Consider the following 167815-nt stretch of genomic DNA (forward strand, 5'->3'; position numbering starts at 1 on the left):
GCCGCCAGCAGCAGGGCAGCGCCGAACGCACCGGCGGCGGGCTTGCCGATGCCGCGCCGCCACACGCCGGGGTGCTCCCGCACAACTGTGGAAATCATCCCAGGGCCGTCCCCATCCCCGTTCACGTCGGCAGGAACGCCAACGCGATCCCCGAGGCCGTGCTCGCCACCGCCGCCCCGAGCAGACTCATCAATACGCCGTGCGAGGCGTCGTTCATCGCCAGATCGCTCCGGAACGCGATCCACAGGCGGCCCGCGGACACGATCATCCACGCCAGGCACACCAGCAGTACGAACCAGAGCAGCCAGTTCAGCAGCTGCATCAGCGGTTGCAGCACTTCGGCGGGCATCTGCTTGTAGGCAAGAAGTTCCGCCGCCGACATTCGCACGGTAGCCATCGCCGACATCAGGTTCCGATGACGGCGTTCATGATGGTGCCCGCGCTAGTCGCGACGACGCCGCCGATCATGGCTCCCGCCACCATCTTCGGCGATTCGAGCCCACCACCGGTCCACTTCTCCCACGCGAATTTGCCGCCCGCATAGGTGATTCCACAGATACCGGAGAGCAGCACGAACCAGGTGAGGTAGCGGACCAGCTGCAGGATCTTCTCCGAGCCGGGAGGCGCCTCCGGTGTCGGGTTACCGACCTGAGCCAGGACAGTGCCGTACGTGTCCTGCACGGCAAGGAGAATCATGCTCATCGGCTGCCTTTCTTGGTTGTCGTGGTCAACGGTGGCCGTCCTCGAAAGATGCACTGCTGTCCAGATTTTCGCGCACGACCGCAACGATATCGGCCCCGAGCTCCCGGATCTCGAGCGGAACCTCCTCGAGCGGGTCGATCCTTTTCTTCTTCTGCGGTATCTCGTCGCCCGGAGTCCAGATCGGCAGGGACTCCGGTTCGACGAGGGTCCATTCCTCGTACCACGGAACCTGCCAGACCTGACCGGCCAGGGAGCCGACCACATCGCGGTAGCGCCGAATTTCGGCGGGCATGCGGCCGGGACGGGCCGCGACGGTGATAAGTCCGAGGACCTCGCTGGACCCGGCGAAACCCGAATGATGTTGGCGCAGAAGATCATGTGCGCGGGTGAGTCCGGCGATGGTCTCCCTGGCCACCAGGACGACGAAGGGCGATTCGTGGTCGAAGACGCCGGGCCAGCGGCGGCCCGAATCCGCCGCGGGCGCGAGCACACGCGCGAGGCTACTGGCTCCGGCACCGCCGTGCACACCTAGCAGCCACCACAGCGGCGCGCGGCCGACGCCGGGTACAGGACGGTCCCAAATGGGCGCGCGACGGGACTCCGGTGGGGCGACCACACCGGCCTGGGCGGCTTCGGACTGGCGACGAAGTTTCATGGCGGCCGTCATGATGCCACTCCGGCGAGCAGCCGCCCATAAGCCCGGCGCGTCTCCGAAGCCAGCGATGCGTGGCGAACGAGTTCACCGCGCGCCAGATGCGGATCGTAGGGAATCTCTCTGATGTCACGAACCCAGCCCGAAAGATGTTCGCGCAAATGGTCGGCAACATGGGAGTCGGCGCCGGGAAGTTGGTGCGAGACAACGATCGTGGTGTCGCCGACGATACCGCCGCCCTGGCCCTCGGCCGAATCACCGAACTGGTCGTCGAGCCATTCCAGGGTCACCCGCAGCCGATTCGCGGCATCGGCGCGCGCCGGAATGGCAAGTACCAGAGCGACATCCGCGTCATCCAGCAAGGGTCGTAGCTGCCGCCCGGCAATCGGGTTGCCGCCGTCGTAGACCGCGGTGTACCCGGCGTCATAGATCGCGCGCGCGACTGTGAGATATGTGGCACGCCGACGCAGCGGCGCGGCGTCGCGCCACAGCAGTCCGACGCCCGAACTCGCCTGCGACAGACACTCCTTCAGCGGCGCCGGTTCATCGTTGCCGCGGCCGTACAACCACGATTGCAGGCTGATCGGATGCAGGTGTTCATCGGCCCCGCGCAGCGCCAGATCGCTGCCCGCCGCGGTGGCGTCCACCGCCACCGTCGAGGTGCCCGCCGTTGCGAGTTCACCGGCCAAGCCCAATGCCGTGGTCGTGGTTCCCGCCCCGCCACAGCCACCGACCACCAGAATCGAACGCTGCGCCGGTTCCGCGGATTCGCTGTCTCCGCCCTTACGCCGCAGACGCACCACCGGAGCCTTCGAAGGCGCGTGCCGGTCCGACGGATCACCCGCATCGGGTGCCTCGTCGAGCCAGCGGCTCCAGTCGTCTCCCATCGCTATCAGCTCTCTCTGTTCATCCGGCCGCGACGCCCGCGATGAGCGTGCGACCGTCGACCACCACCGTGGTGACGGTCTGCTTGTTGTACGTGGCGGGCGCGCCGCCGGGCCGGTATTCGGTGACCTCCACCGAATACCGGTCGTCGGTGATCGTCTGGATCCGCACGCAGTGCGTGGTGCCCAGCGGAATGGTGTCGATGCCGTGCTGGATCACCGTGGCCGAGGAGATATTCGAATCCGGCGCGACCACCGCACGGACCCGCTCGCCGGAGCGTTCCACGTAGTAGGCGTATTGGAACGCCAGGATCGCGTCCGGTCCCGAGCCGGTGCCGCCGGGTTCGGCGCTGCGCACGATGCGGTCACCGCGTTCGGTCGGACAATCGGCGATGCCACGGGATTGGACACTGCCCGCGGTGAATTGCATCGAGGGCACGACCGGCGCGGCGGCGCGATCACCGGACGAGCGCAGGAGGAACAACGCGCCAGCGGCGGCCGCGGCCAACAGCAGCACGGCCACGACGAGCACCGCCACCATCCGGGCCCGGCGCGCGGCCGGATGATCGCGCGCCTCCTGGCGCAGTGCCCGCGTCACGCGGGTCGACGGTTCGCGCGGAGCGTCCTCGTCGTGGTCGTCGTGGTCGTCCTCCGGCCACGGGAACTGTACGAGTTCGCCGTCGCGCGGACCGATGTAGTCGTCGTCGGGTCCTGGGGCCCGTCCGGCCACCCAATCCGACCACCCACCGGTGAATTCGCTGCGAGTGGAGGCCAGATCGGCGGGCACCTCGTTGCGCGCGCGCACCTCGTCGGGATCCTCTTCGCGAATGTAGTGCGGAAACCGGGGCGCACCGTCCTCGTCACCGGGTTCGCGCAATCCCGGCTCGTCGGGGTGCGCGGCAGCTACCCCCGTCTCCGGCTCCAGCGCGCCGTACCAGCGCGACAGCTGTTTGTACGACTTCAACATTCCCCCATTCCCGCAGAGCAAGGCACATGCATATCGGACCCTCTCTGCGATCAGTTCGTGGAGAACGGGTAGGCGTTGTTCACGGTGCCGGGTACAACGGTGGGCGGAGTCGACGTCGCGCCGCCGGATGAGGCGCCATCGGCTCCTGTCCCGAACGGAAATTGTCCCGTACCGGACGAATTCGGCGTAGTCGACGCGCCGGAACTTTCTCCGAAGAATCCGGTGGTCGATTTTGTACTGCCACCGATAGGCACAGCTGCGCTGCCGAATTTGTCGGCCAGATCATGTGCCGCCGCGGCGAACCAGTCCGCGACGAATCGGGTGGGCGCAGCACCGGTCGCGGTGACCGCCGCGGTGCTATAGGCGCCGTGGCGCTGCACGGTATCCCAATACCGCACCCAGGTAGTCACATTGAGCAGTTCACTATTATCGGTGATGTTCTGCACAACCGCGTCGAAGGCCTGGGTAACCAGTCGGGCACCGGTCGTCGGCGGCACCAGCTGCGGAATCGCGCCCAGCAATTTCGTGCCGAACAGCAGGATTCCGGAGACCGGATCGGTCAGCCCCGCGGTGGCCAGTTGACCGATATTGGCCGAGTTGATGACCGACTTGACCACCGACACGACCGAATTAAGTCCGATCATGCCGACCTTCAGCAGCGCCTGAAGTGCCGCTGGAATATTCAACGGCGTGCGCGGATCCGCGGCATCGGCCAGGCGCTGCGAAATCGACTTCTGCGGTGAAATCGACAAATTCGCGAGTGAGTTGCCCTGGAGATCCTCGTTGACGACTTTGCCTGCGGTCTTGATCGACGTGTACGCCAACGCCTGGGAAATGGACACCAATGACGCGATCGGATCGCCACCACTCAACTTCGACTGTCCGGCAATGGACGCCACTGCCTTCAGGATCGGCGCACCCTCCGGTGCATCGCACGCGAGATCGCCTGCGGCACAGAAACTCGCGACACGCCCGGTGAGCGCGGCGAAATTGGGGGCCTTATCGCGTTCCGGTCCGATACCGCCGCCACTGGCGGGCTCCTGCGGCAGTGCCGCGATGGCGGCGATCCGATCCCCCGACGTGCCCGGCACGGGATCGGGGGTCGCCTTGCCCGGCGAGCCGGGAAATAGCGGCGCACCGGGGTTGCGGGTCGGATCGGCGAACAAGGCGACCGCGGCGACCTTCTCGGGCGGGATCACACCGTGGCCCTGACCGACCTCCTGGGCGAACATCGAGGCCACATGCGCGCCTTGCGAATAGCCCACAATCGCGAAGCGGGTCTCGGTGCAGCGGGCCGCGACATCCTGGGCCATCGAGCGCAGCCGGAGCAGTCCGCCGATCACCGACTCCGCGTACGACGCCGTGCCACCGGCGGTCGCACCGCCGAAGCCGGATTCGTATGGGACATAGGCGCGGTCGAGCAGACCGGTATCGGCCTCGGCCAGCATCGGCATGAAAACCGTTGAGAGCATGCCGGTATCGGTGGTCGGCGCGGCATCCGGTGACGATTCGCCGGTGCCCTGAATCCCCAAGGCGTACAGTGCCGGACATGTTCCGATGGCGATGTTCGTCGTCGGTTCCGTGGAATCGGACGGTTCCGCTACGGCGGTGCCCGCGGTCGCCAGAGCAACGGCGAATGCGATCAGCATTCCCGAGGTCCGTGCCGTGTAGCTCATCATAGCGATCCACAATCAATTCGTGTTGCTGCAGCTAACCTAAACGCCATGAAACGCAATAGACCGTAACAGATTCCGGCTCTTACTGCGGCTTCGACGAAAAGTTTGGCCGAACCGCCGAGTGCCGCATGATAGTTCACGGCGTGCCAACCTCGATTATCCGACAAGTTTCCGACGACGGAAATCGGCCCGCAACCGGTGGGCGACCCTTCGGTGACTCGAATCATCAACCTGGACTTCACATTCCGGCCGACACCGAGGCACACGGCTCCGCGACCGCAACGGGCAGGCTGCCAACCAGCATGAGTCTCGCCTCGGACGCATCAGGCGCCCGCGATATGTCCAGCGAGGTTGACGGACGGTCTAGGTTGCCGAGGTCACCCGGTAGACGTCGTAAACGCCCTCCACATTGCGCACCACATTCAGCAAGTGGCCGAGGTGTTTCGGATCGCCCATCTCGAAGGTGAACTTGCTGATCGCCACCCGGTCACCGTGCGTGGCGACCGAGGCGGACAGGATATTCACCTTCTCATCGGCGAGCACCTTGGTCACATCCGAGAGCAGTCGGGTGCGGTCGAGTGCCTCGATCTGGATGGCGACCAGGAAGACCGAGGACGGCGAGGGCGCCCACTCCACATCGATGATGCGCTCGGCCTGTTCACGCAGCGAACCGGCATTGGTGCAGTCGGTGCGGTGCACGCTCACCGCGCCGCCACGGGTCACGAAGCCCATGATCTCGTCACCGGGAACCGGGGTGCAGCACTTGGCGAGCTTGGCCACCGTGCCCGAGGCGCCGGGGATCAGCACCCCGGCATCACCGGTCACGCGCTGACGGCTCGGCGTCGTCGACGGGGTGGAGCGCTCGGCGAGTTCGTTCTCGACATCACCGATGCCACCGAGTTGCGCCATCAACCGCTGCACGACGTGATGCGCGGACACTTGATGCTCGCCGACGGCCGTGTAGAGGGTGGAGATGTCGGTGTAGTGCAGTTCGTGCGCGACGGCCGTCATCGCGTCCACGCTCATCAGCCGCTGCAGCGGCAGCCCGACGCGGCGGACCTCCTTGGAGATCTGCTCCTTACCGCTTTCCAGGGCCTCTTCGCGGCGTTCCTTGGCGAACCACTGCCGAATCTTGGCCTTGGCGCGCGGGGAGACCACGAAGTTCTGCCAGTCGCGGCTGGGTCCGGCGTTCTGTGCCTTCGAGGTGAATACCTCGACGACCTCACCGTTTTCGAGCTGACGCTCCAGTGCGACCAGGCGGCCGTTGACCCGCGCGCCGATGCAGCGGTGCCCGACCTCGGTGTGCACGGCGTACGCGAAATCGACCGGGGTCGACTTCTGCGGCAACGTGATCACATCACCCTTCGGGGTGAACACGAAGATCTCCGGCGACTTGAGGTCGAAGCGCAGCGACTCCAGGAATTCGGCCGGGTCGGCGGCCTCGCGCTGCCAGTCGAGCAACTGCCGCATCCACGCCATATCGTCGACTTCGGTGGAGTCGTTGGAATGCTTGCCGCGGGTTTCCTTGTAGCGCCAGTGCGCGGCGATGCCGAATTCGGCGGTGCGGTGCATGTCCTGGGTGCGGATCTGCACCTCCAGCGGCTTACCGTCGGGGCCGACGACCGTGGTGTGCAGCGACTGGTAGACGCCGTAGCGCGGCTGGGCGATGTAGTCCTTGAACCGGCCCGCCATCGGCTGCCACAGCGAATGCACCACACCGACCGCCGCATAGCAGTCGCGCACCTCGTCGCACAGGATACGGATGCCGACCAGGTCGTGGATGTCGTCGAAGTCCTTACCCTTGACGATCATCTTCTGGTAGATCGACCAGTAATGCTTGGGGCGACCCTCGACGATGGCGTTGATCCGTGACGCCGCAAGGGTATTCACGATCTCCGCGCGCACCCGCGCCAAGTAGGTGTCGCGCGAGGGCGCGCGGTCGGCGACCAGGCGCACGATCTCGTCGTACTTCTTCGGGTGCAGAATCGCGAAGGCGAGGTCCTCGAGCTCCCATTTGACCGTGGCCATACCGAGGCGGTGCGCCAGCGGCGCGATCACCTCGAGGGTTTCCTTGGCCTTCTTGGCCTGCTTCTCCGGCGGCAGGAAGCGCATGGTGCGCATGTTGTGCAGGCGGTCGGCGACCTTGATCACCAGCACGCGCGGATCGCGCGCCATGGCGATGATCATCTTGCGGATGGTCTCGGCCTCGGCGGCCGCGCCCAGGTTGACCTTGTCGAGTTTGGTGACGCCGTCGACCAGATGCGCGACCTCGGCGCCGAAGTCCTCGGTCAACTGCTCGAGCGAGTAGCCGGTGTCCTCCACGGTGTCGTGCAGCAGCGCCGCGACCAGCGTGGTGGTGTCCATGCCGAGTTCGGCGAGGATATTGGCCACCGCGAGCGGGTGGGTGATGTAGGGGTCACCGGATTTGCGGAACTGGTGGGCGTGGCGCTCGTCGGCGACGTCGAAGGCGCGCTGCAGCAGCGTGAGATTGGCCTTCGGATACAGCTCGCGGTGCACACTGGCCAGCGGTTCGAGCACCGGTTTGACGGCCGCGATACCGCGCTGGCCGGTCATGCGCCTGGCCAGGCGGGCGCGCACCCGCCGCGAGGCGGAGGTCGGGACCGCGGCCGTGGTTCCGGGCTGACGTGCCGGTGCGGCATTGCCGCTCACCTGCGGTTTCGGCGTCGTCGCAGCGGGGGTGGCCGCACCATTCGATTGCGGGGCGCCTGCCGATTGCTCGACATTCGCCTCGCCCAGATGCTGAGTCATGCCACCACCTCTCCACGCCGCGATCGGACCACAGTATCCGACCGCTGCAACCGCCCAGACCACAACTTTAGTCCGAGCGCAGACCACCTGCCCGTTCCGCGGTTGCCGAGTCGGAAATGCCCGGTTATGCGGGTGTATCGCGGCGCTGGAGATCGTATGCGGCGTCAAGGATCGAAGCGTGCGGTGCCCTATCGACTGGTGACGGGTTCGACGGGCTGACGGATGCGCGATTGTCCGTCGAAGTCCGGGTCGAGCGGCGCGTGGAAGATATCCAGGACGGTCGGGGTGATATCGACCAGGGAGAAGGTGGAACTGGTCGCGCCCGCGACGAAGTTCGGGCCGCGGGCGATGACGAAACTGGCTGTCTCGTCGGGGGTTTGACCGCCGTGGCCGCCTTTTGGCCGGTGGCCGTGGTCGGTGGTGACCAAGATGGTCCAGCGTTCGGCGGGGTTGGCGCGAGCGCGGCCGTCGACGGCGGCGACTATGTGGCCGACGAGGGCGTCGATGCGGGTGACGGCCTCGCGGTATTCGCTGGACGCGCCGCCGTGCTGGTGCCCGGCGCGGTCGACTTGGTCGAGGTGGGTGAACAGGAAATCCGGGGCGTATTTGGTGATGGCGGTGACCACGCTGTCGGTGGTGGCGGCGTCGGTGGCGCTTTCGTTGTCGTCATCGGGGACGAGCGGGGTGGATATGACGACGTCGGCACGTGGATCGCCGCTTGCCGTCATGGTCGCGATCTGATCCCAGGTGGCAATGGACTGGGTCTTGAGGGTCGGATCGTGGCGTTCGAGTCGGGTGAAGACCGTGGGGTATTTCGCGAACGGGGTGGCGTCGAAGTTGTTGTCGGTGATGCCGTGTTTGCCGCCCCAGACGCCGGTGAGCACGGTGGCCCAGGAGGGTCCGGAGATCGAGATATGCGGGGCGATGGAGCTGCGGCCGAGAGTGCCTTCGGCACTGAGCCGCAACAGGTTCGGCGCACGCACCTCCTCGATCTTGCGGTACATCGTGCCGTCCAGTCCGATCAGGACGACCTTGTCTGCTTGGGTGACCGCCTGTGCGCGGCCGGTGGCGAGGACGGTCGAAACGGCCGCGGCGGCAACGGCACCGGACAACAGTTGCCTGCGTGCGAGGGACGTGGTGGCTACGATTCGCGCGCTCATATCCCGAACGATCCGGTACGACAGTGCCTTTCGGTAGCGCACCGAGTCAGTGTTCATGGATGTTTCATCGGTCACGCCATCGCCGGTCGCCTTGCTGAACAACCACTGAACTTGCGATAGCGCATAGCTATCCACAGTGCTCACCGGTGCGTCTCGGTGAGGTGAACAGCAGAAGCCGCGTCGGTGGCGGCGATGGGTTTCCCGAGCACCCGCTCGATCAAGACAGCGCCGGGGCCGTTGGACGCACCGTGCGGTGCTATGCGTCGGGGGTGAAGGCCCAGACGGCGGCGGGGCGGCCGGTGGCTTTGACGCGGCGGCGTTCGGTGGTGCGTGCCAGGCCGGGAATGGCGGCCAGGGTGCGGTTCAGATTCGCCGGGTCGGGGCGAGCGCCGAGGACCGAGGAACTGAGTTCCACCGCGCGGGTCGCCGGGAATTCGTCGCCGATGAGCGCTCTGGTGAAAGCCAGATCCTTCCAGAGCAGACGGGCCAGCAGGCCGCGGGCGACATCGACGATGCGATTGTGGTCGAAGGCCAATGCGGGCACCGTATCGAACGAAACCCATTGCGCGGGGCCATCATGCGGTCCGACAACTGCCCACATGGCGATCGACAGGGTCGGCCCGCGCGGGTCGCGATTCGGTTCGTCGAAGGTCACCAATTGCCCGACCGCCCCGATCGCCGCCTCCGGCACGCCCAACTTGGTATGCACCGCCCGCCGCGCCGCCGCGATCAACCGCTCCCCGCGCCCGAGCAGCACCCCTGGCAGCGCCAGATGCCCGGTGAACGGCTCCATCTGCCGCGCGGCGATACCCACGGTCACCTCGGCATCGTCGGCCCAGAAGCGCAATGCAACCACATCAACCGAGACCACGGATTGCTCCACGCGACCCCATCTTGCCGCACCCCGCTCGGCTCGCACCGAGTGGCACACCAACGAAGTGCTAGGCGACGACAACCCGGGTCGGGGTGCGGTCGCGACGGTCCGGGCCGTCGGCGGTCAGGACTATCGGGGCACCGAGTCGGTGTTCCAGCCACGGCACCGGATCGGCTGGCACTGCGGTCAGGATCGGGTCGGCGGTGGACAGTAGCGCGGTGAGATCCCGTTGGTGATCCAGATCTTGCCAGCGGCCTGGTTCGAGACGGTCGACTATCCCGCGGGGTGTCGCGTATCCCGTTGCGGCGTAGTCGGTTCCGGTTGCGTCGAGGTGGGTCAGGGCGAGTCCGTCGATGCCGCCGGAGACTTCGATGGCGTAGCGGAGCAGAATGGGATCGAGGTGACCGCGACGGAAGTGGCCCTGGTAGGGGCCCGTGGTGTTGTGGGGTTCGGGGATGGTCATCGTGGGGTCCTCGGTCGGGAACGGGCCAGCGCCGTGGCGGGTCATGTAGGTGCGGGTGACGCCGAGTGTGTAAGCGGGGGCGTCGATTTCGGTGAGCAGTGCCCTGGCATTGCGTGGTTCGACGGTGGACCAGGTGGTGTGCGGGTGGAAGCCGCGCCATTCGTCGAGGAGAACACCCTGTGCACCTTCGAAAATCAGGCGGCCTCGTCGGGCTAGGCGCGCGAGTTCGGCGCCGTCGACTATGCGCACGGCGGCGGCGAATTCCCGATACATATCGACCAGATCGCGAATCGCTTCGTAGCGGTGCGCGCTCGGCGCGACCAGCGGTCCGTAGTGTGCCGCCATCGCCTGCAGCTTGGCGTACAGGGCGTCGGGGCGCAGGCAATCCGAGACGGTCGGTGCGTCGTATTCGAGTGCGTAGCGGGCGGTTTCGCCGATGCCACGGCCGCAGGAACCGTGCCGCGCCGAACCTCTCGCATCCTCACGGGCCCGGTTGGCGGCGATATGGATCGGAGTGGTCAGCAAAGCGCGACCGTCGATCCGCAGCAGCGACAGCGGATCCGGCACACCGAGTGCCGCCAGCTGTCGCGATTCACTTGCCAGCGCGACCGGCTCGACCAGCATGTGCCGCGAGAGCAGCGTCGGCACACCGCAAAAGGTTCCGGACCCGAACTGCGCGAAGGTGTGATGCCGACCGTCGGCGCTCACATTGTGCGCGGCCTGCGCACCGCCGTTGAATCGCACGACCGCCGAAACGTCCAGTCCGGCCTCCGGCGAGCACAGCCAATCGACGGTCGCCCCCTTCCCCGCATCGCCGAATCCGAGGTCGAGCACGATGATGTGCGAGTGAATCACCTTTCACCCCTTCGGTTGATTCATCCGAAAACAGGGACAGTCCACCCCGAGCCGTCAGCTCCGACCGCGTGACAGGGCACGAATACTCGGTCCCGCCTTGACACCCAATGCCTTTCCGACCGAATCGGCCTCCGCCATCGACCCCACATCACGCAGATCCGCGAGTCCGGCATGCACGTCGATGCGGTCTTCCTCCAGTCCGATGGTGAGCGCGATGAGCTCGCAGACCGCGGCGGGATCGTCGAGCTTCATGAAGTTCTGGCCGAGCAATCCCCGCCAGTGTTCGGCGATCTCGGGATCGTCGAAGTAGCTCGACTGGTTCGGCAGGATGTAGTACACGTGCCAGCGCTCGGCCAGTACCCGGTAGATCGATGCGACCTCGATATCGGTGCGCACGTGATCGCCGATGACGCCGCGGATGTGCCGCCCCGCCAGTTTCGCCTTGTTCAGCTCGTCGCCGATGATGAACAGGTAGCCGCGCTTGCCGCGCCGCTCCCACGCGTCGGTCGCGACATGGGTGGCCATGAAATACGCGGCCAGTTCATAACTTTCGGACTTCTGTCCGCCACCGCCGCCCTCCAGCAGGATATTGCGCAACTGCTCGTCCATCCGGTTGTCGGACTCGAACTGCCCCACCTGCAGCGGCACGCGGTCGGTATCGGCGTCGCCGATGGCACCGAACATAATCTGCGGATCCTCCGCATAGCCCTTGCGCTGCAGCAGCCCGTGCAATTTGCCGAGCTTGTCCTGCATGATCCGCGGTACCCGGCCCATTGATCCGGTGACGTCGAACAGCACCGCGATCGGCAGCGAGTTGCCGTGCTCGGCCGAGTCCCGGCATTCGCGCACGGTGACGCCGAGCGGTTCGAGCGCGGGATGCGCCCGCCAATCCGCATACGGCTGCCCCCGCATCTCGGCGGTGTATCCGAAGTCGTCCAAACCTCGACTGGCGCGGAAGGTCTTGGCCGCGCGGTAGGCGGTGTCGTCCCAGTGTCCGTATCCCATATCAGCACTTCCTCTCGTGAACCTAGTTTTAGTGTATGAGACTAAAACTCTGATCGTCAAGAGTCCGCTGGTCGAGACCAAGATCATCGAACGAGCGGGATCCGCTCAGGCGTCCTGTCGCTCGCGCTTGCCTGCCTCGCGCGCCAATGCCCGGTCGCGCTGCTCCTCGAACCTGAGCACATCCTTGCCGAGCTGCTCCAAGAACAGGCCGAGTTCCTCGCGTGCCTGTTCACCGCGGACACCGAAGTCGTTACGCTCGAAGACATTCCACTTGCGCAGCACCGGTGTGATGACCTCCTCGAGGTGTTGGCGCAGATCGTAGATGCCGTGTTTGGCCATCAGCACACTGTTGCGCCGCCAGTTCGGCATGCCCGCACCCGGCATCTGGAAGTTGCGGATGATCGCCGATATCGCTGCCATCGCTTGGTCCGGCGCCAGATCGATGGCCGAACCACAGAGGTTGCGGTAGAAGACCATGTGCAGGTTCTCGTCGGCGGAAATGCGCTGCAGCATCCGGTCGGCGACCGCGTCGTTGCAGACCCGGCCGGTATTGCGGTGACTGACCCTGGTCGCCAGTTCCTGGAAGGTCACATAGGCGATGCCGGGCAGAAACCCGTGGTCGTCCACCCCGGTCGGGTGCTGCACCCCGGCTGTCATGCACACCATTCGCGCGTGTTCCAGCGCTACCGGGTCTACCCCGCGCGTGACGACGAGATAGTCGCGCATGACCGTCCCGTGCCGGTTCTCCTCGGCGGTCCACCGCCCCACCCAGGTGCCCCAGGCGCCGTCCTGGGAGAAGGATTCGGCGATCAGTCGGTGATAGGACGGCAGATTGTCCTCGGTCAGCAGGTTGGTCACCATGGCGGCCTTGGCCAGTTCGCTCAATTGGGATTGTGCTGGCTCCCAATCGATTCCGCCCATCTCGGCGAAATTGCGGCCCTGGTCCCACGGCACGTAGTCGTGCGGGTGCCAGTCCTTGGCCATCGATAGGTGACGGTTGAGATTCTGTTCGGCAATGGGTTCGAGTTCGGTCAACAACTCCAGTTGGGTCAAAGTACGTGTCACGATCGGTTTCCTGTCATCGGATCAGGGGTTCTCCTCCAGAGTGCCCCGATTGCCGGGCCGCCGAAATCCCCTGCGGCGAATTCGTTTCGCCAGAGGCACGGCTCCCTACTAGCTGATCGCGAAGAGAGGCCGACACGGTATCGCTGGTGGACGGCGCGGCGAGTAGAGTCCGCTGTGGTCGAGTTACACGCTGGCCCAGACAGCCGATGCCGATGAAACGTCACCGACGCGGACGATGCGGTGACGACGTCAGCTCAGGAGGCCGACACCAGAGCCGCCGCACCGACCGTTTCGACAATGCAGTAGAACCAGTTGGGGTAGAAGGCAACCCGGTCATCCAGCACCGCGGATACGATGCGGCCCACTGCCATTCCGCCCAGCGCGACACCGATGGTGATCATGATTCCGGTGCGCAGGAATCCATCCTCGGTTGCCGCGACCGCCAGCATCGCCGCCATCGCCAGACCGAATCCGCCATAGACGGCACGCATCTCGTAGCGCGCCTCCGGTTGCTCGAGGCGAATGCCGAACGGACGGGTCAGCGCCGCGGGGGCGGCGAGGGCATAGACCCCCATCGCGAGAAAGAACACGGCGACGATTGTGTTGACGGCGAATGCCAAGGGAACCTCCTGTACGAGTCGGAAGGCAAGCATCCCCGACCGGGGCGCGCACCCGCTTCCACAAACGTGCGGTCAGTCGCCGTGGTACCGCAGCGAGCGCCAGGCCTCGATCGCCCAATCCAGTTCCGTCCCCGGAACACTGATCGTGACCAGCAGCAACTCACCATTGCGGCGGCTGGCGATCCCCTGCACGCCGACTTCGGCACCGTCCTCGGAGGGAAGCCACCATCCGTCACCGGGGCCGCCGGTCACCGGTTCGCCGCGATGACCCGCGGTCGCATTGGCGCCGTATTGCAGCATCGCGGCCGGTGGCGGCCCGGTTTTCGGGTCACCGACGCACAGGATGGTGATCTCGATCTGGCGAGTACCGTCCCAGGCCCACCACCGATCGCCGTCCCAGCCGTAAGTGAAATCACCGGGAATCCGCAGGCTCCACCCCGACACCGGAGTGGTGTGCACCGGGCGGCGACGGTAGCCGAGCGGCACCTGGTCCGCCGCGGCGGCTCGCGCGGGCAGGTCGGCTGGCGCACCGGCCGCGGTCGCGGTCGAATCCGCGAGCAGCAGCCGTAATTCGTGCCAGGCCGCCCACGGCAGCTCCAGCGCCGCGTCGAGCCGGTGCGCCTCGGCGAGCAGTGCATCGGCCTGGTGCAGTGCTGGTGTGTCATCGGCGTCCGATGGTGCGCGCCACCGCACGTCGTTCCACATGATGCCCAGCGCGGTATTGCGAATCGTCTGCGCGGTCCAGCCGTCCTCCCACCACGGGAAAAATGCGCGCGCGGCCGCCTCGTCGCCATCGCGGACCGCCTGGAACCAGTCCCGATCGCGCGGCCCCAACCAGCTCGCGGCCAGTCCGTCGTAGTCGAAACGGTCACTGCCGAGCGACAATCCGATCGAAACCCAGGCGTCCTCCGCGGGAACCTCGGTCAGCACCGTCTCCGCGAGACCGCGAATCCACATCAGATAGTCGCGTTCGACCTCGGCGCGGTCATCGCCTAATCCGAGCGGATCCTCGGTCCCCTCGTCCCAGACGATGTCGAATCGTCGACCCATTTCGTGCAGTACCGCGGCCACATGCCGGTGATAGCCCGGCCCCGCCGACGCACAACCCGCGCTCACCACCACCTGACCGTGCGCCGCGCGCAGATCGACCGGTTCGGCCGCCGGATGCAGCACGGCAAGCAGGCGATCCCCGGAGATCTCCACCGATTTCCGCAGTGGCGCGGACGTGGCGGTCCAGCCGACCCGCGCACCGGCGGGGCCGGTCCGCAGCCACTCCCCGACCTGATCGAGGAAGTCCGCGGTGGGCGCGCGGCAGGCCCCCGCCGCGTGCAACTCGATTCCCATGGATACACATCCTTGTGTCCGCGTTCCAGCGGCGAAAGTCAGGACCCTACACCTACACTGCGGACGTGGACCCCTTGACGCGGATCCGGGCGATCTGCCTGGCACTGCCCGAGAGCAGCGAGCGGCTCAGTCACGGCTGCCCGAATTTCTTCGTGCGGTCGAAGACGGCGTTCACCATGTATATGGAGGATCATCACCGCGAACCGGGTGCGACGATCTGGTGTCCGGCGCCGGACGGTGTGCAGGCCGAGCTGGTCGATGCCGAGCCCGAACGGTTCTTCGTACCACCGTATGTCGGCCATCGCGGGTGGATCGGCGTGCGGCTCGAGGTGGATCCCGATTGGGCGGAGATCACCGAGATCATTCACGACGGCTACCGCAAGGTCGCGCCGAAACGGCTTCTGGCCCAGCTGGACTGAATGCTTACTGCTCGACGAGCCGACGGCAGCCGTCCCGCCCGCCGGGCAGGCCGGCCGTATCGAACCAGCGTTCGAGTTGGCCGAGCTGCCACAGATCATCGATCTCCACCAGCACCGCGAGGAACGACAGCTGGGCGGGGGACAGCGCCGATCCGACACCGATCGGATCCGGAAAGGCTCTGTGCAGGAAGGGAATACAGTCGTAGTGCACGGTGCTGGGGTTCGCGGCCCACGCCGCTTCGATCGCGGCGGGCAGCAGCGTCTCGAAATCCGCTACGCGACCGACAAGTTCGCGGATGACATCGTGGCGCAGCCAGCCCTGCTGTCCGGGCAGGTGGCGATCGAACCACCGGTCGATGATCTCTGGATGCTCCAGCGCGGCAAGCAGTTCGTCGGTGGCGCGCTGCTCGGCGGCGAATGCGGGGGCGAGCGCGGCGCAGGTGCGCACGCCGGGATGGGGATCGGCGAGCAGTTGCTCCGGACGGCCGCCGTTGAGCCCGGAAATCCGTGCGGCACTGGCTCGTTCGACCGGATCCGACATGGTCGGCGCGATCTCGTCCAGCCGCCGCAGCAGCGCGACCCGCTTCTCGGCATAGGCCGGATGTGTGGTGAGTTCGATCAGCGCCCGCAGTGCGGCCATGCGCACCGTCACATCCGGATCCTCGACCAGGGGCTCGACCGCGTCGATCACGCCGGGAACGACCGCACGACAGGCGATCTCGTCCCTGGCCCGCATCGCCGCGCGGAATACATGGTCATCGATGGCCGCCAATAGGCCCGGTGGCGTCGGAACATGCTCCACCAGAAGGGCATTCGCCGGATCGGGCCCCAATTCCAGCAGCCCGGCACGCCGATTCGCTTTGACGCGCTGCAGATCCTCCTCGGTGCGCTCGGGCGGATAGGCCTCGGCGTACAGCTGCTCATCGGAGATTCCCGAACAACATCCCTGTGCGAAGACCTCGAGGTACTCCAGCAGGGCGACGCGCAAGGGGCGCGGCCCCGGATCCCACGGCAGTACGTCCTCGAGCTCCATCTCGGTATGCGGACGCGCCAATAGTTCGGCCACGATCGCGACGAACGGCGCGGTCGCGGAGTACACGCTGCCCTGATGTAGTAGTGCGGCGTCGAGATAGCCGACCGCGTCGACACAGCCCTCGGCATCACCGTCGATCAGCGCCCGCAGGTGCGCCGGAGCATCCGCCGCCGGGCCATAAGCATGTTCCAGCTCGGCCCAATCGACATCGGCTATCGCCCGCAACACCGGATCCATCGGATTGATCATGCTGCAGCCGAGCACGTCGATCAACTCGAGCGAAACACTTGCGTTCCCCGACGAACCTACGGTGCCGGTTCCAGATGATCGCCGATCAACATGGTTCCCGCTCCGCGTCGCGCGCCGGGACCGTGCCGCCAGTACACGTTGTCGGCGGTGAGCGGCACGCCGCATTCGCGGCAGACCACCACCCCCGACGTCGGATGTCCGCATTCGCGATGCACGACAAGCGCGGGTGGCCCCGCGGGCCCGGCGAGCCATTTATCGCCCCACGCGATGAGCATCGTGAGCACCGGATACAAGTCGCGCCCCGGTTCGGTGAGCACATATTCGTGGCGCACCGGATTCGTCTGATAGGCCTTGGCCTCGACGATCCCGTACTGCCGCAACACATCCAGACGCGCGGTCAGGACATTGGTGGCGATGCCCAGATCGCGGCGAATGTCCTCGAACCGGTTCACTCCGACGAACAGGTCGCGCAGGATCAGCGGCGTCCACCGCTCCCCGACCACGTCGAGGGTTCGCGCGATCGAGCACACAATGTCGGACATGGCAGCTTTGGGCACCCACCCATGGTAGTCCATTGCTTTTTGCAAGCGACTCCGATACGTTGCGAACCGTCGAAAAGACCGAACGTGAAGGGGTGATCGAGACGATGCCGGATACTGTGGCGCGGTTTCGCGAGGCGACCGAGGCCAACGATTTCGATGCGCTGATGACAACCCTTGCCCCCGATGCCGAGCTGACATCCCCGGTCTCGGGCAAGCTGGTCTTCCGAGGTCACGACGATCTGCGCATTCTGCTGACCGCGGCGTACGGCAGCCTCGACCGACTGCGCTGGACCGAGCATATCGGCGACGGCACGCGCCGAGTTCTGCTCGCCGAGGCCGCCGTCGGACCATTCCGGATGACCGAGGCCATGATCCTCGAATTGGCCGCCAACGGCCGCATCCGCCGCCTCGAACCGCACCTGCGGCCCTGGCTCCCACTGACGCTGTTGGCCGTGAAGCTCGGGCCGCGCCTGCTTCGTCATCCGGGGGTCATGCGGCGCGCACTATCGCGTTTCGACCAGCCCGTCGCCGGTTAGTTCGAGACGCCTGGTCACCCCGATATCGTCGAGGAAACGGGGGTCGTGGCTGACGACGATCAGTGCGCCCTCGAAGTTGGCCAGCGCCTGGGTCAGGTGATCGAGGCTGGGCAGGTCGAGATTATTGGTCGGCTCGTCCAGCAGCAGGAGCTTCGGGGCCGGATCGGCGAGCAGGAGCATGGCCAGGGCCGCGCGCAGCCGTTCACCGCCGGACAGGGCCGCCGCCGCGACATCGGCATCGCTGCCCCGGAACAGGAAGCGGGCCAGTTGGGCTCGGATCTGTTCGGCGGCCGCGTGCGGTGCGGTCGCGGCGACATTCTCGAACACGGTGCGCTGCTCGTCGAAGATGTCCAGGCGCTGCGGCAGTACTCGCCACGGCACCTGCGGCGGTTCGGCGGCGATGCGGTGCAGCAGAGTGGTCTTGCCCGCGCCGTTGCGGCCGGTCACCGCTATCCGCTCCGGGCCGGAGATCCGCAATGTCACGGTCGGACCGCAGGCCAGTTCGATCTCGTCGAGATCGATGACATCCTGGCCCGGGTAGAGCCCGGTGTCCGGTAGTTCGATCCGGATCCGGCGGTCGTCGCGCAAGAGATCCTCGGCCTGCTGCAGCTGTTCCTTCGCGGTGTCCAGCTTTTCGATGTGGTTATTGCGCAACTTGCCCGCCGACACCTGCGCTGCCCGCTTGCGTGCCCCCATGACGATCTTCGGTTCGCGCTTGTTCTCGAACATCTTCTGCCCGTAGCGCGCTCGGCGATCGAGTTTGATCCTGGTCTCGACCAGTTCGCGCGCCTGTTTGCGAACGTCGCTGCGCGCGTCCCGGATCGCGGCGCGTGCCACCTCCTGTTCGGCTTCGATGATTCGCTCGTATTCGCTGAAATTGCCACCGAACAAACGCAATTCACCCTGGCGCAGTTCGGCGATGGTGGACATTCGTTCCAGCAGCTCGCGGTCGTGGCTGACGGTGAGGACGGTGCCGGAGAACTGGGCGATGACCTCGTAGAGACGTTGGCGGGCAACGTGATCCAGATTGTTGGTCGGCTCGTCGAGCAACAGCACGTCCGGATCGCGCAGCAGCTCGGCGACCAGGCCGAGCAGCACGGTCTCGCCGCCGGAAAGGGTTTCGAGGCGGCGGTCCAGCTGTTCGGTCGAGTCGGCGAGGTAGTGCAGCCCCAGTCGACCCAGCAGCGCGATGGCACTCTCCTCGACATCCCACTGCGCACCGACGATATCGAAATCGGACTCCTCGCCGATACCGGATTCGATGCGGTGCAGTGCCTTTCGCGTTTCGGCAATGCCGAGTACCGCGTCGACGCGCTGACCGTCGCCGAGACCGAGATCCTGGCGCAGATAGCCCAGCCGCCCGGTGACCGTGATCGAACCGCGCGCCGGTGTCAGCTCACCCACGATCAGCCGCAGCAGGGTGGACTTGCCCGCGCCGTTGCCGCCGACCAGGCCGAGGTGGCCCGGGCCGAGCACCGCGTCCAGACCGTCGAAGACGGGGGTGCCGTCGGGCCAGGAGAAAGTGAGATCGGAAAGAGACAGATTGGTCATGTGGACCCCAGAGGTTGCGCGGGAATGCGGCGCACAGGATGTGGGCCGCCCGTGTGGCTACCTCATGAGAGCAACGACATGACTCCGATCAACGGGGATAAGACCCGTCTAGATTAACCACATCCGCGGCTGTCGTGCCACTGATATTCCGATCACATGTTCTGTCCGTCGCAGAGGCGACCGAGCAATCCACCTCGACTACCCGGCTCGCCCCCGCTGACGAGCGACCTAGACTCGCACCACCGAGCTCAACGGGTAATCGCCTTGGCGCTCACGGCCATTGAGGAAACCCAACTCCAGAACGACCGCGGCCGCGACGATCTCGGCACCGGCGGTCTGGAACAGATCCGCGGCGGCGGCCAACGTGCCGCCCGTGGCCAGCACATCGTCGAGCAGCAGAATGCGCCGACCCTTAAGGTCGACCCCGTCGGCGGGAATCTCCAGCGATGCGGTGCCATATTCGAGGCTGTACTCACGCGAGATGACCGGGGGCGGCAACTTCCCGGCCTTGCGCACCGCCATGACACCTGTGCCCAGCGTCGCGGCAACGCCCGCTGCGATGATGAAACCGCGAGCGTCGACGCCCGCAACCAGGTCGGCATCGGGCGCACACGCCGCGAGGCAGTCGATGACGGCCCGGAAACCCTCCGGATCGGCGAAAACCGGCGTGAGATCGGCGAAGCGAATGCCGGGAGAGGGGAAATCGTCGCGCCAGCGGGTCAGACGTTCGACCAGTTCGGCCGCCTTACCTGTCCGCTCGGCTAGGACGTCGTCCGATTCCACCGCCGCATGCTTGCTCATCGACACCTCTCCATGGTTACTCACCCACCAACACCTGTCACCGCTTCAACACCCAGCGGTCCATGTTCCAGCCGGTACCCGCCTGGGTCGGCCCGGCTATGCCGTTGCGCAAACCGTCGCCGAACGCGATGGTGCGGGGCGTGACGAACAACGGAATGCTCGGCATCTCCGCCCACAGCAGGTTCTCGGCTTCGGTGCGCAGATTCAGCGTTGCGGTCGAGTTGTCGTCGCCCGCAAGCTGATCGGTGATCGAATCGTAGCGGCCGTTACCGAAGCGACCGAAATTGAGCCCGCTACCGGTGCGCAACGCACTGGTAGCGACAACACCGGTCTCGGATCCGGCCGGACCAGGGGCCGATCCGGTGCTGCCCAGGACGGCATCGACTTTGCCCTCGGTGAGCTGGGACGGCGTGAAATCGGCGGATCCGGCATCCACCACATTGATACCTGCCGGTTTGCACGCGTCCGCGATCATCTGCACGGTCTGCGTGCGCCGATCGTCCGGCTGTACATATCCGATCCGAATGGTCGGCTTGGCCGCACCGGCGGCAGCCGCCGCGGTCGCATCACCGCCGCGGTACTTGTCGGCAGCGCCGATGACGTTCGGATAGTAGAGCGAATCCTGCTGTGTGATACGAGAATTCAGCACCGCGGTGCCGAGTCCGGTCTTCGGTGCGTCCTTGGCCTTGCCGAGTTTGTCGAACAGGTCCTGACGCGGCACACAAAATGCGAAACCGCGCCGCGCGTCGGCCGAGGCGAAGACACCCGAAGTACCCAGCACCAACTGTTCGGCACCGCGCCCCGGCACGGTCCGCACCGAAAACCCGCCGAGATTGATGTCTTTCACCGATCCGGCGCCGATATCGACGACCCCGACCGCATTCTCGCCCACCTTCTCCTTCAGATCGGCGGTCTTCGGATACACCACGATTCGCCCGGTCTCGGGCTTATTGCCCCACCAGCGCTCATTGGCCACCAGCACCAGACCGTCCTTGGCGGAGTAGGAATCGATCCGATACGGGCCCGATGACGGGAACCGCGAAAGATCCACCTTGTCCGTGCCGATCGTCCACCCGTTGTTCCAGAAGTCGGCGATCCGCTGCAGCGACGCCTGATCACCGGACTGCACGGCCGTCACCACATTCGGCACATTCGCCACCCGAGCCGCCACATGCGCGGGCATCAGCTCCCCCGTGGTGAAAAGATTGCGCCACGGCAGGTAGTGGTGGTCCGCGCGGAACACGACGGTGGCGTCCTTGGAGCCGGGCTGACAGTCCACCCGCTCGATATCGGCGTATCCGGCGGTGCTCGCGGCATCGAAGAGCGGAACCTGGCCGCGATCACCGGGTTTGGTGTAGCGGCCACTGCGCGCGGCCCAGGCCAGCACCAGATCGTCACATGAGGTCGGCACCCCGTCGGAGTACACCCCGTCCGCATTGAGCCGGTACTGCACCGTCTGCGCCTCGCCCGGCACCTCTTTTGCGGTGCCGACATCGGTGTCCGCGACCTGCTGACCGTCGGGTCCGGTGTAGAAGAACCCGGTCAGCACCCGCGCGAACACCGCGGCCGAGCCGCTGCTCGCACCGAGCGTGGTGCCGCCGTTGTAGCTGGCGATCACCGCGTCGACGGCATAGCCGATGGAGGGCACCTGGTTCTGACTGGAGCATCCGACCACCACCGTGGCGGCCACGGTGCCCGCAGCCACCGCTCCGATCAGACGTGACGCTAGCGACTGCTTCATCTATGCAAACCCCTGCCGTCGGCTGTCAGTGCCTGCGCTTGTTCCGCTTTCCGCTCGGCCGGGCACCCGGACGCGGAGTCTGCCCGGGTTCGCGCACGGGGCGCGCGCCCAGCTCCCGGCCGGTCGCCGCGTATGCGCGCCGCTCCGCTTCGGCGCCCGCCCGCGCCGATGCCAGTCCGGCCCGCTTATTGAGCACCTTCTTGGTGTGTGCCGCGACCGGACCCCACCGCTCCTTGATCGACACCAGCAGCGGCACCGCGAAGAAGATCGACGAATACGCGCCGACGATCATGCCGACCAGCTGCACCAGCGCGAGATCCTTGAGCGTGCCGACACCGAGCAGCCACACCGCGATCACCAACATGCCGACAATCGGCAGGATGCCGATGACCGTGGTGTTGATCGAACGCATCAGGGTTTGGTTGGCCGCGAGATTCGCCTGTTCGGCATAGGTGCGCCGGGACGTATTGACCACACCGCGGGTGTTCTCCTCGACCTTGTCGAAGACGACGACATTGTCGTAGAGCACGTAACCGAGGATGGTCAACAGGCCGATCACCGCCGCGGGCGTCACCTCGAAACCGACCAGTGAGTAGATGCCCGCCGTGACGATCATGTTGAAGAACAACGAGGCGATCGCCGCGATCGACATATCCCGTTCGAAGCGGATCGCGATATAGACCATGGTGAGCGCGATGAACACGACCAGCGCGATCAACGCCTTCTTGGTGATCTGGCTACCCCAGGTCTCGCTGATCTCGGCGATGCTGATCGCATTGCGAGAAACGTTGCCGTCCTTGTCCTTCGGCTGGAAGGCGTTGAACAGCGCGGTCTGCAGCGCGTCGGTCTGGGTGGCGCTCAGCGTGTCCGAGCGGACCTGGATGGTCTCCGCGGAGCCGGATCCCACCTTCTGCACCGTCACCGGCGCGTGGCCGATGGTCTGGGAATAGATGTCCTCGACCTTCTGCGTGGTGGCCGTTCCCGCCGCGGGCAACTGGATGCGCGATCCGCCCGCGAAGTCGATGCCGAGGGTGAATCCGCGGATTCCGATGCTCAGCAACGAGATCAGCACGAAGGCCGCGGTCAGCGCGTAGTAGAAACGCCGCCGACTGACGATCTTGAATCCGCCGGTACCGGTGTACAGGCGCTCGAAAACGCTGTGCTTGGGCGTCTGGAGATCGTTCACCTCGTCGGCGAACGGCTCCAGGGTCGAGTTCGTCATCGTGCCGTCTCCTTAACCAGCGCCTCGCCTGCCCTGCGCTCCCTGGCCACTTCCTGAATCGCACCGAGCCCGTTGACCGAGGGTTTCGCCCAGAACGAGGAGCGCGAGGCCAACATCATCAGCGGCGCGGTCACCAGGTACAGCACGATCACGTCGAGGACGGTGGTGATACCGAGGGTGAACGCGAAGCCCTTCACCTGACCGGCGGCCAGGATGTAGAGCACCACCGAGGCGATGAGGCTGACGGTCTTACCGGAGAGGTTGGTGCGCTGGGCCCGCTGCCAGCCGCGCGGCACCGCCGAACGGAAGCTGCGACCCTCGCGCATTTCATCCTTGATGCGTTCGAAGAACACCACGAAGGAGTCGGCGGTCAGACCGATACCGATGATCAGACCGGCGATACCGGCCAGGTCCAGGGTGAATCCGATCCACCGGCCGAGCAGCACGATGATGCCGTATACCGCGACACCCGAGGCGATCAGCGAGAATCCGGCGAGGAAGCCGAGCATCCGGTAGTAGAGCAGGCAGTACAGCAGCACCACCGCGAGACCGATCGCACCCGCGAGCAGACCCGCGCGCAGCGAGGACAGACCGAGGGTCGCCGAAACCGTCTCGGCCTCGGAGGTCTGGAACGACAGCGGCAGCGAACCGTACTTCAGGGTGTTCGCGAGTTCCTTGGCGGTGGCCGCGGTGAAGCTACCGGAGATGGTGGTGCGACCGCCCTGCTGCGGACCCGACTGCACGACCGGCGCGCTGACCACCTTCGAGTCGAGTACGAATGCGACCCGCTTGTTGATGTATTCACCGGTCAGCGCGGCCCAGGCATCGCTACCACCGGATTTGAATTCGAGGTTCACCTCGTGGCGCGCCTGCTGCTGATTGAGCCCGGACGTGGCGTCCTTGATCTCCTGGCCGTCGATGCGGCTCTTGTCCAGCAGCAAGATTTCCTTGCCGTCGGTGGAGCAGGTGACCAGCGGCAGATTCGGATCGTCGTTACCGGCGAGCGGATCGGCCTTATTGCAGTCCATCGCGGCCATCGCGGCCTGCTGCACCGTGGCATCGGTGCTCTGCCTGGTCGCCTTGGCGTCCGCGATCTCCTTCTTCGCCTGTTCCTGCGGCGTCAGACCGCCGGGCGGGGCGGGCGGCGAGGTCGGGGCCTGCGCGGGGAACACACGCGGCTGCGGGGTCGATTCCGCCGCGGGTGCGGACTCCGTGGTCGGCGCCGACTCGGTGGTTGGCGCGGGCTGGGTCGGCACGGTGCCGTCGGGGTTGAGCTGGGTGGTGTCCGGGACCGTGCCCGGCGTCGCCGTCCCCGCGGTACCCGGGGTCTGTGCCGATGCCTTGCCGCCGACCGCGGGCACCGCGGAAAGCACCGGACGGATGTAGAGCTTGGCGGTCGTCGCCAGCGCCTTGGCCTGGCCGCCGTCGTCACCGGGAACCGTGATCACCAGATTGTCGCCGTCGATGACGACTTCGGAGCCGGAGACACCGAGCCCGTTGACGCGGTTCTCGATGATCGTCTGCGCCCGGCGCAGGCTGTCCTGGCTCGGCTTGCTGCCATCGGGGGTGCGGGCAGTCAAGGTGACGCGGGTACCACCCTGCAGGTCGATGCCCAGTTTGGGGGTCGGGGAATGATCACCGGCGAAGAACACCAGCGCATAGATCACGGCCAGCAGCACGGCGTAGACGCCGAGCAACCGGAGCGGATGCGCCGATCCCTGGGAAGGTGGCACAGTTCGTCATCTCCTAGGCGGAAGTCGAGGGTGGAACAGGCGGGCGCGCACGGCCGGGCACCCGAACGGATGGCCCGCGGCGATCTGTGGCACGCGGGCGGGCCCTTCCGAGCGACCGGCAAGCAATCGCTTCGGGAGCCGGTAAACCGATCAGTCCTTGGTCAGCCGGGTCTCGGTCTGCTCCGCGGACTCCTCGACGGGACCGGCCTCGGCCTCGTCGGTCACGGTCTCATCCGTGGTCTCGTCCTCGGCGCGCACATCGCGGATGGCCTGACGCAACCACGTGGTGATGACGTCCTCGGCGATCTCGAGATCGACCGTGGTGTCGTCGAGATCGACCACGGTTCCGTACAGACCCGACGTGGTGGTGACCTGATCGCCGACCTTCAGGCTTTCCTGCATGGACGTGACCTTTTCGGCCTCGCGCTTCTGACGGCGCACACCGAGGAACATGGGCACGAGCAGGGCTACCAGTAGGAGCGGAAACAGAAGTTCCATCGTCGAAGTCAGTCCCTAGTCTGTGGGTGGGAATGGGCTATTACCCCAACAGTCTGCCAGCTCATGTCGTCACCACCACACCGGCACACCCTTGACGTCCCGGAATCCGGATTTCGAGCCCATCCTGAACCGCACGCAACCCCGCGACCGGGCGCCGGTCGCGGGGCTGCGCAACGCGCGGCCTAGGCGGTCTTGCCGTAGGTGTAGTCGTCGAGCGGGAAGCTGACCGCCTCGCGGTGGGCATTGACGGTGCTGGTCGGGCGCAGTAGCGCGGCCTCGCCGTGCTGGTTGAAGTAGTAGCTGCGCGCGGTCGCGCAGTCGCCGCCGTAGAACACCGAGGAGCCCAACTTCTCTGTGACGCGGTCCAGGAACCGGGTATTGGCCTGCTCGGTCACCTCGAAGGTCGTCTCACCACGCCGGAACATTTCACCGAGCAACCGGCCCATATGCTTCATCTGGGCTTCGATGGTGGTGAAGTAGGACAGGCCGCTGTAGGAGTACGGACTGTTGAGGCTGAGGAAGTTCGGGAACTTCGGCACGGTGATGCCCTCGTAGGCCTGGAAACGGTTGTCGCGCCAGAACTTTCCGAGGTTGACGCCGTCGCGGCCGATGATCTCGATGGCCGGGAAGTTCACATCCCAGAGGTTGAAGCCGGTGGCCAGGACCAGCGTATCGATCTCGGTCTTGTGCCCGTCGGCGGTGACGATGCCGTCGGGCTCGATGTGATCGATCGAGTTGGTCTCCAGCCGGACATTGGGCTGGTTGAACGTCTTGAAGTACTGATTGGAGAAGGTGGGTCGCTTGCAGCCGAAGTCGTAATGCGGGGTGAGTTGCTTGCGAATCTCCTTATCGCGCACCTGCGCCCGCAGATGCGCCTTGGCGAGTACGCCCGCGGCCATATTCAGCGGCTTGGCCTGCTTGAAGTGCAGCACGCCGATCACCATGAGTGCCTCGAGCAGACTGGTGTTGACCAGCCGCGCGGCCTTCTGGGTGACGGGCACCCTGGCGAACAGCTGCTGCACCGGCGCGGGAATCGCGGTGTCGATTTTCGGCACCACCCAGATCGGGGTGCGCTGGAATACGGTGAGTTCCTTGGTCTTCTTCGCGGCTTCGGGTATCAGCTGCACGGCGGTGGCGCCGGTGCCGATGATGGCGGCCTTGCGACCGGTCAGGTCGAAATCGTCCTCCCACGCGGTGGTGTGGATGATCTTGCCCGCGAACGAATCGATGCCGGGAAACGGCGGTGTGTAAGGCTGGGACAGGAAGCCGGTGGCAGTGAGAAGGTAACGGCCGGTGAGGGTTTCACCACCGGCGATGGACACGACCCAGTGCTGGTTCTCCTCGTCCCAGCGGGCGCCGTCCACCACGGTGCCGAAACGCATCCGGCGGCGCAGGCCGTACTTGTCGGCGACGTGGGCGGCGTACTTCTTGAGCTCCTTGCCCGGTGCGAACAGGCGCGTCCAATACGGGTTGGGCTCGAAGGAATACGAGTAGGTCACCGAGGCGATATCGACCGCGAGCCCCGGGTAGTGATTGACATGCCAGGTGCCGCCGAGGTCGTCCTCGCGCTCCAGAATGACGAAATTGCTCAGACCCAGCCGGTCGAGCTCGATACCCGCTCCCATGCCGCCGAATCCCGCACCGACCACGACCGCGTCGTATTGAGGCGCCACGTCGAACCTCCTGCTTCAACATTCCATCGGGAATGTAGGAACCATTCCTCACGGAATGACACATCATTCCGTTTGTGAACACCGTATCATCGGACAGGTGACGAAGCCATCCACGCGTGCGCCCCGCCCAGCGGCCGGAAATGCGATCCAGCGACGCAAGGCCGAACTGCGGCGCGAGATCATCGATACCGCCTTCGTCTGCTTCGCCGAGAAGGGCTATCACGCAACCGGCATCGCCGATATCGCCAACGAATTGGGCATCGGGCACGGCACCTTCTACCGGTACTTCAGCAATAAGCGCGAGATCATCGACGTGGTTATCGACGATCTGACCACCCGGATCATCGAGGCGCTCGGCACCGACAACGCACCCGACGCCGCCACCTCCCTTGACGAATATCGCGCCCAGATCGATCGCATCGGCGCCGCGCTGACCCGGATCCTCGTGGACGACCGACGGGTCGCCCAACTGCTGCTGTTCCACGCCACCGGCATCGATGACGAACTCACCACCCGGCTCTACGGTCTGCTCGATATGGCTGACGCGCTCACCGCGGGCTATCTGTCGCACGGCGTCGAACTCGGTTATCTGCGTGCGGATCTCGATACCAAGTACACCGCCAAGGCGGTGACCGGCATGCTGCTCGCGGGCATCGTGCACGGGCTGCGCAATCCGGACGAGACCGCGGTGCGGGAATTGAACGAGGCGATCCGGCGGCTGCTGATCGACGGCGTGCGCAAGGACTGAAATCCGGCAGATCTCCAGCGGCTGCCTGCGCCGATTGCGGCTAGGGTGGGACCCGGATCGACCGGCCAACAGGGGCAACACGTGTTCGGCAGAGACCGCCTGGTTCGAAAAAACCGCATTCGACGCGAGCAGGGCAGCGACCCTGGAACAATGTCGCGGGTGACCCCCGACGACGTGAGCCGAATCCACTTCGCCATGCCACCCGTGGGGCACCGCGGCTACCACGCCGATGAGGTCGACGCATTCCTGGAACTGATCTCGGCGACATTGGCCGGTCATGGGGCGCTGACCGCCGACGATATCCGGCATGTCGCCTTCGACGCCCCGCGCTTCGGCGGCCGCGGCTATCAGGCCGATCAGGTCGACGAATTCCTGGACCGGGTCCGCGTGGAACTGGAATTCCGGCAGCGCGGCTCTCGGCCGGTCCCCGCCGGTGGCAATGGTTCCGGTCCGTCCGCGCTGCTCACCCCCGACGATGTGCACCGCATGCAGTTCACCCAGTCCGCGGTCGGCCGTCGCGGCTACGACACCGAAGAAGTAGACGCTTTCCTGGACCTCGTCGCCGCCACCCTCGCACACGGCGGCCCCGGCAGCCTGACCATTCCCGACGTCCGCGCCGTCCGCTTCACCGAGGCCCGCCTCGGCACCCGCGGCTACGCCCGCGACGAGGTCGACGCCTTCCTCGACCTCGTCGTCACCGCCCTCGAAAACAACCACCGCTGAACCGCGCTCGCCCCACAGAGCGCTCGAGATCAGGTGGAACCCACCCGAGAAGCCACCGCCACCAGTGGCACCTGATCTTGATCCGGCGGCGGGGGTCAGTCGAAGAGGTCGAGGGTTGGGTGGGGTTCGCGGCCGCGGACTTCGATGGAGCCGAAGACGAGATCGGGCGGGGGGATGAGGCCGAGGTGTTCCCAGGCGGCGGCGGTGGCGACGCGGCCGCGCGGGGTGCGGGCCACCATGCCCGCCCGGACGAGGAACGGCTCGCATACCTCTTCGACGGTCGCGGCCTCCTCCCCCACGGCGACCGCGAGAGTCGAAACACCAACGGGCCCACCGCCGAAGCTGCGGACCAGCGCGCCGAGGACCGCACGGTCGAGGCGGTCCAGGCCGAGGGCATCCACGTCGTAGACCTCGAGTGCGACCTGGGCGATGGGACGGGTGATCACGCCGTCGGCGCGAACCTCGGCATAGTCGCGGACGCGGCGCAGCAGGCGGTTGGCGATGCGGGGAGTACCGCGGGAGCGACCCGCGATCTCGGCGGCGGCATCGCGGTCGATGGTGACACCGAGGATATGGGCCGAGCGCTGCAGGATACGCAGGAGTTCGTCGGGATCGTAGAAATCCATATGGCCGGTGAAGCCGAAGCGGTCGCGCAGCGGACCGGTGAGCGCTCCGGAGCGGGTGGTCGCGCCGACCAGCGTGAACGGCGCGATATCCAGCGGAATCGAGGTCGCCCCAGGGCCTTTCCCGACGACCACGTCGACGCGGAAATCCTCCATGGCGAGGTAGAGCATTTCCTCGGCGGGCCGCGCGATCCGGTGGATTTCATCGATGAACAGCACATCGCCGTCGACCAGATTGCTCAGCATCGCGGCGAGATCGCCCGCGCGTTCCAGCGCCGGACCGGACGTAATGCGCAGTGCCGTACCGAGTTCGGCGGCGATGATCATCGCCATACTGGTCTTGCCGAGACCCGGCGGACCGGACAGCAGCACATGGTCCGGAGTGCCGCCGCGCTGTTTGGCACCGCGCAGCACCAGCGCGAGCTGTTCGCGCACGCGCGGCTGGCCGATGAAATCGTCCAGGGACTTCGGGCGCAGACTAGCCTCGATATCACCGTCGGACTTGAGATAGCTTGCGCTGACCTGGGATTCGGCGTCCGGGTCGGAGTCCTGATCCATGACCTCTTACCGATTCTTTCCCAGCGAGCCGAGCGCGGCCCGCAGCGCCTTCGACGTATCGGCGGCGGGATTCTCGGCGAGGACCGCGTCGACCGCGGGTTCGGCCTGTTTGACCGGGAATCCGAGTCCGACCAGCGCCTCGACGACCTGCTCGCGCACCGGCGTGAGCACCGGCGTCGGTGTGCTGCCGGGCGGGCCCGCCTGCACCGGAACGAGATTCACCTTGTCACGCAACTCGACGACCATGCGCTCGGCTCCGCGCTTACCGATGCCGGGCACCCGGGTCAGCGCCGCGACATTGCTCTCCGCCAGCGCCTTGCGCAGCGCCTCGGGCTCGAGCACCGCGAGCACCGCCATGGCCAGCCTGGGACCGACTCCGGATACGGTCTGCAAAAGGCCGAACAGGTCACGGGATTCGGTATCGGCGAATCCGAACAGCGTCATCGAATCCTCGCGCACGATCATCGCCGTGAACAGCCGGGATTCCTCGCCGCGGGTCAGCGTGGACAGCGTCGCCGGGGTGACATTGAGTCGGTAGCCGACGCCCGCCGCCTCGATCACCACATGATCGAGCGCGATCTCGAGCACCTCACCGCGTACCGACGCGATCACCCGCGCACCACCTTCCGTTGTTCGGCAAGCCGCTGTGTATACCGCCGCTGCGCCTCGGCGGCGCGCGCCTCGGCCTCGGCCATCCGCGCCATCAGCGGCGCCCGCCAACAATGACAGATCGCCAGTGCCAGCGCATCGGCCGCATCCGCCGGTTTCGGCGCGACCTGGAGGCCGAGGATACGCGTCACCATCGCGGTCACCTGAGCCTTGTCCGCGGTGCCGTTGCCGGTGACGGCGGCCTTCACTTCACTCGGGGTGTGAAAGGCCACGGGTATTCCCCGACGCGCGGCCGCCAGCGCGATTACTCCGCCCGCCTGGGCGGTGCCCATCGCGGTGCGCACATTGTGCTGGGCGAATACTCGCTCGATCGCGACCGCGTCGGGTTCATGCGTATCCATCCAGTGTTCGGCGACGTCGGCGACGCCCATCAGCCGGTGTGCCAAGTCCATATCCGCGGGCGTGCGCACCACGTCGACGTCGAGCGCCGTCACCTTCCGCCCCAGCCCGCCCTCGACGATGCTGAGGCCGCACCGGGTGAGTCCCGGGTCGACGCCCATCACCCGCACACGATCCCCTCTCGAAGGCACGAACAACTGTTCGAGAGTCTAGTGGACGGGGCAGCTACCGTTCACCAACGACACGGTGGCCGTCCAGGATTCGGCTAGTCGAACAAGTGGTAGCAGCTCACATACGCGTAGGTGCCGGAGTCCGAATCCTCGACGATCACCTTGCCGTCCTGCAGGATTCGGCAGGTCACCGCGCCCCCGCTGGATCCGCTGACCGTCGCCGACACCCGGCCGGTGCGGACGTATCCGGTGACGGTCACCGCCTTCGTCCATGGCAGCGGTGCATCGTTGGCATCGGCGGTATCCAAATCGCCACTGTTATAGGAGATATCGGCGGTGCCGGAGCCGGTGACCTCGTAGGTGATCGAGGTTTCCTTCTTCGACTCCTTATCGATCCGGTAGGCGATGGATCCGAAGACCGCGACGCAGCCGCCGACCGTGAGCACGATCGCCAGGAAGACACCGCCGAGCACCCACGGCCATACCGGCTTGCCCTTGGGCGGCTGCGGCGGATAACCCGGGTAGCCCGGATACCCCTGCCCCGGATAACCCGGGTACTGCGGCGGTGGTTGATAAGTCATGTGCACCCTCCCGAATCCTTGCACGACCGGCTATTGGACCTTACCGGACAAGTCTGTTCGGAGCCCGGTTCACCTGTGCGGTTATCGACCTGCGATCGACCAGCGTTTCAGCGGCGCCCAGGTTCATCGGAGCTAATTCACAGGTTCTCTCGAGGAAGGGTCTCGACAATGCCGTAGGTGCCCGTAGTCCGTGCCCCGCTCGCCGCACCCGCGACTCCTGTGACGCCGCCACCGCCACCGCGGCTGCCTTCGGCGAATCTGAATCCGAACTATCAGAACGGCTTTCACCACGGCATATCGCTGCTGCACGGCTGGCTCCCGGTGACCGTCGAATTGGTCGCGGTGGCCGCGGTGATCGTCGCGATCGGCTGGCGGACCCGGCGTTGGCGGCTAGTGCTGCTGCCGGTCTGCGTGCTGCTCGGCGCGGCGGGTGCGGTGGCCGCATGGGCGTATGTGAACGATCAGGGGCTGGCCTCGGATCCGGCGCCGGTCGAATTGTGGGGCTGTGTCGGCGTCGCGGTCGCGGCGATCGCGGTCGCCGCACTCGGTTGGCGCAGTGCCAGGTGGTGGCGGCGCGGTGTCTCTGTGCTCGCCATCCCGCTGGCACTGTTGAGCACCGGCATCGTGCTCAATCAATGGGTGGGCTACTACCCCACCGTGCAGTCGGCGTGGAATGCGCTGACCGCGGGTCCGCTGCCGAATCAGACCGATATCGATGCGCTGCCCGGACTGCGCAATACCGATGTCGGCACCGGCAAGATCGTGCCGGTGCAAATTCCGGACGCGGCCAGCGGCTTTCCGCATCGAACCGAATACGTGTACCTGCCACCGGCCTGGTTCGCCGGTACGGCGCCGCCGACGCTGCCGGTCGTCATGATGATCGGCGGCGAATTCAATACGCCCGCCGACTGGATCCGCAGCGGCCAGATCATGCCCGAGGTGGATAAGTTCACCGCTGCCAACGGCGGCCGTGCGCCGATCCTCGTCTTCGTCGATTCCAGCGGAAGTTTCAACAATGACACCGAATGCGTGAACGGTCCGCGCGGCGATGCAGCCGATCATCTGACCCGAGATGTGCCCAGTTATCTCGAATCTCGGTTCGGCGCATCGGCGGATCCGGCGAACTGGGCGGTGGTCGGCTGGTCCATGGGCGGCACCTGCGCGGTCGATCTGGCGGTCATGCACCCCGAATTGGTGCGCACCTTCGTCGATATCGCGGGCGATCTGGGCCCCGCCTCGGGCAATAAGGAACAAACGATCCGAAGGCTTTTCGGCGGCGATGCCAACCGCTGGGCCGCCTTCGACCCGCTCACCGTCATGGCCGCGCACGGCCCTTACACCGGCACGGCGGGGCTGTTCGACGATCTCACCCCGCCCAAATCCGGTCCGGGATCCCATGGCGCACATCAGCGAACCACATCCGCCGACGATGACAACGTCGGAATGGGCGGTCACGATGGAGTTTTCGACACCGGTGAGGTCGGCGCGGCCGAAAAGCTGTGCGACGCAGGACATCAAGTCGGCATCGACTGCACCATTCACACCACCCAGGGCGGCCACACCTGGCAATTCGCCTCGGCCGCGTTCACCTCGTCGTTCCCGTGGATCGTCGCGCGCGTCGGTCTCCAGGTGCCCGACGCGACCTGAAACCGATTGCGCGGTCGATGAATCGACCTTCGGCTCAGCCCAGCACTTCGGCCGGTGCTGCGGACTCGGCGCGGAAGGTCCGGCGATAGGCCAGCGGGGATATGCCGATGGAATCGTGCAGGTGCTGGCGCAGTGAGCTGCCGGTGGCGAAGCCGACCTCGCCCGCGATCCGATCCACGGTCATATCGGTCGATTCGAGGAGCTGGCGGGCGCGGAAAACGCGCTGTTGGATGAGCCAGCGGCCCGGGCTCATGCCGACCTCCTCGCGGAAGCGGCGGGTGAAGGTCCGCTTGCTCATTCGGGCCTGGGCGGCGAGATCGTCCATGGTCAAAGGTAATCGGAGATTCTCCAAGGCCCAGTGCCTGGCGGCCGCGGTGCCCGCCGAGGTCGACGGCGGCACCGGCTGTTCGATGTATTGGGCCTGGCCGCCGTCCCGCCACGGTGGCACGACACAGCGCCGCGCCACCGTATTCGCGACCGCACTGCCGTGGTCGCGGCGCACCAGGTGCAGGCAGAGGTCGATTCCGGCCGCCGCGCCCGCCGAGGTGAGCACGTCATCGTCGTCGACGTAGAGGACATCGGTATTCAGTCGCACCCGTGGAAAGGTGCGCCGGAACAGGTCGGCCACATTCCAGTGCGTCGTCGCGGGACGACCGTCGAGCAATCCGGCGGCGGCGGTCACGAATGCCCCGGTGCAGATCGACACGATCCGGGTACCGGGCCGAATACGCGCGAACGCCGCGGCCACCGGGGGCGGCAGTGCGCCACTGAGCGTCATATCGATATCGCAGGCCGGAATGACGACGGTGTCGGCGCTGGCCAGCGCTCGGCTGTCGTGCTGGACGGCAATGGCGAAATCGGATCGGCTCGGCACCGGTGCGCCATCGATCGAGCAGGTGCTCACCTCGTACAGCTCCGCGGCGGTGCCGAAGACCCGGCTCGGGATGCCGAGCTCGAACGGATACACCCCGGCCAAGGCGAGCACGACCACCCGATGTCGCGCCGAATGCCCATTCGAGGTAGCGACCATGGCGCGATCATATCGAATATTGGCAATCGTGCCATTTTCTGGCGCTGCCGCCGACGGCAGGCTGAACGACATGAACGACACCACCATGCGCGCGATCAGCCAAGACGTCATCGGCGGCCCCGAGGTCCTGACCGAAGTCGAATTGCCCATCCCCACGCCCGGCCCCGGCGAAATCCTCATCCGGATGCGAGCAGCCGGTCTCAACCCCACTGATTGGCGGCATCGCGGCGCCTCCGGGCTCTTCCTCGGCGAACCGCCGTTCGTGCTGGGCTGGGATGTATCGGGCGACGTGGTGGCCACAGGTATCGGCGTCACGCTTTTCGAGCCGGGCGACGAGGTCTTCGGCATGCTCCCCTACCCGTATGGACACGGCGCCTTCGCCGAATACGTAGTCGGCCCCGCTCGCGCCTTCGCCCCGAAACCGGTGAACCTGGACCACATTCAGGCCGCGGCGATCCCGCTGGCCGCCCTCACCGCCTGGCAGGCCCTCGTCGATACCGCGAAACTACAAGCCGGACAACGTATCCTGGTCCATGCGGCAGCGGGCGGTGTCGGACACTTCGCCGTTCAGATCGCCAAGACGCGCGGCGCGTACGTCATCGGCACCGCGAGCGCGCCCAACCACGAATTCCTGCGCGAAATCGGCGCGGACGAGACGATCGATTACCGCACAACCGATTTCGCCGCGACGGTCCGCGATATCGATGTCGTGCTGGATTCGATCGATGACGAGAACAGTCTGCGCTCCCTGCGCGCGCTCCGCCCCGGCGGCCTACTGGTCTCGCTTCGCGCCTTCGGGGCGACCGAATTGGGCACCGAGGCGAAGCAATTGGGAGTTCGGGCCGTGCGCATGCTGGTAGAGGACGATCACGCCGGAATGATCGCGCTCGCGGAACTCGCCGAATCCGGGGCGCTGCGCCCGACCGTCGCCGGGGTCTTCCCGCTCGAAGAGGCGGCGAAGGCGCACGCACTCGGCGAAACCGGTCGCACTGTAGGCAAATTGGTGCTCACGGTGCCATGAACGACAGTCAGCTTTTCTTGCCCGTGGCTGATCAGTATGTCGGCGCCCCACCAAGTCAGGCGACCCGCGATCGCCACGTATAGGAAAATCGCGAAGTACACGAGGCTCGCGCCGTAGTCGGCAGCCCAGCCGGGCATCCGATTCACCGTCGCGAATGCGGCGATGAGCAGGATCGGTCCGGTCGCGACCGCGAGCGGGGCGAAGGTGCTGTTCAGGTCGGTTGACTCGCCGGGGTGCTCGTCGGCAAGGGATCGACTCATGTGGCTGGTCTCTTTCCGGGCGGGACAAGTTCTCGGTGCGCAAGGAGCCTGATCGGGCGGCCGCGGCGGTCTGTCGCGGCACTCGATTCGCATATCAGCAATCGAACCGCAATCGTTACACCGCAGATATCGACAGCTGCGATCAGTTGCTCCAAACCCAGAAAACGAGATCAGCTAACTGACGGCAATCGTCAATCGGTCGTATCGGGCTCGGCTGCCGCCACCTCGGGGTTTGCGCCATCGGAATTCCTCCAGGACAACCCCGCCGTTCGGCCGCGTTTGTGGCGTGCATCACATCTGAGACCTACCATCCGAAGGATGAGCAATGTTTCGAAGGCTGTCCTAGAAGGTGGGCCGAAAGACTTGCCCGCTCGCATCGTTCCGATCACGCCGCCGGGCGTCGAACTCAAAGTCGAATTCCGCGGCGGATACGAGCACTTCAAGGTCACCAATCGGGAGGCCGATACGCCCGAGGGGCGGCTGCGCGTCTACGAGTGGTCCGATCGGACCCGAATCGCGGAATAATCGGTTCGCGCCCGGTGCGAAACGCACTCGGGGCGGTTCGCATCTCTGCGACCGCCCCGAGGCACCAGTCGGTGATGTTCGGTGTCAGTCCTGTTCCAGCTGGGCGCCGATCTCATCGGAGATGTCCACCATCGGATGCAGTGACGTTCTGTACGACGCCACAGTGGCCGATGCGACGATCCGCGAGTCAGTCCTGTTCCAGCTGGGCGCCGACCTCGTCGGAGATGTCCACGTTGGTGTAGACGTTCTGTACGTCGTCGCTGTCCTCGAGCGCGTCGACCAACTTGAATACCTTGCGCGCGCCGTCGACATCGACGGCCACCGACACCGAGGGCTGGAAGCCGGATTCAGCGGAGTCGTAATCGATTCCGGCATCCTGCAGCGCCTTGCGCACCGGGATCAGATCCGACGGATCGCTGATGACCTCGAAGGACTCGCCGAGATCGTTGACCTCCTCGGCGCCCGCGTCGAGCACGGCCATCAGCACGTCGTCCTCGGACAGCCCGTTCTTCTCCAGGGTCACGATGCCCTTACGGTGGAACAGGTAGGAAACCGAACCCGGGTCGGCCATATTGCCGCCGTTGCGCGTCATCGCAACCCGCACCTCGCCCGCGGCGCGGTTACGGTTATCGGTGAGGCATTCGATCAGTACCGCGACGCCATTGGGGCCGTAACCCTCGTACATGATGGTCTGCCAGTCGGCACCGCCTGCCTCTTCACCGCCGCCGCGCTTGCGGGCACGCTCGATGTTGTCGTTAGGAACCGACGACTTCTTCGCCTTCTGGATGGCGTCGTACAGCGTCGGATTTCCCGCCGGGTCACTGCCACCAGTGCGGGCCGCCACCTCGATGTTCTTGATCAACTTGGCGAAGAGCTTGCCGCGCTTCGCGTCGATCCCCGCCTTCTTGTGCTTGGTGGTGGCCCATTTGGAGTGGCCGCTCATTCCCTACTTCCTCCAGTCGACAGCACGTCTGATCGTGCGCACGGTACCCGCACCGGCCGGGTAGACAACTCTGCCAGCCTACTCGTCCGGTTACGGCGAATTCCTGAGGGCGACTAGTCGGCCCCGCGAACCAGATCGACGAACATCCGGTGCACCCGCAAATCGCCGGTGACCTCCGGATGGAACGATGTCGCGAGCACCTTGCCCTGCCGCACCGCGACGATGCGACCGGCGGCCGGTCCACTCGGAACAGTCGCAAGCACCTCGACGCCCGCACCGACCCGCTCCACCCACGGCGCCCGGATGAACACCGCGCGCACCGGGCCATCGGTCAGCCCGGCGAACTCCAGATCGGTCTCGAACGAGTCGACCTGACGGCCGAAAGCATTGCGCCGCACCGTCATATCGATACCGGACAGATGCTCGGCATCCGGTCGGGTGTCGAGCACTTCGGAGGCGAGCAAAATCATCCCGGCGCAAGATCCGAAGGCGGGCATACCTTTCCGCAGCCGCGCGCGCACCGGTTCGAGGAGTTCGAAGACCTCGAGCAGCTTGCTGATGGCGGTCGATTCGCCGCCAGGCAGCACAAGCGCATCCACCGCGGCGAGCTCGGACGCGCGACGCACCAGCACCGGTTGCGCACCGCATTCCACGAGCGCCGCGACATGTTCGCGCACGTCACCCTGCAGGGCCAACACGCCGATGGTCGGCCGGTCGGGACTGTGCTGCGCGCCCGTTGCGGGCGAGGCGACCGATGCGTTCACGCCATGAGCTTACGAGGCGCGCCGCTGTGGCCACGCTCACGGTATCCGGCCGGGGTCAGCTGGTGAATTTGCAGCTCTGGTAGCCAGTGCTCACGTAGGTGCTGGTGCCCGGATCGAGGTAGATCGAATCCCCTTGACCGTCGCTGCGCGCGTACAGCCAGACCGTCGCATTCGTCTGGTTGTCCGCCGCTCCCCGGCCGATCGCTATGTTGTAGGTGCGGTACTCGTCCGGATTATCGATCCGGTCCGAATAGCCCGATCCGTTTTGGTAGGAAAAGCTCCCGACAGCCACATTCCTGCCTCCATTCTTGACGCATTGAAACCGTCGTTCCTGGTCGGCGACTTCTTTGCGCGGCAGTCTACGAGCCGTCCGAACAAATACAGACCGTTCGGAATTTCCCAGTCCTGGGAAAAGTGGCATTTGGGCGCTCAGTCCCCGCGCAATGTCCGAATCAAGCCCTCTTGAACAACCGCCGCGACCAACTCACCCGCGCGGTTGAAGATCTTGCCGCCGGTCAGTGCACGACCGAAGCCAGCGGACGGGGAGGACTGGTCGTAAAGCAGCCACTCGTCGGCGCGGAACGGACGCAGGAACCACATAGCGTGATCGAGCGAGGCGTTCTGGGTCGGTTCGTCCGGGTGAGTGACCTTGGAGGAACCGAGCAGGGTCATATCGCTCATGTAGGCGAGGGTGCAGACGTGCACGACCGGGTCGTCGGGCAACGTATGCCGGTAGCGGAACCACACCTGCTGCGGGGAGACGACGCCGTCGCGACGGGTCACCACATCCTGCGGCACGGTGCGAATATCCCAGTGCTCCCATTCGCGCATCGCCCACAGCCGCTCGGGACTCATCGTGGTGCTGGCGTCGGGCAGCTCATCCGGACCCTGTACCGGCGGCATCTCGTCCTGATGTTGCGGACCCGAGTCACCGATATGGAACGACGCCGACATGGTGAAGATCGCGGCGCCGTCCTGTACGCCGGTGACCCGGCGGGTACAGAAGGACCGGCCGTCGCGGATGCGCTCGACGAGGTACACGGTCCGCTCTTCCGGATTGCCGGGCCGCAGGAAGTAGCCGTGCAGCGAATGCACCTGGAACCGCGGCTCCACCGTCCGTACCGCCGCAACCAGCGCCTGGCCGGCAACCTGTCCGCCGAATGTGCGCACGAGCTGGGTCTTGGTGGACGCGCCACGGAAGATGTCCCGCTCGAGCCGCTCGATCTCCAGCGCCTCTTCGATTGTCGCCATGGGGCCGAGATTATCCCGAGCGCCGACGCGGCCTGTCGGTGACCTCTCGGCAATGGCCGCGTCCGCCGCCCAGAACCGGGTTCGCGAGCAACGTTTGATGGAATGGATCGGTGCCGCATTTCGATCCGATCAGCCCGGACGGCCTCGTCGAATTCGTCGTCAACCGCGTCCGCGAGCTCCCCGGGCGGGTGCTGGTCGCCGTCGACGGCGCCGACGCGGCCGAACCCGTCAGGATCGCGGACCGCATCGCCACCGCGCTGCGCGACACCGGACGCACCGCCGAGGTCGTCGCGCTGCACGACTACATCCGCCCCGCCTCGCTCCGCATGGAATTCGGCCGCACCGACGAAATGTCTTATCGCACCGCCTGGTTCGACTACGCCGCACTTGACCGCGAAGTCATCGGTGCGCTACGCCACGACGCCCGCTGGCTCCCCGCGCTGTGGGACGAGGCCCGCGACCGCTCGGCCCGCTCCTCCATCCGCACCGCCGCCCCCGACACCGTTCTGTTCGTCGCCGGTCCCATGCTGGCGGGCCGCGGCCTCGAATTCGATCTGACCGTCCACCTCGACATGTCCGAACCGGCCCTGCACCGCCGCACCCCACCCGATGAGCGCTGGACCATCCCCGCCCTCCTCCACCACGACCGCGACAATCCCAGCGCCCCAACCTTTTTCATCCGCTGGGACCATCCCGATCGTCCGGCACTCCGAATAGACGACACCGCCCGTCGATAGTCGTAACCCATCCGAGAATTTGCCGCCCTCCCCTCCTTTGCAATTTTGTTGGGAGACAGCCATTTCCGTGCTCAACTCGATGATGGCAACACATAGTCTAATGCGCATATCCGAGTATCAATATGCCTTTTTACGACCTGAACCACTTGCCGCAATTTGTCGAGTCCGCAGGGGTGCGAATCCTCAGGAAGAAAACCGATATCGGACGCAACGAGGCGGCGAGCGCAATGCTCGCCGCCTCGAATCACCCACTCCCCCGGCCGAACCCACTGCGGTCGGGATAAGGGTTAGCCGCAGGCCGTCGACTGCTGACCGAGATTGGTCAACATGGTGCAGGCCCAATTCTTTTCGACCTTCCACTTGCCGCCCTCGGCGACAAAGGGCACATCGACGATGTTCTCCTGGCCGTTGATGGTGAACTTCGCCTTGGCATTGAGCGCGTCGCCGAAGACGCTCACATCGGTCACCTCGGCCTTGGCGCCCGCCTGCTGGTATGCCTGCGCCAAGCGGTTCGGCAGTTCCGGATCCGCGGTCGCGCCCTGCACCAGGTCCAACTTCTCCGAATTCGGCACCGACGGGTCCAGCGCGCGGAGCAACTGCGCGTTGAGGTCGGCGACGCTCGGGGTCGGCGGGACGCTCGCATTCAACTTCGTGACGCTGGTCGAGGTCTTGGTCGGTGTGGTCGCGGTCTTCGAGTCATCGCTGCCACACGCGGACAGGCTGAGCGCGGCCACGGCGGCCAGACCCGCGATCGCGATACGTCCGGTCTTACGAAGCTTCAACTGGTTATCCCTTTGCCGTTCGGACAGGTCCATGCCCCCGACGGTGCCGCGCGAACTGCCCGCACGGCCGCCGACGTGCACCGAATTCCGAAGCTAGCCACCAACTCTGTGGCGGGCATAAGACACCTGTGAGGACCGCGACAGCTTCTCCCCGACGCCATCGCCCAAAAGAGCGACGCCCGCGGCAGTGGGTCGAACCCTTTGCCGCGGGCGTCGATTCGGTTCAGCGATAGCGCGGGCTCACCAACCGCGCTCGGCGAGCCGGTGATCGACCGGCAGCTCCTCGACATTGATGCCGACCATGGCTTCGCCCAGACCGCGCGAAACCTTCGCCAGCACATCCGGATCGTCGTAGAAGGTGGTCGCCTTGACGATCGCGGCGGCACGCTCGGCCGGGTTGCCGGACTTGAAGATGCCCGAGCCGACGAAGACGCCCTCGGCGCCGAGCTGCATCATCATCGCGGCGTCGGCAGGGGTGGCGATACCGCCCGCGGTGAACAGCACTACCGGCAGCTTGCCGGACTGGGCCACCTCGCGCACCAGCTCGTAGGGCGCCTGCAGTTCCTTGGCCGCGACGAACAGCTCGTCCTCGGGCAGCGAGGACAGCTTGCGGATCTCGGCGCGAATCTTGCGCATGTGGGTGGTGGCATTGGAGACGTCGCCGGTGCCCGCCTCACCCTTGGAGCGAATCATGGCCGCGCCCTCGGTGATCCGGCGCAGCGCCTCGCCCAGGTTGGTGGCGCCGCACACGAACGGCACGGTGAAGTTCCACTTGTCGATGTGGTTGGCGTAATCGGCGGGGGTCAGCACCTCGGATTCGTCGATGTAGTCGACGCCGAGGCTCTGCAGAATCTGCGCCTCCACGAAGTGGCCGATGCGCGCCTTGGCCATGACCGGAATGGAGACGGCGGAGATGATGCCGTCGATCATGTCCGGATCGCTCATCCGGGAGACGCCGCCCTGTGCGCGGATATCGGCCGGAACACGCTCCAGGGCCATCACCGCGACCGCGCCCGCGTCCTCGGCGATCTTGGCCTGCTCGGGGGTGACGACATCCATGATCACCCCGCCCTTGAGCATCTCGGCCATCCCGCGCTTCACGCGGGCGGTGCCGATGGTGTTGGTGGTCTCGGGCGTGGTCACGGCAAACTCCTGAGTCATGTGCGCCAATCGGGTCGCTTGGAACTAACGTCACCGATTCTAGGCGGGCCGATCAGGCCACTTGATAGCCAGTTGGACAGCACTGGCCTTGCCCCGACCAGCGCGTCTGCGCGGCGTGCGCGGCGACTGGACCTATCGGAAGGTGTTGGGGAGCCGACGACCGCGGCGCGAATGCGGAATCCTGTGCGGAAATGGATCCGCCGGGACGGCGCTTGTCTCGCCGCCCCGGCGAATACCGGGTTTCGTTCTAGAGTGGGCCGACCACCAGGAGCTGCGCCCAGTACTCGGCAGCGCCCGGACCCAACAACGGCAATAGGAAATCGAACAACAGGTAGGACATGTACTGCTTACCTTCCACACGCCAACGGACCATCTCACTGCAGTGGAAGTACCACCAGAACTCCTGGTAGCGCTCCTCCACCAGCACTACCCAGGCGGCAGCAATCCAGTCGCGACGCTATCACGATCGTGAAACACATCACAGCCGAAAGATCCAGGCCCCCATGCCCATCGCGCAGGCGCTCAACGAATGGAGCGGACCTCAGGATCGGAATCGCCCGACGCGGCCGCCGCGGCTTCGGGCAGCAACTGATCCAAGTGATACGGGTAGACGGTTTCGCCGGTGTGGTCCAGGGCCACGATATCCGACCCGGTGCACCACTTATTGCCGGTGATGCTGCGCCGCTCGACCGCGGTCAGATTGCCCGCCTTGGGGTCGAAGGCCGGGACGCGCAGGGCGAAGAAGAGTTCCTCGGCGCGGATGAGTTCACCGTCGAACGGGAATACCGCGACCCGTCGCCAAATCGGGCCGCGCAGGGCAGCCGGATCCGCGGTGTAACCGGTCTCCTCCCACAATTCACGCACCGCGGCACTGCGCAGGGTCTCCCCCGGTTCCACGCCGCCGCCGATCGTGAACCAAAAGGAGACATCGGGGGTTTTCGGATCGTTGCCGCGCATGAGCAGCACGCGGTCCTGTTCGTCGAGCAATACGATGCGCGCCGAGGTGCGGACCGTATCGACGGCAAGGCCGGTCGTGGCGGCCGGGGTGGCGCGTTCGCTGATCTCGAAGTATGTCGGCAGCGGCGCGGTACCGCCCAGGTGCAGGATGCGGACGGGACGGCGGGTGCGCAGGGCGAGGGTGTCGCGCACCGCGTCGTTGTGGAAGCGGCGCGCGATCAGCACCCGGGCCTCGGCATCGGCGAGTTCGGCGACCTGCTGTGGGCGCAATCGGCCGATATCGATCGTGGAAAGTGCTGCGGAAAGCTGATTTTCGATGGTTTCACGATCGGCGCGACCCGCGCGCTCGGCCCGATCGGCGAGTGTGGTCAGTCGCTTGGCCTGCTCGACCAGCGCGGAATCGGCATTCGGGCCCGCGATGGCCACGGCGACCGACCTGGCCACCACCGCCCGCCGCGCCAGCGCACCGTCGAGGGCCTGCCAGGACTGGTCCGACCGCACGTGCAGCCGGTCGAGGCGGTTCGCCGTCGAGGCCGCCCACAGACCGACTGCCACGACCACAGCCGCGATGAGCGCGAGTACGAGAACCGTTGTCGCGGAAAAGGTAATCATCGAACAACCCTCACCTTGCCAGCGCCGACAACCACCGGCGCACCCGCCCGAACCTCATCCATGGTCGCGAACGACGCGGTCACGAGACGATCATCCGGCAGCTCGCACACGCGTATCGCCCACGGTGACGGTCTCGTACACCCGCAGGATCTGTTCGGCGACCACCGGCCAGTCGTATTCGCCGACGACCTGGTTGGCGGTGTGGATCAGGGATTCGCGGCGAACATCATCGGTGAGTAGGGCATCCAGCGCCGCGGCGAGTCGAGCCGAATCCCCGACCGGGACGAGCATTCCCGCTGTGCCGTCGCGCAATACCCGACGGAAGGCATCCAATTCGCTCGCCACCACGGCGGTTCCGGCCGCCATCGCCTCGATCAGGATGATGCCGAAGCTCTCGCCACCGAGATTCGGCGCGACATACACATCCGCGCTGCGCATCGCCGAAGCCTTCTCCTCGTCCGAAACCTGACCGAGGAAGCGCAGATGCCGCGCGAGCGGCCCGGCCTCGCGGCGCAGTCGATCCTCGTCGCCGCGCCCGACAATCAGGATCTCGACATCCCGATGTCTGCGCACCAATTCGGGTAGCGCGCCGAGCAGGACTTCCATCCCCTTGCGCGGTTCGTCATAGCGACCGAGGAACAGCACCGTCCCGCCCGCGCGCGGATATCCCGGCAGCATCGGCGCCCGTGCGAAGGCGGGCACGTCGACACCGTTGGGGATCTCCACCGCATCCGAACCGAGCGCCTCCACCTGCCAGCGCCGCGCCAGCTCCGAGACCGCGATCCGGCCGCTGATCTTCTCGTGATACGGCCGCAGCACTCCTTGAAAGGTGCTCAACACCAACGATTTCGTGGTCGAAGTGTGGAAGGTGGCCACGATCGGCCCCTCGGCGATCTTCAGCGCGAGCATGGACAGACTCGGCGCGTTCGGTTCATGGATGTGCAGCACATCGAAGTCATTGCCATCGATCCAGCGCCGAATCCTGGTGTAGGCCATCGGACCGAAGGACAACCGGGCTACCGAACCGTTGTACGGAATCGCCACCGCGCGACCGGCCGACACCACGAACTCCGGCAGCGGCGTGTCCTCGGACGCGGGCGCGAGCACGCTCACCTTGTGGCCGCGTTCGATGAATACCCGCGCCAATTCCACGACATGGGCCTGCACCCCACCGGGGACATCGAACGAATAGGGGCAGACCATGCCGATTTTCATGGTGTCTTCTCCCCTTTGGCGCTTTCCATCCCGGCCTGCGCCGCGGCGATCCGTGCTCGCCGCTGCACCGAAAGGTCCTGTTCCCATTGTGGCTGCAACATGTGCCAATCCGCGGGATGCTCGGCGATATTGGCCGCGAAACGGTCGGCCAGTGCCTGGGTGGTCGCCGCGACACCGCCCGAAACATCCAGCGGCGCTTCGGTCTTCATCCCCCAACCCTCGCGACCATCGGCATCGACGGTGAACCAGACGTGCACCGGAATCAGCGCGGCACCGGTCTCGATGGCCAGCTTCGCCGCGCCGGCGGGCAGCCAGGTGCGCTCGCCGTACATGGTCACCGGGACACCCTTACCGGTCAGGTCCCGTTCGCCCATCAGGCAGACGACATTGTTCGCGCGCAGGCGAGCGGCCAGCGCGGTGAACGGCGGCTGCTCACCTCCGGTCAGCGGGAATACCTCGAAACCCAGGCTCTCCCGGTAGGCGACGAACCGCTCGAACAGCGACTCCGGCTTCAGCCGTTCCGCGACGGTCGCCAAGGTGCCGCTGTGATTGACCAACCACACCCCGGCCGCATCCCAGTTCCCGGAGTGCGGCAGCGCCAGCACCACACCGCGCCCCCGCGCCAATGCGGCATCCAGATTCTCCACGCCCTCCACGAGCGAACCGGTCAGTGCCGAGTGATCCATCGTCGGCAGTCGGAAGGCTTCGCGCCAGTACCGGGCATAGGACCGCATGCTCGCGCGGATCAGCTCGTCGGGTACCTCGGCCGGACTCACACCGAGCACGCGAGAGAGATTGCGCCGCAACTGATTCGGCTCGCCACCGGCACGGAAGGCACGATTCGCCTTGTCGGCGAGGCGATTGCCGCCCCAATCGAACACCCGCCGCGCCGTCGATTCGGGCAGCGCGCGCACAACCCGCCAACCCGCCGCATAGGCCCAATCCGTCAGTCCGGACTTGATCCGCGAGCCGACGCCTTCGCTCACGAGGGCAACTCCGTCGCGTCCGCTGGATTCTGCGGCGGCGCGGGCGGAATCACGTCCCGTGCACCCGGCGAATTCCGGACCGCCAATATCCGCTGGAACACCGTGATAATGCTCAACACCGCCAGAATCCACATGGCCACGTGCACGGCCCAGGTCAGCCATTCGATCCCCCAATACCCGCCGATACCGGTGAATCCGGCGCCGACCAACACAATGATCAGCCGATCCGGCCGCTCGATGAGTCCACCGTCCGCGGATAGGCCACTGGCCTCGGCACGCGCCTTCGCGTACGAAATCACCTGGGAGGTAACCAGAACCACCAGCGTCGCGAAGAACAGCGGCTTACTGTTCTCGTGATACACCGCCCACCAGGCCAACCCGGCGAAAATGGCGCCGTCGGCAACCCGGTCGCAGGTGGCATCGAGTACCGCACCGTATTTCGTGCCGCCGCCGCGTGCTCTCGCCATGGCGCCGTCGAGCATGTCGAACATGACGAACAGCCAGATCACCATGGTCCCCCAGAACAGATGTCCGGTGGGGAACAACGTGACCGCGGCCGTGATCGAGGCGACGGTGCCGATCACCGTCATCACGTCGGGAGTGAGTCCGGTACTGACAAGCGCTCTACCCAGCGGCGCAGTCGCTTTGGAGAACGTCTCGCGGCCGAAGAAGCTGAGCACCCTACTCGACTTCCTTCCACGCCGCCGAAAGCAGCGCCCGAGTTTCCCGCAGCAGCTGCGGCATGACCTTCACACCGCCGACGACGGTGATGAAGTTGGCGTCCCCGCCCCAGCGCGGCACGATGTGTTGATGCAGGTGGTCGGCGAGTGAACCACCGGCCACCCCACCGAGATTCAGGCCGACATTGAAACCGTGCGGCCGCGAGACCCGCTTCATCACCCGAATCGCCTGCTGGGTGAACGACATCAGTTCGGCGCTCTCGTCGAGCGTCAGATCCTCGAGGTTGGCTACCTTGCGGTAGGGCACCACCATCATGTGCCCCGGGTTGTACGGGTACAGATTCAATACCGCGTAGACGTGCTCGCCACGGGCGATGACCAGACCGTCCTCATCCGACATCTTCGGAATATCAGTAAACGGATGGCCCGTGGTGTCTTTCGGACTGGAGGTGGCGGCCTCGGCGATATAGGACATCCGGTACGGAGTCCACAGCCGCTGCAACCGATCCGGCTCACCCGCCCCGGTATCCACGATGCTCCCGTGCTCGTCCGAGTCCGCGTTCAATTCCGCGAGCCCCTCCGGCACCGTGCGCTCAGTCATGCTCTGTCCGATCTGGTATGCGCGGGGGCCCTCCGTGGTTACGCCCGCTGCCTCCTCCGGGCCCTGACCGCTCATACCGGGCCCTTCACCACAAAACCCTCGGCGGTCGGCGAGGCGTTCACCCGGTTCGCGATCCATTCCACGATCGTGGCCACCGCGGCGGCGACCGGCACGCCGTTGACCTGGGTGCCGTCACGGAAGCGGAAGCTCACCGCGCCCGCGTTCACATCGCGCTCACCGGCGAGCAGCATGAACGGGATCTTCTGCGCGGTGTTGTTGAAGATCTTCTTCTGCATCCGGTCGTCGCTGCGATCGACCTGTGCGCGAATGCCCGCGTCCTGCAGCTGTTCGATCACCGAATCCAGATGCGGCGCAAAGGTTTCCGCGACCGGGATGCCCACCACCTGTACCGGCGAGAGCCAAGCCGGGAAGGCGCCCGCGTAATGCTCGGTGAGCACGCCGAAGAAGCGTTCGATGGAACCGAACAGCGCGCGGTGGATCATGACCGGCCGCTGCTTGCTGCCATCGGAGGCGGTGTATTCCAGATCGAAACGCTCGGGCAGGTTGAAGTCGAGCTGGATCGTCGACATCTGCCAGGTGCGACCGAGCGCATCCTTGGCCTGCACGGAGATCTTCGGACCGTAGAAGGCGGCGCCGCCCGGATCCGGGACCAGCTCGAGTCCGGAGTCGGTGGCCACCTTGCGCAGGGTCTCGGTGGCCTCCTCCCACATCTCCTCGGAGCCGACGAACTTCTTCGGATCCTTGGTGGACAGCTCGAGGTAGAAGTCGTCGAGGCCGTAATCGGCGAGCAGACCGAGCACGAATTGCAGCGTGCTGGTCAGCTCGGCGTGCATCTGCTCCTTGGTGCAGTAGATGTGCGCATCGTCCTGGGTCATGCCGCGCACCCGGGTCAGGCCGTGCACGACACCGGACTTCTCGTAGCGATAGACCGAGCCGAATTCGAACATCCGCAGCGGCAGTTCCCGATAGGACCGACCACGCGAGCGGAAGATCAGATTGTGCATCGGGCAGTTCATCGGCTTGACGTAGTAGTCCTGGCCGGGCTTGCGGACGGTGCCGTCCTCATTGAGCTCCGCGTCCAGGTGCATGGCCGGGAACATGCCGTCCCGGTACCAGTCCAGGTGACCGGAGACCTCGAACAGATGCCCCTTGGTGATGTGCGGCGTATTGACGAACTCATAGCCCGCGGCGACATGGCGACGGCGCGAGTATTCCTCGAGCTCCTTGCGGATGATGCCGCCCTTGGGGTGGAACACTGGCAGACCCGAGCCGAGTTCGTCGGGGAAGCTGAACAGGTCCAGCTCCAAACCGAGTTTGCGGTGGTCGCGGCGCTCGGCCTCCTCGAGCAGGTGCAGATGCTCGTCGAGGGCCTCCTGCGATTCCCAGGCGGTGCCGTAGATGCGCTGCAGATCCTCGCGGTTCTGGTCGCCGCGCCAGTAGGCGGCGGAGCTGCGGGTCAGTTTGAAGGCGGGGATGAATTTGGTGGTCGGGATGTGCGGGCCGCGACACAGATCACCCCAGACCCTTTCGCCGGTGCGCGGGTCCAGGTTGTCGTAGATGGTCAGCTCTTTACCGCCGACCTCCATGACCTCCGGATCGTCGATACCGGACTTGTCGCTGATCAGCTCGAGTTTGAACGGCTCCTTGGCCAGTTCGACGCGCGCGTCATCGACCTCGACCACTCGGCGCGAAAACCGCTGCGCGCCTTTGACGATCTTCTTCATCCGGGATTCCAGTTTGGCCAGATCCTCGGGGGTGAACGGCCGGTCCACCTGGAAGTCGTAGTAGAAGCCGTCCTTGATGGGCGGGCCGATGCCGAGCTTGGCCTCCGGGAACTCCTGCTGCACGGCCTGGGCCAGCACATGCGCGGCCGAATGCCGGATCACACTGCGGCCGTCCTCGGTGTTGGCCGCGACCGCCTCGACCTCGACATCGGTTTCCGGAGTCCAGGACAGATCCTTGAGGCCCTCCGCATCGCGCACGACGACGATGGTGTCCGGCCCCTTCGTCGGCAGCCCCGCCTCACGCACCGCGGCACCCGCCGTCGTCCCGCCCGGCACCCGAACGAGGGCGACAGGGCTGATAGGTGCTGAGGTGGTCACGGCGAGAGACTCCTTGGCGTTCGCTAGCGGGCGTGTTCCCGCGCTGGTGCGGGCGGTTGCCCACGGGTCATCGTCGGAGGCGAATTTGCTCCGGCGCGACCATGCTATCGGCACCCTGACGGGCCCGCGTCGATGGACTCGGATCGCCGCGTCCTGGATCGGCCGGTGCAGTTGCGCGAGACCAGAACGTGACATCGGGCGGTCTGGTTCGGCCATGCGGACCTTGCGGGCGATCAGCTTTCGGCAGCGAGCCGAGCCAGGAGCGTCTTGCGTTCGGCGGCGGGCCGCTTCGGGCAGCTGGTGCACATTTCGCAGCCGGGCACTTCGAAGACCAGGCAGCACGAGATCCGGCGGACAAAGGTCCGCCCCTCGACGTCCACGAACCGCGGAACCGGCAACTTCCCCCCGACCTCGCTGGCGAGCCGGGTCCCAGCTTCGGGATTGCCCGCATCGAGGGCCCGGTTCCCGATGGCATCGGCGGCGATCGCCCAGAGTGACGGCACTCCGGCACCGGAGACCGACGCCACCGGGCCGATCACCGCAGCCAGGGTCTCCCGCAAGGCCTTCGCGCAGGCATGACCCAGTGCGGCATCGGACTCATGTAGTTCATCACTGAGCCCTATGCCTGCGGCGGAGTGGATGTGGACGCGTTCTATGCCACCGTCCGGGCGGATCTCGCAGTCGAGGCGGTCCAAGCACGGCTCCGGCGCGGGTTTATCGTTCGAATAGGCGCGGACGAGCTGTTCGACCAGTGCCGATGCGACCATGCACCACCACAGCGTGCCGGAAACACGCGGTTCGGTGGTGCCCCAGGAGCGGCCCATTTCCGCGATGCGCGCGGACAGCCAGTCCGGTTCGGTCAGGGTGCGGCCGGGGACCGTGTTCACCACTTCAGGGGACTGCGCAACCACTGCCATTCGACTCCGATCCAGCCGCCGACCAACCCGAATGTTCCCAATACCCAGAGTGTCGCGAGCACCAGCGCGAAGGTCACCACCGCCGCGAACACCCGCATGGCCGGACCTCGTGCGGAGTACCACGCCATACCCTGCCGATACTTGTCACGCAGCCAGCCGAGCGCCCGGCGCGCCCAGGCGAATTCGGTGGCGAGTATGCCAAGTCCGGCGAAGACGATCGCCCAACCGGGTCCGGGATAGGGAATCGCCAGGATTCCGACGACCAGCACCGCGATGCCGACCACCGCGACCCCGATCCGGTAGGCGAGGTTCAGCGTAGGCCGCGCAGCCAGCCGGTCGCGGAAGGCGCGCCATCCGGTGCGCATGGGTTCGGATTCCAACTCGACACTCATCTCCACCAGCCTACGAGCGACATGCGTGGACCCGCCCGAGCGACGTCGGGCGGGTCCAGCTGTCTTCAACTCAGACGAGTTCCAGCGTGTCCCGCACGCCGTTGTCGTCGATATGGGCGAGGCCGTTGACGGTCACCTCGATAACGCGCGCGCTGGCGATATCGAAGAACAGCCCCGATACCGTCACTTCACGCTCGGCCATCGCCGCGAGCACCGCCGGATGCCGGTGCAGGGTCTCCAACTGCACGGCCACATTGACCATGCTCAGCTGGTCGACCTCACCGAATCCGGCAGCCGCGGCCGCCTGGGCCACCGGATGCCCGAGCTGGAACCGCTGCAGGCTCGGATGGGCATGCGCGAGCCACGGCCCGATCCCCGGTCCATCGTCGGTGCCGGAGTGCAGTGCATTCATCGCACCGCAGGACGAATGCCCGCACACCACGATGGACCGCACATTCAACTCGTTGAGCGCGAAGACCAGCGCGGCCTCCACCGAGGCGTCACCGCTGTCCGGCACCAGATTGCCCACATTGCGCACGGTGAACATGTCGCCGGGACCGCTGTTGGTGATGACGTTCGGAACCACTCGGGAGTCCGCGCAGGTCAGAAAGAAGGTATCGGGATCCTGACGGTCACGCAGTTCGTCCAGATGCGGCCGCACGACATGGGCGTGGCTGCGGTGGTAGGCGGCGACACCCGAGGTGATCCGGTCGGCGTTCTTGTCATCGCCGCGCCACGGGCCGAGGATTTCGTCGATCACCGCGCGTCCGAACCCGCGGGCGGGCGGACCGGCGGTCGCGTGCGCCATTCGCGCACTGCCGATTTCCACGAAATCGACTGTGCCGCCGCTGCTTTCCTGCTGACGCACCCAGTCCTCGATGGCCTCGAACGCGGCATGGTCGAGGAAGTCGACCGTCATCTCGACGGTAACGTCCACGCCTGCGGGCACTTTCGCGAATTCCACGGACAGCTTCGGCAGCGCGAGGAACGTGCAGGAACCGTCGATGCTGAGCAGCCAGCGCTGCGAACCGGGAATCTGCTTGGCCGCCACGGCGACTCGAACCACGCGCCACAGCAGCAGCCCGAAAGCCAATGCCAGACCGATGATTACGCCTTCCAGCAGATTCAGGAAGACCACGCTGACGATGGTGACGGCGTAGATGAGCAGATCTCCGGTGCGCCTGGCCATCTTGATGTGGGCCAGCTTGACCAGTTGGATACCGATGACGATCAGCAGACCAGCGAGCGCGGATTTCGGAATCTGCTGCACCACCCCGGCGAGGACCACCGAGAACAGCAGAATCCAGAAGCCGTGCAGCACGGCCGATGCGCGGCTGCGCGCACCCGCCTGCACATTGGTGGCACTGCGTACGATCACGCCGGTGACCGGCAGACCACCCAGTAGACCCGAGAGCACATTGGCCGAACCCTGACCGATCAGTTCGCGGTCGAAATTGGTGCGTTTACCGGTGTGCATCTTGTCCACGGCCACCGCCGATAGCAGGCTCTCGACGCTGGCGATCAGGGCGATGGTCAGAATCATCAGTGCCACCGCGGACCAGTCACCACTGGGTATCTCCGGCAGGCCGATGGCGTCGAACAGCGAGCCGTTCAACACGATTCGCTCGGCCTCGAACGGCAGCACCAGCGACAACACCGTGCCGACCACGACCGCGACCAGCGGTCCAGGCACCACCCGCACCTTGGCGGGCACCCGGCGCCAGCCGAGCATGATCGCGATGACCACCGCGCCGATGATGGCGTCATCGCCGTGCAGCGACAACAGCTGTGATGGCAACTGGACGATGTTGTTCCAGGCGGAACTGCGCGAGGACCCGCCGAGCAGCACGTGAACCTGTTGCAGCGCAATGGTTATGCCGATGCCGGCGAGCATCGCATGCACCACCACTGGCGCGACGGCCAAAGCGGCCCGCGCAATCCGACTGAGCCCGAATAGGATTTGTAGTACACCGGCGACGACGACGATGAAGGTGGTTGTCCGCCAGCCGAATTGGTTGATGGATTCGGCGACGACCACGGTCAGACCCGCGGCGGGTCCGCTGACCTGCAGTATCGAACCGCCGAGTGTGCCCGCGACGATGCCACCGATGACGGCGGCGATGAGTCCGGCGGCGACGGGCGCGCCGGAGGCGACGGCGATGCCGAGGGACAGCGGCAGCGCTACCAGGAAGACCACGATGGAGGACGGTAGATCGTGGCGCAAGATCGACGTCAGACGATCGGACAGGGGTTCGGAACTGCGATGGCCCTTGCCCTGTTCAGTGGGCGGTAACGGGGGTGCGGCTACAGCGCTATCAATAGCCATTGACTTCTCCTTCGCCGACTCGGCGCGAACGCCGAGGTCGGTTGACGATCAAAATGTCCAGCAGGGCACAGACCGCGAACCGGCATCTCGCGGTGAAGCAGTTCCCGACACGGCGATGGGTCGAGATGTAAATCGCATCAAGGCTATTGGTAAAGACTTAGCAAAGCCTGAGAAGTTGCCGAAAAGTGCTCGAATCCATACCTCCGAATCAGTGTGAAACGCGCCACATCCGGGTCGAGTTCGACTGTCGGGCCGCATCATTCGGCCCGACGGCCGCGCTCAGACAGGCTCGGCGGCCACGCCCCGCACATCGCCCAACTCATCGATCGCCTCGACCGTCAACTCGTCGTCGAACTCGGCGATACCGTCCATGGTCACCTCGATGACCCGCGCGGTCGCGAGGTCGAAGAACAGACCGGACACCGCAACTCCCCGCTCCTCCATCCCGCGCCGGACCACGGGGTGGGCATGCAGCCGCTCGAGTTGCAGTGCCACATTCACCATGCCGAGCTGGTCGACCGGGCCGAATCCGGCGAAGGCCGCGGCATCGGCGACCGGATGTCCGAGCCGGAATCGGTCCAGGCTGGGCCGCGCGTAGGCGAGCCAGTCGCCGAGTCCCGATCCGGTGCGAACTTCCCGATGCAGTGCTTCCATTGCCCCGCAACCGGAGTGCCCGCAGACCACCACGGCCCGCACGTCCAGCTTCTCCAGCGCGTAGATCAGCGCGGCCTCCACCGAGACGTCACTGCCACCGGCCGGGACCAGATTGCCCACGTTGCGGACGGTGAACAAGTCCCCCGGCCCGCTGTTGGTGATGACATTCGGCACGATGCGGGCATCGGCGCAGGTCAGGAAGAACGTGTCGGCATCCGGCCGGTTGCGCAATCCGTGCAGATGCGGGCGCATCAGATGGGCGTGGCCGCGGTGATAGGCGGCGATACCAGCCGCAATCGGATCCGTCCGATTACCCGTCCGCCGCCACGGACCGATGACCTCATCGATGACCTGGCGCGAGCGCCCACGTTCGGGCGGGCCCGCCGCCGCGGTCGCCATTCGCGCGCTGCCGATTTCGACGAAATCGACTGTGCCACCGGCGGCCTCACGCAGACCGGCCCAGTCGGTGATCAGCTCACAGGAGGCGTGGTCAAGGAAGTCGACCGTCATCTCGATGGTCACGTCGACGTCGGCGGGGACCTTCGCCAGTTCCGCGGTCAGCTTCGGCAGCGCGAGGAAGGTGCAGGTGCCATCGATAGTGACCAGCCAGCGCCGGGCGTCGGCCACCGGTTCGGCGTGGATGGTCACCCGCACCACCCGCCACAGCAGCAGACCGAAGGCGAGCACGAGCCCGATTACCATGCCCTGCAACAGATTCAGGAACACCACACCAAGCACTGTGACGACGTAGACGAACAGGTCGCCGGTGCGCCGGGCCAACCGGATATGGGCCAGCTTCACCAGTTGCACGCCGATCAGGATGAGCAGCCCCGCGAGCGCCGCCTTGGGAATCTGCTGCACCAGCCCGGCCAGCGCGACCGCGAACAGCAGGATCCACACGCCGTGCAGTACCGTCGCGGCCCTGGTCCGCGCACCGGCATGGGCATTGGTCATGCTGCGAACGATCACCGCCGCGATCGGCAGCCCACCGAGCAGACCCGACACCACATTCGCCGAGCCCTGCCCGATCAGTTCGCGATCGAAATTGGTTCGATGGCCGGGCCGCGACTTGTCCACCGCGACCGCCGAGAGCAGGCTCTCCACGCTGGCGATCAGCGCGACCGTCACCATGGCCGTCGCGACGGCGAACCAGCTGCCGGACGGGATCGCGGGCAATCCGATGGAATCGAGCAGCGACCCGTTCAGCACGACCCGTTCGGCATGGGTCGGCAGTACCAGCGACAGGATCGTGGCGACCACTACGGCAACGAGTGGTCCTGGCACCACGCGGATCGTGCGCGGGAGGGACTTCCAGCCGATCAGGATGACGATCACCACCAGTCCGACGAACAGATCGCCGCGATGCACCGACATCAACTGATGCGGCAGCTGGGTGAGGCTGGCGAACGACGAACTCAACGAGTTGCCGCCGAGCAGAATATGGACCTGCTGCAGCGCGATGATGACGCCGATACCGGCGAGCATCGCATGGACCACCACCGGCGCGATGGCGAGCGCGCCGCGCGCAACGCCACTGAGCCCGAACAGGATCTGCAGTAGGCCCGCGCCGATGGTGATGAAACAGGTAGCGGCCCAGCCGAATTGGTGCACGCTCTCGGCAACGACGACGGTAAGGCTCGCCGTCGGCCCGCTGACCTGGACGGCTGAGCCACCTAGTAGCCCGGCGACGACCCCGCCGACGACGGCGGCGATGAGGCCCGCGGCGACCGGCGCGCCGGAGGCGACCGCTATGCCGAGTGAAAGTGGTAGTGCGACAAGGAAAACCACGACCGAGGCGGGTAGGTCATGGCGGCCGACGGCGGCGAGACTCACTGGAAGACTTGCGCGAAGCGGCAACGTCCGTGGTGCGGGATCGGTGTCGGTGGACATTATTCTCCTTCGCCGAACCGGCGTGCAGCCGATCGGTTCATCGGTCGAACATGTACTGGCATCGAAAGCGAGCGGCGGGCGAAGCTTTCTGGAGAACGCTTGGTGCTGCATGTGCTCCGCATGGAGCAACTTCGTGGAGCAGTGACCCCATAGCGCGAAGGTCAGCCGCAATAGTAAAGACTTAGCAAAGCGCATGGAAAGGTTTATGGTGCAGATGTGGTCAACTGCTATCGAAATGTGACCTAAGTCACAGTACGACAGAGGAGGGGGCCCGATTCGGATTTGCGCTGGACACTGCGCCGACAGGAAAGGGCCGGGCACTCGTGGTGCACCGACCCTGTGTTCCAATGGGTGGTCCCAGCTGGTTTCGAACCAGCGACCTTCCGCGTGTGAGGCGGACGCTCTCCCACTGAGCTATGGGACCGAACTCGACGTTCGAGCGGCGGCGGAGCAGCCGTTCGAACGAGATGGAACCTTAGCACGCACTACCGGCGTGCCACCAAATCGCCACCCTTACATGGGCGATCGGCCGCCGACCCCTTGCGACCGGGGTTGCCGTGGGGTCGGCCGATCCGGGCATCACTGTCCCGCGACGGGCCGGATCGCACCGCATGAACAACACCCATGTAATTCAACTTCAGGCCGTTCTACCAGCGGATTTGTAGGTTGCGCCGAACGTCGGCTAATGTTCTGTCTCGCACCACGGAGGGCCGCAAGCCCCCAGAGATGCAAATGCGGATGTAGCGCAGCTGGTAGCGCATCACCTTGCCAAGGTGAGGGTCGCGGGTTCGAATCCCGTCATCCGCTCGAGGAGTAGGGCCAGGCAATAGTTGAAGCCTTCCCCCTTCGCACGGTGGAGTGGCCGAGTGGTGAGGCAACGGCCTGCAAAGCCGTGCACACGGGTTCGATTCCCGTCTCCACCTCGCGCGATTAGCTCAGCGGGAGAGCGCTTCCCTGACACGGAAGAGGTCACTGGTTCAATCCCAGTATCGCGCACCACCGTTTACCAGATCAGGCCCGGTTCCTACCGGGCCTGATCTGTTTTGCCCAACCCCCTCGTGCCGAAGCTGGAGGCGCGGGTCACGGTGCCTCGCCACGCCCTTGGCGGCTACCCGCGTATGCGACCTCGCGCAGTTGTCGGATCACTTTCGGGACCATTTCGACCTCGGCCGGATGATTGATCATCGGATCGAAGTAGTCGGTCCGGTGCTCGCCCTCGGCCAGGCGCAGGTTGATCTCGGCGAGTTTGCTGGTCGGGCCGCCGATTGGGCTGCCGACCAGATCGAAATGCACCTCGTGCTCGCCGAGGTATTCTTCCAGCGCTTCGATGGATGCGGAGTTCGGTTGTGCCGCATCGGGTTCGGCGAATACCCAGGTAGGCGTCGATTTACCGAAACGGTACGGCACCAGGCCGCCGTACCTGGCGCGGGCCCAACCAGTAGCGACGGTGATCACGAACCGACCGACCGTGCTGCGACCGGTGGTCGCAAGGGCGAAGTCCCAAGGCTTGTCGTCGCGATCCAGGACACGAAAGGCGAACCCGAGTACATCCGGCACGGCCCCCGGCAGCCCGGTACCCTTCGACATCCGAGCGATGACGGCCCGTTCACCGCTGCCGAACAGGTTCTCGAACTCGTATTCGGCGTGCAGCCTGCCCGACAGGTTCAGTCCGTCGGGATGGAGGACCCGCGCATGCCGGAGCCTGGCTCCGGCTGCGAACGCGCTTCGCACGACTGCGGCAGATAAATCGACCATGGCGAGCCCTCCGAGGTAGACGACGTGTTGTCTCCCGGTTGCCCCGCGCGTAGCCGGATAAACGGTAGGCGATCTGGAGGTGGCGACGGCCCCATCGAAGACCGGCTCCGATCTCGCGCCGTCGAACGGCGCATGACCGATGACGACACCGGCGGCTCCGCGAACCCATGACCGATGTCAACGGACCAAGTGGTCGATCCAAGGGGATGGTAGGGCGGCGCTTGATACCTCGGCGATTTCTTGGAGGCGGGCGGCGGGGATTCCCAAGCGGCTCAGTTGGATCAGGCCCTGGGAGATGACGATGATGTGGGCGCTGAGGGCCGAGAGGGTGGCGGGATCGATTTCAGGGCGGGCGGTTCGCAGACGATCGGATACGCCGTCCTCCATCGCGGCAGTTGTGCGGGCTCCGATGGTGGCGACCTCGGGGATGCGGGTGCCGAGTTGGGCGATGCTGTTGATCATGAGGCAGCCGCGGCGGTCCGGGTGGGCGGCACAGTCGTCGATAACCGCTTGGAACAGGGCACGGACGGCGGCGCGCGGTGAACCGGAGGCGGATGTGATGACCTCGCGGACGAAACGAGCCCGGCGCTCGCAGTAGCGCTCGAAAGCGGCGAGGAACAGGCCGCGTTTATTGCCGTAAGCGGCGTAGATGCTGCCGTTCCCGACGCCGGTCGCGCGAGATACATCTTCCACCGACGTTTCGTCGAATCCGTTCGACCAGAACAGCTCCGTGGCGGCGTCGAGCAAGTTCGATTCATCGAACTGTCGTGGCCGTCCCATGCGCTCACCGTACCAACCGGGTCGTGATGTCGAGCACCTCACTTGTTCTGGAGGCGTGCCTCCATAATACTGGTTGACATGTCCCCAAGCTTCGGTGGTACGGCCCGCAGGCGGGTCGGTGTGCTGGTCTTCGACGGCGTCAAGATGCTCGATTTCGTCGGTCCCGCAGAGGTATTCGTCGAGGCGAACCAGTCGGTAGCCGGTTATGAGGTGGTGTTGGTTTCAGCCGACGGCAGGGACGTGCACACCTCGATCGGCGCGCGCACGCAGGTGAGCTGCGCGGCGGCCGACGCGGGTCGCTTCGATACGGTCGTGATACCGGGCAGCGAGTTGCCCGTGGAAAAGTTCGCGACGCCCGAGGTATTGGCGGCGGCGCGGCAGCTGTCCTGGCATACCCGGCGGATCGCGTCGATCTGCAGCGGCGCGTTCCTGCTGGCCCAGCTCGGACTGCTCGACGGCAGGCGGGCGACGACACATTGGAAGTTCACCGCCGACCTGGCGCGCCGGTTTCCGTCGGTACTGGTGGAACCGGATGCGATTTTCGTCCGCGACGGCAACCTCTACAGTTCGGCCGGTGTGGCGGCGGGTATGGATCTCGCGCTGGCGCTGGTCGAGGAGGATCATGGTGCCGATGCGGCCCGACGGGTGGCACAGTCGCTGGTGGTGTACATGCAGCGTGCCGGTGGACAGTCGCAGTTCTCGGCATCACTGAGCGGGCCCGCGCCACGCAGTCCGCTGCTGCGCGGGGTCGTGGATCTGATCTGCGCGGACCCCGCGTATCCACATACCGTGCAGAGCCTCGCCGAGCACGCGCGCGTCAGCGTCCGGCACCTGACCCGACTGTTCCGCACGGAGCTCGAACGCTCGCCCGCGGAATATGTCGCGTTCATTCGGTTCGGAGTGGCCCGGGATATGTTGCACGCTGGACACAGCGTGACCGAGGCGGCGATGAGCGCCGGATACGGCAGCAGCGAGGCATTGCGGCGGGCGTTCGTGGCGCGGCTCGGCATTTCGCCGCGCAAATATCAGCAGCGGTTCCGGACGACCGGATCGACCATAGGCACCGAGTTCGCGGCCGCCGTGTCCTGATCGGGGGCATTTGCGGCCGGTGAAGGGGGGCGCAGGCGAGAGGAGGCAGCGGAAACTGCTCTGGGCACAGCGCCCATATCGAGAAAGGACCGCGATGTCCCCCGCGTCAACCCCGACCGTTGTACTCGTACACGGCGCCTTCGCCGATGCGTCGAGTTGGTCACCGGTCACCCAGCGTCTGCTCGAACAAGGCCACCGGGTCGTGGCGCCGCCGGTGTTCAACCGCAGCCTGTCCGGCGATGCCGCATACATCCGGTCGGTCGTCGAACAGATCGATGGCCCGGTGCTGCTGGCCGGGCATTCCTACGGCGGCGCGGTCATCACCGTGGCGGGCGCTGCCGAGAATGTCGTCGGTCTCGTCTATGTCTCCGGGTACGCGCTTGAGGAGGGCGAGAGCCTCGGCCAACTGCAGGGCCGGTTCCCGGATTCCGAGCTCGCGGCACATCTCGTGTACACCTCGTACCCGGTCGACGGCGAAACGACCGGAACCGATGTCTCCGTCGAAATCGACGCGTTCCCAGCAATTTTCGCGGCCGGGATCGATACTGCGACGGCACGGGTGCTCGCCGTGTCGCAGCGGCCGCTATCGGCAACCGCGTTCGGTGAGCCCGCCACAGCCGCAGCCTGGAAGACCAAGCCCGCCTGGGGAATCGTGTCCAGCGCCGACCGCACCATCAATCCGGACGTCGAGCGTTACGGCTATCGAAGGGCCGGGCTGCGGGCGGTCATCGAGCTCGACGCACCGCACCTGGTGATGCAGACCCATCCGGACCGGGTCGCGTCCGTCATCACCGACGCGATCGCCGAATTGTCCTGATCCACAACCCGAGAGAAAGGCACGACCATGTCAGGTAATCCGTTGGGTATCTCGCTCGAGCAGGCGGCGCAGGAGTTCGTCGACGCGACGTCGCAGCCGCCGTTCCTCTACCAACTCGCCCCGGAGGAGGGGCGTAAGGCGGTGGATTCGGTGCAGGATTCGCCGATTTTCAAGCCCGAGATCGATGAGGAGTGGGTCACCGTCGAGGGCGGTCCGACCGGCTCGGTGCGGGCGCGCATCGTCAAGCCGCAGGGAGTCACCGAGGTGCTGCCCGTGATCGTCTACACCCATGGCGCTGGGTGGGTTTTCGGCGATGCGCACACCCACGACCGGCTCGTGCGCGATCTCGCCGTCGGGGTGCACGCGGCCGTTGTCTTCCCGGAATACGACCGGTCGCCGGAGGTGCGGTACCCGGTGGCCAACGAGCAGTCCTACCGGGTCGCCCAGTGGGTCACGACCGACGGCGCCGAGCATGGTCTGGACGCGTCCCGGATCGCGGTCGCGGGTGATTCGGTCGGCGGCAATATGGCCATCGCGCTGACGCTCATGGCGAAGGAGCGCGGCGACCTCTCGTTCGCGCAGCAGGTGCTGTTCTATCCGGTGACCGACGCCAACTTCGACACCAGTTCGTACCAGCAGTTCGCCGAGGGCTACTTCCTGACTCGCGAAGGGATGCAATGGTTCTGGGATCAGTACACCACCAGCGCCGAAGACCGGGCGCAGATCACGGTGTCGCCGCTGCGGGCCGGCACCGAGCAGTTGAGCGGGCTGCCGCCCGCGCTGGTCATTACCGCCGAGGCGGATGTGCTGCGCGATGAGGGCGAGGCCTTCGCCGGCAAGCTGCGTGCCGCGGGCGTGCCGGTGACGCAGGTGCGCTACGGGGGGATCATCCACGACTTCGTCATGGTGAACGCGATGCACGATACGCATGCCGCCAAAGCCGCTGTCGCACAGGCGATTGCAACGCTGAAGGCCGCCCTGCACACCGTGTAATCACACCGCATCCACGAACAGATCAGGAGAAATCCATGACCGCTCCAACCATCGTGCTTGTCCACGGCGCGTTCGCCGATTCCTCCAGTTGGAACGGCGTCATCGAACGCCTACGCGCACAAGGACATTCCGTCATCGCCGCGGCAAATCCGCTGCGCGGCCTCGACAGTGACGCGGCCTACATCGCATCGGTCGTCGATAGCGTCGAGGGCCCGTGCGTGCTCGTCGGCCACTCCTACGGTGGCAGTGTCATCACCGTGGCGGCCGAAGGGAAGGCCAACGTCACCGCATTGGTCTACGTTGCCGCGTTCATTCCCGACGAGAACGAGAGCGCGCTACAACTGACGGACAAGCTCCCCGGCTCCACCTTGGGACCGAACACTCGTCCCGCGAGCTACCCGCTGCCCGATGGCAGCAAGGGCACCGAGCTCTACATCCGCCAGGATGAGTTCCACCGGCAGTTCGCCGCCGACGTCTCTGCGGCAACGGCGGAACTGATGGCCGCCACGCAACGACCGGTGGCCCTTGCCGCCCTGCAGGAAACTGCTACCGCGGCCGCGTGGAAGTCGGTGCCCACATTCGCATTGTTGACCACCGACGATCAGAACATTCCCATCGAGGCGCAGCGGTTCATGGCCGAACGCGCCGGGGCCGACACCGTAGAAATCTCGGCGTCGCATGCGGTTTCGGTATCCGAGCCGCAGGCGGTCGTCGACCTCATCATCCGGGCGCTCGAGCGTTAGTCCGGCCTCGATCCGACTCGCGCCGCGGGCAATTGCGGCGCGAGTCGGATCAGGTCGGTGCGGTATCGGGAGGTTGGGGTCGGCGGGGGTGCGTGCTGTCGATGACGCTCGCCAAAGGGCTGCCCTGGCTGATGGTGAGGACGATTTGGGCCAATTGGCTGCATGTGTCGTCTACGGCCTGACGGGCGCGGTCGCGTTGGGCCGTCATCGTGGCGTGTAGCAGGGCGGTTAGGGCGACCGAGCCGTTGAATGCCTGCAGGGTGATCATCTTGGTGGTCAGGTCGAGGCCGGTGAAGGCCGGGAAGTCGCGGGCCGCCGCGACGATGGCGACAGTCGAGGCGATCACGGCGCAGGGCAGGGCGCCGGAAAGGTGGAAGCGCATCGCGGCCCAGATCAGGAAGGGGAAGACCAGGAAGAGCAGGTTCGCCGAAACCGCGGTGGCCGTTACCGCGACAGCGAAGGTGCCCGCCACGAGCATCACGGCCTCGATTACTCGTAGTGGACGCAGCGCCTTGGGTATTCGAATACCTTTGCCGACGAGGATGAGCGGCGCGATCAGGAGCACGCCCATCGCGTCGCCGGTCCACCAGACCGACCAGGCGCCCCAGAAACCGTGAGCAGATACCGTACCGGCCACGACCAGGGCCACGGTGCCGAGCGTTGCGCTGATCAGCATGGCCGCGAGGGCACCGAGGAACACGAGTTCGAGTACATCGCGGATGCTGTCGAAATCGCTGCGGAACCCTACCCTTTTGAGGAGCAGGTACGCGACCACCGGGGCGGCCGTGTTGCCGAGGGCGATCATGAGGACCGCGGGAAGCGTCGGCCCGATCAGGGCATTCACCGCCAAGGCGCCAATCGTGATACCCGGCCAGATACCCAGGCCGAACAAGAACAGACAGGCGAGGGCGACCCCGGTCGGCGGCCACAGCGGCGTGATTTGATCGCCGACCAGGGCCGAACGCAACCCGACCTCGGCAGCCACGAAATAAGCGACCGCCGCGACAACCATCCACAGCGCCCGCTCGGCGTGGCTGCGGAAACGACCCACACCGTGAGCATAGAACCGTTTCCCACGACGATCAGGAAATATCGACGACAGCGATATCGAGCCCGCGGCCGCCCGTCGGCGGGATCGGCCGGGTTGTCGGTGGTCGGCATTAGGCTTTGGCGCACATGTCGAGTGGAGCCGAGTCGTGGTCAGGGGTGCAGGTGACGGCAAGTGAGGCCGATGGGCGGGATCGCGCCGCCGACGATGCCGATCCCGAGGTGCTCGACGATATCGCCGGGGATGTGTCGTTCGATCTCGAGGAGATCAACGAGCTATTGGGGGAATTGATCGAGATGCGGGGTGAGCGCAAGCGGCGCGATGCCGAAATCGTGGGGTTTCGGCTGGGGGTGAGCGGGGCTGCACCGGAGACGTTGGCGCGGATCGGTGCTCGATTCGATCTTTCGCGGGATCGGGTTCGACAGTTGCATACCCGGGCGGTGGCGCAGATTCTGCGGGAAGCGCAGTTGAGTGGACATCGGGCGGCCGAGGTCTTCGGGGCGCGGTATCCGGTGGGGACACGGGATCAGCAGTTGGTGCGGGCGCTGTTGGTGGAGACCTATGCGACGGATACCGATCTGGCCGCCAATGAGTTGGCCTATCTGAAGCTGCGGTTGGCCGGGCATGCGGGCGAGGATGCCAAGCGGGTGGCCGGGTACGTCATGCAGCGGATCATGGCGTGGCAGAAGAAGACGAACAGGCGGTTGGCGAAACTGCACGAACCGGTGGCGACGAGTGAGCTGAATCCATGGCTGGGACAAGTCGATTGGCCCGCCTCCGCACCGGCCCCCGCTCCCCTGCCGACCACGTCGGCGCGCACGGTCGACGGCGATGACGAAGGACGCGGGCGGTTCTATCTCGACAAGGTCGGACGCGATATCGGGTTCGATTCCGGACTGGAAGCTCGGCTGCTTCGGACGGTGAACGCCAGCGATCTGGTGGAAACGTTCCAAGAGCAACCGAGTGCTGTCACCTACGAAATAGACGGCGCGGAACGGATCTACTACCCCACCATCGCCGCACGGCTGGCCGACGGCCGCGTGGTGCTGATCGATGTCGAACCGCTGGGACATGTCGGCTTCTACCTCAATCGGATCAAATCGGCGGCAGGTCGCGCCCATGCGCATGCCAACGGCTGGGGCTGGCTGGTGTGGACCGGCAGCAAGATCGGGATTCCAGATCTATTGCGGCGCAAGGTAGCCGCGGAGGTCGAGGGCCGACTGTGGGAGCTGGTCGAGCGCGGACCGGTGTACTGGTCCGCGCTGCGACAGTTGCGCGCCGAGACCGAACTGGATCTGCTCGACCTGATCGCGCTGGTGCTGCGCAACGAATGGCGTTGGGACCGTGCACCGTTCCGCTTGACCGGCACGCACCCCGACTGAACCCGCTCAGCGCACGAACATCGCTCCTGCGATAAATGTCACGATCAGCATCATCGCGCAGTAGGTGATCAGCTGCCAATGACCGATCGCCTTCTGCATGTTCACGATGGTCGCGCGCAGGCTGGCGTCGATGCGGTGGTGATCGTCGAGCTTGCGCCTGACCTCGGCCAGCGAGTCCGCACGTTCCTGCGCGGACTCCTCGGCGCGTTCCAGCCGGGTGGTGAGCTTCATGATCTGTTTCTGCTTGTCCCGCACGGTTTTTCGGGACAGGGCCAGAGTGGTGCGTTGATTGACCAACTCCTGGCGCTGCCGAGCGATGACGCTGGCCTGCGTCCTCGTGTGGTGTTCCCAGTCGGTCACGGTGGCCCATCCTCCTGTCATCACATCGCGGTAGCCCCACGCGATTTCACCCCGCACCCAGCCGTACAGGAAATCGCGCAGTTCAAAGGGTTCCCGGCGCGGCACGACGAGCGCGCTGTGCGATGCGTCCAACATGCCGTCTTCGACCCGGTAATCGCACGCGGGCGGCGCGAAGTCGGCGATGCCGAGTGCGGGCAGATGCCCGACCCAATAGCCCGGCGGGCACAGCCACAGCACCCCGTCACATCCGGAGGCGCGCAGCCGCGCCGTGTGGTGCTGCGCCGACTCCCGATCCAGCGGGGCGGTGCGGACCTCGATGGCATACTGCCGCTCGCCGCTGTGCCACAGCACGTCCACCGGGACGTCACCCACCCGGCGGTCCACCTCGGCCAGGTCCGCACCGTAGGACGCGAGCCGACCGCAGAGCCAATACTTCAGCCGCTGGATATCCCATTGCGCGGCGGCACATTCCGGACATGTGCACCCGTATCCCCCGGCCCCCACCGCTGCGCCGACGGGTGCGCGGCCATCCGGTACCCCGGTGTCCGCGACACGACTGTCCGACAACCCCAATTCGGCGAGCATCGCCCGACGCCCGCACGCCCGCTCGACGCGCTGCTTCGTTCTCACGCGACCTCACCCCTGCCCAAAACCACCGCAGGTCAGGTACGACCTACGCCATAGATCAAGAGTGCGTCAGCTTTGGCCCGGCCGCCAGCCCCCTTTACCCCGCGCTCGGGTGCGCCACAACCCGCGAACACGCTCCGACCTGCCGATGTGCGCTGTGTCACAAGAGATTTCATTGCGACACGCGAGAGCATCGCCACAGTTATTCCGGTGATTGATAGTTGCGGCCATTCCTGGGACACGGACCGCTCCCCGCGAATCAGCGAACGAAAGCCGCCGGGTAACCGGACGAAAGGTGCACAGCGCGGCCGCGGCCGGTACTCGGACCGGCGTCGGTACCGATCGACAGATAGAATCGGCCCGCCACGAGCGGAGTTTCGGGCGATACGGGGAAGAAGGTATGGGATGGACCACGACGAGCGGAGTGGCGAATCGATCGGCGCGCTCTTGTCGAGTCTCGCGACGACCTTGCGCGAGGTGAGCAATAAGCTCGACGCGGTCGCCGCGCACGTGGACGACGACCGTAATCTCGCCGGTCGCTTGGCCAAGCTGGAGGCGTGGGCTTTCCGTACGGGGGAGGATGTTTCCAAGATCGGGTCACGGTTGCAGCAGGTGGCCACCGTCGAACCGAGTGACGAACCGGCCGAGCCCGCGCCGCGGAGCCGTCCGGAACCCGCTGCAGCGACCAGGGAACGGCGCGAACCGATCCCATCGCGTCGCGACCGTCTCGATGCCGTCAACGGGCGCGCCGACACCACGACCGCGCGCACCGAGACCGGACGCAACGGCCTCCCGGATATCACGACCGTGCTCAGCGAATCGCCGACCGGGCGAAACAACCGTCCCGGCACCACCGGAACCGATGAGCGCCTCGAACCCGCGACCGGCCGCAACGAGCGCGTCACGGCCACGACCGGACCCGACGGGCGCCTGGCGACTCCGACGGGCGGTCTGGATACCCCGACCGGACGCAACGAACGACTGGAAGCGGCCGAGGATCCCGCGAACATCACGCCCCGCCCCGCACGGGCCGAATTCACCGCACCGATCACTCGCACCGAACATCTGGAACCCTTCGGTCCCGCAACACCCAACGATTCCCTGTCCATTCCCTCGCGGACGCCGCAGCCCGTGCCGCCCGCGGTCCCCCCGACCTACCGCAGCGAACCGCTGTCCGGACCCACCTCGCGGCCCGATTGGCTCGACTCGGCACCGGCCAGCACCGAACCCGCCGCGCCGACCTACACCAACTCGCAACCCGCGACCACCGGCGACCGGCTCGAATACGGCTCGATCGGCACGAGTAACGGTCGCCTCGAACCGCTCACCTCGCCGCCCCGCAACGGCTACGAAACCGCGCCATCCACAACCCGTCCCGACACCGGCATGACCGCGCCCCGCGCCGAGGACAACGGCGCGCTGACTCCTGGCGCGCACCGCGCGGGCACCGGCGAGGACACCTCCCACGTCGACAAGCTGCAGGCCATGCTCGACGAACTCAAGCGCAACCCGCACGGCCCGTTCGGCCGCCCGGAACCGAGCTCGACACCGAACGAGCTACCCGGTGTAGATCCGAACTTCGCGATCCGCACCGAGGGCTGATCACCTGGCCGACGAGTCCAGACCGGCTAGGGTGCCGCGGATCAATTCGCGAAGCCATCGGTGGCCGCTGTCGGCGGTATTGCGGGGGTGCCACGCCATGGCGATGGCGATTTCGGGGAGGGGTAGGGGGATTTCGAAGGCGCGCAAGCCGAGTGCGGTGCGTGTTGTCGCGGTGAGCGCGGCGGGGACGGGACAGACCAGATCGCCGGAGCGGACCGCTAGCAACGCGCTGGTCAGATCGGGAACAGTGGCCACGACGCGGCGGGTACGACCGTGCAGGGCGAGGCGGTCATCGATGGGACCGCGGGCGCGGCCGCGGCGGGAGATGCCGAGTTGGGCGGCCGCGGCGAACCGCGCCACTGTGACGCGGTCGGTGATCAGCGGATGTTCCGGTGCGGCAACGCCGATCACGCGGTCGCGCAGGACGCGTTGCACGGTGGTCTCGGGATCGGTGTGCTCGATGACGCCGACCTCGATATCGACGCGACCGTCGCGGAGTGCGGCGGTGCCCTCGTCGCGATCCGGGAGTAGATGCAGCGTGACGCCGGGCGCCTGTGCGCGGACGGCGGCCACCAGTGGCGTCGCCAATTCGCCGAGAACCATATCGCCCGCCCGCACCATGAAGTCGCGCTTGAGCGTGGTCGGGTCGAGTGCGCCGCGCGGGGTGAGCAGCGCCCGTCCCCGCTGTACCAGAACGCTTACCTCGTAACGCAGTTCGAGTGCACGCGGCGTCGGCACCAGATTGCGGCCCGCGCGCACCAGCAGCGGATCGTCGAGCACGCGCCGCAGCCTCGCCAGCGTTCGGCTCATCGCGGGCGCCGAGGTCTGCAGCCGCTCGGCGGCCTCGGTGACACTGTTGGTCTCCAGCAGCGCATCCAGAGCAACCAGCAGATTCATGTCGAGGGCGTCCACTCCTGGATTATCCAGAACGGAAAGACCGGTAACCAACATTGCACTGGCGATAATCCGCTGGGGCGACCTCGATGGCGCTGGAACGCCCGGCCGACCCGGGCGCATTACCGGCGATCGGCCTAGGGCGTGCGCTGTTCGGCGGAGACCGGAGTCGCAGCCTCCGGCGCGGGGATAACCACCGGCCCCTTCGACCGGTCCGCGAGCCCACGATACGAAGACGGCTTGATCGTCCGAAACCATTGTGCCGCACGGGTTCTGCGCGGCACCCGGAATTTCAGGTCGGCGAGCATCTCATCGATATTGTGGATAGAGAACGGGGTGATCGCGCCGCCGTGTGCGTGATGGCCGCCCGTGCGTTCGGCCATCCAGCGCAGCCGCTCATCGACGTGCGCGGTCATCTCCTCCTGCGTCGGCAGGGCGAGGCGGCCGCGCAGCAGTGCGGCGGTCCAATGCGCACCGACCTCGGCGCTGAGCGTGCTGATGACCGAGGAGTTGTACCCGACGAAGCTCAGATTCGGCACGCCGATCGGCAGGATCTGGCGGTACAGGCGGAAATTGCCATCCTCGTCGGTGAGCTGACGCTGCACATACGGGGTGAGGAACGGCACCCGCTGGTGGAATCCGGTCGCGCAGATGACGATATCGGCCTGCAGGGTCGTACCGTCGGACAGTCGCACCTGATTCGCGGCCATCTCGGTGATGGTGCTGTCGCGGTGCACCGCGATCAGTCCCATTCCCACCCGCTCGAAGAAATCCTCGGTGACGAGACTGACCGTGCTCTCCGCGATGTCCTCGAAGCGCCCCTCCGGTACCAGCCCGAGCTCGCGCAGATGCGACTTCTTGGTGGCGAGTTCCTGGATCACATCCAAGTTGCTGTCGCGGAAGCTACGCCCGGAACCGTGCAGGAACCGCTCGATCCGCCCGGGCTTCTGATAGCGGAAATGCGCCTCCCCCAGCCTGGTCAGCATCAGCCGCTCGTAGTCGACCAGCCCGCGCGCCAATCTGCGCGGCATCTTCCACAGCAGTCGGCGGGCGACCACATTCGTCGAGGCCGCGACATGACTGACCGCCTCGGCGATATCGCAGGCCGATTTGCCGTAGCCGACCACCACGACCGACTTGCCGCGCGCCCACTCGGCATCCAGGAACTCCGAGGCGTGCCCGATCTGCCCACCCGCTCGGCGGAACCGCTCGACACCCGGAAAGTCGGGTACCGCGGGCTCACTGAAAATTCCGTTGGCGATGACCAGATGGTCGCAGGACGTGCGGTGGACGCCGATATGGTCGCGAATCTCCAGCAACCAGCCGCTGTCCACCGGATCGGCCGCGACCACCTCGGTGCCGAGGCGCAGGCTCTCGCCGAAGCCGAAGTGCCGCACGTACCCGTCGAGGTACTGCTGCATCTGTTGTCCGTCCGGCACGCGCGGATAGTCGTCGGGCATCGGGAAGTCGGAGAAGTGATACGTATGTTTGCTGTTCTGTGCGCGCAGGCCGGGATACCGGCGCGTCGCACTCCATACTCCGCCGACGTCCGGGCTCCGATCGAATACCTCGACCGGAAATCCCTCCTGGCGCAACACCTTCGCGCAGGCAAGGCCTGCGATGCCCGCACCTACGATTGCGACGCGGTTCCCGCTCGTCATGGCACGGAGATTACGTCGCTCGCGCGAATGCGGCAAAGCCTCGGTGCGATTTCACGAAGTTGAACGGGGGGTGACTACAATCCTGGCCTTGTCGCGCGGCACGGTGGTGATATTGCGCACCCGTCCGCGTTCGGATTTCGCGCCCTCGGGCGCGGCGAGGGTGTAGCGGGACAGGATCTCGCGCAGTACCGTGGTGCCCTCCATCAGCGAGAATCCGGCGCCGATACAGCGGCGCACCCCGCCGCCGAAGGGCAGCCAGGTATTCGGTTCGACCTCGCCGTCGAGGAAGCGCGACGGCCGGAACGTCCCAGTGTCGGGAAAGTTGGCCGGACTGCGGTGCGCCAGCAGAATCGAACAGCTGACCACGGTGCCCGCGGGCAACTCCCAGCCGCCGATGGTCATATCCCTGGTGAGTTTGCGGACCGCGCCGGGTATGACGGTGCGCAGCCGCATCGCCTCCTTCATGACGGCCTCGAGCGCCTTGTCGTCGTCGATGCGGACCGCTTCGTGCGCGTCGCGTTGTATCTGCGGGTTGACCGACAATTCGTGCAGCGCCCAGGACAGCGCGGCCGCGGTGGTTTCGTGACCGGCGAGCAGCAGGGTGATGAGTTGGTCGCGCAGTTCGGCGTCGGTGAGCGGCGGATCGGACTCGGTATCGCTGCCCGCCTGCAGCAGCCGGGACAGCACGTCGGTGCGTTCGGCGAGGTCGGACGCGGTGCGCCGGGCCGCGATCTCGGCGTACAGCAGATCATCGATGGCGGCCATATTGTCGTGGAAGGACTTCCACGGCGGATACTTCTGCAGCGCCGGTTTCATCAGACCGAGATATTGCAGCGGGCCGACAGTGACGACGCGGCCGAGCCGCGGTGCGAGCACGGCCCGGGTGCGCTCATCGGTGACGCCGAACACCACCCGCATGATCACCTCGAGGGTGAGCGCGTTCATCCGGTCGAGGGTGATCACCGTCGAACCGGGCCGCCAGCGGTCCACCTCCGCGGCCGCGATCTCGGCGACCAGATCGCGGTAGCCACGCAGGGCCGCGCCATTGAATGCGGGCATGAGCAATCGGCGGGCCCTGGCATGTTCGTTCTCATCGGTCAGCAGCACCGAATGCTGGCCCATGACCGGGCCGAGGATCTGATTGCCTTCGCCCGCGTGCAGGTCGCGTGGGTCACCCGCGAAGATCTCCCTGATGTGTTCGGGGCGGGTGAATACGACGAGGTTCCGTGCGAACGGCGGGACATGCAGCGAGAAGACATCGCCGTAGCGCCGCCGCAGCGGTGGCAGCACCTGGGCGCGGTTACGGATGTACAGCAGGCCCTGCAGAAATGCAGGGATCGGCGGACCGGGTGGATACGCCGCAGTCATCGTTTCCCTCCGCATCCGGCGCCGGACGCATCGTTACGCCGGTTCTCTGCACTGTTGCACAGTTGTCCGGCGTGACGGAAGTCCCCGGGACACAACGCCTGTTCAGCGGGGCGGTCCGCAGGTCCGCGCACCCCGGAACGCCGAACTCAACGCAGTGCGGGTGTCCCTACCAATTCGACCGGCAGATCCCGCAATCCCCGGATGAGCATGCTCTCCCGCCAGCGCAATTCCCCACCATCGGCGGCCAAGCGCAGGTCCGGATACTGCTCGACCAACCTCGTGATCGCAATGCGCGCCTCCAGCCGGGCCAGCCCCGCGCCGAGGCAGTAGTGGATGCCGTGGCCGAAGGCCAGATGGCCGGATGTCGAACGCTGCGGGTCGAACTCCGCGGCGTCACCGAAGTGCCGTTCGTCATGATTGGCCGAACCCAATGCGACCAGTACCAGTTCGCCCGCGGGAATGTCCGTGCCGCCCAGCGTGATCGGTTCGGCGGTATAGCGCAGGGTCGCCACATTCACCGGACCGTCGTAGCGCAGCATCTCCTCGATCAGGGCGGGCACGGCCTCGGTATTGCCGTGCAGCGCGCGGTAGCGCGCCGGATCCGAGAGCAGGGTGAGCACGGTATTGCCGATCAGGTTCACTGTGGTCTCGTGGCCCGCGACCAGGATGAGGAACACCATGGAGATCAGCTCGTCATCGGTGAGGCAATCGCCGTCGGCATTGGCGGCGATCAGGTCCGAGACGAGATCCTCCGCGAGCCCCTCGGCCCGGCGCCGAGTGATCAGCTGCTCGAAATAGTCGGCGATGGCATCGGTCGCGTGCCGGACCTCCTCGGGCGTCGCGGTGGACAGTTCGACGATGATGCGCGACCACTCCCGGAAATCCGCGCGATCGGCGACCGGCACACCGAGCAGTTCGCAGATGACGGTGATGGGCAGTGGAAACGCGTACTCGGACAACAGATCCACCCGGTCCGCGCCGTCCGCGGCGATTCGGTCCAGGAGTTCGTCTGCGATCGCGAGCACGCGCGGTGCCAACGCCTCGATCCGGGCGGGCGCGAACGCGGGCGTGACCAATCGGCGCAGCCGGGCGTGCCCCGGCGGATCGGTATTCAACAGGTGGTAGCTGATTCGGGTATTCACCGCACCGACGCCGGTGTCATCGGTGGGCAGACGGCGGGCCTTGCGGCTGGCGTCGGTGCGCGGATCCTTGCGGATGGCCGGATGACGCAGCACCTCGCGCGCGACGTCCAGATCAACCACCAGCCAGGCGCGCACGCCGGTATTCAACTCGATGGGGTGCACGGGGCCTTCGGCGCGCAGCTCCTCGTAGAAGGCATACGGCGTATGAAAGAAGTCCTGCGGCAGCTTTCTCATTCGACGGCCCTTCCCCGTTCGCGAGTTGTCTTGCGCCCCTTCGATAGTGGCACGCGTCACCGATCTCGACCACCCGAGCGCCGACCATAGCGAGCGAAGACGACCAGAGGATGACCGTCGCGCGCACCGTATCCGACGAAAGGATGACTGTGACGATTTCGGCGGGCACGGCCACCGGCGGGCCGATACTCTCCGCAGATGGGACCGATTTCTCCTGTCCTGCGCGGAGCCCGGATCGCGAATTCGTTCGCCTTCGGGTTGCAGGGCTTTTTCTTCGCGGTCGTGCTTACCGAACTGCCGCAGCAGAAGGACCGCTTCGGCCTTTCCGATGGCCTTATCGCGGGTTCGGTGGTACTGGTTTCGATCCTCGCGGGGGGCGGCAGTGTCGCGGCCGAGCAAGTGGCCACGCGATGGTCGAGCCGAGTCACCGTGCGGATCGGACTGCTGGGCATCACAATCACCGGATGCGCCATCGCGCTGGCTCCGAATACCCCCGTACTGCTGATCACCCTCGGGCTCTACGGAATCGCGGTCGGCATCGTCGATGCGAGCACGAATATGCAGGGCGTGTTCGTTCAGCACGGGTACGGGACCTTCATCCTGTCATCGTTCTACGCGGTGTGGAGTGCCGGATCGATCCTCGGCGCGCTGTTCGTATCCGCCTGCGAGGCATGGGATATCACGCTGCGTGACTCGCTGTTGACGGCCGCGGGCATCGTTCTGGTGGTCGGATTGGTGCTCGGCCCACGCCTGCTCGGCGCCGCGGAAGCCGAATCCGGTCCGACGGAAGTGGCCGACAGCGAATCCGGAGCATCCGGGATGGTTCCGCTGCGCAGGTACCTCGCTTTCGGCATCGCGGCCTCGCTGGTATTCGCGATCGATCTGGCCGTCAGCAACTGGTCGGCGTTGTATCTGAAGGAGGATCTACTCGCCAGTTCGTCCACCGCGGCGTTGGCGTTGGCGGTCTATCAGTGCGCGTCGCTGGCCGCCCGGCTGAGCGGGGATCTGTGGGTACGGCGGCTCGGCGGACGTCGGGTGGTACGCATAGCGGGGGGCATCGGTGTGCTCGGGCTGGCCGTCGCGGTGGTCGCGCCCGGGCCGGTTGTCGCGATCGTCGGCTTTCTGATCGGCGGTTTCGGTACCGGCGTTGTCGCACCGCTGTGCTTCAGCGAGGCCGGACAGCTGACCAGCGGACGGCAGCTCGACGCACTCATCGCACGTCTGAATCTGTTCAACTACGCGGGCACACTCGTCGGCGGCGGGCTGGTCGGCGCGCTCGCCGCCGGGTTCGGACATCGGATCGGTTTCGTGATTCCGGTCCTGTTCATGGCAATCGTTATCGGACTCGGGCGCGTATTCCATTCCCGTTCCGAACCGGATGAACTTTCCGCTTCCAGCGAAGGTCGTGCTGTACTGGACACATGAGCAACATCCCAGTCACCGTGGATCGGGCCGGATTGTGGGACGCCGAGGCGCTCAGCGACGTTGCGGCCGCGACCTTTCCGCTCGCCTGTCCGCCGCACGCCACCGCGGAGGATATCGAGATCTTCATCGCCGAGGTGCTCTCCGGTGAACGCTTCGGCGAATATCTGACCGACCCCGCCCGGATCGTGCTCAAGGCGGTGGCCAACGGCGATATCGTCGGCTACGCGATGTTGCACTACGGTGATCCGGCCGATCCCGCCGTCGCCAAGGCCGTCGCCCTGCGGCCCGCCGTCGAGATCAGCAAGATGTACGTGCTGCCCGGCCACCACGGCGCCGGTGTGTCGAAGGCGCTGATGAACGCAGCATTGGAGCAGGCCCGCAAGGAGGCGGTCGCCGGGGTGTGGCTTGGGGTCAACCAGGAGAATCAGCGGGCCCAGCGGTTCTATCTCAAGCACGGATTCGAGCGGGTCGGCACCAAAACCTTCCCTCTCGGCAGCAAATTGCAGCACGATTTCGTCATGCGACGGGTTTTCTGACCGGATCAGGCCACGAACTCGACCAACGCCGCATGGAAACTCGGCTCCACCACAGCCGTCAGGTGATCACCCGGCACGATCCGCAACTTCGCATCGGGTAGGGCATCCGCCAGCCGGTTGGGCTCGACCGCGAACGGGTCCCTGTCACCGGCCAGGACCAGGCTCGGCATCGTGATATCGGCCAGAGTTTTGATCGGCTCGTCGTCGAGGCCGGTCGCGACCGCCTCGATGGCATCGCGATCGGCGCGCACCGCGTCGGCGAGAATCCGGAACATCATCGCGATCGGTGGTGTCCCCGCACCGTCATCGCGCATGGCGGCACGCAGATCGTCGATATCGATGACGCGCCGGTCGACGCCGCCGCAATCGAGCACACCCGAGCCGATGCCGCCCACCGCCAGCTTGCACACCCGCTCGTCCGCGCCCGCGACCAGCAGCGAGATGATCGCACCCATCGAATACCCCACCTGCACAACGCGATCGAAGCCGAGTTCGTCGTACAGCGCACTGACATCGCGTGCCATCCCCGTCCATGAATACCGCGCCGGATCATGGGGTTTCTCGGACCGACCGTGCCCGCGCGCATCCAATGACACCACGGTATGCCCGGCGGCCTGCAGCGCGCCGACCACCCCGGTGGCCATCCAGTTCGCATTCGTATCGGCCACAACGCCGTGTTGCAGTACGACCGGGGTGCCTTCGCCCTGCCATACGCGGTAGTTGAGCTCCAGTCCGTCCCAGGTCTTGAACGTCGTCATGACCGGATCGTAGCCCGGGGCCAACGGTTGACAAGTTCTGCATGTTCAGTTTTTACTGAACAGATCAGTACTTACGGAACACGAGGAACTCTCGAAGGAGCATGATGACCACCGCCGCGATCCGCACCGAGAGCCTGACCAAGCACTACGGCAAGCACGTCGCGCTTACCGACCTGAACCTCGAGGTCGGCCAGGGCGAGGTGTTCGGATTTCTCGGACCCAACGGTGCGGGCAAGTCGACCACCATCCGCATCCTGCTGGATCTGATCCGACCGACCGCTGGCCGCGTCGAGTTGCTCGGCATCGAACCGCGCGTCGGCGGTGCGCAATTGCGCAAGCGCATCGGATACCTGCCGGGCGAACTCGAGATCGAGGGCCGCAATACCGCTCGTGAGCTGCTCACCTTCCTCGCCGATCTGCGCGGCGATGTCGCTGCGACGCGGATCACCGACCTCGCCGATCTGCTCGATCTCGATCTGTCCAAGAAGGTCGGCGCGATGTCCAAGGGCAATAAACAGAAGGTCGGCATCATCGCCGCCTTCATGCACAATCCGGATCTGCTGATCCTCGATGAACCCACCTCTGGGCTGGATCCGCTACTGCAGCAACGCTTTCTGGATCTGGTCGACGCGGCCAAGCGCAACGGTCAGACGGTGTTCATGTCCTCGCACATTCTCAGCGAAGTGCAGCAGAGCGCCGATCGAGCGGTCATCATGCGCGCCGGTCGACTGCTCGGCACCGAGAATGTCGAGGATCTGCGCAGGCGTTCGCCACGCACGGTCGAATTGGTCTTCGGCGAGGACGTTTTCGGCGACGACTTCGCCAGACTGCCCGGCGTGCGCGATCTGTCCGTCGACGGAAAAACCTTGCGCTGCACCACCGAAGGCGAGGTCGACGGTCTGTTCAAGATGGCTGCGAAATACCAACTGGTGAGCGTGCTGTCCACCGAGCCGGATCTCGAGCAGATCTTCTTCAGCCTCTACGGCCGCTGATAACACCAACCGAATCATTTATCGCACAGGAGAATTCGTGATGACTCGCTCGATCTTCACCCAGACCTTGAAGGAACAGCGGCGCGGCTTGATCGGCTGGTCGATCGGTTTCGCCATCATCCCGATGATGTATCTGCCGTCCTATCAGTCGCTGAAGGAGCAGGGCTCGCTCGACCTCGAGCAGAACAAGATGTACGACGCCATGGGTGTCAACGATTTCGCCAGCTCCAGTGGATATTTGAACGCGACGGTGTACTCGCTGATGGGTCTGCTGCTGATGCTGATCTTCGCGGTCACCTTCGCGAGCCGTTCGGTGGCGCAGGAGGAGAACGGGATGCTGGATCTACTTCTCGCACAACCGATCAGCCGAATGAACCTGCTGCTGCAGCGATTCGCCGCACTGGCCGTGCAGATCGCGACGGCCACCACCGTGCTCACCCTGAGCGTTATCGCCGGGACCGATGCGGGCGGGCTGGACGTACCCACCGGCAATATCGTAGCCGCCAGCGTTGGCCTCGGATTGCTGGCGCTAGTCGTCGGCGCGATCACGCTGCTGGTCGGCGCGGCCACCGGAAAGCGTTCGGTGACACTGGGTTCGGCGTCACTGATCGCGGTGGCGGGCTATCTGGCCAATAACCTCGGCGGTGACTTCGTGCGCACGCTGTCGCCCTTCTACTGGGCCAATGGCGATGCGCCCCTGATGCACGGCTGGAACGGCACCCACCTGGCGGTGCTCGTCGTCGTGGCCGCCATCGCCGTGGTGCTGGCGCTGGGCGCCTTCGATCGCCGCGATCTGGCGGTCTGATCGACCGATCCGGGGCGGACCGACACGGTCCGCCCCGTTTACCGCTATCCGCATTCTGAAAGGGATACTTCTGCGATGGGCACCACCGACAACGAGCAGACAGCCGGACCGACTCCGGAAAAGCTGGCATTCGTCGAGGATTTCGCACTCGTATTGGAGCGGATGGGCCTGGTCCGGATGACGGGCCGGGCCGCGGGGTGGTTGCTGGTCAGCGATCCGCCGGAGCAGACCTTCGGCCAGATCGCCGATGCGCTGCAGGCGTCCAAGGGTTCCATTTCGTCGGCATTGAAGACGCTGGTCACCATGCGCTGGGTGGACAAGATCTCCAAGCCGGGCGATCGCAAGGACTACTACTCGATCCGGCCAGGGATCCTGCCGGAGCTGACCCGTCAGCAGAGCGGCATGTACACCGACCTGACCAACATGACCGCACGCGGGCTCGCACTATTCGACGACCCGAATGGTGCTGATGCCGCGCGGGTTAGGGATATGCACGAGTTCTTCGTTTGGATGGGTAAGGAGCTGCCCGCATTGATCGATCGCTGGTACGCGGAGCACCCCTCCTGAATCAGGCGAGCAGCTTCGCCTTCAGTGCCGCGACATCGGTGGCCGACAGCTTCAATCCCTCGCGGACGTAGGCGTCGAAACTGCCGTAGCTCTGGTTCGCCTGTTCGAAGGCGGCATCCAGCCATCCGGCCGAGACGCCGTTGAGCGGATCGTTCGGGCTGGCATTGCGGTACTGATTGGACAGCAGGTAATCCTGCGTGACGGTGTCGCGGTCCACGCCGAGGACGGTCAGCAGGACGGCGGAGGTCCAGCCGGTGCGGTCCTTGCCCGCCGTGCAGTGGAACAGTACGGCGCCGTCGGTATCGATGATGTCGCGCAGTACCGAGGCGAAGGCCTCGTTCGCGCCCGGCGCCGTGATGAATGCGCGGTAGAGGTCATCGCCGCCGGTGAGGGTGGTGATCAAGGTTTGCGGCGGGGCTTGGCCGATGACGTCGTTCCAGTTCGCGACCGCACCTGTCGGCACCCGGTCGGCCGCGACGGTGCGCTCATAGACGGTGCGCAGATCGTCGACCACGCGCACCTTACGGTCGGTCAGCACGGCCAGATCGGCCGGAGTCGCATTGTTGAGCTGGCCGGTGCGGAAGACGAGTCCGGTGCGCACCCGGTGGCCGTCGGTGGTGCGGTAGCCGCCCGCGTCGCGGCCGTTCTGCACGCCCTGCAGGTTCAGCGCCCGGTCGAAGGCGACCGGGTCGGCGAGGCTGACCGGGTCGGCCGGTGCGACGCCTGCCACCGGTCCGAAGGCGACAGTCAGACCCGCGGCCAGCGACACCGGAACTCGAGCGGAACGACGGACCAGGCCCGCTCCGATCATTACGCCGCTACCTCGAAGCGCGAGAGCGCCAGCAGACGCGAGATCGCGCGCAGATACTTCTTGCGATACCCGCCGTCGAGCATCTCCTTGGAGAAGATCTCGTCCAACTTCGCCCCCGAAACCGTCACCGGAACGCTCGCGTCGTACAACCGGTCGGCGAGCACGACGATCCGCAGCGCGACCGCCTGATCGGTCACCGGATGCACATCCGAGATGTATACCGACGACACCCCGGAGATCAGCGCGCCGTACTTGGACGGGTGCAATGTGCTCAAATGCTTCAGCAGCGCGTCGAATGCGTCGAGCGTGGAACCCGGTGTGGCAGAAGCACGTTCGGTGAGCAGCTCCGGCGAGGTCGGTTCCGGCGCGGGCGGCAGATCGCGGTGCCGGTAGTCCGGACCGTCGACGCGCACCGCCTCGAAGATCGAACCGAGCTTCTTGATCTCGCGCAAGAAGTCCTGGGCGGCGAAGCGTCCCTCCCCCAGCTGGCCGGGCAGGGTATTGGAGGTGGCGGCAATCGAGACACCGCGCGCCGACAGCTCGGTCAGCAGCCGCGAGACCAACATGGTGTCGCCGGGATCGTCGAGTTCGAATTCGTCGATGCACAGCACGCTGTTCGCCGCGAGCCGCTCCAGCGCGTTGTTGAAGCCGAGTGCGCCCACGAGATTGGTGAGTTCACCGAAGGTGCCGAAGGATTTCGGCGCGGGCGCGCTGTGGAAAATGGAGGCCAGCAGGTGGGTCTTGCCGACACCGAAGCCGCCGTCGAGGTAGAGCCCGGCCCCGCTGATCGGTTTCTTCTTCCCGAACAGGCTCTTCTTGTTCGCCGCCTGATGGATCTTGGCGACCTGACCGGCGAAATCCTCGGCCTTGCGGACCGCGGCCGCCTGAGACGGCTCATTGGGATCGGGAATGTAGGAGGCGAAACTGACCTCGTCGAACATGGGCGGTGGCACCATCTGGGCGACCAACTGGTCCGCCGGAACCTCCGGATGGCGATCGACAAGGCGCTCTTGCATGCTGGAAGCCTAATGACGTGGTGTGATCTTTCTTCATGCAGCGTATCCACAATGCGATCCAGCTCACAGGACTGAGCCGGGAAGAGCTCGCCGACCTGTACGCCTACCCCACCGAACTCCAGGCCCCTTGGGTCCGCGCCAATTTCGTCTCCAGCATCGACGGCTCCGCCACCAGCGACAATGTCTCCGAGGGCCTCGGCACCCCGGCCGACAAAACCGTTTTCATGCTGTTGCGCCAATTGTCCGATGTGATCGTGATCGGCGCCGGCACCGCGCGGGCGGAGAACTACGGCGGCGCCGGGACCGACCCCGTCTTCCGGCGCGCACTGTACGACCGCGGGATCGGCGGACATCGCGACGGCGCGCCGCCGCCGATCGCCGTGGTCACCGCGAGCGCCGCGCTGGAGCCGGGCGCGCGGCTGTTCACCGAAACCAAGGTTCCGACGCTGATCATTACCACCAGCACCGCGCCGGAGGATCGCAAACAGCAGCTCGCCGATGCGGGCGCGCACGTCATCGAGGCGGGCGGTGTCGCGATCACCCCGCAGGGCCTGCTCAACACGCTCACCGACCTCGGGCTGCGGCGCGTGCTGTGCGAGGGCGGACCGCATCTGTTCGGTGAGCTGCTGGAGGCGGACGCGGTCGACGAACTGTGCGTCACCACCGCGCCGATCCTGGTGGGCGGCACCGCCCGCCGAATCTCACTGTCCGCCCACGAGTTCCGGGTACCGATGGTGCGCAGGCATATCCTGCTCGACGACGATGGCACCATGCTTGCCCGCTGGACCCGTTCATGAACAAACCGCGCGAACCTGGCAGGCTGTAGCGCATGCGCTGGACTCGAGCCGTCGTGCTGGCATCGACACTCTCGATCATGATCGCCGGATGCGGTGCGGGACCTTCCGATCGCCCCGGCGTCGCCGTCGAGCGCGCGCCGCAGGGCGGGGCGGGTCCGCACCCGACCACGGTCATCGCGCCGCCACCGGATGCCGGTGTCCCCAAAACCGATCTGACCTGGCGCGATTGCACCACGCCGACGCTGGACCTGCTCAGCCTCGGTCCCGCGCCGTCCGGCCTGGTACTGGAGTGCGCCGAATACACCACGCCGATCGATTCGACCGGCGGTGTGCTCGGCAACTTCCGCACCGGCGCCATGCGGGCCCGGCTGCCGCAGACCCCGACCGATGTCGCGCCGCTGGTCATCACCTCCGGCTCGGACCGCTCCTCGACCGCGACACTGGCCGGGCTCGCGGTCGGCGCGGGCAGCGGGCTGCTGGCCAGTCGCCCGATCGTCGCGGTGGACCGGCGCGGCCTCGGCACCTCACAACCGATCGACTGCATGACCGTCGAGGCCCGCCGCGGGCTGGCCGATAACGGTCAATTCGGGCCGGGCGCAAGCGATCCCGTCGAAGCGGTGACCGGATTCAGCCAGGACGCCACCATCGCCTGCCGCGACTTCCTGCAGCCCTATGAGGGCACCTTCGACGCACCGCACGCCGCCGACGACATCGAACAGCTGCGCAGGCAGTGGCAGGTCGATCGGATCGATCTGCTCGGGTCGGGCAATGGCGCGAAGGTCGCGCTCAGCTACGCGCGGAAGTTCGGCGACCACCTGGCGCGGCTGGTCCTGGACTCGCCGGAGGCCGTCGGCGCCGATGCCGTCACCCGCACCGAACAGCGCGTCCAGGGCGCGGAGGCGGCGGTGACCGCATTCGCCCAGCGTTGTACCGGAGTCGGCTGCTCACTCGGTGCCGACCCACGCGCGGCGATCATCGATCTGGTGCGCAAGGCAGGCAGCGGCGGACTCGGTGACATCTCCGCGAATGCGCTGCTGACCGGTTTGTCGGGCTTCCTGGCCGGCCCGCGCGACCAGGCCGCGCATATCACCGAACTCGCCGACGCGCTCTCGGCCGCCGGGCGTGGCGATCGCGGCCCGCTCGGGACGCTGATCCAGCGCGAAACCGCCGCCACCGCGGCCGACGGTCAGTTCGTCAGCCGCTGCACCGATAACCAGCTGCCGCCGAGCCCCACCAAGGCCAAGGAACTCGCGGACACCTGGGGTACCAAATATCCGATCTTCGGCAGGTCGGCCGCGATCGGGATGATGGAATGCGTCGCGTGGCCGGTCAGTGCCGCGCCGCCGCTGCCGGAGAAGCTGGACCTGCCGGTGCTCGTGCTCGGCGGGGTCGCGGATCCGTTGGTCGGCGACGGCGGTCAAGCCTCGGTGACCGGAGCGCTCGGCGCTGCTGGGGCGCGCAAGGCCGCGATCACCTGGCAGGGATGGGGTCATCCGGTTTTCGCCCATTCCGGTTGCGCGCAACGGGCTCTCATCGACTACCTGAAGGACGCCAAGCTGCCTGCTGACGGCACTGCTTGCCCCGCTTGATCGAGCGCATCAACGACACAGCCCTTTAGGGGATCGCCAGCAAGGCGCAAGTCATTTCCCCTAACATCGGCGCGCCAGGCAGGTCCCGGCAACCGTGCCGTGCGGATCCGGTGTACCGTGCCCCAGTGTTACTTCGACAGCTCGAGCCTCGCACCGCTCGCACCACCGCCGAGGTGATCAAGTTCGCACTCTGGCCGCTCGCGGTCATGACTGTGCTCAACCGGATCTTCATCAAGGCAGTCAACGGGTTCATCACCGATGACTTCAAACCGGTCTACAACGCGTCGCTGGCCTTCCTCAACCACCGACCGGTGTACACGGCGGATTACAACCTGGTGGATCCGCACTACCTGTATCCCCCGAGCGGCACGCTGCTGATCGCGCCCTTGGCGCTGATCGATCCGGAGAAGTCGCGCTGGTGCTTCATCCTGCTGAATGCCGCCGCCATCATCGTGGCCTGGTACCTGCTGCTCAAGCTGTTCAAGTTCACGCTGTCCTCGGTGGCGGCCCCGGCGCTGCTGCTGGCCATGTTCAGCTCCGAAACAGTCATCAACACATTGGTTTTCACCAATGTGAACGGATGCGTGCTGCTGGCCGAGGTGGCCTTCATCATGCTGCTGCTTGCGCGGCGCGATCTGTGGGCCGGTGCGATATTGGGTTTGAGTATCGCGGTGAAACCGACGCTCGCCCCGCTGGTGCTGATCGCGGCGGCGCGTGGGCAGTGGAAGGTGTTCTACACCGCCATCGGTATTCCGGTCGCGCTCACCGCTGTCGCCTGGCCGCTGTCGAAGGACGCGGACAAGTTCTTCACCCGGACGGCGCGCTACCTCTTCGAATCCCGGGACTACTTCAACAGCGCGATCGTCGGCAATGCGGCTTATTACGGTCTCCCGCCGTGGCTGACCTGGGGCATTCGCATCGTGATGGGCTTGGTAGTGGCCATCTCGCTGTGGCTGCTGTACCGCTACTACCGCGACGACGAACTGTTCTTCGTGACGACCTCGTCCGGTGTGCTGATGACCGCGTTTTTCCTGCTGTCCTCACTGGGGCAGATGTACTACTCGATGATGCTGTTCCCGCTGCTGATGTCGGTGGTGCTGCGCAATTCGGTGATGCGCAACTGGCCGGCATGGCTGGCGGTCTTCGGATTCATGTCCTATGACAAGTGGCTCTCGGACCGCTGGCAGGGCCTCGGGCGCAACCTGGAGTATCTGCGTATCACCTTCGGCTGGGGCCTGCTGCTGATCGTCATCGCGTGTGTGCTCGTCGATCGGTATCTGGCGGCACGAAGGGAAGGTCGGCTGCCGTTCGGAATCGATCCGGAGTGGATGCGCTCGGCGCCGGATTCGCGGGATTCCGCCGACGATGCGCCGCGGGTGGTCGAGCCGGAGACGGCATACGAAAGCACTCCGCAGGAGGCGACGAACGGCAGCGAATTGCTCGACGAACCACGCGCGAGTGCGCTCAAGTAGCAATGGCACATTCGGCGCATGCGTCGAAAACCTATTAGCGTGGAGCAATGAGTTCTGACGCCGACACGTCCCTACCCGCGCCCCGGATCCAGCTCACCCCACAGCAGTGGAAGGCGAAGCTGAATCCGGAGGAGTACGCGGTGCTGCGACAGGCCGCGACCGAACGTCCGTTCACCGGCGAGTACACCGACACCAAGACCGAGGGCGTCTACGTCTGCCGGGCGTGCGGGGCCGAATTGTTCCGCAGCACCGAGAAATTCGATTCGCATTGCGGTTGGCCGTCGTTCTTCGACCCGGCGAAGTCGGAGGCGGTCATTCTGCGCTCCGACGACACACTTGGCATGCACCGGGTCGAAGTGCTGTGCGCCAATTGCCACAGCCACCTCGGCCACGTCTTCGAGGGCGAGGGATACAACACGCCCACCGATAAGCGCTATTGCATCAACTCTATCGCCCTGCAACTGCACCCCTCGGGCAGTGCAGCGGAGTAGAACGACTGCGGCGCTGAGCGAAAGGTACAGACCGACCGGCATGTTGCGCATGCCCCGAAAAACTGGGGCATGCGCAAATGGTTGGTGAATCGGACCGGTCAGTGCTCAGGGCAGCGCGGCGATGAGCTTTTCGATTTCGACGCGGGGGCCGGTGAAGAAGGGGACCTCTTCGCGCACGTGCAGGCGGGCCTCGGTGGCGCGCAGGTCGCGCATGAGGTCGACGATGCGGTGCAGTTCCGGGGCCTCGAAGGCGAGGATCCATTCGTAGTCGCCGAGCGCGAAGGAGCTGACGGTGTTGGCGCGCACATCCGGGTAGCCGCGCGCGGCCTTGCCGTGGTCGGCGAGCATCTTGCGGCGCTCGTCGTCGGGCAGCAGATACCACTCGTAGGAGCGCACGAACGGGTAGACGCAGATGTAGTTGCCCGGATCCTCACCGGCCAGGAACGCCGGAATGTGGCTCTTGTTGAATTCGGCGGGCCGATGCAGCGCCACATTGCTCCAGACCGGCGCGCTGGCCCGGCCCAGTTCGGTGGTGCGCCGGAAATCCGCGTACGCCGACTGCAGATCCTCGACCCGCTCGGCATGCGACCAGATCATGAAGTCGGCATCGGCGCGCATCCCCGCGACATCGTAGATGCCGCGCACCACGACATCGCGCTCGGCGAGCCCGTCGAAGAACGCCCGCGCCTCCTTGATGGCGGCCTCACGGTCGTCCCCCAGCACCCCCGGCTGCACCTGGAACACCGAGAACATCAGGTAGCGGATGGTGGAATTGAGTGCTTGATAGTCGAGTCGCGCCATGATTCCTATCGTGCCACTGCGGCGGATCGATGCATCCGCGCGGGCCGTTCCCATGCGAGCGCCACATCCGCGATCTCACCCGTACGGTCGCTGCGTGAACTGCTCGATGCGAATGCGTTGATCGGGCGTGCCGATTGCGCGAACAGCCCCACCGCCTCGCACCGGGAGTAGCGCTCGTTCGCGGCGGAGACCGTCGACGAACCGAATTCCCTACCGGCGCCGCTCGGGGCCACGGCACCGCAACCCCATCGCGGCGCAGTGTGGCAGCGCCGATCTCGACTCCGCAGCTCAGATCCAGGCGCTCAGTACCGGTGTGGCGAAGTGCGGATCAGGGGGCGGTGGTGGAGGTCAGGGTGCTGGCTATGCGGTGGGCGGCGGCGGTGCCGGAGGCTACGCAGGCGGGGACGCCGACGCCGTGGAGGTAGGCGCCCGCGATGGCGAGGCCTTCGAAATCGGCTGTGCTGGATTCGATTTCGGCTACGCGGTCGAGGTGGCCCGGGGCGTATTGGGCGAGGCCGCCCGGCCAGCGTTGGACCACGGCGGAGATCGGTTCGATGGTGGCGCCGGTGACGGTGGCGAGGTCTTCGGTGGCGGCTGCGATCAGGTCGGCGTCGGACCAGGTCTGCGTGGAGTCGTCACCGAATTTGCCGAACGAGGCTCGGACAGCTGCGGTTTCGCGTTCGGCGAGGTGGGTCCACTTGCGGCTCGACAAGGTGAAGGCCTTGGCGCGCAGGGGTTCTCCGGTGGCGACCAGGATGCCGGAGTTCTGCGGCAGCGCGGTGTCACGTGGAAGGGCAAGGGCCACAACGACAGACGAGGAGAGCCGGATGCCCGCGGCGGCTGATGCGGCGGCAGGCGCGAAGGGGCGCAACAGGTTCGCGGTCACGGGGGCGGGGGTGGCGAGCACCACCGCGTCCACCGCGCCCACCGGTTCCAGTACCCAGCCGTGGGTCGCGCGGATCAGGTGGGTGGCCGAGGTCGCGGTGACGAATTCCGCCTCGGATTTCGCGGCCAACGCATCCAGGAGGACCCGGTAGCCGTCGCGCAGGCCGCCGAAGACGGGCGCGTTCGAGGGCGGCGGCATGGCGGCGGCCACCGCCTCGGTGAGGCTCGATGCGCCATTGTCGAGCGCGGCGGCCAGGGTCGGCAGTGCGGCGCGCACCCCGATGGAGCGCGAACTGCCCGCATAGACGCCACCGAGCAGCGGATCGACGCTGCGCTCGGCGACCTGCGCGCCGAACCGGTCGGCGACCAGACTGTAGACGTCGATATCGGCGTCCGGATACCAGGCCAGCGGTCGTCGCACCTCGGCAGCGATCCGCTCCATCGTCTCGGCATCGACCAACCCGCGCATCGACTCGGCATCCGACGGAATACCCATCAGCGTGCGTTCCGGCAGCGGATGCGCACGCCCCTGCGCCCAGACCAGTGGCCGCAAGCCCGCGGGCACCACCAACTGCGACTCCAGCCCGAGTTCACGCAGTAGCGCGGGCACCTCCGGCCGCCGCCCGACGAATGCCTCCGCCCCGAGATCCAAAGGCTCCCCGGCCAATTCGCCGGTATACAGAATCCCGCCCAACCGCGCACCCCGATCGATGACCACGATCTCCGCCTGTGCCCCGAGCAGCCCCCTTAACCGGTACGCCGCGACAAGCCCGCTGATCCCGCCACCGACCACCGCGATTCTCATGTCGCGACCGTAGCCCGCCGACCGACCCGCACCGAGCACACCCCTCACCTTCGTGACCGAGCACACGGTCGAGCAGCGTTTCAGCGGTCGCCGCGCAGCTGTGCCCGGATGTCCGGCTTGAGCACCTTGCCGATCTTCGAGCGCGGCAGGTCGGGCCAGATCTCCACCTGCTTGGGAGTTTTCACCGCGCCGAGGCGTGCCCTGGTGTGGGCGCGCAGTTCGTCGCCGGTCGCGGTGTGGCCGAGATGCAATTGGACGACAGCGGTGACTCGCTCGCCCCACTTATCGTCGGGAAGTCCGATGACCGCGCAGTCCTGGACGGCCGGGTGGGTCAGCAGCGCCTGTTCGACCTCGGCGGAGTAGACATTGAAGCCGCCGGTAATGATCATGTCCTTGGCCCGGTCGACGATATAGAGGTAGTTGTCGGCATCGAGGTAGCCGATATCCCCGGTGTGATGCCAGCCGTACCGCGACACCTCGGCGGTCGCGTCCGGATTCTTGTGGTACCCGGCCATGACCAGCGGGCCCCTGACCACGATTTCGCCGCGCTCATCTGCGGGAAGCAGGTGCCCCTCGGCATCCATGATGGCAACGCGAGTGAGCGGAGTGGGCCGTCCGGCCGAGGACAGTCGTTCGGTGGCGATCGAGCCGTCGGCACGGAAGTGATCCTTCGGAGCGAGCGTGGCGACCATCATCGGCGCCTCGGACTGTCCGAACAGCTGGCCCATGACCGGTCCGATCCGGTCCAGCGCCGCGGCGAGCCGGGCGGTCGACATCGGGGCCGCTCCGTACCAAAGGCACTGCAGCGAGCTGAGATTCGCCTCCGGCAGCGCTGGATGATCCAACAGCATGTAGATGAGTGTCGGCGGCAGGAAGGTGTGGGTGATCCGGTGCCGCTCGATCAGCGTGAGGAATTCACCGAGGTCCGGCGCGGGCATCACGACGATCTCACCGCCGAGGACCAGGATCGGAAAGCACAACACGCCCGCGGCATGGGTCAGCGGTGCCAGCGCCAGATAACGGGGTCGAGGTTCGAACGGATAACTCATCAGGGTCAGTGCCGTCATCGTCTCGATATTGTGGCCGGTGAGCCGGACACCCTTCGGCCGCCCGGTCGTGCCACCGGTGCCGACCAGCATGACGAGCTCATCGATCGGCTCGACCTGCCACGGATCATCGGGGCATTCCCGCACCCAGTCGTCGAAAGATGGTGCATCGGCAGCCTTTCCGTCCAAACAGACCAGTGTCCGCAGCGCGGGTAGTAGCGGCGCGATGGCGGAAATCAGTGGTGCGAAGGCGGATTGGAATATCAGACAGGTGCAGTCGAACAGGTCGAGCAGCTCCCGATTCTCGGCCGCCTCGTTGCGCGGATTGATCGGGCACCACACCGCACCGGCACGGGCGATGCCGAAAACACAGGCAAAGGCCAGTGTGTCGTTCGCCGACAGGATCGCGACCCGCTCGCCGGGCCGGACCCCGGATCGTGCCAGTGCGCGGGCGATCCGCCACGACAACTGCTGTACCTGCGCGTAGGTCAGCGTGTGCCCGTTCATGGTCAGGCAGGGCGCGGCGGCGCCGAGCGAGGCGCCCTTGTCGAGATAGTCCGTCAAACGCACGGTAATCCTCTACGGAAGCTGTTGTGGAAGAGGCGGATTCGGGCCACGGGTAGACAGCTCTGTCCACCCGTGGCCCGAGGCCGCGATCAACGGTGCACGGTAAGTACCGGTTCTGCGACCAGCCCGAAACCGCGCAGCACCCCGAGCAGCTCCCGATGACCGAAGGCCTGGCACGCCGAGGCGAATCCCGTTCGTTTCGGCGGCGCCTGCAAGAGGGCGTTCGCGGCAAACGCCTGCAGCAGGCCGGTCTGCTTGTAATTGCAGTTCCCGTAGATCACGCAGTGCGCACGCGCCAGCGGTCCGGACGCGTGCACGGAGTCGAGCGAGGTGTTGATGCGCGGATTCTCCCGCGGCGGCATCTGGTCGCGAACCAGCGCGGCCTGTTCGGCCAGTACGCGGTATTTCTCCTGCACCGGAAGGTCTTTCACCTGCTCGACAACCGCCTGCACGATTTGCGGCACGCCCTGCATCAACGGCCGGTTGAATACGCCACCGAGCACCTTCACATTCGCCACCCGCGGATCGCGCTTGAACCACACCGGATGCGAGGTGCCGCCCCACGGCAGTGCGAGCCCGATCTCGTGCTGGCCGGGCACAACCACGTCGTAGAGTCCACCGTCCGCAGGCCACTCCACATACTGGTTCTGTTCGAGGTAGTAGGCCTTGGACAGCGCGGCATTGACCAGGATCGTCTTCGTCGACGCGACGGTCGGGAAGCCCTTCCAGAAGACCTGGATATCGAGGGTGTCCAGACCAGGGGTTTCCAGGCAGATATTCGCGGCGATCTCCCCGGTGGTGTACATCTGCGCGACGCCCGGTGCGAGCAGCAGACCCCGCGCGGCCATTTCCGCGCCGTATTGCTCGTCGCAGTCGATCAGCCAATCCTGTTCGCCGGTGGTGTCCAGATAGTGGGTCCCCGCGGCCACACAGGCCCGCACCACCTCGTGCCCGTACTGCGCGAACGGGCCGACGGTATTGCAGACAACGGCGGCGCCGCGAAACAGTTCGGTCAGCGGTGCGACCTCGTGTGCGACCTCGACGACCTCATGCTCGACGGTCTCGATGCCGGGAATCTTGTCGATCGCCTCCTGCAGCCGGGCCTTGTCCCGGCCCGCGGCGATGAACGGAATATTGAATTCGCGGAGATATTCACAGACCAGTCGGCCGGTGTATCCGGATGCGCCGTAGACGACGACGGGCTTATCGGTACTCATCAGATCTCGAACCTTTCGCTGTCTTTGCCGCTCACATGCCCATGCCGCCGTCGACCGGAAGACCGGCGCCGGTGATGAAACGCGCGGCGTCGGAGGCGAGGAACACCACCGCGTCGGCCATATCGGCGACCTCGCCCAGCCGCCCCTGCGGTGTCTGTTCGACCACCGCGCCGACGGCGGCTTCCGCGCTCGGGAACAACCCGATCCGCGCGACATCGCTGGCCAGTTGGGCGCCCATCTCGGTCGGGACGAGGCCGGGGTATACGCAGTTCACTCGCACGCCGTAGCCGAGCTTCCCGGACTCCATCGCCGCGACCCTGGTCAGGCGATCCACCGCCGACTTGGTCGCCGAGTACACCGAAATCCCGGGGAAGGCGATGGTCGCGGCGACCGAAGCGATATTCACGATCGCCCCGCCCCGGCCCGCCGCACCGCCGGGCCGCATCGCACGCAACGCGTGTTTGATGCCCAGCGCGGTACCGAGCACATTCACCTCGAGCATCCGGCGCACCTCTTCCGGATCGAGATCGACCACGAGGCTGGTGATTTCGACACCGGCGTTGTTCACCACGATGTCGAGGCCGCCGAGCGCGGCGACGGTATCGGTGACCGCCTGCGCCCAGCGCGCGTCATCAGTGACATCGAGCGGCACGAATTCGGCCGTCGCGCCGCTGGCTCGCAAGGCTTCAACAGTGTCCTTGCCGAGGTCTTCGCGCACGTCGCCGATCGCGACCGCCGCCCCGGCGCGGGCCAGCGCCTCGGCCATACCCGCGCCGAGTCCTCGCGCGCCACCGGTTACCAGGGCCGTGCGCCCGGCCAGGTCGTAGCCACTCATCCGGCATCTCCTCCTCGAGATGGTCAATTCGGCTGTCGTCGCATCCAACCTTGGGCGAATGCGACGTGGATCACAGTCTGCGCGGACTCTTGACGGACGTCAAGAATTTTCTAGACAGTCGTCAAACTTTTCTTACACAATCGTCAAACCAGCTGGTCGTCCGCGACCGATCCCGCGATACACTGGGCGAATTCACAGGACGCGGTGACGGAGAGAAGCCACGATGACCGAAATCGTTGCGACCAAGCGGGATCGCATCGCGCGCCGCCAAGTCGACAAGTTCGGCGAACGGCGCGCGCAGCTGGCCGCCGCCGCGCTGCACACCCTCGCCGAACTCGGCTACGCCCGTACGAGCCTGCGGGAGATCGCGCAGAAATCCGAGTTCACCCACGGGGTGCTGCACTACTACTTCAACGACAAGGTCGAACTGATCACCCACGCGGTGCGGCAGTACGAACAGGTCTGCGTCACCCGCTACGACGACATCGTCGCCGCCGCGACAACGGCCGAACAGCTACGTCACGACTTCGGCGCCGCGATGGCCGCCACCCTGGACGCCGACGCGCCGCTGCACCGGCTCTGGTACGACCTGCGCAACCAGAGTCTGTTCGAGGAGTCCTTCCGCGCTGACGTGCTCGAAATCGACGGCCACCGCGAGCAGATGATCCGCAATGTCGTCGACCGCTTCGCCGACCTTTCGGATCGACCACTGCTGATCTCCTCGGCCACCGCCTACGCCATCTTCGACGGCCTGTTCCAACAGGCACTGCTGCGCAAACTCGCCGGGGACAGGGGTGCCGCCGAAACCCTCGCCACCGAGGCCGCCGGTCTCCTCGACGTGCTGATCGGACCGGGCAAGCCCTAGTCGCAGTCCGGAATCATCCTGTCGCACAGCCGATCAGAGATGATCAAGCCGCACCGGGAATGATCACATCCACGTGCTCGCGGGTGCGATCGGCGACGAAGTGGGCGTCTTCGGCCGCCATCCATCGCTCCCACAAAGGGAGCGTGTGGGCACCATCGCGTTCGAGACCGCGTGCCAGACACACCGCCCGCGGGGTCTCGATCCAGACCGCCAGCGACAACCGATCACGGACCGCGGCACGGGCCGAGGAGACGCCTTCGAGAATGAGCACTCCGCCGGGAGCGGCATCGTGCCATTCGGCCAAAGCCTGCTTGTCCCAGTCGAATCGCTGATATCGACCGGGACGGCGATCGGCGATCGGCTCGAGCACCTGCTGTTCGAGGCGAGGCCAGTCCGGGAGTTCGTTGTTCGCGGCCGCGAAGTCGTCGGTATGCACGACAAGCGCGTCGCACCGCGCCGCCAAAGACGCTGCGAACGTTGACTTTCCGGCTCCGGCCGGTCCGTCGACGGCCACCAGCCTGGTCGAACCGAGTCGCGGCGCGGCGCTGACGACCCTATCCACGATGTCGTCGAGCGCCGTACTCATTTCCAGCGACGCCCCACGCCTGGTCGGTCACAGTTCGTGGACGAGTTGCACCAGGGCGGTCAGCACGCCCGGATCGGTATCGGGCAGCACACCGTGCCCGAGGTTGAAGATATGACCCGCCGCGCCCATGGTGATCGCCTCATCGGCCTCGTGCGTGATGCGCCGCGCCTCGGCTTCGACGGCGGCGGATCCGGCGAACAGCACGGCGGGATCGAGGTTGCCCTGCAACGCTTTTCCCGGTCCGACCCGCCGCACCGCCTCGGTCAGCGGCACCCGCCAATCGACGCCCACCACATCGGCGCCCGCCTCCCCCATCGCACCGAGCAACTCACCGGTGCCGACCCCGAAGTGGATCCGCGGCACCCCGGCCTCGGCGACCTCCGCGAATACCCGCTCCGAATGCGGCAGCACGAATTCGCGATAGTCGGCCAGCGAGAGCGCACCGGCCCAGGAATCGAACAGCTGCACCGCGTCCACACCGGCGGCCAACTGCGCCTGCAGGAAGGCGATGGTGATATCGGTCAGGACGCCGAGCAGCTCGTGCCAGGTGGTCGGGGCGGCGTGCATCATCGCCTTGGTGCGCTCGTGGTTCTTGCTCGGCCCGCCCTCGACCAGATACGACGCGAGCGTGAACGGCGCACCGGCGAATCCGATCAGCGGGGTATCACCGAGTGCGTCGGTGAGCAGCCGCACCCCGTCGATCACCGCACCCACCTCTTCGGGCCGCAGCCGGGGCAGTGCACGCACATCGGCGATGGTGCGCACCGGCGCGGCGATCACCGGCCCGACACCGGCCACGATATCGAGATCGATACCGGCGGCCTTCAGCGGAACGACGATGTCGGAGAACAAGATCGCCGCATCGACACCATGGCGCCGGATCGGCTGCATGGTGATCTCACACACCAGTTCCGGATCGAAGCACGACTCCAACATGCCGATGCCCTTGCGCAGTTCGCGGTACTCGGGCAGCGACCGTCCGGCCTGCCGCATGAACCACACCGGACGACGGCTCGGTGCGGCGCCGGTGGCGGCGGCCAGGAACGGGGCATCGGTCAACCGGCGACGGGTGTGAGTGCTCATCACCGCCTATCGTATGCGGCCCGCAAGGCCCGCTAGCGGCGCGCCTCCGACTGCGCCGGGCACGCAAGGTCTACCGTCGCTTCCGTGACACCGCTCGACTTCCGCGACGGAGCCGCACCGACCGAAGGACCCAACGGCGAGCCAGCTCAGTTTCGCGCCGCGGTCGATGCGATGGGCACCGCAACCGTGCACCCTCGAATCGAGCTGGCACCGATCCGACCGCCCCAACGCCTGGCACCCTTTTCCTACGCACTAGGCGCGGAAGTCAAACACCCCGAGACAAATGTGGTGCCGGTCGATTCCGAGGGCGATGCCTTCGGCAGGCTGATCCTGTTGCACGATCCCGATGGTGCCGAGGCCTGGCACGGCATCTTCCGCTTGGTCGCCTATATCCAGGCCGATATCGATGCCGCACTGGCCACCGATCCGCTGCTGCCCGAGGTCGCCTGGAGTTGGCTGGTCGACGCGCTGGAATCCCGCGGCGAACCGTTCACCGCCCTCGGCGGCACCGTCACCTCCACCAGTTCGGTGCGCTATGGCGATATCGCCGGACCACCGCGCGCACACCAATTGGAGCTGCGCGCCTCCTGGACCGCGATGACCACCGAGATGCGCCCGCATGTGGAAGGCTTCTGCGAAGTGCTGGCCTACGCGGCCGGTTTGCCGCCCGCCGGAATCACCCATCTGCGACCGGAGTCGTATACCAGCAACGACCACACCTGATCGCCACGTAAAGTTCAGGTTTATGTCGGTAGCAGACGAGTCCGAGCAAAGCAACACGCCACCAGAAAGCACGGCGGAGCCGCTGCTCGTGCCCGCCGACGGTGTGCCGCCCGTGCTCGTCACCGCCGATGAGGTCGCCGATGCCGCCGCGCGGCTCGCGGCGGGCGAGGGTCCGCTGGCCGTGGATGCCGAACGCGCCTCCGGTTTCCGGTATTCGGCGCGCGCGTATCTGATCCAGTTGCGGCGTGCGGGTTCGGGCACCTTCCTGATCGACCCGATTCCGGTCGCCGATGCGCTCGAACCGCTGGCCGCCGCGATCAACGATCTGGAGTGGGTCCTGCACTCGGCCGATCAGGATCTGCCCGGACTCGCCGAACTCGGTCTGCGCCCCGCGCGACTGTTCGATACCGAATTGGGTGGCAGGTTGGCCGGATTCGAGCGCGTCGGACTGGCGGCCATGGTGGAGCGATTGCTCGGCCGGGCACTGCGCAAGGGTCACGGCGCGGCCGACTGGTCGACCCGGCCGCTGCCCGATGATTGGCTGAACTACGCGGCACTCGATGTCGAATTGCTGCTCGAGCTGCGCGACGAAGTGGCCGCATCGCTCGACGCCCAGCACAAGACCGATTGGGCCGCACAGGAATTCGAGCACGTCCGGATCACCGAACCGGGCACGCCGAAGGCCGACCGGTGGCGGCGCACCTCCGGCATCCACACCCTGCGCCGCACCCGCCAACTGGCCATCGTGCGCGAACTGTGGACCACAAGGGACACCCTCGCCCGCACCCGCGATGTGGCACCCGCCCGCATTCTCCCGGACGCCGCGATCATCGCCGCCGCGAACGCCGAACCGCGCACCATCGCCCAACTGCGCACCCTGCCGGTCTTCGGCGGACCCCGCCAACGCCGCTATTCCCGCGACTGGCTCGCCGCCGTCGACCGCGGCCGCACCCTCCCCGACACCGACCTACCGCCGCTGACCCAACCGTTCGAGGGACCACCGCCGGTGAACCGCTGGGAGCGCCGTGATCCGGCCGCTGCCGCACGTCTGGTTCGAGCACGCGCGGCGATGGGTGAACTGTCCATCGAGTACGCGATTCCTGTGGAGAACCTGCTCTCCCCCGACCTGGTGCGCCGCTTGTGCTGGGACGGACTCCCCGATTACGACCGCGTCGGCGAACTCGACGATCTGTCCGCCGCGATCGATGGCTTCCTCAAGTCGGGCGGGGCCCGGCCTTGGCAGCGCGAACTCGCGGTCCCGCGACTCGCCGCCGCGCTGACCCCGAGCCCGGAGTAGGCCACGAATCGGTCGGTGGGCGCGCCGCCATCGGCTGAGCGGCGACCGAGCTCGGCGTTCAGGACGAGGTCGAGACAGCACTCTCGACGGTCTGCTTGAAGATCTGCAGGCCATGCTCCATGGACGCGCCGAATGCGTCGGCGAGTTCGTGCGGCAGGGTGTCGTGGATCCAGACGAAGCGGCTGCCGTCGGCGTGCGGGAAAACCTGCATAGACGAGTTGTCGTGCTCCGGGGTGACGCTGCCGCCGACGATGGAGAACACCATCCGGCGTTCGGCTTCGTCGAGTGCGATGAACCGTTCGTGCAGGACGGTACCGTTCGCGAAGGTGACGATGCGCAGGTCCGGGCCATCGAGGGCGCTATCGGTGACGAAGCCGGGGGCCATCCGGGCCGGACCCTGTGCGAAGTCGCCGATGATCGCCCACAGCTCTTCGGTAGGCGCCTCGACGATGATCTCTCTCTTGACCGACCCCATGGCTGATCCTCCTGCGCTCCCGCTCTGGATAACTTGTATTCCCAGAACGGTAGTTAGGTAACCACCGATCGTCAATGGGCAGTTATGCTGGATTCATGTCCAACACAGTCGATGCCGCACCCGCGCCGCTCACTCGCCTGGTGGAATTCGTCAACACCCGCCGCGCGGACGGCGACGCCATCGGCACACCGGAGCAGTTGACGAGTTGGCTCCGCGCACACGAATTACTGTCCGAGGGCACAGCCGACGCAGGCGCACAACAGCGGGCCGTACGAGTCCGCGAAGGGCTACGGGCACTGCTGGCCACGAACAATGCCGAACCCGTCACCAGCCCGCGCCCGGACGGTCTCGACCCGGCGGCCCGCGCCGAACTCGCCGCACTCACCGCGACGCTGGCACTGACTTTGGACGTGACAAGCACCCCGCCCCGCCTCGTGCCGAACACCGACGACGTGATCGACCGCGCTCTGAGCACCCTGCTCGCCGACATCGCCACCGCCGTCGCTGCGGGCACCTGGTCACGCCTCAAGACCTGTCGAGAACCGAGCTGCCGCTGGGCCTTCTACGACCATTCCCGTAACCGCGGCCGCACCTGGTGCTCCATGGATGTCTGCGGCAATCGCGTGAAAGTCCGTGCGTCGCATCGGCGTAACGCAGCGCGCTAGCCGCCGTCGCGCAGATGGGCCGTCACCCCGGCGATAGCGACCGGCACCGACCAACCGATCCCGCGATCAGCGGTCGGAAATGTTGCCGCCCAGTCCCAGTCGGCACCGAGGGCGGCACAAGCGCTCAGCGTGCGTCGAGCCAGCCCGAGATGCGGCGCGCGATATCGGAGGCGGTCAGACCGAGCTCCTCGTGCACTTCATTCCGCGACGCATGGTCCAGGAAGTGTTGCGGCACACCGAGGTCGCGGGTAGGCACATCCAAGCCCGCACCGCGCAACCGCGCGGAAACGGTGGACCCGATCCCGCCGTGCAGACCGCCGTCTTCCAAAGTCACCACGAGACGGTAATTTTCGGCGAGTTTGACGACGGTGTCGGAAACCGGCAGCACCCAACGCGGATCGATGACGGTGGCCGAAATTCCTTCCGGTGCCAGCAGATCCGCGATCGCGACGGCGGTCGAGGCGAAGGGGCCGACCGCGACCAGCAGCACATCACCGCGCTGGGCTCGGGCAGAACCGCCCTCGCGCTCGGGCAGCCGCAGCACATCGACCCCGTCGAGCCGCTCGACGGCCGAAATATCCTCGGCCACACTTCCCTTCGGGAAGCGAATGGCGGTCGGGCCGTCGCTCACCGCGAGCGCCTCGGCCAACTCCTCACGCAATGTCGCCGCATCACGCGGGGCCGCGACGCGCATGCCGGGAATGATGCCGAGCAACGACAGATCCCACATGCCATTGTGCGAGGCGCCGTCCGGGCCGGTGATTCCGGCGCGATCGAGCACCACCGTCACCGGCTGCTTCAGCAGCGCGACATCCATCAGCAATTGGTCGAAGGCACGGTTGAGGAATGTCGAGTAGATCGCCACCACCGGATGCATGCCGCCGAGGGCCAGTCCGGCGGCCGAGGCCATCGCATGCTGTTCGGCGATGCCGACATCGAACATCCGATCCGGGAACCGCTCCCCGAATGCCGCCAGGCCGGTCGGTCCGGGCATGGCCGCGGTGATCGCGACGATATCGTCGCGCTTCTCCGCCTGCGCGATCAGCTCCTGGGAGAACACCGAGGTCCAACCGAGCGCCTTCGGGCCACCGAGCGGGCGTCCGGTCAGCGGATCGATCGGATCGCAAGCGTGCATCTGGTCCGCGACATGGTTCTCGGCGTGCGAGTAGCCGCGCCCCTTCTGCGTCACCACATGCACGACCACCGGCCCGCCGAAATCCTTCGCGCGACGCAACGCCGCCTCCAGCGCGACGGTGTCGTGACCGTCCACCGGCCCGACGTACTTCAACCCGAGATCGCTGAACAGCTCCTGCGGGCTCACCGCATCCTTGATCCCGGCCTTCACCGCATGCACCATCGAGTACGCGGATTCACCGACGCGCGGAATGCTCTTGAGGATCCGCTTACCCGCGTCCAGCGCATGCTCGTAGGCGGGCTGGGTGCGCAGCGCGGTCAACCGGTCGGCGAGGCCGCCGATGGTCGGCGCATAGGAGCGGCCGTTGTCGTTGACCACCACGACGACGGGCCGGTCCGGTGCGGCGGCGATATTGTTCAGCGCCTCCCAGCACATGCCACCGGTGAGCGCGCCGTCGCCGACGACCGCGACCACGTGCCGGTTCTGCCCGGTCAGCGCGAATGCCTTGGCGAGACCGTCGGCATAGGACAGCGAGGCCGAGGCGTGCGAGGACTCGACCCAGTCGTGGGCGCTCTCGGATCGGCTCGGGTAGCCGGACAACCCACCCTGCTTGCGGAGTGTGTCGAACTGATCCTTGCGACCGGTGAGGATCTTGTGCACATAGGCCTGATGCCCGGTGTCGAAGATCAACGGATCGGCTGGCGAGTCGAAGATCCGGTGTAGTGCGATGGTGAGCTCCACCACGCCGAGATTGGGGCCGAGGTGCCCGCCGGTGACGGCGACCTTCTGCACCAGGAACTCGCGAATCTCCTCCGCCAGTTCACCCAATTCGGCGACGGTAAGCCGTCGCAGGTCTTCGGGCGTATCGACCCGGGAAAGCACTCCCACCTGAACTCGCTCCCTCCGGATAGCGCATCTGATCCGATCAGTCTACGGAGCCGCGCCAGTGGCTCCGCACGACAATGCCCCGCCACCAGCCGACTTCGCGTGGAAGTGTGAGCCTCCACACGAATCGCCAGCCCATCCGAAGACACGCTCGGGCGGACGAGTTCGCCGGTCAACCTGACGTTACCCAGCTTAGAGTGGACCGGTGGCCCTGCCCGAGCAAGGTTCCGCAGACGGTCGACGCGCGGCGTGGTGGCAGGCATCGTCACCGATGTCCACCACTCGTGCCGCGCCGACAATTCCGGAGAACTCGCCGACTACATCCCCGAACTGGCTGCGGTACAACCGGATTCGTTCGGACTGTGCCAGGCCACCGCGGACGGACGGGTCCACGGTACCGGCGACGTCACCACCGAGTTCACCATCCAGTGGATCGCCAAACCCTGCACGGAGTGTGTTGTTCCGTGACCGGATGGATTGCTCCGGCAGGAGTCGGCCCGCAACCGTGGTTTCGATGGCGGCGGTGCGCGCGATCGCCGCGCGCGGCGGTGACTGTCGACCGGTTTTGCCCGCGTCGACGGGGACATTTCCGAAGCATCGACCGTTGCATCCGCAACCGAGGAAGTCAGGAGAGCGTCGTGAGCAAGAAGAAGTCCGACCACACCGCTGGCACGGTCACCACCTTCGGGTCCGGCAGCGCCCGCGCCACCCCGGACCTGATGCGCGTCACCATCTCTATCGAAACCCGGGCCAGCAAGGTCGCGCTCGCCTACGGCCAGGCCGGTGAACGCGTCGCGGCCGTCACCGATTCGCTGCGCTCCGATGGCGTTCCCGGCACCGATGTCGCCACCAGCGGACTGTCGGTGCGCACCGAAACCGTCTGGCTCGAAGGCGGCGGCTCCAAGATCACCGGTTACGTCGCGACCACCGACCTCACCGTCGTGTTGCGCGATATCGGCGAAACGGCCGATCCGGGCCCCGCCACGATCATCGCCAACTGTGTCGACGCCGGTGGTGACGATGTCCGCCTCGGCGGGCTCAATCTCGGTTTCGCCGACCAGGAGAGCCTGCTCATCCGCGCCCGGGATGCCGCATGGGACAACGCGCGCGCCAAGGCCGAGCAGTATGCGGGCCGTGCCCGGCGCACCCTCGGATCGGTTCTCGAAATCACCGAGAATGCCGTGTCCGTCCCGCCTGCCACGCCCCGGCTGATGGCCATGTCGGCCCCGATGAACGAGTCGTACGGCGGCGCTCCGGTTCCGGTCGAACTCGGCGAATCCGAAATCTCGGCGACCATCCGCGCGACCTGGCAGCTCGACTGATCACATCTGACCTAACGCTTGCTTGGGTATAGTGAGGGCCTCATCGCGTCTGATCAGGAGTCCCGCATGTCGTTTGTGCTCATCGAGAAACCGCGGCCGCAGGTCGCGCTGGTCACGCTCAATCGGCCGGAACGAATGAACGCGATGGCCTTCGACGTGATGATCCCGCTACGCGAAGCCCTCGAAACGGTCAGTGCCGACAACGAGGTGCGGGTCGTGGTGCTCACCGGTGCGGGCGAGGGCTTCTGCTCCGGGGCGGATCTGCAGAACGCGGGCCGGATTCCCAATACCGATGGCCTGACCAAGACCAGCGTCGCGCGGCGCTCGATGGATCTGCTCAACGATGTGATGATCACGCTGCGGCGGATGAACCAACCGGTCATCGGCGCGATCAACGGTGCGGCGATCGGCGGCGGGTTCTGCCTCAGCGTCGCCACCGATATCCGAATCGCGGGCGAGGACGCCTACTTTCGCGCGGCGGGCATCAATAACGGCCTCACCTCAGCGGAATTGGGCATCAGCTATCTGCTGCCACGCGCCATCGGCGCATCCCGCGCCTTCGAAATCATGCTGTCCGGGCGCGATGTCGACGCGGTCGAGGCCGAACGCATCGGCCTCGTATCGCGCGTCGTGCCCACCGCCAAACTTCTCGACACCTGCTACGACCTGGCCGAACGGATCATCAGCTTCAGCCGTGTCGGCACCGAACTCACCAAACGTATGCTGTGGAGCGGTATGGAGGCGGGCGGTTTCGAATCCCATATGCAGCACGAGGGCATGTCCCAGCTCTACGTCCGTCTCACCACCGAGAATTTCGACGAGGCCATCCGGGCGCGACGCGACCGTCGGCCACCGGTGTACGAAGACTGACCTTCACTAGCGCGGGTCGAGGCCCTTGACCAGCAGCGTCACCGTATCCGCGCCCGCATGGCGGTCCTTCGAGATCTCCTGGTACTCAGGGGAATCCGCCCACTCGCGAAACGATGGCTCGTCCGGGAACGACATCAACACGACCTTCTCCCGATCCGAATCGCCCTCGATCACCCGCGGGGATTCATCGGAGGCCAGCAGCGTGCCGGAGTAGCGGGTGAACACCTCGAGGAAGCGCGCACGGTAGCGATCGTAGGCGGTGCGATCGGTGAACTTCAGCTGCGCGACGACATACACGGTCATGGTGTGACTCTAAGCCGCGCTGTCACATCGGCGATCGAGGAAACCGGACAGGCGGGTGTCCTGCGCACGGCACGCGCTCAACGCTCGAGGAGGGCGAGGCATTCGACGTGGTGGGTGGCGGGGAAAGCGTCGAAGGCGCGGAGATCAGCGAGATGGTAGCCCGCCGACCGGTATAGGCCGAGGTCGCGGGCGAAAGACGCTGGATCGCAACCGATGTGGACAATGCGGGACGGGCCGCTGGTGGTCACAGCGGTGACGACCTCCTTGCCCGCGCCCGCGCGGGGCGGATCCAGGACGACCACATCCGGAGCGGCACCGCTCGCGTGTTCGGCCAACCAGTGTTCGACGCGCTGAGCGCGCAGATCCAGCCAGGGCAGATCACGCAGCGCGGCATTGCCGTCGGCGACCGCGGACCGCGTCGATTCCACCGCGAGCACCGAACCGGTCTGACCGACCTGTCCGGCCAATCGGGCCGCGAAAACCCCCACGCCGCTGTACAGATCCCACGCCCGCTCCCCGTGACGGAGCCCGGCCCATTCGGCGACCAGATCCGAATAACATTGCGCCGCACCACGATGCGCCTGCCAGAACCCGGTCGCCGCCAGCTCCCACCGCCGCCCGGCCACATATTCGACCGTCCGACCGCTACCGCCCATCACCCACTCGTCGCGAGCCGCGTGCGTCGCCGCTCGGCGTGCCGCCGCCCGACGCCGATCACCCTCGCCCCCTACCGATCGGGACCGCTCGCCACCGGGGCCCCGCTCGGCGGTGCGACGCTTCCCTGCGCGCCGGTCCGTCTCCCGCTTGCCGCGCCGATCCGCACCGCGCGTCGAAGGGCGTTCAGACTCTGCACGTCCCGCCGCGGCCGACGGGGCCAACTCGACAATGTGCCGCGTCCCATCACCGTCCACCACGACGACCAGATCCGCACCGGGCGTCCACAATCGGTCCGCGATGTCGTCCATCGCACCCGGAACCGGTTGGGGGCAGCGCAGATCGGTGATCACCTCGGTGCTGCGATACCCGTGCACACCGGCTCGGCCCGCAGCGTCCACGGCAAGCCGGACGCGGGTGCGCCAGCCGCCGGTGGCATCGGCCGGATATCCGGCGATCGGCTCCACGGTGATCTCGCGTTCGATTCCGGCGATGCGACGCAACTGTTCCGCGACCACCGCCGCCTTCAGCGACCGCTGCGCGGCGGGCGTAGCGAAGGAGAAATCGCAGCAGCCCGCACCGCCCGGACCAGAAACCGGACACGTGGCGGGGATGCGATCGGCAGATGCCTCCAGAATCTCGATCGCGTCGGCCCGGCAGAACGAACCCCCGCGATCCTCGGTGACCCGCACCCGAACCAGTTCATCGGGCAGCCCGTGTCGCACGAAGACCACCCGGCCCTCGTGCCGCGCGACGCAGAATCCGCCGTGCCCGGGTGGTCCGAGCCGGACTTCGAAGGTGTTCGAGCGCCAGTCGGTCACCCTTGGTCCTCGTACCCGCGCCGCACCGCACCCGGCGCATTGACCACGCCCGCCTGCCTGGCCTTTGCCGACGACGTCAACTGCCACGGCACACTCGTCACCATGACACCCGGCTCGAACAGCAATCTGCCCTTGAGCCGCAACGCGCTCTGGTTGTGCAGAATCTGCTCCCACCAGTGTCCGACAACGTATTCCGGAATGAATACGGTCACCACATCGCGCGGCGAATCCCGACGCACCCGCTTGACGTAATCCAATACCGGCTTGGTGATTTCGCGATACGGCGATTCGATCACCTTGAGCGGCACCGAGATATCGCTGCGCTCCCACTCGCGCACCAGTGCCCTGGTGTCGGCCTCGTCGACGTTCACCGTCACCGCCTCCAAGGTATCGGGGCGCGTGGCGCGCGCGTAGGCCAGTGCCCGACGTGTCGGCAGATGCAGTTTGGATACCAACACGATCGAATGCGACCGACTCGGCAGCACGCCGTCCCACTCGTGCTCATCGAGTTCGCGGGAAACCGAATCGTAGTGGCGCCGAATGAGTTTCATCACAACGAAGATCGACACCATGGTGCAGATCGCGATCCAGGCACCGGCGAAGAACTTGGTGATCAGCACGATGACCAGCACCGTCCCGGTGGCGCTGAGCCCGATCGCGTTGATCACCCGAGAACGCATCATCCGCGCCCGCTGCGACGGATCGGTTTCGGTGCGCAACAGCCGGGTCCAGTGCCGCAGCATGCCGGTCTGGCTGAGCACGAACGAGACGAAGACTCCGACGATGTAGAGCTGGATGAGCTTGGTCACCTCGGCGCCGAACACGACGACGAAGGCGACGGCCGCACCCGAGAGGAACAGAATGCCGTTGCTGAACGCCAATCGGTCACCGCGGGTGTGCAACTGCCGCGGCAGGTAACGGTCCTGCGCCAGAATCGAACCCAGCACCGGGAAGCCATTGAACGCGGTATTCGCGGCGAGCACCAGGATCAGCGCGGTCACCGTGGTGATGAAGTAGAAGCCGATCGGGAATCCGTGGAATACGGTCTCGGCGAGCTGTGCGATCAGCGTCTTCTGGTGATAGTCCGCGGGTGCGCCGATCAATTCGGATTCGTTGTGCGCGTAGACGATCCCGATCTTCTGAGCCAGGATGATGATGCCCATGAGCAGTGCGATCGCGATGGTGCCGAGCATCAGCAGGGTAGTCGCGGCATTGCGCGACTTGGGTTTCCGGAATGCGGGCACGCCATTGCTGATCGCCTCGACACCGGTCAGTGCGGCACAGCCGGAGGAGAACGCCCGCGCGATCAGGAAGGTGAACGCGAGTCCATATAGGTGCTCCTCCTCGGCATTGAGCTGAAAGCCCGCCGATTCGGCGCGCAGGTCGTCGCCGAGTACGAAGATGCGGAACAGTCCCCACCCGAGCATCGCGAACATCCCCAGGATGAAGGCGTAGGTCGGAATCGCAAAGGCGACACCGGATTCCCGGATACCGCGCAGATTGATCGATGTCAGCACAACGATGGCGACCACCGCGAACAACACCTTGTGCGTGGCGACGAACGGAATCGCCGAACCGATATTCGACGCCGCCGAGGAGATCGATACCGCGACCGTGAGCACGTAGTCCACCAGCAGCGCACTGCCGACGGTGAGCCCGGCATTGGGCCCGAGATTCGTGGTGGCGACCTCGTAGTCACCACCGCCGGAAGGGTAGGCGTGCACATTCTGCCGATAGCTGGCCACGACCACCGCCATCACCAATGCGACGGCCAGACCCACCCAGGGGGCGTAGACGTAGGCCGAGATGCCCGCCACCGAAAGGACGAGGAAGATCTCCTCCGGTGCGTAGGCCACCGAGGACATCGCATCGGAGGCGAACACCGGAAGTGCGATTCGCTTCGGCAGCAGGGTATGGCCCAGCGCATCGCTACGGAAAGGCCTGCCCAGCAGCACGCGTTTTGCTGCCGTCGTCAACTTGGACACTGGAGCGAGCATAGATCCCCGCAGGGTGGAGCGCTCCCTCGGCCGGTTCGCGTCGTATGTTTGGTTGATAGGCGAAGGGGGAAGTTGGGCCATGGAAACATCTGGCGGGTACGGTTCGATGCCGGAGATAGCAAACCGGACGCCCTGCGGCGTGAGTTCACGGCCCGGACGAGGAAGCCTGCGTAACCACGCAGGGCCTGCGAGCGCCGCCAATTGAACACAGTTTCCAGGAACGAGGTTGCGGTGTACGTAGTGATCATGGGTTGCGGACGGGTCGGCTCATCGCTGGCACGCGCCCTGGTCCGGGTCGGCCATGAGGTCACCGTGATCGACCGGGACCACAGCGCCTTCCTGCGCCTCGGCGAGGACTTTCCTGGCGAGCGGGTGGTCGGCGTCGGCTTCGACCGGGATGTGCTGACCCGCGCGGGAATCGAGCGGGCCGATGCCTTCGCCGCGGTCTCCTCCGGCGACAACTCCAACATCATCTCCGCGCGGGTGGCCCGGGAAATGTTCGGCGTGCAGCGCGTGGTCGCGCGCATCTACGACGCCAAACGCGCCGCCGTCTACGAGCGCCTCGGCATTCCGACCATCGCCACCGTGCCGTGGACCACCGACCGCTTCCTCACCAACTTGATCGGCGACGGCGGCACCACCACCTGGCGCGATCCGACGGGCACCGTTGCGGTAGCCCAGTTGACGCTGCACGAGGAGTGGTACGGGCGCACCGTGCGCGATCTGGAACGCAATGTGGGCGCGAGGGTCGCCTTCATCATCCGGTTCGGTCAGGGCCTGCTCCCCGAGAGCAAGACCGTGGTCCAGGCCGACGACATCGTCTATGTCGCAGCCACCTCCGGCTCCGTCGGCGAGGCCGTCGCCTTGGCCGGTAAGCCCCCAGCAAGCGAGGACTGAAATGAAAGTGGCGATCGCCGGAGCCGGCGCCGTCGGCCGATCGATAGCGAGAGAGCTATTGCGCGGCGGCCACCGGGTGATGTTGCTCGAGCGCCAACTCGACCACATCGACCCCGCCGCCATCCCGGACGCCGTCTGGGTCCATGCCGATGCGTGCGAACTCGCGCTGCTGGAGGACGCCGGTCTGCAGACCTACGAGGTGGTCATTGCCGCCACCGGCGACGATAAGGCGAATCTGGTGCACAGCCTGCTGGCCAAGACCGAATTCGGCGTGCGCCGGGTGGTGGCGCGGGTCAACGACCCACGCAATGAATGGCTCTTCGACGCGTCCTGGGGCGTCGATGTCGCGGTGTCGACGCCGCGGCTGCTGGCCTCACTGGTGGAAGAGGCGGTCTCGGTCGGCGATCTGGTCCGGTTGATGACGCTGCGGCAGGGACAGGCCAATCTGGTCGAGATTACCCTGCCCAGCGATACCGCCTTGGCGGGCAAGCCGGTCCGCACGCTCACCCTGCCGCGGGACGCCGCCCTGGTGACCATCCTGCGTGGCGGCCGGGTGATCGTGCCGCAGCCCGACGACCCCTTCGAGGGCGATGACGAGCTGTTGTTCGTGACGTCCGTGGAGGCCGAGGAAGACCTGCGGGTGGCGCTGGCCACGCACGGCATCAAACCCTGACTCCCCGACAAGGCTGATGCGATCAGCGCCGGACCTGCCTCAGGACGCGGCCACAAGCTGCGCGCGCAGCTTGTTCAGCGCGCGATGTTGCATCACCCGGACCACGCCCGGGCTGGTGCCGATGGCCTCGGCGGTCTGCGCCGCGGTCCAGCCCAGCACGATCCGCATCACCAGTACCTCGCGGTGCGCGGGCGCCAGGATCTTCATCAATTCGCGGGTGGCCTCGCGACGTTCGGACGCGATCGCCCACTCTTCCGGCCCCGCGGCGGTCGATGCCGTATCGGGCACCTCGTCGACCGGGTACATCGGGTGCAGCTGCGAACGCCGGAACGCGTCGGCTACCTTATTGGCCGCGATGCCGTAGACGAAGGCGAGGAACGACTTTCCCTGATCGCGGTAGCGCGGAATCGCGTTGACGGTGGCCAGCAGGATCTCCTGCACCACATCGTCGGCCGTGACGTGCAGGTGCGCGGTATTGCCAAGGCGCGCACAGCAATACCGGCGCACGAGGGGGTGGACCAGCCGGATGATCTCGGAGACCGCGCCGCGGTCGCCCGCCGCCGCCGGACCGATCAACTTATCGAGTTCGGCCGATACCCGACGACTCTCCGACAGGGCCGGGTTGTGATGGGCTTGATTCTTCGACAGTGCCGCAATGCTGTGCTCGGTAGCCAACTTCCGAGTCCTTCCTCGCCGATCGTGCTTTTTTGCTTGCACTGATCGTCTGACGAACTCGAACGCCCAACCAGGCACCCCAGGGTGGGTACTCCCCCACCTGCGGCGGCGATTCGTTAACACCCCCAGCGAAATCGGGGGCGGGAATTCCTAGGCCGTTTCGGCGGCCGTACCCCGGCTCACCGGCAGATGTCCGGCCCGACGCACCGCCCACACGGTGACGGCCAGCGCAACGGCGGTCAGCGGCCAGCCCATCGCGATGCGCGCGAAGGCCAGCCAGCCGGTGCGATCGGTGTCGTAGAGCTGGGACTGCACCAGATAGCGCGCGCCGAATACGACCACCCAGGTGGTGGTGGCCAGGTCGTAGAGGCGCACCACGCGGCGGTCCGAGCGCCATTCGGTGCCGTGGCCGTTGAGCACACCCCAGATCACGCCGACCAGCGGCCAGCGCACCAGCATCGACACCAGGAACACGCCGGCGTACACCAGGCTGGTGTAGATGCCGAACAGGAAGAAGCCCTTCGCCTCACCCATCCGGTAGGCGATGAACGCGCAGATACCGACTCCGAGGAAGCCGGAGATCGCGGGCTGGATCGGGCTGCGCCGCACCAGCCGCCACACCAGAATCGCGGCGGCCACGCCCAACGCCGACCAGATCGCCGCGGTGAGCCCGGCAAAGGTGTTCACGGGCACGAAGACCAGCACCGGCAGCGTCGAGTAGATCAGGCCGCTGAAGCCGCCCAACTGCTCGAGCAGGGTTTGTTCGGCTTCTTCGGTTTCGGCGGCGACAGCGTGATCTACGACGTCGGACGGGCCCGCGTCGATCGGCTCACGCCCTGCGGTGTGGATCTCGGCGGCATTCTCGTTGCTCGATGGCATACGTCAGCTGTTCTCACGCAATTCGTAGTAGGGGTTGTAGATCACCTTACGGCCATCCCGGTCACCCACACGACCGCGGACGAGGATCTTGCGTCCGGGTTCGATACCGGGAATGCGACGGCGGCCGATCCAGACCAGACTGATGGCATCGGTGCCGTCGAAGAATTCTGCCTGAACACTGGCGCCGACGGATTTCGGGCACGCCTCGACGCTGCGTAGTCGGCCGAGCATGGTCGCTTCGTCACCGCGCTGACAGTCCGAGGCCCGGCAGGCACCCGACGCATCGGCCGATTCGGCGAGTTCCTCGGCGTCCAACTGATCGATATCCTCGGTCAGCCTGCGGCTCAGTCGGCGAAAATAACCTGAGGCGGCTGATGACATTTGACGCTCTCCTGCGTGGAGCAAGACGACGTGGGTCACACGTCATCGTGGTTGTTCCGGTGACGACCGGCTTAAGGCCGTATACCCGCCACTGTAGATGGGCAACCCTCGCCCCGCTACGCTCGGACCGGTGTTCGACTCCCCACATTTCGCGCCGGACCGCGCCCCGATCGCCGTGGCGTTGCCGGGGACCGGATCGGATGCCGACTTCGCCCGCCGCGCATTCGGACCGGCTTGTGCGGCACGCGGAATCGAATTCATCGCCGTCGAGCCCGACCCGTGCGGAGTGGTTGCCGGATACCGGGCGGCGCTCGATGCGGCCGCCGGGCGCGGCCCGGTCCTGGCCACCGGGATCTCCCTCGGCGCGGCGGTCGCACTGGAATGGGCGGCCGAACATCCCGAGGCGGCAACCGGCGTAGTGGCGGCACTACCGGCATGGACCGGACCCGATACCGCCGCCTGCCCGGCCGCGCTCAGCGCCGCCGCGACCGCGGCCCAGTTGCGTGCGGACGGGCTGGACGCGGTGGTCGAACGCATGCGCGCGAGCAGTCCGCGCTGGCTCGCCGACGCGCTCACCCAGTCCTGGCACTCGCAATGGCCCCGGCTGCCCGAGGCACTGCAGGAGGCCGCCGACTACAAATGGCCCGACGGGGAACGACTGAGCACCGTCGCGGTGCCCGTCGCGATCGTCACCGCCGTCGACGATCCGGTGCACCCGCTGTCGGTCGCCGAGGAATGGGCCGAGCTGATCCCGCGCGCCGAATTGATTCGGATCACCCTGGATGAACTCGGCGCGAATCCCGCGATTCTCGGAAACGCGGGACTCGCGGGGCTCTAGTTCAGCCCGAGCTGCTGCATGGCCGAACCGTCCGCGCCGCGGCGCGGTTCATTCGGCATGCGCGGCGGGACCAGCGGCTGGGGGGTGGGCTGCACCGCTGCCTGCTGTGCGGCCATTGCCTGCTGCTGGGCCTCCACCTGGGCCTGATGCGCGGCGGCCAACTGCTCGGCCAGCTCCGGTGGCAGCACGACGGCCAGCGGCTCACGAACCGGCATCGGATCGTCGCCGCGCCGAATCACGGTCTCGGTCAAGATCGCTCGCGCGGCCTGCACCAGCGGCGCACCGTCATCAGCGGCGCCCTGCGGACCCGCGGCCACCAGCCGCACCATCCATCGCGGACCGTCCACCCCGATGAAGCGCAGATCCGCGCCCTCGGTGATGGCGAGCAGCTCCCGACCCCACGGTCCGGTCTCCACCGCCACCCTGGCGCCGTCCTTGCGTAGCGATTCGGCGAGATCGGCTGCCACCGAACGCCATTGGCCCGCCGACTTGGGCGCGGCATAGGCCGCGACGGTGATCCGACCGTGTTCGGTCGCCAGGTGCACCGCCTGTGGGGTGCCGTCCGGGGTCATCTCGACCTGTAGTTGGCCGCCGGGCGGCACCGGCAGGATCACCGAACCCAGATCGAGGCGCTGATCGGAGACATTGTCCAACAGCTCGGCCACCTCGTCGTAGTCGTACGGGCCGGATTTGGGCATTTCCACGACGTCGTCGTAGTCGGGCTCGTCGTACTCCGGTTCGTCGTCGTAGTGCGCGGCGACGTAATCGGCTGGGACGATCGGATTCTCGTCGGTGATCGGATCGATGATCGGATTCTCGTCGGTGATCGGATCGATGATGGGGTTCTCGTCGGTGATCGGCTCATCGTCGTAATCCGCGTCGCCGTAGGCTGCGTACTCGCCGTATTCATCGGCGTATTCGTCGTCGTAGCGGTCCTCGACGTATTCGTCACGTCCGCTGGACTTGCGTCTCTTCCCGAACATTCCCGTCATGCCTCCTTGCCGAGAGTGCCCGCCTCGTCGGCCGACGAGGCCAGACTCGCGTGGCCACCGCTCGACCCGTAACCGCCCGCACCCCGCGTGGTGTCGTCGAGTGCCTCGACCTCCACGAAATCGACCAGTTCCACCCGCTGCACCAGCAGCTGCGCGATCCGATCGCCGCGGCGCAATTCGATCGGGGTGCGCGGATCGTGATTGATCAGGCACACCTTGATTTCGCCCCGATAGCCCGCATCGACGGTGCCGGGCGTATTCACCACGGACAGACCGGTTTTCGCGGCGAGTCCGGACCTGGGATGGATCAGGCCGACCGTGCCGACCGGCAGTGCGACCGCGACACCGGTGCCGACCAGCACACGCTCCCCCGGTTCGATGATGACGTCCTCCGTAGTGCACAGATCCACGCCCGCGTCGCCGTGGTGGGCACGCGTCGGCACGGGGATGCCGGGATCAAGCCGCAGCAAAGATATGGGTGAAAGGGCGCTCATGACTGCGCCTCGCTGACGCTCGGCTCCGTCATGACCGCCCGGGCGGCTGTGTTGATTAATCGCTCGCTGCGCTCGCTCACGTTCACCGAGCCTACGCGTACGCCCTCGACCTCAGTGAATTAGTGTTGAGTCGTGTCAGACCAGCCCAACCCAGTGACTATGGACGAACAACAACGAAGCTTCGAGCCCTATCGCGAGCGCCTGTGGGTGCCGCTGTGGTGGTGGCCGATCGCGTTCGCCGTCGCCGGGTTGCTGGCCGCCGAAATCCATATGGGCGCACCGGGTCTGCGCGCCTGGTTGCCCTACGCGTTGCTGTTTCCGGTGCCGGTGTGGGTGCTGTTGTGGCTGAGCCGCCATCGGGTGGAAGTCGCCCAGGACGGTTCCGGTATCCGCGAACTCCGCGCCGATCGCGCGCATCTGCCGGTGAACTTCGTGGCCAGATCGGCCACGGTGGCCCCCACCGCCAAGAGCGCGGCGCTGGGCCGCCAGCTCGACCCCGCCGCCTATGTCCAACATCGGCCATGGGTGGGGCCGATGGTGCTACTTGTACTCGACGACCCGGACGATCCGACGCCGTACTGGCTGATCAGTACGCGACGGCCGGACCGGGTCTTGGCCGCGCTTGGCATACCTGGCTGAAGCCGGGCGTGCCGAGCGCGGGTTGACCGTTGATCTCGGCTGGAGATCAGATCTCGCGCCGCCGATCAGGCTGCGCAGTCCATGCAGATCAGCTGACCGCCGCTCTCGCTGGCCAGCCTGCTCCGGTGATGGACCAGGAAACAGCTGGAACAGGTGAACTCGTCGGCCTGCTTCGGGATCACCCGAACTGTCAGGACTTCCTCGGACAAGTCCGCGCCGGGAAGCTCGAACGACTCCGCGGTATCGGATTCGTCGATATCCACGACGGCGGACTGTGCCTCGTTGCGACGAGCCTTCAGCTCCTCCAGCGAATCTTCCGACACTTCGTCGGTTTCAGTGCGCCTCGGTGCGTCATAGTCGGTTGCCATGTCGTCTTCCCCTCGTCCTTACTCCGTATATCCCGGACCGGGCCACTCACACCGATTCTCTCGAATCGGAATGACCAGCACCGCCCCGCCGGTGGTGCACGTCACACGTACACCGGTCCCCTATCAGGGCGGATCATGCGGACCCACCTTTGATAGCGCTCGGTAAACGCAGGACATGCCCTTCTTGTTCCCGCGACCGACCACCGATTTGGGCTGCGGCGTTTCGATCTGGGCCGCCAGACAATAGCGGACCCAGGAGCAAAAGTCGCAATCAAAACACAGACGATTCGAAACTGAGCGGTAATCGACACCAACCGTGAACTCGCCGAGACCTTTCGCGCTGTATTTACCCACCTCGACCGACTCTATCGGCCTGCCATCGTCCAGCCGGGAAACGTTTTCGTAGAGTGTGCACGTGGTTTCACTCATCACCGAAGGCAGCGCAACGGATCGAACGGGTCAACCCTTCGTCCGGCGACGCAACCAGCCATGGTTGATCCTGGTCGGCGTCCTACTCCTGATCTGCACCGTGGTGTGGATCAAGGCCCTGACCACCGAGGACAGCAGCGGAACCGCGATGGCGTGCAATTCGCCGAGCCCGGCCACCGACGCCAAATCGCCGCAACCGGCCCCGCTGGGTCAGCGGGTCGGCCAGTCACGGTTGACCGACGTCGAACCGGCGGCGCTGGCCTCCTCCAAGGTGCGCGTGTTGAACGCGAACAACAAGAGCGGTCAGGCCTCGCACATCGCCTCGGCGCTCGGCGATCTCGGCTTCGCGAGCGCGCCGGGGCAGCAATTCGGTAACGATCCGGTCTACGTCAATGGCGACCTGAACTGCACCGGCCAGATCCGCTTCGGTGTGAACGGCCGACCGGCCGCCGCATCGGTCCAGTTGGTCGCGCCGTGCGCCGAGCTGATCGAGGATCAGCGCAACGACGACACCGTGGACCTGGTGCTCGGTTCGGTATTCGGCGAATCGCTACGGCCGAGCCCCGACGCCGAGGAAGTGCTGAAATCGCTGAAGAATCCGGCGCCGGGCGGATCGACGTCCATCGATCCCAAGCTGCTGTCGGCGGCGCGCACGGCACGCTGCTGACCTCCACCTGAACCGACCTTCATCGCCCCGGTCTGCCGTCTCGGCACACCGGGGCGATCCGTTATTCAGGCGTCCGGGATCGCGGTTGTCGCGCCGACACGTTCGAACAGTTCGGTCAACTCGTTCGCCACGCCCGGCGCGGCGGCGACGACCAACTCACCGGCCGCACCCGGGCTGGTCGCCGCGGGCAAACGCAACGACGCACCCGCCTCCGCGGCGATCAACGCGCCCGCGGCCCAGTCCCAGGCGTTGAGTCCGTGTTCGTAGTACGCGTCGATGCGGCCCTCGGCGACGAAGCACAGATCCAGTGCCGCCGCGCCGAGGCGGCGGATATCGCGGATCTCCGGCAGGATCCGCGCGATCAGTTCCGCCTGCCTGGCCCTGCGGTGCTTGCCGTAGGCGAATCCGGTGGCCACCAAGGCCATCGATGCCGATCGCACCGGTGTGCAGCGCAGATGTTCCACTGTGCCGTCACCGGTCACCTTCGTGGCTCCCATCCGCACCGCGGCGCTGTAGGTCGCCGCCCGCGCGACATCGACCACGGCACCGGCGACGGGGTGTCCGTCGCGCACCGCGGCCACCGAAATCGCATAGCCCGGAATGCCGTACAGGAAGTTCACGGTGCCGTCGATCGGGTCGACCACCCAGTGCACGGTGTCCCCGTCACCGCCCGCCAGACTGCCGCCGCCCTCTTCACCGAGGATCGGATCGCCGGGGCGCGCTTCGCCGAGCAGTCGCCGGATGAGATCCTCGGTCTCGGTATCGACGATGGTCACCGGATCGGTGGGGTGGCCTTTCGCCTGCACCGCGCCGTCGCGCGCGCCATCCGGACCGAATACCTCGGGGCGGCGCGAGCGCACATGCGCGGCCGCGGTTTCGGCGAGTTGGACCGCGATCCGGCGCAATTCGGCGACGTCCTCGGGTGGCGTCGCGGTCGGGCGGGCGGTAACTGACGCTCTGGTCTCCGGCATGCCCCCATGCCATCACAGATCCTCGGCGAACGGGAACCGATGGCCGCCCATTACTCTTGTCGTGCACGACACAACGCCGTCGTCGGGCACATCACCCCATGCTCCGCGACCAGTCGGTGGTGAGTTCCTGTGCGGCGGCGCGTTCATCACATCGGCCAGCACAGGGAACGAGGGAACGTCATGTCCGCTCGGGGGCACGCATTCGGTATCGATATCGGTGGCAGCGGCGTCAAGGGCGCCGCGGTGGATCTGACCACAGGCGCATTGGTCCATGAGCGGATAAAGATTCTGACACCGCATCCCTCGACACCGCAGGCGGTCGCCGACGCGGTCGCCAAACTGGTCGCCCAGGCCGATTGGGACGGCCCGGTCGGCATCACGCTGCCCTCGGTAGTGCTGGGCGGCGTCGCGCAGACGGCGGCCAATATCGATAGAGCGTGGATCGGCACCGACGCGCGGGCGCTGTTCTCCGAAGCCCTCGACGGCCGCGCCGTCACCGTGCTCAACGACGCCGACGCGGCCGGTCTGGCCGAAGATCGCTATGGCGCGGCAAAGGATTTCGACGGTCTGGTGCTGCTGCTGACCTTCGGTACCGGGATCGGCTCGGCGCTGCTGTTCCACGGCACGCTGGTGCCCAATACCGAACTCGGCCATCTGGAGATCGGCGGTATGGAGACCGAACACCGCGCCGCCGCCTCGATCAAGGATCGCGACGGACTGACCTACGAGCAGTGGGCCGCACAGGTCAGCATTGTGCTCAGCGGCCTGGAGAATTTGTTCTGGCCGAAGGTCTTCGTCGCAGGTGGGGGCATCAGCCGCGCGGCCGAGCAATGGATTCCGTTGCTCACCAACCGAACCCAGGTAATTCCGGCCACTTTGGAGAACACCGCGGGCATCGTCGGGGCGGCCATGGCGATCGACGCAGGCATCGCACCGTAGACGCGCGGAGAGTGCGGCATTAGCCGTTGCCGGGATCGTGCCGTAGGTACCCTGGTTCGATCGTTACAATGGAACGTACTCCGGCCGCGAGCCGGAAACCCCAGACCCGGCGCTCAGCCGGTGAAACCCGACAGACCGCTCCGCCGGAACACCACTCTGGCGTGACGCCGCACGAGACCGTCACGAAAGGGCGTACGTGGTAGCCACGACCCGTCAGACCGCCGAATCGGCCGATGCCGACTCCGCAGATGTAACCGAAGCACGGCCGGTCCGCAAGGCTGCCGCGAAGAAGGCTCCGGCCAAGAAGGCCGCCGCCAAGAAGGCTCCGGCCAAGAAGGCCGCCGCGAAGGCGACGAAGGGCCCGGCCAAGAAGGCCGGACCGAAGAAGGCCGGACCGGACGGCGAGCCCGGCGGCGACGAGAACCTCGAGACCGAGGATCTGGATCTGGAGGATCTCGGCGATCTCGAGGTGTCCGAGGACGATCTCGCCGACGAGGCCGAGGAACTGGTCGAGGACGTCGCCGAAGAGGTCGAGGAGGGCGAGGCCGACGAACCGTCCGCCGCGGACAAGGCCTCCGGCGACTTCGTCTGGGATGAGGAGGAATCCGAGGCGCTGCGCCAGGCCCGCAAGGATGCCGAGCTCACCGCCTCCGCCGACTCGGTGCGCGCCTACCTCAAGCAGATCGGCAAGGTCGCGCTGCTCAACGCCGAGGAGGAGGTCGAACTCGCCAAGCGGATCGAGGCCGGTCTCTACGCCGCGGAGAAGGTGCGCGAGTTCGCCGAGCAGGGTGAGAAGCTGCCGGTCGCGATGCGTCGCGACTACACCTGGATCGTGCGCGACGGCAACCGCGCCAAGAACCACCTGCTCGAAGCCAACCTGCGCCTGGTGGTCTCGCTGGCCAAGCGCTACACCGGCCGCGGCATGGCGTTCCTGGACCTGATCCAGGAGGGCAACCTCGGTTTGATCCGCGCGGTGGAGAAGTTCGACTACACCAAGGGCTACAAGTTCTCCACGTACGCCACCTGGTGGATCCGGCAGGCCATCACCCGCGCCATGGCCGATCAGGCCCGCACCATCCGCATTCCGGTGCATATGGTCGAGGTCATCAACAAGCTCGGCCGCATCCAGCGCGAGCTGCTCCAGGATCTGGGCCGTGAGCCCACCCCGGAGGAGTTGGCCAAGGAAATGGACATCACGCCGGAGAAGGTCCTCGAGATCCAGCAGTACGCGCGTGAGCCCATCTCGCTGGACCAGACCATCGGCGATGAGGGCGACAGCCAGCTCGGCGACTTCATCGAGGACTCCGAGGCCGTCGTCGCGGTGGACGCGGTGAGCTTCACACTGCTGCAGGATCAGCTGCAGTCGGTGCTGGAGACGCTGTCCGAGCGTGAGGCGGGCGTGGTCCGGCTGCGCTTCGGCCTGACCGACGGCCAGCCGCGCACCCTCGACGAGATCGGTCAGGTGTACGGGGTCACCCGTGAGCGCATCCGGCAGATCGAGTCGAAGACCATGAGCAAGCTGCGCCACCCGAGCCGTTCGCAGGTCCTGCGCGACTACCTCGACTAGTTCGTTCTGCTCGATTTTTCGAAGCGCCCGCGCCCAACAGCGCGGGCGCTTCTTTTTCGCATCCCGGCCTTCTTGTCGTTCCATCGACCGGCAACTCTGCCCGCATTCGCTCCGCCTACGGTCCCGCTACCGTCGAATCAGCCTGCGCCCATTGGGTTTTTCCATAGTCTCGAGCCGAATCGCTTCTGCGACAGACCCTTTCGGCGTTCTTATGCGCAACCGATCAGCCACGGGACGGCAATCGGCACAGCGTCCACCTCGCTAACCAATTCGGATTTCAATCAAACCTAAAAGTGACCGAAACCACTTCTGCAAAACCAGATTTCGGCTCCCACCGAGTCGATGGCTGTCGTATCGTCTGACCCGCTGTTGTTTCAATCGCCGAAAGTTCTGTCTTCGGCAGTGGGGGCGTGCGTGCTCGACATCTACCATTTCAGTTACGGTCTACTGACCCCGCTGCTGGCCTACTCCATGTCGGTCACCGGATGCCTACTCGGCCTGCAGTGCGCCGCGCGTGGTCGCACCGGCAAGGACCGGATCGGTTGGCTGCTCGGCGCGGCCGTCGCCATCGGCGGCACCGGCATCTGGGTCATGCATTTCATTGCGATGCTGGGCTTTTCGATCCGCGGCTCGGAGATACGGTTCGACATTCCGCTCACCCTGCTCAGCGCGATCACCGCGATCGCCGTGGTCGGCATCGGACTTTTCATCGTCGTCAAACCCGAACCCTCACTGCTCGGCCTGCTGTGCGGGGGCGCGATCACCGGACTCGGCGTCGGGGCCATGCATTACATGGGCATGTACGCGATGAAGTCGAATGCGGTGATCACCTACGACGCGCGTCGCGTAGGGCTGTCACTGGTCATCGCGGTGGTCGCGGCCACGGTCGCACTCTGGTTCACGTTGCGGGTCAGGGGATTTGCGGCAACCGTCGGCGCGGGATTGATCATGGGCGTGGCGGTCTGCGGTATGCACTACACCGGGATGTCGGCGATGCACGCGCACACCGGAGATGCCCACACCCCCGAAGGGGCCGGTGCCATGGATCTGATCGCACCGCTGATCGTGGTGGCCAGTGTGGTGACCATGCTCCTGCTCATCAGCGTCAGCCTGACCGAGATCGAGCGCAATATCGAACTGCCGCCGCTGCGCATCGCGCCACGCGCCAAACTCGATCCGCTACCACCGCTGCCGCCGGTGGAGTCCGAGATGATGCCGTCCGCGACCGCGTACTGGCCGACGCGGACCGAGGTACCGCGGCCGTGAATCGAGCGAAATCGCCTGCGCGACATGCTGACCGAGTGACGAGTCGTCAGTCCCTGGTCGGCCAGTAGCGCGTCGGACGCGGTCCACGCGCACCGTCGTAGGCCGGATCGTCGACATCGGTAACGCCGATATGCAGTAGCAGCATCATGGTCACCATGCCGACGCCGACCGTCAGCGGCGTCAGCAGTTGGGTCGCGCCCGCACCCGCGGGCGGATGCATATGGTGACCGTTCTGCACATGCATCGCGAACATGCCGGTGTAGTGCATTCCGCAGACGGCGACGCCCATCACCAGTGCCGCGCCGATGGTGGCCAGGGTGCCACGGATATGCAGTGCGAACCAGAGTGCCGCCGTCGCGGCGATCACCGCGATAACCATGGACAGCAACACTATCCGCCCGTCGTATTCGATGACGGCATCGGATTTCATCGCGTACATGCCGGAATAGTGCATGGCGCCGACGCCGACGCCGGTGATCGCACCGCCGATATACAGGGCCACCGGCTCCAATCCCGGCAGCTGCGCGACCCGTAATCCGATCCACACCACCACCATCGCGATAACCGCGCTGAGCAGGGTGATCGGCACGTCATAGCGGATCGATGCGCCGTGGATCGAAAAGCCCAGCATGGCAATGAAATGCATGACCCAGATACCGGTGCCGCCGATGGCGACGGCCGCCGCGACGAGCCATCCGGCGTGGCCGCTACCGGCCCGCGCCCGAACCACGCACCGCAGCCCCAGCAATGATCCGGTGAATGACATCAGATAGGCGACAACCGGCGTGAGCAACCCGTGGCTGAAGTGATCGATTTCCAGCACGCGAACTCCCTCGTTGGGCGGACATCGACCGTCATCGCGACAGCGCGAGGCCGCCCGCTTATCAAGAACCAGCAGGTAGACGATTTACAGTACTACTATCCGCTAAATTTGGCATGGGATGAATCCAATCAGCGAGACAGTGTCCGCTACCCAGCGGCGATCACCCGTGCCTCACACATACCGAGCGGTCCACCGTGGCCGAATCCCATCGTTAGACGCTTCCGGCAATCGATCAGCACCGATATCGCTGGGACACAAGGCATCTCGTGAGTTCGCCAGTCGACAGCGGGCGTTCGCACAGTTGCAAGGACACCGCGACGATTCCGGTACGCATGCCGAGTCTCATTGCGGCCCAGTGCCGCCGACCCCGAGCAGGCTCAGTCGCCAATCGGACTTGACCGACGTCGCATGCTCGCGGCTCGGCTGCGGAATTCGCAAGAAACTGGCAGAAGTTGCCGGAGCACGCGGCAGCGCATCGCCAAGTTGCCGGATCGGGGGACGGCGCATCGCCCGTGCGATCCTGTGCCCGGGTGGCGAACGGACGTTACGGCGGAACGACCAGCGCAGGTGAGCCAGGACACAGACCGGGCGGGTCTGCGGGCACAAGCGCCGCGGAACCGGCAGACTTGTGCACGTGGTTGCCCCCACTTTGCGCCGAATCCATTCCCCCTGGACGCAGACCGTCGACCTTGGTGCGGAGTTGCGTGCGGTCTGGTCGTGGGCGCGTCGGCCCCGGTTACTGCGCCGACTGCTGCCCGAACTGCGCCAGCACCTGTCCGGCGCACCGGCCAGCACGGCCTACGCGTTCACCTTGTTCGTCACCTGGTGGACGCTGCGCGGCGTCGGCGATTCGGTGGAACGCAGGCTGATCTTCTCGGCCTCCACCAATCTCTACAACATGCAGCACAACCCGATCCAGGTGCTGGTGGCCTCGGCGTTCTGGACTCAGGGCCAATTTCCCTGGGTCACCATCGCGGAGATTCTGGTGGTGATGGGCTTCGCCGAACGCTGGCTCGGCACCAGTCGCTGGATTCTGCTGTTCGCGACCGGACATATCGGCGCGACACTGCTCACCGTCACGGCGATCGACCATGCCATCGACCATCACGTCATCCCGGTGCGCGTGCAATACGCCGCGGATGTCGGCACCAGCTATGGGTTCACCGCGGTTCTGGCGGCCATGGCCTTCCACTTCCGCGGCGTGATCCGCGCGCTGTGGGCCGCTGTCATCATCGTATTCCTCGCCTCGGCGCTATTGATCGGACCGACCTTCACCGACTACGGGCATATGTGCGCGGCCCTGATCGGCCTGGCGGTCGGATTCGTCGCGTCGACCTTCTGGCGGCGCATCGAACGGCTGCGTACCGAACGCGAGGCGACCTCCGCCGTGCCGACACCGGTTTCGGCGGCGAATCCACTTGCCGCGGCCCCGATTACCGCGGCCGGTAGCGACACCGAGCCGAGTTCCGTTGCGGCACGGCCACTATCCGGTGCTGACAGCGGGGTTGAAGCGGCGCTGCACCATGCCGATGACCGGTTCGACGACGCGGGCCGCGATCGGGCCGAGCACCGCCATCAGTAGCACGTAGGCCGAGGCCAGTCCGGCGATTTGGCGGTCTACCCCACCCATGCTCACCGCCAGACCCGCGATGACGATGGAGAATTCACCATGCGCGACCAGCGCAGCACCCGCGCGTGCCCGGCCCATCCGGCGGATGCCCTGTCGGCTCGCCGCCCACCAGCCGGTCGCGACCTTGGTCACCACGGTGACCACCGCGAGCAGGATCGCCCAACCGAACACGGGCGGAATGGCACCGGGATCGGTGCTGAGTCCGAAGGCGACGAAGAAGATCGCGGCGAACAGATCCCGGATCGGTTCCAATAGTTTCGTCGCCTCGCGCGCTGTCGAACCCGAGATCGCGATGCCGAGCAGGAATGCGCCGACGGCCGCCGAAACATTCAGCGCCGACGCCAGCCCGGCGACCAGCAGCGCCGCGCCGAGCAGCTTCAACAGGAAGACCTCGCGGTCGGCGCTGTCCACGACGGCCGAGACGTACCGGCCATACCGCAGCGCGACGACCAGCACGACGGTCACGGTGGCCAGGGCCAGCCCGAGCACGGTCAGCCCGCTCAGCAAGCTCGTACCGGCCAGGACCGCGGTGAGGATCGGCAGATACATCGCCATCGCGAGATCCTCGAAGACCAGAATGGACAGGATCACCGGGGTTTCCCGGTTACCGAGGCGCCCGAGGTCGTTGAGCACCTTGGCGACGATGCCCGAGGACGAGATGTAGGTGACTCCGGCCATGGTGATGGCTCCGGTTACCCCCCAGCCGAGTACCAGGGCGACCAGCACGCCGGGTGTCGCGTTCGCGACCAGATCTACCAGACCCGCGGCCCAGGAACGACGCAATCCGGTCACCAACTCTGCCGCGGTGTACTCGAGGCCGAGCAAGAGCAACAGCAGCACCACGCCGATTTCGCCTGCGATATGGCCGAATTCGTTCGCGGCGCCCAGTTGGATGAATCCACCCTGGCCGAAGGCCAGCCCACCGAGCAGGTACAGCGGAATCGGGGACATGCCGAATCGTGCCGCCACTCTCCCGAGCATTCCTAGGGCGAATAACACCGCCCCGAGCTCGATAAGGGCGAGCGCGGTTGCGTTCACGCTCTCACCCGTGCGTCAGGATCTTCGCGGCCGCGTCCAGACCGTCGGGAGTACCGACGACCACGAGTATGTCATCGGCGGTGAAGGTGAAATCCGGTCCCGGCGAGGGGTGCAGCTGCCCCGCCCGCATTACCGCGACGATGGAAGCCTTGGTGCGCGTGCGCATTCCGGTCTCGCCGAGCGTGCGGCCCTCGTACGGCGAATCCTCGCCGATGGGTAGCTGACGGGTGGTGATTCCGGGTAGGTCGCGGTGATCCTCGCGTAGCTTCGCCACCAGCTGCGGCGAGCCGAGCAGATTGGCGAGTACCGAGGCCTCATCGGGAGTCAGCGGCACTTGCGCGGCGCAGGAGTCCGGGTCATCGGGTTTGGACACGATCAGATCGATGCCGCCGTCGCGGTGATCGACCACGCCGATCCGGCGACCCGACCGCAGCTGGAAGTCTTTGCGTACCCCGATCCCGGGTAGGGCGGTGACATCGACGTTCACCCCTCCACCCTAACCGGCAAAACGGGCTGACCGCCCGAGCGGGTCCGATCACGTCGGACATCGGATCGACCGGGACTCATTCCTTCGGCGGACCCGGGGACGCGTGGACATGTGCTGTGATGGGGCGATGCGGCGGCAGTGGGATGCTTTGTCGGCGACCGCGCAGGACGCGCTGGTCGCCGCGTTCGCGCTCGTCCTCGGCGCCGCGCTCTATCTCACCGGTCTGTTCGAGATGGCCAGCGACCTGAGCCGCCACCCGTCACTTCCGGTGCGGTTCGGAATACTCGCGCTGATCTGCGTGGCGAGCTTCCTGCGGCGGCGCATGCCGATGTCGGCGCTCGGTATCGGGCTGATCCCGTTCGCCATCGATTTCGCACTCGGTCCGACGGTGCCGGTCTGGCTCATCTATTCGGACTTGATCTATGCGGGCGTGCTGTATGCCGCGCCCACACGTTCGCGCGCGCTGGTCACGGTGTGCGGGGCGGTTTCGGCGGTGCTGACCGTGCTTGCTCTGGTGCTGGGCGACTGGCGGATCGCGGTGATCACCATCGCCGCGCTGTTCGCCTTCGTCGCGACCCCACTGTGGTGGGCGCTGTCGGTGCGCGGGCACAAGGAGATCGCCGAGGCCGAACGCAAACGCGCACAGGCGATGACATTGGTCGCCGAATTGGATCGGCGCGCCGCCATTGCCGACGAACGCAAGACGATGGCACGGGATCTGCACGATGTGATCGCGGGACACCTCTCTGCCATCGCCATCCAGTCCGAAGCGGCGCTCGGCGTGCTGGCCCGACAGGACATGGATCCGACTGTCGCCGGGATCATTTCGTCGATCCGGTCCAATAGTGTCAGCGCTTTGCAGGAGATGCGCACCATGATCGGTCTGCTGCGCCGCGACGACGGCGCCGAGGACGATGCGGCCGCACCGCGCAAACTGGCACAGCTGCCGATTCTCGTCGATGCGGCCCGCGCCGCCGGAATCACCGTGCGCGTGCGGGATTCGCTGAACGGGACGGCGCTGCCGAGTGCGGTCGACCAGGCCGCCTACCGAATAATCCAGGAAGCACTGACCAATGCCATGAAACACGCACCGGGACAGGAGGTCGATATCGACGTGCGCACGCAGGCAACGGATTTGGCCCTCTCGGTGCGAAATCCCACACCTGTGCGCAATCGACCGGCCGACGATGCGCGCCACAGCGGCCTGATGAATATGCGGGAACGGGCGGCCGCGCTCGGCGGCACCTTCACCGCCGGACCTGGCGCCGATGGCTGGGAAGTCCTTGCGCGGCTGCCGATCTCGACGACGGAGGTGTGATGATCCGGGTACTGATCGCCGATGACCACGGCGCGATCCGGGCCGGACTGCGGATGATCCTGGAGACCGCCGATGGCATCGAGGTGGTCGGTGAGGCCGCCGACGGCGATATCGCGGTGGCCCAGGCCAAGGCGCTGCGCCCGGATGTGGTGCTGATGGATGTGCGCATGCCGGGCGTCGACGGCATCACCGCCACCGGTCGCATCACCGACGACGGCCTGGCCAGGGTGCTCATCCTGACGACCTTCGACCTTGACGAGTACGTCTTCCGGACATTGCGGGCGGGCGCGTCCGGCTTCGTGCTGAAATCCGCTTCGGGACAAGCACTTGTCGATGCGGTGCGCGCGGTGGCCGCGGGTGACGGTGTGCTCGCGCCCGAGGTGACCGCCGCGGTGATCAATGCGTTCGCCACGACCGACGGCGAGTCGAGCCGCCCCGCGCCGGACGGCTTGGCCGAGCTGACCGAACGCGAACGCGAGGTGCTCGACTGTCTCGGCGACGGTCTGTCCAATGCGCAGATCGCCGCACGGCTGTTCATCGGCGAGACAACAGTCAAAACACATGTCTCCCGCATACTCACCAAACTCGGTGTGCGGTCCCGGGTTCAGGCCGCCATCGTGGCGCGCGAGGGCAGGGACCGGTAGGTCAGGACTGCGGAAAGTTCGGGTCCAGTGCCGCGAAGGTGCCGTCGGGGCCGGGCTGATACTCGACCACGGCGGTGACCGCCCCGACCGGCAGCGGACCGTACAAATGTGGGAACAGCATCGATTCGGGATCGGTGGGCACACCCGGTTCCCATTTCACCGGCGCGCCGACGCGGGCCGGATCGATGCGCAGCAGCACCATGTCACGGCGTCCGGCGAACAGTCGATTGGCGGGCAGATGCGCCTGCTGCGGCGTGGAGAGGTGGATGAACCCGATCTCCTCGAACGACTCCGGGCGGTACTCGCCGGTTTGCCGGGCGGTCAGCCATTCGGCCAGAGTGCAAATGTGAACGAGCGTGTGAGTGTCATGGATCACGGGTAATCTCCCGGTAGACAACTGGATAGGCCTGTTCGTGATCGTGGTCGAGTGGAGTTCGATAGCTGACCAGTGGTGTTCGCCAGTAGCGAAATCCCAGGTGGTGTTATCGAAAACACACAGAATCACTTCCGGGAACAAAGCCCCCGTCCCGAACGTCTGACAGAGTAGTCATACCCCTGCTGGGAAGTAGCGGTAGCGAGCCCGCGGAGTGACCACGGGCCCCACACCAGGTGAACGGACTGTAGTGCCGGGAGCCAGGACGGAGGAGTCATGCCAGGAACCCTGACAAGCACCCCACTGACCGCGGTCGATCGTTGCGACCGTTGCGGTGCTGCCGCACGAGTTCGTGCCGTATTGCCCGCAGGTGGCGAGTTGCTCTTCTGCCAGCACCACGCGAATGAACACATGGATCGCTTGCGTGAGCTCGAAGCCGTGATCGATACGGAATCGGCTCCCGCGCTCTGACCAGTCCTCGCGTCCCGACACAACAGCATCGAACAACAGAACATCGCTGATAGACGACAGCGGGCGACCTACCGGTCGCCCGCTGTCGGCGTTTGCGGTCCCGCTACGGCGGACAGGATGCCGTCGAGCAGTTTCCCGAGACCGAAGGCGAAGTCACCCGCCGGATCCGACGGTGCTTGATAGCGTTCGCCTACCGCCGCACCGACCCGCGAGGCGATCGGGAACTCCTCGACCGACATGACCTCGGTCAGCAAAGGGCCGTGCTGCTCCCACCATTGCGCATCGGTCAGTTCCGCGGTACTGCGGATTCCGGCGATCGCCATTCGCGCATTGCCGGTCGCGAATTCCGACAGCACCGCGATCACCCGATCCATGGCCAGATCGGACAGCCCGATCCCCTCGATCGCGGCCAGCTGCCGTTCATAGCGGCGCATCCGCCCGGGGCCGAGCACCAGCCGCCACGGTGGCACCTCCAGCAGCCACGGGTGCGCGATCAGTTCCGCACGTACCTGTTCGGCGATCGCGGACATCCGGTCACGGACCGGGATATCGGTCGGGATGGGTACGTCCTCCAGTGCGACCGTGTCGACCATCAAGACGGTCAAGGCCTCCTTGCTCGGCACATAGGTGTAGAGGCTCATCGGGCGCAGGCCGAGTTCGGCGGCGACCGCCCGGATCGACACCTTCTCGTACCCCTCCCGATCGGCAAGGGCGATCGCGGCGGCGATGACCGCATCCACACTCACCGTCTGCTTCGGGCCGCGCCCGCCGGATCGCGGCGGCACAGCATGCCGCCAGAGCAGGCTCATCAACTGTTTCGCCTGATCGGTCACGTGGTCCTCACGGAATTAATTCGGTACGCTGTACGTTATTTATAATACTCCGTACATGATACGACGATCTAGGGGATCGCTCTGCCCAGCACACAGGCCACTTATCTGCCCGACCGCCATATGTTCGCGCTGTGGACTTGGACCGGCTCCGCACCGGGCCGCGTGCTCGATGGCGATCGGGAAACGCTCTCTTTAGCGGTGCCGACCGGTCCGGACGGGGCGATCGAGGTCGCCGATGTCGAATGCGCACTCGTCGATCCGGACGAACTGTTGAACCTCGACCTCGGTGCGGCGGACCTGTCCGTCCATGCGTGGCGCGCGGTGCTGTCGGACGACACCGAACTATGCGATGGGCAAGCATCACGGCGACCAGCCGGGACGCAAGCCGACGCCGCGTCCGATGCGGGCGGCATATCGGTGCTGCGCGCACCGGCGCGGTCCGAGTCGGCAAGCGGTTCGGGCGCTACAGTCCGGCTGCCGATCGCGGCGCACGCGATCCCCGATGCCGCCGGGACGGCGATCGTGTCCGCCGAGCACGCGGTCCGGGTGCTGCGGGAAACGCGATGCGTCGGGGCGGAATTGGGGGCGGGGCTGAAGGCCGAGCTGCGGCCCTATCAGGTGCGCGGGGTGGGGTGGTTGCACGAGACTGTCGCGGCGCACGGCGGGGCGGTATTGGCCGATGAGATGGGGCTCGGGAAGACCGTGCAGACGATCGGGTTTCTGCTCGGGCGGGCCGAGGCCGGGGCGCAGCTGGTGGTTTGTCCGACGTCATTGGTCGGGAACTGGGCTCATGAGATCACCCGGTTCGCACCGGGGCTGCGGCCGGTGCTGTGGCGTGGGGGTGAGGTCGCCGATGAGGCCGGGACCGTGGTGGTGACCGGGTATCCGATGTTGCGGTTGCACGGTGGCGTGCTGGCCGATCGCTCCTGGGCGACAGTCGTTTTCGATGAGGCGCAGGCGTTGAAGAATCCGCGCACCCAGGTGTCCAAGGCGGCGCGGGCGTTGACGGCCGGTGCGAAGGTCGCGCTGACGGGTACGCCGGTGGAGAACCATCTCGAGGAGCTGTGGGCGCTGCTCAATCTGGTGGCGCCGCGACTGTTCGGGCATCGCACGCAGTTCCGGCGTCGGTTCGTCCGGCCGATCCACGAGGGTTCGGCCACTGCGGCGGCCCGGCTGCGGGATGCGCTCGAGCCGGTGCTGTTGGCGCGCAGGAAGATTCAGGTCGCCGCATCGCTGCCCGCGAAGATCCACAGCGATCTGCTCTGCGATCTGACCACGGAACAGGAACGGCTCTACGACCAACTGCTCGACAAGGCGATCGATGACGGTTTCGGCCATGGCGTGCAACGACAGAGCCGGGTGCTCGCCGCACTGACCGCCCTCAAGCAGGTCTGCAACCACCCCGGGCTGATCACGGGTGAACTGGGTGAATTGGCGGGCCGGTCCGGAAAGCTGGACCTGTGCACCGATATCGTGGCCAACAATCTCGAAACCGGTGATCCGACACTGATATTCACCCAGTACCGTGCCACCGGCGACCTGCTGGTCCGCCACCTGCACGAGCAATTCGGGGTGCGGGCACCGTTCTTCCACGGCGGACTGAACCAGGCCGAGCGCGCGGAGATCGTGTCGGGTTTCCAAGCCGAAGACGGTCCGCCCGTGCTGATCCTGAGTCTGCGCGCCGCGGGCACGGGGCTCACGCTGACGCGTGCCGCCGATGTCGTTCACTTCGATCGGTGGTGGAATCCGGCCGTGGAAGCCCAGGCCTCCGACCGGGTGCACCGCATCGGGCAGACCCGCACCGTCACCATCACCACTCTGACCTCGGGCACCACGGTCGAGGAGCACATCGCGGGCATGCACGACCGCAAATCCGCGCTCGCGGACCTCAACGATTCGGCGGGCATCGCGGCGCTGGCCCGCCTCGATGACGACCAGCTCATCCAGATCCTGCGCCGCAAGAGGGAGAACTGATGGCGGACAACGAATTCGGATACACCGCGTGGGGCATGGACTGGGTCCGGCTCGCCGAACCCTTGCGCCAGACCCGACCGGACTCGCTACTCCCCCGTGCCCGCAGCATCGCTCGTAACAATGGCGTTCAAGCGACGATCGAAGGGCGCATCGTGCGCGCCGCCATCCACCGCGGTGGGCAGGCCTCGGTAACCCACCTCGAAATCGCGCCCATGGACCGTTCATCAATAATCGCGGTCGCCGAAATCATCCCGGATACCACGGTTCTCACCGACGAGATGCACCGGGCGTTGGTCGGCGCTGGCATCAGTCCGGCGCCGAATCCGGCCGGAACGGACTGCTCCTGCTCTGCCCGCACCGCCCGGTGTGTGCACGTTCTCGCGGTGTACTACGACATAGCCCGCCGCGTTGACGAGAACCCTCGCCTGGCGCTGGAGATCCAGGGATATTTTCAAGCAGCAGCGCAAGATTCGATAGGGCCGGTCGAGTCAGCGCGCTGGACGTCGATCAACGCACTCGATCCCGCGGACTACTTCGAGACCGCAATAGCGGTGCGCTGAAAGCCTTCTCACTCTGGGCGGCGGGCACGGAAGCGGAAGCTTGTCGCGCCGGTTTCGATCTCCACATCGGTGAAACCGACCCGGGCGAGCCGGTCGGCGGCACGCTCCGGCGGTACCGGCACGCAGGTGTCGCCGAGATGCATCAGCCGGAATATGCGGCCGTCGAGACCGTCGCTGCCCGCGAATACGCCGCCGGGGCGAAGGACGCGTAAGGCTTCGGCGAAGAGAGCGTCCTGCGCCCCGACAGTAGGTACATGGTGCAACATCGTGAAGCACACGACCGAGTCGAATTGCGTTGGCGGCAGGGGCATATCGGCACCGTCGCCCTGGATCACCGTCATCGCGGCGCCGTGCCGGGTGCGCAGCCGATCGACGAGCACCGGATCGATCTCGACACCGGTCAGTTCGCTGGTGCGCTCTCGCAAGGCGCGGATATTGGCACCGTAGCCAGGGCCGATCTCGAGTGTGGACGCACCCAGCTCGAGGCCCGACAGCGCCCAAGGAACGATCCGCGTCGTACTCGTTCGCTCCCAGGCCGCCGACCGGCACAGCAATTTGTGGAGGTAGTTCATCGCCATGCGATTCACGCTAGGAGCGGCCGGTTGTGACCACGACAGGCTACGGTGACAAGTTGTGTCGCGAAACGGCCAATCCCTGGTTCCCGGGCAATCCCGGTTACCCCGTCAGCCGAACGGCGAATCCGTGGTACTCCCGGCCGCGATCGGTGATACCGCCATGGTCTTCGGGGCGGGCATCATCTCCGCGGGCTACTGGTTCGACACTCACGAACATCCGCAGCACCAAATCGCCTGGGCGGCAAGGGGTGTCATCGCCGTCGAAATCGGCGACGGGTACTGGGTGCTGCCACCGACCCGCGCCCTGTGGATCCCCGGCGGCACCCGACACCGAACCGGAACCATCCAGGGCGCGACCATGCGCGGCATCTTCGTGGCACCCGATCGCTGCCCGGTCCCGTTGACCACTCCGACGATGCTGCGAGTCTCGCCACTGCTGCGCGAACTGTTCGACCATCTCACCGGGCTCGACGCCGCCCTCACGCCAGGAGCGGACGCGGAGCAACGCGAACATATCGACGAGCGGACGCTCAGCGCCCACCCGCTCATGGACACCCGAGCCGATCGCGTCGGCGACACGCCGATGCGCACTCCCGCCGACGACATCGCCGCCGAACGGCGCGAACGGGCGGAGGCGGTCGTCTTCGATCTGATCGAGCCGGTGGACGTGATTCCCGTTGGTGCCCGGCGACCGGTGGATGCCAGAGCCGGGCGGGTCGCCGACGCCCTGACCCACCATCCCGCCGACCCCCGCACCCTCGCCGAACTCGCCGCCGACGCCGCCACCAGCCCTCGCACGCTCGCCCGCCTGTTCCTCGCCGAAACCGGAATCTCCTTCGGCCAGTGGCGAACCCAGATCCGCCTGGCGGCCTCCCTGCCCCTGCTCGCCGAGGGCCTGCCGATCGCGCGGATCGCGGGCCGCGTCGGCTACGCCACCCCGAGCGCCTACGTCGCCGCCTTCCGCCGCACCGTCGGCATCTCCCCCGGCCGCTACTTCGCCGGGTGATCGCGCCGCGGAGTCAGGCGTTGGTGCCGCCGTCGACGGTGAAGGTCGCGCCGGTGATGCTGCGGCCGGACGGGCCCGCCAGGAAGGTTACGGTGGCGGCGATGTCATCGGCGGTGCCGAAGCGGCCGAGCGCGGTCAGCTCGATTTGGCGCCGGGCGTGGTCTCCGTCGGCGGGGTTCATATAGGTGTCGGTCGAGCCGGGCTGCACCAGGTTGACCGTGATTCTGCGCGGACCGAGTTCGCGCGCAAGGGCTTTCGTGAAACCATTGAGCGCGGATTTGCTCAGGTTGTACAGCGCGAGTCCGCCGAATGCGGCGCGCTCGGACAGGTTGGTGCCGATGCTGATGATCCGCCCACCGTCGGTCATATGCTCGACCGACGCCTGCGCGCCGACGAAGGCCGCCCGCGCGTGGATATTGAGCGCGCGGTCGATCTCCTCGACGGTGAACTCCTCGAACGGCTTGGCCGGGAAAATGCCCGCGTTATTGACCAGTACATCGAGCCCGCCGAGTTCGGCCGCGGCCCGATGCACCGCGGCGACGACCGCGCCCGCGTCGGCGCTGTCGGCTTGGATGGCGATTGCGCGCCGTCCCAACGCTTCCGCCTCGGCGACCACGGATTTCGCCTGCAAATCGTTGTGCTGGTAGGTCAGCGCCACATCCGCGCCCGCAGCGGCCAGGTGCCGGACTATCGCCGCGCCGATCCCCCTGCTGCCCCCGGTCACCAGCGCCACCTTGCCCGTCAGATCCGACATCGTAACTCCTCCTAATTCTGTGTCGATCAATACATAAATAGCTAAGCGCACGAGCGGCGACGGCGTCAAGCGGTATATTTAACGATCGACACAGAAAGGGAGCGAGCCATGGCCGAACGTGGACGTCCGCGCGCATTCGACCGCGAGGTCGCGCTGCGTCGCGCCATGGAGGTGTTCTGGGAGCACGGCTACGAGGGCTCGTCGATGAGCGATCTCACCGCGGCGATGGGCATCAACTCACCGAGCCTGTATGCCGCGTTCGGTGGCAAGGAAGAGCTGTTCCGCGCGGCTGTCGGGCTGTACGGCGAGACCGAAGGCGGCTACACCGCACGCGCCCTGCGCGAGGAACCCACCGCCCGCGCCAGCATCGAAGCCATGCTGCGCGACAACGCCACCGCCTACACCCACGAGGACAAACCGCACGGCTGCATGGTCGTGCTGGCGGGCTCCACCTACACCACGCGCAGCGAAACAATCCGCGACTTCCTGGCCGAAAAGCGCCGTCAGACAACCGAAGACGTCCGCGACCGCCTGGATCGCGGTGTCGCGGAAGGCGATCTACCGCCGGATACCGACACCGCGGCCCTCGCCGGCTTCTACACCACGGTCCTGTACGGCCTGTCGATCCGGGCTCGCGACGGCGCTTCGCACAGTGAACTCACCCAATCCATCGACTGCGCCATGGCGGCGTGGCCCGCGGCGGCCGTCGCACGCTGATCGCTCGGTTACTTGCGGCGCAGGGCCGCGATGCGCTCGCCGAGTTGGTCCGCGGTGGCCAATGCCGTTGGCGGACCGCCGCATTCACGGCGCAACTCACCATGGATCACACCGTGTGGCTTACCGGTGCGATGGTGGTGCATGGCGACCAGGCTGTTGAGCTCGCGACGCAACTCACCGAGCTTGTCCGCGGTCGCGACCCGTTCGGCGGCCGATGCGACCTGCGGACCAGGATCGGGCGTCGCGGCCTCACCGCGTTCGGCGAGCTGCTTCGACTGACGTTCACGCAGCAGCGCCCGCATCTGCTCCGCATCCAATAGTCCGGGAATCCCGAGGTAGTCCGCCTCCTCCGCGCTTCCCGCGAACGTGGCTGTGCCGAAGGAGGATCCGTCGTAGATCACCTGGTCGAGTTCGGCGTCGGCGGCAAGTGCGACGAAGGGCTTCTCGTCCTCGCCCGGCTCGTCCTTCTGCTTGTTCGCCTCCATCAGGAGTTCGTCTTCGAGGCCGTTCTGCTCGCGGTGCGGCTTGCCGATGACATGATCGCGCTGCAACTCCAGCTGCGCGGCCAGATCGAGCAGCACCGGCACCGACGGCAGGAACACACTGGCGGTCTCGCCCGGCTTGCGCGCACGCACGAACCGGCCGATGGCCTGGGCGAAGTACAGCGGGGTCGAGGCACTGGTCGCGTAGACGCCGACCGCGAGGCGCGGCACGTCAACGCCCTCGGACACCATGCGCACCGCGACCATCCACGGCTGGGTGTTCTTGCTGAATTCGGCGATCCGGTTCGAGGAGGACGGATCATCCGAGAGCACCACCGCGGGCCGCTCGCCCGAGATGTGTTCCAGCAGTTCGGCGTAGTCGCGGGCCCGCTCCTGATCGGTAGCGATCACCAGACCACCGGCATCGGGCATACCGCTCGCACGCAATTGGCGCAGCCGAGTGTCCGCGGCGACGAGCACCTTGGACATCCAATCGCCAGCCGGATCCAGTGCGGTGCGCCACGCACGGGCGGTGTGTTCGGCGCTCAGCGGCTCACCGAGGCGGGCCGAATACTCCTCGCCCGCGCTGTCGCGCCAGTGCGCCTCGCCGGAATACGCCAGAAAGACCACGGGCCGGACGACGCCGTCGGCCAATGCCTCCGCGTAGCCGTAGGTGTGGTCGGCACGCGAGCGCGGGAAACCGGCCTCATCGGGTTCATAGGTTACGAACGGGATCTGACTGTCATCGCTGCGGAACGGGGTGCCGGTCAGCGCGAGCCGACGAGTGGCATCACCGAACGCCTCGGCGGTCGCCTCACCCCAGGACTTCGCATCGCCCGCATGGTGGATCTCGTCGAGAATCACCAGCGTCCTGCGTCTTTCGGTGCGAACGCGGTGCCGCGCGGGATGCGAGGCGATCTGCGCGTAGGTGACCACGACGCCGTGATAGTCGCCGGAGGTCGCACCGGTCGCGTTGGAGAAGCGCGAATCCAGCTGAATGCCCACGCGGGCCGCCGATTGGGCCCACTGATGTTTGAGGTGTTCGGTCGGGGCGACCACGGTGACCTGGTCGACGGTGCGGTCGGCCAGCAGTTCGGCCGCTACCCGCAGGGCGAATGTGGTCTTACCCGCGCCGGGCGTCGCCACCGCGAGGAAGTCCCTCGGCTTGGTGGACAAGTACTTCATCAGGGCCCGGCGCTGCCAGGCACGTAGCGAACCACCTGTGGAAACCGCGGCGCTCGATTGTTGCGAATCGCCCGGTGTTTCCGCTTCTCCCGCCACAGCGGCGCCACCCGACACAGTCACGAAGACGACCCTAGCTGTCCCCCATGGCGTGTCGCCAAACCGACGCGGCATGGGCGACGGGCATCACACGCCGAACCGTGCGCCACGCCGTGTTCATCTGCTTCCCATCGACTCGATGCCACGGCAAACCGGAACAATATGCCCGGATGCGCGATGCTGTTAGACATCATGACCGACGAAAGTGCCCTACCACGCCATCCCCCGGGGACCGGCGACCAGCCGATCCACAGTGGTGGAGGCGGCGCGGAACCCAACGCGGCGACCTACGCCCGCAACGCCGCGACGGGGGTCGCCCATGCCGCGCGACAGGGTGGCAAACTCGTCGCGCGGGTGGCGGTGAAGTCGTGGGACGATTCGATTTTCGCCAAATCCGCGGCCGCGGCGTTCTGGCAGACGATGTCGCTGGCGCCGCTGCTGCTCGGGGTCCTCGGCAGCCTCGGTTACGTCGGGGAATGGTTCGGGCCGGACACGGTGCAGATCGTCCAGCAGAAGATCATCGCGTTCAGCCGGGACCTCTTCAGTGCCAGTGTGGTGAGTGATCTGATCGAACCGACGGTCACCGATGTGCTCGGTCGCGGACGCGCCGCCTTCGTCTCGGTGGGTTTCGTGATGTCGCTGTGGGCCGGGTCCTCGGCGATGTCGACCTTCGTGGATTCGATCGTCGAGGCGCACGGTCAGAAGGACGCTCGGCATCCGGTGTGGCAGCGCATCTTCGCCTTGCTGCTGTATGTGCTGTTCCTGGTGGTCGCGGTGTTCCTCTTGCCGCTGATCGCGCTGGGGCCGACGCTGATCGGTCGGGTGCTGCCGGATTCGTGGCGCGAACCCGGGCTGCGGCTGATCGACTCGTTCTATTACCCGGGTGTCGGCCTGCTGCTGATCATCGGGCTCACCACGCTGTACAAGCTGGCACTGCACAAATCGCTGCCATGGCACCGCTTGTTCGGCGGCGCGCTGGTCGCGGGCGTGTTCTTCATGGCCGCCAGTGAAGGGCTGCGCCGGTATCTGGGCTGGGTCACCAGGACCGGCATCAGCTACGGCGCGCTCGCGACGCCGATCGCGTTCCTGCTGTTCACGTTCTTCCTGGGCTTCGCGGTCATCCTCGGCGCGGAATTCAACGCCGCGGTGCAGGAATTCTGGCCCGCCCGCAGCACCCGCATCGACCAGGTGAAGGAATGGTTGTCCAATCAGTTGGGCGGGGACGACTCCGACGCCGACCAGGATGATCCGGCCACAGCGAAGCCCCCGAACCCACCGGAGGCTCAGGGGCCGATCGAGCGGGCGGACGGCGACACCAATGCCGCCCGGACACGGTTCAGCGCGCCGGGCGGTTCGTCACCATCTCAGCCCTTGCGCAAGCCGTCGTAGACCTTCTTGCACTCCGGGCACACCGGCGAGCCGGGCTTCGCCGAGCGCGTCACCGGGAAAACCTCACCACAGAGGGCGACCACGTGGGTGCCCATGACGGCGCTCTCGGCGATCTTGTCCTTCTTCACATAGTGGAAGAACTTAGGGGTGTCGTCGCCCGTCGTTTCGTCGGTGGTCGTATCCGGGCGAACCAGGGTATCGGTACTCACGGATTCCATGATGCCGCATACTCGCGGGCTCGGCTGAGGACGGTCCGCAGTCATCCAACTGACCAGGCCATGTGCGGTTCGCCCTGGACAGTGGAAGACTCAGGGGTATGCAGCAGCACGGCGATACCCCCGACGCCGACGACATCGGCAGCGGTGATCGCCCGGACGTGACAATGCCGACGCCACCCCGCAAGTCCAGCGGATACTTCCCCGGCAATGACGAGAAGCACCCGGTGCTGATCACCGAGGCCGCGCCGTCACTGGAGGATCAGCACCGCGCCAGGGTCCGCCGCTACACCATCATCATGGCGTTCCGCATCCCGTGCCTGATTCTGGCCGCGATCGCCTACAGCGTCTTCAGCAATGCCTTGCTCTCGATCCTGATCATCGCCGCCTCGATCCCATTGCCGTGGATCGCCGTACTGATCGCGAACGATCGGCCACCGCGCCGCAAGGACGAACCGAGCCGGTGGGACCGCCCGCGCACCGCTATCGAATCCCAGCCGCACCGGGCAATCGATTCCTGAGGCTGGTTCGAGCGGTCGAGGACCGAGCTGGACGAGTGATCACCATGTGTTGGTGGAGGGAAACGTCGAGAGGATGCCGCCGTCAGCGCATTCTCGGTGGTGGATTCAGGGGTGGCGGCGGATGCCCGCGGACATGAGGGCGGCTGCGGCGCAGAGGGCGCCCGCGATGTACCAGGCCAGGGTGTAGGAGCCTTGGATGTCGCGGATAATACCGGCGCCGGTGGCGGCTATGGCGGAGCCGATTTGGTGGGAGGCGAAGACCCAGCCGAAGGCGACCGCGCCGTCGGCGCCGAAGAGTTCTCGGCAGAGCATGACCGTCGGGGGGACGGTGGCGATCCAGTCCAGACCGTAGAAGATGATGAATACCCACATGCTCGGCTGAGTGTCCGGCGCGAACAGCGACGGCAGGATCAGCAGCGACAGTCCGCGCAGCGTGTAGTAGCCGACCAATAGGTAGCGGGGGTCGGCCCGGTCGGTCAGCCAGCCGGAGAAGATGGTGCCCGCCACATCGAAGATACCGACCAATGCCAGCAGGCCCGCGGCGGTGGTCGGCGGCATGCCGTGATCGTGTGCGGCACTGACGAAATGGGTGCCGACCAAGCCGTTGGTCGATGCGCCGCAGATCGCGAATCCTCCTGCGAGCAACCAGAATCCGGGGCTGCGGGCGATCGTGGTCAAAACCGTCAGTGCGCGCGTCGCGCCGCCGGACGCCCGCACGCGCAGGCCAACTGTGCTGCCGGGTTCGGCGCCGTACGCGGAAACGCCTGCGTCACTGGGGAAGTCGCGGATGAACAGCAGGACAAGCGGCACCACGGCCAGCGCGACCGCCGCCACGATCAGCGAGGGCACCCGCCAACCGTGTGCATGCGCCACTGTGGACACCAACGGCAGGAAGATCAGCTGCCCGGTCGCGCCCGCCGCGGTGAGCACACCGGTCACCAGTCCGCGCTGGCGCACGAACCAGCGGCCGGTGATCGTCGCCACGAACGGCATGGACATCGATCCGACGCCGACCCCGACCAGGAGCCCCCAGGTCGCCACCAAATGCCAAGGCTGGGTCATGAATACGGTGAGTCCGCTGCCCGCGGCGACGAGGACCAGGGCGCATGCCACCACACGGCGGATACCGAATCGGTCCATCAGCGCCGCCGCGAACGGTGAAATCAGGCCGTACAACAGCAGATTCAGCGAAACCGCGGCCCCGATAGTGCCGTGTGACCAGCCGAACTCCTCGTGCAGCGGATCCAGCAGCACACTCGGCACGGACCGGAACGCGGCCGCGCCCAAAAGCGCGATGAATCCGACACCGGCGACGATCCAGGCGGGATGCAGCCGCCTCGGCACGGAATCGACAGGTACCGGAGGCGTCTGCAGTTCAGTCACCCGCTGAGCGTGCCGGAATTTCGCGTATCGAACGAGTGGCCGGAATGCCATAAACCGCCAAGATCGTGCCAGTTGCGGCCGATCCGAAACCGGGTCGACAGCTTTGCGGGCGACACCTACTGTGTGGCGGGGGGTACTAGACGGAACTCTCTCAGCGTCAGTGATGTGCGACACATCCGCGCCAACCGGGCGCGGACGGCGCCGAATCGCCGGAAGATGCGACAACTGCACGCCGGTGGCGGCGCGGAAACTCCCGCCAGGAAACAGGAGAAAGCATGATTCGGTGGGTCTGGGCCTTCCTCGACCGCCCGACGCAACGTTTCGACGAATGCGCGACATTCTGGTCGACGATCACCGACACCCAACTCTCGCCGCGGCGCGGTGAGAACGACGAATTCCTCACGCTCCTTCCGGATCCCGCACTCTTCGCCGATGCGGGCGTCAAGATGCAGGCGGTGACCGGACTCGGCCGGGTACACCTGGACCTCGACGTCGACGATGTCACCGCCGCGGTCCGCATCGCACTCGACCTCGACGCCGAACTGGTCGCCAACCACAAGAGCTACGCCGTGCTGCGCTCCCCGGGTGGTCAGATCTTCTGCTTCACCCCCAGCGGCCGCACGAAGGGCACTCCCGCCCCGGCCGTGCGCGCCCCGGACGGCACCCTCACCCGCCTCGACCAGGTCTGCCTCGATATCGGCCCGACCGACCACTCCGCCGAAACCCGCTTCTGGACCACGCTCACCAACTGGGACCTGACGCAGGGCCGCCTGCCCGAATTCGCCCGACTGCGCGCGAAAGAGCCGATGCCGGTACAACTTCTGCTGCAGCGCCTCCGCGAGGACCGGCCCGCCGGTGCGCACATCGACCTCGCCTCCGCCGATATCGACGCCACCGCCGCCTGGCACCAGTCCCTCGGCGCGACATTGGTCGAGCGGCATGAGCACTGGATCGTCATGTCCGATCCGGCCGACGCGCCCTATTGCATCACCGGCCGCGACCCGAACGGCGTGTGAGATCGCAGCCCATGTGACACGACGAACACGTTTCGGTAGCTGGTGTGTCGCGGTGGCAGAGTACCGGTGTGCCTACCAACCAGACGACCACCGGATCGCTGCTCACCGCGCTGTGCCCCGATCTGCGGGCCGCGCTGACCCGCGTCGGCTACAACGCCGACACGCTGCTGGAAGTGCTCGGCCCCGACGTGCACGCCGCACTTGGCCGCTCCGAACCGGTACCGGTACGCCGGGCCGCTCGCCAGGCGGGCGCACTCGGCACACTGATCCGTCTGTTGCTGCTCGGTGACGCACTGCCCGAACGCGACGTCGCGGCCGCACTGGCACCGGTGGATATCGACCGCGCGGTGGCGGCCGGTCTGCTCACCCGCGACGGCGACGATGTGCGCGCAGCCCTGGACCTGCGCCCGCTCGACGCGGGCGAAGGCACCCGCTGGATCCTGTCCGACCTCGACGATTCCATGTCCCGGCGCACGCTGACCGAGGATCACGTGCTCGGCGTCGGACACGCCTCCCTCTCGCTGTTGCGCGCCACACCCACCCGCCGCGTCGGTTCGGTCCTCGACCTTGGCACCGGCTGCGGCGTTCAGGCCGTTCACGCTGCCGCGTACGCGGACACGGTCACCGCGACCGATGTGAATCCGCGCGCCCTATGGCTGGCCGAGGCGACGGCCGTACTCAACGGACTCGATATCGAACTTCTGCCCGGTTCCTGGTTCGAGCCGGTAGCCGGGCGCCGCTTCGACCAGGTGGTGGCCAATCCGCCGTTCGTGGTCGGCCCAGCCCGCATCGAGCACACCTACCGCGACTCCGGTCTCGCCCTGGACGGCGCAAGCGAATTGGTGATCTCGCAGGCCCCCAACGTGCTCGCACCCGGTGGCACCGCAGCGATGCTGGCCGCGTGGGTGCATGTGCGCGGCGAGGACTGGCGCCAACGCGTCTCGTCCTGGCTGCCCACGCAAGGCGTCGATGCGTGGGTGGTCCAACGCGATGTCGCCGATCCGGCTCTCTATGTCGGAACATGGCTGCGTGACGCGGGTTTGGATCCGCGCGACCCGGCCGCACAGGCCCGCGCCGAACAGTGGCTCGATGCCTTCGCCGCGGCGGATGTCGAGGGCATCGGCTTCGGCTTCGTCTATCTGCACGCCATCGACGGTCCGACCGAACTGCTCGCCGAGGACTTGACGCACGGCTTCGACGATCCGCTCGGCGCCGAGGCCACCGCGTATTTCGCGCGCTCGGCCTGGTTGCGCCGCGCTGCCGCCGAGGAAAACCTGGCCTGGTCAACACGTTTCGTGGTCGATCCCGCGACCGCACTGGAACGGGTCTATCTGCACAGTGAATTCGGTTGGGACCAGCAGGTCGCGCGGCTGCACCGCGGCGACGGTCCGCGCTGGCAGCATGAGGTGGACGAGTCCACCATCGCGCTCGTCGCGGGAATGCGCGCCGACGGTTTGCCGTTACGAGAGCTGATAGAACTGCTCGCGCTCGCCCACGGACCGGGCGAAGTCACCGAGGAGTTCACGGCCGACGCATTATCCGTGGTGGCCGGATTGGTCCGCCACGGTTTGGTGCGGCCCGTGTAACGAAGCGGCAATCGCTGCCGTCCCGCCGGACGCTTCGCGCACGGGTGGTTCCGACAGGGTGGGGTTCTCAGGAACTTCTCAGACGCAAGTGACGGAAACCGCAGTTCAGAGCGGTTTATCGGAGCACTAGCGGGGAACTTTCTACCTGTCGGGTCCGTTGATCGGAGTGAGACACCACCGACAGGAGGCAAGTCATGACAAGCCCCGCCACCACTCGTGTGCGCACCAGCGATTCGGACCTCGACGCCCAGAGCCCTGCCGCCGACCTGGTACGCGTGTACCTGAACGGGATCGGCCGTACCGCACTGCTCACGGCAGCCGACGAGGTCGAGCTGGCCAAGCGCATCGAGGCGGGCCTCTATGCGCAGCATCTGCTGGAGACCGGCAAGCGACTGTCGGCCACCCGCAAGCGCGATCTGGCCGCCATCGTTCGCGAAGGCCAGACCGCCCGCTCGCATCTGCTCGAAGCCAACCTCCGGCTCGTGGTCTCCCTCGCCAAGCGCTACACCGGCCGCGGTATGCCGCTGCTGGACCTGATCCAGGAGGGCAACCTCGGCCTGATCAGGGCAATGGAGAAGTTCGACTACGCCAAGGGATTCAAGTTCTCCACCTATGCCACCTGGTGGATCCGGCAGGCCATCACCCGCGGTATGGCCGATCAGAGCCGCACCATCCGCCTGCCCGTGCATCTGGTCGAGCAGGTCAACAAGCTGGCCAGGATCAAGCGCGAACTGCATCAGCAGCTCGGTCGCGAGGCCACCGATGCCGAACTCGCCAACGAGTCCGGCATTCCGGTCGACAAGATCTCCGATCTGCTCGACCACAGCCGCGACCCGGTAAGCCTGGATATGCCGGTCGGCAATGACGAAGAGGCCCCGCTGGGCGATTTCATCGAGGACTCCGAGGCCACCTCGGCCGAATCCGCCGTGATCGCCGGACTCCTGCACCACGATGTGCGCAGCGTGCTCGCCACCCTGGACGAGCGCGAACAGCAGGTCATCCGGTTGCGCTTCGGCTTGGACGACGGCCAGCCGCGCACCCTCGATCAGATCGGCAAGCTCTTCGGGCTCTCCCGCGAGCGCGTTCGTCAGATAGAGCGTGAGGTCATGTCGAAGCTGCGCAAGGGTGAGCGGGCCGACCGGCTGCGCGCCTACGCCAGCTGATTCCGCAATAACTCGTGCCGGGGATCCCGGCACGTGCCCATGACGTCGGACTACTCCGAGGCCGGTCCGACGTCCGGCTTGGTGACCCGGGACGGTCACCTCGAACGCCGACCGGTGACCGCGCGTCCCGCCCCCTCCGGGTTCGCGCGAGCCGGTCGGCGAACCTCATTCGATCCCCGTCCAGTCCGTCGTCGACCGTCACGTTCTCCGGTTTCAGTTCGACCCGGAGTTCTCGGCCTGCAGATCGAGCGGAATCACGAAATCCTCCTGCCCTCGGCCACTGCCGACACTGGCCTGAACGAGTTGTGCGGTGGCCGCCGCGAGCGGCATCGGCACGTCGAGCTGCCGCGCCGCGCCGAGACCCAGATCGAATCCTTGCGCAGCAGTAGTAACGCGACGCGTTGGTAGAACTCCGATGGACCCGAGGCCGCGATCGAAAGCCCGCCCGCCGCGAGCACTTTCGCAGTGCCGCTGACCGGTGCGGCCAGGATGCCTACGCCACGCTGTTCACAGGCCGTGCGAATGGCTGCCCAGGATTGCGCCGAGATGGTCGAGCAGTCCACGACTACCACAGATCAATGCGTTACGGGGCGGCGGAGTCGCATGAGACGGCGGGAGCTCAGCCGAGGCGGCGGGGGCCGGAGTCGAAGCGGCTGGGTTGGGGGCCGAAGCGGGCTCGGGCGTAGAGGATTGCGGCGGCGTTGGCGGAGGCGAGGACGGGGTCGAAGGATAGTTCTCGGATTTCGGGAAGGTCGTCGAAGAGGGACGAGACACGTTGGACGAGTTCGACCAGGGCGGGTTTGTCGACCCGTGGGCTGGCGGGGGTGCCGGAGAGGAGGGGGGCGGCGCGCGGCGCGTCGATGAGGGCGCTCGCTTCATCGGCGGTGAGTGGGAGGGCGCGGTAGGCGCGGTCGCCGAGGAGTTCGATGATCATGCCGGAGAGGCCGAATTCGATGACCGAACCGAAGGACGGGTCGTCCTGCACCCGCAGCACACAGCCGACGCCGGGGGTGGCCATCTTCTGGATGTGCACGGCGGGGTCACCGCATAGTTCCACCAGATGCGAATAGGCCTGGCGCACGGCCTCCGGGCGCCACAGGTCCAGTCGGACACCGCTGAGATCCGGTCGGCGCCGCCACATTTCGCCGGTCGCCTTGGCCGCGACCGGATAGCCGATTTCCTCGGCCGCCGCCACCGCTTCGTCGGCGCTGCGGACCTCACGGAATTCGACGACATGAATTCCATAGCAGTCCAACAGATCCACAGCTTCGAGGTCGGTGAGCCAACGCCCGTCGGATTCGGCCATCCAGCCCGCGACCAGCCGTTTGGCCCGTTCCGCGTCGATGCCCGCCGGACGCACCACCGTCGACACCGGTTTGGTGCGCCACTGCGCGTACCGGTGCGCCCTGGCCAGCGCCCGTGCGGCGCGCTCGGGATCCGGGTAGGACGGTATCGACCCGCGCACCGCCGTACCGGCCGGACCGCGCCTGGCCAGTAGGTTCGGAATCCCTTGCTCGGCAACGAAAGTGGTGAGAATGGGTTTCGCCGCATCGGGCACGGCCGCCGCGGCCTCGCGAATGGCATCGGCGAATCCGGCCATCGGCAGCGGCACCGGCGGCGCGAAAACGACGATCACCGCGTCGATCTCGTCCGAGCGCAGTGCGGCGACCACTGCGTCCAGATAGGCAACCGGCGTCGCGTCCGGCCCCAAGCTCACCGGATCGCCGATCGACTGCTCATCCACCACACGCTCCGTCGGGCGCGGGCGCCGAACGCCGTCATATCGCACTGTGGCGGGTCGCCGGACATCGAGCCCCTCACCCCGCGCGGCATCGACGGCGAGCCAGTTCAACGCCGCGCTATTGCCGATCACAGCGACCCGCGGCCCCGCGGGCAGCGGCTGATAACCCAGTAGCGCCGCACAGTCGAACAGCTCCGAAATCGAATCGACCTGAACGATTCCCGACTGCGTGAACAGGTCCCGCACGATGGATCGGTCCATATCGCCGGTCGGCTGGGACCGCGCGGCCAATCGCCCACTGCTCACCGCGACGATCGGTTTACTCCGCGCGACTCGACGCGCGATGCGGGAGAATTTGCGCGGGTTACCGAAGCTCTCCAGATACAGCAGGATCACATCGGTGGCGGAGTCGGTGTCCCAGTACTGCAGTAGGTCGTTGCCGGACACATCAGCGCGGTTGCCCGCTGAGACGAAGGTCGACAACCCGAGGTTGCGCGCGGCGGCCTCACCGAGGATGGCGGCACCCAACGGTCCGGACTGACAGAAGAATCCGATGCGCCCGGGCCCGGGCAGCACCGAGGCCAGAGTCGCGTTCAAGGAAACCGAGGCATCGGTATTGGCGATGCCAAGCGCGCTCGGTCCCACCACCCGCATCCCGTGTCCGCGCGCCGCGGTAACCAGCTCGTGTTCGGCGACCACGCCGCCATCACCGGTCTCCCCGAAGCCCGCGGTGAGCACCACCAATCCCTTGACGCCCTTGGCCATACAGTCGTCCAGCACCGAGCCGATCGCCTCCGGCGGCACGGCGACCACCGCGAGGTCGACCTCATCGGGAATATCGCGAACCGTCGGGTAGGCCCGCACACCGCGCACCGATCGCCGATTCGGATTGACCGGGAACACCGGCCCCTGGAACACCCCGGACAGCAGGTTGGCCAAGATCACTCCGCCGACCCGGGCCGGGCCGACGGTGGCACCGATCACCGCCACCGAACGCGGCGCGAGCAGATTACCCACACTGCGCGCCTCGGAAGCGCGCTCACGCGAATCACGCACCGACAGCAGGGCTTCGGTCGGATCGATGGCGAATTCCAGATGCAGCACCGAACCGTCCCTGGCGCGCTCCACCTGATAGCCCGCGTCACGGAAAACGGTGACCATCACAGTGTTCTCGGCGAGCACCTCGGCAACGAACGTCTCGATCTTGTTCTCCGCGGCCGCACCAGCCAGATGTTCGAGCAGGATCGACCCGAGGCCGCGTCCCTGATGTCCGTCGGCAACCACGAATGCGACTTCGGCGGCGCGCGGTCCGGTGCGGTCGGTCAGCAGTTCGTAGCGGCCGACCGCGATGATCGCCTCACCGAGTACCAACAGCAATCCGACCCGGTCGTGATGGTCGACGTGGGTGGAGCGGTACAGGTCCTTGGGCGAAATCCTCGGATACGGACCGAAGTAGCGCAGATAGCGGGAGCGATCCGATAGTGCCGTGTGGAATTCCTGCAGCCGCTCGGCGTCATCGGGCGTGATCGGGCGTAGTCGCACCACGCCGCCGTCGGAGGCGAGCACATCGGCGAACCAGTGTTGCGGTGGCGGTGGCGGCACCGCGGGCGTGCTCGGAGAGTCCGGGACGGGCGGGTTCTCAGTCACGGGGGTCCTCCGGATCCAGTCCGAGCAACCCGAAGGTGGCTCGGCGCGTGGCCAATACGGCCGTATCGATAGCGCGTTGCGCGCGGTCGGTGCGCGCGTCCCCAGTCACCACGGTGCCGCCGGGACCATCCCAAGGGCGGTAGGCGGTGTCGCCACCATCACCCATCGTGCGCGGCGGGTCGACGGTCGGCGCCGCGGCGCGGATCATCTCGATCCAGTCCTGCGGCACCGCGGTTTCCGGTGCGATGGTGCGGTCCAGTGCGGTCGCCAGCAGGTGCGTCCAAGCGCGCGGCACCACCCGCACAAGCCCGTAGCCACCGCCACCGACGGCGAGCCAACGGCCCTCGGCGTATTCGTCGGCCAGATCACGCATGGCGATGAAGGCGGCGCGTTGACCGTCGACGGTCAGTTCCATATCGGCGAGCGGGTCCTCGCGATGGGTGTCGACACCGCATTGGCTGACCACGATCTGCGGGCGGAAGGCGGCGAGCGCGCCGGGCACGATCGCGTGAAAGCCGCGCAGCCACTGGGGATCCCGGGTACCGGGCAGGACCGCGAGATTGATCGCGGTACCCTCGGCGGCGCCGTGGCCGGTCTCCTCCGGCCAACCGGTATTCGGCCACAGAGTGGCCGGATGCTGATGGATCGAGATCGTCAGCACTCGCGGGTCGCCGTAGAAGGCGCGTTGCACACCGTCGCCGTGATGCACGTCGACATCGATGTAGGCGATCCGATCGAATCCGTTGTCCAGCAGCCAGGAGATGGCCACGGCCGCATCGTTGTAGATGCAGAATCCGGCCGCCGAATCCGGCATCGCGTGATGCATTCCGCCACCGATGCTCACCGCGCGCCGGGTCCGCCCCCGGGCGATCTCGCGTGCGGCGGTCAATGTGCCGCCGACGATCACCGAGGCCGCCTGATGCATCCGCGGGAATACCGGATTGTCCGGTGAGCCGAGGCCGTAGGGCGGTGCGAGCGGCGCACCCGCGAGTGGTGTCGCATTCTCGACGGCCTCGATGTAATCCGCGGTATGGATGCGCAGCAAATCGGACACTTCGGCCCGCTCCGGCACCAATCGCTCGACACCGTCGAGTAATCCGAGACTTTCCGCAAGGGCCATGGTGAACTGCAGGCGTGCCGGTTTCATGGGGTGCTCCGGCGTCCACGCGTAGTCGAGGAAGCGGTCGGTCCAGACGACGGTCCCGGATCCCGCCTCGAGATCACCTTCGTCGAGCGGCGCGGACTGTTCGCCGTGCGGTGCAGTGGCCATGGTCGCAACGCTACGCGGGAAGGTAACGGCCCCGTTGGACGTTCGTATGCAGTAGAAATACAAGCGAGAGCGAACACGGTGACAGGCCGTGCGCCGACAGAATTCCCACAGCGCAGTCACGGGTGTAGCGCGAGACCACGCGGCACGCGGTGGTGCCGCCGTGCGTGGGTAGAATTCGTGCCGACGAAGGGGTAACAGGTGAAGGATCTGGTCGACACCACGGAGATGTACCTCCGTACCATCTACGACCTCGAGGAAGAGGGCGTGGTGCCCCTGCGTGCGCGCATCGCCGAGCGCCTCGAGCAAAGTGGTCCGACGGTCAGCCAGACTGTCGCGCGAATGGAACGCGATGGTCTGCTGCTGGTCGCCGGTGATCGCCATCTCGAACTGACCGAGAAGGGTCGCAGCATGGCGGTCGCGGTCATGCGCAAGCATCGCCTCGCCGAGCGGCTGCTCGTGGACATCATCGGGCTCGACTGGCAGAACGTGCACGCCGAGGCGTGCCGGTGGGAACACGTCATGAGCGAGGATGTCGAGCGGCGGCTGGTCGAGGTGCTCAATCACCCGACCACCTCTCCCTACGGCAACCCGATTCCGGGCCTGGACGAACTGGGCCTCGTCTCGCCGAGCGGCGCCGACGAGACCCTGGTGCGGCTGTCGGATCTGCCGCACGGCCAGGTGCACGCGGTCGTGGTGCGTCGCCTCGCCGAACACATCCAGACCGATCCCGAGGTCATCGGTCAGTTGCGGGAGGCGGGCGTGGTGCCCGACGCCCGGGTGACGGTCGAGACCAAACCCGGATCGGTGGTCATCACCGTGCCAGGCCACGAGGGTTTCGAGCTCTCGGACGAAATGGCCCACGCCGTCCAGGTGAAGTTGGTCTGAGGCGTGAAACTTCTGGTCACGGGTGGCGCGGGTTATGTCGGTGGCGTCTGCGCGCAGGTGCTGCTCGAATCGGGGCATGAGGTTGTGGTGGTCGACGATCTGTCGACCGGCAATGCCGAGGGCGTGCCCACCGAGGCGCGATTCGTCGAGGGTGATGTCGCGGTCGCCGCGCCCGCACTGCTCGCGGCCGAATCCTTCGACGGCGTCCTGCATTTCGCGGCGCAGTCGCTGGTCGGTGAGTCGGTGCAGCAGCCGGAGAAGTACTGGCACGGCAATGTGGTGAAGACGCTCGAGCTGTTGGAGGCGATGCGTCGCACCGAAACGCCGAGGCTGGTCTTCTCCTCGACCGCGGCCGTGTACGGCGAACCCGAACGAGTGCCGATCACCGAGGACGCGCCGACCCGGCCGACCAACCCCTACGGCGCCTCCAAGCTGGCCATCGACCACGCCATCACCTCCTATTCGATCGCACACGGTCTGGCCGCGACCAGCCTGCGCTACTTCAACGTCGCGGGCGCCTACGGCGGCCTCGGCGAAAACCGGGTGGTGGAAACCCATCTCATCCCCCTCGTGCTCCAGGTCGCCCTCGGTCATCGCAAGGCGATCTCGGTCTTCGGCACCGACTGGCCCACCCCCGACGGCACCGCGGTCCGCGATTACATCCACATTCGCGACCTCGCCGACGCCCACGTGCTGGCCCTCGGCTCCGCGCAATCCGGCACGCATCGCATCTTCAATCTCGGCAGCGGCACCGGTTTCTCGGTCCGCGAGGTGATTTCGGCCTGCGAGCGCGTCACCGGCCTGTCCATCGCCGCCGAGGACGCACCGCGCCGGGCTGGCGACCCGGCCACGCTGATCGCGTCCAGCGACCGCGCCATCGCCGACCTCGGATGGCAGCCCAAGCACAACAATCTCGACGAAATCGTCGCCGATGCTTGGGAATTCCTGCGTGATCTCGGCCCGCTGGCACACAGCGCGAAGTAAGCCAGCTCACCATCGAGCGCGGTCACATGGTGGTGCTGTACGTGCCGCAACCACCATGTGACTCGCCGAATCACCTCTGACCACCCGAGAACGCGCTCACCGGAGAACCGGCCCCAGGTCGATGCCGAGGTCCGCGGCAATGCCGAGCCCGCAGTAGGCAAGACGGCGCAACGTCTCCGGGCGCATCCCGGTGCGCAGGGAGATCTCGAGCAGACTCGCCATGGAGTGGTCGGGATCCGCCTCCAGCGCCGCTTGCAGCGCGATGCCTGCGAGCGGTCCGTCACCGCGGATGTAGGCGCTGTAGCCGAGAAGTGTTGCGGCATCGGCGCGGTCGCTGCCCGACAGCGCACGTGTCAGTGCCACCCACAGGGTTTCGGCCGCGGCGGCGTGGGATCCGACCGCCAGCCCGAACAGCGAGTCGCGCACCGTCCGATCACGCAGCGCCGCGGCCAGTTCCGCGTATTCCCGCGCGGCGAGGGCCACACCGGAATCGGTGTTGGCTATCTGCCACAGCACATGTTCGAGCGCGCGCCGGTGATAGCCGTCGGGATCACCGCGCCGCACCGCGGCCGCGTACCGCTCGTGCGCGAGCGCGCGGGCGCTGTCGAGATGGACCGCGACCTGTTGCGCCAGCTCCTCGTCCGGTGCGACCAGATCGGTCAGCTCCGAGCGGGTGCCCCGGATCGGCCGCCCTTCGAGCACATGCGCCACCGTCACCATCGATGTCGCCGGATCCGGCAGCGTCCCATGGTGATCCGCATCGAGCAGACTCCACCACCGCTGCTCGGCCTCGATGGCGCGCACCGCCCAGGCACCCTCGAGGTACACCTCGACCCGCGCCAGTCGCCGCGCGAACGCCGCGATGAGCGTGCCCCATGGCCCCGTACTCCCCGCACCGTTTCGGCGCGTGCGCCGTGGTTCGCGTGCCCGATCATCGATGATTACCGCGAGTACTTCGGTCGCTCCTTCCGCCGCACAGATATGCGAGACGCACTCCGCATACGCCGCCGCGAGACCCCGCCTACTTCCGCCCTCCTGATCCAGGTCGAACCGCACCACCGCATCGATGATCGGACTCCGCTCCGCGTCGCTCGCGCCTCGCAGCACAGCCACCACCAGCGATCGCTCCGGCACGAATCCGACCATGGCGGGCACCGCCACAATCAATTCACCGGGATCGTCGACATGCAGCGAATCCCCCGGAATCCGATTCCCGAACTCCGGCGGCGGTTCCGCACAGATTCCCGGGTGCAACTGTTTCCCGAAACCGCGTGTGCACTCCGACGATTCGTTGTCGACATCCGGATCGAAGAAGGACTCCGAATCGATCCGCGCCGAGATCTCGTCCACGGACCACCGGGCATCAGGACCTTCTGTTGTTCGGTGCATTCGCACACCGCCGCCCGTATCCGCGACGTCACGCGAATGCTCGACATCGCGTAGGTCCGAGTCGCCGACGCGCGGCGGGTGAGCGGATTTGCGGAGGTGAACGGCGGGGCTCGGGCAAAAACCGGGGCGCTGCGATGCACCATCACCTGGATCTCCGAGGGCGGCAGCGGCGTTCGTGGAAGTCGTCATGCATCGAGGGTGCGCTCACCCACCGCGAAGCCCGCGACGCCGACCTGGGGATATCTCGAGACCGAATTGCCCTGTGGAAAACACTTGGACTGTGGACGAATTGGGGATCACACACCAGAACCGCGGCGACCATGTCGGTGCTGCCTGCTAGTGTCCGGCTGCGAGCTCGGGCTGCTGCTCGGCGGAGCCCGGCGCATTCACCCCTTCTCGACCTTTCGCACCGCCGTCGCGAACAACTCGTCCAAGGCGGCGGCATCCGGCTTCGCATCGCCGAATGTCATGTATGTCACGGTGATTCGCACATCGGCGATCTGCCCGGTCAGCGTCTGCATCGACTGCCTCAACCCGGCCGCGCTCACCTGCGGCGCCACGGTGCGACGCAACGCGAGTGTGTCATCGGCGTCGGTCGGCGGCGGCGCCTGCAATTCGGTGGTCACTGTCGTCGTCGTACCCGCCCGGCTGACGTGCACCTGTCGACAGCGCTTCAACTGATCACGCAAGGCCGACAATGGCTGTCCGGTCCTGGTCAACTCCACGGTCATCGTGGCCCGCGTCCGGTTGTCGGTGCCCACCGCGATGGCCGTCTGATTCGGACCGAATTGCTGAGCGGGCGGGGCACATCCATCGGGTCGCACTGTCGAACCGCGCCCGACCCCGGTCAGATCCCCCGCCGCCTGTGCCGCCGCCTCCGCTGGCAGCACCACGGCCTCGTACTCGGCCGGGAACTGCGCGGGATCGGGCAGTAGCGTCGAAAGCTGTGCCGCCACATGCTGGGCCACCGTATTCGGTTCGGAGCCGACCGGATGTCCGGTCACCGTCGATGCGCAACCGGTGAGCAGCATCGCAAGCGCGGCCAGGGGCACCCGACCCGAGAGCCCGAATCCGCCCGGTCCCCTGCGCATCGAATTCGGCACGGTCACCGCTCCACTGTGCCAAACTCCCCGTGCCCGCCCGCGATGCCACGCCGATTCCTCGAGCGCGGCGGGAATGTGCGGGGAACCACCGATGTTGCCCTGTCTTATGGGTCGGTGTCGCCCGTGGCAACGTGTGTCGGCGCCATGGGGGACAATGGACAGTGGTTGACCGCCGCGAATTGCCCAACAGGCCTGTGAACCTGGAAGCTCGCATCGGTGAACCGCGCAGGAAGGAGACGCGATGGACCACGAGTCGCGAATGTACGAGTTGGAGTTCCCAGCTCCGCAGCTGTCGAACGACGATGGCTTGGGTCCGGTCCTGGTACACGGACTGGAGGGCTTCACCGATGCCGGGCATGCGGTGCGGCTGGCCACGACGCACCTGCGCGAAAGTCTGGAGAGCGAGCTCGTCGCCTCGTTCGATGTCGACGAGTTGCTGGACTACCGCTCGCGTCGTCCGCTGATGACGTTCAAGACCGACCACTTCTCGGATTACGCCGAACCCGAGCTGAATCTGTGGGCGCTGCGCGACACATCGGGCACCCCGTTCCTGCTGCTGTCCGGCCTGGAACCGGATCTGCGCTGGGAGAAATTCACCACCGCGGTGCGTCTGCTCGCCGAACAGCTCGGTGTGCGGCGCAGCATCGGACTGAGCGCCATCCCGATGGCGATTCCGCATACCCGCCCGCTCGGCATCACCGCGCACTCCTCCGATCGCGACCTCATCGCCGACCATCAGCGCTGGCCGGGCGAACTACAGGTGCCGGGCAGCGCGTCCTCGCTGCTGGAGTATCGGATGGCCCAGCACGGCCACGAATCCGTCGGCTTCTCGGTGCACGTGCCGCACTACCTCGCGCAAACCGCCTATCCGGAGGCCGCGCAGACCCTGCTCGAACATGTCGCCGACAACGCCGGCCTGGAATTCCCGCTGGCCGCGCTCGGTGAGGCCGCCGCGCGGGTGCGCGAGCAGGTCAACGAGCACATCGCGGGCAACTCCGAGGTCGAGACCGTCGTGCAAGCGCTCGAGCGCCAGTACGACAGCTTCGTGACCGCCCAGGAACGGCAGTCGAGCCTGCTGGTCGGCGACGGTGAACTGCCCAGCGGCGACGAATTGGGCGCCGAATTCGAGCGCTTCCTGGCCGAGCAGGGCGGCTACGACGGCGACGAGGGCGAACAGTCCAACTGACCCGATCACCCTGACCGGGCCGTAGACGGCTGCCCGTAGGGTGGTCGGAGTGGATCTGACCGAACTGCTCGAGATACCGGGAACCGACGCCGACGCACTCTACGAATCCTTCGGGGCGTGGGCGGCCGAGCAGGGCACCCCGCTGTATCCGGCGCAGGATGAGGCGTTACTGGAATTGGCATCCGGATCCAATGTCATTCTGGCCACCCCTACCGGGTCCGGTAAATCCCTTGTCGCGGTCGGCGCGCATCTGTTCGCGCTGACGCGCGGCCTGCGCACCTACTACACCGCACCGATCAAAGCCCTGGTCAGCGAGAAGTTCTTCGCCCTGTGCGACGTCTTCGGCGCGGACCGGGTCGGCATGGTGACCGGTGACGCGGCGGTGAATCCGGACGCACCGATCATCTGCGCCACCGCCGAGATCCTGGCGAATATGGCGCTGCGCGAGGGCGCGGCCGCCGATGTCGGCCAGGTCGTGATGGACGAATTCCACTTCTACGCCGATCCGGACCGCGGCTGGGCCTGGCAGGTGCCGCTGCTGGAACTTCCGCGCGCCCAATTCCTGCTGATGTCGGCGACTCTGGGCGAGGTCGACTTCTTCGCCGCCGATCTGGAGCGCCGCACCGGCAATCCGACCGCCATTGTCGCGGGCACCGAACGTCCTGTGCCACTGAGCTTTTCCTACGCGCGCACCCCGATCACCGAAACCCTGGAAGATCTCGTCACGACCAACCAGTCCCCGGTGTATGTCGTGCATTTCACCCAGGCCGCCGCATTGGAGCGCGCGCAGGCACTGACCAGCGTCAACTTCGCGACCCGCGCCGAAAAGGACGCCATCGCAACGGCACTGGGCGATTTCCGCTTCTCTTCCGGCTTCGGCAAAACGCTTTCGCGGCTGATCCGCCACGGTATCGGCGTCCATCACGCGGGCATGCTGCCCAAGTACCGCCGCCTGGTGGAACGCCTGGCCCAGGACGGACTGCTGAAGGTGGTCTGCGGCACCGACACCCTCGGCGTCGGCATCAACGTGCCGATCCGCACGGTACTGCTCACCGGCCTGACCAAATTCGACGGTGTGCGCACCCGCAGGCTCAAGGCCCGCGAATTCCATCAGATCGCGGGCCGCGCGGGGCGAGCTGGATACGACACCATGGGTACCGTCGTCGTGCAGGCGCCCGACCACGAGGTGGAGAACACCCGGCTGCTGGCCAAGGCGGGCGACGATCCGAAAAAGCAGCGCAAGGTGGTGCGCCGCAAACCGCCGGAGGGCTTCGTCTCCTGGAGCGAGGAGACCTTCGACCGACTCGTCGCCGCCAGCCCCGAGCCGATGGTGTCGCGCTTCAACGTGACGAACTCGATGCTGCTCAATGTGATCGCCCGCCCGGGCAATTGCTTCGACGCCATGCGTCACCTGCTCGAGGACAATCATGAGCCCCGTCCGGCGCAACGCCGCCACATCCTGCGCGCCATCCGGCTGTACCGCGCCCTGCGCGATGCCGGTGTGGTCCAACAGCTCCCGGAGCCCGACGCACAGGGCCGCCGGGCCAGGCTCACCGTGGACCTGCAGCGCGATTTCGCCCTGGACCAACCCCTGTCCCCCTTCGCCCTCGCCGCACTCGAGCTGCTCGACAAGGACGCCCCGAGCTACACCCTCGATGTCATCTCCCTCATCGAATCGACACTCGAGGATCCGCGCCAGCTGCTCATGGCCCAGCAGCACAAGGCCCGCGGCCAGGCGATCAACGAGATGAAGGCCGACGGCATCGAATACGACGAACGCATGGAGCTGCTGGAAGAGGTCACCTGGCCCAAACCCCTTGCCGAGCTGATCGAACCCGCCTTCGAGACCTACCGGGCCGGGCACCCGTGGATGTCGGAATTCGCCCCGTCCCCCAAATCGGTTGTCCGCGATATGATCGAACGCTCGATGACCTTCGCCGAGCTGATCTCGCATTACGAGCTGGCCCGCTCCGAGGGCGTGGTGCTGCGCTATCTCGCCGACGCCTATCGCGCGCTGCGGCGCACCGTACCGGAATCCGCACGCACCGAGGATCTCGACGATATGACCGAATGGCTGGGCGAGCTTGTGCGCCAAGTGGATTCGAGTTTGCTCGACGAATGGGAACAGCTCACCAATCCGGGCGCGGAGACCGATGCCGATCAGCTCGCCTTCGGCGCGGAAACGGTGCGGCCGATCTCGGCAAACGAACGCGCGTTCAAGGTGATGGTCCGCAATGCCATGTTCCGTCGCGTCGAGCTCGCCGCACTGCGCCGCTGGGATGCCCTCGCCGAGCTGGGCACCGGGCCGGATTGGGCGGCGGAGCTGGCCCCGTACTTCGACGAGTACGAGAGCATCGGCACCGGCCCGAACGCTCGCGGTCCGCAACTGTTCCAGGTGGAGCAACGCCGCGATTTCTGGCAGGTGCGTCAGGTGCTCGACGATCCCGCCGGTGACCACGGCTGGGCACTGGCGGCGGTGGTCGATCTTGCCGAGTCCGATGCCGCGGGCGAGATCGTATTCGACGAGGTCACGGTAGTCGCGGGGTGATCATGATCAAGGTGTCGTCAACGAGTTGGTTACCAGGGGCATCGCGCTGATACTCTCTCGCGCGGTGCCCGAACGACGGCCGACCCCCAAACGACGGAGAGTTCCCCTAGATTGACCGGTTCAAACCTGCCCGAATCGCCCTATCTGGTCATCCACCCAGAGCAGGTGCGCGAGAACTACCGCGCACTCCAGGCCGCGGTACCCGGAGCCCGAATTCGCTTCGCGGTCAAGGCGAGTCCGGTCCCCGAACTCATCCGCCTACTCGACCGTCACGGCGCGGAGTTCGATGTCGCCAGTGTCGGTGAGATCGAACTATGCCTGCGTGAGGGCGTCGATCCGGCCCGCATGTGCTACGGGAACCCGATCAAGAAGGCCGCCCATATCGCCGCCGCCTATGCCTCGGGCGTGCGCCGCTACGCCTTCGACACCGAGGACGATCTGCTGCGCATCGTGGAGCACGCGCCGGGTTCGGAGGTCGAGTGCCGGTTCCTGTCCTCGGCGCCGCAGTCGACGACGCCATTCGGCACCAAATTCGGCTGCTCCCCCACCGAAGCGCTGCGCCTGCTGGTGCGCGCCCGCGATCTCGGACTGATCGTCGGCGGACCGTACTTCCACGTCGGCTCCCAGCAGACCGACCCGCGCGCCTGGCGCATCGGTATCGAACAGGCGGGCCGCATCACGGCCGCGTTGGCGGACAAGGATATTCCGGTTCGCACCGTGAATATCGGTGGCGGCCTGCCCATTTCGTACGCCGAGGCGGCGCCCGCAGTCGACGAGATCGGCGCCGTCATCGCGGCCGCCACGACCGAATTCCTACCCGAGACCGCCGGACTCGTCATCGAGCCCGGCCGTGCGCTCGTTGGTTCGGCGGGCACCATTCACGCCGAGGTCATCGGCGTGCGCAACGCGCCGGACGGACGGCGCTGGGTGTATCTCGACATCGGCCGTTACAACGGCATGGCCGAGACCGAGAACGAGTACATCGCATACCGCTTCGTCACCGAACGTGACGGAGACCCCGTGGACGAAGCGGTGGTGGCCGGACCGACCTGTGATGGCGACGATGTACTGTATCAACGCACGAAGGTCCTTCTTCCGACCTCGTTGCGAGCCGGTGATCGCATCCAGATCCTCGATACCGGCGCCTATACCGCGAGCTATTCGTCGGTGTCCTTCAATGGTTTTCCGCCCTTGACCGTTCATGTCTCGGGCGCTGAGCGAGAGTGAGTTTGCCTATGACGGCGGAATTCACCGGCTGGCATGTGCTGGCCGAGTTCGGTGGTGTCGACGCAGATCTCTGCGACGATCTCGAACGACTCGAATCGGCGTTGCGTGAGTCTCTGATCGCGGCGGGCGTCACCATCTGCGATGTCGTACACAAGAAGTTCGATCCGCAGGGGGTGACCGTCCTCGCGCTGTTGTCGGAGTCCCACGCCTCGATTCACACTTATCCGGAGTCCGGCGACATCTTTGTCGACGTATTCACCTGCGGAACCATCGGCGCCGGTGCGTCGAAGGCCGTCGAAGTGCTGCGAGATAAGTTGTCTCCCAAGGATGTTCGCATGCAGGTCATCCAGCGCGGGCACGGCTCGACCCGGATCGAGGAGCCGGTCGGCAACGGACTGACCCGCATCTGGGATTTACACGAGGTCATCGTCGACACTCACACTCCGTTCCAGCACATGGTGATCGCGCGCACCGAACAGGGCATCAGCCTGTTCTCCGACGACGATCGCCAGTCCACGGAGTTCTCCCAGCTGACCTATCACGAGGCGATGATGGTCCCCGCTTTCGCGCTGGCGGCGAAGCTGGACAAGGTGCTGATCATCGGATCGGGTGAGGGTGTGGCCAGTCAGATGTCGGTCGCCGCGGGCGCGACGCTGGTGGATCACGTCGATATCGACCAGCGCGAGGTCGAATTGTGCGCCGAGCACCTGCCCTACGGCTATACCGGCGACGAGCTGGCCGCCGCGGTCCGGGGCGAGGGCCCGGTCAAGGTGCACTACGCCGACGGCTGGGACTTCCTGGCCAACGCGACCGAGGTGGGTACCCGCTACGACGTGATCGTGATCGATCTGCCCGATGAGCGGGTCGAGGACGCGCAGCACAATCGGCTCTACGAGTCGGAATTCCTGTCGCGATGTCGGGCACTGCTCGCACCCGGCGGCGTGCTCAGCGCACAGGCCGGATGCGCGACGATGTGGCGCAACGAGACGCTGAAGCGGTCCTGGAAGCGGTTCCACGAGCAGTTCGACACGGTGGTGCAGTACGGCAGCGATGAGCACGAGTGGACATTCCTGTTCGGGTTGAACGAGCGAATCGATGACCCGGTACAGGCAATGACCGATCGGCTGGGCACGCTGCCCTACCGCGCCGAGACCATCGATGCGCGGGCATTGGTGCGCGGTGCGATCGAACCGCACGCGTTGCGGGTTTAGCAGCACTCTCGAATCGCACCGGCTCCCAAGGGTTTCCCTTCGAGCCGGTGCGATTCGGTCGGGCATGCGGCGCGGTCTACGCCTGCTGTTTGCGCCAGTCCTCGACGTTCATCCCGCCGATACCCCAATCGGTCAGCTCAACCTCGTCGATCACGACGAAGGTGGTTGCCGGGTCCTTGCCGAGGACATCACGGAGCAGGTCGGTTACGCCCTTGATCAGTTGGGTCTTCTGATCTCGCGTGACGCCCTCATTGGTGACCTTGATATTGACGTAAGGCATTATGCGGCCCTTCCCGAGATGAATCCACCGTCGACGGGCAAGATGTGGCCGGTGGTGAAGGTGGCGTCTGCGAGATACAGCACTGCCGCGGTGGTTTCGCTCACTTCACCAATTCGGTTGAGCAAAGCCAGTCGACCCGAGGCGCTTTCGTCGCCGTCACCGAACAGTGGTGTGCGAATGATGCCGGGTGCGACGGCATTGACCCGGATGCCGTCGGCGGCGAGCTCCGCGGCCAGGCTCGTGGTCAAGGCGTGAACGCCACCCTTGCTGACCAGTGCCGCCGATGCGGGCAGCCCCGCGAGCGCGTGGTTGATCAGCACCGTCCCGATATTCACAATGCTGCCACCGCTTTGCTGCGCTTGTAGCTGACGCACGACGGCCTGTGTGGTGAAGTAGGTTCCTTTCAGGTTGCCGTTCAGGTAACTGTCCAGATCCGACTCGGTGACATCGACAAACGGCTTGGCGCCGAAGATCCCGGCATTGTTCACCAGCACATCGACCCGACCGAAACGTTCCACCGCAAGGCGCGCGAGCTCGGAACCCGTTGCGGGCGTACCGATATCACCGGCGTAAGTCGCCACCTGCGATGGCGAGCCGAAGGAATCCGCCACCGCCGCGAGCTTGTCCGCATCCCGTCCGTTGAGCACGACATTGTCACCACGTTCCACGAAGGCCCGAGCGATATCGCGCCCGATTCCACTGGAGGATCCGGTAACGATGACCGTCTTGACCATATTCATCTCTCTTCCTCGTATGACTTACCCATACGACCGGTCGTCTTGGAATAGGCAAGCGGCTACACAGACCGCAAAACCTATAGGTCAGGGCCGAAAGTAGTCATCCAACAGTCGGTGCAAACACTTGTGCAGCGGTTCGAGCGAGCGCTCGATCTTCATCCTGATCACCGCCCCCTCCCACGACTCCAACAGCAGATCGGCCAATTCGGTGGCGTCGATATCGTCGCGAATCGCCCCGAGTTCCTGCGCCCGCCGCAGCGCCGTCGCCACCCCGTCCCGCCAGGAATTCCAGGCCCCCGCCAAGGATTCCCGCAGTACCTCACTGCCCTCGAGTTCCCCGCCCAGGTTCGCGATCAGGCATCCACCGGTGAACTCGGCCCGCACGAAATCGTCCATGAGCCGCCCGAAGAACGCGCGCAACCCGGCGACCGGATCCGGCGAACTTCCGAGCGACTCGGCCAGATTCCGCTGCACACACCGCGAATGGTGATCGATGATGGCCTGCCCGAAGCTCTCTTTGCTGTCGAAGTAGTTGTAGAACGAACCCTTCGGCACGCCGACCGCATCCAGGACCTGCTTGATGCCGGTGCCGTGATAGCCGTTCGTCAAGAACCCGGCAGCGCCCTGCTCCACCAGAAGCTGCCGAGTGTCATCACTGCGTCGCGGTCGCGCCATCGCATTAATATATGACCGGTCGTCTTGGAATAGCAACCGGAAACGTCATCAGAGCAGCCTTCGCCACTCGGCGCATCGATCCACGAATTCGCCCAGATGCTCGGCGGCAAAGCGCTCTGCATACCAATCCTCTGGTGCGACAACAGAAGTCCAAACATATGTCCACGCCACCGCACCCGGCCGAACCCGCCGCAACTCGTACTCGTCATCCTCGAACGCATCCAGCACCGCCCACTCCCCCGCGTCGAGTCCCGAGAGCACCACACCCCGGGCCGCTCCGCCCGCTGCGGGCACCAGCCCGGGATACACGCGCCCCGGCAGAGCCGCCGCCCGCCATCCGGCCAGCTCCGCCGCCACTAATTCCGGACACCGCCCGATCAGCTCGATCAATACCTCCGGAAACTGCAATGTCCCGTAGACGAACAGCCGATCAGCGCGTGTGATCGAGCGATCGATCCGTTGCCCCGGCCTGACATACACTTCATCCACGGCCAACCCTTTCCACCTGTCTACCAGCGGAGATTACGCCCAACGCAGACACAATCGGCCCGACATCGACGCCTGGCTACCGGGAAATCGGCTGCCCTACGCGTACCGCGCACGGGAGCCGACACGTCCGCCGGGCCGCAACCGCAACAGCCGTTAGCGGAAGGCACCCCATCATCGCGCGCATGCTCGCGACGGTGATCGCGGTCGCCATCGTTTCGGTCGCCGTGACCGGATGCACGGGCGCACGATCAGCGTCCTCACACAAACGCGTCGATGTTGCGTTCACACCACTCGGCGAACGTACGCGGACGTCTGCCGAGGACCTCACGCACGGTGTCGGTGCGAAACCCCACCGTATCGGCGCGCATCAACTCGAACCCCTCGATGATCGCCGCCGCCAGCGCTGGTGGCGCACCGCCCGGGTAGCGGGATTCCAATGCCTGCTGCGCGGTGGCCGCCTCGTGCACCTCGACGGTGCGGCCGATCGCGTGGGCGATGGTCGCGACTTGTTCTGCGACAGTGTAGGTTTCCGCGCCGGTGAGGGTATAGGTCATGGCGTGGTGACCGTTGCCGGTGAGCACCTCGGCCGCCACCGCGGCGATATCGGCAGGGTCGATCGGGGCATAGCGGCCGGGGCCGGTTGGGTCGAGGACCGCGCCGCCGGAGCGGATCGTCCGCGCCCACGCCAGCGCATTCGTCATAAATCCGCCGGGCCGCAGCACGGTCGCCGGTATGCCGGATTCGGCGACGACCCGCTCGCGCTCGCGATGCCAACGCCCCATGGCGGGTACCGGATCACCCATCGCATTGAACGACGACAGCTGCACGATATGCCGCACTCCGGCCGCTCGCGCAGCATTCACCGCATCGATGGTGTGCTGCAGTCCGATGCCGGGCACCAGCAGGAATAACGCGTCGGCGCCGTCGAATGCGGGCGGGAAGCTCCTCGGATCGTCCAAATCGCCGACGATCAATTCGCCCCGGCCCGAATCCGCGACACGAGCCGGATCACGCACGAGAACACGGAATTCCGCACCTCGTACCGCGAGTTCGCCGACGAGTTCACGACCGATATTTCCGGTGCCACCGGTAACCACTATCATCAGGTCTCCACATCGTTAGCCGTCTAACGAGGCGAAACGTTAGACGGCTAACGATCTGTTCGTCAATAGCCGAAGGAGATCCGACAGGTGCCCGAGTTCCTCGACCTACACGGCCGCAGTTCGAAGGCGCTGCGTGCACTCGCCGATCGCGAAATGCGCACGCATGGACTACATCTGGGCCAGAACCATGTCTTGGCCCTGCTGTGGGAGCGGGACGGGCGCACCCCGGGCGAGGTCGCCGCCGCGCTGAACGTCGCCACACCGACGGTGGTCAAAATGGCAACTCGTATGACCGCCGCGGACCTGCTGGAGCGCCGTCGCGACGACCACGACAACCGCTTGGTCCGGCTCTGGCTCACCGATAGGGGCCGTGCACTGCAACGGCCGATCGAGGCACAGCGACAAGCCTTGGAGGACCGGGTGACCGCCGATCTCACCCCCACCGAACGCCGTCATCTCATGAGCGCGCTGCGCAAAATCCACCGCACCGCAACCGAACTGCTCGGTGAGGCCGCGCCCTGATCGCGCGGATTCAGTTCGCTCCGGGCCGCTGCGACCGGATGATCTGCGCCAGCCGTTCGTAGTCGTCCGCGCGCGCCGTGGATGCGCGAAACGCCAGACCGAGTGTGCGCCCCGGCGCGGGTGCGGCGAAGTGCGCGGTTTCCAATGTGCCGCGCGCGGTTTCGGCCGCCACCGCCATCTGCGGAATCAATGTCACCCCGAGACCGCCCGCGACACATTGGACCACCGTCGCCAGCGAAGCGGCGCGGGTATCGCCGACCGCACCCGGATGGGCGTCGGCCGAACGGCAGAATTCCAGGGTCTGATCACGCAGGCAGTGGCCCTCGTCGAGCAGCAGCAGCGGCAGCGCGTCCAGGGTGGTGGGTGCGATATCGGTGCGCCCGGCCAACTCGTGACCGCGCGGGGTCACCAGCACGAATTCCTCAGTGTACAGCGGGATCTCGACCAGGCCGGGCGCCTCGGTCGGCAGGGCGAGCAGCGCGACATCCAGGACGCCGGTGCGCAATCCCTCCAGCAGCCGGGCGGTTTGGTCCTCGATCACCTGAGGATTCAAGGCGGGCAATACCTTGCGCAATTCGGGCAGCAGATCCGGCAGCACATACGGGGCAACCGTCGGGATGATGCCGATCCGCAGGGTGCCGCCCAGGCTGTCACCGGTCGCCGAGGCGACGAATCGATCGGCCGCCTCGAGGGTCGCCGTCGCCTGCGGCAGCAGCCGCATACCCGCGGCGGTGACGAGCACCCGCCGGGTGCTGCGCTCGATCAGTTGCAGCCCGAGCCCGTTTTCCAATGCGGCGAGTGCCTGCGATAACGTGGGCTGGCTCACATTGAGCCGCGCGGCCGCGGTGCCGAAGTGGCGGTACTCCGCAACGGCCACGAACGCACGCAGCTGCGACAGGGTCGGCTGATAAGTCTGATCAGTCACGCCTATCAGTGTAGTGCGACTGATCACGTTTACCTTTCATCGGCCTTTGGGCAAGATCACCAGTGAGCTTTTCGATCCACTCGCTCTAGCAAACCGACTGACGAGGAGACAAGCATGGCTTTGCTGACCATCGGCGACCAGTTCCCGGCATACAACCTCACCGCGGTGATCGGCGGTGACCTGTCGAAGGTCGACGCTCAGCAGCCTGACGACTACTTCACCCGTATCACCTCCGACGACCACGCCGGTAAGTGGCGCATCGTCTTCTTCTGGCCCAAGGACTTCACCTTCGTGTGCCCGACCGAGATCGCCGCCTTCGGCAAGCTCAACGAGGAGTTCGAGGACCGGGACGCGCAGGTGCTCGGCGCCTCGGTCGACAACGAGTTCGTGCACTTCCAGTGGCGCGCCCAGCACGAGGATCTCAAGACCCTTCCGTTCCCGATGCTGAGCGACCTCAAGCGTGAATTGGCCACCGCCACCGGCGTTCTCAATGCCGACGGCGTCGCCGACCGCGCCACCTTCATCATCGACCCGAACAACGAGATCCAGTTCGTCTCGGTGACCGCGGGTTCGGTCGGCCGCAATGTCGACGAGGTACTGCGCGTGCTGGACGCGCTGCAGTCCGATGAGCTGTGCGCCTGCAACTGGAAGAAGGGCGACCCGACAATCAATGCGGGCGAACTGCTCGCCGCGAGCGTCTGAGCAATATCCGTATCACCTGAAAACCCACGAACGAGAAGAGGATTCGCCGAATGAGCATTGAGACCCTGAAGAACTCCCTTCCCGAGTACGCCAAGGACCTCAAGCTCAATCTGTCGTCCATCGCACGCACCACCGTGCTGAACGAACAGCAGCTGTGGGGCACCCTGCTCGCGTCGGCGGCCGCGACCCGGTCGGCGACGACGCTGCGGGAAATCGCTGAGGAAGCCGCGGACAAGCTGTCGGCGGAGGCCTACAACGCCGCGCTCGGCGCCGCCTCGATCATGGGCATGAACAATGTGTTCTACCGGGGCAAGGCGTATCTGGAGGGACGCTACGACGATCTGCGTGCCGGTCTGCGGATGAACATCATCGGCAATCCGGGTGTCGACAAGGCCGATTTCGAGCTGTGGTCGTTCGCGGTCTCCTCGATCAACGGCTGCGCGCACTGCCTGGAGGCGCACGAGAAGACGTTGCGCGAGGCGGGCGTCTCGCGCGAGGTGATCTTCGAATCGCTGCGCGCGGCCGCGATCGTCGCCGGTGTCGGCCAGGCCGTGCAATCCACGGAGGCCCTGGCCACCGCCGCGGTCTGATATTTCGCCGGAAATCCGCAACGGCCCCGTCCGAATAGGACGGGGCCGTTGCCGTTTCCGCGCCGACCGGCACGTGTCGGAGCGGCTCGCTAGCCTGTCCGCGATACGCACCTCGTGAACAAGGGAGCAGGCCGATGGCTGTCCGCACGCCGCCGACCGATGAGGACACCTGGGTGGTACCCGCCGCCTGGTGGTCGAAAACCGATCCGTTCCGCGGCCGTTGGCCCGCACGCGGAGTTGCGGTGAATGCCGCTGCGGCCCAGACCATCTCCGACAAGTTGGCGCTGTCCGCGGATCGGACCCGGGCCATCCTGAGCCATTCCGGCTCGCACAAGGTGCTCGCCGAACGGGGTGCGCGGTATTTGGCCGATCGGCGGGCCGACCCGCTCGGTGCGGCCGTGTGCGCCGCGATCGGCATGGACGCGAAACTGTGGGATGACAAGGCACTCGGCCGCTACTACGACGACCACGCGGATCTGGCCGATTATCTGGTCGCCACCCACGGTCTCGGCTGCGCCGTGGCGACCGTGGCCGCGCTCAGCGGCATCTGCGCGGAGGCATCGGATACCTGGGGCGGGCAATCGAATCGCTTGGTGGTTTCACGTCCCTGCGATCCGGCCGCCACCCTGGTCCGCCGATTGCGCACCCTGCTGGCCGCCGCCGCGGATATGGACTACGCCGACGCCCTCGACCAGGCACGGCAACTGCGCCACGGCCCGCTATCGATCCGGTTGCTCACCTCATATCTGTTCCCCACCGAACAAGACTGGGTGAGCACCGATCTCGCCGATCCGAAACTCACCGACGGGTTCGGATCGATATTCCTGCTCGCCTCGGTGACCGATCCGGCGCACGCGCACCGCATCCTCGATCTGCTCGGCTGGCACTGGCATCTGCTGCGCGACAACAAATCGCTGATCTACAGTGTCGCAGCACATCTCGGTCCGGGCGCCGCCTCGGTCCTCACTCGACTGTGGGAAGCGGGTCAGGGCAACAGCTCCGCGCCGGGACCGGAAACTCTGTCGCGCATCCTCGCCCACCTACCCGCTGACGAAGCGATGGACTTCCTGGCCGGGCATTCGTGGCGCAATGTGACCGCCGCGGCGCTGCTGGCCTCCTCGGAACGGTTTCCGGCACGCGCCATGCGTGTGCTCGGTGCGCGGACCACCCGGCACGAGAACACCACCGACTTCTGCCAGCACGTCCGCCGTCATCCCGAACTCGCCGTCGCCATGCGCGACGAACTGCCCCAAATCGCACAGCATTTGATCGATGACAGTCTGCCCGGGGTGACGATCAATAACACCCCCGACGAGCTGGTTCCGCCGATTCTGCGTGACCCGCCGTGGAACAGGCCGCGCCGCAAGCCGACCGCCCCGATCACCCGCCGAGCGCCGACAGCTGTTCACATTTGCTGGCGCGACGGCGAGCAGCAGCAGTGGCTCGACACGCGCACGAAGCTGAGCGACGACGAGGTGCGCAGGCGTTTGGGAGTCGCCGCGTCCGATCCCCGCGACCTCGGCGATTGGGTGCTGGAGGCGCTGGCCCAAGCCGATCCGGCGCTCGCCGAGCCGATCCTACCTGCCGAGTGCACCTGGTTACTCTGGTCGGTCAACGGGTTGATGGCGGTCACCGCCGCGCACGGTGCGGCGGCCCACGACCTCGTCACCGGTGCCATCGCGGCGGACCCGCGTGAGCTCGCGGCCGCGATCGCCCCCATCGAAAGCCCAACCGTCGCAGCCTTCGTCGTCGACTGGCTGGGGTTGCGCACGCGCCGCCGGGTGGCCATGGACTGGCTGCGGCGCCACCCTGGGTATGCGGCCACCACATTCATTCCGGGCGCGATCGGCAAGGCGCGCAAGACGAGACGTCTGTACAGCACTGCCTTGCGCACCCTCGCCACGCTCGGCCACACCGATGCGATCATGGCTGCCGCGGCAGCCTACGGCGTGGCTGCCGCGGTGCGCGAGTTGCTCGACGCCGATCCTGCCGAGATCGTTCCCGATCGCATTCCCGTTCTCCCGCAATGGTTGTCGATTCTCGAACTGCCGCCGATCATGTTGACGAGCGACCACCCGCTGCCCCCGGGCGATGTCGCGAATCTCGTCACGTTCATGATGATGTCGGAGCCAGGGGTCCCGCATGCCGCGCTGGCGCGAGTTCGCGAACACTGTCACGCACCGACTCTCGCCGCCGCGGCGGGTGCGATCTTCGACCAGTGGATCAATGCCGGTGCGCGCTGGAAGGACACCTGGGTCTGGGAGGCCTTGGCCGCGTTCGGAAATGACGAAACCGTCGCGGAGTTGCTGCCGAGAATCACTTGGAGCACAGGCAAGGACAATGCGCTGGACACCCTGGCCGCGATCGGCTCCGACTACGCCTTGTCGGCCCTCATCGAGCTCACCGAGCAGGGCCGCAACGCGGCGGTCCGCGATGCGGCGCACACTCGCGTCGCCGAGGTCGCGGACGAATTGGGATTGAGCGAGGATCAACTCGCCGACCGGATGGTTCCGGATCTCGGACTGCGCCCCGACGGTACGGCGCTGCTCGACTTCGGGCCGCGCCAATTCGTGCTCGGCTTCGACGAACAGCTGCGCCCCACCGTCACCGGTACCGACGGCACCCGCTACAAGGCGCTGCCCAAAGCCGGAGTTCGCGACGACGATGCCCTCGCCGCCGCGGCGACTGCGACGTATCGATCGAGCCGCAAGTCGGTCAAGAAGTTCGCCGCCGACCAGATCCGGCGACTCGAACGCGCGATGGTCACCGAACGCCGCTTCACCCTCGACGAACTGCGCACCCAGTTCATCGCACATCCGGTGCGCATCAACGTGACCCGCCGCCTCATCTGGGCGACCTATCGCGACGACCAGGTGCTCGACTCGTTCCGCATCACCGAGGACAACATCTTCGCCGATGCCGACGACGCCACTCTCGATATCGCGCAGGACGCCGTCATCGGCATTGCCCATCCGGTGCACCTCGGTACCGAGCTGACCGCCGCGTGGGCCGAGGTGCTCGCCGATCACGAACTCCGGCAACCCTTTCCACAGATCGGACGGGAGGTGTACCAACCGGATCCGGAACTGCTCGCCAGTTCCAGCACGCCCATTCCGGCGGGGGTCACCGTGCCCCTCGGCCGCATCCACGGCCTGCACAACCGTGGCTGGAATCCGCCCGAACGCGGCGACGGCGGTCGCATCGATACGTTCGACAAGCGCCTACCCGACGACCGGGTTTTCAGTATCGGGATCGATCCGGGCATAGAGCCGTTCGATGCGGTCGCTCCCATGCACGAGCTCAGGTACGCCGCGCTCGCGGGCCGCGATTCCCCCACCTTCGCCGACCTCAGTCCGGTCACCACATCGGAAATCCTGCGTGATCGCGCCTGGCTCTCCGGCCAGCATTGACAGACATACCTGACAAATCGGGACAGGGATTCCTCCCGAACAGAATTTCTGCGGCAGCGCATCAACGACTTCTCGGCGGCCGGTAGGCTCGCGAACATGGGCACACAAGGTGAACCAGAGGCCATCGGTACGCGGGTCGAGGTCGTGCGCGTTTTCACGGACCCGACCGGACGAGGCGGCAACGAGCTCGGTATCGCTCGCGCCGCGGACGTCGCCGAGGTCGACCACCAGGCATTGGCGGCGAAGGCCGGGTACAGCGAGACCGTCGTTGTCGAGGATCCGGTCGATGAGATCGCCAGGGTGCGGATCTACACCCCCGCGGTGGAGCTGCCTTTCGCCGGGCATCCGTCGGTGGGTACCGCCTGGTGGTTCGCCGAGCGGGGCCAGCCGGTACGGGTTCTGCAGGTGTCGGCAGGTGCGGTCGCCGTCGAACTCACCGACGGGCTCGTCTGGATCAGGGCACGCGGTGAATGGGCGCCGGACTTCACCTTTCATCAGCTCGACAACCTCGAGGAACTGGCGAATCTGCACCCCGACGATTTCGACAGCGGCTCGCACTACCTATGGACCTGGACCGACGAGCACCGCGGCGCCCTGCGCTCGCGCATGTTCGCCCCCGCCATGGGCGTCCCCGAGGACGAAGCAACCGGCGCCGCCGCGGTCGCCCTCACCGCTCTACTGCGCCGCAGCCTGATCATCACCCAGGGCAAGGGCTCACAGATCTTCACCGAATGGGATTCCGACGGTTGGGTTCGACTCGGCGGCCGCGTCGTCGCCGACTCGGTCGTCCACCTGTAGACCGCGATTATTCGACGGTAGGGCTGCCGACAAGGCATAGAACCGGGGCTCGACGCTGCCTGGGCTTGCCCGACCCACCCCGGCACCCGCGTGGCGGTCGGACTCCGAGACGAGTTCGGTCAGCCGATGCAGCAGCGTGACGAGCTGCACCCGTTCGGTGGGCGCGAACGCCCTCGTAGGCGCGGAGTCGACACTCGCGCAGTCGGGTCGAGCCGTTGGACGGCCATCCTCACCAGTCGTCCCAACGGGATGTCCGCCTCCGCGGCCAGCCTGGTCCGACCGCGACGCGGGCGGCCTATCCCGAGACGGCGGCGATCAGCATGTAGGCCGTGCCGAGGTCCATGACGAGATGGGGCACGATCGCGGATGTCAGTACGCGGGAGATGAAGGACGCCGACTGCCGCGGGGCGGTTCGGATACCGATCTGGTGGCCGAGCCAGCGCTGGCAACGACCGGTACTCGCCGCGACGATCAAGGCGAGCGCATCGGCGGTGAAGAGCGCGGCCAGTGTCAGCGCCGGTGCAGGGGCTGGCCCGTCGGCGTGCATGCCCGCACTGTGGCCCGCGATCGAGTACAGCATGGTGGCCGCGACGGCGATGTGATATCCGAGGGCGATGGTTCGATCATCGGGTAGCGCACGAGTCACATTGCGCCACTGCCCAATTCGATCTGCCAGTAATGCCGTGAAGACGATGATGAGCGCGATCAGCACACCGCGCAGCACGACCGGATCCGCGCCCATCGGGAAGACCAGCATCGCGAGCATGACCATGCACATGATCAAATGCGCGGCATCGGATTCGTGACACACCGCCGCGCCGGTCGAATTCACCTGCAGGCGAACGGGTTCGGTCCGGCCGACGCCACCCGCCACAGCCAAACGGCCGAGCACCACCCCGCCCGCGAACAGAAACGCCACCACCACCGACCACCGCAATGCGGCATACTCCTGCGCGAACTCCACCACACCCACCTCCTCCCCCCATGCTCGCACCCCACCCCCTCCACGCGCCCCCCTTTCCCCCTCGCTTACGACGCGCCCCCCGACGCAGCAGCTGGACGAATGATCACGGGGAACCAGGGCGGCAAAACGCGAGTAGCCCCCGCCACCAGTTCCCCTGATATTGATTGCCCGCACCGAAACGGGATGGCGGCCATCGGATGCGCGGGGCTAGCGTGCCACGTTGGGGCGGCGGCGATCGGCGGCGCGCGCGCGAAGCGCATCGCGACATCGATGGCCGAGCGCATGGTCGGGCTGCTCAGCACCTCCATCGAGCACGCCATAGGTGGTGATGCGCGTGCGCATACCCGCCTCGAAGCCAAGCCCCGGTTGGTCGTCGAGGGTGGTTCCATAGCAGGATGCCGGATCCGGTGCAGTTGCGGCATACGATGCGGCGAATGCTCCGCAGTATGTGAGCCGTCAGGCCGGGAGCTCACGCAGGACTCGTTTGAGTACCTTTCCCGTGGGGTTGCGCGGGAGTTCGTCGACGAACAGCACGTCGCGAGGGACCTTGAAGCGGGCCAGGTGCGTCTTGACATGCTCGCGCACCTCGTCCTCGGTGAGCGAATGTCCTTCGCGGACAACGACCACCGCGCGCAGGCGCTGACCGTAACGATCGTCGCGCACCCCGAATGCGCTGACCTCCGCCACGGCCGGATGCGCGGCGAGCAGTTCCTCCACCTCGCCCGGAAAGACGTTCTCGCCGCCGGAGACGATCATGTCGTCATCGCGGCCGTCGATGAAAAGTCTTCCGGCACTGTCGAAATGGCCGACATCGCCGGTAGACATCAACCGTCCGATGCGCGCCTTGTCGCCACCGCCGGTATAGCCCTCGAACTGGTAGTTGTTGCCGACGAAAATACGTCCGGTAGTGCCTGGGCCGACCTCCCGGTCATTGTCGTCGAAGATCTTCACCGTGGTGCTGGGTACCGGAGAGCCGACGCAGCCCGGCTCGACCGCCAGATCCGCTGGTGTGGCAATGGTCGCGTAGGCCACCTCGGTGGACCCGTACACGTTGTACACCACCGGCCCGAATACCTCGGTCACCCGGACGCACAGGTCGGCGCCGAGTTGCGAACCCGCGACGAAGATGATCCGCAACCGCGAAAGATCGCGTCCGGCAAACGCTTTCGGTCCGACATCGACGAGCCGCCGCAACATCACCGGCACCGCGATCATGGCCGTTGCCCCGTGCCGGTCCAGACTGTCCAGCACCGCCTGGGGATCGAAGCGCCGCCGGATCACCAGCGTGGACCCGAAGCCGACCGCGAGGACTGCGTGCGCGAACCCGAGCGTATGGAACAGCGGTGCGGGGCATTCGGTGATTTCGCGGGCACGGAACGGCACCTTGCCGAGGATCGCACCCAGCGGTGACAGCGACGTCGGCTCGCTGCTGCGCGGCGCACCTTTCGGGGTTCCCGTCGTCCCACTGGTCAGCAGGATGATGCGGGCGGCGGTGCGCGGCTTGCGCGGTGGCGTGCGCGCCGCACCTGCGATCAGATTGTCGATGGTGTCGACGCCGGGTTTATCGGCCCAGGCACGGTAGCGGCCGCGACGCGGTGTGAAATCGCCGAGCATACTGGCGTATTCGTCGTCGAAGATCAGCAGATCGGCACCCTCGCGGGTCACCACCTCGCGCAGTTGTGGCGCCGCGAAATCGGTATTGAGCAGGATGATTCGAGCACCGCATTTCGCTGCCGCGAAGACCGCGTAGTGGAAGCCGCGGTGGTTGCGCACCAGGATGGCCACGCCCTCGCCGTCGCGCAGTCCGCGCGCCCGCCAGGCATTCGCGAGCGCGGTGCTGCGCTCGTCGAGTTCACGGAAGGTGACGCGGCCGAGTTCATCGATGATGGCGGTGCGGTCGCGATAGCGCAGGGCGGCAACGGTTGTCAGCCCGCCGAGCAGACCGGAGCGCAGCAGCGCGGCACCCATCAGGGCGAGTCGATCGGGCCGTGCGGGGGTCGCGAGTCCGGCACGCACCGTCAGCGCTGCGTAATACGTCTCATCGGCGGCCCGACGCGCCGCAGCCGCGGCCAACGCCCCGACCTTGTTCGCAAACTTCATGATTCGATCCTGACGCCTCTTTCGCCCAGCCGCTCGTCGACCCGAACCCCTGCTGAGGGCGAGTGCCCTCACAGTAAAGCGTCTCCGGTGGATTCGTCGAGTACCGACCCAGACAGCGGGGACCACGACGACAGAATCCATGATGGACCGATGTCCAGCGATGTCGGCGAACACCTGCCGAACCCAACAGCACCGGCCACCGCGTTGCGGATAGTTGTCGATGACCTGTCCGGTCCGGAGGTCGCTGCCCTGCTGACTCAGCACTTGGCCGAGATGTTCGACAACTCACCCGAAGACAGCGTGCACGCGCTGGACCTCGACGCGCTCCGCAGACCGAACGTCACCTTCTGGAGCGCCTGGGAGGACGACGAACTCGCTGGTTGCGGCGCACTCAAACAACTCGACCCCAGCCACGGCGAGATCAAGTCGATGCGCACCGCGAGCGATCGCACCGGCCGCGGCATCGCCTCGGCCCTGCTGAAGCACCTGATCAGCGAGGCTCGCGCACGCGACTACCAGCGGCTGAGCCTGGAGACCGGAGCATCCGAGTATTTCGCCCCCGCGCAGCGGCTCTACGCCCGGCACGGCTTCGAGATCTGCGCACCCTTCGCCGACTACGTCGAGGATCCGCACAGCGTTTTCATGACGCGTACTCTCTGACGCACGTCCACCGACTCCTGGCGGATCGGTCGCTCAGCCCGCGTTGATCGCGGTGATCAGCGTGCGGTTGCCCGTCGTTCGCGTGGTAATGATCTGGGTGAAGGTCTGTGGCTGCTCACCCGGCCGCTGCTGGGTCAGCCGGACTTCCCATTGCGCCTCCCCCGCATCGCTGCCCGCGCGGGTGATTTGCACGCAGTAGAGAGTGCCGATCGGCACCTGGTTGATTCCGCGCTGGATCTGGTCGGCGGCGGGCACATTCGCGTCATCGACGACGACACCGCGTGCGGCGAATCCGGAACGCTGCACATAGTAGGCGCGTTCGAATGCGAGGATCGCCGATGGCCCATCGCTGGTGCCGCCTGGATCGGTGCCGGAGATGACATCACCGGTGCGCCGTTGTTCACAACCCGGGGTGGCGATCGCCGACGGTTGGTCGCTCGGCACCGTAGTTGCCGGAGCACGCCCGGCCGCTCCTGCTCGGTCGGCCGCCGGTGTGGTGGCCGCGGCCGGTCGCTTGTGATCACCCGAACCGCCGAAGACGAACATCAGCACCGAGACGACCGCCAACACCACGCCGAGCACGATCAGCACGGCGACGACTCGGTTGCCGCCACCAGTCGGTTGCGCATCGCGACGGCGCGGCGGATGCCGCAGTGCCGGACCCGGATTGCCACCGGACCGATCGATAATCGTCGGTACGACCGAACTGGTCTCCGCCGGTAGCTCGGCCTCGGCTGCTACCGCACGCGTCCGAGGCCGACTGCGATCCTCCTCCGTAGGCGCCGCGGCGGGGCGGCGCGGTTCGAGCCACTCCTGCCAATCCCCGGCCGGGCGGGGACGACGCGGCCGCTCGGGTGGATCGAGTGCATCGGCCAGCGGTGTCCGGCGCTGGCCGGAACCGCGGCGCGCGTTGGGGCGGCGGCGCCGCTTCGGTGTTGCCGCCGCGGGCCGGACCATGGGCAGCCCGGTGTCGAACGGATTGCCCTGGTTCTGGCTCGAAGAGCCGGAATCAGAGCTCGTCATCGTCGAATTCGCCGATCACCGCAGGCGGGACGGTCGCCAATACGGTCGGCACGGTGACGCCGAGCTGACCGTCACGCGGTCGACGGTCCTCATCGGACTGCGACGACGGCGGCATCGCCAGACCACCGGTGGTGCCGGGCTGATTCGTCGGTTCCGGACCAGACGGACGTGACGGCGGCGTGTCCGCGCTCGCGGCGGGTGCCTGCGGCGCGGGCGCCGGGG

At 66.3% G+C, this 167815-nt stretch carries 163 protein-coding genes, 4 tRNA genes and 2 pseudogenes; 66 read left to right on the top strand and 103 right to left on the bottom strand.

What is annotated here, in order from left to right; all coding sequences use genetic code 11:
• Nucleotides 1-121: 121 nt before the first annotated feature.
• From NA5_RS21545 to NA5_RS42345, 14 genes are all read right to left on the bottom strand, one after another.
• The gene (locus NA5_RS21545) at nt 122-397 is read right to left on the bottom strand and encodes a hypothetical protein (RefSeq protein ID WP_245567243.1); all 276 of its coding nucleotides are present in this window, start codon (nt 395-397) and stop codon (nt 122-124) included.
• A gap of 8 nt (nt 398-405) precedes the next feature.
• Entirely contained in the window at nt 406-702 is a 297-nt protein-coding gene (locus NA5_RS21550; protein WP_040692318.1) for a hypothetical protein, read from the bottom strand.
• Nucleotides 703-727: 25 nt separating this feature from the next.
• Entirely contained in the window at nt 728-1369 is a 642-nt protein-coding gene (locus NA5_RS21555) for a hypothetical protein (protein WP_062988840.1), read from the bottom strand.
• On the bottom strand, nt 1366-2241 hold the full coding sequence (locus NA5_RS21560; RefSeq protein ID WP_062988845.1) for a MinD/ParA family ATP-binding protein: 876 nt from the start codon (nt 2239-2241) through the stop codon (nt 1366-1368). Before NA5_RS21560 ends, NA5_RS21555 begins: the two co-directional genes overlap by 4 nt.
• 19 nt (nt 2242-2260) lie before the next feature.
• Nucleotides 2261-3205 carry a DUF8176 domain-containing protein gene (locus NA5_RS21565; protein WP_062988847.1) on the bottom strand — a complete coding sequence of 315 codons (945 nt, stop codon included), beginning with the start codon at nt 3203-3205 and terminating at the stop codon, nt 2261-2263.
• Nucleotides 3206-3255: 50 nt separating this feature from the next.
• Complete coding sequence (locus tag NA5_RS21570; protein ID WP_245672329.1) at nt 3256-4881, bottom strand: cutinase family protein; 1626 nt, start codon at nt 4879-4881, stop codon at nt 3256-3258.
• Between the two features lie 363 nt (nt 4882-5244).
• Entirely contained in the window at nt 5245-7650 is a 2406-nt protein-coding gene (locus tag NA5_RS21575; protein ID WP_062988849.1) for a RelA/SpoT family protein, read from the bottom strand.
• A 188-nt stretch (nt 7651-7838) separates the two neighbouring features.
• A complete protein-coding gene (locus NA5_RS21580; RefSeq protein WP_062989081.1) occupies nt 7839-8810 on the bottom strand; it encodes an alkaline phosphatase family protein in 972 nt (323 codons plus the stop codon).
• Nucleotides 8811-9066: 256 nt separating this feature from the next.
• Nucleotides 9067-9693 (bottom strand): NUDIX hydrolase, encoded by a 627-nt coding sequence (locus NA5_RS21585; protein WP_062988851.1) that lies wholly within the window; start codon nt 9691-9693, stop codon nt 9067-9069.
• A gap of 58 nt (nt 9694-9751) precedes the next feature.
• Nucleotides 9752-11002 carry an adenylosuccinate synthetase gene (locus tag NA5_RS21590; protein WP_062988853.1) on the bottom strand — a complete coding sequence of 417 codons (1251 nt, stop codon included), beginning with the start codon at nt 11000-11002 and terminating at the stop codon, nt 9752-9754.
• 54 nt (nt 11003-11056) lie between these two features.
• Nucleotides 11057-12007: a hypothetical protein gene (locus tag NA5_RS21595; protein ID WP_062988855.1), complete on the bottom strand. Its 951-nt coding sequence runs from the start codon at nt 12005-12007 to the stop codon at nt 11057-11059.
• A gap of 105 nt (nt 12008-12112) precedes the next feature.
• Entirely contained in the window at nt 12113-13072 is a 960-nt protein-coding gene (locus NA5_RS21600; RefSeq protein ID WP_062988857.1) for an acyl-ACP desaturase, read from the bottom strand.
• A 254-nt stretch (nt 13073-13326) separates the two neighbouring features.
• A complete protein-coding gene (locus NA5_RS21605; RefSeq protein ID WP_062988859.1) occupies nt 13327-13725 on the bottom strand; it encodes a DUF4345 domain-containing protein in 399 nt (132 codons plus the stop codon).
• 39 nt (nt 13726-13764) lie between these two features.
• Entirely contained in the window at nt 13765-15036 is a 1272-nt protein-coding gene (locus NA5_RS42345; protein ID WP_062988861.1) for a hypothetical protein, read from the bottom strand.
• 65 nt (nt 15037-15101) lie between these two features.
• On the opposite strand from NA5_RS42345, the gene NA5_RS42350 reads away from it, so the two are divergent.
• Nucleotides 15102-15455, top strand: a complete 354-nt coding sequence (locus tag NA5_RS42350) for an MmcQ/YjbR family DNA-binding protein (RefSeq protein ID WP_062989083.1) — start codon at nt 15102-15104, stop codon at nt 15453-15455.
• Between the two features lie 4 nt (nt 15456-15459).
• Here the strand turns inward: NA5_RS42350 and NA5_RS21620 are convergent, their stop codons facing one another.
• Together NA5_RS21620 and NA5_RS21625 are read right to left on the bottom strand one after the other, a co-directional pair.
• The gene (locus tag NA5_RS21620; protein ID WP_169811340.1) at nt 15460-16737 is read right to left on the bottom strand and encodes a HEAT repeat domain-containing protein; all 1278 of its coding nucleotides are present in this window, start codon (nt 16735-16737) and stop codon (nt 15460-15462) included.
• Between the two features lie 56 nt (nt 16738-16793).
• The gene (locus NA5_RS21625; RefSeq protein ID WP_062989085.1) at nt 16794-17294 is read right to left on the bottom strand and encodes a winged helix-turn-helix transcriptional regulator; all 501 of its coding nucleotides are present in this window, start codon (nt 17292-17294) and stop codon (nt 16794-16796) included.
• 77 nt (nt 17295-17371) lie between these two features.
• Here NA5_RS21625 and NA5_RS21630 point away from each other — a divergent pair, with 77 nt between their 5' ends.
• Complete coding sequence (locus NA5_RS21630; protein WP_245672330.1) at nt 17372-17815, top strand: nuclear transport factor 2 family protein; 444 nt, start codon at nt 17372-17374, stop codon at nt 17813-17815.
• On the opposite strand, the gene NA5_RS21635 is transcribed toward NA5_RS21630, so the two are convergent.
• From NA5_RS21635 to NA5_RS21665, 7 genes are all read right to left on the bottom strand, one after another.
• Nucleotides 17783-19366, bottom strand: coding sequence for an ABC-F family ATP-binding cassette domain-containing protein (locus NA5_RS21635; protein ID WP_062988865.1), 1584 nt, complete (start codon nt 19364-19366; stop codon nt 17783-17785). The genes NA5_RS21630 and NA5_RS21635 overlap by 33 nt on opposite strands.
• A gap of 228 nt (nt 19367-19594) precedes the next feature.
• Nucleotides 19595-20167, bottom strand: coding sequence for an adenine phosphoribosyltransferase (locus tag NA5_RS21640; protein ID WP_062988867.1), 573 nt, complete (start codon nt 20165-20167; stop codon nt 19595-19597).
• Nucleotides 20168-20204: 37 nt separating this feature from the next.
• Nucleotides 20205-21908, bottom strand: coding sequence for an ABC transporter substrate-binding protein (locus tag NA5_RS21645; RefSeq protein WP_062988869.1), 1704 nt, complete (start codon nt 21906-21908; stop codon nt 20205-20207).
• 25 nt (nt 21909-21933) lie between these two features.
• Nucleotides 21934-23130, bottom strand: coding sequence for a protein translocase subunit SecF (gene secF, locus NA5_RS21650; RefSeq protein ID WP_062988871.1), 1197 nt, complete (start codon nt 23128-23130; stop codon nt 21934-21936).
• Complete coding sequence (gene secD / locus NA5_RS21655) at nt 23127-24863, bottom strand: protein translocase subunit SecD (protein WP_062988873.1); 1737 nt, start codon at nt 24861-24863, stop codon at nt 23127-23129. Before secD ends, secF begins: the two co-directional genes overlap by 4 nt.
• A 150-nt stretch (nt 24864-25013) precedes the next feature.
• A complete protein-coding gene (gene yajC, locus NA5_RS21660) occupies nt 25014-25361 on the bottom strand; it encodes a preprotein translocase subunit YajC (protein WP_062988875.1) in 348 nt (115 codons plus the stop codon).
• A gap of 182 nt (nt 25362-25543) precedes the next feature.
• Complete coding sequence (locus NA5_RS21665) at nt 25544-27034, bottom strand: flavin-containing monooxygenase (protein WP_062988877.1); 1491 nt, start codon at nt 27032-27034, stop codon at nt 25544-25546.
• Nucleotides 27035-27131: 97 nt separating this feature from the next.
• Between NA5_RS21665 and NA5_RS21670 the strand changes: the two genes are divergently transcribed.
• Nucleotides 27132-27782, top strand: coding sequence for a TetR/AcrR family transcriptional regulator (locus NA5_RS21670; RefSeq protein WP_245672331.1), 651 nt, complete (start codon nt 27132-27134; stop codon nt 27780-27782).
• A 150-nt stretch (nt 27783-27932) separates the two neighbouring features.
• Entirely contained in the window at nt 27933-28505 is a 573-nt protein-coding gene (locus NA5_RS42875; RefSeq protein ID WP_062988879.1) for a DivIVA domain-containing protein, read from the top strand.
• Nucleotides 28506-28600: 95 nt separating this feature from the next.
• Here the strand turns inward: NA5_RS42875 and ruvB are convergent, their stop codons facing one another.
• The 4 genes from ruvB to NA5_RS21695 form a co-directional block, all read right to left on the bottom strand.
• Nucleotides 28601-29686, bottom strand: coding sequence for a Holliday junction branch migration DNA helicase RuvB (gene ruvB, locus NA5_RS21680; protein WP_062988882.1), 1086 nt, complete (start codon nt 29684-29686; stop codon nt 28601-28603).
• Nucleotides 29687-29692: 6 nt separating this feature from the next.
• A complete protein-coding gene (gene ruvA / locus NA5_RS21685; protein ID WP_040692392.1) occupies nt 29693-30298 on the bottom strand; it encodes a Holliday junction branch migration protein RuvA in 606 nt (201 codons plus the stop codon).
• Complete coding sequence (ruvC, locus tag NA5_RS21690; protein ID WP_062988884.1) at nt 30295-30864, bottom strand: crossover junction endodeoxyribonuclease RuvC; 570 nt, start codon at nt 30862-30864, stop codon at nt 30295-30297. Before ruvC ends, ruvA begins: the two co-directional genes overlap by 4 nt.
• 95 nt (nt 30865-30959) lie before the next feature.
• Nucleotides 30960-31445 (bottom strand): MmpS family transport accessory protein, encoded by a 486-nt coding sequence (locus NA5_RS21695; RefSeq protein ID WP_062988886.1) that lies wholly within the window; start codon nt 31443-31445, stop codon nt 30960-30962.
• Nucleotides 31446-31622: 177 nt separating this feature from the next.
• Between NA5_RS21695 and NA5_RS21700 the strand changes: the two genes are divergently transcribed.
• On the top strand, nt 31623-33092 hold the full coding sequence (locus tag NA5_RS21700; protein ID WP_157110559.1) for an alpha/beta hydrolase: 1470 nt from the start codon (nt 31623-31625) through the stop codon (nt 33090-33092).
• A gap of 34 nt (nt 33093-33126) precedes the next feature.
• Here NA5_RS21700 and NA5_RS21705 read toward each other — a convergent pair whose 3' ends face one another.
• Nucleotides 33127-34122, bottom strand: a complete 996-nt coding sequence (locus NA5_RS21705; protein ID WP_062988887.1) for a GlxA family transcriptional regulator — start codon at nt 34120-34122, stop codon at nt 33127-33129.
• A gap of 70 nt (nt 34123-34192) precedes the next feature.
• Here NA5_RS21705 and NA5_RS21710 point away from each other — a divergent pair, with 70 nt between their 5' ends.
• Nucleotides 34193-35143, top strand: coding sequence for an NADP-dependent oxidoreductase (locus tag NA5_RS21710; protein ID WP_062989093.1), 951 nt, complete (start codon nt 34193-34195; stop codon nt 35141-35143).
• 578 nt (nt 35144-35721) lie between these two features.
• Nucleotides 35722-35928, top strand: coding sequence for a DUF5988 family protein (locus NA5_RS21715; protein WP_062988889.1), 207 nt, complete (start codon nt 35722-35724; stop codon nt 35926-35928).
• Nucleotides 35929-36115: 187 nt separating this feature from the next.
• On the opposite strand, the gene NA5_RS21720 is transcribed toward NA5_RS21715, so the two are convergent.
• The 4 genes from NA5_RS21720 to NA5_RS21735 all read right to left on the bottom strand — a co-directional run bounded on the left by NA5_RS21720 (nt 36116) and on the right by NA5_RS21735 (nt 38886).
• Nucleotides 36116-36871, bottom strand: a complete 756-nt coding sequence (locus tag NA5_RS21720) for a YebC/PmpR family DNA-binding transcriptional regulator (protein WP_062988892.1) — start codon at nt 36869-36871, stop codon at nt 36116-36118.
• A gap of 113 nt (nt 36872-36984) precedes the next feature.
• Complete coding sequence (gene pdxT, locus NA5_RS21725; protein ID WP_062988894.1) at nt 36985-37635, bottom strand: pyridoxal 5'-phosphate synthase glutaminase subunit PdxT; 651 nt, start codon at nt 37633-37635, stop codon at nt 36985-36987.
• A 55-nt stretch (nt 37636-37690) separates the two neighbouring features.
• A complete protein-coding gene (locus tag NA5_RS21730) occupies nt 37691-37927 on the bottom strand; it encodes a hypothetical protein (RefSeq protein ID WP_062988896.1) in 237 nt (78 codons plus the stop codon).
• A gap of 137 nt (nt 37928-38064) precedes the next feature.
• A complete protein-coding gene (locus NA5_RS21735; protein ID WP_062988898.1) occupies nt 38065-38886 on the bottom strand; it encodes an acyl-CoA thioesterase in 822 nt (273 codons plus the stop codon).
• Between the two features lie 110 nt (nt 38887-38996).
• Here NA5_RS21735 and NA5_RS21740 point away from each other — a divergent pair, with 110 nt between their 5' ends.
• Nucleotides 38997-39623 carry a nucleoside/nucleotide kinase family protein gene (locus tag NA5_RS21740; RefSeq protein WP_062988900.1) on the top strand — a complete coding sequence of 209 codons (627 nt, stop codon included), beginning with the start codon at nt 38997-38999 and terminating at the stop codon, nt 39621-39623.
• A gap of 287 nt (nt 39624-39910) precedes the next feature.
• Here the strand turns inward: NA5_RS21740 and NA5_RS21745 are convergent, their stop codons facing one another.
• The 14 genes from NA5_RS21745 to NA5_RS21810 all read right to left on the bottom strand — a co-directional run bounded on the left by NA5_RS21745 (nt 39911) and on the right by NA5_RS21810 (nt 55343).
• Nucleotides 39911-40438, bottom strand: coding sequence for a WKL family lipoprotein (locus NA5_RS21745; RefSeq protein ID WP_062989095.1), 528 nt, complete (start codon nt 40436-40438; stop codon nt 39911-39913).
• 207 nt (nt 40439-40645) lie between these two features.
• A complete protein-coding gene (gene pdxS / locus NA5_RS21750; protein ID WP_062989097.1) occupies nt 40646-41548 on the bottom strand; it encodes a pyridoxal 5'-phosphate synthase lyase subunit PdxS in 903 nt (300 codons plus the stop codon).
• Nucleotides 41549-41813: 265 nt separating this feature from the next.
• Complete coding sequence (locus NA5_RS21755) at nt 41814-41987, bottom strand: hypothetical protein (protein WP_157110560.1); 174 nt, start codon at nt 41985-41987, stop codon at nt 41814-41816.
• Between the two features lie 101 nt (nt 41988-42088).
• Nucleotides 42089-43132 carry an NUDIX hydrolase gene (locus tag NA5_RS21760; RefSeq protein WP_062989099.1) on the bottom strand — a complete coding sequence of 348 codons (1044 nt, stop codon included), beginning with the start codon at nt 43130-43132 and terminating at the stop codon, nt 42089-42091.
• 93 nt (nt 43133-43225) lie between these two features.
• Nucleotides 43226-44350: a glycosyltransferase family 4 protein gene (locus NA5_RS21765; RefSeq protein WP_062988904.1), complete on the bottom strand. Its 1125-nt coding sequence runs from the start codon at nt 44348-44350 to the stop codon at nt 43226-43228.
• Nucleotides 44347-45336 (bottom strand): phosphatidylinositol mannoside acyltransferase, encoded by a 990-nt coding sequence (locus NA5_RS21770; RefSeq protein ID WP_245672332.1) that lies wholly within the window; start codon nt 45334-45336, stop codon nt 44347-44349. The genes NA5_RS21765 and NA5_RS21770 overlap by 4 nt, the downstream gene beginning before the upstream one ends.
• Entirely contained in the window at nt 45333-46016 is a 684-nt protein-coding gene (pgsA, locus tag NA5_RS21775) for a phosphatidylinositol phosphate synthase (RefSeq protein WP_062988906.1), read from the bottom strand. The genes NA5_RS21770 and pgsA overlap by 4 nt, the downstream gene beginning before the upstream one ends.
• A 1-nt stretch (nt 46017) precedes the next feature.
• The gene (locus NA5_RS21780; protein ID WP_062988907.1) at nt 46018-46617 is read right to left on the bottom strand and encodes an ATP adenylyltransferase; all 600 of its coding nucleotides are present in this window, start codon (nt 46615-46617) and stop codon (nt 46018-46020) included.
• Nucleotides 46618-46688: 71 nt separating this feature from the next.
• Nucleotides 46689-48740, bottom strand: a complete 2052-nt coding sequence (gene thrS / locus NA5_RS21785) for a threonine--tRNA ligase (RefSeq protein ID WP_062989103.1) — start codon at nt 48738-48740, stop codon at nt 46689-46691.
• A gap of 233 nt (nt 48741-48973) precedes the next feature.
• A complete protein-coding gene (locus tag NA5_RS21790; RefSeq protein ID WP_245672333.1) occupies nt 48974-49627 on the bottom strand; it encodes a (2Fe-2S)-binding protein in 654 nt (217 codons plus the stop codon).
• The gene (locus NA5_RS21795) at nt 49624-50049 is read right to left on the bottom strand and encodes a TIGR02611 family protein (RefSeq protein ID WP_062988911.1); all 426 of its coding nucleotides are present in this window, start codon (nt 50047-50049) and stop codon (nt 49624-49626) included. The genes NA5_RS21790 and NA5_RS21795 overlap by 4 nt, the downstream gene beginning before the upstream one ends.
• 70 nt (nt 50050-50119) lie before the next feature.
• Nucleotides 50120-52375: a solute carrier family 23 protein gene (locus NA5_RS21800; protein ID WP_062988913.1), complete on the bottom strand. Its 2256-nt coding sequence runs from the start codon at nt 52373-52375 to the stop codon at nt 50120-50122.
• A gap of 279 nt (nt 52376-52654) precedes the next feature.
• Nucleotides 52655-54919, bottom strand: coding sequence for a SulP family inorganic anion transporter (locus tag NA5_RS21805; protein WP_062988915.1), 2265 nt, complete (start codon nt 54917-54919; stop codon nt 52655-52657).
• Between the two features lie 352 nt (nt 54920-55271).
• A tRNA-Val gene (locus NA5_RS21810) sits at nt 55272-55343 on the bottom strand.
• A gap of 310 nt (nt 55344-55653) precedes the next feature.
• Here NA5_RS21810 and NA5_RS21815 point away from each other — a divergent pair.
• From NA5_RS21815 to NA5_RS21825, 3 genes are all read left to right on the top strand, one after another.
• Nucleotides 55654-55726, top strand: a tRNA-Gly gene (locus NA5_RS21815).
• Between the two features lie 45 nt (nt 55727-55771).
• Nucleotides 55772-55842: transfer RNA gene (locus NA5_RS21820), tRNA-Cys, on the top strand.
• A gap of 1 nt (nt 55843) precedes the next feature.
• Nucleotides 55844-55918: transfer RNA gene (locus tag NA5_RS21825), tRNA-Val, on the top strand.
• Between the two features lie 81 nt (nt 55919-55999).
• On the opposite strand, the gene NA5_RS21830 is transcribed toward NA5_RS21825, so the two are convergent.
• A complete protein-coding gene (locus NA5_RS21830) occupies nt 56000-56674 on the bottom strand; it encodes a hypothetical protein (RefSeq protein WP_062988917.1) in 675 nt (224 codons plus the stop codon).
• Nucleotides 56675-56851: 177 nt separating this feature from the next.
• Nucleotides 56852-57454: a TetR/AcrR family transcriptional regulator gene (locus NA5_RS21835; protein ID WP_062988919.1), complete on the bottom strand. Its 603-nt coding sequence runs from the start codon at nt 57452-57454 to the stop codon at nt 56852-56854.
• Between the two features lie 78 nt (nt 57455-57532).
• Here NA5_RS21835 and NA5_RS21840 point away from each other — a divergent pair, with 78 nt between their 5' ends.
• The 4 genes from NA5_RS21840 to NA5_RS21855 all read left to right on the top strand — a co-directional run bounded on the left by NA5_RS21840 (nt 57533) and on the right by NA5_RS21855 (nt 61096).
• Nucleotides 57533-58543 (top strand): GlxA family transcriptional regulator, encoded by a 1011-nt coding sequence (locus NA5_RS21840; RefSeq protein WP_062988921.1) that lies wholly within the window; start codon nt 57533-57535, stop codon nt 58541-58543.
• A 94-nt stretch (nt 58544-58637) separates the two neighbouring features.
• Nucleotides 58638-59360, top strand: coding sequence for an alpha/beta fold hydrolase (locus NA5_RS21845; RefSeq protein WP_062988923.1), 723 nt, complete (start codon nt 58638-58640; stop codon nt 59358-59360).
• A 27-nt stretch (nt 59361-59387) separates the two neighbouring features.
• Nucleotides 59388-60353 carry an alpha/beta hydrolase gene (locus NA5_RS21850; protein WP_062988925.1) on the top strand — a complete coding sequence of 322 codons (966 nt, stop codon included), beginning with the start codon at nt 59388-59390 and terminating at the stop codon, nt 60351-60353.
• A gap of 35 nt (nt 60354-60388) precedes the next feature.
• Nucleotides 60389-61096, top strand: a complete 708-nt coding sequence (locus NA5_RS21855; protein WP_062988927.1) for an alpha/beta fold hydrolase — start codon at nt 60389-60391, stop codon at nt 61094-61096.
• 49 nt (nt 61097-61145) lie between these two features.
• Here the strand turns inward: NA5_RS21855 and NA5_RS21860 are convergent, their stop codons facing one another.
• Nucleotides 61146-62147 carry an MASE1 domain-containing protein gene (locus NA5_RS21860; protein WP_218020135.1) on the bottom strand — a complete coding sequence of 334 codons (1002 nt, stop codon included), beginning with the start codon at nt 62145-62147 and terminating at the stop codon, nt 61146-61148.
• Between the two features lie 161 nt (nt 62148-62308).
• Here NA5_RS21860 and NA5_RS21865 point away from each other — a divergent pair, with 161 nt between their 5' ends.
• Nucleotides 62309-63526, top strand: a complete 1218-nt coding sequence (locus NA5_RS21865; protein ID WP_084484342.1) for a sigma factor-like helix-turn-helix DNA-binding protein — start codon at nt 62309-62311, stop codon at nt 63524-63526.
• Nucleotides 63527-63532: 6 nt separating this feature from the next.
• On the opposite strand, the gene NA5_RS21870 is transcribed toward NA5_RS21865, so the two are convergent.
• Entirely contained in the window at nt 63533-64516 is a 984-nt protein-coding gene (locus tag NA5_RS21870) for a hypothetical protein (protein WP_245672334.1), read from the bottom strand.
• A 402-nt stretch (nt 64517-64918) separates the two neighbouring features.
• Between NA5_RS21870 and NA5_RS21875 the strand changes: the two genes are divergently transcribed.
• The gene (locus NA5_RS21875; RefSeq protein ID WP_062988929.1) at nt 64919-66115 is read left to right on the top strand and encodes a hypothetical protein; all 1197 of its coding nucleotides are present in this window, start codon (nt 64919-64921) and stop codon (nt 66113-66115) included.
• On the opposite strand, the gene NA5_RS21880 is transcribed toward NA5_RS21875, so the two are convergent.
• The 4 genes from NA5_RS21880 to NA5_RS21895 form a co-directional block, all read right to left on the bottom strand.
• Nucleotides 66116-67027 carry a LysR family transcriptional regulator gene (locus NA5_RS21880; RefSeq protein ID WP_174555253.1) on the bottom strand — a complete coding sequence of 304 codons (912 nt, stop codon included), beginning with the start codon at nt 67025-67027 and terminating at the stop codon, nt 66116-66118. It lies immediately after the preceding gene.
• 119 nt (nt 67028-67146) lie between these two features.
• Nucleotides 67147-68670: a flavin-containing monooxygenase gene (locus NA5_RS21885; RefSeq protein WP_063813517.1), complete on the bottom strand. Its 1524-nt coding sequence runs from the start codon at nt 68668-68670 to the stop codon at nt 67147-67149.
• A gap of 51 nt (nt 68671-68721) precedes the next feature.
• Nucleotides 68722-70038 carry a cytochrome P450 gene (locus NA5_RS21890; protein WP_084484331.1) on the bottom strand — a complete coding sequence of 439 codons (1317 nt, stop codon included), beginning with the start codon at nt 70036-70038 and terminating at the stop codon, nt 68722-68724.
• A gap of 146 nt (nt 70039-70184) precedes the next feature.
• Nucleotides 70185-71414: a cytochrome P450 family protein gene (locus NA5_RS21895; protein WP_062988936.1), complete on the bottom strand. Its 1230-nt coding sequence runs from the start codon at nt 71412-71414 to the stop codon at nt 70185-70187.
• A 198-nt stretch (nt 71415-71612) separates the two neighbouring features.
• Between NA5_RS21895 and NA5_RS21900 the strand changes: the two genes are divergently transcribed.
• Together NA5_RS21900 and NA5_RS21905 are read left to right on the top strand one after the other, a co-directional pair.
• On the top strand, nt 71613-72839 hold the full coding sequence (locus NA5_RS21900) for an MFS transporter (protein ID WP_062988938.1): 1227 nt from the start codon (nt 71613-71615) through the stop codon (nt 72837-72839).
• Complete coding sequence (locus NA5_RS21905; protein ID WP_371856449.1) at nt 72836-73375, top strand: GNAT family N-acetyltransferase; 540 nt, start codon at nt 72836-72838, stop codon at nt 73373-73375. The genes NA5_RS21900 and NA5_RS21905 overlap by 4 nt, the downstream gene beginning before the upstream one ends.
• A gap of 5 nt (nt 73376-73380) precedes the next feature.
• On the opposite strand, the gene NA5_RS21910 is transcribed toward NA5_RS21905, so the two are convergent.
• Nucleotides 73381-74133, bottom strand: a complete 753-nt coding sequence (locus tag NA5_RS21910; protein WP_062989115.1) for an alpha/beta fold hydrolase — start codon at nt 74131-74133, stop codon at nt 73381-73383.
• A 104-nt stretch (nt 74134-74237) separates the two neighbouring features.
• On the opposite strand from NA5_RS21910, the gene NA5_RS21915 reads away from it, so the two are divergent.
• The 3 genes from NA5_RS21915 to NA5_RS21925 all read left to right on the top strand — a co-directional run bounded on the left by NA5_RS21915 (nt 74238) and on the right by NA5_RS21925 (nt 76497).
• Nucleotides 74238-75125 carry an ABC transporter ATP-binding protein gene (locus tag NA5_RS21915; protein WP_218020136.1) on the top strand — a complete coding sequence of 296 codons (888 nt, stop codon included), beginning with the start codon at nt 74238-74240 and terminating at the stop codon, nt 75123-75125.
• Nucleotides 75126-75165: 40 nt separating this feature from the next.
• Nucleotides 75166-75930, top strand: a complete 765-nt coding sequence (locus tag NA5_RS21920; protein ID WP_062988942.1) for a DUF2705 family protein — start codon at nt 75166-75168, stop codon at nt 75928-75930.
• A 75-nt stretch (nt 75931-76005) separates the two neighbouring features.
• Complete coding sequence (locus tag NA5_RS21925) at nt 76006-76497, top strand: GbsR/MarR family transcriptional regulator (RefSeq protein WP_062988945.1); 492 nt, start codon at nt 76006-76008, stop codon at nt 76495-76497.
• 1 nt (nt 76498) lies between these two features.
• Here NA5_RS21925 and NA5_RS21930 read toward each other — a convergent pair whose 3' ends face one another.
• A complete protein-coding gene (locus NA5_RS21930; protein WP_062988947.1) occupies nt 76499-77308 on the bottom strand; it encodes a tyrosine-protein phosphatase in 810 nt (269 codons plus the stop codon).
• Complete coding sequence (gene zapE, locus NA5_RS21935) at nt 77308-78324, bottom strand: cell division protein ZapE (RefSeq protein WP_062988949.1); 1017 nt, start codon at nt 78322-78324, stop codon at nt 77308-77310. The genes NA5_RS21930 and zapE overlap by 1 nt, the downstream gene beginning before the upstream one ends.
• 35 nt (nt 78325-78359) lie before the next feature.
• Between zapE and NA5_RS21940 the strand changes: the two genes are divergently transcribed.
• The 4 genes from NA5_RS21940 (at nt 78360) to msrB (ending at nt 82673) form a co-directional block, all read left to right on the top strand.
• A complete protein-coding gene (locus tag NA5_RS21940) occupies nt 78360-79121 on the top strand; it encodes a pyrimidine reductase family protein (protein WP_062988951.1) in 762 nt (253 codons plus the stop codon).
• Between the two features lie 32 nt (nt 79122-79153).
• Nucleotides 79154-80710, top strand: coding sequence for an alpha/beta hydrolase (locus tag NA5_RS21945; protein ID WP_062988953.1), 1557 nt, complete (start codon nt 79154-79156; stop codon nt 80708-80710).
• Nucleotides 80711-80835: 125 nt separating this feature from the next.
• A complete protein-coding gene (locus tag NA5_RS21950; RefSeq protein WP_245672335.1) occupies nt 80836-82182 on the top strand; it encodes a glycosyltransferase family 87 protein in 1347 nt (448 codons plus the stop codon).
• A 47-nt stretch (nt 82183-82229) separates the two neighbouring features.
• Nucleotides 82230-82673 carry a peptide-methionine (R)-S-oxide reductase MsrB gene (msrB, locus tag NA5_RS21955; RefSeq protein WP_062988955.1) on the top strand — a complete coding sequence of 148 codons (444 nt, stop codon included), beginning with the start codon at nt 82230-82232 and terminating at the stop codon, nt 82671-82673.
• A gap of 105 nt (nt 82674-82778) precedes the next feature.
• Here the strand turns inward: msrB and hemQ are convergent, their stop codons facing one another.
• From hemQ to NA5_RS21985, 5 genes are all read right to left on the bottom strand, one after another.
• Complete coding sequence (gene hemQ / locus NA5_RS21960) at nt 82779-83474, bottom strand: hydrogen peroxide-dependent heme synthase (protein ID WP_040692486.1); 696 nt, start codon at nt 83472-83474, stop codon at nt 82779-82781.
• A gap of 328 nt (nt 83475-83802) precedes the next feature.
• Nucleotides 83803-85164 carry a protoporphyrinogen oxidase gene (locus NA5_RS21970; protein ID WP_062989117.1) on the bottom strand — a complete coding sequence of 454 codons (1362 nt, stop codon included), beginning with the start codon at nt 85162-85164 and terminating at the stop codon, nt 83803-83805.
• A gap of 80 nt (nt 85165-85244) precedes the next feature.
• Nucleotides 85245-86780 (bottom strand): acyl-CoA synthetase, encoded by a 1536-nt coding sequence (locus NA5_RS21975; RefSeq protein ID WP_062988959.1) that lies wholly within the window; start codon nt 86778-86780, stop codon nt 85245-85247.
• 86 nt (nt 86781-86866) lie between these two features.
• Nucleotides 86867-87994 (bottom strand): DUF5938 domain-containing protein, encoded by a 1128-nt coding sequence (locus NA5_RS21980; protein ID WP_062988961.1) that lies wholly within the window; start codon nt 87992-87994, stop codon nt 86867-86869.
• A 31-nt stretch (nt 87995-88025) separates the two neighbouring features.
• Entirely contained in the window at nt 88026-88829 is an 804-nt protein-coding gene (locus NA5_RS21985; RefSeq protein ID WP_062988963.1) for an SDR family NAD(P)-dependent oxidoreductase, read from the bottom strand.
• Nucleotides 88830-89052: 223 nt separating this feature from the next.
• Here NA5_RS21985 and NA5_RS21990 point away from each other — a divergent pair, with 223 nt between their 5' ends.
• A complete protein-coding gene (locus NA5_RS21990; protein WP_062988965.1) occupies nt 89053-89694 on the top strand; it encodes a TetR/AcrR family transcriptional regulator in 642 nt (213 codons plus the stop codon).
• Nucleotides 89695-89737: 43 nt separating this feature from the next.
• Here the strand turns inward: NA5_RS21990 and NA5_RS21995 are convergent, their stop codons facing one another.
• Both NA5_RS21995 and hemE read right to left on the bottom strand, forming a co-directional pair.
• Nucleotides 89738-90280, bottom strand: a complete 543-nt coding sequence (locus tag NA5_RS21995; protein ID WP_062988967.1) for a uridine kinase family protein — start codon at nt 90278-90280, stop codon at nt 89738-89740.
• 27 nt (nt 90281-90307) lie between these two features.
• Nucleotides 90308-91363: a uroporphyrinogen decarboxylase gene (gene hemE, locus NA5_RS22000; protein ID WP_062988969.1), complete on the bottom strand. Its 1056-nt coding sequence runs from the start codon at nt 91361-91363 to the stop codon at nt 90308-90310.
• A 171-nt stretch (nt 91364-91534) separates the two neighbouring features.
• Between hemE and NA5_RS22005 the strand changes: the two genes are divergently transcribed.
• Together NA5_RS22005 and NA5_RS22010 are read left to right on the top strand one after the other, a co-directional pair.
• Entirely contained in the window at nt 91535-92086 is a 552-nt protein-coding gene (locus tag NA5_RS22005; protein WP_062989119.1) for a DUF3000 domain-containing protein, read from the top strand.
• A 22-nt stretch (nt 92087-92108) separates the two neighbouring features.
• Nucleotides 92109-93383, top strand: a complete 1275-nt coding sequence (locus NA5_RS22010; RefSeq protein ID WP_062988971.1) for an HRDC domain-containing protein — start codon at nt 92109-92111, stop codon at nt 93381-93383.
• A 58-nt stretch (nt 93384-93441) separates the two neighbouring features.
• Here NA5_RS22010 and NA5_RS22015 read toward each other — a convergent pair whose 3' ends face one another.
• Nucleotides 93442-93858, bottom strand: a complete 417-nt coding sequence (locus NA5_RS22015; protein ID WP_062988973.1) for an SRPBCC family protein — start codon at nt 93856-93858, stop codon at nt 93442-93444.
• A gap of 95 nt (nt 93859-93953) precedes the next feature.
• On the opposite strand from NA5_RS22015, the gene NA5_RS22020 reads away from it, so the two are divergent.
• Nucleotides 93954-94523: a CGNR zinc finger domain-containing protein gene (locus tag NA5_RS22020; RefSeq protein WP_062989121.1), complete on the top strand. Its 570-nt coding sequence runs from the start codon at nt 93954-93956 to the stop codon at nt 94521-94523.
• A 124-nt stretch (nt 94524-94647) separates the two neighbouring features.
• Here NA5_RS22020 and dxs read toward each other — a convergent pair whose 3' ends face one another.
• Complete coding sequence (gene dxs / locus NA5_RS22025) at nt 94648-96546, bottom strand: 1-deoxy-D-xylulose-5-phosphate synthase (RefSeq protein WP_062988975.1); 1899 nt, start codon at nt 96544-96546, stop codon at nt 94648-94650.
• A gap of 249 nt (nt 96547-96795) precedes the next feature.
• Here dxs and NA5_RS22030 point away from each other — a divergent pair, with 249 nt between their 5' ends.
• From NA5_RS22030 to NA5_RS22040, 3 genes are all read left to right on the top strand, one after another.
• Entirely contained in the window at nt 96796-97011 is a 216-nt protein-coding gene (locus tag NA5_RS22030; protein WP_245672336.1) for a glutaminase, read from the top strand.
• A 170-nt stretch (nt 97012-97181) separates the two neighbouring features.
• A complete protein-coding gene (locus NA5_RS22035) occupies nt 97182-97865 on the top strand; it encodes an SIMPL domain-containing protein (RefSeq protein ID WP_062988979.1) in 684 nt (227 codons plus the stop codon).
• Between the two features lie 66 nt (nt 97866-97931).
• Complete coding sequence (locus NA5_RS22040; RefSeq protein ID WP_062988981.1) at nt 97932-98735, top strand: enoyl-CoA hydratase; 804 nt, start codon at nt 97932-97934, stop codon at nt 98733-98735.
• A gap of 6 nt (nt 98736-98741) precedes the next feature.
• On the opposite strand, the gene NA5_RS22045 is transcribed toward NA5_RS22040, so the two are convergent.
• From NA5_RS22045 to NA5_RS22055, 3 genes are all read right to left on the bottom strand, one after another.
• Nucleotides 98742-99038, bottom strand: a complete 297-nt coding sequence (locus NA5_RS22045) for a DUF1330 domain-containing protein (RefSeq protein WP_062988983.1) — start codon at nt 99036-99038, stop codon at nt 98742-98744.
• A gap of 77 nt (nt 99039-99115) precedes the next feature.
• A complete protein-coding gene (locus tag NA5_RS22050; RefSeq protein ID WP_062988985.1) occupies nt 99116-100513 on the bottom strand; it encodes a class I SAM-dependent RNA methyltransferase in 1398 nt (465 codons plus the stop codon).
• The gene (locus tag NA5_RS22055; protein WP_062989123.1) at nt 100510-102498 is read right to left on the bottom strand and encodes an APC family permease; all 1989 of its coding nucleotides are present in this window, start codon (nt 102496-102498) and stop codon (nt 100510-100512) included. The genes NA5_RS22050 and NA5_RS22055 overlap by 4 nt, the downstream gene beginning before the upstream one ends.
• A gap of 243 nt (nt 102499-102741) precedes the next feature.
• Between NA5_RS22055 and NA5_RS22060 the strand changes: the two genes are divergently transcribed.
• Both NA5_RS22060 and NA5_RS22065 read left to right on the top strand, forming a co-directional pair.
• The gene (locus tag NA5_RS22060) at nt 102742-103407 is read left to right on the top strand and encodes a potassium channel family protein (RefSeq protein ID WP_062988987.1); all 666 of its coding nucleotides are present in this window, start codon (nt 102742-102744) and stop codon (nt 103405-103407) included.
• Nucleotide 103408: 1 nt separating this feature from the next.
• Nucleotides 103409-104080, top strand: coding sequence for a potassium channel family protein (locus NA5_RS22065; RefSeq protein WP_062988989.1), 672 nt, complete (start codon nt 103409-103411; stop codon nt 104078-104080).
• A 39-nt stretch (nt 104081-104119) separates the two neighbouring features.
• On the opposite strand, the gene NA5_RS22070 is transcribed toward NA5_RS22065, so the two are convergent.
• From NA5_RS22070 to NA5_RS22080, 3 genes are all read right to left on the bottom strand, one after another.
• Entirely contained in the window at nt 104120-104755 is a 636-nt protein-coding gene (locus NA5_RS22070; RefSeq protein ID WP_084484335.1) for a sigma-70 family RNA polymerase sigma factor, read from the bottom strand.
• Nucleotides 104756-104905: 150 nt separating this feature from the next.
• Nucleotides 104906-105634 (bottom strand): DUF3159 domain-containing protein, encoded by a 729-nt coding sequence (locus NA5_RS22075; RefSeq protein WP_084484336.1) that lies wholly within the window; start codon nt 105632-105634, stop codon nt 104906-104908.
• A gap of 3 nt (nt 105635-105637) precedes the next feature.
• The gene (locus NA5_RS22080; protein ID WP_040692536.1) at nt 105638-106015 is read right to left on the bottom strand and encodes an OB-fold nucleic acid binding domain-containing protein; all 378 of its coding nucleotides are present in this window, start codon (nt 106013-106015) and stop codon (nt 105638-105640) included.
• Nucleotides 106016-106145: 130 nt separating this feature from the next.
• Between NA5_RS22080 and NA5_RS22085 the strand changes: the two genes are divergently transcribed.
• The gene (locus NA5_RS22085) at nt 106146-106853 is read left to right on the top strand and encodes an alpha/beta fold hydrolase (RefSeq protein ID WP_084484337.1); all 708 of its coding nucleotides are present in this window, start codon (nt 106146-106148) and stop codon (nt 106851-106853) included.
• On the opposite strand, the gene NA5_RS22090 is transcribed toward NA5_RS22085, so the two are convergent.
• Nucleotides 106850-107836, bottom strand: coding sequence for a DUF3710 domain-containing protein (locus NA5_RS22090; protein ID WP_062988993.1), 987 nt, complete (start codon nt 107834-107836; stop codon nt 106850-106852). The two genes, NA5_RS22085 and NA5_RS22090, sit on opposite strands and share 4 nt — an antisense overlap.
• A 5-nt stretch (nt 107837-107841) precedes the next feature.
• Nucleotides 107842-108339 (bottom strand): dUTP diphosphatase, encoded by a 498-nt coding sequence (dut, locus tag NA5_RS22095; RefSeq protein ID WP_062988995.1) that lies wholly within the window; start codon nt 108337-108339, stop codon nt 107842-107844.
• Nucleotides 108340-108498: 159 nt separating this feature from the next.
• Between dut and NA5_RS22100 the strand changes: the two genes are divergently transcribed.
• A complete protein-coding gene (locus NA5_RS22100; protein ID WP_062988997.1) occupies nt 108499-108978 on the top strand; it encodes a DUF3093 domain-containing protein in 480 nt (159 codons plus the stop codon).
• A gap of 65 nt (nt 108979-109043) precedes the next feature.
• Here NA5_RS22100 and NA5_RS22105 read toward each other — a convergent pair whose 3' ends face one another.
• Both NA5_RS22105 and NA5_RS40535 read right to left on the bottom strand, forming a co-directional pair.
• On the bottom strand, nt 109044-109346 hold the full coding sequence (locus tag NA5_RS22105; protein ID WP_062988999.1) for a DUF4193 domain-containing protein: 303 nt from the start codon (nt 109344-109346) through the stop codon (nt 109044-109046).
• Nucleotides 109347-109469: 123 nt separating this feature from the next.
• Nucleotides 109470-109775, bottom strand: coding sequence for a hypothetical protein (locus NA5_RS40535; RefSeq protein ID WP_157110562.1), 306 nt, complete (start codon nt 109773-109775; stop codon nt 109470-109472).
• Here NA5_RS40535 and cei point away from each other — a divergent pair.
• Complete coding sequence (cei, locus tag NA5_RS22110) at nt 109762-110442, top strand: envelope integrity protein Cei (protein WP_062989001.1); 681 nt, start codon at nt 109762-109764, stop codon at nt 110440-110442. The genes NA5_RS40535 and cei overlap by 14 nt on opposite strands.
• 65 nt (nt 110443-110507) lie before the next feature.
• Here the strand turns inward: cei and NA5_RS22115 are convergent, their stop codons facing one another.
• Nucleotides 110508-111413, bottom strand: coding sequence for an inositol monophosphatase family protein (locus tag NA5_RS22115; RefSeq protein ID WP_062989003.1), 906 nt, complete (start codon nt 111411-111413; stop codon nt 110508-110510).
• A 180-nt stretch (nt 111414-111593) separates the two neighbouring features.
• Between NA5_RS22115 and ppgK the strand changes: the two genes are divergently transcribed.
• The 3 genes from ppgK to NA5_RS22130 all read left to right on the top strand — a co-directional run bounded on the left by ppgK (nt 111594) and on the right by NA5_RS22130 (nt 115185).
• Nucleotides 111594-112352, top strand: a complete 759-nt coding sequence (gene ppgK / locus NA5_RS22120) for a polyphosphate--glucose phosphotransferase (RefSeq protein ID WP_062989005.1) — start codon at nt 111594-111596, stop codon at nt 112350-112352.
• A 196-nt stretch (nt 112353-112548) separates the two neighbouring features.
• Entirely contained in the window at nt 112549-113919 is a 1371-nt protein-coding gene (locus NA5_RS22125) for an RNA polymerase sigma factor (RefSeq protein WP_062989007.1), read from the top strand.
• A gap of 414 nt (nt 113920-114333) precedes the next feature.
• Entirely contained in the window at nt 114334-115185 is an 852-nt protein-coding gene (locus tag NA5_RS22130; RefSeq protein WP_062989010.1) for an MHYT domain-containing protein, read from the top strand.
• 46 nt (nt 115186-115231) lie between these two features.
• On the opposite strand, the gene NA5_RS22135 is transcribed toward NA5_RS22130, so the two are convergent.
• Entirely contained in the window at nt 115232-116008 is a 777-nt protein-coding gene (locus NA5_RS22135) for an MHYT domain-containing protein (protein WP_062989012.1), read from the bottom strand.
• Nucleotides 116009-116642: 634 nt separating this feature from the next.
• Here NA5_RS22135 and NA5_RS22140 point away from each other — a divergent pair.
• On the top strand, nt 116643-117590 hold the full coding sequence (locus tag NA5_RS22140; RefSeq protein ID WP_174555254.1) for a rhomboid-like protein: 948 nt from the start codon (nt 116643-116645) through the stop codon (nt 117588-117590).
• Here the strand turns inward: NA5_RS22140 and NA5_RS22145 are convergent.
• On the bottom strand, nt 117492-118676 hold the full coding sequence (locus NA5_RS22145; RefSeq protein WP_062989016.1) for a cation:proton antiporter: 1185 nt from the start codon (nt 118674-118676) through the stop codon (nt 117492-117494). The genes NA5_RS22140 and NA5_RS22145 overlap by 99 nt on opposite strands.
• 4 nt (nt 118677-118680) lie before the next feature.
• A complete protein-coding gene (locus NA5_RS22150) occupies nt 118681-119163 on the bottom strand; it encodes a cation:proton antiporter regulatory subunit (RefSeq protein ID WP_062989018.1) in 483 nt (160 codons plus the stop codon).
• A gap of 127 nt (nt 119164-119290) precedes the next feature.
• Here NA5_RS22150 and NA5_RS22155 point away from each other — a divergent pair, with 127 nt between their 5' ends.
• Nucleotides 119291-120481 carry a sensor histidine kinase gene (locus NA5_RS22155; protein ID WP_063813526.1) on the top strand — a complete coding sequence of 397 codons (1191 nt, stop codon included), beginning with the start codon at nt 119291-119293 and terminating at the stop codon, nt 120479-120481.
• Nucleotides 120481-121125, top strand: a complete 645-nt coding sequence (locus tag NA5_RS22160; RefSeq protein WP_062989020.1) for a response regulator — start codon at nt 120481-120483, stop codon at nt 121123-121125. The genes NA5_RS22155 and NA5_RS22160 overlap by 1 nt, the downstream gene beginning before the upstream one ends.
• A gap of 1 nt (nt 121126) precedes the next feature.
• On the opposite strand, the gene NA5_RS22165 is transcribed toward NA5_RS22160, so the two are convergent.
• Nucleotides 121127-121501, bottom strand: coding sequence for a DUF952 domain-containing protein (locus NA5_RS22165; protein WP_174555255.1), 375 nt, complete (start codon nt 121499-121501; stop codon nt 121127-121129).
• Nucleotides 121502-121774: 273 nt separating this feature from the next.
• Between NA5_RS22165 and NA5_RS42370 the strand changes: the two genes are divergently transcribed.
• Nucleotides 121775-121969 (top strand): DUF7455 domain-containing protein, encoded by a 195-nt coding sequence (locus tag NA5_RS42370; RefSeq protein WP_029903635.1) that lies wholly within the window; start codon nt 121775-121777, stop codon nt 121967-121969.
• 68 nt (nt 121970-122037) lie between these two features.
• Here NA5_RS42370 and NA5_RS22175 read toward each other — a convergent pair whose 3' ends face one another.
• Complete coding sequence (locus tag NA5_RS22175; protein WP_307188885.1) at nt 122038-122802, bottom strand: TetR/AcrR family transcriptional regulator; 765 nt, start codon at nt 122800-122802, stop codon at nt 122038-122040.
• Nucleotides 122803-122922: 120 nt separating this feature from the next.
• Here NA5_RS22175 and NA5_RS22180 point away from each other — a divergent pair, with 120 nt between their 5' ends.
• Nucleotides 122923-124776 carry a DEAD/DEAH box helicase gene (locus tag NA5_RS22180; RefSeq protein ID WP_062989022.1) on the top strand — a complete coding sequence of 618 codons (1854 nt, stop codon included), beginning with the start codon at nt 122923-122925 and terminating at the stop codon, nt 124774-124776.
• Nucleotides 124776-125336 carry a hypothetical protein gene (locus tag NA5_RS22185; protein WP_062989024.1) on the top strand — a complete coding sequence of 187 codons (561 nt, stop codon included), beginning with the start codon at nt 124776-124778 and terminating at the stop codon, nt 125334-125336. The genes NA5_RS22180 and NA5_RS22185 overlap by 1 nt, the downstream gene beginning before the upstream one ends.
• 8 nt (nt 125337-125344) lie before the next feature.
• On the opposite strand, the gene NA5_RS22190 is transcribed toward NA5_RS22185, so the two are convergent.
• On the bottom strand, nt 125345-125914 hold the full coding sequence (locus NA5_RS22190) for a class I SAM-dependent methyltransferase (RefSeq protein WP_062989130.1): 570 nt from the start codon (nt 125912-125914) through the stop codon (nt 125345-125347).
• A gap of 55 nt (nt 125915-125969) precedes the next feature.
• Between NA5_RS22190 and NA5_RS22195 the strand changes: the two genes are divergently transcribed.
• Nucleotides 125970-126917, top strand: coding sequence for an AraC family transcriptional regulator (locus tag NA5_RS22195; RefSeq protein WP_218020137.1), 948 nt, complete (start codon nt 125970-125972; stop codon nt 126915-126917).
• 13 nt (nt 126918-126930) lie between these two features.
• Here the strand turns inward: NA5_RS22195 and NA5_RS22200 are convergent, their stop codons facing one another.
• Nucleotides 126931-127671 carry an SDR family NAD(P)-dependent oxidoreductase gene (locus tag NA5_RS22200; protein ID WP_062989028.1) on the bottom strand — a complete coding sequence of 247 codons (741 nt, stop codon included), beginning with the start codon at nt 127669-127671 and terminating at the stop codon, nt 126931-126933.
• A gap of 108 nt (nt 127672-127779) precedes the next feature.
• Between NA5_RS22200 and NA5_RS22205 the strand changes: the two genes are divergently transcribed.
• Nucleotides 127780-128388, top strand: coding sequence for a TetR/AcrR family transcriptional regulator (locus NA5_RS22205; RefSeq protein ID WP_062989030.1), 609 nt, complete (start codon nt 127780-127782; stop codon nt 128386-128388).
• A gap of 8 nt (nt 128389-128396) precedes the next feature.
• On the opposite strand, the gene NA5_RS22210 is transcribed toward NA5_RS22205, so the two are convergent.
• Nucleotides 128397-130055 carry a DEAD/DEAH box helicase gene (locus NA5_RS22210; RefSeq protein ID WP_245672338.1) on the bottom strand — a complete coding sequence of 553 codons (1659 nt, stop codon included), beginning with the start codon at nt 130053-130055 and terminating at the stop codon, nt 128397-128399.
• 288 nt (nt 130056-130343) lie between these two features.
• On the opposite strand from NA5_RS22210, the gene NA5_RS22215 reads away from it, so the two are divergent.
• On the top strand, nt 130344-131540 hold the full coding sequence (locus NA5_RS22215; RefSeq protein WP_084484344.1) for a YihY/virulence factor BrkB family protein: 1197 nt from the start codon (nt 130344-130346) through the stop codon (nt 131538-131540).
• Here the strand turns inward: NA5_RS22215 and NA5_RS22220 are convergent.
• Nucleotides 131516-131749 carry a DUF3039 domain-containing protein gene (locus NA5_RS22220; protein WP_062989131.1) on the bottom strand — a complete coding sequence of 78 codons (234 nt, stop codon included), beginning with the start codon at nt 131747-131749 and terminating at the stop codon, nt 131516-131518. The two genes, NA5_RS22215 and NA5_RS22220, sit on opposite strands and share 25 nt — an antisense overlap.
• A gap of 173 nt (nt 131750-131922) precedes the next feature.
• On the opposite strand from NA5_RS22220, the gene NA5_RS22225 reads away from it, so the two are divergent.
• On the top strand, nt 131923-132276 hold the full coding sequence (locus NA5_RS22225; RefSeq protein ID WP_062989133.1) for a DUF3099 domain-containing protein: 354 nt from the start codon (nt 131923-131925) through the stop codon (nt 132274-132276).
• A 105-nt stretch (nt 132277-132381) separates the two neighbouring features.
• Here the strand turns inward: NA5_RS22225 and NA5_RS22230 are convergent, their stop codons facing one another.
• Nucleotides 132382-133659: an MFS transporter gene (locus NA5_RS22230; RefSeq protein ID WP_062989135.1), complete on the bottom strand. Its 1278-nt coding sequence runs from the start codon at nt 133657-133659 to the stop codon at nt 132382-132384.
• A 275-nt stretch (nt 133660-133934) separates the two neighbouring features.
• Here NA5_RS22230 and NA5_RS22235 point away from each other — a divergent pair, with 275 nt between their 5' ends.
• From NA5_RS22235 to NA5_RS22245, 3 genes are all read left to right on the top strand, one after another.
• Nucleotides 133935-134675: a VOC family protein gene (locus NA5_RS22235; protein WP_062989034.1), complete on the top strand. Its 741-nt coding sequence runs from the start codon at nt 133935-133937 to the stop codon at nt 134673-134675.
• Between the two features lie 68 nt (nt 134676-134743).
• Nucleotides 134744-136261 carry a DUF7782 domain-containing protein gene (locus NA5_RS22240; protein WP_062989137.1) on the top strand — a complete coding sequence of 506 codons (1518 nt, stop codon included), beginning with the start codon at nt 134744-134746 and terminating at the stop codon, nt 136259-136261.
• A gap of 194 nt (nt 136262-136455) precedes the next feature.
• Nucleotides 136456-137424 (top strand): sigma-70 family RNA polymerase sigma factor, encoded by a 969-nt coding sequence (locus NA5_RS22245; RefSeq protein ID WP_040692597.1) that lies wholly within the window; start codon nt 136456-136458, stop codon nt 137422-137424.
• A 213-nt stretch (nt 137425-137637) separates the two neighbouring features.
• On the opposite strand, the gene NA5_RS42880 is transcribed toward NA5_RS22245, so the two are convergent.
• From NA5_RS42880 to NA5_RS22255, 4 genes and pseudogenes are all read right to left on the bottom strand, one after another.
• Nucleotides 137638-137760: a hypothetical protein gene (locus NA5_RS42880; protein WP_281201733.1), complete on the bottom strand. Its 123-nt coding sequence runs from the start codon at nt 137758-137760 to the stop codon at nt 137638-137640.
• A 59-nt stretch (nt 137761-137819) separates the two neighbouring features.
• Nucleotides 137820-137996 (bottom strand): annotated as a pseudogene (locus NA5_RS43255) (NAD(P)-binding domain-containing protein); the annotation flags it as partial.
• A gap of 47 nt (nt 137997-138043) precedes the next feature.
• Nucleotides 138044-140812 carry a bifunctional acetate--CoA ligase family protein/GNAT family N-acetyltransferase gene (locus tag NA5_RS22250; RefSeq protein ID WP_062989036.1) on the bottom strand — a complete coding sequence of 923 codons (2769 nt, stop codon included), beginning with the start codon at nt 140810-140812 and terminating at the stop codon, nt 138044-138046.
• Complete coding sequence (locus NA5_RS22255) at nt 140805-142082, bottom strand: acetoin utilization protein AcuC (RefSeq protein WP_062989038.1); 1278 nt, start codon at nt 142080-142082, stop codon at nt 140805-140807. The genes NA5_RS22250 and NA5_RS22255 overlap by 8 nt, the downstream gene beginning before the upstream one ends.
• Before the next feature lie 198 nt (nt 142083-142280).
• Between NA5_RS22255 and NA5_RS22260 the strand changes: the two genes are divergently transcribed.
• Both NA5_RS22260 and galE read left to right on the top strand, forming a co-directional pair.
• Nucleotides 142281-142967, top strand: coding sequence for an iron-dependent transcriptional repressor DtxR (locus NA5_RS22260; RefSeq protein WP_062989039.1), 687 nt, complete (start codon nt 142281-142283; stop codon nt 142965-142967).
• A gap of 3 nt (nt 142968-142970) precedes the next feature.
• Complete coding sequence (galE, locus tag NA5_RS22265; RefSeq protein WP_062989041.1) at nt 142971-143951, top strand: UDP-glucose 4-epimerase GalE; 981 nt, start codon at nt 142971-142973, stop codon at nt 143949-143951.
• Between the two features lie 96 nt (nt 143952-144047).
• Here the strand turns inward: galE and NA5_RS22270 are convergent, their stop codons facing one another.
• Together NA5_RS22270 and NA5_RS22275 are read right to left on the bottom strand one after the other, a co-directional pair.
• Nucleotides 144048-145301: a DUF4192 domain-containing protein gene (locus tag NA5_RS22270; RefSeq protein ID WP_062989043.1), complete on the bottom strand. Its 1254-nt coding sequence runs from the start codon at nt 145299-145301 to the stop codon at nt 144048-144050.
• A 425-nt stretch (nt 145302-145726) separates the two neighbouring features.
• A complete protein-coding gene (locus NA5_RS22275; protein ID WP_307188886.1) occupies nt 145727-146449 on the bottom strand; it encodes a sensor domain-containing protein in 723 nt (240 codons plus the stop codon).
• A gap of 235 nt (nt 146450-146684) precedes the next feature.
• Here NA5_RS22275 and NA5_RS22280 point away from each other — a divergent pair, with 235 nt between their 5' ends.
• The 4 genes from NA5_RS22280 (at nt 146685) to speD (ending at nt 152615) form a co-directional block, all read left to right on the top strand.
• Nucleotides 146685-147629, top strand: coding sequence for a PAC2 family protein (locus NA5_RS22280; protein ID WP_062989045.1), 945 nt, complete (start codon nt 146685-146687; stop codon nt 147627-147629).
• Between the two features lie 49 nt (nt 147630-147678).
• Nucleotides 147679-150177, top strand: a complete 2499-nt coding sequence (locus tag NA5_RS22285) for a DEAD/DEAH box helicase (protein ID WP_062989047.1) — start codon at nt 147679-147681, stop codon at nt 150175-150177.
• Between the two features lie 126 nt (nt 150178-150303).
• Nucleotides 150304-151404 (top strand): type III PLP-dependent enzyme, encoded by a 1101-nt coding sequence (locus NA5_RS22290; protein WP_062989141.1) that lies wholly within the window; start codon nt 150304-150306, stop codon nt 151402-151404.
• 8 nt (nt 151405-151412) lie between these two features.
• Nucleotides 151413-152615, top strand: coding sequence for an adenosylmethionine decarboxylase (gene speD, locus NA5_RS22295; RefSeq protein WP_062989049.1), 1203 nt, complete (start codon nt 151413-151415; stop codon nt 152613-152615).
• Between the two features lie 76 nt (nt 152616-152691).
• On the opposite strand, the gene NA5_RS22300 is transcribed toward speD, so the two are convergent.
• The 5 genes from NA5_RS22300 to NA5_RS22320 form a co-directional block, all read right to left on the bottom strand.
• A complete protein-coding gene (locus NA5_RS22300; RefSeq protein WP_062989051.1) occupies nt 152692-152895 on the bottom strand; it encodes a tautomerase family protein in 204 nt (67 codons plus the stop codon).
• On the bottom strand, nt 152895-153635 hold the full coding sequence (locus NA5_RS22305) for an SDR family NAD(P)-dependent oxidoreductase (RefSeq protein WP_062989053.1): 741 nt from the start codon (nt 153633-153635) through the stop codon (nt 152895-152897). Before NA5_RS22305 ends, NA5_RS22300 begins: the two co-directional genes overlap by 1 nt.
• Nucleotides 153636-153716: 81 nt before the next feature.
• Entirely contained in the window at nt 153717-154307 is a 591-nt protein-coding gene (locus tag NA5_RS22310; RefSeq protein ID WP_063813520.1) for a TetR family transcriptional regulator C-terminal domain-containing protein, read from the bottom strand.
• A gap of 48 nt (nt 154308-154355) precedes the next feature.
• Entirely contained in the window at nt 154356-154796 is a 441-nt protein-coding gene (locus tag NA5_RS22315; protein ID WP_218020139.1) for a gamma-glutamylcyclotransferase family protein, read from the bottom strand.
• A 257-nt stretch (nt 154797-155053) separates the two neighbouring features.
• Nucleotides 155054-155899, bottom strand: a complete 846-nt coding sequence (locus NA5_RS22320; protein WP_062989055.1) for an NAD(P)H-binding protein — start codon at nt 155897-155899, stop codon at nt 155054-155056.
• 87 nt (nt 155900-155986) lie between these two features.
• Here NA5_RS22320 and NA5_RS22325 point away from each other — a divergent pair, with 87 nt between their 5' ends.
• On the top strand, nt 155987-156421 hold the full coding sequence (locus NA5_RS22325) for a MarR family winged helix-turn-helix transcriptional regulator (protein WP_062989057.1): 435 nt from the start codon (nt 155987-155989) through the stop codon (nt 156419-156421).
• Between the two features lie 10 nt (nt 156422-156431).
• Here the strand turns inward: NA5_RS22325 and NA5_RS22330 are convergent, their stop codons facing one another.
• Nucleotides 156432-157346, bottom strand: a complete 915-nt coding sequence (locus NA5_RS22330; RefSeq protein ID WP_062989060.1) for a hydrogen peroxide-inducible genes activator — start codon at nt 157344-157346, stop codon at nt 156432-156434.
• Between the two features lie 114 nt (nt 157347-157460).
• Here NA5_RS22330 and NA5_RS22335 point away from each other — a divergent pair, with 114 nt between their 5' ends.
• From NA5_RS22335 to NA5_RS22350, 4 genes are all read left to right on the top strand, one after another.
• Nucleotides 157461-158048 (top strand): peroxiredoxin, encoded by a 588-nt coding sequence (locus NA5_RS22335; protein WP_062989062.1) that lies wholly within the window; start codon nt 157461-157463, stop codon nt 158046-158048.
• 50 nt (nt 158049-158098) lie between these two features.
• On the top strand, nt 158099-158638 hold the full coding sequence (ahpD, locus tag NA5_RS22340; protein WP_062989064.1) for an alkylhydroperoxidase, AhpD family: 540 nt from the start codon (nt 158099-158101) through the stop codon (nt 158636-158638).
• Between the two features lie 134 nt (nt 158639-158772).
• Entirely contained in the window at nt 158773-162048 is a 3276-nt protein-coding gene (locus tag NA5_RS22345) for a DUF4132 domain-containing protein (protein ID WP_062989066.1), read from the top strand.
• Nucleotides 162049-162144: 96 nt separating this feature from the next.
• Entirely contained in the window at nt 162145-162846 is a 702-nt protein-coding gene (locus tag NA5_RS22350; protein ID WP_062989068.1) for a PhzF family phenazine biosynthesis protein, read from the top strand.
• 295 nt (nt 162847-163141) lie between these two features.
• On the opposite strand, the gene NA5_RS22355 is transcribed toward NA5_RS22350, so the two are convergent.
• Nucleotides 163142-163813 carry a DUF5134 domain-containing protein gene (locus NA5_RS22355; RefSeq protein WP_157110565.1) on the bottom strand — a complete coding sequence of 224 codons (672 nt, stop codon included), beginning with the start codon at nt 163811-163813 and terminating at the stop codon, nt 163142-163144.
• A gap of 453 nt (nt 163814-164266) precedes the next feature.
• Complete coding sequence (locus tag NA5_RS22360) at nt 164267-165910, bottom strand: acyl-CoA synthetase (RefSeq protein ID WP_062989072.1); 1644 nt, start codon at nt 165908-165910, stop codon at nt 164267-164269.
• Nucleotides 165911-166060: 150 nt separating this feature from the next.
• Here NA5_RS22360 and NA5_RS22365 point away from each other — a divergent pair, with 150 nt between their 5' ends.
• Nucleotides 166061-166570: a GNAT family N-acetyltransferase gene (locus NA5_RS22365; RefSeq protein ID WP_157110566.1), complete on the top strand. Its 510-nt coding sequence runs from the start codon at nt 166061-166063 to the stop codon at nt 166568-166570.
• A gap of 33 nt (nt 166571-166603) precedes the next feature.
• Here NA5_RS22365 and NA5_RS22370 read toward each other — a convergent pair whose 3' ends face one another.
• Together NA5_RS22370 and NA5_RS41360 are read right to left on the bottom strand one after the other, a co-directional pair.
• Nucleotides 166604-167593 carry a DUF8176 domain-containing protein gene (locus NA5_RS22370; RefSeq protein WP_157110567.1) on the bottom strand — a complete coding sequence of 330 codons (990 nt, stop codon included), beginning with the start codon at nt 167591-167593 and terminating at the stop codon, nt 166604-166606.
• Nucleotides 167580-167815, bottom strand: a pseudogene (locus tag NA5_RS41360) (hypothetical protein); the annotation flags it as partial. The gene NA5_RS22370 and the pseudogene NA5_RS41360, both read right to left, overlap by 14 nt.

This window comes from Nocardia anaemiae NBRC 100462, assembly GCF_001612725.1.
GTDB classification, from domain to species: domain Bacteria; phylum Actinomycetota; class Actinomycetes; order Mycobacteriales; family Mycobacteriaceae; genus Nocardia; species Nocardia anaemiae.

Coding starts and splice junctions, on each gene's coding strand:
- NA5_RS21545 (WP_245567243.1), bottom strand. CDS start 397: ATGGCTACCGTGCGAATGTCGGCGGCGGAACTTCTTGCCTACAAGCAG.
- NA5_RS21550 (WP_040692318.1), bottom strand. CDS start 702: ATGAGCATGATTCTCCTTGCCGTGCAGGACACGTACGGCACTGTCCTG.
- NA5_RS21555 (WP_062988840.1), bottom strand. CDS start 1,369: ATGACGGCCGCCATGAAACTTCGTCGCCAGTCCGAAGCCGCCCAGGCC.
- NA5_RS21560 (WP_062988845.1), bottom strand. CDS start 2,241: ATGGGAGACGACTGGAGCCGCTGGCTCGACGAGGCACCCGATGCGGGT.
- NA5_RS21565 (WP_062988847.1), bottom strand. CDS start 3,205: ATGTTGAAGTCGTACAAACAGCTGTCGCGCTGGTACGGCGCGCTGGAG.
- NA5_RS21570 (WP_245672329.1), bottom strand. CDS start 4,881: ATGAGCTACACGGCACGGACCTCGGGAATGCTGATCGCATTCGCCGTT.
- NA5_RS21575 (WP_062988849.1), bottom strand. CDS start 7,650: ATGACTCAGCATCTGGGCGAGGCGAATGTCGAGCAATCGGCAGGCGCC.
- NA5_RS21580 (WP_062989081.1), bottom strand. CDS start 8,810: ATGAGCGCGCGAATCGTAGCCACCACGTCCCTCGCACGCAGGCAACTG.
- NA5_RS21595 (WP_062988855.1), bottom strand. CDS start 12,007: ATGGGATACGGACACTGGGACGACACCGCCTACCGCGCGGCCAAGACC.
- NA5_RS21605 (WP_062988859.1), bottom strand. CDS start 13,725: ATGCTTGCCTTCCGACTCGTACAGGAGGTTCCCTTGGCATTCGCCGTC.
- NA5_RS42345 (WP_062988861.1), bottom strand. CDS start 15,036: ATGGGAATCGAGTTGCACGCGGCGGGGGCCTGCCGCGCGCCCACCGCG.
- NA5_RS21620 (WP_169811340.1), bottom strand. CDS start 16,737: ATGATCAATCCGATGGATCCGGTGTTGCGGGCGATAGCCGATGTCGAT.
- NA5_RS21635 (WP_062988865.1), bottom strand. CDS start 19,366: ATGACCAATCTGTCTCTTTCCGATCTCACTTTCTCCTGGCCCGACGGC.
- NA5_RS21640 (WP_062988867.1), bottom strand. CDS start 20,167: ATGAGCAAGCATGCGGCGGTGGAATCGGACGACGTCCTAGCCGAGCGG.
- NA5_RS21645 (WP_062988869.1), bottom strand. CDS start 21,908: ATGAAGCAGTCGCTAGCGTCACGTCTGATCGGAGCGGTGGCTGCGGGC.
- secF (WP_062988871.1), bottom strand. CDS start 23,130: ATGACGAACTCGACCCTGGAGCCGTTCGCCGACGAGGTGAACGATCTC.
- yajC (WP_062988875.1), bottom strand. CDS start 25,361: ATGGAACTTCTGTTTCCGCTCCTACTGGTAGCCCTGCTCGTGCCCATG.
- NA5_RS42875 (WP_062988879.1), top strand. CDS start 27,933: ATGTCGCGGGTGACCCCCGACGACGTGAGCCGAATCCACTTCGCCATG.
- ruvB (WP_062988882.1), bottom strand. CDS start 29,686: ATGGATCAGGACTCCGACCCGGACGCCGAATCCCAGGTCAGCGCAAGC.
- NA5_RS21695 (WP_062988886.1), bottom strand. CDS start 31,445: ATGACTTATCAACCACCGCCGCAGTACCCGGGTTATCCGGGGCAGGGG.
- NA5_RS21705 (WP_062988887.1), bottom strand. CDS start 34,122: ATGGTCGCTACCTCGAATGGGCATTCGGCGCGACATCGGGTGGTCGTG.
- NA5_RS21710 (WP_062989093.1), top strand. CDS start 34,193: ATGAACGACACCACCATGCGCGCGATCAGCCAAGACGTCATCGGCGGC.
- NA5_RS21715 (WP_062988889.1), top strand. CDS start 35,722: ATGAGCAATGTTTCGAAGGCTGTCCTAGAAGGTGGGCCGAAAGACTTG.
- NA5_RS21720 (WP_062988892.1), bottom strand. CDS start 36,871: ATGAGCGGCCACTCCAAATGGGCCACCACCAAGCACAAGAAGGCGGGG.
- NA5_RS21735 (WP_062988898.1), bottom strand. CDS start 38,886: ATGGCGACAATCGAAGAGGCGCTGGAGATCGAGCGGCTCGAGCGGGAC.
- NA5_RS21745 (WP_062989095.1), bottom strand. CDS start 40,438: ATGGACCTGTCCGAACGGCAAAGGGATAACCAGTTGAAGCTTCGTAAG.
- NA5_RS21765 (WP_062988904.1), bottom strand. CDS start 44,350: ATGAAAATCGGCATGGTCTGCCCCTATTCGTTCGATGTCCCCGGTGGG.
- NA5_RS21780 (WP_062988907.1), bottom strand. CDS start 46,617: ATGACTGAGCGCACGGTGCCGGAGGGGCTCGCGGAATTGAACGCGGAC.
- NA5_RS21795 (WP_062988911.1), bottom strand. CDS start 50,049: ATGAGTGTCGAGTTGGAATCCGAACCCATGCGCACCGGATGGCGCGCC.
- NA5_RS21800 (WP_062988913.1), bottom strand. CDS start 52,375: ATGGCTATTGATAGCGCTGTAGCCGCACCCCCGTTACCGCCCACTGAA.
- NA5_RS21805 (WP_062988915.1), bottom strand. CDS start 54,919: ATGTCCACCGACACCGATCCCGCACCACGGACGTTGCCGCTTCGCGCA.
- NA5_RS21830 (WP_062988917.1), bottom strand. CDS start 56,674: ATGGTCGATTTATCTGCCGCAGTCGTGCGAAGCGCGTTCGCAGCCGGA.
- NA5_RS21835 (WP_062988919.1), bottom strand. CDS start 57,454: ATGGGACGGCCACGACAGTTCGATGAATCGAACTTGCTCGACGCCGCC.
- NA5_RS21840 (WP_062988921.1), top strand. CDS start 57,533: ATGTCCCCAAGCTTCGGTGGTACGGCCCGCAGGCGGGTCGGTGTGCTG.
- NA5_RS21845 (WP_062988923.1), top strand. CDS start 58,638: ATGTCCCCCGCGTCAACCCCGACCGTTGTACTCGTACACGGCGCCTTC.
- NA5_RS21850 (WP_062988925.1), top strand. CDS start 59,388: ATGTCAGGTAATCCGTTGGGTATCTCGCTCGAGCAGGCGGCGCAGGAG.
- NA5_RS21855 (WP_062988927.1), top strand. CDS start 60,389: ATGACCGCTCCAACCATCGTGCTTGTCCACGGCGCGTTCGCCGATTCC.
- NA5_RS21875 (WP_062988929.1), top strand. CDS start 64,919: ATGGACCACGACGAGCGGAGTGGCGAATCGATCGGCGCGCTCTTGTCG.
- NA5_RS21885 (WP_063813517.1), bottom strand. CDS start 68,670: ATGACGAGCGGGAACCGCGTCGCAATCGTAGGTGCGGGCATCGCAGGC.
- NA5_RS21890 (WP_084484331.1), bottom strand. CDS start 70,038: ATGACTGCGGCGTATCCACCCGGTCCGCCGATCCCTGCATTTCTGCAG.
- NA5_RS21895 (WP_062988936.1), bottom strand. CDS start 71,414: ATGAGAAAGCTGCCGCAGGACTTCTTTCATACGCCGTATGCCTTCTAC.
- NA5_RS21900 (WP_062988938.1), top strand. CDS start 71,613: ATGGGACCGATTTCTCCTGTCCTGCGCGGAGCCCGGATCGCGAATTCG.
- NA5_RS21905 (WP_371856449.1), top strand. CDS start 72,836: ATGAGCAACATCCCAGTCACCGTGGATCGGGCCGGATTGTGGGACGCC.
- NA5_RS21910 (WP_062989115.1), bottom strand. CDS start 74,133: ATGACGACGTTCAAGACCTGGGACGGACTGGAGCTCAACTACCGCGTA.
- NA5_RS21915 (WP_218020136.1), top strand. CDS start 74,238: ATGACCACCGCCGCGATCCGCACCGAGAGCCTGACCAAGCACTACGGC.
- NA5_RS21920 (WP_062988942.1), top strand. CDS start 75,166: ATGACTCGCTCGATCTTCACCCAGACCTTGAAGGAACAGCGGCGCGGC.
- NA5_RS21925 (WP_062988945.1), top strand. CDS start 76,006: ATGGGCACCACCGACAACGAGCAGACAGCCGGACCGACTCCGGAAAAG.
- NA5_RS21930 (WP_062988947.1), bottom strand. CDS start 77,308: ATGATCGGAGCGGGCCTGGTCCGTCGTTCCGCTCGAGTTCCGGTGTCG.
- zapE (WP_062988949.1), bottom strand. CDS start 78,324: ATGCAAGAGCGCCTTGTCGATCGCCATCCGGAGGTTCCGGCGGACCAG.
- NA5_RS21940 (WP_062988951.1), top strand. CDS start 78,360: ATGCAGCGTATCCACAATGCGATCCAGCTCACAGGACTGAGCCGGGAA.
- NA5_RS21945 (WP_062988953.1), top strand. CDS start 79,154: ATGCGCTGGACTCGAGCCGTCGTGCTGGCATCGACACTCTCGATCATG.
- msrB (WP_062988955.1), top strand. CDS start 82,230: ATGAGTTCTGACGCCGACACGTCCCTACCCGCGCCCCGGATCCAGCTC.
- hemQ (WP_040692486.1), bottom strand. CDS start 83,474: ATGGCGCGACTCGACTATCAAGCACTCAATTCCACCATCCGCTACCTG.
- NA5_RS21970 (WP_062989117.1), bottom strand. CDS start 85,164: ATGAGAATCGCGGTGGTCGGTGGCGGGATCAGCGGGCTTGTCGCGGCG.
- NA5_RS21980 (WP_062988961.1), bottom strand. CDS start 87,994: ATGAGTACCGATAAGCCCGTCGTCGTCTACGGCGCATCCGGATACACC.
- NA5_RS21985 (WP_062988963.1), bottom strand. CDS start 88,829: ATGAGTGGCTACGACCTGGCCGGGCGCACGGCCCTGGTAACCGGTGGC.
- NA5_RS21990 (WP_062988965.1), top strand. CDS start 89,053: ATGACCGAAATCGTTGCGACCAAGCGGGATCGCATCGCGCGCCGCCAA.
- NA5_RS21995 (WP_062988967.1), bottom strand. CDS start 90,280: ATGAGTACGGCGCTCGACGACATCGTGGATAGGGTCGTCAGCGCCGCG.
- hemE (WP_062988969.1), bottom strand. CDS start 91,363: ATGAGCACTCACACCCGTCGCCGGTTGACCGATGCCCCGTTCCTGGCC.
- NA5_RS22005 (WP_062989119.1), top strand. CDS start 91,535: ATGGGCACCGCAACCGTGCACCCTCGAATCGAGCTGGCACCGATCCGA.
- NA5_RS22010 (WP_062988971.1), top strand. CDS start 92,109: ATGTCGGTAGCAGACGAGTCCGAGCAAAGCAACACGCCACCAGAAAGC.
- NA5_RS22015 (WP_062988973.1), bottom strand. CDS start 93,858: ATGGGGTCGGTCAAGAGAGAGATCATCGTCGAGGCGCCTACCGAAGAG.
- NA5_RS22020 (WP_062989121.1), top strand. CDS start 93,954: ATGTCCAACACAGTCGATGCCGCACCCGCGCCGCTCACTCGCCTGGTG.
- NA5_RS22040 (WP_062988981.1), top strand. CDS start 97,932: ATGTCGTTTGTGCTCATCGAGAAACCGCGGCCGCAGGTCGCGCTGGTC.
- NA5_RS22045 (WP_062988983.1), bottom strand. CDS start 99,038: ATGACCGTGTATGTCGTCGCGCAGCTGAAGTTCACCGATCGCACCGCC.
- NA5_RS22065 (WP_062988989.1), top strand. CDS start 103,409: ATGAAAGTGGCGATCGCCGGAGCCGGCGCCGTCGGCCGATCGATAGCG.
- NA5_RS22075 (WP_084484336.1), bottom strand. CDS start 105,634: ATGCCATCGAGCAACGAGAATGCCGCCGAGATCCACACCGCAGGGCGT.
- NA5_RS22080 (WP_040692536.1), bottom strand. CDS start 106,015: ATGTCATCAGCCGCCTCAGGTTATTTTCGCCGACTGAGCCGCAGGCTG.
- NA5_RS22090 (WP_062988993.1), bottom strand. CDS start 107,836: ATGTTCGGGAAGAGACGCAAGTCCAGCGGACGTGACGAATACGTCGAG.
- dut (WP_062988995.1), bottom strand. CDS start 108,339: ATGAGCGCCCTTTCACCCATATCTTTGCTGCGGCTTGATCCCGGCATC.
- NA5_RS22100 (WP_062988997.1), top strand. CDS start 108,499: ATGGACGAACAACAACGAAGCTTCGAGCCCTATCGCGAGCGCCTGTGG.
- NA5_RS22105 (WP_062988999.1), bottom strand. CDS start 109,346: ATGGCAACCGACTATGACGCACCGAGGCGCACTGAAACCGACGAAGTG.
- NA5_RS40535 (WP_157110562.1), bottom strand. CDS start 109,775: ATGAGTGAAACCACGTGCACACTCTACGAAAACGTTTCCCGGCTGGAC.
- NA5_RS22115 (WP_062989003.1), bottom strand. CDS start 111,413: ATGCCGGAGACCAGAGCGTCAGTTACCGCCCGCCCGACCGCGACGCCA.
- ppgK (WP_062989005.1), top strand. CDS start 111,594: ATGTCCGCTCGGGGGCACGCATTCGGTATCGATATCGGTGGCAGCGGC.
- NA5_RS22155 (WP_063813526.1), top strand. CDS start 119,291: ATGCGGCGGCAGTGGGATGCTTTGTCGGCGACCGCGCAGGACGCGCTG.
- NA5_RS22160 (WP_062989020.1), top strand. CDS start 120,481: ATGATCCGGGTACTGATCGCCGATGACCACGGCGCGATCCGGGCCGGA.
- NA5_RS42370 (WP_029903635.1), top strand. CDS start 121,775: ATGCCAGGAACCCTGACAAGCACCCCACTGACCGCGGTCGATCGTTGC.
- NA5_RS22180 (WP_062989022.1), top strand. CDS start 122,923: ATGTTCGCGCTGTGGACTTGGACCGGCTCCGCACCGGGCCGCGTGCTC.
- NA5_RS22185 (WP_062989024.1), top strand. CDS start 124,776: ATGGCGGACAACGAATTCGGATACACCGCGTGGGGCATGGACTGGGTC.
- NA5_RS22190 (WP_062989130.1), bottom strand. CDS start 125,914: ATGGCGATGAACTACCTCCACAAATTGCTGTGCCGGTCGGCGGCCTGG.
- NA5_RS22200 (WP_062989028.1), bottom strand. CDS start 127,671: ATGTCGGATCTGACGGGCAAGGTGGCGCTGGTGACCGGGGGCAGCAGG.
- NA5_RS22205 (WP_062989030.1), top strand. CDS start 127,780: ATGGCCGAACGTGGACGTCCGCGCGCATTCGACCGCGAGGTCGCGCTG.
- NA5_RS22210 (WP_245672338.1), bottom strand. CDS start 130,055: ATGAAGTACTTGTCCACCAAGCCGAGGGACTTCCTCGCGGTGGCGACG.
- NA5_RS22215 (WP_084484344.1), top strand. CDS start 130,344: ATGACCGACGAAAGTGCCCTACCACGCCATCCCCCGGGGACCGGCGAC.
- NA5_RS22225 (WP_062989133.1), top strand. CDS start 131,923: ATGCCGACGCCACCCCGCAAGTCCAGCGGATACTTCCCCGGCAATGAC.
- NA5_RS22235 (WP_062989034.1), top strand. CDS start 133,935: ATGATTCGGTGGGTCTGGGCCTTCCTCGACCGCCCGACGCAACGTTTC.
- NA5_RS22245 (WP_040692597.1), top strand. CDS start 136,456: ATGACAAGCCCCGCCACCACTCGTGTGCGCACCAGCGATTCGGACCTC.
- NA5_RS22255 (WP_062989038.1), bottom strand. CDS start 142,082: ATGGCCACTGCACCGCACGGCGAACAGTCCGCGCCGCTCGACGAAGGT.
- NA5_RS22280 (WP_062989045.1), top strand. CDS start 146,685: ATGGACCACGAGTCGCGAATGTACGAGTTGGAGTTCCCAGCTCCGCAG.
- speD (WP_062989049.1), top strand. CDS start 151,413: ATGACGGCGGAATTCACCGGCTGGCATGTGCTGGCCGAGTTCGGTGGT.
- NA5_RS22300 (WP_062989051.1), bottom strand. CDS start 152,895: ATGCCTTACGTCAATATCAAGGTCACCAATGAGGGCGTCACGCGAGAT.
- NA5_RS22305 (WP_062989053.1), bottom strand. CDS start 153,635: ATGAATATGGTCAAGACGGTCATCGTTACCGGATCCTCCAGTGGAATC.
- NA5_RS22310 (WP_063813520.1), bottom strand. CDS start 154,307: ATGGCGCGACCGCGACGCAGTGATGACACTCGGCAGCTTCTGGTGGAG.
- NA5_RS22320 (WP_062989055.1), bottom strand. CDS start 155,899: ATGATAGTGGTTACCGGTGGCACCGGAAATATCGGTCGTGAACTCGTC.
- NA5_RS22335 (WP_062989062.1), top strand. CDS start 157,461: ATGGCTTTGCTGACCATCGGCGACCAGTTCCCGGCATACAACCTCACC.
- ahpD (WP_062989064.1), top strand. CDS start 158,099: ATGAGCATTGAGACCCTGAAGAACTCCCTTCCCGAGTACGCCAAGGAC.
- NA5_RS22345 (WP_062989066.1), top strand. CDS start 158,773: ATGGCTGTCCGCACGCCGCCGACCGATGAGGACACCTGGGTGGTACCC.
- NA5_RS22350 (WP_062989068.1), top strand. CDS start 162,145: ATGGGCACACAAGGTGAACCAGAGGCCATCGGTACGCGGGTCGAGGTC.
- NA5_RS22360 (WP_062989072.1), bottom strand. CDS start 165,910: ATGAAGTTTGCGAACAAGGTCGGGGCGTTGGCCGCGGCTGCGGCGCGT.
- NA5_RS22365 (WP_157110566.1), top strand. CDS start 166,061: ATGTCCAGCGATGTCGGCGAACACCTGCCGAACCCAACAGCACCGGCC.
- NA5_RS22370 (WP_157110567.1), bottom strand. CDS start 167,593: ATGACGAGCTCTGATTCCGGCTCTTCGAGCCAGAACCAGGGCAATCCG.